182 protein-coding genes, 5 pseudogenes, 1 riboswitch and 1 other annotated feature (1 of these 189 only partly in view) are annotated in these 230,686 nt (G+C 39.3%); of the genes and pseudogenes, 144 read left to right on the top strand and 43 right to left on the bottom strand.

The annotated features are described in order from the left end of the window. The 13 genes from AC59HZ_RS12480 to AC59HZ_RS12540 all read left to right on the top strand — a co-directional run. On the top strand, positions 1 to 1,254 hold the 3' portion of the coding sequence (locus AC59HZ_RS12480; protein ID WP_496546147.1) for a glutathione ABC transporter substrate-binding protein. Its footprint begins 315 nt before the window's first position; only the last 1,254 of its 1,569 coding nucleotides appear in the window; its start codon lies off the left edge, out of view; the stop codon is at positions 1,252 to 1,254. A gap of 179 nt (positions 1,255 to 1,433) precedes the next feature. After that, positions 1,434 to 2,357 (top strand): nickel ABC transporter permease, encoded by a 924-nt coding sequence (nikB, locus tag AC59HZ_RS12485; protein WP_430071663.1) that lies wholly within the window; start codon positions 1,434 to 1,436, stop codon positions 2,355 to 2,357. Positions 2,358 to 2,373: 16 nt separating this feature from the next. Then, a complete protein-coding gene (locus AC59HZ_RS12490) occupies positions 2,374 to 3,270 on the top strand; it encodes an ABC transporter permease (protein ID WP_430071666.1) in 897 nt (298 codons plus the stop codon). Between the two features lie 15 nt (positions 3,271 to 3,285). Next, on the top strand, positions 3,286 to 4,275 hold the full coding sequence (locus AC59HZ_RS12495) for an ABC transporter ATP-binding protein (protein ID WP_496546148.1): 990 nt from the start codon (positions 3,286 to 3,288) through the stop codon (positions 4,273 to 4,275). Next, the gene (locus tag AC59HZ_RS12500; protein WP_496546149.1) at positions 4,268 to 5,236 is read left to right on the top strand and encodes an ABC transporter ATP-binding protein; all 969 of its coding nucleotides are present in this window, start codon (positions 4,268 to 4,270) and stop codon (positions 5,234 to 5,236) included. Before AC59HZ_RS12495 ends, AC59HZ_RS12500 begins: the two co-directional genes overlap by 8 nt. A 35-nt stretch (positions 5,237 to 5,271) precedes the next feature. Then, positions 5,272 to 6,147 carry a sugar phosphate isomerase/epimerase family protein gene (locus AC59HZ_RS12505; RefSeq protein ID WP_496546150.1) on the top strand — a complete coding sequence of 292 codons (876 nt, stop codon included), beginning with the start codon at positions 5,272 to 5,274 and terminating at the stop codon, positions 6,145 to 6,147. A gap of 31 nt (positions 6,148 to 6,178) precedes the next feature. Further along, a complete protein-coding gene (locus tag AC59HZ_RS12510; RefSeq protein ID WP_496546151.1) occupies positions 6,179 to 7,237 on the top strand; it encodes a Gfo/Idh/MocA family protein in 1,059 nt (352 codons plus the stop codon). Between the two features lie 3 nt (positions 7,238 to 7,240). Beyond that, positions 7,241 to 8,122, top strand: coding sequence for a sugar phosphate isomerase/epimerase family protein (locus AC59HZ_RS12515; RefSeq protein ID WP_496546152.1), 882 nt, complete (start codon positions 7,241 to 7,243; stop codon positions 8,120 to 8,122). Positions 8,123 to 8,261: 139 nt separating this feature from the next. Beyond that, entirely contained in the window at positions 8,262 to 9,416 is a 1,155-nt protein-coding gene (locus AC59HZ_RS12520; protein ID WP_496546153.1) for an ROK family transcriptional regulator, read from the top strand. Positions 9,417 to 9,443: 27 nt separating this feature from the next. Next, positions 9,444 to 10,475, top strand: coding sequence for an asparaginase (locus AC59HZ_RS12525; protein WP_496546154.1), 1,032 nt, complete (start codon positions 9,444 to 9,446; stop codon positions 10,473 to 10,475). Beyond that, entirely contained in the window at positions 10,472 to 11,122 is a 651-nt protein-coding gene (locus AC59HZ_RS12530; protein ID WP_496546155.1) for a copper homeostasis protein CutC, read from the top strand. Before AC59HZ_RS12525 ends, AC59HZ_RS12530 begins: the two co-directional genes overlap by 4 nt. Before the next feature lie 158 nt (positions 11,123 to 11,280). Continuing rightward, positions 11,281 to 12,075, top strand: coding sequence for a carbon-nitrogen hydrolase family protein (locus AC59HZ_RS12535; RefSeq protein ID WP_496546156.1), 795 nt, complete (start codon positions 11,281 to 11,283; stop codon positions 12,073 to 12,075). Positions 12,076 to 12,109: 34 nt separating this feature from the next. After that, positions 12,110 to 12,550, top strand: a complete 441-nt coding sequence (locus AC59HZ_RS12540; RefSeq protein WP_496546157.1) for an NUDIX hydrolase — start codon at positions 12,110 to 12,112, stop codon at positions 12,548 to 12,550. Between the two features lie 91 nt (positions 12,551 to 12,641). On the opposite strand, the gene AC59HZ_RS12545 is transcribed toward AC59HZ_RS12540, so the two are convergent. Further along, a complete protein-coding gene (locus AC59HZ_RS12545) occupies positions 12,642 to 13,535 on the bottom strand; it encodes a PhzF family phenazine biosynthesis isomerase (RefSeq protein WP_496546158.1) in 894 nt (297 codons plus the stop codon). Positions 13,536 to 13,571: 36 nt separating this feature from the next. Beyond that, entirely contained in the window at positions 13,572 to 14,345 is a 774-nt protein-coding gene (locus AC59HZ_RS12550; protein ID WP_496546159.1) for an IclR family transcriptional regulator, read from the bottom strand. 221 nt (positions 14,346 to 14,566) lie between these two features. On the opposite strand from AC59HZ_RS12550, the gene AC59HZ_RS12555 reads away from it, so the two are divergent. Together AC59HZ_RS12555 and fabF are read left to right on the top strand one after the other, a co-directional pair. Continuing rightward, positions 14,567 to 15,730: a Gfo/Idh/MocA family protein gene (locus AC59HZ_RS12555; RefSeq protein WP_496546160.1), complete on the top strand. Its 1,164-nt coding sequence runs from the start codon at positions 14,567 to 14,569 to the stop codon at positions 15,728 to 15,730. A gap of 171 nt (positions 15,731 to 15,901) precedes the next feature. Continuing rightward, positions 15,902 to 17,143 (top strand): beta-ketoacyl-ACP synthase II, encoded by a 1,242-nt coding sequence (gene fabF, locus AC59HZ_RS12560; protein WP_496546161.1) that lies wholly within the window; start codon positions 15,902 to 15,904, stop codon positions 17,141 to 17,143. A gap of 408 nt (positions 17,144 to 17,551) precedes the next feature. Here the strand turns inward: fabF and AC59HZ_RS12565 are convergent, their stop codons facing one another. After that, positions 17,552 to 18,508: a TRM11 family SAM-dependent methyltransferase gene (locus tag AC59HZ_RS12565; protein ID WP_496546162.1), complete on the bottom strand. Its 957-nt coding sequence runs from the start codon at positions 18,506 to 18,508 to the stop codon at positions 17,552 to 17,554. Positions 18,509 to 19,031: 523 nt separating this feature from the next. Continuing rightward, positions 19,032 to 19,355, bottom strand: a complete 324-nt coding sequence (locus tag AC59HZ_RS12570) for a thioredoxin family protein (protein WP_496546163.1) — start codon at positions 19,353 to 19,355, stop codon at positions 19,032 to 19,034. A 119-nt stretch (positions 19,356 to 19,474) separates the two neighbouring features. Between AC59HZ_RS12570 and AC59HZ_RS12575 the strand changes: the two genes are divergently transcribed. From AC59HZ_RS12575 to AC59HZ_RS12610, 8 genes are all read left to right on the top strand, one after another. Beyond that, on the top strand, positions 19,475 to 20,392 hold the full coding sequence (locus AC59HZ_RS12575) for a LysR family transcriptional regulator (protein WP_496546164.1): 918 nt from the start codon (positions 19,475 to 19,477) through the stop codon (positions 20,390 to 20,392). Between the two features lie 255 nt (positions 20,393 to 20,647). Then, positions 20,648 to 21,757, top strand: a complete 1,110-nt coding sequence (locus AC59HZ_RS12580; RefSeq protein WP_496546165.1) for an amidohydrolase/deacetylase family metallohydrolase — start codon at positions 20,648 to 20,650, stop codon at positions 21,755 to 21,757. Further along, positions 21,735 to 22,841, top strand: coding sequence for a DgaE family pyridoxal phosphate-dependent ammonia lyase (locus AC59HZ_RS12585; RefSeq protein WP_496546166.1), 1,107 nt, complete (start codon positions 21,735 to 21,737; stop codon positions 22,839 to 22,841). The genes AC59HZ_RS12580 and AC59HZ_RS12585 overlap by 23 nt, the downstream gene beginning before the upstream one ends. Continuing rightward, entirely contained in the window at positions 22,841 to 23,596 is a 756-nt protein-coding gene (gene dagF / locus AC59HZ_RS12590; RefSeq protein WP_496546167.1) for a 2-dehydro-3-deoxy-phosphogluconate aldolase, read from the top strand. Before AC59HZ_RS12585 ends, dagF begins: the two co-directional genes overlap by 1 nt. Beyond that, positions 23,589 to 24,602 (top strand): sugar kinase, encoded by a 1,014-nt coding sequence (locus tag AC59HZ_RS12595; RefSeq protein WP_496546168.1) that lies wholly within the window; start codon positions 23,589 to 23,591, stop codon positions 24,600 to 24,602. The genes dagF and AC59HZ_RS12595 overlap by 8 nt, the downstream gene beginning before the upstream one ends. A gap of 15 nt (positions 24,603 to 24,617) precedes the next feature. After that, complete coding sequence (locus AC59HZ_RS12600) at positions 24,618 to 25,340, top strand: GntR family transcriptional regulator (protein WP_496546169.1); 723 nt, start codon at positions 24,618 to 24,620, stop codon at positions 25,338 to 25,340. Between the two features lie 52 nt (positions 25,341 to 25,392). Continuing rightward, positions 25,393 to 26,718: a GntT/GntP/DsdX family permease gene (locus tag AC59HZ_RS12605; RefSeq protein WP_496546170.1), complete on the top strand. Its 1,326-nt coding sequence runs from the start codon at positions 25,393 to 25,395 to the stop codon at positions 26,716 to 26,718. A gap of 162 nt (positions 26,719 to 26,880) precedes the next feature. Continuing rightward, positions 26,881 to 27,109 (top strand) — a binding site (T-box leader). A gap of 140 nt (positions 27,110 to 27,249) precedes the next feature. Further along, on the top strand, positions 27,250 to 28,578 hold the full coding sequence (locus AC59HZ_RS12610) for an amino acid permease (protein ID WP_496546171.1): 1,329 nt from the start codon (positions 27,250 to 27,252) through the stop codon (positions 28,576 to 28,578). Positions 28,579 to 28,632: 54 nt separating this feature from the next. Here AC59HZ_RS12610 and AC59HZ_RS12615 read toward each other — a convergent pair whose 3' ends face one another. Then, complete coding sequence (locus tag AC59HZ_RS12615) at positions 28,633 to 29,454, bottom strand: purine-nucleoside phosphorylase (RefSeq protein ID WP_496546172.1); 822 nt, start codon at positions 29,452 to 29,454, stop codon at positions 28,633 to 28,635. A 296-nt stretch (positions 29,455 to 29,750) separates the two neighbouring features. On the opposite strand from AC59HZ_RS12615, the gene AC59HZ_RS12620 reads away from it, so the two are divergent. The 5 genes from AC59HZ_RS12620 (at position 29,751) to AC59HZ_RS12640 (ending at position 36,644) form a co-directional block, all read left to right on the top strand. Then, positions 29,751 to 30,968, top strand: a complete 1,218-nt coding sequence (locus AC59HZ_RS12620; protein WP_496546173.1) for an ROK family protein — start codon at positions 29,751 to 29,753, stop codon at positions 30,966 to 30,968. Between the two features lie 105 nt (positions 30,969 to 31,073). Then, complete coding sequence (locus AC59HZ_RS12625) at positions 31,074 to 31,748, top strand: uracil-DNA glycosylase (protein ID WP_496546174.1); 675 nt, start codon at positions 31,074 to 31,076, stop codon at positions 31,746 to 31,748. Between the two features lie 627 nt (positions 31,749 to 32,375). Further along, positions 32,376 to 33,680: a hypothetical protein gene (locus AC59HZ_RS12630; RefSeq protein ID WP_496546175.1), complete on the top strand. Its 1,305-nt coding sequence runs from the start codon at positions 32,376 to 32,378 to the stop codon at positions 33,678 to 33,680. A gap of 448 nt (positions 33,681 to 34,128) precedes the next feature. After that, entirely contained in the window at positions 34,129 to 35,319 is a 1,191-nt protein-coding gene (locus AC59HZ_RS12635) for a M20 family metallopeptidase (RefSeq protein WP_496546176.1), read from the top strand. 38 nt (positions 35,320 to 35,357) lie between these two features. Beyond that, complete coding sequence (locus AC59HZ_RS12640; protein WP_430066845.1) at positions 35,358 to 36,644, top strand: MFS transporter; 1,287 nt, start codon at positions 35,358 to 35,360, stop codon at positions 36,642 to 36,644. A gap of 184 nt (positions 36,645 to 36,828) precedes the next feature. Here the strand turns inward: AC59HZ_RS12640 and AC59HZ_RS12645 are convergent, their stop codons facing one another. Together AC59HZ_RS12645 and AC59HZ_RS12650 are read right to left on the bottom strand one after the other, a co-directional pair. After that, positions 36,829 to 37,371 (bottom strand): chromate transporter, encoded by a 543-nt coding sequence (locus AC59HZ_RS12645; RefSeq protein WP_496546177.1) that lies wholly within the window; start codon positions 37,369 to 37,371, stop codon positions 36,829 to 36,831. 16 nt (positions 37,372 to 37,387) lie between these two features. After that, positions 37,388 to 38,014: a chromate transporter gene (locus tag AC59HZ_RS12650; protein WP_496546178.1), complete on the bottom strand. Its 627-nt coding sequence runs from the start codon at positions 38,012 to 38,014 to the stop codon at positions 37,388 to 37,390. 220 nt (positions 38,015 to 38,234) lie between these two features. On the opposite strand from AC59HZ_RS12650, the gene AC59HZ_RS12655 reads away from it, so the two are divergent. Continuing rightward, positions 38,235 to 39,113: a LysR family transcriptional regulator gene (locus AC59HZ_RS12655; protein WP_496546179.1), complete on the top strand. Its 879-nt coding sequence runs from the start codon at positions 38,235 to 38,237 to the stop codon at positions 39,111 to 39,113. A 60-nt stretch (positions 39,114 to 39,173) separates the two neighbouring features. On the opposite strand, the gene AC59HZ_RS12660 is transcribed toward AC59HZ_RS12655, so the two are convergent. Further along, positions 39,174 to 39,314 (bottom strand): hypothetical protein, encoded by a 141-nt coding sequence (locus AC59HZ_RS12660; RefSeq protein WP_496546180.1) that lies wholly within the window; start codon positions 39,312 to 39,314, stop codon positions 39,174 to 39,176. A gap of 218 nt (positions 39,315 to 39,532) precedes the next feature. Between AC59HZ_RS12660 and AC59HZ_RS12665 the strand changes: the two genes are divergently transcribed. Further along, complete coding sequence (locus AC59HZ_RS12665; protein ID WP_496546181.1) at positions 39,533 to 40,048, top strand: DoxX family protein; 516 nt, start codon at positions 39,533 to 39,535, stop codon at positions 40,046 to 40,048. 83 nt (positions 40,049 to 40,131) lie between these two features. Here the strand turns inward: AC59HZ_RS12665 and AC59HZ_RS12670 are convergent, their stop codons facing one another. The 3 genes from AC59HZ_RS12670 to AC59HZ_RS12680 all read right to left on the bottom strand — a co-directional run bounded on the left by AC59HZ_RS12670 (position 40,132) and on the right by AC59HZ_RS12680 (position 42,901). Next, positions 40,132 to 40,383, bottom strand: coding sequence for a DUF2535 family protein (locus tag AC59HZ_RS12670; protein ID WP_496546182.1), 252 nt, complete (start codon positions 40,381 to 40,383; stop codon positions 40,132 to 40,134). A gap of 144 nt (positions 40,384 to 40,527) precedes the next feature. Next, positions 40,528 to 41,655, bottom strand: a complete 1,128-nt coding sequence (gene nspC / locus AC59HZ_RS12675; protein WP_496546183.1) for a carboxynorspermidine decarboxylase — start codon at positions 41,653 to 41,655, stop codon at positions 40,528 to 40,530. A gap of 1 nt (position 41,656) precedes the next feature. After that, positions 41,657 to 42,901, bottom strand: coding sequence for a saccharopine dehydrogenase family protein (locus tag AC59HZ_RS12680; RefSeq protein ID WP_496546184.1), 1,245 nt, complete (start codon positions 42,899 to 42,901; stop codon positions 41,657 to 41,659). 674 nt (positions 42,902 to 43,575) lie between these two features. Between AC59HZ_RS12680 and AC59HZ_RS12685 the strand changes: the two genes are divergently transcribed. The 3 genes from AC59HZ_RS12685 (at position 43,576) to AC59HZ_RS12695 (ending at position 46,850) form a co-directional block, all read left to right on the top strand. Then, positions 43,576 to 43,776, top strand: coding sequence for a hypothetical protein (locus AC59HZ_RS12685; RefSeq protein ID WP_289986118.1), 201 nt, complete (start codon positions 43,576 to 43,578; stop codon positions 43,774 to 43,776). Positions 43,777 to 43,991: 215 nt separating this feature from the next. After that, entirely contained in the window at positions 43,992 to 44,921 is a 930-nt protein-coding gene (locus tag AC59HZ_RS12690) for a phosphate ABC transporter substrate-binding protein (protein WP_496546185.1), read from the top strand. A gap of 354 nt (positions 44,922 to 45,275) precedes the next feature. Beyond that, entirely contained in the window at positions 45,276 to 46,850 is a 1,575-nt protein-coding gene (locus AC59HZ_RS12695) for an Ig domain protein group 2 domain protein (RefSeq protein WP_496546583.1), read from the top strand. Between the two features lie 92 nt (positions 46,851 to 46,942). On the opposite strand, the gene AC59HZ_RS12700 is transcribed toward AC59HZ_RS12695, so the two are convergent. Further along, a complete protein-coding gene (locus tag AC59HZ_RS12700; protein WP_496546186.1) occupies positions 46,943 to 48,361 on the bottom strand; it encodes an FMN-binding glutamate synthase family protein in 1,419 nt (472 codons plus the stop codon). Between the two features lie 58 nt (positions 48,362 to 48,419). Beyond that, on the bottom strand, positions 48,420 to 49,832 hold the full coding sequence (locus AC59HZ_RS12705; RefSeq protein ID WP_496546187.1) for an FMN-binding glutamate synthase family protein: 1,413 nt from the start codon (positions 49,830 to 49,832) through the stop codon (positions 48,420 to 48,422). A 286-nt stretch (positions 49,833 to 50,118) separates the two neighbouring features. On the opposite strand from AC59HZ_RS12705, the gene AC59HZ_RS12710 reads away from it, so the two are divergent. The 6 genes from AC59HZ_RS12710 to AC59HZ_RS12735 all read left to right on the top strand — a co-directional run bounded on the left by AC59HZ_RS12710 (position 50,119) and on the right by AC59HZ_RS12735 (position 56,567). After that, entirely contained in the window at positions 50,119 to 50,625 is a 507-nt protein-coding gene (locus AC59HZ_RS12710) for a hypothetical protein (RefSeq protein WP_496546188.1), read from the top strand. 60 nt (positions 50,626 to 50,685) lie between these two features. Continuing rightward, a complete protein-coding gene (gene glsA, locus AC59HZ_RS12715; RefSeq protein WP_496546189.1) occupies positions 50,686 to 51,612 on the top strand; it encodes a glutaminase A in 927 nt (308 codons plus the stop codon). A 231-nt stretch (positions 51,613 to 51,843) separates the two neighbouring features. Further along, positions 51,844 to 51,924: riboswitch (glycine riboswitch) on the top strand. 163 nt (positions 51,925 to 52,087) lie between these two features. Further along, positions 52,088 to 53,452 carry an amino acid permease gene (locus AC59HZ_RS12720; RefSeq protein WP_496546190.1) on the top strand — a complete coding sequence of 455 codons (1,365 nt, stop codon included), beginning with the start codon at positions 52,088 to 52,090 and terminating at the stop codon, positions 53,450 to 53,452. A gap of 225 nt (positions 53,453 to 53,677) precedes the next feature. Beyond that, positions 53,678 to 54,229, top strand: coding sequence for a DJ-1/PfpI family protein (locus AC59HZ_RS12725; protein WP_496546191.1), 552 nt, complete (start codon positions 53,678 to 53,680; stop codon positions 54,227 to 54,229). 126 nt (positions 54,230 to 54,355) lie between these two features. Next, the gene (locus AC59HZ_RS12730) at positions 54,356 to 55,642 is read left to right on the top strand and encodes a phytoene desaturase family protein (protein ID WP_496546192.1); all 1,287 of its coding nucleotides are present in this window, start codon (positions 54,356 to 54,358) and stop codon (positions 55,640 to 55,642) included. A 43-nt stretch (positions 55,643 to 55,685) separates the two neighbouring features. Beyond that, complete coding sequence (locus AC59HZ_RS12735) at positions 55,686 to 56,567, top strand: RNA polymerase sigma-70 factor (RefSeq protein WP_496546193.1); 882 nt, start codon at positions 55,686 to 55,688, stop codon at positions 56,565 to 56,567. 145 nt (positions 56,568 to 56,712) lie between these two features. Here the strand turns inward: AC59HZ_RS12735 and AC59HZ_RS12740 are convergent, their stop codons facing one another. Continuing rightward, entirely contained in the window at positions 56,713 to 58,710 is a 1,998-nt protein-coding gene (locus tag AC59HZ_RS12740; RefSeq protein ID WP_496546194.1) for a S9 family peptidase, read from the bottom strand. Positions 58,711 to 59,080: 370 nt separating this feature from the next. On the opposite strand from AC59HZ_RS12740, the gene AC59HZ_RS12745 reads away from it, so the two are divergent. Continuing rightward, positions 59,081 to 60,172, top strand: coding sequence for a low temperature requirement protein A (locus AC59HZ_RS12745; protein WP_496546195.1), 1,092 nt, complete (start codon positions 59,081 to 59,083; stop codon positions 60,170 to 60,172). A 198-nt stretch (positions 60,173 to 60,370) separates the two neighbouring features. After that, the gene (gene hprK, locus AC59HZ_RS12750; RefSeq protein ID WP_496546196.1) at positions 60,371 to 61,306 is read left to right on the top strand and encodes an HPr(Ser) kinase/phosphatase; all 936 of its coding nucleotides are present in this window, start codon (positions 60,371 to 60,373) and stop codon (positions 61,304 to 61,306) included. A gap of 109 nt (positions 61,307 to 61,415) precedes the next feature. Here hprK and AC59HZ_RS12755 read toward each other — a convergent pair whose 3' ends face one another. The 4 genes from AC59HZ_RS12755 to AC59HZ_RS12770 form a co-directional block, all read right to left on the bottom strand. Next, on the bottom strand, positions 61,416 to 64,448 hold the full coding sequence (locus AC59HZ_RS12755) for an efflux RND transporter permease subunit (protein WP_496546197.1): 3,033 nt from the start codon (positions 64,446 to 64,448) through the stop codon (positions 61,416 to 61,418). 242 nt (positions 64,449 to 64,690) lie between these two features. Then, the gene (locus AC59HZ_RS12760) at positions 64,691 to 66,133 is read right to left on the bottom strand and encodes a L,D-transpeptidase family protein (protein ID WP_496546198.1); all 1,443 of its coding nucleotides are present in this window, start codon (positions 66,131 to 66,133) and stop codon (positions 64,691 to 64,693) included. A gap of 263 nt (positions 66,134 to 66,396) precedes the next feature. Continuing rightward, on the bottom strand, positions 66,397 to 66,852 hold the full coding sequence (locus AC59HZ_RS12765) for a CBS domain-containing protein (RefSeq protein ID WP_496546584.1): 456 nt from the start codon (positions 66,850 to 66,852) through the stop codon (positions 66,397 to 66,399). Positions 66,853 to 66,896: 44 nt separating this feature from the next. Then, complete coding sequence (locus tag AC59HZ_RS12770; protein ID WP_496546199.1) at positions 66,897 to 67,517, bottom strand: TetR/AcrR family transcriptional regulator; 621 nt, start codon at positions 67,515 to 67,517, stop codon at positions 66,897 to 66,899. 269 nt (positions 67,518 to 67,786) lie between these two features. Between AC59HZ_RS12770 and AC59HZ_RS12775 the strand changes: the two genes are divergently transcribed. The 3 genes from AC59HZ_RS12775 to AC59HZ_RS12785 all read left to right on the top strand — a co-directional run bounded on the left by AC59HZ_RS12775 (position 67,787) and on the right by AC59HZ_RS12785 (position 70,772). Continuing rightward, on the top strand, positions 67,787 to 68,440 hold the full coding sequence (locus AC59HZ_RS12775; RefSeq protein ID WP_496546200.1) for an HlyD family secretion protein: 654 nt from the start codon (positions 67,787 to 67,789) through the stop codon (positions 68,438 to 68,440). 8 nt (positions 68,441 to 68,448) lie between these two features. Continuing rightward, positions 68,449 to 70,302 (top strand): DHA2 family efflux MFS transporter permease subunit, encoded by a 1,854-nt coding sequence (locus tag AC59HZ_RS12780; protein ID WP_496546201.1) that lies wholly within the window; start codon positions 68,449 to 68,451, stop codon positions 70,300 to 70,302. 71 nt (positions 70,303 to 70,373) lie between these two features. Then, positions 70,374 to 70,772, top strand: coding sequence for a DoxX family protein (locus tag AC59HZ_RS12785; protein WP_496546202.1), 399 nt, complete (start codon positions 70,374 to 70,376; stop codon positions 70,770 to 70,772). Positions 70,773 to 70,835: 63 nt separating this feature from the next. Here AC59HZ_RS12785 and AC59HZ_RS12790 read toward each other — a convergent pair whose 3' ends face one another. The 3 genes from AC59HZ_RS12790 to AC59HZ_RS12800 form a co-directional block, all read right to left on the bottom strand. Beyond that, positions 70,836 to 72,449, bottom strand: a complete 1,614-nt coding sequence (locus AC59HZ_RS12790) for a DUF4352 domain-containing protein (RefSeq protein ID WP_496546203.1) — start codon at positions 72,447 to 72,449, stop codon at positions 70,836 to 70,838. Next, positions 72,446 to 73,315: an ABC transporter permease subunit gene (locus tag AC59HZ_RS12795; RefSeq protein ID WP_496546204.1), complete on the bottom strand. Its 870-nt coding sequence runs from the start codon at positions 73,313 to 73,315 to the stop codon at positions 72,446 to 72,448. Before AC59HZ_RS12795 ends, AC59HZ_RS12790 begins: the two co-directional genes overlap by 4 nt. Positions 73,316 to 73,710: 395 nt before the next feature. Further along, a complete protein-coding gene (locus tag AC59HZ_RS12800) occupies positions 73,711 to 75,240 on the bottom strand; it encodes an APC family permease (protein ID WP_496546205.1) in 1,530 nt (509 codons plus the stop codon). A 339-nt stretch (positions 75,241 to 75,579) separates the two neighbouring features. Between AC59HZ_RS12800 and AC59HZ_RS12805 the strand changes: the two genes are divergently transcribed. After that, positions 75,580 to 76,368 (top strand): nitroreductase family protein, encoded by a 789-nt coding sequence (locus tag AC59HZ_RS12805; protein ID WP_496546585.1) that lies wholly within the window; start codon positions 75,580 to 75,582, stop codon positions 76,366 to 76,368. A 217-nt stretch (positions 76,369 to 76,585) separates the two neighbouring features. Here AC59HZ_RS12805 and AC59HZ_RS12810 read toward each other — a convergent pair whose 3' ends face one another. Beyond that, entirely contained in the window at positions 76,586 to 77,488 is a 903-nt protein-coding gene (locus tag AC59HZ_RS12810; RefSeq protein ID WP_496546206.1) for a DMT family transporter, read from the bottom strand. 371 nt (positions 77,489 to 77,859) lie between these two features. After that, positions 77,860 to 78,636: a HipA family kinase gene (locus AC59HZ_RS12815; protein WP_496546207.1), complete on the bottom strand. Its 777-nt coding sequence runs from the start codon at positions 78,634 to 78,636 to the stop codon at positions 77,860 to 77,862. A gap of 435 nt (positions 78,637 to 79,071) precedes the next feature. Here AC59HZ_RS12815 and AC59HZ_RS12820 point away from each other — a divergent pair, with 435 nt between their 5' ends. The 19 genes and pseudogenes from AC59HZ_RS12820 (at position 79,072) to AC59HZ_RS12910 (ending at position 99,676) form a co-directional block, all read left to right on the top strand. Next, positions 79,072 to 80,229 carry a trans-sulfuration enzyme family protein gene (locus AC59HZ_RS12820; RefSeq protein WP_496546208.1) on the top strand — a complete coding sequence of 386 codons (1,158 nt, stop codon included), beginning with the start codon at positions 79,072 to 79,074 and terminating at the stop codon, positions 80,227 to 80,229. Between the two features lie 131 nt (positions 80,230 to 80,360). Then, the gene (locus AC59HZ_RS12825) at positions 80,361 to 81,668 is read left to right on the top strand and encodes an aminotransferase class I/II-fold pyridoxal phosphate-dependent enzyme (protein WP_496546209.1); all 1,308 of its coding nucleotides are present in this window, start codon (positions 80,361 to 80,363) and stop codon (positions 81,666 to 81,668) included. A gap of 170 nt (positions 81,669 to 81,838) precedes the next feature. Further along, on the top strand, positions 81,839 to 82,834 hold the full coding sequence (cuyA, locus tag AC59HZ_RS12830) for a D-cysteate sulfo-lyase (RefSeq protein WP_496546210.1): 996 nt from the start codon (positions 81,839 to 81,841) through the stop codon (positions 82,832 to 82,834). Between the two features lie 243 nt (positions 82,835 to 83,077). After that, a complete protein-coding gene (locus AC59HZ_RS12835) occupies positions 83,078 to 84,523 on the top strand; it encodes a sigma-54 interaction domain-containing protein (RefSeq protein ID WP_496546211.1) in 1,446 nt (481 codons plus the stop codon). Positions 84,524 to 84,883: 360 nt separating this feature from the next. Beyond that, a complete protein-coding gene (locus tag AC59HZ_RS12840) occupies positions 84,884 to 85,705 on the top strand; it encodes an amino acid ABC transporter substrate-binding protein (protein WP_496546212.1) in 822 nt (273 codons plus the stop codon). 12 nt (positions 85,706 to 85,717) lie between these two features. Next, positions 85,718 to 86,401, top strand: a complete 684-nt coding sequence (locus tag AC59HZ_RS12845; RefSeq protein WP_496546213.1) for an amino acid ABC transporter permease — start codon at positions 85,718 to 85,720, stop codon at positions 86,399 to 86,401. A 20-nt stretch (positions 86,402 to 86,421) separates the two neighbouring features. Next, positions 86,422 to 87,165: an amino acid ABC transporter ATP-binding protein gene (locus AC59HZ_RS12850; RefSeq protein ID WP_496546214.1), complete on the top strand. Its 744-nt coding sequence runs from the start codon at positions 86,422 to 86,424 to the stop codon at positions 87,163 to 87,165. A gap of 366 nt (positions 87,166 to 87,531) precedes the next feature. Then, a complete protein-coding gene (locus AC59HZ_RS12855; RefSeq protein ID WP_496546215.1) occupies positions 87,532 to 88,731 on the top strand; it encodes an NAD(P)/FAD-dependent oxidoreductase in 1,200 nt (399 codons plus the stop codon). A gap of 26 nt (positions 88,732 to 88,757) precedes the next feature. Next, the gene (locus tag AC59HZ_RS12860; RefSeq protein WP_496546216.1) at positions 88,758 to 89,339 is read left to right on the top strand and encodes a hypothetical protein; all 582 of its coding nucleotides are present in this window, start codon (positions 88,758 to 88,760) and stop codon (positions 89,337 to 89,339) included. Positions 89,340 to 89,366: 27 nt separating this feature from the next. Further along, the gene (locus tag AC59HZ_RS12865; protein ID WP_496546217.1) at positions 89,367 to 90,815 is read left to right on the top strand and encodes an MBL fold metallo-hydrolase; all 1,449 of its coding nucleotides are present in this window, start codon (positions 89,367 to 89,369) and stop codon (positions 90,813 to 90,815) included. Between the two features lie 60 nt (positions 90,816 to 90,875). Then, positions 90,876 to 91,679: pseudogene (locus AC59HZ_RS12870) on the top strand (sulfite exporter TauE/SafE family protein). Positions 91,680 to 92,001: 322 nt separating this feature from the next. Beyond that, positions 92,002 to 92,529 (top strand): cysteine dioxygenase family protein, encoded by a 528-nt coding sequence (locus AC59HZ_RS12875; protein WP_496546218.1) that lies wholly within the window; start codon positions 92,002 to 92,004, stop codon positions 92,527 to 92,529. Positions 92,530 to 92,691: 162 nt separating this feature from the next. Beyond that, entirely contained in the window at positions 92,692 to 93,057 is a 366-nt protein-coding gene (locus tag AC59HZ_RS12880; RefSeq protein WP_496546219.1) for a RidA family protein, read from the top strand. Between the two features lie 17 nt (positions 93,058 to 93,074). Further along, positions 93,075 to 94,235 (top strand): trans-sulfuration enzyme family protein, encoded by a 1,161-nt coding sequence (locus AC59HZ_RS12885; RefSeq protein ID WP_496546220.1) that lies wholly within the window; start codon positions 93,075 to 93,077, stop codon positions 94,233 to 94,235. Positions 94,236 to 94,416: 181 nt separating this feature from the next. Next, positions 94,417 to 95,592 carry a MalY/PatB family protein gene (locus tag AC59HZ_RS12890; protein ID WP_496546221.1) on the top strand — a complete coding sequence of 392 codons (1,176 nt, stop codon included), beginning with the start codon at positions 94,417 to 94,419 and terminating at the stop codon, positions 95,590 to 95,592. A gap of 28 nt (positions 95,593 to 95,620) precedes the next feature. Next, complete coding sequence (gene nhaC, locus AC59HZ_RS12895; protein WP_496546222.1) at positions 95,621 to 97,093, top strand: Na+/H+ antiporter NhaC; 1,473 nt, start codon at positions 95,621 to 95,623, stop codon at positions 97,091 to 97,093. 460 nt (positions 97,094 to 97,553) lie between these two features. Then, positions 97,554 to 98,519: a thioredoxin-disulfide reductase gene (trxB, locus tag AC59HZ_RS12900; protein ID WP_496546223.1), complete on the top strand. Its 966-nt coding sequence runs from the start codon at positions 97,554 to 97,556 to the stop codon at positions 98,517 to 98,519. Between the two features lie 14 nt (positions 98,520 to 98,533). Further along, complete coding sequence (locus AC59HZ_RS12905) at positions 98,534 to 98,875, top strand: thioredoxin family protein (RefSeq protein ID WP_496546224.1); 342 nt, start codon at positions 98,534 to 98,536, stop codon at positions 98,873 to 98,875. Positions 98,876 to 99,223: 348 nt separating this feature from the next. Continuing rightward, positions 99,224 to 99,676, top strand: coding sequence for an exosporium protein C (locus AC59HZ_RS12910; protein ID WP_496546225.1), 453 nt, complete (start codon positions 99,224 to 99,226; stop codon positions 99,674 to 99,676). Between the two features lie 181 nt (positions 99,677 to 99,857). On the opposite strand, the gene AC59HZ_RS12915 is transcribed toward AC59HZ_RS12910, so the two are convergent. Next, positions 99,858 to 101,231 (bottom strand): M28 family peptidase, encoded by a 1,374-nt coding sequence (locus tag AC59HZ_RS12915; RefSeq protein WP_496546226.1) that lies wholly within the window; start codon positions 101,229 to 101,231, stop codon positions 99,858 to 99,860. A 795-nt stretch (positions 101,232 to 102,026) separates the two neighbouring features. Between AC59HZ_RS12915 and AC59HZ_RS12920 the strand changes: the two genes are divergently transcribed. The 3 genes from AC59HZ_RS12920 (at position 102,027) to AC59HZ_RS12930 (ending at position 106,008) form a co-directional block, all read left to right on the top strand. After that, positions 102,027 to 103,310: an MFS transporter gene (locus AC59HZ_RS12920; protein ID WP_496546227.1), complete on the top strand. Its 1,284-nt coding sequence runs from the start codon at positions 102,027 to 102,029 to the stop codon at positions 103,308 to 103,310. Positions 103,311 to 103,497: 187 nt separating this feature from the next. Beyond that, the gene (gene ystJ / locus AC59HZ_RS12925) at positions 103,498 to 104,745 is read left to right on the top strand and encodes an NADP-dependent malic enzyme (RefSeq protein WP_496546228.1); all 1,248 of its coding nucleotides are present in this window, start codon (positions 103,498 to 103,500) and stop codon (positions 104,743 to 104,745) included. 405 nt (positions 104,746 to 105,150) lie between these two features. After that, on the top strand, positions 105,151 to 106,008 hold the full coding sequence (locus AC59HZ_RS12930; RefSeq protein WP_496546229.1) for a DnaD domain protein: 858 nt from the start codon (positions 105,151 to 105,153) through the stop codon (positions 106,006 to 106,008). 571 nt (positions 106,009 to 106,579) lie between these two features. On the opposite strand, the gene AC59HZ_RS12935 is transcribed toward AC59HZ_RS12930, so the two are convergent. Then, positions 106,580 to 107,461: a LysR family transcriptional regulator gene (locus AC59HZ_RS12935; RefSeq protein WP_496546230.1), complete on the bottom strand. Its 882-nt coding sequence runs from the start codon at positions 107,459 to 107,461 to the stop codon at positions 106,580 to 106,582. Positions 107,462 to 107,604: 143 nt separating this feature from the next. On the opposite strand from AC59HZ_RS12935, the gene AC59HZ_RS12940 reads away from it, so the two are divergent. Continuing rightward, a complete protein-coding gene (locus AC59HZ_RS12940) occupies positions 107,605 to 108,813 on the top strand; it encodes a multidrug efflux MFS transporter (protein WP_496546231.1) in 1,209 nt (402 codons plus the stop codon). A gap of 215 nt (positions 108,814 to 109,028) precedes the next feature. On the opposite strand, the pseudogene AC59HZ_RS12945 reads toward AC59HZ_RS12940, so the two are convergent. After that, positions 109,029 to 109,328: pseudogene (locus AC59HZ_RS12945) on the bottom strand (SDR family oxidoreductase); the annotation flags it as partial. Between the two features lie 146 nt (positions 109,329 to 109,474). Here AC59HZ_RS12945 and AC59HZ_RS12950 point away from each other — a divergent pair. From AC59HZ_RS12950 to drmB, 9 genes are all read left to right on the top strand, one after another. Further along, positions 109,475 to 110,947 carry an ATP-binding protein gene (locus AC59HZ_RS12950; protein ID WP_496546232.1) on the top strand — a complete coding sequence of 491 codons (1,473 nt, stop codon included), beginning with the start codon at positions 109,475 to 109,477 and terminating at the stop codon, positions 110,945 to 110,947. Next, positions 110,940 to 113,576, top strand: coding sequence for a Z1 domain-containing protein (locus tag AC59HZ_RS12955; RefSeq protein WP_496546233.1), 2,637 nt, complete (start codon positions 110,940 to 110,942; stop codon positions 113,574 to 113,576). The genes AC59HZ_RS12950 and AC59HZ_RS12955 overlap by 8 nt, the downstream gene beginning before the upstream one ends. 20 nt (positions 113,577 to 113,596) lie before the next feature. Next, positions 113,597 to 114,625, top strand: coding sequence for a PD-(D/E)XK motif protein (locus AC59HZ_RS12960; RefSeq protein ID WP_496546234.1), 1,029 nt, complete (start codon positions 113,597 to 113,599; stop codon positions 114,623 to 114,625). Beyond that, complete coding sequence (locus tag AC59HZ_RS12965; RefSeq protein WP_496546235.1) at positions 114,622 to 116,439, top strand: AIPR family protein; 1,818 nt, start codon at positions 114,622 to 114,624, stop codon at positions 116,437 to 116,439. The genes AC59HZ_RS12960 and AC59HZ_RS12965 overlap by 4 nt, the downstream gene beginning before the upstream one ends. Before the next feature lie 276 nt (positions 116,440 to 116,715). Continuing rightward, the gene (locus AC59HZ_RS12970) at positions 116,716 to 118,473 is read left to right on the top strand and encodes a DNA cytosine methyltransferase (RefSeq protein ID WP_496546236.1); all 1,758 of its coding nucleotides are present in this window, start codon (positions 116,716 to 116,718) and stop codon (positions 118,471 to 118,473) included. Positions 118,474 to 118,672: 199 nt separating this feature from the next. Continuing rightward, positions 118,673 to 119,659 carry a hypothetical protein gene (locus tag AC59HZ_RS12975; RefSeq protein WP_496546586.1) on the top strand — a complete coding sequence of 329 codons (987 nt, stop codon included), beginning with the start codon at positions 118,673 to 118,675 and terminating at the stop codon, positions 119,657 to 119,659. Between the two features lie 6 nt (positions 119,660 to 119,665). Next, positions 119,666 to 121,186 carry a DISARM anti-phage system protein DrmE domain-containing protein gene (locus AC59HZ_RS12980; RefSeq protein WP_496546237.1) on the top strand — a complete coding sequence of 507 codons (1,521 nt, stop codon included), beginning with the start codon at positions 119,666 to 119,668 and terminating at the stop codon, positions 121,184 to 121,186. A gap of 22 nt (positions 121,187 to 121,208) precedes the next feature. Then, the gene (locus AC59HZ_RS12985) at positions 121,209 to 124,730 is read left to right on the top strand and encodes a helicase-related protein (RefSeq protein ID WP_496546238.1); all 3,522 of its coding nucleotides are present in this window, start codon (positions 121,209 to 121,211) and stop codon (positions 124,728 to 124,730) included. Then, a complete protein-coding gene (gene drmB / locus AC59HZ_RS12990; RefSeq protein ID WP_496546239.1) occupies positions 124,727 to 126,622 on the top strand; it encodes a DrmB family protein in 1,896 nt (631 codons plus the stop codon). Before AC59HZ_RS12985 ends, drmB begins: the two co-directional genes overlap by 4 nt. A gap of 50 nt (positions 126,623 to 126,672) precedes the next feature. Here drmB and AC59HZ_RS12995 read toward each other — a convergent pair whose 3' ends face one another. After that, positions 126,673 to 127,095, bottom strand: a complete 423-nt coding sequence (locus AC59HZ_RS12995) for a very short patch repair endonuclease (RefSeq protein ID WP_496546240.1) — start codon at positions 127,093 to 127,095, stop codon at positions 126,673 to 126,675. A 409-nt stretch (positions 127,096 to 127,504) separates the two neighbouring features. Here AC59HZ_RS12995 and AC59HZ_RS13000 point away from each other — a divergent pair, with 409 nt between their 5' ends. Then, positions 127,505 to 127,771 carry a hypothetical protein gene (locus AC59HZ_RS13000; RefSeq protein WP_496546241.1) on the top strand — a complete coding sequence of 89 codons (267 nt, stop codon included), beginning with the start codon at positions 127,505 to 127,507 and terminating at the stop codon, positions 127,769 to 127,771. Between the two features lie 156 nt (positions 127,772 to 127,927). On the opposite strand, the gene AC59HZ_RS13005 is transcribed toward AC59HZ_RS13000, so the two are convergent. Then, positions 127,928 to 129,388, bottom strand: coding sequence for a S8 family serine peptidase (locus AC59HZ_RS13005; protein ID WP_496546242.1), 1,461 nt, complete (start codon positions 129,386 to 129,388; stop codon positions 127,928 to 127,930). Between the two features lie 469 nt (positions 129,389 to 129,857). Between AC59HZ_RS13005 and AC59HZ_RS13010 the strand changes: the two genes are divergently transcribed. Further along, positions 129,858 to 130,094 carry a hypothetical protein gene (locus AC59HZ_RS13010; RefSeq protein WP_496546243.1) on the top strand — a complete coding sequence of 79 codons (237 nt, stop codon included), beginning with the start codon at positions 129,858 to 129,860 and terminating at the stop codon, positions 130,092 to 130,094. 145 nt (positions 130,095 to 130,239) lie between these two features. Here the strand turns inward: AC59HZ_RS13010 and lspA are convergent, their stop codons facing one another. Then, positions 130,240 to 130,677, bottom strand: a complete 438-nt coding sequence (lspA, locus tag AC59HZ_RS13015) for a signal peptidase II (protein WP_496546244.1) — start codon at positions 130,675 to 130,677, stop codon at positions 130,240 to 130,242. A 232-nt stretch (positions 130,678 to 130,909) separates the two neighbouring features. Further along, entirely contained in the window at positions 130,910 to 131,518 is a 609-nt protein-coding gene (locus AC59HZ_RS13020) for a TetR/AcrR family transcriptional regulator (protein ID WP_496546245.1), read from the bottom strand. A 574-nt stretch (positions 131,519 to 132,092) separates the two neighbouring features. Between AC59HZ_RS13020 and AC59HZ_RS13025 the strand changes: the two genes are divergently transcribed. From AC59HZ_RS13025 to AC59HZ_RS13035, 3 genes are all read left to right on the top strand, one after another. Next, complete coding sequence (locus AC59HZ_RS13025) at positions 132,093 to 134,165, top strand: alkaline phosphatase family protein (protein WP_496546246.1); 2,073 nt, start codon at positions 132,093 to 132,095, stop codon at positions 134,163 to 134,165. A gap of 737 nt (positions 134,166 to 134,902) precedes the next feature. Beyond that, the gene (locus AC59HZ_RS13030; protein ID WP_496546247.1) at positions 134,903 to 135,640 is read left to right on the top strand and encodes an SDR family NAD(P)-dependent oxidoreductase; all 738 of its coding nucleotides are present in this window, start codon (positions 134,903 to 134,905) and stop codon (positions 135,638 to 135,640) included. Between the two features lie 133 nt (positions 135,641 to 135,773). Continuing rightward, entirely contained in the window at positions 135,774 to 136,559 is a 786-nt protein-coding gene (locus AC59HZ_RS13035; RefSeq protein WP_496546248.1) for an SDR family oxidoreductase, read from the top strand. A 112-nt stretch (positions 136,560 to 136,671) separates the two neighbouring features. Here AC59HZ_RS13035 and AC59HZ_RS13040 read toward each other — a convergent pair whose 3' ends face one another. Beyond that, the gene (locus AC59HZ_RS13040; RefSeq protein ID WP_496546249.1) at positions 136,672 to 137,184 is read right to left on the bottom strand and encodes a TQO small subunit DoxD; all 513 of its coding nucleotides are present in this window, start codon (positions 137,182 to 137,184) and stop codon (positions 136,672 to 136,674) included. A 247-nt stretch (positions 137,185 to 137,431) separates the two neighbouring features. Continuing rightward, positions 137,432 to 139,333, bottom strand: coding sequence for a BglG family transcription antiterminator (locus tag AC59HZ_RS13045; protein WP_496546250.1), 1,902 nt, complete (start codon positions 139,331 to 139,333; stop codon positions 137,432 to 137,434). A 190-nt stretch (positions 139,334 to 139,523) separates the two neighbouring features. Between AC59HZ_RS13045 and AC59HZ_RS13050 the strand changes: the two genes are divergently transcribed. The 4 genes from AC59HZ_RS13050 to AC59HZ_RS13065 are packed head-to-tail and all read left to right on the top strand — an operon-like array spanning position 139,524 to position 142,955. Further along, positions 139,524 to 139,832 carry a PTS sugar transporter subunit IIB gene (locus tag AC59HZ_RS13050; protein WP_496546251.1) on the top strand — a complete coding sequence of 103 codons (309 nt, stop codon included), beginning with the start codon at positions 139,524 to 139,526 and terminating at the stop codon, positions 139,830 to 139,832. 28 nt (positions 139,833 to 139,860) lie between these two features. Then, positions 139,861 to 141,117: a PTS sugar transporter subunit IIC gene (locus AC59HZ_RS13055; protein ID WP_496546252.1), complete on the top strand. Its 1,257-nt coding sequence runs from the start codon at positions 139,861 to 139,863 to the stop codon at positions 141,115 to 141,117. Positions 141,118 to 141,139: 22 nt separating this feature from the next. After that, on the top strand, positions 141,140 to 141,502 hold the full coding sequence (locus tag AC59HZ_RS13060; RefSeq protein WP_496546253.1) for a PTS sugar transporter subunit IIA: 363 nt from the start codon (positions 141,140 to 141,142) through the stop codon (positions 141,500 to 141,502). Continuing rightward, positions 141,495 to 142,955 carry a glycoside hydrolase family 1 protein gene (locus AC59HZ_RS13065; RefSeq protein ID WP_496546254.1) on the top strand — a complete coding sequence of 487 codons (1,461 nt, stop codon included), beginning with the start codon at positions 141,495 to 141,497 and terminating at the stop codon, positions 142,953 to 142,955. The genes AC59HZ_RS13060 and AC59HZ_RS13065 overlap by 8 nt, the downstream gene beginning before the upstream one ends. 262 nt (positions 142,956 to 143,217) lie before the next feature. Here AC59HZ_RS13065 and AC59HZ_RS13070 read toward each other — a convergent pair whose 3' ends face one another. After that, a complete protein-coding gene (locus tag AC59HZ_RS13070; protein ID WP_496546255.1) occupies positions 143,218 to 143,934 on the bottom strand; it encodes a GntR family transcriptional regulator in 717 nt (238 codons plus the stop codon). A gap of 80 nt (positions 143,935 to 144,014) precedes the next feature. Next, on the bottom strand, positions 144,015 to 145,214 hold the full coding sequence (locus AC59HZ_RS13075; RefSeq protein ID WP_496546256.1) for an enolase C-terminal domain-like protein: 1,200 nt from the start codon (positions 145,212 to 145,214) through the stop codon (positions 144,015 to 144,017). Positions 145,215 to 145,519: 305 nt separating this feature from the next. On the opposite strand from AC59HZ_RS13075, the gene AC59HZ_RS13080 reads away from it, so the two are divergent. From AC59HZ_RS13080 to AC59HZ_RS13100, 5 genes are all read left to right on the top strand, one after another. Next, a complete protein-coding gene (locus AC59HZ_RS13080) occupies positions 145,520 to 146,908 on the top strand; it encodes a PTS transporter subunit EIIC (RefSeq protein WP_496546257.1) in 1,389 nt (462 codons plus the stop codon). A gap of 88 nt (positions 146,909 to 146,996) precedes the next feature. Then, the gene (locus AC59HZ_RS13085) at positions 146,997 to 147,641 is read left to right on the top strand and encodes a bifunctional 4-hydroxy-2-oxoglutarate aldolase/2-dehydro-3-deoxy-phosphogluconate aldolase (RefSeq protein ID WP_496546258.1); all 645 of its coding nucleotides are present in this window, start codon (positions 146,997 to 146,999) and stop codon (positions 147,639 to 147,641) included. Between the two features lie 4 nt (positions 147,642 to 147,645). Continuing rightward, entirely contained in the window at positions 147,646 to 148,509 is an 864-nt protein-coding gene (locus AC59HZ_RS13090) for a Cof-type HAD-IIB family hydrolase (RefSeq protein ID WP_496546259.1), read from the top strand. 12 nt (positions 148,510 to 148,521) lie between these two features. Then, positions 148,522 to 149,520 (top strand): PfkB family carbohydrate kinase, encoded by a 999-nt coding sequence (locus tag AC59HZ_RS13095; RefSeq protein ID WP_496546260.1) that lies wholly within the window; start codon positions 148,522 to 148,524, stop codon positions 149,518 to 149,520. Positions 149,521 to 149,535: 15 nt separating this feature from the next. Then, on the top strand, positions 149,536 to 150,030 hold the full coding sequence (locus AC59HZ_RS13100) for a PTS sugar transporter subunit IIA (protein WP_496546261.1): 495 nt from the start codon (positions 149,536 to 149,538) through the stop codon (positions 150,028 to 150,030). 183 nt (positions 150,031 to 150,213) lie between these two features. Here AC59HZ_RS13100 and AC59HZ_RS13105 read toward each other — a convergent pair whose 3' ends face one another. Together AC59HZ_RS13105 and AC59HZ_RS13110 are read right to left on the bottom strand one after the other, a co-directional pair. Then, positions 150,214 to 151,203 (bottom strand): glycoside hydrolase family 43 protein, encoded by a 990-nt coding sequence (locus AC59HZ_RS13105; protein ID WP_496546262.1) that lies wholly within the window; start codon positions 151,201 to 151,203, stop codon positions 150,214 to 150,216. Between the two features lie 375 nt (positions 151,204 to 151,578). Continuing rightward, positions 151,579 to 152,739 (bottom strand): ROK family protein, encoded by a 1,161-nt coding sequence (locus AC59HZ_RS13110; protein WP_496546263.1) that lies wholly within the window; start codon positions 152,737 to 152,739, stop codon positions 151,579 to 151,581. Positions 152,740 to 152,941: 202 nt separating this feature from the next. Between AC59HZ_RS13110 and AC59HZ_RS13115 the strand changes: the two genes are divergently transcribed. The 28 genes and pseudogenes from AC59HZ_RS13115 to AC59HZ_RS13250 all read left to right on the top strand — a co-directional run bounded on the left by AC59HZ_RS13115 (position 152,942) and on the right by AC59HZ_RS13250 (position 189,250). Next, positions 152,942 to 153,934 (top strand): Gfo/Idh/MocA family protein, encoded by a 993-nt coding sequence (locus tag AC59HZ_RS13115; protein ID WP_496546264.1) that lies wholly within the window; start codon positions 152,942 to 152,944, stop codon positions 153,932 to 153,934. A gap of 86 nt (positions 153,935 to 154,020) precedes the next feature. After that, positions 154,021 to 156,171 carry a glycoside hydrolase family 52 protein gene (locus AC59HZ_RS13120; protein ID WP_496546265.1) on the top strand — a complete coding sequence of 717 codons (2,151 nt, stop codon included), beginning with the start codon at positions 154,021 to 154,023 and terminating at the stop codon, positions 156,169 to 156,171. A gap of 226 nt (positions 156,172 to 156,397) precedes the next feature. After that, positions 156,398 to 157,729 (top strand): xylose isomerase, encoded by a 1,332-nt coding sequence (gene xylA, locus AC59HZ_RS13125; protein WP_496546266.1) that lies wholly within the window; start codon positions 156,398 to 156,400, stop codon positions 157,727 to 157,729. Between the two features lie 76 nt (positions 157,730 to 157,805). Beyond that, positions 157,806 to 159,305, top strand: coding sequence for a xylulokinase (gene xylB, locus AC59HZ_RS13130; RefSeq protein WP_496546267.1), 1,500 nt, complete (start codon positions 157,806 to 157,808; stop codon positions 159,303 to 159,305). 30 nt (positions 159,306 to 159,335) lie between these two features. Next, a complete protein-coding gene (locus tag AC59HZ_RS13135) occupies positions 159,336 to 160,841 on the top strand; it encodes a GH39 family glycosyl hydrolase (protein WP_496546268.1) in 1,506 nt (501 codons plus the stop codon). Between the two features lie 185 nt (positions 160,842 to 161,026). Then, positions 161,027 to 162,184 (top strand): family 8 glycosyl hydrolase, encoded by a 1,158-nt coding sequence (locus AC59HZ_RS13140; protein WP_496546269.1) that lies wholly within the window; start codon positions 161,027 to 161,029, stop codon positions 162,182 to 162,184. A 203-nt stretch (positions 162,185 to 162,387) separates the two neighbouring features. Next, positions 162,388 to 163,395, top strand: a complete 1,008-nt coding sequence (locus AC59HZ_RS13145) for an endo-1,4-beta-xylanase (protein ID WP_496546270.1) — start codon at positions 162,388 to 162,390, stop codon at positions 163,393 to 163,395. A 21-nt stretch (positions 163,396 to 163,416) separates the two neighbouring features. Continuing rightward, complete coding sequence (gene uxaC, locus AC59HZ_RS13150; RefSeq protein ID WP_496546271.1) at positions 163,417 to 164,823, top strand: glucuronate isomerase; 1,407 nt, start codon at positions 163,417 to 163,419, stop codon at positions 164,821 to 164,823. Positions 164,824 to 164,869: 46 nt separating this feature from the next. Next, complete coding sequence (locus tag AC59HZ_RS13155; RefSeq protein ID WP_496546272.1) at positions 164,870 to 165,715, top strand: SDR family oxidoreductase; 846 nt, start codon at positions 164,870 to 164,872, stop codon at positions 165,713 to 165,715. Between the two features lie 45 nt (positions 165,716 to 165,760). Next, on the top strand, positions 165,761 to 166,714 hold the full coding sequence (locus tag AC59HZ_RS13160; RefSeq protein ID WP_496546273.1) for a sugar kinase: 954 nt from the start codon (positions 165,761 to 165,763) through the stop codon (positions 166,712 to 166,714). 10 nt (positions 166,715 to 166,724) lie between these two features. Continuing rightward, entirely contained in the window at positions 166,725 to 167,369 is a 645-nt protein-coding gene (locus AC59HZ_RS13165) for a bifunctional 4-hydroxy-2-oxoglutarate aldolase/2-dehydro-3-deoxy-phosphogluconate aldolase (RefSeq protein WP_496546274.1), read from the top strand. A 22-nt stretch (positions 167,370 to 167,391) separates the two neighbouring features. Continuing rightward, on the top strand, positions 167,392 to 168,546 hold the full coding sequence (locus AC59HZ_RS13170) for a Gfo/Idh/MocA family protein (RefSeq protein WP_496546275.1): 1,155 nt from the start codon (positions 167,392 to 167,394) through the stop codon (positions 168,544 to 168,546). 43 nt (positions 168,547 to 168,589) lie between these two features. Then, positions 168,590 to 169,708 carry a Gfo/Idh/MocA family protein gene (locus tag AC59HZ_RS13175; protein WP_496546276.1) on the top strand — a complete coding sequence of 373 codons (1,119 nt, stop codon included), beginning with the start codon at positions 168,590 to 168,592 and terminating at the stop codon, positions 169,706 to 169,708. A gap of 88 nt (positions 169,709 to 169,796) precedes the next feature. Further along, positions 169,797 to 170,591: a Nif3-like dinuclear metal center hexameric protein gene (locus AC59HZ_RS13180; RefSeq protein ID WP_496546277.1), complete on the top strand. Its 795-nt coding sequence runs from the start codon at positions 169,797 to 169,799 to the stop codon at positions 170,589 to 170,591. 329 nt (positions 170,592 to 170,920) lie between these two features. Then, positions 170,921 to 171,835, top strand: coding sequence for an ABC transporter permease (locus AC59HZ_RS13185; protein ID WP_496546587.1), 915 nt, complete (start codon positions 170,921 to 170,923; stop codon positions 171,833 to 171,835). A gap of 14 nt (positions 171,836 to 171,849) precedes the next feature. Further along, a complete protein-coding gene (locus AC59HZ_RS13190) occupies positions 171,850 to 172,722 on the top strand; it encodes a carbohydrate ABC transporter permease (RefSeq protein WP_496546278.1) in 873 nt (290 codons plus the stop codon). Between the two features lie 60 nt (positions 172,723 to 172,782). Beyond that, complete coding sequence (locus AC59HZ_RS13195; RefSeq protein ID WP_496546279.1) at positions 172,783 to 174,444, top strand: ABC transporter substrate-binding protein; 1,662 nt, start codon at positions 172,783 to 172,785, stop codon at positions 174,442 to 174,444. Between the two features lie 105 nt (positions 174,445 to 174,549). Then, positions 174,550 to 175,248 carry a YesL family protein gene (locus tag AC59HZ_RS13200; protein WP_496546280.1) on the top strand — a complete coding sequence of 233 codons (699 nt, stop codon included), beginning with the start codon at positions 174,550 to 174,552 and terminating at the stop codon, positions 175,246 to 175,248. 109 nt (positions 175,249 to 175,357) lie between these two features. Further along, positions 175,358 to 176,464, top strand: coding sequence for a mannonate dehydratase (gene uxuA / locus AC59HZ_RS13205; RefSeq protein ID WP_496546281.1), 1,107 nt, complete (start codon positions 175,358 to 175,360; stop codon positions 176,462 to 176,464). A 52-nt stretch (positions 176,465 to 176,516) separates the two neighbouring features. Further along, entirely contained in the window at positions 176,517 to 178,586 is a 2,070-nt protein-coding gene (locus tag AC59HZ_RS13210; protein ID WP_496546588.1) for an alpha-glucuronidase family glycosyl hydrolase, read from the top strand. Positions 178,587 to 178,654: 68 nt separating this feature from the next. Next, positions 178,655 to 180,259 (top strand): glycoside hydrolase family 43 protein, encoded by a 1,605-nt coding sequence (locus tag AC59HZ_RS13215; protein WP_496546282.1) that lies wholly within the window; start codon positions 178,655 to 178,657, stop codon positions 180,257 to 180,259. Between the two features lie 21 nt (positions 180,260 to 180,280). After that, positions 180,281 to 181,348, top strand: a complete 1,068-nt coding sequence (locus AC59HZ_RS13220) for an NAD(P)-dependent alcohol dehydrogenase (protein ID WP_496546283.1) — start codon at positions 180,281 to 180,283, stop codon at positions 181,346 to 181,348. 232 nt (positions 181,349 to 181,580) lie between these two features. Further along, positions 181,581 to 183,092 carry an arabinosylfuranosidase ArfA gene (arfA, locus tag AC59HZ_RS13225; RefSeq protein ID WP_496546284.1) on the top strand — a complete coding sequence of 504 codons (1,512 nt, stop codon included), beginning with the start codon at positions 181,581 to 181,583 and terminating at the stop codon, positions 183,090 to 183,092. A gap of 53 nt (positions 183,093 to 183,145) precedes the next feature. After that, entirely contained in the window at positions 183,146 to 186,565 is a 3,420-nt protein-coding gene (locus AC59HZ_RS13230; protein ID WP_496546285.1) for a glycoside hydrolase family 2 TIM barrel-domain containing protein, read from the top strand. A gap of 43 nt (positions 186,566 to 186,608) precedes the next feature. After that, complete coding sequence (locus AC59HZ_RS13235; RefSeq protein WP_496546286.1) at positions 186,609 to 187,265, top strand: SGNH/GDSL hydrolase family protein; 657 nt, start codon at positions 186,609 to 186,611, stop codon at positions 187,263 to 187,265. Between the two features lie 35 nt (positions 187,266 to 187,300). Further along, on the top strand, positions 187,301 to 188,341 hold the full coding sequence (locus AC59HZ_RS13240) for an aldose epimerase family protein (RefSeq protein ID WP_496546287.1): 1,041 nt from the start codon (positions 187,301 to 187,303) through the stop codon (positions 188,339 to 188,341). 26 nt (positions 188,342 to 188,367) lie between these two features. Next, positions 188,368 to 188,619 (top strand): annotated as a pseudogene (locus AC59HZ_RS13245) (aldo/keto reductase); the annotation flags it as partial. A 19-nt stretch (positions 188,620 to 188,638) separates the two neighbouring features. Continuing rightward, positions 188,639 to 189,250 carry a polysaccharide deacetylase family protein gene (locus AC59HZ_RS13250; protein WP_496546288.1) on the top strand — a complete coding sequence of 204 codons (612 nt, stop codon included), beginning with the start codon at positions 188,639 to 188,641 and terminating at the stop codon, positions 189,248 to 189,250. A gap of 16 nt (positions 189,251 to 189,266) precedes the next feature. Here AC59HZ_RS13250 and AC59HZ_RS13255 read toward each other — a convergent pair whose 3' ends face one another. After that, positions 189,267 to 189,899: a YesL family protein gene (locus AC59HZ_RS13255; RefSeq protein WP_496546289.1), complete on the bottom strand. Its 633-nt coding sequence runs from the start codon at positions 189,897 to 189,899 to the stop codon at positions 189,267 to 189,269. A 183-nt stretch (positions 189,900 to 190,082) separates the two neighbouring features. On the opposite strand from AC59HZ_RS13255, the gene AC59HZ_RS13260 reads away from it, so the two are divergent. The 14 genes and pseudogenes from AC59HZ_RS13260 (at position 190,083) to AC59HZ_RS13325 (ending at position 204,039) form a co-directional block, all read left to right on the top strand. Next, the gene (locus tag AC59HZ_RS13260; protein ID WP_496546290.1) at positions 190,083 to 191,837 is read left to right on the top strand and encodes a sensor histidine kinase; all 1,755 of its coding nucleotides are present in this window, start codon (positions 190,083 to 190,085) and stop codon (positions 191,835 to 191,837) included. Next, positions 191,834 to 192,619, top strand: a complete 786-nt coding sequence (locus AC59HZ_RS13265) for a response regulator transcription factor (RefSeq protein WP_496546589.1) — start codon at positions 191,834 to 191,836, stop codon at positions 192,617 to 192,619. Before AC59HZ_RS13260 ends, AC59HZ_RS13265 begins: the two co-directional genes overlap by 4 nt. A 136-nt stretch (positions 192,620 to 192,755) precedes the next feature. After that, positions 192,756 to 194,048, top strand: coding sequence for an extracellular solute-binding protein (locus AC59HZ_RS13270; RefSeq protein ID WP_496546590.1), 1,293 nt, complete (start codon positions 192,756 to 192,758; stop codon positions 194,046 to 194,048). 81 nt (positions 194,049 to 194,129) lie between these two features. Then, positions 194,130 to 195,005, top strand: coding sequence for a carbohydrate ABC transporter permease (locus AC59HZ_RS13275; protein WP_496546291.1), 876 nt, complete (start codon positions 194,130 to 194,132; stop codon positions 195,003 to 195,005). Between the two features lie 18 nt (positions 195,006 to 195,023). Further along, positions 195,024 to 195,920: a carbohydrate ABC transporter permease gene (locus tag AC59HZ_RS13280; RefSeq protein ID WP_496546292.1), complete on the top strand. Its 897-nt coding sequence runs from the start codon at positions 195,024 to 195,026 to the stop codon at positions 195,918 to 195,920. Positions 195,921 to 196,091: 171 nt separating this feature from the next. Next, positions 196,092 to 197,324 (top strand): aminopeptidase, encoded by a 1,233-nt coding sequence (locus AC59HZ_RS13285; protein ID WP_496546293.1) that lies wholly within the window; start codon positions 196,092 to 196,094, stop codon positions 197,322 to 197,324. 468 nt (positions 197,325 to 197,792) lie between these two features. After that, a pseudogene (locus AC59HZ_RS13290) lies at positions 197,793 to 197,927 on the top strand (heterocycloanthracin/sonorensin family bacteriocin); the annotation flags it as partial. 40 nt (positions 197,928 to 197,967) lie between these two features. Further along, positions 197,968 to 198,309 carry a hypothetical protein gene (locus AC59HZ_RS13295; RefSeq protein WP_496546604.1) on the top strand — a complete coding sequence of 114 codons (342 nt, stop codon included), beginning with the start codon at positions 197,968 to 197,970 and terminating at the stop codon, positions 198,307 to 198,309. 38 nt (positions 198,310 to 198,347) lie between these two features. Further along, positions 198,348 to 200,309, top strand: a complete 1,962-nt coding sequence (locus AC59HZ_RS13300) for a putative thiazole-containing bacteriocin maturation protein (RefSeq protein ID WP_496546294.1) — start codon at positions 198,348 to 198,350, stop codon at positions 200,307 to 200,309. Next, on the top strand, positions 200,306 to 202,252 hold the full coding sequence (locus AC59HZ_RS13305) for a TOMM precursor leader peptide-binding protein (protein ID WP_496546295.1): 1,947 nt from the start codon (positions 200,306 to 200,308) through the stop codon (positions 202,250 to 202,252). Before AC59HZ_RS13300 ends, AC59HZ_RS13305 begins: the two co-directional genes overlap by 4 nt. A gap of 265 nt (positions 202,253 to 202,517) precedes the next feature. Next, entirely contained in the window at positions 202,518 to 202,940 is a 423-nt protein-coding gene (locus tag AC59HZ_RS13310; RefSeq protein ID WP_496546296.1) for a DUF1801 domain-containing protein, read from the top strand. 51 nt (positions 202,941 to 202,991) lie between these two features. Then, on the top strand, positions 202,992 to 203,186 hold the full coding sequence (locus tag AC59HZ_RS13315; protein ID WP_223589028.1) for a YwbE family protein: 195 nt from the start codon (positions 202,992 to 202,994) through the stop codon (positions 203,184 to 203,186). 33 nt (positions 203,187 to 203,219) lie between these two features. Beyond that, entirely contained in the window at positions 203,220 to 203,879 is a 660-nt protein-coding gene (locus tag AC59HZ_RS13320) for a DUF429 domain-containing protein (RefSeq protein ID WP_496546297.1), read from the top strand. Continuing rightward, positions 203,863 to 204,039 (top strand): hypothetical protein, encoded by a 177-nt coding sequence (locus AC59HZ_RS13325; protein ID WP_496546298.1) that lies wholly within the window; start codon positions 203,863 to 203,865, stop codon positions 204,037 to 204,039. Before AC59HZ_RS13320 ends, AC59HZ_RS13325 begins: the two co-directional genes overlap by 17 nt. A 280-nt stretch (positions 204,040 to 204,319) precedes the next feature. Here the strand turns inward: AC59HZ_RS13325 and AC59HZ_RS13330 are convergent, their stop codons facing one another. Then, positions 204,320 to 205,930 (bottom strand): bifunctional metallophosphatase/5'-nucleotidase, encoded by a 1,611-nt coding sequence (locus AC59HZ_RS13330; RefSeq protein ID WP_496546591.1) that lies wholly within the window; start codon positions 205,928 to 205,930, stop codon positions 204,320 to 204,322. Between the two features lie 229 nt (positions 205,931 to 206,159). Here AC59HZ_RS13330 and AC59HZ_RS13335 point away from each other — a divergent pair, with 229 nt between their 5' ends. The 3 genes from AC59HZ_RS13335 to AC59HZ_RS13345 all read left to right on the top strand — a co-directional run bounded on the left by AC59HZ_RS13335 (position 206,160) and on the right by AC59HZ_RS13345 (position 208,434). Beyond that, the gene (locus tag AC59HZ_RS13335; RefSeq protein ID WP_496546299.1) at positions 206,160 to 206,936 is read left to right on the top strand and encodes a class I SAM-dependent methyltransferase; all 777 of its coding nucleotides are present in this window, start codon (positions 206,160 to 206,162) and stop codon (positions 206,934 to 206,936) included. 31 nt (positions 206,937 to 206,967) lie between these two features. After that, positions 206,968 to 207,141 carry a hypothetical protein gene (locus tag AC59HZ_RS13340; RefSeq protein WP_496546300.1) on the top strand — a complete coding sequence of 58 codons (174 nt, stop codon included), beginning with the start codon at positions 206,968 to 206,970 and terminating at the stop codon, positions 207,139 to 207,141. Positions 207,142 to 207,255: 114 nt separating this feature from the next. Then, complete coding sequence (locus AC59HZ_RS13345; RefSeq protein WP_496546301.1) at positions 207,256 to 208,434, top strand: GNAT family N-acetyltransferase; 1,179 nt, start codon at positions 207,256 to 207,258, stop codon at positions 208,432 to 208,434. Between the two features lie 295 nt (positions 208,435 to 208,729). On the opposite strand, the gene AC59HZ_RS13350 is transcribed toward AC59HZ_RS13345, so the two are convergent. Further along, the gene (locus tag AC59HZ_RS13350; protein WP_496546302.1) at positions 208,730 to 208,885 is read right to left on the bottom strand and encodes a hypothetical protein; all 156 of its coding nucleotides are present in this window, start codon (positions 208,883 to 208,885) and stop codon (positions 208,730 to 208,732) included. 210 nt (positions 208,886 to 209,095) lie between these two features. Continuing rightward, positions 209,096 to 209,641 carry a cysteine hydrolase family protein gene (locus AC59HZ_RS13355; protein WP_496546303.1) on the bottom strand — a complete coding sequence of 182 codons (546 nt, stop codon included), beginning with the start codon at positions 209,639 to 209,641 and terminating at the stop codon, positions 209,096 to 209,098. A 117-nt stretch (positions 209,642 to 209,758) separates the two neighbouring features. Between AC59HZ_RS13355 and AC59HZ_RS13360 the strand changes: the two genes are divergently transcribed. Continuing rightward, positions 209,759 to 210,202 (top strand): Lrp/AsnC family transcriptional regulator, encoded by a 444-nt coding sequence (locus AC59HZ_RS13360; RefSeq protein ID WP_496546304.1) that lies wholly within the window; start codon positions 209,759 to 209,761, stop codon positions 210,200 to 210,202. 56 nt (positions 210,203 to 210,258) lie between these two features. On the opposite strand, the gene AC59HZ_RS13365 is transcribed toward AC59HZ_RS13360, so the two are convergent. Beyond that, entirely contained in the window at positions 210,259 to 211,707 is a 1,449-nt protein-coding gene (locus AC59HZ_RS13365; RefSeq protein ID WP_496546305.1) for a L,D-transpeptidase family protein, read from the bottom strand. A 252-nt stretch (positions 211,708 to 211,959) separates the two neighbouring features. Next, positions 211,960 to 213,183 (bottom strand): MFS transporter, encoded by a 1,224-nt coding sequence (locus tag AC59HZ_RS13370; RefSeq protein ID WP_496546306.1) that lies wholly within the window; start codon positions 213,181 to 213,183, stop codon positions 211,960 to 211,962. 367 nt (positions 213,184 to 213,550) lie between these two features. Between AC59HZ_RS13370 and AC59HZ_RS13375 the strand changes: the two genes are divergently transcribed. Continuing rightward, positions 213,551 to 214,765, top strand: a complete 1,215-nt coding sequence (locus AC59HZ_RS13375) for an MFS transporter (protein ID WP_496546307.1) — start codon at positions 213,551 to 213,553, stop codon at positions 214,763 to 214,765. A gap of 197 nt (positions 214,766 to 214,962) precedes the next feature. On the opposite strand, the gene AC59HZ_RS13380 is transcribed toward AC59HZ_RS13375, so the two are convergent. Further along, complete coding sequence (locus AC59HZ_RS13380) at positions 214,963 to 217,941, bottom strand: glycoside hydrolase family 2 TIM barrel-domain containing protein (protein WP_496546308.1); 2,979 nt, start codon at positions 217,939 to 217,941, stop codon at positions 214,963 to 214,965. 368 nt (positions 217,942 to 218,309) lie between these two features. Between AC59HZ_RS13380 and AC59HZ_RS13385 the strand changes: the two genes are divergently transcribed. From AC59HZ_RS13385 to AC59HZ_RS13410, 6 genes and pseudogenes are all read left to right on the top strand, one after another. After that, positions 218,310 to 218,480 (top strand): helix-turn-helix transcriptional regulator, encoded by a 171-nt coding sequence (locus AC59HZ_RS13385; RefSeq protein WP_496546309.1) that lies wholly within the window; start codon positions 218,310 to 218,312, stop codon positions 218,478 to 218,480. Positions 218,481 to 219,759: 1,279 nt separating this feature from the next. Further along, positions 219,760 to 220,020, top strand: a pseudogene (locus tag AC59HZ_RS13390) (Ig domain-containing protein); the annotation flags it as partial. Positions 220,021 to 220,419: 399 nt separating this feature from the next. Beyond that, entirely contained in the window at positions 220,420 to 223,794 is a 3,375-nt protein-coding gene (locus AC59HZ_RS13395) for a DUF7402 domain-containing protein (protein WP_496546592.1), read from the top strand. After that, a complete protein-coding gene (locus tag AC59HZ_RS13400) occupies positions 223,794 to 224,093 on the top strand; it encodes an OmpL47-type beta-barrel domain-containing protein (RefSeq protein ID WP_496546310.1) in 300 nt (99 codons plus the stop codon). Before AC59HZ_RS13395 ends, AC59HZ_RS13400 begins: the two co-directional genes overlap by 1 nt. A gap of 28 nt (positions 224,094 to 224,121) precedes the next feature. After that, positions 224,122 to 224,394, top strand: a complete 273-nt coding sequence (locus tag AC59HZ_RS13405; protein ID WP_496546311.1) for a hypothetical protein — start codon at positions 224,122 to 224,124, stop codon at positions 224,392 to 224,394. A 493-nt stretch (positions 224,395 to 224,887) separates the two neighbouring features. Beyond that, positions 224,888 to 230,278 carry a DUF7402 domain-containing protein gene (locus AC59HZ_RS13410; RefSeq protein WP_496546312.1) on the top strand — a complete coding sequence of 1,797 codons (5,391 nt, stop codon included), beginning with the start codon at positions 224,888 to 224,890 and terminating at the stop codon, positions 230,276 to 230,278. Positions 230,279 to 230,686: the final 408 nt, after the last annotated feature.

Below are 230,686 nucleotides of genomic sequence, written 5' to 3' on the forward strand. Positions count from 1 at the left end.
CGCCAAGGTGTTAAGTTCCATGACGGGGAAGCCTTCAATGCAGAAGCAGTAAAGGCCAACTATGAAAGAATTATGAAGGATGACAGCTTACGTTTAAACAGCCGCGGTTTTAGCTTAATTACCAAAATTGATGTTATAAATGATTACGAAATAAAGATTACATTAAAAGAACCATATCCTAGTATGTTAACAAGATTTGTATCTGCTAAGATTCTTAGCCCTAAGTTACTAAAAGAAGGAAATAACAATATTGCGAAAAAGCCTGTTGGAACAGGTCCATTTAAATTTGTCGAATGGGTACAAGGAGACCACTTAACAGTGGAGCGTTTTGCTGATTATTGGGATAAAAAGGATCGCGTCCAAAAAATCACTTATAAACCAGTTCCAGAAAATGGATCGCGTACTGCGATGTTAAAAACAGGTGAGGCGCAAGTCATCTATCCGCTGCCAAGTCAAAATATTAAAGAACTTGAAAGCAATAAGGATATAAAGGTTGAAAAAATCCCATCTACTATTGCTCGATATGTATCGATTAATACTATGAAAAAACCATTTGATGATCCTCGAGTCCGCCAGGCAATGAACTATGCGGTAGATAAAAATGCGTTTATCAATGTTGTTAATGCTGGATTTGGCCTTCCGCTAGATTCGATTATTCCTAGCAAAACGCTTCATTATGTAAAGCAGGAAGTGTATGAGCAAAATATTGAAAAGGCAAAACAATTGTTAAAAGAAGCAGGACTTGAAAAAGGCTTTAAAGCTGAAATCTGGGGCAACACCAACTCTGATACGATGAAAGGAATGCAGTTCATCCAACAACAATTAAAAGCTATCGGTATTGATGTCGAAATCAAATCGATGGAAGAGGGTACATTATCAGACGAGATTTACGGTGCTCAAAAACCTGAGGATACAAAATTGCAAATGTGGTATGTAAGCTGGTCTGCCTATCCATCTGATACGACCAATGCAACAAGACCATTATTCTATGGAGGCTCCTTCCCGCCAAACGGGGCAAACACTGCTTATTATAAAAATGAGCAAGTAGATAAATGGATAGAGGAAGTGGGCAAAACCGCAGATCCGGCTAAACAAGCAGAAATTTACAGTAACATTCAGTCAACTATTTACAAAGATACGCCGTGGATTTTCCTAGGTGTGGATGAAATTCTAGCGGGTAAGAGAACAAATGTAGAAGGTGTAGTCATTGAACCAGGCGGTGGGATTGACGTTACTAACGCAAATCTAAAGTAAGTAGAAACTATGCATTGTTGTTTAAAAGAAGCGGATGGAAGATTCCTAAAGTTCTTCCCTTCTTTTTAAATTTCTACTTAGCTTAAGTACTATTATCAAAACTATCGTTAAGAGAGCTATGGAAATTAATGCTAAAGTCTTATAGAGCAAAAGGTTTTTTTAGAAAGGGGTTATTGACAGTGCTCCAATATATTATCAAACGAATCTTTGAAATGATTCCTATTCTTTTCATTGTTTCAATCTTAATCTTCTTTTTTACCCACTTAATTCCGGGAGACCCTGCTCGCTTAGTTGCAGGCAAGGATGCTACGATCGAAGAGGTTGCTGCGATTAGGGAAGAACTTGGGCTCGATAAACCCATTTGGGAACAATATGTTACCTATATGGGTAATTTATTTCAAGGGGATTTAGGAACCTCGTTAAAAACAGGGCTGCCTATCATGGATATGTTTGTTGACCGCTTTATGCCCTCCATCTATTTAACCCTATTCAGTATGGTGTGGGCATTAGTCATCGGCTTACTAATTGGTACTTTATCGGCTGTATTTAAAAATAAATGGCCGGATTATCTCGGAATGGTTTCAGCTGTTTCCGGAATTTCGTTACCTGGTTTTTGGTTAGGGCTAATCCTCATTCAAATTTTCTCGGTACAGCTGGGATGGTTTCCAACCGGCGGAGCGGATGGCTGGAAAAGTTATGTATTACCATCCTTAACCTTGGGAGCAGGAATTATGTCCATGCTTGCCCGCTTTACGAGGTCATCTCTTCTAGAAACACTTAAAGCTGACTTTATTCGAACGGGACGTGCAAAAGGACTAAAAGAGTCCATTGTTATTCCAAAACATGCTCTAAGAAACTCTCTAATTCCAGTTGTTACTATTGCAGGTCTGCAGTTTGGATTTCTATTAGGTGGATCAGTTGTGGTGGAAACGGTTTTTAGTTTTCCGGGAATGGGCCGTTTGTTGATTGATTCCATTTCATTTCGGGATTACCCGGTTATACAAGCTGAATTATTACTTTTCTCCATTGAATTTATTATTGTCAATTTAGTCGTAGATATTTTATATAGTTATCTCAATCCAAAAATCCGTTATACAGCTTAAAGAAAGGAGGTTAATCATGGAGTTATCCAAAGCAGTAAATTCGAGTACTACCATTAAAAAAGAAAAGAAGTATTCCCCGTTAAGAGAATTATTGAAGAATTGGAAAAAGCAAAAGACTGCGTTATGGGCAAGCTTTTTTATTCTATTATTAATTACAGTTGCGATAATCGGCCCTTTTATAGCTCCCTATGATCCCTATAAACCTGATTATAATGCCATGTTACAAGGTCCCGGTATAGACCACATAGCTGGTACGGATGAATATGGGCGTGATATTTTTAGCCGCTTATTATTCGGTGCCAGAATTTCATTAACTGTAAGCTTTCTCTCTGTATTTTTGGGAGCGATTGGCGGAACGATTTTAGGGCTTCTTAGCGGTTATTTCGGCGGCTGGTTAGACCGGCTTATCATGAGATCAAGTGACGTTATGTTTGCGTTTCCGGATATTTTATTGGCAATTGCCATTGTTGCCATTTTGGGGCCGGGTTTGACGAATGTGGTGATAGCAGTATCTATTTTCAGTATCCCATCCTTCGCTAGGCTGGTAAGAAGTTCCACTCTTGAGGCAAAAGAAACGGTTTTTGTTGAGGCGGCAAAATCGATGGGGGCCTCCCATTTTCGGATCATGTTTCAACATATTTTACCTGAAACACTTGGCAGTTTAATTGTTTTTATATCAATGAGAATTGGAACAGCGATACTAGCTGCCTCTAGTTTAAGCTTCCTTGGTTTAGGCGCAAGTCCGGAAACACCAGATTGGGGAGCAATGCTGAGTCTCGGACGGGATTATTTAGGTACATCTACACATGTCGTCATGATGCCTGGTATTGCCATCTTTTTAACCGTGTTGGCCTTCAATATTGTTGGTGATGGACTGCGGGATGTACTGGATCCCAAAACGAAGAATGAATAAGGGAGTTTGAAGAGGATGGAGAAGCTTCTGCAGGTAGAAAAGCTCGAAACGCAATTTACGAAGGATAAACAAAAAATAAAAATTTTACACGGTGTTAACTTTCACATTCATCAAGGTGAGGTTCTGGGTCTAGTCGGTGAATCCGGAAGTGGAAAAAGCATTACTTCCCTGTCGATTATGAAACTATTTAAAGGGACGAGCGGCGAAATAAACTCCGGAAGGATCCTATTTAATGGTGAGGATTTAACTAATAAATCAGAGACAGAGATGAGGAAGATTCGCGGAAAACAAATCGCAATGATCTTTCAAGAACCGATGACTTCATTAAATCCTGTTATGAAAATTGGGGAGCAGCTGTTGGAGCCCATTCGCCTTCATTTGGGATTAGAGGAGAAAAAAGCGAAGGAACATGCAGTCTCTATTTTAAAAAAGGTAGGCATTCCAAGAGCGGAGGAAATCATGAATGAATTTCCTCATCAATTATCTGGTGGTATGCGTCAACGAATTATGATTGCCATGGCCATTTCCTGTAATCCTCAGCTGTTAATCGCAGATGAGCCGACGACTGCACTGGATGTCACCATTCAAGCACAAATATTGGATTTAATGAAACAGCTGCAGCAAAAAGAAAAAATGTCTGTTCTTTTGATTACACATGACTTAGGTGTTGTTGCAGAAATGTGTGAAAGAGTAGTCGTTATGTACGCTGGAAGAGTCGTTGAGGAGGCAGATGTCTTCGATTTATTTGAAAGTCCAAAACATCCTTATACAAAAGGATTAATTGCCTCCGTTCCAAAGCTGGGTCAAAAAAAGGAGAAATTGGACTCTATTAAAGGAAATGTCCCGAATCCAAGTGAGCTGCCAAAAGGCTGCAAGTTTGCTCCGAGATGTAATGATGTCATGCCTATTTGTTATGAACAAGAACCGCCTGAATTGAACCTTGAAAATGGTCGTTCTTGCAGCTGCTGGCTGTATAAAGAGGAGAGGGGGGGCATTCGTGTCTAAAACTCTTTTAAAAGTAACTGGATTAAAAAAATCATTTTCCATTCCAGCTGGCATGTTTGAGAAAAGAAAATTGTTAAAAGCCGTTCATGACGTGTCCTTTATGATTCCGGAAGGAAAGACGTTCAGCCTGGTAGGGGAAAGCGGCTGCGGGAAATCCACAACAGGGAGGCTAATTTCCCGACTGATTGAACCGGGTGAGGGAGAAATTTGGCTTGAGGGAGAAGAAATTTCGCAAAAGAAGGAAGCTCAATTAAAAGGAATGAGAAAAAAAGTCCAAATGATTTTTCAGGATCCATACGCCTCGTTAAATCCTAGGATGAAAGTCCGTGATATAGTAGCTGAACCCCTTACGATTCATACGAAGCTATCCCGAGCAGAACGGTATAAACAGGTATCCGAAATATTGGAAGTCGTCGGTTTAAGTGATTATCATGCGAATCGATACGCCCATGAGTTCAGCGGAGGTCAGCGGCAGCGGATTGGTATCGCACGAGCCCTTATTATGAAACCAAAGCTCATTATTGCGGATGAACCGGTGTCTGCATTAGATGTTTCTATCCAAGCTCAAATCCTAAATCTATTAAAAGAATTGCAGGCTGAATTTGATTTAACCTATTTATTTATTTCCCATGATTTAAGTGTTGTCGAGCACATTAGTGACCATATTGGGGTCATGTACTTGGGAACGATTGTGGAGTCTGGTCCAAAAGAAGCGATCTTCTCTAACCCGCAGCATCCTTATACGAAAGCATTATTGTCGTCGATTCCCATTCCAGACCCAAAGTTAAGAAGAGAACGAATAATTTTGCAAGGGGATTTACCAAGTCCGGTGAATCCGCCGGCTGGATGTCGCTTCCATACGCGCTGTCCTGTTGCCATGGACATTTGTAAAGGAACAGAGCCTCCCGTCAAACAGGGGGAAACGGCAGGTCATTTTGTTTCCTGTCATTTAGTAGAATAGTAGTTTTTTAACCATTAAACAGGAGGGATTTATTTATGAAAGTCGGTTTAAGTACGTATAGTTTAGTGAGAGAATTACGAGCAGAAACGATGACAGTGTTGGATGTTATCCAGTGGATCGCTGATCATGGCGGGGAGCATATGGAAATTGTACCATATGGTTTTTCTGTTGTTGATAATGTGGAATTAGCTGATCAAATTAGGGAAAAAGCAGAATCGGTTGGGATTGAGTTATCTGCCTATTCAATGCCGGCAAACTTTGTCCAAGAGACAGAGGAGGCATTCCTTGAAGAAGTAGAACGGATTAAAAAACATGTTGATATCGCGAATCGCTTAGGTATTAGGATTTTGCGTCATGATGTAACAGCCTTTACTTTAAAGCCGGAAGAAATGACTATCCATTATTTTGAGGAGCATTTTTCAAAATTTGTTAAAGGCAGTCAGCTGATTGCCGATTATGCTGCACAATACGGGATAACCACCACAATTGAAAATCATGGGTTTAATGTTCAGTCGAGTGACCGTGTCCAGCGAGTCATCCATGGGGTGAACCGTGACAATTTTAAAACCTCCCTCGATGTTGGGAATTTCCTTTGTATTGATGAAGATCCGCTAGTAGGGGTAAAGAAAAATCTAAAATATGCAGCAACTATTCATCTAAAAGATTTCTATATTCGTCCTTATTATGATAACCCGGGCGGCGGGGATTGGTTCAGGACGGTCAACGAAAACTATTTGCGCGGAGCCATTGTTGGTCATGGAGATTTAAACATTCGCGAGATTTTAAGATTAGTCAAAAACTCAGGATACGATGGCTATTTAACCGTGGAATTTGAAGGTATGGAAGATTGCAAAGTGGGATCCAAGATTGGAATGGATAATGTAAAGAGATTTTGGGATGAAGTTCAGTAACGATAACACGGTTGCAGAAAGGAGAATCAATTTGGAGAGTTTACGAGTTTGTGTAATTGGTGCTGGTTCGATTTCTGATATGCATTTTCAATCCTATCAGAACAATCCAAATGCTATTTTACATGGTATTTATGATTATTCAAGAGAAAGAGCGGAAGAAAAGGCAAAGAAATATGGAATAGAAAAGGTGTATTCCTCATTAGATGAGGTTTATAATGACCCTTATATAGATGCTGTCAGCATTTGTACTTGGAATAATACCCATGCTGAGATCTCCATAAGTGCCTTGAAAGGAGGAAAGCACGTTTTAGTAGAAAAACCTCTTTCCATGACAGTAGAAGAAGCGTTAAAGATAGAGGAAGCGGTACATAAATATAACAAGCTATTACAGGTTGGCTTTGTTAGACGATTTGCCACGAATACGAAGGTATTAAAATCGTTTATTGATCATGGGAAATTAGGAGAGATCTATTACGCAAAGGCCTCATGCTTACGCCGTTTAGGGAATCCAGGCGGATGGTTTGCGGATAAAGAACGCTCTGGCGGCGGTCCATTAATCGATCTTGGGGTTCATATCATTGATATATGCTGGTATTTAATGGGGCGCCCAAAAGTAAAATCCATCACCGGGAACACCTATCATCAACTTGGAAACCGGGGGAACGTAGAGAATTTACGTTTTTATAAAGCGGCCGATTTTGATAAAGAGAGAAATGCAGTCGAAGATTTAGCCAATGCCCTCATTACATTTGAGAATGGTGCTTCTTTACTGGTAGATGTTTCATTCACTTTACACGCAAAGAAAGATGAAATCCAGGTGAAATTGTTTGGAACAAAGGGCGGGGCGGAGCTTGAACCGGAATTAGTCTTGATTAGTGAAGAAAATGATACGATTATCAATATTCACCCCCAGATTGACCATTTGACTTTTGATTTTACCAATGCCTTTCAAAATGAAATTGATTCATTTATATCTTCCTGCTTATCAGGTACTAAACCAATCGCCCCTGTTGAAGATGGGGTTGAAATCATGAAAATGTTGGCCGGAATCTACGAGGCTGCTGAAAAGAAGTGCGAGGTGGTTTTTTAACCCATGTTAAAGGTGACCAATAAAATTGGTGTGATAGTCGATAGTCTTTGTTTACCTCTAAGGGAAGGGTTAAAAGCTACAAAAGAAATGGGAGCTGACGGTGTCCAAATTTATGCTGTAAGCGGGGAAATGGCACCGGAAAACTTAAGCCCGGCTTCCCGTAAAGAGTTAAAAACCTATATTGAATCATTAGGATTAGAAATCTCGGCGCTTTGCGGGGATTTAGGCGGCCATGGGTTTCAGGATGCCCGGCAAAACAAGGAGAAAATTGAAAAATCAAAACGAATTTTGGATCTGGCAGTTGAACTGGGGACAAATATTGTCACGACTCATATCGGCATTGTACCGGAGGAAAAGGATAGTTATATATATGATGCGATGCAATCGGCCTGTGAGGAATTGGGGATTTATGCTAAAAGTATGAATGCGTACTTTGCGATAGAAACAGGTCCTGAAACAGCTTCACGATTAAAATCCTTTTTGGATAGTTTAAGTACTAATGGCGTTTCCATTAATTTTGATCCGGCCAATATGGTGATGGTAACCGGAGATGACCCTGTGGCTGGAGTGAAGCTGCTCAAAGATTATATCGTCCATACGCATGTGAAAGATGGGGTTCAGCTAAAACCGGTAGACCCTCGTGATGTTTATGGAGCACTTGGCTATGGCGGCGGTACGGATCATGAAAAAATAGCTCGAATGGTGGCTTCCGGTGAGTATTTCAGGGAATTGCCCCTTGGAAAGGGAGCTGTAGACTTTCCTAATTACTTTGAGGCATTAAAACAAATTCAGTATGAGGGGTATTTAACGATCGAACGTGAGGTTGACACGAATCCAGTTAAAGATATTTCTGCGGCAATCCAATTTATTAAAACATTTTACTAAAGGACAAACTTCATTTGAGGGGAATCCACTTTACGATTCCCTTCCGATTAAAAAATGATGTTAGTTCTTTCAAAAGTGAGAGCTGACATGATTTTTTAACCATTTTTTAACAAATTATTTTAAAAAGGGAATGTAAATAATGGAGAAGCAAGATCAACTTTTAATGAAAAAACAAAATAAAAATCTAGTCCTTGAAATTATCAAAAACCAATCACCCATTTCCAGAATGGAAATTGCGAAAGTAACAGGAATGAGCCCAACATCTATTACGCGAATTGTCAATGAGTTACATTTACAGGGATTTGTGAGAGAAACCGAATTAGTCACATCCGGCGTAGGAAGAAAGGCAGCATTATTGGATGTTTGCGGTGATGTTCTTTATTCCGTTGGAGTAGAAATCGATAAATTAATTATCAACATTGGTATCGTTAATTATATCGGAGAAATTGTTGCATGGCAGACTACTCCCAGAGATGAGAGGGAGGGTTATGAAGAAACGCTTAAAAAAGTAAGGAATAATATAAGGGAATTAATTGATAAAAATCAAGTACCTGTCGAAAAAATCCTTGGAATCGGAGTAGGTCTTCCTGGTTCCATCGATTATATGAATGGCGTGGTAAAGATATCGGAACAGCTGAAATGGAAGAATAAGAACCTGGCTAAGGATCTTCAACAACTCACTGGCTTTGGGGTCATTATTGATAATGAACTAAAAATGAAAATCATCGCAGAAAATTTCAAGGGAAGGGCAAGGGATTCGCAAAATGCTGTTCTCATGGGTATTGGATCAGGAATTGGTGCTGCGATCATTCTTAATGGAGAAATATACCGCGGTGATTCCAACGATGCAGGGGAGATTGGCCATACCGTCATTGACCCGACGGGGAATGTATGCAATTGCGGAAAAATCGGCTGCCTTGCTACTTATATTTCTGAAGGCGCGATTATTGCCGACAGCAGGAAGGTAAAGGACATTCAGACCATCGATGAGGTTTTCGATGCCTGTCGAAAGCGGGAATCTTGGGCCATTAATATTATGGACCGAACCGCCACCTACATCGCCCTCGCTTTAAGCAATATCCTTTGTCTGTATAACCCGGAAATGATTATTCTAAGCGGGAATACCATTGAAAAACTTCCTGAAATAAAAGGTTCTATTAAGCAAAAATGTGAGCTGTATGTTTGGGAGCCGTTAAAAGCACGTGTAAAAATCGTCTACTCACAGTTAGGAGATCAGGGAGTCGTACTTGGTGCAGCTATTCAAGCTCAAAATTCCTTGTTGGAATTACAGTAATATTTTTTCTAAGGAGAGGAGTATTGTATGAATTATGTAACATTAGTAGAAGAAACAAGAGCCGGTTTGATGGAAAATGTTCATATAGGAATGATAGGTGGTGTTAACGACCAATTGGAAACGGTGTATCATGCCGGGAATCATGATCATTATACCTTTTATCGGTCTGCCGCTAAGCCCATCCAAGCGCTTCCTGTATTTTTATCTAATATCGTGGCGAAATATGGTCTGACAAGAGAAGAAGCAGCCCTGTTTACTGCTTCTCACAGAGGGGAAACCTATCATGTTAAAGCTCTTGAGTCCATGTTGAGCAAGCTGCCTGTTAGCGAAGAGGAATTATTCTGCCCGCCCTCCTATCCATTAAACGTCAAGCCGCGTGAGGAAATGTTGTGGAACCATAAAGAAAAAAGACGGCTTTATCACAACTGCTCAGGTAAGCATATGGGCTTTGTCACGGTTTGCCGTGAATTGGGCTATCCGGTTGAAGGATACTGGGAAGCAGACCATCCACTTCAGCAGCAAATTTTGTTCATCCTCTCCACTTTATCGGAAGTACCCGTTTCAGAAATAAAGATCGGTACAGATGGCTGCGGTGTACCTGTGTTCGCGATTCCGTTGAAAAATATGGCGATTACCTATTTAAAATTGGCATGTCCTGACATTATTAAAGATCCATTATTGCAAAAAGCGGTGAAGGAAATGACCAGCGTGATGAATGAACATCCAATGATGGTGGCTTCGGAAAAATTTATTTGCTCCGTTTTGCTGCAAGATCCAAATATGGTCGCAAAAGGCGGAGCACAAGGTGTTTATTGCTTCGGATTGAAAAAGGAAAGACTAGGCTTTGCCTTAAAAGTATTAAATGGCTCTGAAGAGGTTTGGCCAAATATTGTTGCCTCTATCCTTGAGCAAATTAACTACGGCAACAAAGAAACAATCGCGAGAATAAGAGAGTTAAAGCCGTCGATTGTAAGGAATGATGCAGGGGTTGAGGCAGGAGCAGTTAAAGAGACGTTTTCACTTATCAAATCTCAAGAAATGACAGAAAAACGTGCATGATGATTAAAGAAGTCTGTGTAGAAAATTTCACTGTTGTGCCTGAAGCAATCGAGCGTGGAGCTAGCCGGATAGAGCTTTGTGATAACTTAGCGGTCGGCGGAACAACGGTTAGTCATGGGGTAGCTGCAAGAACAATTAAATATTGTCACAGTAAGAATATTAAGGTTATGTCCATTGTTAGGCCAAGGGGTGGAAACTTCGTGTATAACAAGATGGAAATAGACATTATGCACGAAGAGATTGTTCATTTAAAACACCTGGGAACAGACGGAGTGGTGATGGGCTGCTTAAATGAATCAGGCTGGATTGATGAGAGGAATATGCATACATTGCTGCAAGCCGCTAGTGGTCTGGATATTACCTTTCATATGGGGTTTGATCAGATTAAGCGGAAATACCAGTTGGATGCTATTAATTGGTTGGCAGGCCATGGTGTTCAGCGGATTTTAACCCACGGTGGGCCAAGCCATACAGCAATTGAAAACAACCTTACCCGATTGAAAGAATATGTCAATTTTGCAGGCGATCGAATGATCATCCTTCCTGGAGGCGGTATTACTGATAGAAACCTAGAGGCTCTTATCAGTAAGGTAAACGTAAGAGAGGCTCATGGAACAAAAATTGTAGGTGAACTTGGAACTAAGTGAGATCATACAATTCAACCGTGAGCGAATGTAAATAATGATAAAATAAAAAACAGCCTAACCCCATACATGAATGTAGGGGCTTGCGGTTGTTTTTTTGGTCATACCATGCAAAAATAAAATAAAATTAATGAAAATGTGATATTTAGGAGGGACCTGCCTTGAAAGTAGCTATTGCACAAGTATCTACCAGCGTTGATAAAGCCTCTAATTTAGAGAAGGCGATTCAATACATTGCGAAGGCAAAAGGGATGGGCGCAGATTTTGTGGTGTTACCGGAATTTTATATGGTGCTGGCCACTCCAAAGACTGGCGTGCTTCCGGCGGAAGCAGCTGAACCATTGGATGGTCCATTTGTTTCCGCTCTTAAAGAGGCCGCCCGGACAAACGAAATCTATGTTGTTTGTGGAATGTATGAATCGAAAGCGGGTGATGACGGACGAGCCTATAATACAACTGTATTTATTAATCGTTCGGGGCAACTTTTACATTCCTATCGAAAGACACATTTATATGATGCTTTCAGCTTTAAAGAGTCTGATACCATTATTCCTGGTGAAAATAAGTATAAAGTAGTAGAAACAGAGTTTGGAAAAATTGGTTTAATGGTCTGCTATGAACTAAGATTTCCAGAAATCGCAAGACAGTTTGCGCTTCAGGAAGCAGATGTATTGCTTGTTCCGGCAGGATGGATGGCTGGTCCTATGAAAGAGGATCATTGGCAGACACTTATTCGCGCAAGAGCGATTGAAAACACGATGTTCGTCATTGGTGCAGACCTGGTTGGTCCTGAGTTTGCCGGCCGGAGTCTGGTCGTTGATCCGATGGGAGTTGTTATTGCCAGTGGAGGAGAAGAAGAAACCCTTATTCTCGCCGAATTGGACTTAGAGCGGATCGAACGAGTCAGAGAAAAGCTGCCCAGCGTAAAACACAGAAAACCGGAATTTTACCAGTGACAAGCACCTACTGCGATTTTTTTGGAGGCATTAAATGGGCTATATTGAAGATTTGCGAGAATTAATTGGAACCAGGCCGCTCATTTTAGTAGGCGCAATCGTGGCTGCTATGGATGATGATGGCAAAATCCTCTTACAAAAAAGACCAGAGGGCATTTGGACACTTCCAGGCGGATTGTTAGAACTAGGAGAATCTGCAGAAGAAGCAGCAAGAAGAGAGGTATTTGAGGAGACGGGTATTGAAATCGGTCAGCTGCAGTTAACAGCTGTTTTTTCAGGTAAACAGTATTTTCGGAAACTGCCAAATGGGGATGAATTCTATCCTGTCACCATTGCCTATATTTCAAAAGATATTAAGAATAATACCCTCAAAATTGATGGGCAGGAAACGATTGATGCCGGATTTTTTCCAATCCAAGAGCTGCCCGATCATACAAGCCCATTAGTTATGAAGATAATAAAAAGCATTGAATAGGATTAAAAATCAAAAGCCGCAGGTATTGGAGTCAACTCCTGACTGCGGCTGTTTTCTTATGAAACTAAATGTGATCATAAACGATTCTAATCTATAAGACCACTTCAAAATCTTTAACGTATACGGCACTTCCCGTGATTTCTATATCAAATTGATCTTTATTTTTCGTGACATGCACCATTACCCGGCCATCCTTATCCATTTCCTGACCCTGTTCTACTAAGAGCTCTAACGTTTTTCCAAAATGGCTGTTTATATAGGATGCAAAATAAGCTCCCATCACTCCTGAAGCAGTGCCAGTTACTGGGTCCTCTATTGTACCAGAATAAGGGGAAGAAAAGTGACGGGCATGCATATGAGCATTCGCATCATACGTTTCTAAGCAAAAGGGATGAATAGATGCTTTGGGCATTTCCTTTAAAATGGAAGGGAATAACTCATTATTCGGCTTCATCTTTTTAAAAGTCTCGAGTTTTTTTATTGGAAGCAATAAAGTCCAGATACCAGTACTGCCATATAGGATAGGCAAAGTATCATCAATATCCCCTTTAACAAGCCCAATCGAGTCAGCTAAATCATCCACTGATCCTGTAAATTCTGCAAATTGGGGTGAAGCCTGTTTCATTGTAATCTGAATGTCAGCATTTGAAAGGGCATCAATCTTTATCGGCAGGATACCTGCAAGTGTTTCGATAGTTAAGGTATCTTTTTGCTTTAGTAATTCCTTCTTTCTTAATGCATAGATGGCCGCCATTGTCCCATGGCCACAAAGGTTCATTTCATGACCGGGTGTAAAATAACGTAATCTAAGATCAGCAACATTCGAATTCATAATAAAAGCTGTTTCATTAAAGCCAGCTTTAAAGGCTATTTCTTGCATTTCGCTATCTGTTAGGTTGTCACCGTTTAAAACTACTCCCGCTGGATTCCCTTTGTTGGGCTTTGTACTAAATGCATCATAATGATAAAGCGTCACTGAATTCATGTTTCATTTCCCCCTTTGATCAGAGAAGTTCCTTCTTTATATATTGATTTCAAAGTGCCGCTTTATAGTCTGACAAGTATTGATGAGGGCATCTGCCAGCTTCTCTTCATTGCCATAAAAACGAGTAGAAGGAAGCGGGATCGAGACAGAATTTAAACCTCCCATTCGATCAATAACAACTGCACCCACGGCACAAATCCCACGAATATGCTCTTCTCTAGCAAAAGCAACCCCCGTCTTACGAACCGTTTCTAATTCCTTTAACAGTTCATCCCGGCATGAAATTGTATAATCCGTAAATTGTTGCAGCTGCTCCGGTAACAGTTTCTCCAACTCAGTAATCGGCAAGGCCGCGAGTATGGCTTTTCCATTGGCTGTGCAATGTAATGGAAAAGAGGCACCAGGTTGTGAAGTCGCTTGCAATGGATGCGGAGCGATAATTTGATCCACGAAAAGCACCTTACCATTATCTAATACGGCGAGGTCTACCGTTTCATTGACTTGCTGTGATAATTGGATTAAAAATGGTCTAATTTCTTCCCTTAAATCACGATGGACAGCAGCGGCAAGCATTGCAATTTCAGGTCCCAGACGGAAACCGCCGTTTGCAGAAGCTGCTGCTACAAACCTTTCCTGTTCCAGTGTCATAACCACTCTTTGAACGGTTGACCTGGCGAGACCCACTTCTTTGGCAATTTGTGATAGGCTTAAACCTTTTGGATGATCTCGAAGAGCCCTCAGTATATTTGCAGCACGAGAGATAACTTGAACACTGGATGTTTTCGTTTGATCCTGAATATCATTGTTCAAAAGAATGAACTCCTTCCTAAATATCCATTCCATTATAACTAAAACTTGAATAGATTATGTGTCATGAATATTCATTGACTTTTTTTAAAAAGTACATTTATAATTAATTTAACCATTATGTGATATAACTGTATCACAATGCAGTTGATTTTTAAAAGCTATCATTTGCTATCAAGCTATAATTTTTCAACTTAAAATTCAAAAATAGATGAGGGATATAGATGAGTTTGGTTAAGATTGGGGTGATCGGTATAGGAAATATGGGCAGTTCACATGTTCAAATGCTGAACAGTGGACAAATTAATGGGGCAGAATTAACAGCGGTTTGCAGCAGTAACGAAAGCCGAATCGCTTGGGTGAAGTCCCACGTAAAGAGCGATGTGAAAATTTTTAGGGACGAAGAGACTTTTTTCAATGAATCAGGATGCGATGCTGTTCTTATTGCTACACCGCATTACAGTCATCCAGAGCTAGCCAAAAAAGCCTTTGCGAAGGGGAAACATGTCCTCATCGAAAAACCAGCAGGAGTCTACACGAAAAATGTGCTGGAAATGAATGCTGCGGCGAAAGCTTGTGGGAAAGTGTTCGGCATCATGTATAACCAAAGGGCAAATCCCCTTTATCAAAAGATTCGGGATATGATTCAATCAGGCAAGCTGGGCGATTTAAAACGGACAAATTGGATTACCACGGATGCTTACCGTTCACAAAGCTATTACGATTCAAGTAAATGGCGGGCAACATGGAAAGGGGAAGGCGGAGGTGTTCTCTTAAATCAGGCCCTTCACCAATTAGATATTTGGCAGTGGACAACGGGGGTTATGCCAAAGCACATTCGATCAGTGTGCTGTATAGGAAAGTATCATGATATTGAAGTAGAAGATGAAGTAACAGCATTTGTGGAATATGAAAATGGTGCAACAGGTGTGTTTATTGCTTCGACTGGAGAAACACCGGGTACGAATCGTTACGAGATTATTGGTGACCGCGGGAAAATAGTGGTTGAAAATGAGCAACTTATTTTTTATCAATTAACACAATCAGAACGTGAATTTAATTCCTCATATACAGGCGGATTTGGTCAGCCTGAGTACAAAAAAATAAATATCCCTATAAAAAGTGAAAACTCGAATCATGGCATCATTGTTCAAAACTGGATTGATGCGATTGTGAAAGGTTCACCGCTACTTTCACCAGGAGAGGATGGTGTAAAAGCACTGGAAATTTCAAATGCCATCTACTTATCCTCCTGGTTAAACGCAACAGTTGAACTTCCAGTAGATGTAGATCAATATTATGAAAAATTACAACACAAAATCAACTCGTCCACTTTTGAAAAAAAATATGTCACGAACATTACATTAGATGTGACCGGGACACATTAAGCTTAGTAATGACGGAACTATTTAGCTGTTCTTAAAAAATAATAAAGTGGCTGTTAAAATAAATCAATTTGTCCAACAACTATAAATTAGGTAAAATATAGGGACTATGTAAAAAACATGCCAATGAATTGTTTGCCTATACTTCGAAAAATTAGTGGGAGAGAGCATTAAATGAATAAAAGAGTAGTGATAACAGGTATTGGAGCAGTCACTCCTTTGGGGAATGATGCTCATTCAACATGGGAAAAGATTAAAAGTGGTGTGTCAGGTATTGGTCCGGCCACTATATTTGATGTGGAAAAAGTGGATGTCAAAATCGCGGCGGAAGTAAAAGACTTTGCACCTGAAGCATTTATGGATAAAAAGGAAGCAAGAAGAATGGGCCGCTATAGCCAATTCGCTGTAGCCGCAAGTAAAATGGCGGTAAGGGATGCAGGCATTCAAATCGGTGTGGATGTTCAATCTGAACGGGTCGGAGTTTGGATTGGTTCTGGAATCGGCGGTTTAGGTGAATTCGAGGAACAACATCAAAAATTTATTGAAAAAGGTCAAAGAAGGGTCAACCCGTTTACGATTCCGATGTTTATTCCGGACATGGCTGCAGGACAAGTATCTATTGAACTAGGGGCAAAAGGAATCAATAATTGTTCCGTTACCGCCTGTGCCTCTGGAGCAAATTCCATCGGGGATGCATTCCGTGTTATTCAAAAAGGGGATGTGGACATGATGATTGCCGGCGGCACAGAAGCAACGATTACAGCAATGACCGTCGCAGGATTTTCGAACATGACCGCTCTTTCAAAAAATCCAGACCCGAACACAGCCAGCAGGCCATTTGATAAGAATCGTGATGGATTCGTCATTGGAGAAGGTGCTGGTATTGTTATTCTGGAAGAATTAGAACATGCAGTAGCCCGTGGAGCGAACATCTATGGTGAATTGATCGGATATGGTGCTACAGGTGATGCTCATCATATAACAACACCTGCACCAGACGGAGCGGGTGCTCAGCGCGCGATGCAATTAGCGTTAGATGATGCGGACATTTCTCCTGAACAAGTCGATTATATCAATGCTCATGGGACGTCTACTTATTATAATGATTTGTATGAAACGATAGCGATCAAACAGGTGTTTAAAGAACACGCCTATAATTTAAGTGTCAGTTCCACGAAATCAATGACGGGTCACTTATTGGGAGCGACAGGTGCCATTGAGGCCATTTTTTCTCTGTTAGCCATCAATGAAGGAATTATCCCTCCAACCATTAATTATGAAACGCCTGATGAAGAGCTAGATTTAGATTATGTACCCAACGTGGCAAAGAAGAAAGATGTTCAAGTGGTGCTATCAAACTCACTAGGTTTTGGCGGTCATAATGCCACATTGATTTTTAGAAAGTTTGCCGAATAACATTCGCTGGCGCAAAAGAGGGTATCTAAGATTTTAGATATCCTTTTTTGTGATTTCGAAGTTCTTGAATTTTACATGCATCGACTTTTTCCACCTATAAAAAAACTAATTAAACGTTTGATTAAATAGTCATGGCAACTTAAAAATAAAGGCTTTTAACCTTAGATTGAAACAAAACTTTGTCGACTTAGTTTTGTTCCTCCTCTATAAAAATAAAAAATAAGTCGATAAAAGGATTTCCTTCGGTAATTAATCACCCTTCGACAAGTCCCGCCATAATTCCTTACTAATCAAACGTTTAATTAGAAACTAAATAAATCCCTTTTTCAAAAGGATTTTTTCCCGGGAAATGGGAAAAGAATGTCGAAATCGGTATCGACAAAATTTCCCGGTTTTCTTTTGTCCTAATCAGTAACATACAATTACTTCTCGAATAAATGTCCCTTTTTTCGCAACAGCTCGATCCTTTATCATAAAACCAGCTTTTAAAAGGATTTCATCGACCGGTTCGACGGTAACCACGACTACTTTGTTGGCAAACGTCCGTGCACTTTGAAGCATTTCCAGCTGTTCTTCTGGGTTTATCACGGAACACAAATTATACGGTAAATCAATAATCGCTACATCGTATTGATCGTTGATATCACGAATATCCGCCAAGGTGATTTCTGCCTTAAGTCCAAAGTGTGCCATGTTTTCTCGTGCTCCGGGGAGAATCAGTGGATTTCGGTCGCTGCCGACAATATCAATTCCCATTGAGCGTGCTTCCACAAGGACGGTTCCAATTCCGCAGCAAGGATCGATGGCCTTAATTCCGATTGGATTGGGGATGGCGATATTTACGACCGCCCTGGCAACACGTGTACTGAGGGCAGTGGAGTAATCATTTGGTTTTTGTTGATGTTGATACCATACGGACTCACTTTTCACATACTCCCCGAATATCCATCTTCCGTTTATATTCATGACACCAAACAATTGGTCGGGATGACGAAGATCTGCTTTCCCATTAATGTGTAATCCAATCTCTCGCTCAATTGCACGTCGGTTCTCGAAGCTTTCCTGTTCACTTTTTACTTGACCATTATTTTTCACATAAGTAACTTTAAACGTTGTTCCGCTTAGTTGAAAAGATTCAACCTGTTTCACTAGATCTTCAAGATTTTCCGCCTCATACCTCACCGTAATTCTTTCCTTAATAAAAGGGCTGCGACTTGGATCAATTTTTACGGAGCTTTCTAAGACGTTAGAGTTTGAATCCTGACCGAATAAGGAGCGCATTTCTAAAGCGCATAGAGAGCGTTCATCTTCATAGTGGGCGTAGGTATATATATAGGTCGTGACTTTTTTTGGAGTGATGTCCAATGTGTTATCATCCTTTAATCTATTTATTTCATCATCATCTCAAATGGTAACTGAAAAACTCTATTTCATTATATCAAGAAAATGAGTTGTTATTTACAAAAAGGGAGTCAAGCACACCCTTCTAATAAATCACTTGAAAATAATGAACGTAACGATGCTTCCGGAGATTTTTGAAACATCTTAATGCCCGTGTGTCGGTAAAATTGGAGGAGAAGGGAATTAAGAGAGGTTTCAAATGCCCGTCTGGATGTAAAAATGAAGGAGAAGGGAACTAGGAGAGTGTTCTAATTCCCGTGTGTCCGTAAAAATGGAGGAGAAGGGAATTAGGAGAGGTTTCAAATGCCTGTCTGGCTGTAAAAATGGAGGAGAAGGGAATTAAGAGAGGTTTCAAATGCCCGTCTGGATGTAAAAATGAAGGAGAAGGGAACTAGGAGAGTGTTCTAATGCCCGCCCGACAGAAAAAAAGTAGTGACGGGCATTTAGAACATGTAATTATGCTCCTAACCATCTAATTTAAAAGCACTTATTCCTCTATCAATCCATAATCCTTTAAGGATTCAACAAGCGTATCTTTAGGACGAAAACCCGTTATCCTCCCCACAAGCTGGCCATCTTGAAAAAGCAATAAGGTAGGTAATCCCAATACCTGAAACTCGCTTATAAACTCCGGATTTTCATCCGCATTTACTTTTACAATTTTTAAATCAAAATCTAGATCGATTTCCTCCAAAACGGCTCCGATCAACCTGCATGGCGGACACCATGGGGCCCAGCAATCAACAAGCACCGACTTGCTGGTTTGGATTTCCATCAGAATGCCCTGTCCCTCAGCCTGTAAAATACTCATGAACTTCATCACCTTTCTTATCGTTTGATTGTAGTATATGACGGGTTATGATATAAGTAAAATTAATACTTTGAATATAAAGCATTAGTAAAAACTAATGTATCCAAAAGAGGTGTCCCATGACCCTATTTCAATTAGAGGTTTTCTTAAAGGTAGTGGAAACAAAAAGTTTTACAAAAGCGGGCCAGCAAATCGGCCTTTCACAATCGGCTGTCAGTCAAGCGGTAGCAGCGTTGGAATCAGAGCTAAATATTAAATTATTGAACCGGCACAGGAACGGAGTCAGCTTAACAAAAGTCGGCGAACGTATCACGAGCCTGATCAGGGATTTAATCACGATTAAAACAAAGATTATCAATGAATCAACCGGAATCACGGAACTTGAAACGGGGACGATAAGAATCGGGAGTATTTCAGGGATGTCCGCTAAACTAATGCCAGGAATGATTAGTTCTTTTAAGAAACGGTTTCCCGGTGTAGAAGTGGTTCTATATGAAGGGAATTATGAAGAAGTAAAAAATTGGCTTAAATTATCAGTCGTAGATGTTGGCGTGGTCACGGAAGAGAAGAGTGAATTTGAATTTATTCCATTGCTGCAGGATAAAATGGTTGTTTTTGTACCGGAAAACCACCCATTGAGCAATCAATCATTTATCCGTGTAAAGGATATCGCCAGCGAGCCTTTCATCATGCCAAAAGAATGCAGCCATATCATTCGAGACATTTTTAAAGACCAAGGATTTTCTCCTAATACTCAATTCGAGGTCAGTGACATCGCCACTATCATGGCTATGGTTCAAGAAGGAGTTGGAAATACGATTCTCCCAGAGTTGGCCATTCCCTCAACCTTATCCAAAGTCACTGCTTCCTATTTAAGCCCTCAAGTATATCAAAATTTAGGGCTGGAAGTGCGTTCAACAGAATATACTAGCCCCGCCATCACTGCGTTTATTCATGAAGCACAAGAATTCACCAAGAATCTATCATTAAAGTTGTTTAACAGTTATCATTCTGTGATTGTAAGAAAAGGTAAATAATGGTTGATAATTGCGAATAAAAAATGCCCCAAGAGCAATCTTTGGGGCATTTGAGTGCTTGAATTTGCTTCTCTCAAGAAATAATAAATTAGAAAAGTTTCTCAAGAAGTTACAATATAACCTCTAAACATTATAACGTTATATTGACCAATGAAAAAATACGTGGTAACCTAATCGTGTAAGAAAAACAAAAAAGGTAAATGTAACCGAATACAAGTACCCATTTTATTAGGTTTACCGAAAAGGATGAGGGAAATGCAAGAATGTTACGTATTACAAAATGTAAAACTAGTTGATGGCAATTCTGTTGACATCATCGTAGAAAACAAAAAAATCCAAAACATTATTCCGGCTGGAACGGGAACTGGAAATAGCGGAAATGTAATTGACTTTAAGCATAATGTAATAGTTTCAAGCGGCTGGATTGATATGCATGTCCATGCCTTTCCAGAATTTGATCCGTATGGCGATGATGTGGATGAAATTGGCTATAAAACAGGGGTAACAACGATTGTGGATGCCGGAAGTACAGGCGCTGATCGGTTGCCTGACTTAGTGAACAGCTGTAAAAAGTCGAAGACGAATGTTTTTGCCTTTTTAAATATTTCACGAATTGGCCTAAAGCGAATCGATGAGCTATCCGACCTTTCATGGCTGGATGAAGAGGCACTAAAAAAGACGATAGCCGAACACAAAGATTTTATTGTTGGACTAAAAGCGAGGATTAGTAAAAGTGTCGTCGGTCCAAATGGAGTGGAACCATTAAAAGTGGCCCGGAAATTTTCAAAGGATACTGAGCTGCCGCTGATGGTTCATATTGGTTCTGGACCGCCGGATATTAATGAAGTCCTCGATTTGCTCGAAAAAAAGGATATTATTACTCATTACTTAAATGGAAAAGCCAATAATTTATTTGATAAAGCGGGAAAACCTCTTCCGAAATTGCTGGATGCAATAAAACGGGGAGTACATTTGGATGTTGGCCATGGGAATGCAAGCTTCTCTTTCCAAACGGCAGAGCAGGCGAAAGCATATGGAATCCACTTCGATACCATCAGCACGGATATCTATCGAAAGAATCGCCTACAGGGTCCTGTATACAGTATGGCCAGTGTACTTACTAAATTTTTGTATCTAGGCTACCCCTTAAAAGAGGTCATTGATGCCGTCACCGTTAAAGCAGCAGAGTGGTTAAACAAGCCGGAGCTTGGAAGAATTGCCACAGGGGACCTAGCAAACCTCACACTGTTTTCAATAGAGGAGTCCGAAACCAAGCTAATGGATTCTGAAGGAGAAGAACGAACTGCAGAACAGAAAATTGTCGTAAAAGGAGTGGTCATCAATGGAGAATACATTGAATGCTAAATATGGCTTAAAGAGGGTTATCAATGCAAGCGGCCGGATGAGCATTTTAGGTGTTTCGGCTCCAACAGATACCGTAATGGAAGCCATGAAAATAGGCGGGCAGAATTATGTGGAAATCGCTGATTTAGTCGATAAAGCAGGACAGCATATCGCTGGGCTCCTTCATTCGGAGGCAGCCGTTGTCGTGAACTCGGCATCGAGTGGAATCGCTCTTTCGGTTGCGGCAATCGTGACAGAAGGAAACCGGAGAAGAAGTGAAAGGCTCCACCAAGAAACAATTCAAAAAAATGAAATCATCATGCTGAAAGGCCATAACGTTCAATACGGGGCTCCAGTGGAAACGATGGTTTTCCTCGGCGGCGGAAAATTAGTGGAAGTCGGTTATGCCAATGAGGGCAAAGCCGAGCACATTGCGGATGCCATTACGGAAAATACGGCAGCAATCCTTTACGTTAAATCCCACCACACTGTTCAAAAAAATATGATTTCGGTGGAAGAAGCATGGGAAGTGGCGCAAGCGAACAATGTCCCATTGATTGTCGATGCAGCTGCAGAGGAAGATGTAAAGAAATATGTTCAAGTTTCTGATTTAGCGATTTACAGCGGCTCGAAAGCTATTGAAGGTCCGACGTCTGGAATCGTGGCCGGTAAACAAAAATATATCGATTGGGTAAAGGTTCAACTGCACTGCATCGGACGAAGCATGAAGGTCGGCAAAGAAACAACCTTTGGATTATTGCAGGCATTGGATGAGTATTTTGTCAAAACCGACAATAGCGAAAAGGAAAAAGCCAGTCTGGAAGTTCTCAAATCAATTGAATCCATTGAGGGTGTGAGAGTAACGATCGTACAGGACGAAGCTGGCCGTGCCATTTTCAGAGCTCGCATTCAAATCGATGCGGATGTGACGAAAACTACGGCGAAGGAAGTAAATGATAAGCTAAGAAATGGTGAAATAGCGATTTATACCCGTGATTACGGAATTCGCCAAGGCTTTTTTGATCTTGATCCACGACCATTACAGGGTGACGACATTTACGTAATTGAAGCGCAATTAAAAGCGATTTTAGGAGGAAGCAAATAATGACAAACATTGAAAAACGTTTTTATCAGAACCGTGTCGCCTTGAATGTTCTAGCGAATAGCATTGAAAATGCTGTTGAAGTTTTTGAAGCGGCAGAAGGCCACGTATTAGTTGGAGTCCTTTCAAAAGATTATCCTACAGTTGAGGCTGCCGTTACAGCAATGAAGGAATACGGTGAAGCGATTGATGAAGCCGTATCAATTGGCCTTGGCGCTGGGGATAATAAACAAGCGGCAGTTGTAGCGGAAATCGCCAAATACTATCCGGGAAGTCATATCAATCAGGTGTTTCCTGCGGTTGGCGCAACGCGTGCCAATTTAGGAGAGAAAGATAGCTGGATTAACTCTTTAGTATCTCCAACAGGAAAAGTTGGGTATGTAAATATTTCTACCGGTCCTGTAAGTGCGGCAGCAGGTGAAACGGCGATTGTTCCCATCAAAGCGGCAATTGCGTTAGTCCGGGATATGGGTGGACAGGCCTTGAAATACTTCCCAATGAAAGGCTTAAAGCATGAGGAAGAGTTCCGTGCCGTTGCAAAGGCCTGTGGTGAAGAAGGGTTTGCGTTAGAGCCGACTGGCGGAATTGATTTAGATAATTTTGAGACCATTTTAGATATTGCCTTGGAAGCAAAAGTGCCTAAAATTATCCCTCACGTTTATTCTTCTATTATCAATAAAGAAACTGGGAAAACAAATCCAGAAGATGTGAGGACCTTATTAGCTATTACCAAAAAATTGGTTGAAAAGTATGCCTAAACAAATTGTTGCTTTCGGGGAAGTAATGATGCGTTTGCAGGTGCCAGGATACGAATTACTGACTCAGGCTAACACATTACAATACTCTTTTTCAGGCACGGGAGTAAACGTTGCTTCTGCGATGACCAAGCTAGGCTATGATGGTTATCTTGTAACCAAATTGCCAGAAAACCCATTAGGTGAGGCAGCCATTTCCTTCTTACAGCGATTGGGAATCAATCGGAGATTCATATCCAGAGGCGGAAAATATTTGGGCTTGTATTTTTTAGAAAATGGTTTCGGACAGCGGGCGAGCAGGGTTACTTATACGAATCGCCTAGAAAGCAGCTTTAATACCGCTCACATTTCGGATTACGATCTCGATTTAATTGCAGAACAGGCAGATATCATTCACTTTTGCGGTATTACGCTTGCCATGACCGATGGTGTCCGTGATAGTATGAAAGTGCTGGCTAAAAAGGTAAAAGAAAAAGGCGGATTGGTTTGTTTCGACTGTAATTACCGCCCTTCCTTATGGGAAGGGGGCTACAGTGAGGCGAAACCCCAATATGAAGACATGCTGGCTTTGGCTGATATCGTCATGATGAACGAAAAAGATGCGATGTATATTTTAGGAATGGAGACAGCAGAAACCTCCCGGGAGGAACAATTGAAGGACCTCATTCCTAAAGTGGCAAACCGATTTGATATTCAAACAATTGCGGGAACACACAGAGGGATTAATCCTGATAATACCCATTCTTTACGGGGATATTTGTATAAAGATGGGCAGTTACATTTCTCAGAAAAGATTTCTTTTTCCGTATATGATCGAATTGGAGCCGGAGATGCGTATACTAGCGGGATTCTACATGGCGAGCTTGCTGAATTTTTACCAGAGAAAACAGTCCAATTTGCTGCAGCAGCAGGAATGCTGGCCTGTACCATCGTTGGCGATACCCCGATGTCGACGGAAGCAGAGATCCTGTCCGCCATGGCCGGAACCATTGATGATATAAAGAGATGAAGGAGCGATTAGGGAATGAATGTGAATCGAAAAAAGGGACCTATGTACTTACAAATTAAAGAAGTTTTGAAGGATCGTATTTTACATGGTGTCTATGCGATTCACACGAACATTCCCTCTGAGCCCCAATTAGAAGAAGAATTTAATGTGAGCAAAATTACGGTCCGTAATGCCATTAAAGAATTGGTTCAAGAAGGATATCTGGAAAAGAAAAGTGGAAAAGGAACAAAGGTCATCGCGAATATTTCGACTGCGAAGCTTTCAAAAGGGAAGCGCTTTACAGAATTATTAGTAGAAGAAGGCCACCACATCACCAAAAAGGTGTTAAGCATTAAGAGGATTGAATTGTCTGCAGAATCCGAGCTTTATTCTTTATTTGGGGACCATTGCATTCAAATTGAACGACTTTACTTATTGGATAACGAGCCTTATATTCACTTCTCTCATTACATCTTATCAGACATGAGTGAGGAAGAAGTAGAGGATGTCCAAATCGGATCATTGTACCGCTTTTTAGAAGAGCAAAGTATTCGACTGGAATCATTCCGTGATGAGTTTGCAGTTTCGATTGCACCAAGTCATGTTAGTGAAAGATTACATGTGGCAAAAGATACAGCAGTTTTAAAAAGGATTCGCCGTTCCAGTGATGATGAAGGAAATATATTGGAATATAGCGAGGGTTACTATAATACAGGGAAGCAGAATTATATTGTTACGTATAATGATTCCATTCAGTAACCCGCTTTTTTGTATATTATGTAAGCGATTACCTAAGGGGGAGTGACAAAAGATGAGTTTATATTTAATAGGTATTACGTTAGTGGCCATTGTGATCGTTATTTTAGGAGTATCCTGGTGGAAATGGCATGCATTCATCAGTTTAACAGTTGCCGGCTTGTTCCTAGCCGTTTTTTCGGGCGTGCCAATGGACAAAATTGTCACAGCATATGAAACGGGAGTGGGCGCAGTCCTTGGGCATTTGATTGGAATTTTAGCGCTTGGAACGATTTTAGGTAAAATGATGTCCGACTCAGGAGCGGGCATGCAAGTAGCTGATTTCTTTATCAAAAAATTCGGTGTAAAATACCTGCCATGGGCGATGCTTCTTTCAGGTTTTATTATTGGAATTCCAGTCTTTTTTGAGGTTGGTCTAGTCATTTTGCTTCCTTTGGTTATTTCGATTCGCAAATCTACGAAACAAAACATTTTGTTAATTGGTATCCCGGTGCTTGCCGGATTGTCGATTGTTCATGGATTAGTTCCTCCGCATCCGGGTGCGATGACGGCGATTGGCATTTATAATGCAAATCTAGGACATGTACTGCTTTATTCATTAATTATTGCTTTTCCAACGGCCATTATTGCCGGACCTTTATTTGCAAAATTTATTCATAAACGAGTTACTCCTGAGGGGGAACCGGAGTTAATCCGTGTGGCAACTAAGTCAAGCGGATTACCAAGTACAGGGATTTCGTTTTTCATTATCTTACTGCCTGTTTTATTAATGTTGTTAACGGTTATTGCTCCATATCTTTCACTGCCAGGTGCGATCGAAAAATTCCTGGTGTTTATTGGAAGTCCGGTTATTGCCTTGCTAATCTCATGTTTTGCTGCCTATTTCTTCTTGGGCTACCGCCAGGGCATGGACAAGATGTTGATTAAAAAATTAACGGAAGAATGTTTACTGCCATTAGCATCAATTATTCTTATTATTGGCGCAGGCGGTGCCTTCAAGCAAATTCTTATTGAAAGCGGCGTCGGTAATGCGATTGCAGCAATGTCCGAGCAAATGTCCTTGTCACCGATTGTCCTTGCCTTCCTAGTTGCGGGATTAATCCGAGTCGCTACCGGTTCCGCAACGGTTGCATTAACTACTGCTGCCGGAATTGTTTCTCCGGTAGTGTCGCATATGTCTGGTGTTAACCTGGAATTATTGGTTATTGCGACCGGTGCAGGTTCATTAATGCTTTCACATGTAAATGATGCCGGCTTCTGGCTGGTAAAAGAATATATGGGATTATCGGTTAAAGAAACATTCAAGACATGGACCGTCATGGAAACGATCCTTTCTTTTGTCGCCTTTATTCTGGTTTTAATTTTAGATGTGTTTGTTTAAGCATCATACTATTGATTACTGAATTTAGGAGGCACCCAAACTTAACGTTGGGTGCCTCTTTTCATAAATATTTCTAAAATCATTGACAGAATATTAATACGGCATCTATAATACAAAGCATGCTTACTGTAGAGCGTAACTTCTTCATATGAATTGAAAAATGATTGAGCAATGAAGGGAATATAAGTAATGCTTATCTCACTGTTTTAGAGAGCTGATGGAAGGTGAAAATCAGTACAAAGATAAGGATGAATTTCGGTCCCGGAGCATCTTTTTCGAAGTAAAGGGCGACCTTTATGAAGGGAAAGACGGTCAAACATGATCGTTAACAAAGTCGAGAGGCAGACTGAGTCTGCAACTAGGGTGGTACCGCGATATTTTCGTCCCTACTGATACTGTCAGTAGGGACTTTTTTATGGAAACAATACGTCCCTGTCGCTTAAGACAGGGACGATTTTTTTATTAATAGAAAAACCACACTGATTTATATGGATTATTCTTTAAATCAAATTAATAAAGGAGAAAATAAGGATGAAATTACAAAAAAATTTATTGCCTCGTCATATACGTTTGATGGCACTCGGAGGAGCAATCGGCACAGGTATATTTAAAGGGACTGCTGAAACAGTATCAATAGCGGGGCCTGCTGTTATTTTTTCTTATCTATTTGCAGGATTATTGCTTCTTGTTGTTATGGGGGCAATCGCGGAGATGGCCATTGCTTATCCTGGAATGAATATGAAAGGATTTATTCGTAAAGCATTTGGAACGAACATGTCTTTTGTGATCGGATGGCTGTACTGTTTTATGTGGTTAGTGGTATGTGTCATTGAAGTGATTGCAGCAGGGAGCTTTCTGCAATATTGGTTTCCTTCTATGTCTTTATGGTCCTTAAGCTTTATAAGTGCTATTTTCATTGTGGCAATTAATTTAATGAATGTAAAGCGTTACGGAGAGATTGAATTTTGGTTTGCTGGTATTAAAATTACCATGATTGTTTTATTCGTTGTTTTAGGCGCTGGTATTTTATTCGGTTTTATCCCGAGTAATGAAACTGACTATGTGCAAAATTATGTACAGCACAAAGGGTTTTTCCCCCACGGGTGGTCAGGAGTGTTTTCCGCACTGTTAATCGTCATTTTTTCATATGGCGGTACCGAACTTATCGGATTGACATTAACCGAAACGAAGGATGCAGAGAAGATATTGCCAAAAGTGATTAAAGGAGTAATATGGAGAATCGTGATATTCTATACGCTCCCAATCCTTATCATTTGCGGATTAATTCCTTGGAATGAAATCGGCAGCCAAGCAAGCCCATTTGTGCAAGTATTATCTGTTGTCGGATTTGGTGGATCAGCTCACATTATGAACTTCGTCCTTATTACAGCAGTTTTGTCTGCTGCAAACTCCGGGATTTATGGCTGTACACGAATGCTGTATTCATTGGCTGCAGAAGGGGAAGCACCGAAACTATTTTCGTATGTTTCTAAAAATGGTGTTCCATTATATAGTGTTATCTTTAGCGCTATTATTCTAATTGGAGGGACATTTGTTGCGTACTTTTCACCTGACCGTGTTTTTGGGTACTTGATGGCCATTCCAGGATTTACGGTATCATTAGTGTGGATCAGCATTTGTTTAGCACAACTGAAGCTTCGGAAAACTTATACAAAGCTGCCGCATTTTAAAGTATGGGGCTTTCCATATGTAACCTCATTTACTGCAATAGCGTTAAGTATAAGTTGTGTGGTATTTGCTTTCAGCGAGCAGAATCGAGTGAGTATTTATGTTTGTTTAAGTATGCTGCTTATCTTAATTTTATGTTCGGTTTTTGCAGACAAAAAACAGAATAGTTGAAGATACGCAAAAAGTAGAGCGGCTGAGGATTAATCCCAGCCGCTTACTATCTGTTTATTCCATTCCTTCTAATATACCTTTTACTAATTGAACAAATTTTGATCTAACTTTTCCGGCGACTTCAATGACTTCATCATGACTTAATGGCTGATCTAAAATTCCGCATGCCATATTGGTTAAACATGAAATTCCAAGTACCTTCATATTTCCATGGGTTGCAACAATCGCTTCTGGAACTGTAGACATACCTACCGCATCGGCACCTAATGTCCGAATCATGCGGATTTCCGCCGGCGTTTCGTAGGCCGGTCCACTCCACCATGCATATACACCTTGTTGAAGGGTTATGTTTTGTTCTTCGGCAACTTGAACAGCAATATTGCGTAAACCAAGATTATATACTTGAGAAACATCAGGGAACCGTGTGCCCAACTCATTATTATTTGGACCAATTAATGGATTGGTTCCAACTAAATTAATATGATCCGTAATTAGCATTAAATCCCCAGGGTTAAAGCTTGTATTAACAGCGCCGCAAGCGTTAGTAATGAGTAGATTCTCAACTCCAAGCGCTTTCAAGACACGGACAGGGAAAGTGACTTCATCTAATGTAAAGCCTTCATAGTAGTGGAACCGTCCTTTCATAGCGGCTACGGTCTTTCCTTTTAATTCCCCAATGATTAATTCATTTGCATGTCCAACAGCTTCAGACTTAGCAAAGTGAGGAATCTCACTATAGGGAATCTTGACAGGATTTTCAATTTCATCAGCAAGAGTTCCTAATCCTGACCCTAAAATCATTCCAATTGTAGGTCGGTGCTCCGTTTTACTCATAATAAATTCTTTGGCCTCAAAAATATCTTGTAATTTATGCATGAAAAATTCCTCCCTTGAATGAATAGAATGTATGTGTAAAAGACATGCTGTTAAACTTTGCGCGATTACTTCAATAAAAGTGTAAATGATTCTTTTGCTTATGTAAATAGACTAAAAATCATTTTGATAAAAAGTATTGAATGATAGAAAGTGTTTTTCTATGTATAATAGGGTTTCAGAAAATACTTTTTAAAAAAATGGTAAAAAGTTTAATAACAGCACCTTCTTCTTTTGTAATATATCGAGTAAACTAAAAAGAGTTGGCAAATCGCAAAATGGTATGTTGGAGGAAAAATATGCTAAAGCAATTTGTGGGTTTAACCTCGCAAAAGGAGAAGAGTTTAAAGCATTTATATAGCTTAGTTCGCAAGTTAGGACCAGTAAGGGTAAAAACATTAACTGAACTGACTGGTTATAAACATGCGACTTGTGTTCGTTTGTTGGATGATCTTGTTAAGGCGGGACTGGTAAAAGATAATGGATTAGGGAAATCAAGTGGCGGACGGAAGCCGTTGATGTATGTAATCGATCCTGATGCTTTCTATTTAATTGGTGTGGAAATCACTAATTTATATACAACAGTGCTGCTCCTCAATTTAGATTTACAGATCCTAGGTGGAGAAAAATTAAAAATGGATGCCCATTGTACAGGGGAGTACACATTAGATTATGTGTCTCGAACTGTCGATGAGCTGCTGGATCAACATAACATTCCGAAGGAAAAAATGCTCGGAATTGGTGTAGGGGTACTTGACCCTATAGATCAGGAACACGGAGTTATCTTAAATCCAAATTTATTCCCAGCCGGCGGCTGGGATCAACTAAATATTATCGACTATTTACACAAAAAAAATCAAACGCTTGTAATGTTGGAAAATGGCACTAATTTAGCGGCATTAGCGGAATATCGTACTCATTATTGGAAAGAAACAGATAATCTAGTTTTTGTCTCAAGTGATATGGGGATTCGCTGCAGTATGATCCTCCATAGCAGATTGGTTACTAATCAAAAGGAAATGGCGGATGCATTTGGACACATGATTGTGGATCTTCATGGACAACGATGTTCCTGCGGATCATATGGCTGTTTGCAGGCATACAGCAGTCTGCCGGCTATTCGTAATGAAGTGATCCAGAGGTTGAAACGTGGTCAAAACTCTTTTCTTAAAGAAAAGTTCAATGTTGTGGAAGAGATTAATTTTTTTCATATTTTGGAAGCTCTTGAGCACGAAGACCCACTATGTCTGGAGGTAGTAAAGGAGGCGGCTTACTATTTTGGTATCGGTCTTTCTAATCTAATTTATCTGCTGCGGCCTGATATTGTCATCCTTGGTGGAACGCTAGTACCAAAACCGCTCTTCTTCGAGGCTGCCTCTGATATTGCACAAAAGCGAATGATGAATTATCCAAATAGTCCTGTCCAGATTATTAAGTCAACCACAGCCTACAATATTGTCGCTCAAGGCGCGGGATGTATGGTATTAGACCATTTCACTGAAGAAGCTCTGCCATAAAAAATGCAAAGTGTCAAAATCCGACAGAATTCAGGTGGTGCCAGGCCCTGTCCACTACTATAATGGAAATAGTTTAATATCTTTAGAAATGAGTGTGTATTGGCGATGGCTATTATAAAAAATGACTGGGCCCCTTTACTTGAAGGGGAATTCGAGAAGCCGTATTATCAACATATTCGTAAAATATTAAAGGATGAATATCAAACGAGAGACATTTATCCGGATCAATATGATATTTTTAATGCGCTGCATTTTACTCCATATAACGATGTGAAAGTAGTCATTATTGGACAAGATCCCTATCATGGTCCCGGGCAGGCCCATGGATTAAGTTTTTCTGTCAAACCGGGAGTGACTGTTCCTCCATCATTGCAAAATATTTATAAGGAACTGAAGTCTGATATTGGATGCTATATCCCTAACAATGGTTACTTGGTGAAGTGGGCTGAGCAAGGGATATTGATGCTTAATGCGGTCTTAACGGTCCGGGCAGGAAACCCAAACTCCCATAAAGGCCTTGGCTGGGAGATGTTCACTGACAAAGTCATTGAAACATTAAATCAAAGGGAGACACCGGTTATATTTATCCTATGGGGGAATTTCGCCCAACAAAAACAACAACTGATTACCTCCTCACAGCATTTCATTATTAAGTCTCCTCACCCAAGTCCATTTTCCGCCAATAGGGGCTTTTTTGGCAGCAGACCATTTTCCCGTACGAATGCCATTTTGCGGGAAATCGGGTTAAAGGAAATCGATTGGCAAATACCTGATTTATAGACCATGGATGAAAATCTTGGTACAGGAATAATTGATCCACTTAAAAAAAACAGTAAGTCTTTTCCGTCAATTAAATGAGCAAGATCAGGTTTATGCAAAACAGTCCTTATGTAAATTTTTATCTGGACCTGGTCCGTCCAAGGGAGCATATTTGAAGTTCTGTTATCGGGAGATCTAAGTGCGTCAGGAAATGGGCCGGTAACAAATATAGGCATGAGGACTCTGAAGCTGTCATTTTGGCAGCTTTTTCTTCTTTCACTAACGAAGCAGGATAGTTGTGCGAAATGTTTCTGGCTTAGATTGCGAATGGTCACATTACTCAGGTAAAGGCTAGACAGTTTCTTTAACTCTTATTCAACAAGCGGGCCATTTTGTGGAATAACTGTTCATAATTAAATTGGATATATATATTAAAATAATAGTGAAGATTATGAAGAAGTATACTTAAGGTTAATTCTCAACCAGTAATAATATTATTATTACCATGAAGACATCAAAGGGTAGTTGCTGTTACAATTATTAATATAATTCTATTATTGAGAAACAAAGTTATATAGTTCAAAGATAAATTATCTTTCTTATATGGAAAATTAATTTAAATTAACCAAATTGGAAGTAGGTGTTCTAATGATGTATCGAATCGGAGTGGTTGGACCAAGTTGGTCATTAGAACGAATTCTTGAAATAGCTAAAGAATTTGAGCAGGGAATGGAATTTGTAGCTCTCCCTTATGAAGAACCTGAGGAAACAAAAAAAATTGTAAAAGATAATAATAAAAAGATTCATACTTGGCTTTTTTCTGGCGAATTGCCATATGAGATCGCGAGAAAGGTTTTAGGTTCTAATGAAAATCTTTTGTATATCCCACATACGGAATCTAGTTTATACAAAAGTTTTTTAAATATAATCTATTCACCGGAAAAATTGATCAAAAGATTGAGTATCGATATATTCTCTTATTCCAACTTATTTGAAGAGGCAGTAGAACAGTTGTCTATGACATTTAATGAGATTTACGTGAAAAAGTTTGAGTCAGATGATATTAATATGGAGGAATTGTTACATTTTCACCTAGATTTATGGGAATCAAAAAAAATTGATGGAGCAATCACCTGTTTTCCAACAGTATATAAGCACTTAAAAGAAGCTGGTTTACCAGTCGAATGGATGTCAACTAGCCGGATGGAAATTCGCCAAACTCTTAGGATACTAACTGAAAAAATAAAGGGCTTTTACTTAAAGGACACTCAAATTGGTGTGGAAATTATTGAGATCGAGCATTTTGAAAGCATTATGCAGAATGCGAAGAGTTCATATGATTTACAGTTTTTGGAGCTGCGTTTAAAGGAGATACTCCTTAAATTCTGTGAACAATTAAATGGATCCTTGATAGAAAAAGGGTATGGTAAATATGTGATATTTAGCTCCCGTGGCGCGATTGAACGAGAAATTCCTATGTTAGAACATACATTAGAGCAGTTGTCTCTAGAATCGGAATCGACGGTTGTTGTAGGAATCGGATTTGGAGAGACAGCCTTTTCTGCAGAAATAAACGCGCAGGTGTCAATTAGGCAATCAAAGGAAATGCCTGAACGGAAGATACTAATTGTCCAAGACAACGGAAAGATTACCGAGTCCATTGGGAAAAAAGAAGAGATAACCTACTCTTTTCGTACGGAGGATAAAGATTTTTTACAGAAACTGAAAAAGGGTAATATCAGCGTTAAAACTTTTCACAAAATTGATGCTCTAATCAGGAAAATGGGATGGAACGACTTTACGACAAAGGATTTGGCCGCACACCTGAATATGACAGATCGGAACGCAAGACGTATTGTTACAGATTTATGTGAAGTTGGTCTAATTGAGTGTATTGGAGAAGAATCTTCCTCTTTTCGTGGAAGACCTAGTAAATTATATCGTTTAAAATAAACATCCATATTTGGGTGTTTATTTTTTGTTTTTAGAAAATTCATATAAACAGTTGAAGAAAACGCTATCATCGATTAAAATTCATTTAAAGAGTAATTAAGGAATATTTTCCTTAAATGCTCTTTAAATGAATTTACGCATGGATGTACTAGTATTATGAAAATTGATCCTTTGATGACTAAGGGAGGGCAGGTAGATTGGATTAGATTTCTTTGTGATGTGATTTTTTATGAATATCCCAAGATTGGATAGGTTTTCTGGTTATTTATTACTATGTATTAGAAAGGGGTTACGATCTGTTCCACTTTGGAAATATTTATCGGCTGTATATGCCGTCTTTTCTTATTTGCACAATCCTTGCACTTTGCATTCCGCTTCCAAAGGGCAGCCTGTCTCTCGATCATGAAGGTAAGTTAATATTTTAAGAAGATGAAAGTAGGTGTTGTTTATGGATACTTTTCTGTCAGATTTTCTCACAACTTCAATCCAAAAACATTACAGTGAAATGGTTGCTTTAAGTGACGATTTAGCTGTAAATCCAGAGGTGTCAGGGGAAGAGTTCGAAAGCAGCAAGAGAATCGTAAATATTTTAGAAAGAGTTGGCTTCGACGTTCAATATCCTTTCTCTGGTTACGAAACTGCTTTTTGTGCTGAGTTAAAAAATGGTGAAGGCCCTTCTGTTGCTATATTAGTAGAGTACGATGCACTTCCGGACATCGGACATGCCTGTGGTCATAACTTACATGGCTCTATGTCTGTTTTAGCGGGGCTTGCCCTTCACGAGTTAAAAGATTATTTTAAAGGAAATCTTTACGTAATCGGAACTCCTGCAGAGGAAACATTTGGGGCAAAAATCGGAATGGCTAGAAACGGTGTATTTGATAAAATGGATTTTGCCATCATGTTGCATAGTTACATGGGCGGAATAAATGAACCTAATGCAAAGTTCCTTGGGCTAAAAAACTTTCAATTCAAATTCTTAGGACAGACTGCTCATGCGGCTGCATGCCCATGGGATGGGAGAAATGCTCTAACTGCCGCAAGAAAATTTGTTGATTTGATTGATGCAAGAAGACAAACCCTTACAAAAGACGTAAATATCAATCAAATTTTTACAGATGGTGGTAAAGCATCTAATGTAATTCCTGATACAGCTGAAGTGATAGTAGAATTTCGTGCTGACTCTTTTGCCGCCATAGAATCAGCGCGAAAAGCAATCTTAAATTGCGCAAAAGGAGCCGCTATCGCTTTCGATTGCGAATTCGAATGGAAACGTTTGTACGAAGACTTCGCAGACATGGTGAGTAATGCGGCGGCTGAGAAAGAAATGAAGAATATTATGGAATCTCTTGGTTTACGTGTGAATGACATTTCGGATCCATTAGGTTCATCTGATATCGGCAATGTGAGCTATTGTTGCCCATCATTACATCCGATGATTTCGATTACGGATGAACAGTGTGCCCTTCATACCACCGATTTCGCAAAAGCAACGACAATGCCAAAAGCGCATGAAAGTCTAAAAAACGGCGCGGAAATGATTAGTCGCATGGTTTTAAAAGTTTTTCTGGATGATGAATTTAGAGGAAATGTCCACAGGGACTTTGAGCAACAAATAGCAATTAAAAAGGGGATTTAGGAGTGGAATTATAAATAATACCATTGAGGGGTGCTTTGATGAAAAAGAAATTTTTTTATGGTTGGATCGTTGTTTTTGCATGTACTATCTTAACGGCGCTGGGAACTGGAGTTGTATCATCCCTAGCAGTTTTTTTGCACCCAATGGTCAAAGCTAAAGGTTATTCTATAGCTGGTGTTTCTTCTTTAATATCACTCTATTTCATTGGTACAATTGTTGGTAATATTTTATTAGCCAAATTGCTTAGCAAAGCAAACTTAAAGATAGCTGTTCTGGCCGCTGGTATAATACAAGGTATATTGATTATCGCAATGAGCAAAATTGATTCCTTGAGCATTTTGACGGTTATTACTTTCCTAATTGGTTTTATTATAGTTTCAGTTTCTATCTTACCTGTTCCAATAATTATCACAAACTGGTTTAAGGCAAAAAGAGGAACAGCAATGGGTATCGCTGTTGCTGGGGTTGGACTTGGAGCTGCTATTTTCGCACCAAGTTTGAACTTAGTCATTTCGAGCTCAGGTTACAAATCAGCTTTTGTTGTTTGGGGTGTAGCCGTTTTTATCCTTGCCGTTATTTGCGGAACCCTTATTTATACTCGCCCTGAAGATAAGAATCTAAAAGCTTATGGGTTAAACGAAGGTGACCCTGAAGTACCAGCTGAAACATCTTCAGAGGTTCAACCAAATTCAAGCGTAGGAATTTCTTTGGGTCAATCATTCAAAACTTCTGCGTTTTGGCTTGTTGTTGTATTTTTAATTGGAACATCAATTCCGCAAATGATTGACGTCGTTCAAACTCCATCCTATTTGACTGATATCGGTGTTAGCGACGTTCGGCTCAGTCAGATTCTTTTTGCATTTGGTATCTGTTCAATGCTTGGGAAAATGACTATTGGCTATTTGTTTGATAAGTTTGGACTATCGAAAGGTTGTATGGCTGGTTTTTCGTTAGGTGTCATCACACTCGTTTCGATGGTGCTTCTTGGTAAATCTTTAGGGCTTGTATATCTTTATATCCTATTTGGTGGTGCTGGTTTGAACTTTAACTTTGTAGCATTGCCAATCTTTACTTCCAAATTTTTTGGGACAAAGCACTATGCTACTATCTATTCAGGTTTATATGCGTTTTTCATGTTTTTGGCATCTATTCTTGGAACCGTCTCTGGGATTTTAGTTGAAAAATTTGGTTATACATCTTCTTACTTAATCGGATCTATTTTCTTAGTCGTTGCTATTTTTGCATGTATTTTATTACTCAAAGTAAAAAAGCCATGGCTTGAAACTACCAAGAATGAAATTATTCATACAGCAAGAAATATATAGTAAATGTTTTAAAATCCACCCCTTCCATAATTGAGTAAGGTATGAAGGTTCTGGTGCAAAAACTTCAAGATAATGCAATTAATCTCTAAATCTTGGACATACTGATACTACTACTTTAAAAAAGGGAGGATCATGTTGATTCTCCCTTAACTACTACTGTTCGTCTTTTATATTTTTTGAAGGTTTAGCTATAGAGAGCCACACCCACTAATCCCGAAAGGATAATGACATAAAGAGGATGCCAACGGTATTTAATTAATACAAATAAGGATAGTCCAAAAATGACCAGCAGACTTACCATACGAAATGAGATATTAAAAGTAAGCAAGTGATTTGATAACGCAAAACTAATAGAAGCATATATGATTAAACTAGTAACAATAGGCTTTAATCCATAGAGCATGGATTGAACAATTTTATTATCATTCATCCTTTTAAAAAATGATGCGATTACAATGACCAATATAATAGAAGGAATTAAAATAGCAATGGCCGATATGATGGCCCCAACCAACCCGGAAGTTGAATACCCAACTAATATTGCACTATTGGTTGCAATTGGACCTGGTGACATCCCTGAAATGGCTATTAAATTGGTAAATTGTTCTGCTGGAATCCATCCGAACCGGGTGACCTCCGAGTTTATTATCGGAATCATCGCATATCCCCCGCCGAAAGAAACCAAACCGATCCAAAAAAATGTTTTAAACAGCTGCCACAAAACCATTTAGTTTTCCTCCTAATTAAATTCCATCTCCGATAAAATAATCATTGCTGGTATAGGATGTAACTTTTTCCTTGTCTTTTCTTGACGTTATTTTGTAGCCAAGTTTTCTTTTAATAAAAATTGAAATCGCTCCAGATACAGCTCCAAGGAAAATGGCTAAGACTGGATGAATGAAGAATAATGCCGGCACGCCAATAAGCATAATGAAAAACGTAGTTTTATCCACGATAGAAGTTTTGATCGTTTTAATGGCTGCATAAACAATAATGGCTAAAATAGTAGCTCTGATTGAAACAAATGCAGCTTCGATCTTCGGATTATCATGAATGAATAGATAAGAAATTCCGAGAGTTAACACAATTAAAAAGGTAGGCAGCGAGACACCGATCATCGCTGCGATTGCCCCTTTGACTCCGCCTACTTTGTGTCCGATAAAGGATGCCGAATTGATGGCGACTGCTCCCGGAACAGATTGTGCTAAGGCAAACAAATCTGTAACGTCTTCACTTTCTATCCATTTTTTCTTTTCTACTACTTCCCGCTCAATTAATGGAATCATCGCAAAACCACCGCCAAATGTAGCGGGTCCAATTTTAAAAAAGGTCCAAAATAGGTGGAATAGCTTTATCCATTCTTCTTTCATATCTATCCTTCTCCCTTAGTACGATCTTTTTATATTAGAATATTATTTTTAGAATCTATCATACATCTATTATGTTATCAGATGCGTCAAGAAGAATAAATTGCAACAAAATTATAGGGTATAATAATTTGTAATACCCCAGTAAAAGTATCTGATTTTTATACTTTATGTGTTACCATATTTTTATATTGAACCCCCAATCCTAGGAGGAAATTGTTTCGTGAACATAGAAAATTTGAAAATGTTTTGTTTGGTAGTGGATGAAGGAAGCATTAGTCAAGCCGCCAGATTAAGTTATGTCACGCAGCCAGCTGTAACGAGACAAATTCACCAACTGGAAAATTATTATGGGACGTTGTTATTTGATAGAGCGGAAGGGAAAATGAGGGTTACAGAGGCCGGAAAAATGCTTTATCCTTTTGCAAAATCAATCGTGAACGAATTTTATCGTTCCAGTGAAGTGATTAAACAGTCGATAGGTGAGCATAATACAACCCTCCATGTCGGTGCTTCCTTTACTATTGGGGAATATTTATTGCCCAGCCTGCTAGGTCGATTCAAGAAGGAAATGCCTGATATAAAAGTAACCTTGACGATTAAAAATACCCCTGGCATTTTAGAGGATTTAACCAATGATGTCATCGATTTGGCCATGGTGGAGGGAATTGTGGACAACGGTAATCTGAAGGTCGAGAAATATGCGGTTGACGAGCTTATTCTCGTTTGTTCGCCCGATCATACGTGGGGAAGGCAAATTAACATAGAAGAGCTGGCAAATGAAAGAGTAATCTGGCGTGAATCCATATCTGGTACACGTCTGATCGTAGAAAATATGTTAAGGGAAAATAGAATTTTGGATAAAATTGAAAGTTATATGGAGTTAGGAAGTACCCAAGCGATAAAAAGCGCTGTAGAGGCTGGCCTTGGAATTAGTATCTTGCCGCGTTTAACGGTTGTCAAAGAATTGGAACAAGGGACATTACGAGAAGTAGTAATCATTGGAGTAAAAATTATGAGGGACTTATGGCTGGTTAAAAAACACCACCGCTTCAATAAATTGGGCGTTTCTCAATTTTTGGATTTCATCCATCATAAATAATGTAGCCTATTACATAATGGTCTAAAGGGATGCCTCAAATGTAAGGGGCATCCCTATTTCTTAAATAGTTTTATTATCTCTTTCCTGCGAATGGTCTGATCTACTTTCCGTAATGACACGGTCAATATCAAGATAAGGCTTGCCCCGTACTGCTTCATTAGAAACAATATTCACCGTATTTTTCCGACGATCTTTCATCATCAATACCTCCAAAGAAAAATTTCAGTACATGCAGATAGTTTCTCCAATTTATGATAGTTAAAACTTATTAAAAAGTATTAATGATTAAGCCGTTCGAAAGTTTGTCAAAAGATTTCAAACAAACTGTGAACTTATCACTATTGCCATGTTTTTTATAGGAAAAGGGAATATATTGAAAATATAAAAAACAAACAAAATTTTGAAAGGCGGAATCATTTATGTTTAATAAATTTTTAAGAGAAAATAAGATTTCTGCAGTTATTTTAACAGTCTTACGTTTATACCTTGGTTATTCTTGGTTTACAGCAGGTTTTCATAAATTAACAGGCGGCTTTGATGCCTCAGGCTTCTTAAAAGGAGCAATCGCAAACCCAGTAAAAGGCCCAGATGGTGCTGTGGTATTTGGGTGGTATATAGATTTCTTAAAACACATTGCCCTGCGAAACGTTGATGTATTCAACATATTAGTACCTTGGGGCGAAACACTAATCGGCTTAGGCTTAATCTTAGGATGTTTAACAACAACAGCGATGTTCTTTGGATTAGTCATGAACTTCAGCTTTTTCCTTGCAGGTACAGTATCTCATAACCCAAGAGACATCTTCTTAGGCTTCATCATCTTAACAGCTGGTTATAACGCTGGAAGAATCGGTTTAGACCGTTGGGTCGTTCCTTTTATCAGAAAAATGGGCCGAAAAGGTACTGACAATGAAAAACCGAGAGTAACTGCTTAAATATAATAGTAAAAAGAATCTCCTCTAAAAATCAAAAAGCTTGCAGAGAAATGGATCATTCTCTACAAGCTTTTTTATATTCTTTATGCGTTATTTTTAAACTCCTGAATACTGAATAACTCTTTGAATTCAGGCCATCTCATTTTTTGCTTCAAGTAATCGCGAAAGGAATAACAGCTTTTTTCTTGAGGATTCCTATCAAGGGATAAAATAAAGGATTCCAGACGAACTTCCATCATAAAAAAATGAGAATTATTTTTATCCACCAAAGGAATGTCAATGATTTTTATCTTCTGTCCAGCTATATTTTTGAATTCGAGGCTCTTGAATAACAAAATATCATCTTCTTTTTACTAGTTTTATATATTATAACGCATTAGAACACTAAAGCGTCTAAAAATTGTTAAAATTTTATGGACAAATTAAATAAACCAGACTCTAGTTTTAGAATCTGGTTTTATTAAAACACTATTTTTCGCTTAAGCAAGTCTCATTTTAAAATCTTGATAGCCGAACTCGCGAACGACCTGACAATCGCCATCTCTATCTTGTACAACGATGGCTGGCAATGGCATGCCATTAAAGGTGGAGTTTTTCACCATTGTGTAAATCGCCATATCACCAAAAATCAATCTGTCGCCGCTCTTTAATGGCTGGTCGAAAGAATAATCGCCGATCACATCGCCTGTAAGGCAGGTTTGGCCGCCAAGTCGATATGTAAATGGCTTCTCTCCTGCTTCTCCTGATCCAAATAGAGGAGGGCGATAAGGCATTTCCAATACATCCGGCATATGACAGGTTGCGGATGTGTCAAGAATGGCAATATCGATTCCGTTTTTATGGAGATCAAGTACAGAAGTAATTAGATATCCTGCGTTGAGAGCGATGGCTTCTCCTGGCTCAAGATAAACTTCTAATCCGTATTTTTCCTGCATTCTCTTAATGCATGCTTCAAGTCTCGGGATATCATAATCTTCCCTCGTAATATGGTGACCGCCGCCAAAGTTAATCCATTCCATTTGCGATAGCCATTGGCCAAACTTTTCTTCCACTGCATTTAGAGTCGTCTCTAAATCGTCAGAATTTTGCTGGCAAAGGGTGTGGAAATGCAGTCCTGAAACACCATCAAGTAATTCTGGACGAAAATCTTCCTGTTTTACACCAAATCTAGAACCCGGTGAACATGGGTCATAGATTTCATGGCCTACTTGTGTTGAACACTCAGGATTGATGCGCAAGCCCACTTTCCTGCCAGCTTGAAGAGCTTTATCTTTAAATTTTTCCAACTGTGAGAAGGAATTAAAGATAATATGATCGCAAATCGAGATGATTTCGTCGATTTCATCTTCACGGTAGGCAGGGGCAAAGACATGATTTTCTTTGCCCATTTCTTCGTGTCCCAAACGTGCCTCAAACAAGCCGCTAGCCGTTGTACCGCTCAAATATTCTCCAATGAGGGGATACATAGTTGTCATAGAAAATGCTTTTTGTGCCAAAACAATCTTAGCTCCTGTACGCTGCATTACGCCATTTAGGATTTTTAGATTTTTTTCTATAAGACCTTTATCAACTACATAACAAGGCGTCGGTAATTCTTCAAACCGCATCTTATCGAACTAGCTCCAGCTCTTTTTCTTCTGCTTCTTCTGGCAATGCATCCACAAGTACAGGATTAAAGTCTTCTACCCATGGAAGACCCCATTTGTTTAACTCTTCCATGAATGGATCTGGATCAAACTCTTCAATATTAAATACGCCCGGCTTATTCCATTTGCCAGTCATGATCATCGCTGCACCAATCATCGCAGGAACGCCTGTTGTATAGGAAATAGCTTGAGAACCAACTTCTCTATAGCACTCTTGGTGGTCACAAATATTGTAAACATAATAGGTTTTATCTTTTCCATCCTTTTTCCCTTTGAAGATACAGCCGATGTTTGTTTTGCCGACTGTACGTGGTCCAAGGGAAGCTGGATCTGGTAATACCGCCTTCAAGAACTGAAGTGGAATGATTTGTTTTCCTTCGAATTCGATTGGCTCGATGGAAGTCATTCCAACATTTTCAAGGGCCTTTAGGTGTGTAATGTAGCTTTGGCCAAATGTCATGAAGAAACGGATACGCTTAAGTCCAGGCATGTTTTGTGCAAGTGACTCAAGCTCTTCATGGTAAAGCAAGTACATATCTTTTTGGCCTACTTCAGCGAAGTCATAAACTCGTTTGATTTCCATTGGCTCGGTTTCAACCCATTCACCGTTTTCCCAATAACGTCCGTTAGCAGAAACTTCACGGATATTGATTTCAGGGTTGAAATTCGTAGCGAACGGATAGCCGTGGTCGCCGCCATTACAGTCAAGAATGTCGATATATTCAATTTCATCAAAATAGTGCTTTAGCGCGTAAGCAGAGAATACACCTGTTACACCTGGGTCAAAACCGCTGCCTAAAAGAGCCGTAATGCCAGCTTTTTCAAAGCGCTCACGGTATTCCCATTGCCATTTATATTCGAATTTAGCCGTATCTTCCGGCTCATAGTTAGCTGTATCCATATAGTGTGTTTTTGTTGCAAGACAAGCATCCATGATAGTTAAGTCTTGGTATGGTAACGCTAAGTTCATAACGATATCTGGTTTTACTTCATTAATTAATGCAATTAACTCATCTACGTTATCTGCATCAACTTGTGCAGTTGTAATTTTAGTTTTGCCGCCGTCAAGTTTTGCTTTTAATTCATCACATTTTGATTTTGTCCGGCTTGCAATACAAATCTCTTCAAATACCTCGCTGTTTTGAACACATTTATGAATAGCTACTGATGCCACGCCGCCGGCGCCAATAATAAGTGCTTTTCCCATTCTCCTATCTCCTAACTTAATAGATTTTGATTTTGCAACAACAACAAAAAAAGCAAGTGAAAAACGCATACCTGCGCACAACACTTGCTTTAGATATAATCAATATTAAATACTATGACAAAAGCCATAGAAATCCGTCTATCACAAAAGTCCTAGGACAGTATGGTAGAAAGCTTATTAATATTCAAAATATATCTTAATAGGATCAGAGTCTATATAGCAAATAATTACTTTTACCACTCTTATTGACCGTTTCACAAGTTGTGTGCATATGCACTGGTTGTAAAGTAACCAACTTATAAAATTTGAGCTTTTAACTCAATCAATAAGGCAACGAAAAAGTTGCCAATCGGCATTTGACCCGGCTGTCCGTATGGCCTTGACTTCCAAAAGGAGGTGGTCAAAATTATCTGCTTGGAAAGACTCAAGATTTTGAATATCAGCTTTCCAATTTCATGCTATTACATATTATCACATTTAAAAATAATAGCAATACTAAATACTAAAAAATTTATCAATAAATGTCGAAATGTTTTATTGGAAAAGTATTTTTTGTTCCAATGGGCTGCGCCACTAAGCCGACGAGTGGATTTTTTTACAAAAAATTAACAAGGGTTTTATTCATTTTTGGCAAATTCTATACGTAAGTAATAATAGAAGGAAGGAAGTGGAGTATGAGATATCAAAGAACGTTTTTTATGATTAATGATTTGGTCATTGAAGTCAAGAAACCTGAAATAACGCTAAAAAAAATTAAAGTGACCCAGACCAAAGTAGAAAATGAAGAATATAGAATACTCCGAAAAAAATTCGATGAAGATCTTTTCCATTTCGAAAAAAAACCTAATGGATGGTTTATAACAGAAAAAGAATAACTATTTGTTAAAATCCCCTAATAGTAGAAAGAAAAATGTTGACATACTACTCTTTCTACAAGCGAGGGGATTTTATTTTTTTAAAATTATACAAAAAACAACAAATTTCTACCAAAGTTTACACCCCCTTAATACTCCCTTTACAATTTTGGTTTATTATCAATTTTGCAAGGCAAACAGAATGTTATTACCAAATTAGTAGGGGGAAATAAGAATTGAAAAGCTTAAAAAAATTAAGTCTACTTACATTATTTGCAGCATTGATGGTTTTCATGGCTGCATGTGGAGGCGGAGCTTCTACTGATAAATCAGAAGGAACTGCAAAGAAAGAAACACCTAAAACTGAAGAAAAGAAAGAACTTTCTGGCTCATTAGTCGTTTCTGGTTCATCTGCAATGCAGCCATTAGTGGCAGCAGCAGCGGAAGAATTTATGGCGAAAAATCCTAATGTTGATATTCAAGTTAATGCGGGTGGATCTGGTACTGGCCTATCACAAGTAGCTGAAGGATCTGTGCAAATTGGTAACTCAGATGTATTCGCTGAAGAAAAAGAAGGCGTTCCAGCTGATCAGCTAGTCGACCATAAAGTTGCAGTTGTTGGTATGACTGCTGCTGTTAACCCTAAAGTTGGTATTAAAGACATTAAAAAAGAAGATTTAATTAAAGTATTCACTGGAAAAATCACGAACTGGAAAGAACTTGGCGGAAAAGATCAAAAAATCGTTCTTGTAAACCGTCCTGACTCTTCTGGTACTCGTGCAGTATTCAACAAGTTCGCTCTTGATGGTGCAACTCCTGCTGAAGGTATCACGGAAGATTCTTCAAACACAGTTAAAAAGATTATTAACGAAACTGACGGTGCTATTGGTTACCTTGCATTCTCATACTTCACTGATGATTCTGTAACACCACTTGCAATTGATGGCGTAGAACCGACTGCAGAGAATGTACAAACTGGTAAATTCACAGTTTGGGCTTACGAACACTCTTACACAAAAGGTGAGCCTACAGACCTTGCAAAAGCGTTCCTTGACTATATGATGTCAGATGATATCCAAAACAACTTGTTAAAAGAACAAGGATATCTTCCTGTAACAAAAATGGAAGTAGAGCGTGACGCAAAAGGTAATCAAACGAATAAATAAGAATACATTTATAAAAGTTTAATAGAATTTAAAAGTCGGCCAGTGATGGTCGGCTTTTTGTTTTGCAACAATGATCGTACCCGAATAAAAGAGGAACATGCCTCTTTTTTGTGTATTACTATTGCGTCTTATCCAACAAAATGCAGCAGGAAGTTGTTAAGAACAAGAAAGATCTACTCATTACTATTCTAGTATGTTGGGAAAATTTCTATTTTTAGTAATTCTTTACATTCCATCAACATTAGTGTGCTATTTTAGTGAGGAATACACAAAAGGGGAGTGAAAGGAATGACACGTCCAAATGTTTCAGTTTATTCGCTTGTACTTTTGCTTTTGTTTTCATCTTTCTTTTTTATGACAGCTTGTGCATCAGCCGAAAATGCCCTAGATCCTGCACCACAGCTTCAGCCGGTGGGGACTGCAAATGGCAAGAAGGTTTTGTTTGATAATACTCATGGACAAACAGCGGGAGCAGCAGATTGGGTTTTAGATGGAGGATTCTCTGACTTTGCGAATGCCTTAGCCAACAAAGGCTATTATGCCAAAGAGTTGCGAAAAAACACCTCAATTACCTATCAAGATTTACAAGGCTATGATGTGTTTGTAATTGGAGAAGCGAACATCCCATACAAAACTACTGAGCAGGCAGCTATGATTCAATATGTTCAAAACGGTGGGAGTATCTTTTTTATTGGCGATCATTATAATGCGGATCGCAACAAAAACCGCTGGGATGCATCGGAGGTTTTTAACGGTTACCGCAGGGGAGCTTTTTCCAATCCAACAAAAGGAATGGGAACAGAGGAGGCTTCTTCTGCAGCCATGCAAGGTGTAACAGGATCGGACTGGCTGTCAGCTAACTTCGGCATCCGATTCCGCTATAATGCGATTGGAGATGTAACGGCCAATGAAATTGTGGCTCCAAGTCAGGCTTTTGGGATTACCTCAGGAGTTTCTACAGTTGCGATGCATGCCGGTTCAACATTAGCGATAACCGACCCCAACAAAGCAAAGGGCATTGTTTATCTTCCGCCAACCTCAACAGCCTGGGGCAGCGCGGTTGACCAAGGCGTATATAATGGGGGAGGGAGAGCAGAGGGGCCATATGCAGCCGTCTCCAAGCTTGGATTAGGAAAGGCAGCGTTTATTGGCGATTCCTCGCCAGTGGAAGATGCGACTCCAAAATATTTGCGCGAGGAAACGGGAGCAAAGAAAACTACGTACGATGGATTTAAAGAACAGAACGATGGTACTTTGCTGGTGAATATGATTGATTGGCTATCAAAGCAGGAAAGCTATACTGCCTTATCACAGGTCGGCGGATTACAGCTGGATCAGCCAACCGCCTTGTTATCAATGGAAAACCCGCAAACATCTACTGAACCGGTGGCAGAACCGTGGGCTGCACCTGCGACAGGCTATAAATGGTATGATCCATCTACTTTCAAATCAGGGTCATATGGCTATGGCTCCAGTGGATCTGGTGGAACTGGAACAACATTGAATGAAAAGTTTGAGTCCGGAACCAAAACCGCCTATACTCCAGGCAATGTAACGCTTGCGAGCGGCTCTTGGAATTTTGATAACGCCCTCATAGGTAATTTATCTACAGATAAGAAGGCAGGCTCACAGTCAGCACGTGTCCGAGCATCTGGGTCCATTAAGATGAACTTCGATGTTAGCGGGGCAAAAAGCATTCAAATTTCCCATGCCAATTTCGGTTCCGACAGCGGGGCGAATTGGCAGCTGCAAATGTCCACGAATGGCGGCTCGACATGGACAAACGTTGGAAGTACGAATACTAGTACAACCACTTTAGCTGTTAAATCCTTTACCCTCACTCAAACAGCACCTGTTCGTTTCCGAATTGTCGTTTCAGGGACAACGGGGATGAGGATTAATTTTGATGATATTGTGATTAGTAATTAATAGAGGCTGGTTTAATATAAAGGGTTTAGTCATCAGGGGAGAAGAATACATTGTTCTCTCCTGATGATGGAACCTTAAACAGACTTTCCCTTTTATATATTGTTTTTTTGTTTGTCTTCCCATGGTTCAAAGGAAAACGGAATTCCAATCATTTTAGCGGTCAATTCATCATAGGACACTAAATCCTTTCTTGACAACTCTTGTAAAGAACGTTTTCCCATTGCTCTTAACGCTATTTTTATTTCTTCAGTACTTGCTGTTAAGAATTTCTCCGCTGATTTTACCCCGTCTTCAACCTTAAATTGATCCTTGAACTTCCCGTCATACCAAATAGCCTGTGTAGGCGGTTCAAATGGAAGTGCATTCAACACTTGATCATGTGCTAGAGCAAACAACATGGAAGAGCCTAAATAGACAGCGTCGGCTCCGAGGGCAAGAACTTTTAAAAAATGCCCGGGGACCAAAAGCCCTCCTGAAACGATTAAGCTAATCTTTCCCTTCATGTTTCTTTTTTCTAGATGATTAGCAGCTCTAACTACCGCATGCAAGGTCGGGATCCCAAAGTCATCAAATAAAATTGGCGGTGCCCCGTGCATGGCTGCCTGCCCGCCGTCAATGGCAATAAAATCCACGCCCATAAAGATTAAATGATCAATATCTTCTTCAATTTTTCCGCCTGCACCAATTTTGACGCCGATTGGAACACCACCTGATATGACACGAAGTTCCTCCAGAAGCAGCTTTAAATCTACTAGTGTTTGATTTTCACAAAAATGTTCATAAATGATAGCTTCCTCATTTTCCTTAAGCCCCATCACTTCACGGGCACGACCTGCTAAACTTTGCGGAGGTATTTTTTTGCCCATTCCCGCTAAGGCGCCCTGACCTAATTTAATTTCAATCATGTCAGCACGCTTAATCACATCTTCGTCCTTTGCCCATTCTGTTTTTGAAAACTGTAAAATATACTTTCCGGCAGCGTTTAATTCTTCAGGTAAAATTCCGCCTTCCCCAGAATTTATTGCAGTTCCTGTTTTTTGGGCTGCTTCTGCCAATGAAAGCCTTGCTTGTTCACTAAGTGCAATCCCAAATGCCATTGCGCTAATCATAAGTGGAATTTTAATTTCCATTGGTTTTTTTGCCCCTGGTCCAATCGTAACGGCAACATCTACCTCGTCTTCACCATCAACTGGAAATGGAGACGTTTGTGCGGGGATGAAGGTAATTGGATCCAAATGCGGCCATTTTTTTGAAGAGCCGCCAAGCGGGCGAAAAAGGACTGCGCCTGTTTCGGCACGCAAGCTATTTTCTAGCATATTTTGAATGCCCATATGCCGAAGTCCAGGCATCAGTTCAATAATATTTTCTTGATAACTGTCAGTTAAAATGATTTTCCCAGCCTTTTTCACTATTAGTTTCATAATCCAACGCCAACCAACGAGCATGAATATAAGTACGACAAATAGTAGGGATATCATTGCAAAAAACAAATAAAATAATATGTTTGCCATAGTCAGTTTTCTCCATTATTACAGAAAATAAGAAAAGTCGGATCGAAGTGATGAAGAATTATGTCTCCATTTTTATGTTTTCCCATGGTTCAAACGAAAACGGAATTCCGACCATTTTGGCGGTCAATTCATCATAAGAAACCAGATCCTTTTTTGATAACTCTTGTAAAGAGCGTTTTCCCATTGCTCTTAAGGCGATTTTTATTTCTTCAGTACTTGCTGTTAAGAATTTCTCCGCTGATTTTACCCCGTCTTCAATCTTAAATTGATCCTTGTATTTCCCTTGATTCCAAACAACTTGCGTAGGCGGCTCAAACGGCATGGCATTCAATGATTGAGGATGTGAGACGGCAAATAACATAGCGGAGCCCACATATACTGCATCGGCTCCAAGGGCGAGCACTTTTAAAAAATGTCCAGGTACTAGAAGGCCTCCACAGGCAATTAGAGTTATTTTTCCCTTCATGTTTCTCTTTTCTAGATGATTGACAGCTCTGATAATCGCATGCAGAGTTGGGATTCCAACGTCGTCAGCTAATATCGGCGGGGCACCAAGTGTGGCTCCTTGTCCGCCATCAATGGCAATATAATCAACACCCATATAAATTAAATGATCAATATCTTCTTCAATTTTCCCGCCAGCCCCCATTTTTACCCCAATGGGAACACCACCTGTGAGGCGCCGAAGCTCATCAACTAGTTCTTTCAAATCATCCAGCGTTTGATCTTCAAAAAAATTATCATAAATTACGGCATCCTCATTTTCCTTTAACCCCATCACTTCGCGGGCACGACCTGTTAAATTTTTAGGAGAAATTTTCCCACCGGTCCCGAATAATGCGCCTTGTCCTAACTTAACTTCTATCATATCTGCCCGCTTGATTAATTCTTCTTCCTTTGACCATTCTGTTTTGGAGAACTGTAAAATATAGTTTCCGGCTGCATTTAGTTCCTCAGGTAAGACTCCTCCTTCACCAGAATTAATTGCGGTTCCTACATTATTAGCTGCTTCTGCTAAAGAGAGTCTCACTTCTTCACTGAGGGCAATCCCATAGGCCATCCCGCTGATCATTAACGGGATTTTTATTTTCATTGGTTTTTTTGCCTTTGGCCCAATGGTTACCTGCACATCGACATCTTCTTCTCCGTCTATAGGGAAGGGTGTTGTTTGGGCAGGGATAAAAGTAATCGGATCTAAATGCGGCCATTTTTTTGAAGACCCCATCGGGCGGTGGAGAAGGTCGCCTGTTTCAGCTCGTAAGCTATTTTCAAGCATATTTTGGATGCCCATATGCCGGAGTCCCGGCATCAACTCCATTACATTTTCTTGATAACTGTCTGTTAAAATAATTTTTCCCATTTGCTTTACCATTCGTTTCATTAACCAACGCCACCCGAAAAGCATGAATACAAAAACTATAAAAATAAATGTCACCATTGCAAAAGTAAAATAATAAAAAATGTTCGACATGTTAATTGCTCCATACTTAGCATATTTTCAATAGGGATTTCCACTATTCTTATTATATCCAAAAACAGGAAAAACATATAAATAGGTATGCTTTAAAGTAGTTGAGCTTTTTTGTATTCCATATCGTATGAAATTGTTATTTTTCACCAAACTATGAGAAGGAAAACCGATTGCTCATTTCTCTGCAGGTGTGGATTCGTTAATCTGGAATAGTAAGAAAAGACGAATTAAGTAAAAATCATTCAATCGGAATGAAAATGATTATATCAATTAAAGGAGGAGCGAAATGGGTAAGAATAATATAAAAGTTGCATTCTCTTTAGCAACATTAATTCTTCCTTGGCTAACAGTCCCTTTTATGGGGAAACAAAGTTTTTTTAGGTTTTTGCCTGTAGCAAGTTTTATCAATTTGTTTTTAAGTGTATTTAGTTTTATCTGTTATAGGAAAAAATGGTGGGTAACTAAAAATCCTCTATCACCTGGGCCAATAGATTTTACATATATATTAGGGCCTTATTTTGTAGCAACGCTTTGGATATTTAAATTAACATTTGGGAATTTCCCAAAGTACTTAATTACAAATATGGTATTGGACCTTATTAACGCTTTTCCTTTGCCTTACATTGGGAATAAAGTTGGAGTTGTTAAATTTATAAAAATGAAAAACACAACCTGGTATTTTATATGTGTATTCTTGGCCATTATTATCTATGGGTTTCAATCCGTTGTGGAAAAATCAATTAAAATAGCAGATAGTTTTAATAACAAAGAGTTATCTAGTAACAAAAATTAAGATGAGGTTTAAAGAGATATTTTAGATATAGTTCCAAGAAACTACTACGGGTGATGCATAATGCCGTGTCAAAAAAGTGACGAATTACAGAGATTTGTGGAAGATGCAAAAAAATATACAAAAGATGGCAAGGTTGCAGACTATATTCCCGAGCTGGGTAAAGCAAATCCTGGTGATTTATCGATTGCGATAAATTATCCTGACGGAAGATGTATCTCAGCGGGTGATATTGATAAAAAGATTACGTTGCAAAGTATCTCAAAGGTTATCAGTTTAGCCCTTGTTTTAATGGAAAGAGGCTATCGCTATGTATTTGAACGAGTTGGGATGGAGCCAACTGGAGACCCGTTTAATTCGATTGCCAAGTTGGAAACAATGCCGGCCAAGCCATTGAACCCAATGATCAATGCTGGGGCACTGGTCGTGACCCATATGATAAAAGGGGATACAGTGGAGGATCGATTCAATCGGTTATTAGGCTTTATCCGGGAATTGGCCGATGACTCTTCCATTGGTTACTGTGAAAATGTAGCCCGTTCCGAATTTGAATCGGCTGATTTAAACCGGGCATTATGCTATTTTCTGAAGCAGCATAACATTATCACTGAGGATGTAGAAACCTTATTGGATTTATACACCAAACAGTGTGCTGTCGAGATGAATTGTCTGGGTTTAGCGAGGATCGGCATGATTTTTGCGATGGATGGAGTGGATCCTCTTAATGGGAAACGGATTATACCCGACGATGTAGCAAGAATCTGCAAAACCTTTATGGTAACGTGCGGAATGTATAATGCATCAGGCGAATTCGCCATCAAAATAGGGATTCCAGCTAAAAGTGGTGTATCAGGCGGAATCATGGGGGCTGTTCCTGGTAAATTTGGAATTGGCATTTTCGGTCCTGCCTTAGATGAAAAAGGGAACAGTGTGGCCGGACTTAAACTTTTAGAACTTTTATCAAAAAAATATCGGTTGAGTATGTTTTAAAAGAAATCCCATCTGGATGCCAGATGGGATTCATTCGTTCCTGCCCGATTCCGAATTGTCGTTTCAAGAACCACGGGGTTGAGGGCCTTGTGATAAGCAATTAGATAAATTTTAATTATTGACACATTGTTAGAATACTATTAAAATTAAAAATTATTCAACAATAGTTAAACTCAATCAAAAAAATTAATAATTTAGCAAGCTATGATCGCTATGGATCGCACTATAGCAGGAGCAGCTTCTGGAGAGACCGCAGGAATACCGCGGCGCCGAAGGGTTCATAATCTCAGGCAAAAGGACAGAAGAGTACTGAATATTTATTTGTTATACTGACATTCGTTAGCGTAACAATTATTATTTGTTATTCTTAGACCTAAGAGATTGGAGGCCCTCCAATCTCTTTTTTTATTGAGTTTACTATTTTGTTCATCGTTTCACATGAAACATTTTTCATCAATTTGAGAGGAAGATTGAAATGGAACAAAGAGAATTAAAGCGGAATTTAGAAAATCGTCACGTGCAGCTAATCGCCATTGGCGGCACCATTGGAACCGGATTATTCTTGGGTTCCGGTAAAGCCATACAGCTGGCGGGGCCATCCATCATACTGGCCTATTTAATCGTAGGAATCGCCTGTTTTTTTGTTATGAGGGCGCTAGGTGAACTCTTGCTGTCTAAAGCGGGCTATCAATCTTTCACTGACATTGCCGAAGACTATCTCGGACCGCGGGCAGCGTTTGTCACCGGATGGACCTATTGGTTTTGTTGGATTATGACGGCGATGGCCGATGTGATTGCAGTTGGAGTTTATGTTCGCTATTGGTTTGATATCCCCCAGTGGATACCTGCGCTCGTTTGCTTAATCGTCTTATTAGGATTAAATCTATTAACTGTGAAGCTTTTTGGAGAATTGGAGTTTTGGTTTGCGTTAATAAAGGTCATAACCATTGTCGCCTTAATCGGTATAGGGGTTATTTTGTTAGTGATGGGATTCAAGACCGATGCGGGAACGGTTTCAATTAAAAATCTTTGGGAACATGGCGGACTTTTTCCGAACGGGATTTCAGGCTTCTTGCTTTCCTTTCAAATGGTTGTATTTGCCTTTGTCGGTGTGGAATTAGTGGGAGTATCGGCAGCGGAAACATCTAATCCGGAAAAAAATATCCCATCTGCTATTAACAAAATTCCTTTAAGAATTCTCTTTTTCTACGTTGGTGCATTGATTGTTCTTTTATGCATTAATCCTTGGACAGAACTAAATGCAGCAGAAAGTCCTTTTGTCAAAACCTTTAGCTTGGTCGGGATTCCAATTGCTGCAGGCATAATTAACTTTGTCGTCTTAACTTCCGCCGCTTCTGCATGTAACAGCGGGATGTTTTCCACAAGCCGGATTTTATTTAATTTAAGCAAAAAGGATCAGGGGCCAGATCATTTTGCTAAATTGAATAAAAATCATGTACCAAGTAACGCGTTATTGATTTCCACGCTTGTTTTAACAGGAGGAGCTCTTTTGAGCAAACTGATTCCGGAACAAGCCTTTGGGATCGTGACAACCATTAGTGCGATTTGTTTTATTTGGGTGTGGGGTGTCATTCTTATCTGCCATGTAAGGTATAAGAAAACACGTCCCGACTTACAGAAAAAATCAACCTTTAAAGCACCGTTTACTCCATTTATGAACTACGCTGTTCTAACTTTGTTTGCCATGATTCTTATTATTATGCTGTTCGCTCAAGCTACTCGCACGGCCTTATTGTTGACACCACTTTGGTTTATTCTATTGTTTACGTTGTATTCATATAGAAGGAGAAAGGATAAAAATCTAAAATTATCGGCATAGAATCAACAATCGATTTGTGCCTGCCCCCGATGTGTGATATATCGGAGGCGGGAGGTAGGGGATAAATGTAAAGGTGCAATCCGAGATCTTGGGATTGCACCTTTATCCTGTTTAAGCTACTTTTTGTCCGATAATTTATTTTTGGATTTAAGGAAATTAAAGGAAGTATGAAGAATATATAAATATAGGTACTAGCCTAATATTTTAAGAAAGGGTGTCGTTAAGGTGTCAAAAAAAGTATTAATCCTGGCAGGAGATGCTGTAGAGGCATTGGAAGTTTATTACCCGTATTTTCGTTGTCTTGAAGAAGGCTACAATGTGCAGATAGCTGCACCATCCAAGAAGAAGCTGCAAACAGTAGTACATGACTTCATTGGATGGGATACTTATACGGAAAGTAAAGGATACTTAATTGAAGCACAGTTAGCTTTTGAAGAAGTAAATCCGGACGAATTTGACGGGTTGATTATTCCAGGGGGAAGAGCTCCGGAATACATTCGCTTAAATGAAAATGTTCCAAGAATTGTCGCCCACTTTTTTGAAGCAAATAAACCTGTTGCGGCGATTTGCCATGCAGGTCAGGTGTTAACAACCGTGCGCCAATACTTGGAAGGCCGTGAATTAACTGCTTATATCGCCTGCAAGCCAGATGTGGAAGCAGCTGGGGCAACCTATATTGAAAATCACCTCCATGTTCAAGGCAATCTCGTTTCCGGACACGCATGGCCGGATCTTCCAGGTTTTATGAAAGAGTTTATAAAATTATTAAACAAATAAGACTGAGAAGAAGCTCGTAGAGAAAATTAGTACTCTACGAGCTTTATTTATTGTGTTTATGTTGTCACAAAAAAACAGCCTCCCCCGTCTTGTTTATGAAAACCATATTGAAATGGAGGAAATAATGTGAAAACGTATGATGCAGCCATTATTGGCGGGGGGCTGGCTGGATTAACAGCTGCTATTGATTTGGCAAGGGGAAATAAGTCCGTCGTATTGATAGAAAAGGCAAGGCAGTGTGGAGGCCGGGCCATGACAATTGATAAAAATGGAGCATTGTTAAACTTGGGTGCACATGCCCTTTATAAATCGGGCCCTGCCGAAAATATATTATTAGAATTAGGGATTAGGATAGATGGGGGGAGTCCGTCGGCAAAAGGAACAGCCATTTGGAAAAACAAGGTAGTATCCCTTCCTCATTTGCTTTGGACGGAGCTTTCTTGGTCAGGAAAAATAGAGTTCGGTAAAATCATGCTTAAGTTAAAAAAAATGGATACAAACACACTGGAGATCATGACTTTAAGAGATTGGGCAGAAATGGGAATTCATAACCCCATGGTACGTCATATCTTCTATGCCTTAAGCAGAACAGCCACGTATACTCAAGATCCGGATTACTTATTAGCGGGCCCGGTTCTCAAACAGTTACAAAGAGCCATTACAAGTGGTGTTTTATATATAAATGGAGGCTGGCAAACGATTGTGGATCAATTGCGGGAGCTTGCCATAATATCTGGCGTTGAAATAATGAATAACAAAAATGTTGTTGAAATTGAATATGATCAGCAAGTAACAGGAGTTGTTTTTTCAAACGGTGAAAAGATTTCTACTGCTCATGTCATCAGCACTGTTTCACCTGGAGAATTATTCCGCTTGATTCGAGGTGCGGAAAAAACCTCCATCCTTACGTGGAAAAACCAATCAAGACCAGCGATGGCCGCCTGTTTGGATCTATGTTTAAAAAAACTTCCGGTAGAAGGGCGGAATGTATCTTTCGGCATCGATCAACCGGTGTTTTTTACCAATCAATCCAAGTATTCTCGATTAAGTGACAATGGGTCACTCGTGATGCATTTAGTGAAATATAATGGAGCAGCCGGAGGTGATCCAATCGAGGATCAAAAATTCCTTGAGGACACCATGAGCATGCTGCATCCTGGTTGGGAAAAAGAGGTTGTGGCCAAACAATATTTACCCAATATGACGGTGGCAAATGACTATTTGCACATGGCCAGGACCGATCGGTTTCCCGGCCCAGTAGTTCCGGAGATTGGCGGACTATATATTGCAGGAGATTGGGCAAGTCATGGTGAATTTTTAGCAGATGCAGTAATGGAAAGTGCACGAAGAGCATCTTTAACGGTTATAAAAGATCTGGAAGAGCAAAAAAATAGGCCCTTGCCTATATCATGATTGCCTGAATAAATGATGTTTTTATAGGAAGAAGGCATGTACGATGGAAAATGTTGAGCAGTTATATTCCGAATACAAACCATTGTTGTTCTCCCTTGCCTACCGCATGCTTGGGAGCTTGATGGATGCAGAGGATATCATTCAAGAGGTATTTCTGACCATAAATAAAGGGATTCCTAAGGATATCCAAAACATAAAGGCCTATTTATGCAAATCTGTGACCAATCGCTGTATTGATCGATTAAGATCAGCAGCTAACCAGCGAGAGGTATATACCGGGCCATGGCTGCCTGAGCCTCTTGTCATCGGCGATATGGCCACAGACCCATTGGAAATTTATCTTCAAAAAGAATCCATTACAACCGCCTATTTATTATTGCTTCAACAAATGTCGTGGGTGGAAAGGACTGTCTTTCTATTAAGAGAGGTACTTCAGTTTGACTATGAGGAAATAGCTGAAATTGTTGGAAAAAGCAGCATCAATTGCCGTCAAATCTTTCATCGGGCAAAGCAGGGATTGGACAAAAATGCCTTGGAGGTTATGAAAGAAAAATCTCGGGATGTCCAAAAGCAAACCAAAAATGTAATAGAACGATTTGTGAATTTATTAACCTCCGGAGATACAGAAGGCATTAAAAATTTATTGGTATCTGAGGCCACTTTGATATCCGATGGTGGTGGAAAAGTAAAAGCTGCTCTTAGGCCTATTTATGGTTCGAATCGAGTTTGTACGTTCTTAGAAGGGATTTTGAAAAAAGTGCCTGAAGGTTTTTCTTTCAAAATCAGGGAAGTCAATGGAGTATCAGGAATCGTTTCCTATGTGAACGGTCAGCCACTTAATGTGATTTCCTTTCATTTAGTCGAGAATAAAATTGTTGACATCTATCTTGTTGCCAATCCAGATAAGCTTGGTCATGTTCATTGAATAGGAAGCTTTTTTCAAGAATAAAGAGGCTGACAGAAACACGATATTACTCGTGTACCTGTCAGCTCTTATTCTTTACTTAGCTGTGTAATCGCTAAATAAGCTCTTTCTTGGGCAATGAACCGTCCCCGTGGTTTTTGGGTTCTTATTTCAGCCGATCATCAAACCAGCCAATTAAATGCTTTAGACGCTCTAAACGGTGCTTTGGTTTACCAGAGCGTGAAAGGTCATGGTTTTCATCCGGGAAGCGGACTAGCTTTGTTTCCACTCCCAGCCGCTTAAGGGCAATATACCATTGCTCTGCCTGCTCCATTGGACAACGTAAATCCTGTTCACTGTGCAGGATTAATATAGGTGTTCTAACATTACGAGCATGGTGAAGAGGGGAAAGCTTCAATAACTTCTCGGCATCTTCCCATAAATCAGCATGTCCGTGCTGCCATTCCGTGAAGAAAAAGCCAATATCACTCGTTCCGTAGAAGCTATGCCAGTTACAAATACTACGTTGAGTAACGGCTGCTTTGAACCGGTCTGTACGAGTGACGATAACGTTGGTCATATACCCGCCGTAACTGCCTCCTGTTACAAATAACTGGTTGTGATCGATAAAGCTAAAGTTTTCTAATGCATAATCGACACCAGCCATAATATCCTCATAATCCATTCCACCGTAATCACCGATAACGGCATTGACAAAGTCATGTCCGTAGCCATGGCTTCCTCTAGGATTCGTGTAAAGTACGACATAGCCTTTTGAAGCCATTAACTGCATCTCGTGGTGAAAACCATTTCCATATGCCGTTGCCGGCCCGCCGTGAATTTCAAGGATCATTGGATATTGTTTACCTTCCTCAAATCCAAGCGGTTTTAAGATCCAGCCTTCAATATCCCATCCATCGGTGCTTTTATAATGGAAATTTTCAGGAGTACTTAAATGAACCTGGTTATATAGCTCATGGTTCCAATCCGTTAACATATGAACGTTATTCACTTGGTTTAAATTTTGAATGACTAAATCTCCTGTTGAATAAGGAGTAGCGAGAACAAGGACCGCTTGATCATCACTTACGATGTCATAAGAAGTAACGGTTGCTGTAGAAGGGGATAGGGCAGCGGAAACCTCCCCATTCAGAGTTACCTTAAATAACTGACAATCGCCGCCAACTGTAGCATTAAAGTAAATGCTAGAGCTAGTGGAGTCCCATATTAATTTAAACTCCGCTGTGTCATACTTCGCATCAACACCTACAAGGTTTCCGATTGTGTAGTCAAAGCCCTCCGTTAAATTTATTAATTTATCATTTTCCAAAGATAGCAGGAGGACATTTGTATTGCCTTGACTTCGTTCCCCGCGTGTATGACCAGCAATGGCCAGCCATTTACCGTCTGGCGATACCGAAGGTGCACTTATATATCCATTTCCTTGATAAAGAAGAGTCTCTTTCTTTACATCCAGATCATATTTCCAAATAGCCGGGAGGTAGCCCCACTCTGTATCTTCAGTTTTTGTTCCAACATAGAATAAGCTTTTTCCATCTGGCGAGAAACGAGGCTGAGAAAAATCATGCTCTCCCTCAGTAACTTTTGTATAAGACTTTGTCTCAATGTCTAATAGATAAACATGCTTGCGGTCATTGTTATAAATACCAACTCCGTCTCCTTTATAACGAAGTCTTGTAATCACCTTTACATCACTTTTTTCTTCCTTCTTATCCTCGTCGTTATCAGAGGTATGTTCTAATTCTCCGTTAATGGTAAGAGCCAGCTGCTTTCCGTCTGGAGACCAGACAAATTCACCAATTCCTGGCTTTACGTCTGTTAATTGTACAGCTTCACCGCCATCCGTATGTAAAAGCCAGACTTGATTTTTTTCGGTGCGGTTTGAACGGAAGGCAAGCATGCTGCCATCTGGTGACCACATTGGAGAAGTATCTTTTACTAAGCGCTCCTTTGAATAATGAGAGGTAAACTGTTTGCCTTCATTTTTTAAATCAGTTACATAGACATAAGAATAGTAGCCATCTTTTTCTTTATCTACATGAGTCAAGACATACGCAGCTTTATCCTTGTTAGGTGAAACCTGAGGATCTCCGACAAACTTAAATTTACTTAAATCTTCAGCCGTAATCGGACGTTTCGTCATTTTATTTTCCCCCTAAATTGCTTTCTATAAGTCTATCTTAACATTTCGGCAGTCGAAGTAAATGGATTTTTTGTATTTTCATAATAGTGATGAAAGAGGATGGTTCCGCTTGCTTTTTTTGAACAAAAACATTATTTCTATCAAACTTGTACTTTATTCCCCAAGAAATGATTAGATTCTTATTAATTTTACATTCTTCGACTTGTCCATTGTCGGAATCAAAACAATATGCCAGACTTGAATTACTGGACCAAAATCTTTATCTTTATAATTAGTTGTAAAAAATTGGAGTGAACATAAGTGGAAATACGAAATAGATGGAATATAAAAATCATATAATAATCTATTAGGGGATAGGAAGGAGTACAGAATGATAGAAAAGAAAGTTACATGGTTAGAGCTATTTTATGATTTGTTATTTGTGGCGGCGGTTGCGTCTGCAACCCATGTTTTACTTCATGTTGAAGATGGATATATCCATTCAGAGTATTTATTTAAGTTTGTGTTAATTTTTATTCCTATCTGGTGGGCTTGGGTAGGGCAAACCCTGTTTGTAAACCGGTTTGGGGAGGATTTATTTCATCAACGACTATTTTTAATAGTACAAATGTTTTTTGTTCTAATTATGACATCAAGCTTATCAGTCGATTTTGATCAATATTATCTTTCTTTTTTAATTGGTTATATTGGCTTAAGAGCAGTGACAGCAATCCAATATCTTGTTGTCCAGCGTAAAGAAGAGGGCTTTCGAAAAAAAGCAGCACGATATTTGGGAAGGTATTTTTGGATTGGAATCATTATATCATTATGCTCCGTCCTTTTTGATTCTTGGCCTCGTTATGCTGTGCTATATACCGGTATTATTATCGATATTATGGTTCCAATTGCTGGACGAAAGTATTTAGTAAAGGTGCCCACAAATACAGCACACTTATTAGAGCGATTTGGTCTATTTACCATTATTCTTTTTGGTGAAGCTCTTGTCAGCACCCTTGCGGTAATTCAGCCTAAACAAGGAAATTGGAATTCAATAGGCTTTTCGGCCATTGCGTTTATCCTAATCATATCGATGTGGTGGCAGTATTTCGATAATGTGGAGAAAAAAGTAAACAAGTCGCTCCAAACTATCGGCCAAACTATTATTTACGGTCACCTGTTTATTTTAATGTCTTTGAGCATGATTGCAGCATCCATCAGACTAATGTTTTTACAAGAAGTCCATTATTCATATATCTTGTATTTCATTTTTTGTTCTGTATTGATCTATTTCCTGTCAACTACTTTTGTTTTTCACCAATATAGACATGAGCACCACAGATTGAAAATTTATCATTTAGGGTTATTTTTAGGGATTTTAGCCGTCTTTTTTATTTTTAATTTAATTGTAGTAGTACCATATATGGTGGTAATAGGGGAATTAACCCTGTTTTTTGTCATCTATGCTAAATTAACTACCACATAAAAAAAGGATAGATAGAGCATTTATTCTGCTCAACTATCCTTTTTTTTTTACCGGGGGTCTAACTTTTTTTATAGGGCAATTTTACAAAAGAAGATATTTATATTTTTAAAAAGCAGAAGTAGCCGTCACTCTGTTTTACGATTCCAATAATCTTCAGTATAATTCAATATAAAAAGTTGAAAGGATGGAGGGGATAGGGTGAAGAAAATAACAGTTGAAAACCTGATTCAAAAGTTTTCATTGAAGGTAGTGGCAGGTGCAAATCAACTGCAAAAAATAATTACGCAATCACGGGTGCACCGTCCAGGTCTGGAATTTGTCGGTCATTTTGATTTTTTTCCAACCGAACGAGTTCAAATTCTAGGAAAAAAGGAAATTACCTATTTACACAAATTAAGCCATGAAGAACGTAAATTTCGAATCGGAAATATTGTCCAATATCAACCGCCATGTTTTATCGTTACCGCTGGTGACGAAGGGCTTACCTATTTAAAGCATCATTGTAACGAACAGGGGATTCCTCTGTTACTAACCAATAAGCCTGAGACCACTTCAGAGTTTATCATTAAATTGGATGCCTATTTGATAAAGGAATTGGCACCGGAAATATCGGAGCATGGAGTTTGTATGAATGTATCCGGCATAGGAATTCTCATTCGCGGCAATTCAGGGGTAGGGAAGAGCGAGACCGCGCACACATTAATTCGCCGAGGACACCGGCTGATTGCGGATGATATGGTTGTCCTAAAGAAGCTGAGCCCGCAAACCATTCTCGGGACTCATGATGGAAAAAACAAGGAATTCCTGGCACTAAGGAGTATTGGATTGCTGAATGTGGTTCGCTTATACGGCCGCAAGGCTTTTCAAGATGAAACACGAATTGCTCTTGATATTCATTTAAAGAAATGGGAAAAAGATGCCTTGTATAATGATTTGGAACAGGAATTTCACTATACCGACTATATGGGTGTTAAAATTCCTTCCCTTGAGATCCAACTTCAGCCTGGACGTGATGTCGCGGGGCTAATTGAGGCAGCTGCAAATAACTGGTATTTGAAGCAGCAAGGCTACAGTGCAGCAGAAGAGTTCATGAGCAGGATTGAGGCTGATATTTCGAATTCGGGTATGAATTAACTTTTAACTTTTATTGGATAAAGCTAAAATTTAACGAAAGAAGCACCTTCCTTATAGTAAGTGAGGTGCTTCTTCTGTTACAAAAATTGAACCTATTCTAATTCGGCTATTATTGATCTAATGTACCTGGTACTTGGTTAGCTTGCGGTCTTTGTTTTTTTGCTTTCCGGAAATGAAATAATTCATAGAATGTCGGAATCACAATCAGCGTCAGAAGAGTCGACACGATCAATCCGAAGATAACAACCACAGCAAGTCCCTTTGAAACAAGATTTAGGCTCATCGCCGATTCATGCGCAAACAAAAGCGGCAGCATGGCAAATACAGTTGCAAGTGCAGTCATTAGAATCGGCCGTAAACGTACCGTTCCTGCTTCCAAAATCGCTTCGCGAATACTCATTTTTTCTTCATTGTGACGGATTCGGTCAACCAGCACGATGGCATTTGTTACCACAATCCCAACGAGCATTAGCATTCCGATTCCAGAAGAAATATTGATGCTGGAGTGAGTAATCACCAGTCCTAAAAGCGATCCGATTGCAGCAAGCGGCAACGAGATCAAGATGGCAATGCTGGCCCGGAAGGACTTTAAGGTAACAAGCAGAATCATAAATACGATTCCAATTGAGAACATGGCAAGTTTAGCGAGTTCACCTAATTGATCGGATGACTGCATGGAAGAACCCGTAAGTTCTGCACTTGTTCCTTTTGCAAACGTATTATCTTTGCTCCAAGTTACAAGCTGCTTCTGAATTTTGCCGGCCACGTCCACCATTTTGTCTGGGTTGACTTGAGCGGTGACTTGTAGATAGTGATGTCCGTCCTTGGTAAAGATGGTACCTTGTTGTTTGCTTTCTTCAACCTTCGCTATGCTTGATAAAGCAACAGGTCCATTTGGCATCATAAGCTGTAGATTTTTTAAATCGTCCGCCGTTTGAATCTCTTTTAGTGCCCCCAATTTTACGGCAGTGGTTCTTCCATCAATTTTGATGTTTCCGATTACAGCAGGCTGAATCATCGCATTAATCGCCTGGGAGATTTCCTGCGCATTTGCAACTTTTGAATCCACCTGAATGGTAATGGTTGGCTTTGTATTTTGATCGTTGCTTTCTACCTTTTCCACACCATCAATGTTTCTTATTTTTTCCTTCGCGATATCCGCCGCTTTTTTAATGTCATCATCATTTTTTCCAATGACGTCAACGGAAACAGTCGTTTTATTGGTTCCCATCAATCCAGCTGTGTCAGCAGTCAACTCCGCACGCGGAAACTGATCTTTTGTCTTTCGGATGTCTTTCACAAATATGGCTGAATCGGTCCCCTTTTCAGGAAAAACCATAATTCGAACTTCGTTTGCAGCTTGCAGATTACCGTATTGTGCAGCATCCTCATTAACTCCTGCTATTGTGATATGGGTTTTTACTCCTTCTTTTTCTGAAAGAATGCTCTCCATTTTCGCAACACCGTCTTGCATTTCGCTAAATGGAGTTCCGTTTTGATAGCGAAGACCGATTGCTATGTAGGCGGAATCCTTTTGATCGACAGACCCTTTAGGCATGCTCACAAATAACCCGACAGACCCGGCCACAACAAGAACTGCTATTGTAATTGGCAGCCATTTATGGTTAAGCGACCATTTCAACAGTGATGGGTAGAAGGAATTCTGCCTGTGTTCTTTCACCTTTACCTTTGCCATCATACGGGCGCTGAGTGCTGGCACCACTGTCAGCGATACAAGCAGTGAAGACAGTAATGAACAAGTGATTGTAATGGCAAACGGGGCAACAATATCGCGTAAACCTCCAGAAACAATCAGCATTGGAAGGAATACTGCCACCGTAGTGAGAGTGGATGATGTGATCGCTGCTCCGACTTCTTTTACCGCCTCTACCAGAAAGGCAGGCGTAAGTTCATTATTGTTCCTTCTTCGGTAAATATTTTCTACTACAACGATGCTGTCATCCACTAGACGACCGACTGATACCGCAATTCCTCCGAGTGTCAGGATGTTTAAGGTAACGCCAAAGAAGGAAAGTAGAATCATTGTTATGCAAAGTGAAAGTGGAATGCTGACAATCGTGATTAGGGTCATTCTAAAACTGCGAAGGAATAACCAGATAATGAGCGTGGCAAATAATGCTCCGGTCAATACTTCCCTTGTCATAGAATTAATGGAATCAAGAACGGTATCCGCTAAGTTCATCACAATCGTTGCTTGCAGTGTTCCTTTGTAGTCGTTATTGATTTTTTTAACCGTTTCTTCCACTTGTTTTCCAAGGGTTACGGCATTGGATGTGGAATCCTTCTGAATAACGACATCGATAAATTGCTTCCCGTTCAAATGGGTGATGCTTTCAGTATCTTTTTGCATGGAAATCTCGGCAACATCCTGCAGTTTGGTGTTACTGTTTAGCTGGATGTTCTTGAGCTCATCAAGTGATTCTAATTTTCCTGTTACGATAATGTTTGTCGCTTCGTTGTTTAGCGTTTGTTCGCCCATAGCAACAGATGCATTTTTTCCTTGAAGCAGAGTGTAAAGTTTTTCAAGCGGGAATTGTGCTGCCGCTAATTTGGAGGGATTGACTTTGATCATTACTTGTTGATTTCTTCCGCCGTTAACGATAACATTGCCGACACCTTTTAGGTCTTGGAACATCGGCATAATTTCGTTTTCTACGATATTTAGCTCATTATTGCCAATTTCCTTATCAAAGGTAAGACCTAATTCTACTATTGGAATTTCAGATGTGTTGAGGTTGACTACGTATGGTTTCATAACCCCATTAGGGAGATTGACCATCGAAATTCTTTCTTGTATTTGCTGTTTTGCTTCTTTTACATCAATGCTGGATTCAAAGGTGACCGTCAACTGGGTAAAATTATTCCCTGTTTGAGCTACTACATTTTGTTTTCCTTTGACGCCGTTTATTGCTTTTTCAATTGGCTGTGTTACCTGTTCATCCATGCTTACAGCATCGATGCCGTTTCCAACGACTGAAATGGTAACGTACGGCTGATCAGCCGATGGCATTAACTCCATTGGAATAGTAGTGTAACTGAAAATACCGAAAATCATGGAGGCAATTACAGAAAAAGCTAATGCGGCTTTGTTCCGTAACGCCCATTTAGTAAACCAAGTCATAAAGTACCTCCCTAGTACTAAAGTAATACAAACAGGTAAATTATAACTTTTTTTCCACATATTGAATATAGTGTTTTTCTAAATTTTACAAAAAAATAATTTTCATAGTAAAAGTGCCTGTCCCCATCCGCATTCTATCGAATTCTTCGGGACGTAACAGGCACTGTTTTTTATTGTATAAAAAAAGACTTTGGGTTCTTACCCAAAGTCAATATTTTTATTTTGGGACGGCCTCCCATATCCTAATAAACAACAACCGGCTGATAGGTGCTGAGATTATCATACACGGTTTTCATAATGCTTGGCGGAGTGTTGACACAGCCATGCGACCCTGCCGCAAGATAGGCTTTACTTCCCCAATTGCCTCGCCAGCTGGCATCGTGGAATCCTTGGCCATCATTTGTAAATGGAGCCCAATAATTAACATCTACCTGATAAGTGATTTTTCCGTTTTCTCTGCCGGTTAGCACGGCAGGTGTCTGCTTATAGAGAATATACCACACTCCTGGTGATGTATCATGATGGGTACTATGTGTGCCAGTAACGACATTCGTTGTGACGACTAATTTTCCATTTTTGTAGATCCAAATTCGCTGCTCTGCAATGGAAACTTCTGCATACGTACCACCAATACCATTGTTCGTAATCGCTTCATATCCATAGCCTTCACCTTTCCAGCCATTTCCGTAAATATTAGCGGCGGAAACCGATTTCTCTCCTTTTTCCAAAGCTTCCTTAATACGTGGTACTTCTTTTTCAACATCTATGGCCCAGCCGTAGCCTTTACTTTTAACCGATATCACCGAACCTGAATGGGTCTTAAACGTGAAATTCTTATTTAAGGTGGATTGGGAATTGTTAATTTCAGCGATCTTATTCTTTATAACACCCGCATCATTAATCTTAATCTGCAAATCTTTTGAAATAGAAGCATTTTTAATTAAGTCGCCCGCCTTTAACGTAAAAACTTTATCCTGCACTTTATAATCGACGGTCTGAGCAAGGAATTCTTCCAGCCTTTTCTGTTGATTCTTGATAAACTCGCTGTCTTCTTTAATAGGTTGTATGTATACTGGATTGAGACGGATTTCACTAATATATTCGTGCTTTTCGTAGTCTTTCAAAAGACTGGTGACATCATATTGCTCTCCGCTAATGCTGTTAGCGACAACAATTTTGCCTTGTTCCAAACGAACCACCGCATCCTGTGGCGCTTTTAAGCTCTGATTCATGGCTATCAGCTTTTCTTCCATCTGTTTTTTCAATGTCTGGTTTCGAAACTGATCCTGACTGCGGGGCATTAATGAATAAGTTTTAGCTTTTGAAGAAGGAAAAAACGTCCACTGGCTCTTTAATAATTTTTTGACATCGGGAAGATCCTTTTCCGCAAATCCCATCTTTGTATCTGTTCCATCTAAAATCTGTTGATTTCCGACATATACTACATTTTTTAATACGGTTGTTTTTAATTTTTTTAGTGCCTGATCTGCCGACATTCCACCGACTTTGATGTCATTAATTTTGATTTCTGAATTGAAGTGGTTTGCCTGATAATAGCTGCCTGCCGCAATGATGAGTGCGATAATAAAGATGATACTTGCTGTGATAAACTTCCAATTAGCATACCACTTAGCTGGATTTACGCGTTGTTTCTCAATTTCTTGAATATTTACCGTGCTCTCCATAAGGATTCCCCCCCATATCTGATCATCCAGCTATTAACATTTAAAGGTCTTAAACTAATAATCTTGCATCATATATTACCGATATTTAGAAAAAGTAGTAAATTATACTACTATTTTACTTAATGTCTCGATCGAATATTGTCGGTTTTTGTGCAAGCTAAAAAAATTAATAACTGATAAATTTGAAAATTAAAGGCACAAGAAAGATTCAAGCGCATAAAAAAGGGCTGCAGATAGTCTGCAGCCTTTCTCCATTTGATATGTTAAAGCACTGTTCTAAAGGAGTGCCTAATGACATCGCCTCGGCTAATGATTCCAACTAATACTCCGTTCCGCTCAACAGGTAGTTTTTTTATTTGTTTTTTTCCTAAAATGGAAGCGATCGTTTCTATGTCTTCATCCCAGGACACTTTGTAAAGCTTTCTTTTTGCAATGCTCATTACATTTAATTCTAGCAGCTTTCGGATTTTTTGCTCAAAATCTTCATGATCTCCATTGATAACGGAAACGAATTGGAGGGAATCAATGAATCGATACTGATGCTTGCCGATATACCGCATGATATCCCCATCACTAATATAGCCCACAATTTCATTTCTTTCGTTGACTACGGGTAGTCCACTGATACGATTTTCAATGAATTTTTCGATTACGTAACGAACTGTGTCCGTTTCCTTTACTTTTATAACGGGGTTGATCATTATCTCATAATCTTGCATCATTCTCCATCCTAAACATTAAGATTTGTTCATTTATCTCAAGTTTATTGTGGTTCCTTATAAAATCCTTTTTTAAGTAATTCAATCTCCAACAAAAAGGTTTTCATAACATCATTAATCTGTAGCTCCTTCGCAAAAGCATGGACCAGATTTTGAAACGACACAGCCATCATCATTTTGAAGATGTGGTAAATTTCTTCCTCATTCGATACGTTTAAATTTCCGGGGTTTATATTGGAAATGATTTCAAAAAATCTGCTTTTTCTTTTTTCCTCATACATATTCTGGGTAAATGCTTTTTCGACTTTATAATTCATATTTAAAAAGGCATTTTTAAAATATTGCCGATTTTCTGGTTCCTCAAACATAATGAGAATGCCCTTAAACCAATCAACTATGGTTGCAAATATATCTCCATTGTTCATTTTCATGATGGCAATCAACCGCTCGAAATTCCGTTGGGAATGCTCATGCAGTAAAAAGTAGAATATATCATCTAAACCGTCAAAATATTGATAAAAGCTTCCCCTAGGGATAGCGGCATCCTTGATAATATTCGAAATCGACGCTTCATATAAAGGAACCCTCGAAAACTCCTTCTTAGCAGCATCTATTAATGATTTTTGTTTTTCTTTTGATAAATTAAAAAAGGTTTGCTTAGGCATCTATTAACTCCTTTTATCATATGATAAGGTGTCATAAAATATTTATATTTATGATAATTTACCTATATGCGTATGTCAATATTCCATATGACGGAGTGTCATATTATTTATTGACGCATAAGGATCCACGCTTTATAATTTATTCCTGAAAGTGCTGTGCCCTATACATGGGCAAAAGAAGGGAGTGCGTGATAGGAAGACAAAAAAATGAAATGGGGATCACTAAACCGGACTTTTTAAAATAATCATCCATCTAGGGAGGAAAATGAATGAGCACTAAAAAATTGCTATTATTGAACATAATTATTCTGCTTATATTAGTGGGTGGTGGTGTTGGAGGATATGCCTACTATAATGGAGCAGTAAATTATTTATCGACGGATAATGCCCAAATAGCAGGGCAACAAGTAACGATTGCGGCTCCGGCCAATGGAAAATTGACTGATTGGAAAGGCAATCTCGGTGATCATTTTTCAAAGGATTCTAAAGTTGGGACCATCACAACAACAGATGAAAATGGAAAACCGATAGACATGAACGTGACGATGCCAACTGATGGAACGATTGTTCAAAGTAGTGGAGTCCAAGATTCATTTGTGGCTGCAGGAACGCCATTAGCGAAAGAATATGATTTTAATAATCTTTGGGTTACAGCAAATATTGAGGAAACCAAAATTGATGAAGTGACAATCGGGCAGGATGTCGATATCTATGTGGATGCTTTTCCAAATAACACGTTAAAAGGAAAAGTACAGCAAATCGGTTTAGCGACGGCTGGAACATTTTCTCTGTTACCAAGTTCGAATAATACAGGGAACTACACCAAAGTGACTCAAGTGATTCCGGTAAAAATTTCTATTGATGATAATAAAGGTGTAGCCATCGTTCCCGGTATGAACGTAACAGTACGGATTCATAAGTAGGTGATAACATGTTAATTTATATCACTGTTTATGTTGTCTTAGGCCTTTTGCTGCTGCTTTTAATAAATTTTAATATCATCAATAAAAAGAAGTCGCGTAGAGCACAAACAGAAAAGATGAATGAAGAGGTAATTGAGAAGGTTCATTCTGAGATAAAGGATGAGGAGATTAAGCAAAGTTTACCTCTGAATGAAAACCAGGACATAAAGGCTGAAGAGATTACCTTGCAGGAAGTGCTGAAAGAGTCTGAAGAAATGGAAGCAGAATTGGAATCTGCACAGGAGGATGTTCAGCCGAAAGAAAGCATGAAAAAGCAGAAAGAACCATCTGCTTCCGATGCTGAAAAGGAATCAGGAAACGGAAAAATTCTTGTGGCTTTAATGCTTGGTGCGTTTGTTGCCATTCTTAATCAAACACTACTGAATGTGGCGATTCCGCATATTATGAATGATTTGGGGATTTCAGCCAATACCGTACAATGGCTCTCCACAGGATATATGTTAGTAAACGGAATTGCGATTCCTATAACGGCCTTTTTAATAGAGAAGTTTGGAACAAGAAAACTGTTCATTAGCGCCATTTTCTTATTTACATTGGGTTCGGTAGTTTGTTCAGTGTCAGCAAACTTTAGTATGCTTATGATTGGAAGGGTCATTCAGGCTTGCGGTGCAGGTATTATTATGCCCCTGTTAATGACTGTATTTTTTGCATTATTCCCTCCGGAAAAACGCGGCAAGGCTATGGGGATTATGGGGATTGTCATGATATTCGCTCCTGCGATCGGTCCAACATTATCCGGGTGGCTCATTGGCCATTTTTCATGGCGGTTATTGTTTGATATTGTTATCCCAATCGGTGTACTTGATTTAATTCTTAGCTTCATGTGGATGAAGGACGTTACTAAAGTAACAAATCCTAAATTCGATTTCCCAGGATTTTTATTTTCAACCCTAGGTTTTGGGTTCTTGTTATACGGATTCAGTGAAGCAGGTAATGATGGCTGGTCCAGCCAAACAGTGGTTATCTCCTTAATCATAGGAATAATTTCTTTAATCTGTTTTGTTTGGCGCGAATTGACGGCAGAAAAGCCAATGCTTGATTTACGGGTCTTTAAATATGATATTTTCGCCTTAACAACCGTTATCAGTATGATTGTTAACATGGCTATGTTTGGCGCCATGATCTTACTTCCGATTTATTTGCAAAACATTCGAGGGTATACAGCATTACAATCAGGTCTGTTGATGCTTCCAGGTGCCATCGTGATGGGCATAATGTCCCCTATCTCAGGAGCTCTTTTTGATAAAATCGGGGCAAGATGGCTAGCTGTTACTGGATTAGCGATTACAGTACTTACCACATGGGGATTTACCAGTCTAAGTATGACAACCAGTTATGGACATATTCTGTTTTTATACGTGATGCGGATGTTTGGAATGTCTTTTATCATGATGACCGTCATGACAGAAGGATTGAATCAGTTACCACGCCATCTTGGCGCTCATGGGACGGCTGCCTCCAATACAGCCAGGCAGGTAGCAGGAAGTATAGGGACCGCCTTCCTAGTTACAGTCATGACGACAAGACAAGGATTCCATTATAGTGGGTATGGGGATGCAATCTCAAGTTCCAATTCATTTATAGCCAGCGGTTTATCCCAGCTTGGTCAAGGTCTGTCCGCTTTAACGAGCCTGCCGGCTGCTGCCGGAAAAGAGCTTTCCACCTATTTAATTTACGGTCAAACCATGCAACAAGCTACGATAGAAGGGATTAATGATGCCTTTATTGTTGCAACCGGTATCGCATTTGTAGCATTAGTTCTATCGTTCTTTATCAAACGGTCCCGGGTAAATCAACAATAAAAAGTAGTAAGTTAAATGGGGTTATGCGGCATAATAATGTAGGGCTATCGTCTTTGAAAGAAGGGGTAGAAATGGTTAGTTTAGGACTCTTGATTATTCGAGTGGCTGTGGGAATGACGTTCGTGGGGCATGGATGCCAAAAATTATTCGGCTGGTTTGGCGGTCCTGGGGTGGTCAAGTTTGGTGAATATTTAGGATCGATTGGAATCAAGGCAGGCGGCAAGACATGGGCGATTTTAGCAGGATTATTCGAATTGGCTGGCGGACTGCTGTTTTCAGCGGGACTGCTCACCTGGCTAGGTGCAATCCTTATCATTATCGTAATGATTGATGCCATCTTCACCGTCCATGGCAAGAATGGCTTTTGGCTGACTGAAGGCGGTTATGAATATAACTTTATTTTGATCGCTGTAGTCCTTGGGGTGGCGCTCATTGGACCGGGTGATTATGTATTAATTTATAAGCCATAAATGGTGTGCAACTTTTCCCAAGCCGAAATGGCCTTCATCACATGATGAAGGCCATTTAAACCTTTAGAGATTAACCACATATTCATCCACAGTTTGAAAAGGATAATACCGGAATTTTAACTTTACATCTTTTGGCATTTCAAAAGAGAGCGTCCCGTTAATGCTTTCTCCTGCAGCTAAATCTCCTGATGGTAGCGTGGTATCAATATCAATCATGATGATTGGCTGTGGATAAAGCTTTCCTTTACTATCGACCACATCAAAAAATTGCGGACCGTAACGCACCGGTTCTTTTCCTGTGTTCTTAAGTTGAACCGTTACAATAATAAACTCACTTCCCAGTCTTGGTTTCTCTTTTTCATTTCCCTCCGATTTTTCCACCTTTGTCACAGTCAGAGTAGAGCCGGATATTTCAAACTCCTCCCCCACCGCATGAGGTTTATGCTCTACTATTTCAGGTGCTGTCTGAGCATTAGGCACATTGTTAGAAACCGGCTGGGATGGTTTTGTCTTTTTGTCTTCAGCAGCTGACTCCGTAGTGGAGGTCTTTTCTCCGGGGTTATAAACAACCATTACTACCAATAGGATCACGGCTAATGCAACTAAGAGAGCTTTCCTGCCAGTAAACTTTTTCCAAGGCCTTACTTTTTCTACATTAGTAACATTAGCACCCTTTAATAACTCATCACTTTCAACAAAAACAAACTGCTCCTTCGCAGGTTGGCTTGAAAAAGATGAAGTGGACTCTGCCTTTTCCTTTTTCCTTTTTATGAACAAAGCACCATTCAAATTTTCTTCTAGTTCTTTTTTCATCATATTCACAATTAAGATGACAAATAGAAAACCAAAAATGGGGCCAAAGATGATCCAGGGTGCTTGAATAAAGTCATAAAGATTTTGTCCAATTAAGCCAGCCCACTCATTAGAAAGAGAGGCAGGTTTTGGTGGGTCATCATACCCAAAAATTCCCCCAACCGTTTGGCCGCCAAGGAAATATCCGAATATCCCAAGATGCATCGTCAACTGCAAAGTACTTAATAGCTGCTGGATGGTAAATAGGATTCCATAAGATTTGAAATAGGGCATCAAATGTCTTTTTATAATATGAAACTTATTAGCCCCCATTAGGTACGAGCTCCTTATAAAGGAAGTCTTAGTCAATTCATCTGTCAGTTCGGATGCAAAAATCGTTACCGACGGAAAACCCAAAAACACAAGCATCAAAATCTGATAAGCAATAACAGAAGAAACCGGTTTTTCAAACATCCCGTGCACCGGCAGCATGACCACAATTCCTAATAATACAGTGGGTATGTATCGAAAAATGATGAAGAAATCTTTAAAGTATTTTTTTAATAATGGAGCATAAAGAGATAGAAATACCCCCATTAACCCTCCAAACAAAACTCTTAAAAAGGCAACCACCATTGCGGTGATTAGGGTATATTTCGCGCCATACAATAATAAAAGATGCATATCCGCTCCGTTTCGGTCCGTTCCTATAATATGTTCCAAAGAAGGTGGAAACGGTGCCCTGCCAGTCACCTTAGACTTTTCATCCATAATTATAGTCTGCTTATTAAAGTCCTCCGGTCCGTAAAGGGGATAGAAATAACTTGCCAGAAAAAGAAGGACAAGGATGGCGGCGCCGATGGTTGTTTTTTTATATGTCCTCATAAACTAGCACTCTCCTTCCCTTTATAAAACCTCGACACCAAGTAGCCAGTTGCTTCAATCAACAGCAGAGGTAGGGTAAACAGCAGCAGGCAAATAACAAGCATTAAGATTTCTCCGGTTCCAAGGGCAATCACAAAATTTTTCGTAAATCCTTGAATGTTAAGCATAAACTCTAAAAGATAAATAGTAGATAGAATGATCCAAATACTAGTTCTTAGCTGAATAATATAAAGCGGAAAAATATTGCGAAGCATATGAACCATTAATATTCTAAACTGGCTGAGCCCCTTGGCTTTTCCATATAGAACATAATCCCGTAACGCTTCTTCTTCTAAAACCTTAATAAAAAATTGGATTAGAAACAGGGTTGGGAGAAATGAAACGGTAATGATCGGTATTACATAAGGCTTATGACCAAAGTTACCGTACAACTGTAAAAACTTAAGTCCAGTCGTTTTATATAGTGTAATAACAAAAAACTGAAATAGAAAAAGGATAAGCAGGTCCGGAACAGCTTCAAAAAAATTGATAACTCTCTTAAAGAGGTTTCCTAGTTTTTTAGGAGCCATTTGTACCAAAATAGCCGCAGCCATACCAACGAAGACGACCACCAATAGAGAACTGAAGACAATCGTCATCGAATAAAGATAGCTTTCAGCCAGATTCAATTGTTCATATAAACGTATGAAACTGTGGCTGCCTAATTGGGTTATCTTTTGAAAATTGGCTTCGACATATTTCCAAAAGGGCTGAAAGGTAATGGTGAGTGTATCCCCTATGCCGACTAAAGATGGTAAAGCAAACACAAAGAGGATTCCTGCTACCATAAGAAAAATTCTTAAAGGAATTTCTAATAATTTATACATGCTGTCACCTCGGTTCAAAAATGTTAATGTTCCTAACCTAATTAGACGTAACAACCCTGTTTTTTTATTCAGATTTTTCCAAAAAAGTTTAAAAAAACAATAAATTTACAGTTTTACCAAGAGGTCAGCAAAACGGTTGAGGCCTATGAAGAGGAAATATTAATGGGAATTTCAGAGGAAGAACTGAAAACGGCCATTCGCATGATAGATGATATTCGAAGAAATATAATTCAATCAGGAGATGGAGAAGGTGGAACAAGCAAGAACTAGATTGTGGGCGAAGGATTTTATGGTGACCGGCACCGAAGGATAAGGAAAAAGAGCCCGCCCCTATGCATCAAGGGGGCGGGACTCCGTTTCTCAGCAACTCGCTCTAATATGAATTTGCAACAAACCTACATTGGTCTGTCATTGTTTTGATGGGAGATATATTTTTGGGGTATCGCATCATTATACGGCATTTTGCTATGTCCGTAGCTGCGATGAATCATCATATACAGTAAACCAGCAGCGACAACTACGATTCCCGAAACGACCACGATATAGTTATCATACCAAGCTGCATCTGGCGTTCTTGGCCAGCACATGTTGATCATTGCAATTATTCCATAGATAAGAGCACCAATATTGATAGGCAGTCCCCACTTGCCCAATTGGTACTTGCCACTTGGCTTCCATCCTTTTAATCTAGCTCGGAGTGCAGCAAGGACAACCATTTGGAATCCAATATAAATTCCAAGCGACGCAAAACTGATGATCTTTGTGAGTGCGTCTGTAGATACTTTTGAGCCAAGAACAATAATAGCTGGAACAATAGCTGCAAGAAGCAGCGAATAAGGTGGAATGTGACGAGCAGGTGAAAACTTTTTTAAGTATCGGCTTCCTACAATCATGTCATCACGCCCATAAGAATAGGCAAGTCTGCTGGCGGCCGCCTGTAAACTTATTGCACATGAAAGGAAAGAAATCAATACAATACCCATTACGATCTTTGCACCAACATTACCAAATGCATTAGTTAATATCGTATCAACTGGCGTAACGTCTTTACCAGCGATAACTGCCGGAATATCAGCAATGGAAAGTACTAAAGCAAGGCTAACAAAAACTGCGGCAGCACCACCAATGTAAATCGTCCTGCGCATTGCCTTTGGGATCAGAGCACCTGGATTGGGTACTTCTTCCGCAACATCACCACAAGCTTCGAACCCAAAATATAGAAAAATTCCGATTAGTCCTGCTCCAGCAAATGCATAAAAATAGCTATGGCCGCCTTGGGCACCAAAAGAATCAAAGAGCACATTAATACTGTGATGCCTTTGAGTAAATAGCAGCCAAAAACCAACTGCAAGCGCGCCAATAATCTCAGCAGTAAAACCAATTATTGCTGCAGCTGCGAGAACCTTTGTGCCCAGGAAATTGATGATTGTCGATAGTGCAAGAATGACGATTGCACAAAGAATGGTTGAGTCCACTGATACTTCGAAACCCAAAACCTCTGCCAGAAAAGGTCCAGCTCCATATACAACACTGGCAATCGTAACAAACAAAGCTATTAAGTAAACCCAGCCAGTCATCCACGCATACTTTCGCCCCCATAATCTACGGGCCCAAGGATAAACTCCTCCTGCAACAGGGAATTGTGCAACAATCTCACTAAAGACAAGTGCGACTAGTAATTGTCCGAGACCACAGATGATAAGACTCCAAATCATTGGTGGGCCGCCTTGAGCAAGTGCGTATGCAAATAATGTGTACACACCTACTACAGGAGAAAGATAGGTGAACCCAAGCGAAAAGTTTGCCCATGGACTCATGTCTCGACGAAATTCAGATTCATATCCAAGCGATGCCAGATGGGCAGCATCACTATCATGAAGTTCTGATGCAGATAGGTCCATTTTTTTGTTAGGATGTTCTTGCATGTTTTTAAGCCCCCTTAAAATAGAAAATAGTTACATTTTCTTACATGCAAATATCGTGCCGGTATATAGAATAATAGAAATATTCTGAAAGAATAAATGGAAACTTCACTATTAATCTTCAACTATGTAATAACTTTGCGATGGGGGAAATAAGGGAATAGAGATAGGGGAAAAAATGCTTTTTATTCTTTTCTGCATAAGTTATTCATCACTTCATAAGAACCCTGCTCTTTTTTCATTGGAATTCTAAGAAATGAGTATTCAAATAAAAAACCTCATTTAAATGGTATACGGTGAACCGTTCTCGTGTCTCTATCGATGTTATACTATTTAAAAGGGGTGATTGCTTTGGAATTAAACGATGTTATCTTCGGGCACAGGTCTATACGAGAATATGAAAATAGGGAAGTAAGTCAAGAACTGTTGGATCAAATCTTAGATGCAGGCATCCGTGCCTCTTCTAGCGGAAATATGCAGACGTATTCGATTATCGTCACAAAAGACAAAGAGCTAAAGGAAAAATTGTACTCCGCACATATGGAGCAATCGATGGTAGTGGATGCACCTATTCTATTAACATTTTGTGTTGATTTTAATAGAATGAGAAAATGGCTTGCGCTTAATGATGCACCAGTGCATTTCGATAACTTCATGAGCTTTATGATTGGTGCCATTGATGCCACATTGGCCGCACAGAACTGTGCTTTAGCAGCAGAGAATGCCGGGCTGGGCATTTGCTATATGGGATCAACGCTTGCAAATTGCGATCAAATTGGCGAACTGCTAAACTTGCCGCCCAATGTCGTGCCCGTTGTGGGTTATTCATTAGGGCACCCCGCGGAAAACCCAGCTCCGCGCGATCGTTTGCCTAGGCATGGACTTGTTCACTATGAACAATATAACGATTATTCAGATGAAGACATTCTCGAAATCTACAAAGATAGAAATGAAAAGGGTTGGGACCGGTACATGGCCAATCCTAGGCTTAAGGAAATGACCGAACGACTGGGATTGAAAAACCTCGCCCAAATCTACACCATTGCCAAGTACACGAAGGAATCTCACCTCGAGTATTCACAAACAGTGCTGAAATACTTGGAAAGGCAGAATTTTATGGATAATGAGTGAAGTATCCCAACTTGGATAAAGGGAAAAAGCCTTAAAGAAGGGATTCCTCTAATAAAAATATTAAAAATAGACCATTTTCATGATGAGCGGATCCAGTAATAAAGTCTGGAAAACTGTTACATGAAAATGGACAAAAAAAGGATAGATAGAGCATTTATTCTGCTCCACTATCCTTTTTATTAGTGACTTAAAAGTGAAGGTCACTTCTTAATAAATATTAAACTCCCATTTTCCCCTGAATGACAACCTGCTCCTGCGTCTGCTTTTGCTTCTTATTTACAAGATAGATACTGGTCACGATCAGTACAATTCCTAAGAATAAGAGTTTCGTAAAGGGTTCATTTAATAATACAGTCCCGATGATAACTGCGAGCATTGGAACTAAGAATGTAAATGTTGCCACAACACTCGCATCCCCTGTTTTCACAAGTATGACGTAGAGAATCCAAGAGAGCGCAATCCCTAAAATTGAACCAAATGAAAGCCCCCATAAATAAGTATCATTCCAAACAATACTAGTCCATTTTTCAGACGAAAGTCCAGCTATCATCAAAACAGATCCGCCAATTAAACACTGGATTGCAACCATCCAAAGTGAGTCAACCGAGTGAGAATTTTTTTTGGTGTAAACTGTACCAAATGCCCAGGAAAGCGCGGATAATATACCGAAAATAATACCTAAAATGGAAACATGGCCGGAAAATCCTTCTGCGCTTACAGAAATAACTCCAAGAAACCCGAGAACAAGTCCCAATACTTTAGTTAGTGTCATCGATTCACCTAACCATAGCCATGCAAACAGACCTACTAAAATAGGTTGAAAATAGACAATGACGGAGAATAACCCTGATGGTACTAATTTTAGCCCCTCGGTTTGAAGCCCATAGAACAAAGCAATATTTAATGTTCCGGTTACGACATAAATTTTCCAATTCTTTCGCCATTGGATACGGGCACGTGTTTTCCAAATGACCGCACCTAAGAGCACGCCGCCAAATAAACACCTCATCCCGGCAAAAAGCAAAGGAGGTGTATATACTAAAGCAAGTTTATAAATCGGCCAAGAAATACCCCAAATCATAATTAAGCCTGCCATCATTAAAAACCATTTTAATTTCATCAGATCTCTTCTCCCTCAGTTTACTTGAACTAACTGACTGGCTCATAGATCTTAGATATATAGAGCCTATCTTCTATTTTTCAATAAAAACTAACTTTAATAGAATACGCCCCTATGTAAAATATTTCAATAAAGAAATCTTGGATAACAGCGGTTCAAGTTCCTGTTTCTCGTAGCGAACAGTGACAATCACTGTTCGCCATGGATTTGCAGGATTGGAAATGGTTTATTCCTCCTGGCAAAAGTTCATTTTATAAACCTGAGAAAGATATCGCCTTCACACAAAAAAGGGCATAAAAATGTTTTGCCACATACACTCGGGACATATAGAGTTGCTGTGACTAAATATATTTAGGTAACCAATTGATTTTTCAGACATTCCCATATTTCCTTATAAATTTATATACCGAATCGGCAAATGTTTTTTTCTGTTCTTTGAGATAGGTAATAAGCGCTTCTCTGTCTTGAAGCGATACGTCCCAGTCCTTGGGAATTTCCATGATCACTTCTTTGATTGACTCTTCCGGCAAAGCCAAGATTTGTTCAATATATGAAGAGACGATCGTTACATCTTCCTGCATCCCCGCTGTCCAAATATGAACGATCGAATCTCTCTTAAATCCTTTATGCTTTTGCAGCGTTGCCTCATTCCATTTGTATCCCCCCGAAAAACATTTTCCGTGATCGATCATATGAATATTATATTTGCCTCCCGGAAGCTGCTCTAAAAGAATGTTACTTTTTGTGCGATCACGGTTATGCACCCAATGGTCGAAGACGAAAATTCCGGCTAATGCCTCGTGATCGTTGATTTCATTTTTAGTCGGATGAGGAGGTTTCTTAGATAGGCCGATGCAATTATCTATAAATAGACTGGCAAACTGGCTGCCTGGTTTGTAATCGGAAGAATACTTTTTCGGTATAAACTGAATCTGCTCCTTTGACATTTGGACAATTTCAAATGATACGACAGGTAAAGAAAGAAGCTGCCCTAATCTGGCGACGACGAATTCGTTGACTAGCTCCCTTGTTCCGTGGAAATTGTTTTTACATTTTACCGCATAACGATTTCCGTCATTAAATAAAAATAAATGTGCAGCGCTTCCAGATAGAGTCTCCAAATATTTTACAGGTTTTAAAGACGTCATGGTTCCACCATACTCCTATTACTAGAATGTTACTTTACTATATTCAAAAGAAATGGAAGAGTATTGGACAAAAGGGATTTTTTAGGCCCTTTTCTGGCAATTTGAGCATGGTTCTTTTTCTTAGCTAGTGCAGGAGAAGGAACAGTGACTTGTCTGCAAAATGAAATACTAAGAAGTTAGAAGGGTAGCTAAATTCTTTCCAATTTTAGAAAAATATTATCAATATTGCTAAAGTGGTAAGTTGATAATTACTATGTTTTGCAGTGCACTTTGGCAAAAATGAAAATATATAAAGAATTGTAATATTAAAACTGTTGATTTTATAAGGTTTACAGGATTGGCATAACTTTTGCATATAAAGATTTGTATACAACTAAAAGGAAGAATTAAAAACGGTAGCATTTCAGAGTACTAAAATTAGGAGGCGTAATAATAATGAACTATTCATCAAAACTAGTAAAAGTAAATAAAGATCCAGGGCATGGCTCACACATCTCCCCTGTTTATATGACTTCAACATTTGTTTTTGATAATGCAGAAGTAGGAGCACAACGCTTTGCAGGAGAAGATCCAGGATTTATGTATTCACGCCTGGGAAATCCAAATGTAAGAGAACTGGAAGAGAAGGTAGCGGCATTGGAATTTGGTGAAGGTTGTTTGGCTTTCTCATCTGGAATGGCTGCCATAACTGGCTGTCTTTTGGGTGTTTTACAGGCCGGAGATCACGTTGTTGCACACACAGCGTTGTATGGGGCAACGCACGCATTTCTAACTCAAACGGTAAAGAAATTTGGAATTGATGTAACATTTGTACCGTTTAAGACAGGGGAAGAGCTTGAACCACACATTATAGATAGAACGAAAGTGGTCTACTTTGAAACCCCCTCCAATCCTACGCTTTCCTTAGTGGATATGAAGAGTGTAGCGGCGATCGCAAAGCAAAAGGATATCTTGACTGTTGTTGATAATACGTTTTTGTCCCCATATTTACAAAATCCTTTGCTATGCGGCATTGATATTGTCATCCACAGTGCAACAAAATATTTGTCGGGTCATGGATATCTTATTGGCGGACTAGTGATTTCCAGCAAGGATATTATTGATCCGATGAGAAAAGAAGTGCAGAAGACTATGGGAGCAAATTTGTCCCCTATGGATGCCTGGCTTCTCTGTCAAGGGATACGTACATTGCACATTCGTATGGATCGTTCACAAGAAAATGCACAAATTTTGGCTGAACGCTTGGAAAAACATAAGGCTATAGAGAAGGTTTATTTTCCAGGACTAGCAAGTTTTGAAGATAAAAATATCATGGAGAAACAAATGAAAGGTCCTGGAGCAATGATTTCTTTTGTCTTGAAGGGAGGATACGAAACAGGCGTTAAACTTATGAATTCAGTAAAACTGAGTACTTTAGCAGTTTCCTTAGGGGATGTAGGTACATTAATTCAACATCCAGCTTCGATGACACATGCGATAATCCCTAAAGAAGAAAGAGAAAAAGCAGGTCTCTATGATGGACTCGTTCGTTTTTCGGTTGGAATTGAAGATGTAGAAGATATATGGAAGGATCTCGAAATGGCATTAGATTAACTGTGCGGCCTCTGGGGTACCGGTCGGGCGGGGGGAATCAAGCCGGGGATAGGTTTAAACCGGGAGATTTGTTAAGCGTTTAGGTTAAATATGATTTGGAAAAATCCAACTAGAAAAAGAGGGTGTATAAAATGCTAAACCCATTGGCTTTAGAATTAAATCATGTTATTGAAGAACGGAATAAACCAGTATATGAGATGTTTTCATTGTTAGGAAAATCCTTGTATTTCCCAAAAGGAATTGTCAGCCAAGCAGGAGAAGCAAGGGGGAAAGCGGACATTTTTAATGCAACAATCGGGATGGCTACAGAGGGTGGACAACCCATTTATATAGATGTGATTCATAAAAACCTCTCCGCCTACGATCCGAAAGATCTGTATCCCTATGCACCGCCTGCAGGGAAACCGGAGCTGCGTGAGGTTTGGAGGAAAAAGCTTCTAAAGGATAATCCTTCACTTGAAGGAAAGGAATTCGGCATCCCGATTGTGACGAGCGGGCTGACCCATGGCTTGAGTATTGTATCCGACCTTTTTGTGGAAAAAGGCGATTCGATTATCTTGCCGGATAAATATTGGGATAATTATCAGATTCTCTTCAACGTCCGCCATGGCAGCGAGACCGTGACTTATCCTTTATTTTCGAAAGCTAACGAATTTAATGTAGAAGGGTTGCTGGATGCCCTTTTATCCTGCAAAAATGGTAAAGCGATTCTTGTGCTAAATTTTCCACATAATCCTACCGGATATACTCCAACGGAGAATGAGGCAGAAGGAATTCTTGAAGCCATTAAGCAGGCAGCGGATCTAGGGGTTAATATTGTTGCTGTTATGGATGATGCTTATTTTGGATTATATTATGAAGATTCAATCAAGGAATCTTTATTTGCTCGTTTAGTAGAATTACACCCGCGTGTCCTCCCGATTAAAATTGATGGGGCAACGAAAGAAGAGTATGCTTGGGGATTTCGCGTAGGGTTTCTCACATTTGGAATTCAAGATCCTCTGGTTTTAGAAGCGTTGGAGAAAAAGGCGATGGGTTCTATTCGAAGTACGATTTCATGCAGTCCGCACCTTTCCCAAACAATCATTTTGGATGCCTTATTAAATCCCGAATTCGAAATGCAGCGCAACGAGAGAAATACAGTAATGGAAGACAGGGCCAAACGGGTCAAAGAAATATTAGCAGACGGGAAATTTGCGGATGAATTTGAACCCTATCCCTTCAACTCAGGATATTTTGTATGCCTTCGCATCAAGCATTCCGATGCTGAAACACTAAGGGTCCATTTGCTCAATCAGTATGGAGTAGGAACGATCTCCCTTGCAAAGACGGACCTTCGGATTGCCTTTTCTTGTGTTGAATTAAACGATCTAGATCGCCTTTTTGAAATGATCTATCAGTCTTGTAAAGAATTAAATCCAGTTTCTATAAAGCTGTGACATTTCAGAAATGATCTATCACTGGGAAAACGCTGTTGCTTCTTTATGTAAAGTTCATTAAGAATATTTTATAATTATAGTGTTCTACTATTCCAGTTTCAAGGAGTAGGAGTTTATGCAGGCTCTATTGGTAACTAGTATTAAACAAAGGATAGTGGGGGCGATTTCATATGAATTTAGCACAATTTCCTAGAAAGCGATATACACCAACCTATACACCCATTGAAAAATTACAACATTTATCTGAGGTTCTTGGGGGTCCTTCCATCTATATGAAACGGGATGATTTACTTGGACTGACGGCTGGTGGAAATAAAACAAGAAAGCTGGAGTTCCTTGTTGCAGATGCAGTAGAAAAAGGTGCGGATACGTTAATTACCTGTGGTGGCATTCAATCCAATCATTGTCGTTTAACGCTAGCTGCTGCTGCTAAAGAGAATATGAAGTGCATTCTTGTATTGGAAGAGGGGCTTTTAACCAATTCTGAGCCAGATTTTAATGGGAATTATTTCTTGTATCATTTACTGGGCGCTGAAAAAGTCAAGGTTGTACCGAATGGGACAGACTTGATGAAAGAAATGCAACAAGTAGCGAAAGAGGTAACAGAAGAAGGACATATACCTTATATCATTCCGGTTGGGGGATCGAATCCTATTGGGGCAACAGGATATGCTGCGTGCGCTCAGGAGATTTTGGCACAGTCCTTCGATCAAGGAGTCTCGGTCAATGCCGTCGTTTGTGTAAGCGGCAGCGGCGGAATGCATGCAGGTTTGGTGACGGGCTTTTATGGAAATCAAAGTAATATACCCGTAATTGGAATCAATGTAAGCAGAGGTAAAGCGGAACAAGAAGAGAAAGTCTTTCAGCTTGTTAAAGAAACATCAGCACATATTGGCATCCCAAGTTCAATCCCTCGTGAGGCGGTTACGTGTTATGATGAGTATGTCGGACCAGGCTATGCTATACCTACGCCAGAAATGGTCGAGGCCGTCAAGCTCATCGCAAGAACAGAAGGGATTTTGCTGGATCCAGTCTATACTGGTAAAGCGGCAGCGGGACTCATTGATTTGATCCAAAAAGGCTTCTTTAAGAGGGAAGATAACATTCTATTTGTGCACTCTGGCGGATCCACAGCGTTATATGCCAACACTTCGCTCTTTCAGTAAAGTTTTGTTACTCAAACGTCTGAAAATTTTATCAACTTTCGGAAAAAATTTTCATTATTGAAAAATCTAGTATAATCATTTATATAAGTGTATAACGGAAAAAAAGAAAAAATGGCAAAACAATGGGTGTTTTGCTTTTTTTCGTACATAGTTTTTTGGAATTTAAAGTTGGCTTGAAAATTGCATAGGGATAAAGGACAGTGAAAAATTTTAAAAGCACATGAGTTGTAGGAGGGAGAAACAGTGAGGGGTATCACTCAAAATCAGGAATTTATTCAACTATTTTCAGAGAACCTTACAGCGGTACTTGGCTTTGATATCACCATCCTTGATCGAAGCGGAAATCGGGTTAGTGGAACAGGAAGTTATCAACATCAAATTGGCAAACCCGCACCTGATGGCTCCTTGTTGCGGGCTGTAATGAAGACTGGCAGACCCGATATGACCTATGATGTCATTAAAAATGAATCCCATTGTATGAGCTGTAAATTTTTTAAGGAATGTAAAGAGACAGCAACCATTGGTTATCCAATCGTCAAGGGAAGTGAAACATTAGGAGTCATCGGGCTCATGGGCTTTTCTACAGAACAAAAAGAAAAGATGATCGAAAATGCTGATTCACTCAAGAAATTTCTCCAACATCTGAGTCTGGTAGTGGAATCTCAGTTAATCTCGCAGAATGAAAGATTCCAAGCACAATGCCATTTCTACGAAGATACATTAAATTCGAATAAAGTCATTACCTTTGATGGCTTCATCAGCAAAAATGAGGATATGAAAGATGTAATCCGTAAGGCCAAGCGCATTGTAAATAGCATGGCAAATATTTTAATTAGAGGCGCAACGGGAACGGGAAAAGAGGTATTGGCTAAGGCCATTCATTATGAAGGGAATCGGAAAAACCACCCCTTTGTTGCGGTTAATTGTGCCGCTATACCGGAGAATCTACTGGAAAGTGAATTGTTTGGCTATGCGGGCGGGGCTTTTACCGGGGCAAACCGGGAGGGAAAAGCAGGGAAGTTTGAGCTGGCGAATAATGGAACTATCTTTCTTGATGAAATAGGAGATCTTCCTCTTTCCCTGCAGCCTAAACTTCTTAGGGTATTACAGGAAAAAGAGATTGAAAGAGTGGGAGGAAACAAATCACTGCCTGTAAATGTTCGGGTGATTACAGCAACGCATCGCAATTTAGAAGAAATGGTTCAAAACGGTACATTTCGTGAGGATTTATATTATCGAATCAATGTGATCCCGCTGCATACAAAGTTATTGAAGGAGAGGAGGGACGACATTCCCTTCTTTCTCCAGTACTTCATTTGTAAATATTGTTCGAACTTAAGTCGTATGTACTTAACTATGGATCCACAATTGGAACAATGGCTAATCCAATATGATTGGCCCGGGAATATTAGACAGTTGGAAAATGTTGTGGAGTATATGGTGAATATGGCAGAATCGGATGTACTTGGCTTTCATGATCTTCCGGATTATATGTACCAATTTCAAGCACCTATTCATACCGGAGGGTTAAGTTTAGATGAGATGGTGGCCGAATATGAAAAATCCATTATCCAAAGTTTCTTCTTAGGTGGTCATGATCGAAAAGATAAGGAAAAAGTAGCGGAAGAATTGAAAATTAGTTTATCGACACTTTATCGTAAGCTAGAACGATACAATCTAAAAGTTTGATCACTTTACCTAAGATTGCAAATTTCATTTGCAATCTTTTTTCGTCTCCACGGGGGATATTTTGAATATTTGGAAATATTTTTTTCGAATTTGGGAACCGAAAAACAGTACGGAGCGGTAGGTTATCACTATATTCGTCGCGGAAATGGGAATTTCTCAATTAGTTCGATAGTAGGGATGTTGAATTAACAAGGATTTTATTTTGGCACAACTCTTGCATTAAATGATTACGAAAAGGTGGAGGTGAAGTCCAGTTGAAAAATATAGGCAAAATTTACAGAATATTTCAATGATACAGAATAGTGAAACTGAAAATCTGCAAATCATCCATTTTTTAAAAATATAGGGGGGAAATTATTTATGAAAAAGAGTTTCATCATCATCGCTTTTTCGATACTCGTAGCACTTCTATTATCTGCATGCGGAAAGCCCGAAAATCAGGCAGCAAGTCAACCAGGCAAACAGGCAGATGCGGGGAAGGATTTGCTAGAGCAAATTAAATCGAATGGGACCATTAAAATTGGAACAGAAGGAACTTTTGCACCTTTTAGTTACCATGATTCTTCAGGGAAGTTAACTGGTTTTGATGTTGAAATCGCGGAGGAAGTCGCAAAAAGAGTTGGTGTGAAACCAGAATTCATTGAAACCCAATGGGACGGTATGTTCGCAGGACTCGATTCGAAGCGGTTCGATATTATTGCTAATAATGTGGGAATTACTCCTGACCGCCAGAAGAAATACGATTTTTCAGAGCCGTATATTATGTCAAAACCTTTCTTAATTGTTCACAAGGACAATAATACGATTAAATCATTTAAAGATTTGAAAGGAAAAAAATCGGCTCAGACATTAACTAGTAACTATAAAAATATAGCAGCATCTTATGGTGCTGAGATCGTTGGAGTAGAAGGTTTTAATCAATCCATTGATTTATTACTTTCAAAACGTGCGGATGCGGTTGTAAATGACGGACTATCCTACCTTGATTTCAAAAAGCAAAAGCCTGATGCACCAGTTAAATCCGTCGCAGAACTTGATGAACCGGCAAAAATGGGAGTCATGATGAGAAAAGGGAATAAAGAATTGGTAGAGGCTGTAAATAAAGCGCTTTCTGACATGATGAAGGATGGTAAATATTTAAGTATTTCACAAAAATACTTTGGAAAAGATGTTTCAAAATAGGGAGGGTTCTACATGTTTGCAGACGAAAGAATGGACCGAATTGTTGACATCATTGTAAATTCGTTTTTCCCGATGTTAAAAGCTGGGGTTGCGTTTACGGTTCCCTTGACATTAGTATCCTTTTTTCTGGGACTCCTTCTTGCTTTACTTACAGCATTAGCTCGAATCTCGGGAATTAAACTTTTGGACGCTATTGCAAGATTTTATGTATGGGTGGTTAGAGGAACACCGCTGCTTGTTCAGTTGTTTATCATTTTCTATGGCCTTCCGAGTATAGGCATTACGATTGGCCCCCTTCCTTCTGCGATTATCGGTTTTACGATTAGTGTTGGCGCCTACAACTCAGAGATTATTCGTGCGGCAATACTCTCCATTTCCAAAGGTCAATGGGAGGCGGCTTATTCTATTGGGATGAGCTATCCGCAGGCATTAAAAAGAATTATTCTCCCTCAGGCAACAAGGGTATCTGTCCCGCCTTTGGCAAACAGTTTTATTAGCTTGGTAAAGGATACATCGTTGGCCGCTACCATTACGGTGACTGAAATGTTTAGAGTTGCTCAGCAAATTACCGCAACAACCTATGAACCGTTGATACTCTATTGTCTAGCAGGATTTATTTATTTGATTTTCAGTACCGTTCTTTCGAATGCACAAGGACAGATGGAAAAACGACTCGATCGTTATGTGACGGGCTAATTTGATAGGGGGAAAACTACATGATTGAAATAAAGAACCTGCATAAACAATTTGGACAAACTGAGGTTTTAAAGGGAATCGATCTAAAAATTGAGGAAGGCAATACAGTTTGTATTATTGGGCCATCGGGTTCAGGGAAAACAACCTTGTTACGTTGCCTGAATTTATTGGAAACGCCTACAAAAGGGACCATTAAGCTTGGAAAGTTTTCTTTGGATTTTCAGGATAAAAAACCAGTTTCGAAAGATAAGGTGATTAAGTTCCGTCAACAAACGGGTATGGTTTTCCAAGGTTACAATTTGTTCCCTCATATGACTGCACTTGAAAATGTTATGGAAGGTCTTGTTTACGTTCGTAAACAAGACAAGCAAGCCTCTCGTACGAAGGCTCTTCAATTGCTCGAAAAGGTAGGATTATCGGAACGGGCGAACCACTATCCATCCCAGCTATCCGGTGGACAACAACAACGTGTAGGAATTGCACGGGCGATGGCAATGGAACCTGAAGTTCTGCTTTTTGATGAACCTACTTCCGCGTTAGATCCTGAGTTAGTTGGTGAGGTTCTAAAGGTCATGAAAGAACTTGCTAAAGAAGGAATGACCATGGTTGTAGTGACACATGAAATGAATTTTGCGCGTGAAGCAGCAGATAAAGTCGTATTTATTGATAAAGGTGTAATCGTTGAAGAAGGAACACCTCAACAAATTTTTGAACATACAGGGCATGAACGGACATTACAATTTTTAAATAAACTTTGTTCATAGGCAAGGGACGGTACCCCCAAGCTGAGGAAGAATGGAAAACTCGTTACTCGTCACTTTCCCGCAAGTTAGAACGACAGAATCTTATAACTTTACCTTAGGATTGCAAATTTCAATTGCAATCTTTTTTTGAATAATTAAGAAAATATTTTCAAACCTGGGAATCGAAAAACAGTACGGAACGGCAGATTTACACTATATTCATAGCAGAAATGATAAATTCCCATCTTATTCGGAAGTAGGAAGGTTGAATTAACAAGGATTTTATTTTGGCACAATACTTGCATTAATATCGAAAAGGAAGGTGGAGGAAATTAAAAAAATGTAGCTTAAATCTGCGTAAACGTAGATGACTAGAGGAGGGTTTATATGAATGATTTAACAGACTACAAAGTGATTATTGTTGGCGGCGGAAGTGGCGGTATTACAGTGGCAGCACGTCTATTAAAAGAATCACGGGCTCTATATGGAAAAATTGCCATTATTGACCCTGCTGAAAAACATTATTTCCAGCCACTATGGACATTGGTTGGTGGCGGGGTTGTTGATAAAAAGGTAACAGAGAGAGAACAGTCCACTTTAATTCCAGATGGCATTGCATGGATTAAAGAAGCGGTTGAAGCGTTTTTTCCAGATGAACAGTCAGTTGTAACAGCTTCGGGCAACAAACTGAGTTATGACTTTTTAGTGGTGGCAGCAGGTATTCAAATTGACTGGCACAAGGTGAAAGGTTTAAAAGAGAGCATTGGCAAGAATGGCGTTTGCAGTAATTACTCTTTCGATTATGTCGAAAGTACTTGGGAAAATATCCGCAATTTCAGCGGCGGGAATGCCATCTTTACAAATCCGAATACACCGGTTAAATGTGGTGGTGCACCACAAAAAATCATGTATCTGGCGGATGATTACTTTCGAAAATCAGGGGTTCGCTCGAATTCCGCGATCCACTTTTTCTCGGGAGCGGGGAGTATTTTTGGAGTCAAAAAATATGCAGATACATTGAACAGCGTAATTGAAAGAAAAGGAATTGAAACGCATTATCTACACAATTTAGTGGAAATAAATGCAACGCAAAAAAAGGCCTATTTTAAAAACCTTTCGACGGATGAGTTGGTAACGATTTCCTATGATATGATTCATGTCGTCCCGCCGATGAGTTCGCCTGATTTCATTAAGAAAAGTCCATTAGCTGCAGATACTGGCTGGGTGGATGTAGATCAATATACATTGCGCCATAAAAAATATGGAAATGTCTTTGGAATAGGCGACTGTACCAATTTACCAACATCAAAAACTGGTGCCGCTATTCGCAAACAAGCTCCGGTTCTTGTTCAGAACTTGTTATGTTTAATGAACCAAAAGACAGGTATCCAAAAGTACAACGGCTATACTTCGTGCCCACTCGTAACGGGATATGGAAGCTTAGTTTTAGCAGAGTTTGATTATGATTCTAAGCCGGATGAAAGCTTTCCTTTTGATCAAGCAAAGGAAAGATACAGTATGTATCTATTAAAGAAGCAGGTACTCCCCATTGTATATTGGAACGGAATGCTAAAAGGCCTGCTATAAAAAAACGTGTTAGTGAGAGGAAGAATATGCAGAAAACAACCATTGATCACTTATCTAATCTCCAACCATTACTTTCATTATTGAGTCAGAAGGAAATACAAAACAGTTTAATCCAAACACTGGAAAAACTACCCGAACTTGTTGACCAGTATTCTGCCCTAGAACGAAATATTGCTTTTATTAAATCCGTTCTAAATGATAAAGAATCGACGGAATATTTATTGGGAGGATTAGAAGATGAAATCGGTAAATACATTCCCACTAAAGATTCATTGGAAGCATTAATGGCACTGGTCCATAACCTTCCGAAATATACTAAATACTTGTCAATGGTAGAACCAATTATGGAATTCCTATTATCGATTTCCCGAGATCAAGAGTCCGTTGATTATTTATATAAGGGGGCACAAGAAATCGCAGGTCCGATCCAGCAAAAGGTTGAAAATGGTTGGGATTTGATTCAGCGGGCAAAAAAAGAAGCGGACAAAGACCATTCACCTGTGACCATCTTTACCGTATTCAAATTAATCAAAGAGCCTGCCGTTCAACGGAGTATTCATTTTGTTAAAGCACTTTTAACCCTTGCTTCTGAACCTAAATTAAAATAATCGACTTCTAAAGGAGTGTTCAATTTCATGTTAATTAAATATTTTTATGATGAGAAATTGGCTCATGCCTCTTATTTGGTCGGGTGTCAAGCTAAGGGAGCAGCCATTGTGATTGACCCTTCCCGCGACGTCCATTCTTACTTGAATGCTGCGCATGCCAATGGATTATCGATTACAGGTGTTACGGAGACACATATTCACGCCGATTATATTTCTGGTTCAAAGGAGCTGGCTTCCAAAACAGGGGCCAAACTTTATCTCTCAGATGAAGGGGATGCCGATTGGAAGTATCAGTTTTTCGATCAGTACGATTCCCAATTGCTCAAAGACGGGGATAGCTTTTCAATCGGGAATTTAACCTTTGAAGTTCTTCATACTCCAGGGCATACACCGGAACATCTTTCATTTTTATTGACAGATGGCGGCGCAGCAGTCCAAGCTCCTATTGGCCTCTTTACAGGTGACTTTGTTTTTGTCGGAGATGTGGGCCGTCCTGACTTACTGGAGAAAGCTGCTGGTGTAAATGGTTCGGCCTATTCGTTAGCAAAAAAAATGTTTAAATCCTTGCAGCGATTTAAACAGCTACCAGACTATTTACAAGTATGGCCGGCGCACGGAGCAGGTAGTGCATGCGGGAAATCACTGGGGGCAGTGCCTTCGACAACGGTTGGATATGAAAAGCTAGCAAACTGGGCGTTGCAATATGATGAGGAAGATCTATTTATCGAAGCATTACTTTCCGGGCAGCCTGAGGCGCCAAAATATTTTGGAATCATGAAACGACTAAATAAACAAGGGACGACCCTAATCGAAAACCTTGAGCCTGTCCTTCATGCACAAACTTCGTTAACCGTCGTTCAGGAATGGACCCAAAACGGTATTGTGGTGGATACCCGGCCGGCGAAGCAATTTGCGGAAAAACATATTGCGGGAACCATCAACCTACCCTACAATCAATCCTTTGTGACTTGGGCCGGATGGCTGCTTGAATATGATCAGTCGATCTATTTATTGGTAAGTGGAGAAAATGAAGCGAAAACGCTGAAAGCATTACGATCAATTGGACTTGATCAGGTTAAAGCTGCAATGGATAGCACGTTCATTGAACAGCTCGAATTGAACGAAATGGATGTCGCGGATTATAAAGCAGTTGAACCGAAAGAGATTATGGATAGGTTTGATGAGTATTATGTTCTTGATGTTCGTCGGTACAGTGAATGGATGACAGGGCATATTCCGCAGGCTCACCATATCATGCTTGGACATCTAAAAGACAGAATGAACGAGATTACTAGAGAAAAACCACTTCTTGTCAATTGTAAATCAGGCGCAAGATCGGCCATTGCCGTTAGTCTATTGAAAGCAAATGGATTTGACCAAGTCCTTAATTTAACAGGCGGGTTTGATCAATGGGTAAAAGAGAATAATAAAGCATTGAATTCCACTGAGCTTACTGCTAAAGGGAAAAGATTATAAGCCGGAACAAATATTGCGATATTAACTAGTACATCGTGAAATGTAAAAAGGAGTTATCGAATGACGATTCTTCAATGGATTCTCACAGTTGCTTCAGGAGGAATTATTGGCTTTACTTTAGGACTTATTGGTGGTGGCGGCTCCATTTTAGCTGTTCCTCTTTTGCTTTATGTGGTCGGGGTGAAAGACCCGCATATTGTAATCGGCAGTACAGCCCTAGCTGTTTCCATTAATGCCTTCCTGAATCTTATACCTCATTCACGTGCAGGCCATGTTCATTGGAGACCGGCAATCGTATTTGCTATACCAGGTGTAGTTGGAGCCTTCTTTGGTTCTTATCTTGGCAAGCTTTTACCGAGCAAGAAATTGCTGTTTCTTTTTGCCTTACTTATGATTTTTATGGCCATTAAAATGATCCTACCCAAAAAGACTGTAAAACAGGTAGCAAATACAGAAACAGAAGGTATGAGTTAAATGGATAAATTTAATGGAAAAAAGTTAACCCTATTCGGAGTTATGACAGGATTAGCCTCTGGATTTTTTGGCATTGGCGGCGGATTTTTGGTTGTTCCTTCCTTACTTGTTGCCACAAATATGGCTATCGTTGAAGCAATAGGTACATCTTTGTTTTCTGTAGGAACTTTTGGGCTCACAACGGCACTAAATTACAGCCTTTCTGGATTGGTTAATTGGTTCGTAGTACTGGCACTTGTATGCGGCGGATTTATAGGGGGCATCTTTGGTACGTTCGTTGCAAAGCGTTTAAGCAAACAACGACAAACCCTTAACTATGTATTCTTTGCTGTTGTCATCACCGTAGCCATCTATATGATTATAAAAAATGCAGAAGCTTTGAATTTATGAATCTATATAGTTTGGTGTAGTAGTTAACTAGATAGGGGGGATGCGAAATGAATTACAACTTCGATCAGGAAATTAACCGGATGAAAACAGCTTAGATTGGCCTTGAATGAAGGTCACATTTATGGTCTAGGGGGAGAAGGCTTTATGAGAATGAATATCGCATGTCCCCGCTCTACTGTGGTAAAAGCTCTACTTCAGTTAGAACAAGCATTCAAGCAACTTTCCCCTACAGGAAAGTAAAACATCAGCATATTGAGGAGGAATTAGGATAGTTCACACTAATGAATATGATTTCAAAGATTTTGTTCAGGATATGACCGATATGGTTGAACGGAGTCAGAATGATAACGAATGTGTTGTGGAAGCGGAAAGGTTGGTTGGTAAATTAATTCAATCCCAATCATGGCTTCCTGCTGAGAAGAGAAGGCCAAGTGAGGATGGGTACTCGCGACATCTATTGTATTTTGACCCAGAGGATCGTTTCGAAGTGATCGCGCTAGTCTGGAAGCCCGGCCAGAAGACCACTCTTCATGATCACGATGATACATGGGGAGCAGAAGGAGTTGTCGCGGGTAAGGTTAAAGTGACTAACTATATACGATTAGATGAATTATCTGGGAGCAATATTGTTAAGTTACAGCATACTGATACCATCATTGTAAACGAGCAGAATACAGGAAAGCTGCTACCTCCAGCAGACTGTCATATCTTGGAGGGGGTGGGTAATAAACCAGCTATCACGATACATGTTTATGGGAAGCAATTGAGAAAATTTCGGGTATTTACCCCTTTAGACGAAGAAGGGTTATATCTTGCAGAAGAAAAGCAGGTTGAATACTCCCCTGCTTAGAATAGATTAAATAGTGAAAGTGTGGTCCTGTCTGTCCCTTAGACGTTCCGGATAACATCACAAATAGCATTCGAAATATACAAGAAAAGGACAGTGATTTCACTGTCGTTTCACATTAATTTTAGTTTGAATAATAAAAAATTATTTAGGAGAGTGTTTTTAATGGAAAAATATCCTGCAGCGATTGGTCCTTATTCGGTATACCGTAAAATAGCTAATTTGATTTATACGTCTGGGCAGCTTCCAATTGACCCAGAAATAAACGAATTTCCTAGCGATAAAATTGAAGATCAAACAAGACAATCTCTATTAAATGTAAAAGCAATACTCAAAGAAAATGGCGCGTCGATGGATGATATCTTAAAAACAACCGTTTTTCTAAATGATATGAATGATTTCAATGCCATGAATGAAGTATATAAAGAATTTTTTAGTTTTCCCTACCCTGCAAGAACAGCTGTTGCGGTTGAAAAACTGCCTAAAAACGCCTTAGTTGAAATAGAAGTTGTTGCGGTAATAGATAAATAAAAATGGAGGTGAAGAAAATGGAGCTAGATACAAAATTAATTCACGGTGGTCCGTTGACTGATCTACATACCGGAAGCTCATCCGTACCTATCTATCAAGCCTCTACCTTTCATCAAGCTCAATTTCCGGAATCACAAGAGTTTACCTATACACGTTTTGGTAACCCAACAAGGAAAGCATTAGAGGAAACGATTTCCGGTTTGGAGTTTGCTAAATATAGTTATGCCTTTTCTTCCGGTATGGCGGCAATTTCTGCGGTACTGCTTAACTTCTCACAAGGGGATCACGTAGTCCTTCCTAAAGATATTTACGGGGGAGCCTATCAGCTCGTAACAGAGATGTTTCCGAGATATGGAATTGAATACACTTTCGTGGATGAGACAGATCTAAACGCCTGGAAGAAGGCAATCAAGGGAAATACAAAAGGAATTTATATTGAGACACCATCTAATCCCCTATTAACAGTTACCGATATTAGAGGTGTTGTTAAGTTAGCAAAGAAATACAACTTGCTGACCATCATCGACAATACGTTTATGACACCGATTTTCCAAAATCCGATTAAATTTGGAGTTGATATTGTCATACATAGTGCGACAAAATTTATCAATGGCCATAGTGATGTAACCGCCGGATTGGTTGTGACCAACGATCAAGACATTGCGGAGACGTTATTCAAAACTCAAAAAATGCTTGGCAGTATGCTCCCCCCATATGATTGTTGGTTAATTTTAAGAGGAATCAAGACCATGAAAATCCGTATGGAAAAGGAAGTAGAAAATGCGGTATTTATTGCGAAAGAGCTTCAAAAACATAGCAAGGTGAAGGCTGTTTATTACCCGGGCCTTGAAAATCATAACGGAAGAGAGATCCATTTTTCCCAAGCAAGCAGCGGTGGTGCTGTCTTAACCTTTGATTTAGGAAGCTATGAAAATGTGAAGGACTTTTTTGCGCATGTAAGCATTCCTATAGTGGCCGTTAGCTTAGGGGGTGTAGAATCAATATTATCCTTTCCGTACACCATGTCCCATGCCGTAATTCCTGAAAAAGAAAGGTTTGAATTAGGGGTGACAGACGGATTAGTGCGGCTGAGCTGCGGCATTGAAGATAAAAATGATCTTCTAAAGGATTTATGCAAGGCATTGGATCATGTAAAAGCAGAAAAAGTGATTATTTAATTACCAGTGGTGGGATATAATCGAACCATGCGAGAGAGACTGAAGTTCTGGCGGCAAAATATCAGATGAAGTCCTTGTTGATTTTAAAAGAAAGTGAAAAAAAGCTTATTTGATAATGTTATTGGTTTACGCAAAAATGGAAACGCATTCGCAGTGATTTTAAGGAAAATGAGGGGTAAGCATGATTCACAACTTTGATGAAACGATTAATCGAATTGGTTCTGATTCCGATAAATGGGACAATGAAGGGGAAGGCGGCACATTGATTCCGCTGGGCATTGCCGATACTGATTACAAGGCACCGCGTGAAGTATTAGACGCTGTAAGGGAAAAGGTGGATTTTGGCGTATTTGGTTATGGGTATTTTCCGCGTGATCGATTTACTGATGCTATTAAAGGTTGGTATGTCCGTCATCATAAAATTGATATAAGGGGGGACGAAATTAGTTATGCGCCTGGATTAATGACAGGTGCGTTATGGATGTTTTTAGATGCTTATACCAATCCGGGTGACAAAGTAGTGATACAGCCTCCTGTCTATGCCACCTTTAAAAAGGTAATTGAGAATTTTAATAGAAAAGCAATCGACAATCGATTAATTTACCACAAAGAAGATGGTTATCAGATTGATTTTGAAGATTTAGAAGACAAACTAAAGATGCCCGATGTGAAAATACTCCTTGTATGTAATCCTGCTAATCCAATCGGGCGGGTATGGACAAAAGAGGAAATGAAGAAAATGTATGATTTATGTCGCGGGAATAACGTGATAATTATAAGTGATGAAATTCATAGTGACATGATTCACAAAGGGCTGCCCTTTCACTCCTTTTTAGAGATTTGTGAGGAAGAGGATGAACATGTTGTGGTGATGAACTCCCCTAGTAAAACCTTTAATCTAGCATCCTTTTTTAGTGCTTATGTGATTGTAAAAAATAAAAATATGAAGAAAGCATTTGATGATATTTACGCAAAATATCACTTTGATTATAACTATTTAGGAGTTGAGGCTTTAATCACTGCGTATAATGAATGCGATTATTATGTGGATGAATTAAATGCTTATTTACGAAGCAATATTGATTTTTCGATTAACTATATCCATAAACATTTACCGAAGTTAAAAGTTCAGTATCCTGATTGTTCCTATTTGTTATGGATTGACTGTGAAGGGCTAGGCCTCACCGGTACTGAATTGGCTGAATTTTTTACAGACGCAGGGGTTAGAGTCAATCAGGGGAGTTCATATGGTAAAGATAGTGGTAACTTTGTAAGAGTAAATATTGCTTGTACAAGATCATTACTAGAGCACGCATGGAAACAGATTAAGCTAAACTATGACAAATATAGTTTTTAAAAACTAATTGAATTGTGAGGTTCTGTGTATGGGGAACAAACCTGAAAATCAAGGAAATGCAACTGCTGAATGGGAAAAAAAGTCTTATAAATTTCCGGTATCATTTAAATATGCAGTGGTTTCTGTCTTAATCTTTTTCGGCCTGCTGCTTACAGGAACACTTGGTTTTGGTGCATCTCTGGAATTAATGTTCTTGTTGTTATGGATTGTTGTAAGCCTGCTTGTCATGAAACTGGGATATAAATATAATGAGGTTCAAAATATGGCTTGGGAGATGGGTAAGCAATCTTTTGAGCCGAATACAATTATTTTAGTAGTTGGCGTGTTGATTGCTACCTGGATGGCTTCTGGTACAATCCCTTATGTTATGTATTGGGGCTTAGAATTAATTTCGCCGCAATATTTTTTAATCACGGCCTTGCTCCTTACATCTGCAACATCTCTTGCAACCGGAACTTCATGGGGGACTTTGGGTACAGTGGGTTTGGCCTTAATGACAGTTGGTAATGCACTTGGAGTTCCCCAAGCAATGACAGCAGGTGCCATTATTTGTGGTTCCTTCTTCGGAGATAAATTGTCACCCTTGTCTGATAGTACAATTTTAGCAGCTACCGTTGCCGGCTCTAAAGTAATGTCACACGTTAAACATATGTTATGGTCAACTGTCCCAGCGTATATTCTAACAGCAATTATATTTATCATTTTAGGCTTAAAGTATGGAAAAGACGGAGCGAATATACAGGAGATTCAACAAATTACTGGTGTAATATCAAAGCATTTCAATTTATCCTGGATTTCATTGATTCCTCTCCTGGTTGTACTAGTAATGCTCGTAAGGGGCATTCCAGCTATTGTTTCGCTGTTAATGGGAGTGTTTAGCGGTCTGGCTGTGGCTGTTTTTACTCAGGGATATAATTTAACAAAAATGTTTGATATCATGACCAATGGATTTGTGTTTAAAAGCGGCAGTAAGTTAGTTGACCCCATCCTAAGCAGAGGCGGGCTCTACAGTTTAATGAGCTCATTCCTTGTTGTCCTTTTAGCCATGTGTGTAACGGGAATGCTGGAACAATCTGGGATTCTTAGTTCTTTAGTGGAGCCATTAGTCAAACGAACCCACGGCTCTACATTTAGAATAACACTAGCTACAATGGTAATCGCATTAATCACAAATATGATTGGCTCATCGATGTTATTAACTTCAATTGTAGCGGGTTCACTTATGAAAAATGTCTTTAAAAATAATAATTTGGCGCCAGAAAATCTTTCACGTAATATCGAGGATGTTGGGACGATGGGCGCACCGGTTATTCCGTGGAATTCGAACGCAATCTATTGTTCGCAGATGTTGGCGGTATCGCCATATGCCTATTTCCCATATGTTTTTCTAGCCTTCTTTGTCCCATTATTCGATTTAGTTTATGGTGCCACTGGATTTGCAATAAAGAAGTTAAAGCCTGAGAGGATCGAGGGTGTTGAAACAGCATCTAAAGCGATCTAAGTAAATAATGCTTTTATATAGGCGATTCCTGATAACATTTATAGGAATCGCATTTTTATTTTTGGTAAGTCGTCTATATACTAGCGATGATTTTATCCTTAATTTCCAAAAAAACCTCCCTTTTAAGACCACTACAAAATCCTCATTTAAGTAGCTCCATGTAAAGAAGTTTATATTGTTTTACCTAGCAAGATGATTGAATATATCCCAAATATTGTTCAAGTAGTTACAACACCTATCCTGTATCTTTCCTTTAAAACTTTCCTGGCTTTTAATCCACCGTTTGAAATTTGAGTTGGTACATGTTTTCTTGGTCTTGAAAAAATTTTTCTCAAACGTGATAGGAAATAGGAATGATTAACTTATAAGAGGCTGAAAAAATAGTGATTTTACAAGGAATTAAAGATTGGCACGAATATTGCAAATTAATATTCATGACTAAGAGATAAGGAGGTAAGCGATGTATAAAGCCGTTATTCTAGGGACTGGACCTGCGGGGTTAACCGCAGCAATCTATTTAGCACGTGCTAACATAAGTCCTTTAGTCATTGAAGGGCCTGAACCAGGGGGGCAATTGACATTGACAACAGATGTCGAGAATTTTCCAGGTTTTCCTGAAGGGATTATGGGACGAGAGTTGATGCAGAACATGCGAAAGCAAGCTGAGTTTTTTGGAGCAGAGTTTAAACGAGGCTGGGTTAAAAAAGTCGACTTTTCCAATAACCCATTTACCTTAACGGTGGAAGGAATTGGGGAGCTTAAAACGCAATCTTTAATCATTTCAACAGGAGCTTCAGCGAAACTTTTGGAGATTCCAGGGGAAAGAGAAAATATTGGGCGTGGGGTAAGCACCTGTGCAACATGCGATGGATTTTTCTTTAGAGGAAAGAAAATTATCGTTGTCGGGGGCGGAGATTCTGCTATGGAAGAGGCAAATTTTTTAACGAAGTTTGCTTCGGAGGTTCGGGTTGTCCACCGCAGAAAGGAGCTTCGCGCTTCCCAAATTATGCAAGACCGTGCCAAAAAGAATCCAAAAATTACGTGGAGCTTAAATTCCATTCCTGAAGAAGTGATCGCAGGGGATCGACACGTTACTGGCTTGAAAGTAAAAAACAGCGAAACAGGAAAAGAGGAAGTTCTGGAAACTGATGGTATTTTCATTGCCATTGGGCACAAACCAAACACAGCATTTTTAGACAATCAAATCAAAACGGACGATATGGGATATATCATGGTGAATCCTGGTGCAACCGAAACGAATATCCCAGGTGTATTTGCCTGCGGGGATGTTCAAGATCATAAATACCGCCAAGCTATTACGGCTGCGGGAAGTGGTTGTATGGCTGCTCTGGATTGCGAAAAATATCTTGATGCAGGTGAATTATGTAGTGGAAACAATCTATCTATCATTGAGAACCAAATATAGGGAGGATTTTAATAATGAGAGAGATTAAAACAAAACAAGAGTTTGAAGAGGCGATTCTATCAACAAAACCAGTTATGGCCAAATTCTATGCCGAATATTGCCCAGACTGTCAGCAAACCGATTTATTTATGCCCATCCTGGAAGAAGCGTATAGAGAAAAAGTAGATATGATCGCAGTAAATCGTGAACATTTTCCAGAGGTATTAGAGAAGCTGGATGTGTACGGAATCCCAAGCTTTATTGCTTTTAAAGAAGGGAAAGAACTGAACCGCTTTGTAAGTAAACTTGGAAAAAGTCAGGAAGAGGTTGAACAGTTTCTTAATCAAATTGTAGAGCCAAGTGGAAAACAAGGATAGGAAATCCTAAGTAACAGTGCCTGTCACCACCCACATTCTGTCGAAGAATTCGACATTATTCGGGGCGTGACAGGCACTGTTTTTTCTTGAATCTTTTTTTGATTCAAGCGTTTTTTCTATTTTTTTATTAATCTACTGGGCGGTTTTCAAATTCGTAGTTTACTGATGCAGGAGCCACATGTGCTCGATCAAGAGCTGGTGTATCCGGGCGAACAATTTGATTGGCTGATGGTCACTTCTTCCTTTTTACATTAGCCGCTTTAGTATTTTTTGCAACTTACTATGATTATTTTGTCCAAGCCAAATCTCTTTAATTGCATATTTTACTGTATTAAGGAGGTGAGTTTAATGTTTCGTATAATTGATTATAAAGCAACAGAACCGGTTCGTAAGGTTGATCAAATTAGACCAATAATGATTCCTCATTCTCCGAGAAGATTAATAGTAGCACATATTACTATAACTATTCCTCGAAGAAATGCAAAAGATAATAATGTGGAATTAATTGCGACAGTGGGAGTGCGTGGAGTTACTGGTACATCTCAACTTTTGTTTAAGATCTTCCGTGATGGAAAGGAAATCTTCAGGACTCAAGAAGGAGTGGAATCAGACCCTACGTCAGAGGTAAACTATATAGCAACATTTCAAGCTATAGATATGGATGTGAGAAGTGGCACACATCTTTATCAAGTAACAGTTGAAAATATTACTAATGGTACAGAAGCTGCTGTTGTTGGACCAATTTCCTTTAGTGGTTTAGCAATTGCCCCTTCCGAAAAAGATGATCATAACGACTACTAGGACATGAATCGTAACATCGGAGTACGATCGAGAAATGTGCGTAACGAGTGGATATAGGAACCATAACCGGCATTGCAAAAAACGCCTTCAAAAATCATGAACTGCACCCCTTATTGTTAGATTGTGTCTAACAATTGGGGTGCAGTTCAATCTTGATTCAAGCGTTTTTTCTATTTTTTTATTAATCTACTGGGCGGTTTTCAAATTCGTAGTTTACTGTTGCAGGAGCCACATGTGCTCGATCAAGAGCTGGTGTATCCGGGCGAGCAATTTGATAGGCTGATGCTCCAACGATTGATGCAGCTTGTTGCAGCTTTTCCTTGCTGATATGTTCAATCGTATCTGTTGGCTTGTGATACTGAGGCTCAACAGGTGAATGAATAAATAGAGCAGAAGGAATGCCCACGTCATGGAATGGCTGATGGTCACTTCTTCCTAACTGTCCATACGGCAGCGGCACATCATACATTCTAGATCCGGCTGAAGCTCCTAAGTCCGTCACAAGATTCTTTTTACCGTCAATTGTGTACATGATTAATCCACCTAATGGATGATCTTCTCCCGCTTCTGCCCCCCCAATCATATCCATTTGGAAGTGGGCAACCATGCGGTCTATATCACTTTTTGGAAGTTGTGAAACGTAGAAAGACGAGCCCACCATCCCTCTTTCTTCAGAACCGAATGTTAGGAAGCGGACTTCGGTATCAATCGGTGTATTCACAAAAATTCTTGCAAGCTCCAATACTGCTGAGACTCCGGAAGCATCGTCATTTGCACCAGGTCCGAGATGAACAGAGTCATGATGTGCACCAATCGTGACAATCTGGCCTGTGTCCTTGTTTTTGTCTGGCTTTAATTTAGCTTCAACAACATAAGAAGTTTTCTCGATTTTTTGGATATCAACCTCTAGTGTGGCTTTTACAGAGCCGTTCTTTAATCTTTCCACTAGATTTAGGCCTTGTGCACGAGTAATTGCTACAGCAGGAACTTCTCCATTGGCTTGTCCAAAGTTATTACCATTAGCGCTGTTGTTATACATGAGAACCCCAACTGCTCCTTTAGCAACCACATTCTTCACTTTATCAACAAACGATATATCACCGCGTTCCACCAAGGCAATTTTCCCTTTCACATCATCAGTAACCGTTTTTGCTAATCCAACATTAACTAGCTCTGCCGTTACATTCCCGCTTCCACTGCCGCTAAAGGCATGACCGTTTAAATCAACTCCGTCAACTTTAGCCAGTTCACGGTTTGTCTTATAATCATAGATTGGGAACGGTATTCTTTTAGTTTCGAGGCCTAAGCTCTTAAACTGGCTTTCTATGTACTCAACCCCACGAACCTCTCCCTCGGTACCCGCTTCCCTAGGCACTGCCGATAGATACTTAATCGTATTGTACATATTCTCTACGTTGATTTTTTTGATAACCTTGTTGTCAAAAGCTGTGTCTGATTGTGCATTTGGGGCACCATTTGTCTGAGCATACACCACCCCTGATGATAAAATCATGCTTGCTGCTAGAACCGTGATAATCGATTTACGACGAAACATGAAACTCCCCCTTTGAAAAAGTGATTCTCTACTATTATTCCAATTTTGGTAATTATAGTAAATGGGGACAAAATCCTAGAAGTTCCCTTAAAATCCGCAAATGGCAATACACCGAATCGATTCATTAATTTGCAACAACTCCCATATTTCTCTATATCAATATGATAATTAATAGTATCTCATTTTTAAAATTACATATATTTTCATATAAAAAAGATAGATTACGATATTAATTTTCCCATCTACTATTACATTCGCGTAAAAAGGACATTCCTACGAAATCCCTATTATATTTATTTTTTTTTAAAGACAAAAAATTCCTCTGAAAATTTATAGTTAATTCCTAAGATTTTAGAGGATTTTCAAGCACATAAAGTCGGCATTCTTTTTTCTTACATTTTCTTATTTTTCTTGATAAATATTCCATAAGCATTAGTGCCTATCACCACCCAATTTCTGTCGAATTCTTCGGCATTATTCGGGAGGTGAAAGGTTGTGTTTTGTATATAAAACATTGTTTATTTCTATTTGAAATATCATTGACAAATATATTCTGAAAATTATAAAATTGTTTTATATTAAAAATATTGTTTTAAATATAAAACAAAATGCAAGGAGGTTATTAAAATATAAACTGAGTTGAAAGAGTACAGCTAGCTATGTGAAATATATTTATAGGCAATTTTTGAAGGTCTTTTCAAAGTTATAAAGTTGGACGAGAAAATCAGACTTTATGACAAGGCAACTACTGTAAGTTAGAGCATAAAAAAGTCTAATGGAATTAGGTGATATTCAATGATTAAAAGAAACAATTCAATTCAAAGATGGTTAGGTGTATTAACCTTATTAGCCATTGTTATTATTTCCTATATCGATCGAATAAATGTCTCTATTCTTATTACCAATGAGGAATTTTTAAATGTATTCAATATTTCAAATGATCGAGTAGCTCAAGGAGAATTGATGACCTTATTCTTGGTTGGGTACGGGATAGCAGCTATGTTCTTAACCCCAATGTATGAAGCGCGTTTAGGTGTAAGGAAAGGGCTAATCGTTAGTATTTGTATTTGGGCAATATTTACCATTATTTCACCATTTTCCGGGTCGCTATTCTTATTACTTTTCTTTCGTTTTATTCTCGGTGCAAGTGAGGGGCCGTTATTTTCTCTTAAAACGATGTATATTAAGGACGAGTTCGGCGAAACTGAGCGAGGTAAACCCAATGCGGTAAGTTCAATGGGGGTTTCGATAGGATTAGCGCTTGGGTTTCCACTAATTACATATTTTATTTTCCAATTTAATTGGCATACCTCATTTTATCTATTGGGTTTTATTAACCTTGTAGTTGGTTTACCTCTTATTCTAATGTTTATTAAAACAAAAGAGAGAGAGGGGAATAAAGTTAAGCTTAAAAAGCAAAAACAATCAGACGAACCTATAAAAACCTTTATATCAGCGTTGAAAACACCGGGACTCATTTGGATTCTGGTTATTGAGGTCACAACATTAAGTTATTTATGGGGAAGCAGTTCATGGTTACCATCCTATCTTTTAAACGAAAGACACTTTTCAATAAAACAAATGGGCTTTATCTCTTCGCTGCCATTTATCGTTAGTATTGGTTCAGGCTTTTTAGGCGGCTATTTAATCGATAAAATTTCAATTCGAAAAGCTTCACTTTTGTTTGTAGTTGGAGGCGTTTTAACCGCATTATGTGTAACCATTACTGTTATTTCACCTAACCGGACGATCGCTGCATTGGGTTTGGTTTTAGCAAATGGTTTCTGGGGAATTCAAGGTCCGGTTATTCCAACTATGGTTCAATTTTTATCTAAGGGAAAAAATGTTGGTAGCACCTATGGGATTGTGAATGGAATTGGAAACTTAGTATCAGCCTTTATGCCCGTTATTATGGGTGCGTTGATTGCCGGCCAAGTAAAAGACAACTTTGCTGCAGGATTTTCTCTTCTTATAGGGACACAGGTAGTTACAGCGATTTGCGGCATCATCTTTTTCTTTTACAAAAAAGATTTATTGCTTGGAATAAATAAAGATATTAGTCAAAAAATTATAAGCTGATAGATTTATAGAAATTACAACTTTTACGTAGAAGAAGTGAATATTAGAGGGTGTGCAAATATGTTCGTAAAGAGAGGATTTCCCAATTATTTTTTGTAACTTTATAAATTCCTCAGCAAATTACTGGCTGATTTGTATGAACCATAGATGAGTCACCATAAAAAATAAAACAAAAGGAGGGACATAGATGTCTACTTTACGTGAAGAAGCATTAAAGATGCATAAGGAGAATAAAGGGAAGCTGGGTGTTCACTCTAAGGTTCCAGTACGAGATGCAAAAGATTTGAGCCTTGCCTATTCACCGGGTGTAGCTGAACCGTGCATTGACATTTATGAAGACGAAAGCAAAGTATATGAATATACAATGAAAGGGAACCTCGTAGCCGTTGTTTCAAATGGAACAGCTGTACTAGGGCTTGGAAATATCGGCCCGAAAGCCGTAATGCCGGTTATGGAAGGAAAATCATTGTTATTTAAATCATTCGCGGATGTGGATGCTTTCCCGATTTGCTTGGATACGACCGATCCGGATAAAATAGTCGAAGTTGTCAAACTATTAGCACCGACTTTTGGCGGAGTTAATCTGGAAGACATTTCAGCACCTCAATGCTTTGAAATTGAGGATCGCTTACGAAAAGTTTGTGATATCCCTATATTCCATGATGACCAGCATGGTACAGCCATTGTTACAGCAGCAGGGTTAATCAATGCGCTAAAATTGGCTAACAAAAATATCGAGGATATTCGCGTTGTGACCAACGGTGCTGGAGCGGCAGGTGTGGCTATTGTGAAGCTCTTGCTTCGTATGGGGGTAAAAGATGTCATCTTATGCGATACAAAGGGGATCATCTATGAAGGTCGACCTGTCGGAATGAATCCGTTCAAAGAGGAAATGGCCTGCATAACTAATAAAGAACAAAAGCAAGGAACACTGGCGGATGCGCTTGTGGATGCTGATGTCTTTGTTGGTGTATCGGTCGCAGGTGTCGTAACGAAAGAAATGGTTCGCTCGATGAATCAACAACCCATTATTTTTGCCATGGCAAATCCGGTACCGGAAATCATGCCGGAAGATGCAAAAGAAGCTGGGGCGCTAGTCGTGGGGACAGGACGTTCTGATTTCCCAAATCAGGTCAATAATGTACTTGCCTTCCCAGGAATTTTCCGTGGTGCTTTAGATGTTCACGCAAAGGAAATTAATGAAGAAATGAAACTGAAGGCTGTTTATGCCCTTGCTGAATTGATTTCAGATGAAGAACTTCATGCCGATTATGTCATTCCTGATCCGTTCGACCGAAGAGTAGTCGCACATGTAGCAGCAGCTGTTGCTAACGCTGCAATAGAAACCGATGTTGCACAAAAAATTGTAAATATAGAAGAAATCAAAAAGCATCTATTAACACTAGTAGAAGAAAACCAAATTGCTTTAGTATAAATGAAGGCGCGGTTTTGGCCTGTGGGGTTTCAATCGTTTAATCAAAAGTGAAAAACATAAATTGGCAGAAACTGATTGTGAAATACCGCCTTCACAAAAAAAGGGTATAAAATAACCGAAATTGCAAAAAACGCCTTCAAAAATCATTTTTGAAGGCATTTTTTGATGTTTGGCACTAAAAATGCCCTCAAAAATGAAAAAAGGAAATTCGCTTTCCCTTGCCATTCTCGATATTGTAGAAGTGCTGAAGATGAGGATATTCACATAAAGCCCTGTTAAAGGAAATGGTGATGAAAGTGTGTCATAAAGCATCACTTTCTAAATGAAAAACATATGACCTTTTTCTTCATTTATTTCTATATCAAGTATGAAGGAATTTTATAAGAAGAAAGGCAGTGGTTGAAGATGGCAAAGTTTAGAATGGTACGTACTGATTTTTGGAAGAATCCGATTGTATTAGAAGAAATGACCCCGGAGGACAAATTTTTTTATCTTTATCTTCTTACGAATCCACTTACGACTCAAACTGGCATCTATAAAATTACAAAAAAACAAATGGCTTTTGATTTGGGCTATTCGATTGAGAGTGTTCATTCGTTAATGGAACGATTCATCGACCATCACAAGTTGATCCGGTACAATCCTGATACGAGAGAACTGGCGTTGAAAAAATGGTGGAAGGATAACCAGGTTAAAGGCGGGAAACCGGTGATGGACTGTATTTTTTCCGAGTTAAAGGATGTGGAAGATCTTTCACTAATTCAATATGTTTCGGAAGCCATTCAAAATCAGGAAATACGTAGTCTAATTGAATCATTTTTTGAACAAGAAGAGATGGTTTTCGGCAAGGAAGTTAACGGCCCAAATGAAAATCATACATATCAAGATACTGAATGTGAAGAGCTTGACGATACGCTGACGCCTCGTAATACGATACGGGGACAAAAAGAACAAGAATATATAAATAATAAAATAAATAAAAAACAACAACAAGAAGCCTTAAATCCAAATCTAGAGGAAAATCCAGACATCGAGAATCCATTACAGAATGATCAAAAGGATGTGAAAGAAATTGTAGAGTTTTGGGACAACAATGGATTTGGTTTTTCGAACGTAAATGCCAAACAGCAGCTGTTATCTTGGTTAGAGGATTTTAGCTTCTTACAGCCGAAAGAGGTGATTTTAAAAGCGATGAATAATGCCTGCGCCAATAACAAGCGAAGTCTGCTATGTGGTGGGGATCCTGCAAAACTGGTTAAATGATTCCTTACTTACCGTAAAAGAAATTGATTCCTTTTATGAAAGTCAGAATTGCTCAGCAAAGCATAGGAGATCAACCGAATCGTTTCCTGCCGGAAGAGCTATTCCAGGTGAATTTAAACTTGACCTAACGGCAGGTGAAGATTGAACGACTTTCGGATCTTGCTATATTTACAGTATTTATTTTTAATAGTTTAGCAATTTATGCCCTTTTTATTTTGCGAAAACAGGATAAGGGTAAAGAAACAAAAGGATTATATAAATTTTCTCTATATTCTTTTACACCAATCTTGGCAATAGTAGGTTCGGTTTATATTGTTATTAATTCCTTTATTAGCAGTCTCACTTGATGCCGGCATTTCTAATGGGATTATGTTAATTGGTTTGGTGGTTTACTTTGTTCAGAAATCTAAGGTTCACGATAATGATCATAACGAAGGTTGATAGATTGCTCGCTCTAAGTTAGAGAGCGTTTTTTGTGATGGAAATTTTATTGATACTATATTCATGGAAAAAGCAGTTGCTCAGGAACCAAACAAACCCATACCAATTTCTTAAAATACCCATGCTTCATTTAACTTAATTCCTTAAAATACGCAATCATAAATTCCCGGAATTCCCGAACGACCTTTGAAGTATACCGCTCCGTTTTCCATGCCATTCCTATCGTTCTTGTACAGACAGGCTGTTCAATGTGCAATGGAACAATTTTTTCATAGTGGGAATAGCGGAGGGTATGCTCGGTTAAAAAGGATATACCCAATCCCTCCTCTACAAAGTTATGAATGGATCCCGGTTCTTCGAGTTCAAAGGCGATTTTCGGTGTGAATCCTGCTTTTTCACAAAAACCATCTGTTAGCATTCTAAAGGGATTTGTCGGCTCTCTGTGAATAAATTGTTCATCTGCCACTTCCTTTAACTGAATGCTATCTCTCCCAGCCAAATGATGGGTATCCGGGACTATAAGGAATACTTCATCCTCCATAAGATTAATCCAGCTGATTCCTTCTTTCTCAATAGGAAAGTAAGTAACACATAAATCGACATCCCCTTTTTCCAATTGTTCCACAAGTCGCAAGGGAGAATGCATACTTACTTGAAAATTGGCGAATGGATATGCCTTACGAAATTGACTAATAATATTCGGTAATAATGGGGTATGCATGACAGAAAGTGAAATTTGATTCTTGCTCTCTCCTGCGAGTTCCGCCATCTCAAGCTTGGCAGACTCTAATTCAAAAAAAGCTTTATCTACTCCTTTTAAAAAAATTTTCCCAAATTGATTTAGTTTAATATTCCTGCCCTCTCGATCAAAAAGGGGAAAACCCAGCTCTTCCTCTAAACGAGAAATGGTTTGGCTTAGTGACGGTTGTGCAATCGTAAGCTCTTTGGCAGCCCTTGTCATATGTTCAAAATGGGCAACGGTTTGAAAATACCTTAATTGTAAGAAATCCATTTGTCCACCTCTATTGATAGTCCTCAACCTATAAGCAAATAGTAATACATATATTAGTCATTATCAATTGATTGGAGTATGATTGAGGATATAAATTATTTTGAAAGTCGAAATAAATTCCAAATAATAAGAAAGGTGTTTATATGGAGAATTGGAAAAGAAATTTATTTGTTTGTTGGTTCGGTTCATTTGTGACTGCCGCGGGGATGAGTCAAATAGCCCCTATGCTACCTTTATATATAGATCAGCTAGGGGTACACGCAACTTCAGAGATTGAAAAATGGTCTGGATTGATTTTTGGTTCAACCTTTTTAATCTCAGCCATTGTTTCGCCTATTTGGGGAAGACTTGCAGATAAAAAGGGCAGGAAACTAATGTTACTCCGTGCGAGCCTTGGAATGGCCATTGTCGTTTTTGTAATGGCATTTGTACAAAACGTTTATGAATTACTCGCATTACGGATGTTAATGGGTGCCGTTTCCGGTTATATTTCTGCATCGGTTACATTAGTTGCAACACAAACACCGAAGAAAAATTCAGGCTGGGCACTCGGTACACTTTCAACAGGCTCCGTTAGTGGCGGGCTTCTAGGTCCTTTAATGGGAGGGGGTATTGCAGAATTCTTTGGAATTCGAAGCTGTTTTGTTGTTACAAGCGTGTTATTGTTAATCGCCTTCTTTGCCGTTCTATTTTTGATAAAAGAAGAATTTACACCTGTCCATAAAACACCGTTAGCCTTTAGCCAAGTTTGGAAGCTAGTTCCTGATACGAGATTGCTAATTTCATTGTTTGCTAGCGCATTTATTTTGCAAATTGCCAATATGTCCATTCAGCCATTAATTACTGTTTATGTAAAAGAATTATCACCACATGCAACCCATTTATCTATGATTGCGGGAATGGTGGTGGCTGCTGCCGGTTTAGCCAATATAATCGCTGCTCCACGATTAGGTAAGCTTGCTGACCGGATTGGTTCAAGAAAAATATTGATCGGAGCACTTATTGTTGCAGGAATTATCTTTATTCCACAAGCTTTTGTGAAAACACCATGGGAACTCATGGGACTTCGCTTCTGTCTTGGACTTGCGACAGCTGGATTATTGCCATCAATTAACAACCTTGTCCGAAAAAGTGCACCAGATGAAATTGTTGGTCGTATTTTCGGGTATAATCAATCTGCACAGTATATTGGTACTCTCGGAGGATCTGTATTAGGCGGGCAAATGGCAGCATTCTTTGGCATTCATTATGTGTTCTTCACTACGAGTGCCTTATTACTTATAAATGCATTATGGGTTTACAGTATTAATCATATAGGTAATAGAAGAAGGACCATGTCACATAGTCATTAAGCTGACCTTGAGCCATAGATAAACCCTCTGTATTGATTGTGTTTTCGTCGACTTAATCATACACGGTTTATCATGGCTTTTTCATTTTTTCAGCTTGTTGCATTTGATTACAACGAGCTTTTTTATTTTTAAGTGGAAAATGAAGAATGATTCTTTATCAGTGGTGATTACCCTTTACCCTTTGCAGATGTAAATATTAACATTTCTTTTGTTTATTAAAACACACTACGTACTAATCCCCCATCTATTCGTAACGCGGAACCATTAATGGCCGAGGAAAGCGGACTACTTAAGAAGGTGACAAGATGTGCGATTTCTTCTGGTCGAATAAGCCTTTGAATAATGGAGGTTGGTCGATTCTCTTTCATAAATCGCTTTTCAGCTTCGCCCATTGTCAATTTCTCATTAGGATAAAGGTTATTTAACATGGTTTCCACTCCTTCTGTTAAAGTGGAACCAGGCATAACAGTATTGACAGTCACATTTGTTCCTTTAGTCAGCTCATGTAGAGTACGTTAACTTTATAAGAAACCAGAAACTGTAGGTGAATAAATCTACAGTTTTTATTATGGGATAATGATATTTAATATCTATTCTGTTACATATATTGTAATTTGTTATAATTACAATAGGACTATTGTAAGGAATGGAGTTTTAATAAATGGATGTAATTAAAACAGAACCATCAGCGGCACCAGTAATACATGCTCTAAGATCTATAGGTTACAATCCAAGCACCGCAGTGGCCGACCTAGTAGATAACAGTCTAGATGCCAAGGCAACCCTGATTAATATAAATTTCGAATACAATGAATTAGACGGCATCATAACCATAACTGATAACGGAACCGGCATGAACGAAGAGATGCTGCAAACAGCCATGAACATCGGCTCAAAAGATCCTCGGGCTACAAGAGGCGCAAATGAACTTGGAAGATTCGGAATGGGTTTAAAGACAGCTTCCTTCTCGCTTGGTAAAAGGTTAAGTGTCCTAACGAAATTTGAAGGCGTTTTCCATGAACGATGCTGGGATTTGGACCACGTTTCCGAATGCAACGAATGGCAGCTATTCACTTCTATTCCTGAAGAGGTCAAACAAAGAATGGGAACAATAGAGGGGAATAGCGGCACAATTGTTAGCATTGATAAATTGGATCGTTTTATGGGATACGGAGGAAAACGTACATTAAAAGAAACCAGCTTTTTTAGTAAGGTTTCACGGATCAATAAGCATTTGGAATTTGTTTTTCATTCCATTTTAGAAAAAAGCGATGTCCAAATGTATATTAACGGAAAAGAAATAATCCCATGGGATCCGTTTATGAGATACCATGAGCATACAATTGAGGGAGAAATGCAGGTTCTGAGAATTAACGAAAATAGAATAAAAATACAATATTTTATTTTGCCCCATGCTTCTCACTTAACAGAACCTGAGTATAAAAAAGCAGGCGGTTATAAGGGCTGGAGGGATCATCAAGGGTTTTACATCTACCGGGAGAATCGCCTATTACATTATGGTGATTGGATGGGATTATTCCCGAAGGATGCTTCTGCACAGCTTGCAAGGGTACGAATTGATCTGCCGAATGCAGCTGATTCTGATTGGCAGGTAGATATAAAAAAATCTGGAATCAATCTTCCTGAAGAAGCGAAAAGACGACTTGAGGCTATATCAGCAATTGCTCGGAAAGTATCAAAGGAGATATTTTATTTCCGTACTCAAAGCACAAGACCAGGCGAGACATTAAAAGGCAGTTTAAACACATGGGAACAGTCCGGAAGAGAGGATGGTCCACAATTTATCTTAAATCGAAATCATCCAATTTTAGCCGAGTTATTTAAAAAAATGGATGATGAAACGACAAGGATCCTTAATTTATATCTTAAGTTTGTCCAATTAGGTTCTCCCAGCAATATTATAGATTCTCCAAAAGTACCTGAAGAGATTATTCAAGAGGTATCCGACTCTCAAAAAGAGCTTGTCATCCAGTTTGCCTCGACTTTATTAAAAATAAATGTTGCTGGTGATGAGGAACAGCTTTTGAATATGTTGATTACACAGCCAGCATTTGACGGCATTAATAGAGCAACCCTTATGAAGATTGTATTGGAGGCCGGTTTACTTGATTGAACTTGATAAGAAAATCCTTTTTGAACAAACATTTTCTACTAATTATTACTCGTTTAAGTCATTTTTTAGTTCGCAAGAAGCAGCTGAAAAAGCTTTTAATATGGCAAAGATGACTGTTCAAAGTATCAGTGACATCGATGAAGAGACATTGGCAATGTGGTCTTTACAAATGTACAAAAAATATAAAATTGGTGTGGATATTCCTAAACCCCCTATTATGGTAGAAAATAAAGGAAAAAGCTGGTTTTCCCCTCAAATGATATCTAACGGCTTTTATTGGACAAGGTACCGCCAATTTTTAACCCAAATAAAGGGTTGGCCAATGGAATCAGTTGAAACTATTGATTATACGACAAATGAAATCATGAAATCCCTTGGAAATCCTAAGTCCATGGAGCCGTTTGACAAGCGCGGATTAGTCCTGGGGTTTGTTCAGTCTGGTAAAACCGCCAACTTTACAGGATTAATTAATAAAGCATACGATGTCGGATATAAATTAGTTATTGTACTATCGGGCATTCACAATGACTTAAGGGCTCAGACACAGATTAGATTAAATCAAGAGGTTATAGGAAACATGATGGATAAGGAAGGTAAGCCGCTAGGGGTTGCCCGTGTTTATGCAAATACTCCAGATCATATTATATCTTCTTGGACTACAGCAGAAAATGATATTAGTTCTCAGCATGGGGGGACCAGCAATTTAAATTCCCCTACTTTAATGGTGGTAAAGAAAAATAAAACGGTTTTAGAATCTTTACGCGATCAGCTGATATACCATCGTGATTTATATAATTTAGATATCCCTGTTTTAATCGTGGATGATGAAGCGGACCAAGCCTCAGTTGACACTTCTGACCCGGCCAAGAATGAGGACCCTAAAACAATCAACAGTCTTATAAGACAAATACTAGAGGTTTTTAAACGAAAAGCTTATGCGGGTTATACTGCCACCCCGTTTGCCAATCTCCTTATAAATACTGAAGCAAGAACAACTGAAGAGGGACTGGACCTTTATCCGAAAGACTTCTTAGTGGGGCTCCCAAAACCAAAGGATTATTGCGGTCCAGAGGAGTTTTTTAATGTCTATGAAGACCCGTCATATAAGAGGCCTAGTTTAATCCGCCATCTAAGAGAAGAAGATATTGAGATATTTACTACCATAAAGAAAAAAACTGATGCGGATAAGTTTGAAGAGGTTCCTCCTCAAATGCGTGAGGCCATATTAGCATTTTTGCTTACCATAGCCATTAGGAATCTTAGGGGCCAGAGAAAGACTCATAATTCTATGCTAATACACACTTCACGATTCAAAGATGTACAGTCCAATGTAAAGGATGAAGTGGTAAGGACTTTTGAGGCGATCTCACATCAGATTCAATATAATCCGAAAAGTAACGTTCTTGAAGAAATAAGGGCTCTTTACGAACAAGATTTCATGACCACGACGGAGAAGTGGCCGGAAGATATTAAAATATACAACTGGGAAGAGGTTTATGAGGAACTTAAAGTAGCAGCTGGCATTATACAGGTTTTTGAAATTAACGGGAACAGCAAAGATGCCTTGGATTACCATCAATATAAAGAGGATGGCCTGAATGTCATTGCGGTCGGGGGAGATAAATTATCCCGCGGCCTGACACTGGAAGGGTTGAGCATTACCTATTACTTCAGAAACACTGTCATGTATGACACTCTTATGCAGATGGGCCGCTGGTTTGGATATAGAAAAGGCTATATGGATTTATGCAGAATTTACACTTCTGAAGAAATAGCTTCGAACTTTGAGCATTTGGCCATTGCTATGGTCGAGCTTAGAGAGGAATTTGACCGGCTGGCACAAATGGGCAAAACTCCTATGGAGTATGCGGTGAAAATGTTAAGTCATCCAACCATGACCTTAACAAGCCCGTTAAAAATGAAAAATGCTATTTCCTCAACGATTATTTATGAAGGGACCTTGCAGCAGACCAGGATATTCGGACATAGCGAAGAGTTTTATAAAACGAATATGAAGGCAACAGAAAAGCTAGTTAAAAGTCTTGATTTGGTAAAAACCAAAATTGGCAAGGGAAAGACCGGTTATTATGTAGCATCCCTTGTAAAAGCCGACATTGTTAAAGAATTTCTGGGCGATTATGAGACTAGAGGGAATAAGGCCGATTCAGGTTTGATGAAGAATTATATTCAATTTGCCAACGATAAAGGGGAATTAACAAATTGGACTGTTGCTGTTGTTGAAGGGGATCCAACAGGTGCTGGTCCATACCCAGTAAATTTGGGAGGCTTATTTTTAGATTCGGCAGTAGGACGGGGAACAGATATGAAACCGCCGGGCAATAAGGAACAGGATGTAGATATAAAGGCAATTGTAGCCCCTAACCAGGAATATATCGATATTGAACCTGAAAAACTTAAGGATAAAAAGGATAGGAAGGATAAACGTAAATTGCGTCCAAGAGAAAATGGGATGCTGTTAATCTACCCATTGAATCCAAATGTCCCTGTCTTTAAGAACTTGAATGTCCCATTTTCGGAAAAACTTGTTCCAATCGGTATAGCCATTTCATTCCCTTATTCTGATTTAGACGAAACTGATGTTTACCAGGTAAATAAGACTGTCCAATAACTATTAAAAGGAGAATGGCTGTGGTAGACGTTAAAACGGAATTTGAACAGATGATTGGGGAACTTAAAGACCAATCAAATGATGAATTTTATAAATTGAATGTACTAACTGATGAAGCTCCATTTATTTTTGCAGGGATTGATGCTGGCAATCTAAATAGAATGCTGTATATTGACTTAGGACAATCCCCCTGGGAGGATGAACAAATAAATGCCCTCCCAAAATGGCGCGGTTTATCGATAAAAATGGAGTATTTTGAGAAGATTTTTTCTTTGAAAAATCGGAATGTACTAATCATACGGCAGGAAGATGAACAAAACTCCGAGATTTTTGATTCGGTTCTTCAAAACTTAGTGGATCATTTAATGAACTATAAAGAGGATTCTCTTTTTACCAATATATTTACTGTCTTGGATAGATGGAGAACATTTTTTCAAAGAGGCGGCTTTAAAAAGCTTTCGGAAGAGCAGCAAAGAGGCTTATTTGGGGAGCTTTGGTTTATCAATGAATGGCTGGATAAGTTCCCCGGACAGCCGCCTCTTATCATTGAGCAATGGTATGGGCCGACTAAAGGAAGAATTGATTTTAAAAGCAATAAATTCGGCTTGGAAATAAAGACTGTTTCAGAAAAATTATCAAAATCAATTAAAATTTCGAATGAGGACCAATTAAAACTGAGTGAAGCTATTTCTACAATCTATCTGTATGTTTGTTTCTTAGAGCAAAGCAAAACTCATGGAATGTCTCTTCAGGACTTAGCAGTCCAAGTCAAAGAGAAAATTGCGAAGCGTTCAGAACGAATTGCCCTTATCTATAACGACTTTTTAATGGATTTGGGATTTAGGGAAGAGGAATATGCTGACCCCCTTTACTTTGTAGAAAAGATTGAGGTTTATGAGGCGGGGGAAGGGTTCCCAAGACTGCTTAAAGAGGACCTCCCAAGAGGAATCTCTCATGTAACATATAATATAGACTTAACTCATTGTTCGGAATATGAGAGGGATAAAGAGAAAATATTTCAATACTTTAGAGTGGATGGGGAAAAATGATTGAATTAAGACAACGAAAAGAATTTCTTATAGATTTTATGGAGGAACTGGAAGAGAAGGCAATAAAGGCAGGGAGTTATCAAATTCCTTTTCTTGATAAGATGCTGACCTTTATGGACCGCCCGGATGAACCTGAAATTTTGTTTCCTCCGTATTTAGATACAACAAAAAATATTGCAATCAACGCTTATGCATATGATGAAGAGAACAATACGTTAGATTTATATGTTGTAGATTATAACTTTGAGCAAAATGAGGATGATTTGCTCACTATCAGCATGACGGCCATAACGGAAATTACGAACAAGGCAAAAAGGTTTATTACAAATGCACACTCCCTGATGGAGACCATTGATCAATCATTGCAGGCTTATGATCTTGCTAAGTTAATATCAGATAAGATTGAATCTATTAATGAAATAAATATCTTTGTGGTCACAAATTTGTACTATACCTCAAATAAACCTGTTGAAATTTCCATTCCAGGGATTGAGACTGTAAATGTCCAAGTCTGGGATATTGACCGTGTCCAGCAGCTGATAACCGCAGAGCAGGGCATAGAAACAGATTATATTGATTTTGAGCGGGATTATGGGGAACCATTAACAATGATGCTGGTACCAGACCCCGTCAGCGGAGTGAAAAACTTTGATTGTTATGTTGGCTACATTTCCGCTGAACTTTTGTCAAAAGCCTACGAAGAATGGGGCCAGAAACTGGTGGAACGAAATGTAAGATCCTTTCTTCAAGCAAGAGGAGGAACTAATAAAGGAATTCGCGATACTTTAAAGGATCCATTCCAGAGGAAAATGTTCGTCGCCTATAATAACGGTATTTCAACTGTAGCCCGGGCCGCCGAAATTGAGAAAATTGATACAGGAGAAAATTTATATAACATCAAAGGATTAAGCGGCTGGCAGATAGTAAATGGAGGGCAAACTACTGCTTCGATTCACCAGGCTTATAAGGATGGCATTAATCTAACGGATGTTTTTGTCCAAGCAAAGTTAACTATTCTTCTTGTTAACGAGTTTACTACTCAGGACCAACATTTGCTAGAAGATGAGATGGTATCACGCATTTCCCAATATGCCAACACGCAAAATAAAATTAATAAATCGGACCTTCTTGCAAATACAAGATTTATGTCTGATTTAGAGAAGTTTTCACGTAATATTTGGATACCTGTTTTTGACGGACGCAAGCCTGAGAGCAAATGGTATTTTGAGCGGGCAAGAGGCCAGTATATGGTAGATATTAACCGAAGAAAACGAGGAAAGGAACAAACCGAATTTAAAAAACAATATCCTAAAGATAAAGTGCTGACAAAAGTGGATATAGCCAAATACTTTATGTCATGGGAAGGCTATCCTCATACTTCAAGTAAGGGTGGGGAAGAAGCATTTAATAAGTTTATGGATTTAAACAAGAGTTTCTGGAAAACCGAAGGAAGCTCTCAACCCAAAATGACATTGTCTGTTTACCAAAAATTAATCGGAAGAGCAATAATTAATAACCGTGTTCAGGAAATTGTCGATGAAATGAAGTTGCGAGGATATAAGGCAAATGTCATTTATTATACTGTGGCAATGCTTAACCATTTATACGGTGACAAAATAGACCTGGTAGAGGTTTGGAATGCACAGTCTCTATCCGATAAATGGGATGATGTAATCAGGATAATTGCGGACAAGACGCTAGCTTTCCTCAAAGATTCAGCCGGAGACCGTAACGTGACTCAGTGGGCAAAACAAGAGGCTTGCTGGGTTCAGTTTAAGGAAAATTGTTCGAAGGAATTGAGTAATCTTATATAAACATTTCACCCTTTGCCTTGATCTTTAAGGCGGAGGGTGTTTTGCAATTTTTTGGGGAAAAAGATTACTGAATGTACTGAAGATTATTATCAAATTTACGCTAAAAATCTAGTATTACCTCTATGAATTTTTGATGATATAATTGAAAGGTTATTTACCTTAAAATTTGATTTAGAACATACATTCGTATAAAATAGGAATTGAAGAATCCTTTCTGATTCCTGAAAGGTATTTATTAAAATATCAAGAAGACTTCTTCTTGTAGGAGTGAGGCTAATGGAAGATAAAAAACTACAAGTAATGGATCTTTTTGCAGGTGCCGGTGGTCTCAGCAATGGATTTGAGCAGACAGGAAAATTCGAAGTGAAAATTGCAGTAGAAATTAATGAGAATGCTAGAGAAACTTATTTGGAGAACCATCCTTATATTAAAGAGGAAAACTTCCATAAAGACATTACAAAATTAAGGTATAAAGACGAAGATGGTAAATTACATGAGGAATTTCAGAAAATAGATGTTATCATCGGCGGACCGCCTTGCCAGGGATTTTCAAATGCAAATAGACAAAAGAATACTCTTATTTCTTCAAATAACCAGCTTGTGAAAGAATATTTAAGGGCTATCGAGGAAATTAAGCCAATAGCGTTTGTTATGGAGAATGTTAAGACATTAGAATCAGAGAAACATAAATTTTTTATTCGTAAAGATGACGAAGAGAAGATAGCTGAATTAAAATTAGAAGAACAAGATGAAATTATTAGAATAGGGACTCTCACAGTTAATCCTGATAGTCTAAAATCATTTTTAATTAATGCTTATAATAACAATATTGATTTATCCTCTTATATAATAAATAAGGATTTATTTTCAAAATTAAATCTATTGTTAAGGTATGCACAGAAACAATCAGAGAATAGCCTTATTGATTTTGTTAATAAGGAAAACAATCACAAATATTTTCTAAAGATTGTAAAAGATAAATGGAATGAAATTCATGAAGAATACTTGGATATTTTCTATAAAGATGCATGGATTGCTTTGGGGGAAAACTTTAAAAGAATTCTAGATAATGATACTTCTTCCATTATGGAATTTTCAAACTTACTAGAACAAATCATTGAGGCCCAAAGATTAATAAATAAAATTTCTGAAATAATTGACCATAATATAAAACTTTATGGAGATGAAATTATCAGCGACAACGCTGAAATTCATATTAAATCATACAATGTATTTGAGTATATAAAGGCAAGGCTTTTGGATTTAAAATATGTTTTTAATGCCGGTAATCATATCTTTAATGCGGCGCAATTTGGCGTTCCGCAGGAGAGAAAGAGACTCATATTATTTGGAATTAGAGAGGATGCTTTAAACGGGAAGCCACTTAAACTACCAGAACCGCTCTTCAATAATAAGTGGGAGTTTTATAAAATAAAAGATGCTATTTATGACCTTGAAAAATTACCGCCTAAAATAGATGTTAAAGATGACGAAATCTTTAGAGGAGAAACAGGAGCAATTAACGGAAATCCTCTAAATGAATATCTAAATAAATTTCAAAATAAGTATCTAAAAGATCAATCTGAAAAACCTCTATACAATCATGTTAGAACAGATTCGAGGGAAGTAGCATTAAAAAGGTTTAGCTCATTAAAGGAAGGTCAGAATTTCCATGACCTAGATGATACGTTAAAGTCAACCTACAGTGATCATAGTAGAACGCAGAATACTATTTATAAGAGACTTGATTATAATCAACCTTCCGATACTGTTGTTAATGTAAGAAAGTCAATGTGGATTCATCCTAAAATAGATAGGGCAATTAGTATTAGAGAGGCTGCAAGATTACAATCATTCCCGGATTCCTATAGATTTTTTGGATCAAAAGATTCTCAGTATCAGCAAGTTGGGAATGCAGTACCGCCATTAATGGCTAGATTTGTGGGCGAAAGTTTACTAGAATCCCTCGGAATTGAAGTTGAAGGAAAAATTAGTGACATTATTAATCCTAAGAAAAAAATGTTAGTTAAATAAAATAGATTTGTTTTGAGCCAAAAATTTTTTGGCTCTTTTTTTTTGGAAAAATAAAAAGAGCCAAGCCATAGTATTACTTTTACTTAGAAAAATAAGTATGGCAAATAATAACACGTCTAACAGGAAGTTTACTGGGAATAACTAAAACTTTTTGCCAAATAATGTGATAAAATTACTTTAGTAAATAAGATTGAAAGAGGTGGGTAATTTGTCTCTTGAAGATTTAAAAGTATTACATAAGAAAAGGGTAATTAATCTACCAGAGTGGATTCGTTTTGCTTTTAATTTAGGAGCGTATTTTTATGAACACGGAATTAAGTATAAAAAGCCTGTAAATATTATTATTTCCCTTCCTAGTGATCAATATTTTCCATTATTTATAGCGATGGGAATTGCGGATAAAACTTTTTCGATGCGTAAACAGATGAAGTCAATTAGGAAAACGATATTAAGTTTAGGTCAGGGAAGCCGGATTATATATCAGGATGAACAGTCTTCCAGGAAAGCCTCTGTAATTTGTATAGAACCAAGTCCTGTATTTGAAAATGAAATGATTCTTAAAATTAAGGATGGAAAGATTGAAAGAGGTATTCCAGAAAAACAATGGATGGAAAGGATTATCTTATTGGATGAAGAATTCGATGAGATTAAACGAACAAGAAGAGTTAGTAAAAATCAGAAAATAGGATTGGATAGCCCATTGCTTAAAAAGCTTTACACTACTAACCAGTTAAATACTACTGCATTTTATCCGGGAGATGAGTTTTATCTAATAGGAAACGTGGCACAATTCGAAGAGTCAATAGAGGAACAGCTTTTTACTTACAATGGTATAACTGGTAATGTAAGCGATTTCCTTTACATGGATAACCGGAATAGCTATACCAATGGAAAGTTTTTTTCGTCACAAATAAAGAAAATTGAAGCAGAAATAAATAATGAAGCACCAGCAATTTTTACAAATGTAATCAGCTATTTAAAGCAAGTAAAATACTTTTCAAGTAATCCAAAAATTATTATATCAAGCAGGACGGAAAATGATTTTCGATTTTATGAAATAAAAGAAGAAATAAAAAGAGAGATGCTGCAGGGGGACTATAAACTGGTTACTAGTGAAATTGTGGGGTGCCTCGAATCTATTGGTACACCGATACCCAATGGCATTGAGTTTCTTGCTTGGAGGTAATAGATTATGAATTTTAGCAAAATATTAGATTTATATAATTTAGATGCATGCTCAGTTTTATTTAAGCACGTAGAAAGCAAAGAATTGCTTATTCTTGCTGATAGTATAGAGCGGTTTAGGATTGAAACACAAACTAAATATGAAAATGACGAACATTTACTTGATGTACTAGGCGTGTTGAAAAAAGTATTCTTCAAGTTTACAAGTAGTTTTCTCCCTTTTAATAAAGTTATTAACCGCGATTTGGAAGATGAAATGCTTAAAAAGTTTTTTCAGCTAAAACGCAGTTATCCTGATTTATTTGAAAATATCATTACTCCAATTGCAAAGTCGTATAGAAAAGTAGTTGAGGAAACTAACAATTATTTACATGAATATTTGAGTGGTTATATTAATAGTAATGCAGATGTTGGAGTGAGGGTTGCAATAGTTACTAAAAGGCCGCTTTCTGGTGAGGAGATAATGTTAATCACTACCGAAGTCAAATCATCTATAAAGACGAACATTTTTACTGAAAATAGCTTTAGAAAAAGTTTTGATACATTTGATTATGTTATCTATATTGGTAATCCCAAATATTTCGGTGAATACGTTACTAATACTTTTAAGGGCAAGACGGTGACATTTATCTCCTATGATATTTTTTCAAATTCAATGACTGAAAAAAAGGTCTTTGATGAGATTATTCCAAATGGAGCTTACAGTACAATTTTTAAGAAAATTACGTTTGGTGAGCCTTCAATTAAGAAAGGTAATATCCATTTAGAACGTTCAGACTCTACTAACGCAACAGTAAATAAATTTATAGAAGAACAACAAAATGAAGAAAGTAATTCTTCTGATTTAGTTGAAGCGAATATTGTTTATTTAGAAAATGAAAGATTCTTATTTGCCCCAAGAGATTCAAAAATACGTGTTTTTACTCCCGATGAAAAAACAAATTTTGTTAAACAAATTAATTTTAAAGACGTCGAAGTTGATGATTATATTGTTATCCGGAATGATAGGGATACAAAACTTATTGCTGAAGTAGCTGACCAAGATGTATTAAAATCAAGAGCGAAATATTACCGAACACTACAAAGCGAATGGAAGGATAAACTGCGTTTTAATGTTAAAAAGAAAGGAATTAAACGTGTAAGTGATATTTTGACGAATAGGTATCAAATTAATACTGCATCATCACAATCTTTGAGGTCCTGGTGTAATGAAGAATCTATTTGTCCAACTGAGCTGCCGAAACTTCTAAGGGCTCTTAAGTATGAGAAGAATAAGCTCGAAGAGATTTATGAAACAATGAAAAAAATTCAACAAGCCCACCGTAAGGCAGGAAGAATTATTTCTGAAAAACTGATGAATGAAATTTCTAGAGACATAATGAGGGAGTTACAGGAAAAAGGTTTCTATACCTTCAAGTCCAAAGAATTTAACGGAGCTTCATTTAATATTGAAAGAATTGTTTCAATCGATCATTCTAGATATCTTATTGCTCCTTATAATCTAATGAAACCAATTAAAATAGATTAGGGATGGAAAGGAATTGCAAGATATGGGGATTTCTTTAGAAAATTCATTAATTAATCGGCAGAAGGTCCTGAATAATGTAAGAGAAGAAATTATAGGTCCTGGACAAATTAGAAGTCACTATCAAAAGTTTAATCCAATTGGAACAACAATATTTGAGTCAAGAGAAGAATTATACAAGCCCTACTACTGGGAAATTGGCGGTGTAAAAGAAGAGATTCTTCAAAGGGAAACTCCAACAGAACGTTATGTGAGCGGGCATTTATTTCCATTAGGTATTAGCAGGGATGATGAATTAACCCTTGAAACTCCTGTAAATGAAGATTCCAATGAGAATCAGGATGACGAAGGGAAACTCGATAATCTATTTCAACAGAATGAAGGTGTTGAAATGACTGAGGATGATGGTGAAGTAGAGTTATTTCCTCAACGTAATGATTTTATGCCGTCCACAATGGGATTGACCTTTTGTGTTAATAAGGAAATTCCACAATTAAAGGTCATCATAGAGGGAGGAAGCTATACTCCGCATTCAGTCAGAGTTAAAGGGGAGAGTAATACTGTTAAGTGGTGGCTAAGGGAAACCGTTGAAGGGAAATGGGATTTGCCTTTGACTGAACTTATTACTCAGAAGCAAATTGAAAAAGTTGTGGATATAACTAATAAAAAAGGGGAAAAACTTAGCCAGTTCCAAGTTCAATTTCAGGCACGTCTTCGGGAAGTCAAAGGCCAATATATCATTACTATTAGTGTCACTAACCGCTCTCAAACAGCAAAGTTTGACCGCCAGCAATTAATTTTATTTCAAGCGAAGATGTCGATCAGCACTCCAGAAAAATACGCATTTTCTGTTTATCCTAAACAATATCAAATGAAAAAGTATTTGAGTGATGAAGAGGCATCGACAGAACTACTTTATCGGAATGAAGGTGTTTATTCATTTGGTCATGGATGTGCTGCAGATTGGGAACAAAACAGTCAAACCATACAAAAGATATCTACAACATTTATGCCAGAATATGAAACGCTCAGCATGACACCAAATGTTTTTGTAAAACAGGGTAATAAGAAAATTGAACTAGAGATCAAAATGAGTGATTTAGCTGGCCTTTCCTCACAGGATCACCCAGAAAAAATACTTCAACCATTAATTGAAGGGTATAGCGAATGGATTGAAAGGAAACAAAGGGAAATTGACCTTATTCCGGTATTACTACAGCCTGCTGCAAATCGGCACATGGATTTATGCAGGGAAAGTTTAACCAGAATGAAAAAGGGACTTGAATTGCTAAAGGATGATCAAATACTAGAAGCATTTCGTCTAGCAAACCTAGCGATTCTTTTACAGCAGGAGAATGGAAAAATGAAACGCCAGGGGCGTGTGGAAGGAAATAAAATATTATTTACAACACCAATTAAAGAAAGTGTAATCGATGAAATAAAACTTAGGTCTGCCCAAAATACCTGGAGGGCATTCCAGATTGCCTTTATCTTGATGTCAGTTGAGTCGTTAGTGGATGAAAGCAGTTTTTCAAGGGAAGTCGTCGATTTAATTTGGTTTCCTACTGGAGGCGGTAAAACTGAAGCCTATTTAGGAGTAGCTGCTTTTCAAATAATTCTTAGAAGATTAAAGAATCCTTTGGACGCAGGGGTCGATGTTATGATGAGATACACACTGCGGCTTTTAACGGCGGACCAGTTTCAGCGATCTTCGAGGCTGATTTGCGCCTTGGAATATTTAAGAAAAAAACACGAGGAAAAGCTAGGGATTTCCCCTTTTTCCATTGGAATTTGGGTTGGTTCCAATACAACTCCAAATACGAATAAAGCGGCAAAAACTGCTCTACACAAATTACAGAAAAACGAAAGAAATGCACAGCATTTCATTGTTAACAATTGTCCATGGTGCGGGGCTGAATTGGGCCATTATGAGGAAAAGGGAAGTAAAAAGAAGTATTACTTTGGCTATAAAAATGACAACGATAGATTAGTTATTCATTGCCCTGATAAGAATTGCCGTTTTCATGATGAATTACCTATTCATATAGTTGATGAAACTATTTATGAAAAACGGCCAACCTTTTTAATTGGGACTGTTGATAAATTTGTTCAGTTAGTTTGGAAGCCAGAGGCAAGAGCAATTTTCGGGATTGATATGGATGGAAATCGCTTTGTCAGCCCTCCTTCATTAATTATACAGGATGAGCTCCATTTAATTTCCGGTCCTTTGGGAACACTGACTGGCCTTTTTGAAGTATTAATAGAGGAACTATGTTTAAAAAATGATGGAGGAAAGTATATAAAACCAAAAATTATTGCGGCAACTGCGACAATAAAACAATTCGAAGAACAGGCACTTGCTCTGTTTGGAAGGGAAAATGCACGGTTATTCCCAAGTCCTGGTTTAGAAAATGAAGATTCCTTTTTTGCTACACCCGCAATTAATAAAGAATCTGGTAAGCCAATGCCAGGCAGAAAATATGTAGGGGTTTATACAACCACTGTCCGGTTAATGATGTCTCAGGTTATGGCTTTTTCATCGATTCTTCAATCGACTTCTGAAATTAAAGAAGATGAACGGGATCCCTATTGGACATTACTTACCTTCTATAATACTTTGCGAGAACTAGGGGGCGGCTTAACCTTAACACAGACGGACATACCTCAGTATTCTAAGTCGATGTCAATGAGAAAAGGAAATCTTAAGGAAAGCCGATATATTAATAGTGTTCTAGAATTAACATCTAGAAAACAAAGCCATGAAATTTCCAAAACAATTGATGATTTAAAACTAACATATACGCCAGGTAAGGATAAAGATAGAGATACAACGATAGATTTATGCCTAGCCTCGAATATTATTGAGGTAGGAGTGGACATAGACCGTTTATCCGTTATGGCTATTGTTGGGCAGCCAAAGATGACTGCACAGTATATTCAGGTAAGCGGGCGGGTTGGACGTCGATGGTGGGAGAGACCAGGTCTTATCTTCACATTATATTCAAATACAAAATCTAGGGATAAGTCACATTTTGAGCATTTTAGAGAGTACCATCAAAAATTATATGCCCAGGTGGAACCGACCAGTGTTACTCCTTTTTCAGATTCTTCCTTGGATAGAGGACTTCATGCTGTAATAGTTGGATTTTTACGTCAGGCATTAAATGATGATGTAGCCAGGACACCGGACTGGAAAGAGATTGAAAAGTTTATGAAGAACAAGATTCTACCTTTTTATAATCGGTTAATAGAGAGAGCAAAGCTTGTTGATTCGGAACAAGTGGATGAACTGAAAAAGAGATTCTTAACTATCTTAAAAAGATTGGAAAAAGGTGGATATACTGCATGGAAGGTTGATTCAAATGTAACAGGATATATGTATCCAGCAGGAACCGTTGTTCCAAAATTATTAAAAAACCAAGCCGAATCTATGATTAATTCCATGAGAAATGTGGATTCTGAATGCAGGGGTTTAATTGTTTCTGTTTATATTTCGGACTCAAATTCTGATGATAGTGAAAACAGTTGGGAGGCTTTGTTTTCATGAAAGACTTACCCTTAAGAAGAGGTCAGTTAGTTACAACCTTTGGACCAGGTGCCTTAGTTATCAGCCCAGAAGGGGAATCAGCCATGATTGGGGCCCTAGATAAATGGTATTACGACAAGAATGAACGCCGGATTGATTCGTTAGATGAATTTGATATTCACGAACCAAGGCTAAAATCATTATTGAAGGTTAAGCAATTATTATTGCCGCCTGATTTTAGACCAAGTTATAAATATAAAGGCGCGGGAAATGAAATAACTCAAAATAATACTGATATCTATATACCTTTGTTAAGGTTTCCCACTTGGCATTATTGCCCTTCTTGCAGAACACTGCATCAGACATCGATGTCCTCCAGAACAAGCTGGCTGGACTGCAAAGATTGTAAAAAACTAAGGAAGATGATTCAGGTCCCCTTTGTTATGGTATGCAATCAAGGACATATATCCGATTTCCCTTGGAGAGAGTGGGTACATGGCGATGAGAAAACAACCTGTAACGGGTTGATGAAGCTGGTTTCTACTGGAGGAGCGACATTAGATTCTCTTAAGGTAAAATGCAGCTGTAATAAAGAAAGGTCTCTTAGAGGAATTATGTCACGTAAGTCAAATTCCGAAATGGAAGAGGATAGAGTCAGTGAACTAAGCAAGAGATTAAATGAAAAGTCAAATGAATTATATCAATGCCCAGGTTATACACCTTGGTATGGGTCGGAAAAAGATCATGAAAGCTGCACTTCTTTTCCCGTAGCAGTATTAAAAAATTCGATTAATGTGTATTATCCAAATACCATAAGCGCTATTCACTTGCCAGGGGAAAATAAAGAGGTAGAAGATATTATTGATATGTTTGAAAAAAATGGAATTAGTTCTTCCTTGCTAAGTGACTTTGACAAACTTGAAGATAAGATAAAGATTGCAAAAAGATTATGCCCACCTGAATTTAAAGAATTTAATCAATCGGATATAGAGTTAGCAATTCTATATATTGAAGGGGCATTAGAGGATGAAGCAGAAGTTGACCAAGTTAGACCTAAACGGGCTGAAACTGAGTTAAGGAAAAAAGAGTTTGAGACTTTGATAAAAGAGGTAGAATCCAAAAACTTAAAGGTTAAAAAAGAATGGCAGTGCCAACAGGTAATTGTTGAGGATTACTCCACCTATTTTAGTCATATCAATCGGGTTACGAAGTTGAAGGAAACCATAGCCTTGACAGGTTTTAGCCGCCTAAGTGTGAATGAAGATGAAAAGAGTCAGAATCAAATTAACAAGGGGAAGAAACTTCTGTATAAAGACCCAAATCTCCCTGAAAATAGTTGGCTTCCGGCATATAAGGTTTATGGTGAAGGAATATTCTTTACACTAAACTTTGATAATTTATTATCTTGGGAACAGCAAGAGGATGTTTCGAATTATTTTAATAGATTGTTGTCTCGTGTAAGGAAAAGGGGAACAACTGTTGATGAAGCTTTTATAAAACCAAGAAATGTACTGCTTCATACTTTGGCACATGTCATTATTGATGAGCTTGCTTTAACATGCGGTTATAATACGGCTTCGCTGCGGGAGCGGCTTTATTATAATGATGACCAAAGTGGGGTTTTAATTTATACATCTTCTGGAGATGTTGATGGTACATTTGGCGGCCTTGTTAGAATGGGTAAGAAAGAGAACTTCTTTCCAGTAGTAGAAAAAGCAATCGATAAGGCAAGATGGTGCAGTTCGGATCCTGTTTGCTCAGAAATAGGAAAATCCTATGGCCAGGGCGTAAATAATTTGAATGGAGCTGCCTGTCATAGCTGCTCTTATTTGCCTGAAACATCTTGTGAAATAGGGAATTTATTTTTAGATAGGACATTACTGATTGATCCTAAAATAGGATTTTTTCAATGATGGCAATGTTAAAAAAGTATGGGAGTCAAAATATTTTGGCTCTCTTTTTTTCAAAAGGGTTTGTTGCTACTGTTTCTATCAATGAATTCCGCTATTTTTTTTATTGCTTTGTTGAAATCTTTTTTGAATTCATGTTCCCAAACTCTTAGGATGCACCAGCCCTTTTCCTCATAATATATATTCACCTCTATATCCCTTTTTTTATTTCTTTCAAGTTTCTTTTCCCAATAATCTTTGTTAGACTTTGGCATATTGCCGTGCAGTGGGCAACAATGCCAGAAGCAAGAGTCAATAAAAATGACAATTTTATATTTCTTTATTGCAATATCAGGTTTTCCAAAAATATTAACATTTTTACGGAAGCGAAAACCCATTCTCCATAGTGCTTTACTGACTCGATTTTCGAGAGCAGATTTTGATTTTATTGCTTTCATATTTTTTGTCCTTTGGTCTTTTGTCAAATTATCTGCCATTTTAAAACCTCTACCCCAAATTTAATATGATATAAATTACCCTAATGAAGAAATTTAAGTCAATCATAGAAATGTTTAAAAACGGATACATTTTTATCATTTCTATTGAGTTTCCTTTGCCAAAAAACTACTCACTGACATTCCTTCGGAATCGTAGCACACGATGCCATAAAGATTTACAAACAATTTCTTTAAGCTTGGATGTGGACCGAATGGAACCCATAATCCTGCTAAGGACTTCTGGCGCAAACTTGTCAGGCACCGATAAAACCTCCCTTTGATTTATATAAAAGCTATAGTATTACCTATTTTGTCCCAAAAATAGACTCAAATCCTTCTGGCCCGATGCAGCCGATAATTTCTAATTAACATAAACTCAAAGTTATTACCTGATAGAGGACAGATTGTAGTGCCGAATCAATCGGAACAGGAATACATACATAGAAAAATTGTTGAGGAATTGGAAAATGGCATCGTGAACGACGAATCAAAAGAAGGTTTTTTAACTATTATCAATCAAATGGTAAACAGAGACAGTATAAAAGGTATCATATTGGGCTGCACAGAACTCCCTATGATAATCAAAAATGAGAAATTAACTATCCATTCACTAAACAGAGCAGAAATTCACATTAATAAGATTGTCGATACCATTTTTGAGAACAAAACTTATTGACCTTTAATCAAAAAAGCCAGGTATAATCATAAGTTGTTTCGTTGTATGGAGAGTATTATATGCAAATAGTTAAAGAATACAAAAACGGGCACATCTCCTTGTTAAGGAAATAATGCCCCAATTAATGCGATTTGAGTATTTTTGGTACCACTTTCCCTATTTTTTTAAATTCATCAATGCCCGATAAGCATTGGCTTCCCCAGAACCATATAAGGCATCTTGGCCAGGTTTTCCATAGTCAATCGCTGTTTGTTTAATGATGGCTGAAACTTGTGAAGGCTTTAAATCAGGGTGTGCAGCTTTAATAATGCCCGCAATCCCAGCTACTTGAGGAGCAGCCATCGAAGTACCTGCGTTATAAAAATAAGGCATACCCAAGTAAGTTGGCCCTGTACTAAGGATTAAGTTCGTCATATCCGCCGTGGCTGGGTCAAGGGTTTCGGCATATTTGGCACCAAAATCTCCTCCGGGAGCTGCTACATCAATCGCACTGTTTCCATAATTGGAGAAAAAGGCAAGTTCCTGTTGGGACCATTTGTTTGAGGCAGATACATTGATCACTCCAGGCATTTGTGCCGGTACAACAGTTGTTGGTCCCCTGAGTGAGATTCCGAACGGTTCATAAAGGGAGTTTAAGTAATTAGTAACCTGATTCTTGTCATCCAGGTTCAAGCTTTCATTTCCACTCGCCGCTACTACGGTTACGTCGTTCTTCAGAGCGTATTGGATCGCGCGTTTCCACAATAACGTATCGGCCGTTGTTTTATAAGTTTCTCCTTCGATGATTGTTTTCGAAGTATTATAAAGTCTTAGAGACATATTAATGACGTCTACCTTATCATTCGCAGCTGCTATGATGCCATCAATGATAAAGGATGGGAGAGTAAGAGCTTGGTCCGAATAGAATACACGATAGGTACGTATTCCCAGCTCTGGTCCTACGCCTTTGACATTTCCATTTGCCGCAATGATTCCAGACACATGTGTTCCGTGGCCATTACGATCCACGATATCATTTGAGTCTCCGGTTTCTGTTGCATCCATGCCTGCAGGGACCAAATTCCGTCCGCCAAGAAGGTTCTTCCGTAAATCTGGATGTGTTGGGTCAATCCCTGTATCAATTACCCCTACAACTGCTTTATGTATAGTTTCTCCTCTAGCATTTTCATATCCGCCGGTTTCAATTTCATACGATTTCCCATTGTTCGTTACCCTTTGAATGTCCCATTGCTCCTCCCATAGACTTCCTGGTTGGTTGAGAGCTTTTATTTGGGCAGTGTTTTGAATTATAGCCGGCTGGTTTAATGCAAGTGGTACCTCTTTACTAACAACCTCAATGGATGGCTCATTTTTGAGATTCCTTAAAAATTCAGGATGTTCGGACTGTGCTTCGACTCCTCCCACTTCCGGGAGTGCTTTTACCACTCGGCCGCCTGCTTTTTTGATTACTTCTTCGTATTCCTTTGGCAGCTCGTTTTTAAATGCAATCACATACAGGCTTTTCCCTTCTGATTTCGTTAATTGGTTTTCAGCAGCCAGGCTAGGTGCTGCACCTCCTGCCACGATCCCGAACCCTAATGTAACGGAAAGCAAGGTTTTTACTAAAACTTTCTTCATGTTCCTCCTCCTTTTTGTTGTGGAATATATTTCCTTATCTGTGACTATATTAATTTAACATTTTTATTCCATTTTTAGAAATAAACTGTACTGGGTATATCAACAAAAAAAAATGGAGAAATTGTTTATTGGAAAGGAGAAGTTTTTGGGGGACCAGGACTTGCAGTAGAAGCAACCAAAACATTATAGAAAAACGGCCTATTTGAAGATATTGTTGTTTAGAGTGTCAGATATTGTTTCTAGCATTTAAATGAATGTTAACGTCATTACCTGAGTGTTTGAAATATATATGGCTTATGAACTGATCTTACAGATATATCCGTTAACGTTTTTGCTATAATCAAACTAATAATTGGAAAATTTGTGCTATTAGGCGTTGGAGCTATGGATGCAAAACATTATGGGACAATCTTTTTACTAAAGCTTGAATGAACTACTGACTTAATTTTTTTAAAAGGGAGTCTGTAAAATGAACCAATATGAAGCTATCATTTTAGCATTAGAAGATTTAGGCGGGGAAGGGACAATCAAGGAAGTGGAATATTGGATCAATGCCAAGTATCCTAATACCTGGAAAAGTGCGGGTACGGCACTTGCTGATATGGTCCCGAAGTCGTTAGGTGGGAATCATTCATCTAATGTGAGTGATGAATATCGTGTACTGGAAAGGGTTTCGCCAGGGACCTATTGGTTATTTTCAAGATGATTTTGGGATTTGATTAGTAATACAAACCCAAGTACTGAATGCTCGGAGAAAACTCCGGGTTATTTTTTATTACTTATTGAATAGTGAACGCTAAAATTATGCCTTTTGTGGTAGTGTTTAATCGCCAAAGCATTTGTAGGAGAATCTATTTCTTATTTTTCAACCAGCTAACGACCCCATAAATAATAAGCAGTAACACCCCTATTTCGATAGCATGGTCGGCAAAGTTAAGAATTCCGCCAGAGCGAATGATAAAATCTGTCACCTGCCCAAACCAAAGTCTATCGATCCCATTTCCAATTGCTCCTCCGACTAGGAATCCAAAACTACAATCGATGAGAGCACCTTTCATTTCTCCGGTTCTGCGAAAATATAAAACAACTATCACGAAAAACACAGCCAAAACTCCGAAAAGCCGTGCATAGCCTTGAAATATACCTCCTGCCATCCCGCTATTTTCGATATGTGTGAGTTGTATTCCCCACAATGTAAATGTTTCATTGATATCAATGTAGGCACGAATAAGATATTTAGAAAGCTGGTCCATCACAATAACGAGGATTGCAATTACATAAAATAGCATATAATAGTCCTTCTTTCTTGCGGAATAATTTGCATCCTAATCCTCATTATAATTGGAAATCCTTTTTCTATTCTATTATGAGGCTCGCCTTTTTACGTGTAAAAACTTCCGATAAGGAAGCGTCCCTGTAGACGTTAATTCCTAAAAGGTTTGAATACAAACTGATTCCTGGCAATCGTTAGAGAAGGAATCAAAAAAATAATCTATATTTTCTCCACGCTGGTGCAGATCATTATTTGTTAGGTCCAATATATTTAAATGAGTAAATATGAGTTTTCGTTAGATCAATGACCTCCTTGATAAATGTCTCTTGTGTTTCTTTGAAGCCATTTTGGATCCAATTGTGAAGAAGTCCGTAAAAGCCATAAGCTGTATACCTTTTAAAATAATCCATATTCACGGGGATATTGTTGATGGTTTCAAACATAAATTTTTCCTGATAAATTTTTAAGATTGTTTGAGGGAACCGTGTATGCAACCCTGGTAACGTGTCATCGTAGTTTATCAATGTAAAAAAATTTCGATTTTTATAGATATAAGAAACGATATTAAAAGATGGTGCATTTAGCTTGGCTGAATACATTTTTTGACCAGGTACATATGGTTTACCTACTGAGTCTTCTAACCCCTGAAGCATGGAAACCAGTAAATCCTCAGCTAATTCAATTTTATCTGTGTAATGGATATAGAAGGTACTGCGATTATAAGCGGCATAATCGACGATGTCTTTTACAGTAACGGAATGGTACCCCTTCTCTTTTATGAGTTCAATCAATGTTTGCTTTAAATGCGCTTTTGTTCGATTTTGTCGTTGAGATTGCGTATTTTGTTCATTATTCATGAAAAAACCTCCCCAATATAGACAGATTTATCATAAGTGTCTACTAGTTAGACACTTAACGTCAAGTTTGAATCAGTGAAAGGTTCTTGGTGATCCTTTTACTTTTAGTTTCTTCTATTGAAGCAGCGTTTAAATCAACGATTGAAAGTTTTGCTCCTTCTTTTGCTGCTTGTAAGGCAGAGGTTTGGCCTAAACCAGATCCTGGACCTTCGGTCTGCTATTTTAGTCAATCCGAAATTCGTTCCCAATCCATGAGTACAGCCATAAGAACAACCTATTATTTCCCCTTTGGAGAGAGATTTTTTGAAGCGTGTATTAGCATTTAGTCAATTCCTGTCCAGCGGCCACCTCCATTTATAGATTCGTAAGTTTATGGCATCAATTTAATACAAGTTAAACTAAAAGTATGAATAATGTGGTATTAAGTTAGTAAAAATTTATGCATAATTTACACAAAATTTACTAATTTGTTATCCAAATTAACAAACTATTTTTATAATGTGATTGTACATAAGGAGGAGTACAGTTCGCTGGAATGGCGAAATATTAGATTGGGCTTCTAGGGTTTAAATGTATGATTATTCTGAAAATTGGAGGAAGAATGATGAAAGCGAATAGGTTAAAAAAAATGGTGGTAGGTACAACATTAGCGGTGGCACTGTCGGGTGCAGTAACGAGTATTGATGTTCCCTATAATGTTTTTTCCAACAGTTTGTCTTCCGTTGCGTTTGCCAATGAGGGAACGGTGCTTAACTTAAAATTTGATAACAATGCCAACGATAGTTCGGCAAGTGCTCTTACTCCTTTGGTCCACGGCAATCCTGGATTTTCACAAGGACGAATTGGACAAGCCATTAGTTTTACCTCACCAGGACAATACGTAGATCTGGGCAGTTCTAATGAACTTCAGTTCGGCGATAGTACGGATTTTTCAGTCTCATTTTGGTTTAAATCAGATGGAATCAATGGTGATCCTTCGATTATGTCGAATAAAAACTGGAATTCCGGGAGCAACACGGGGTGGAATTTAGCTGCGAACTCCAAAAATCTCATCTGGAACTTCAAAACGTCTGGAAGCAGCAGACTGGATTATCAAATGCCAGATGTTGTCGACCATACTTGGCATCATATTGTCGTTACGCACGATAGAGACGGTGATGCCCGTTTTTATAAGGATGGAGCTCTAATTCATACAGTTAATATCTCTGATAGGAAAGGAACACTGGACTCTCCTTACACAACTAAAATTGGTCAGGATGGGACAGGCAGCTATGGGTCCACACTAACTGCGAAAGTAGATGAGTTACAAATCTATCGTAAGGCATTGACAGAATCAGAAGTCCATTCCATGTACGAAACCGCTCCGCCGCTTCCGCCTACACCAGTAGAATCAGTCACATTAGATCAAACGAAGCTTGATCTTAAATCAGGTGCACCAATGCCGCTTACAGCAACGGTCTTACCGAATGATGCAACAAATAAAGAGATTAAATGGAGCTCCAGCGATGAAACTGTTGCAAAAATTGAAATGATCAATGATCGTCCCACTGTAATTGCTGGAAAGCCTGGCGATGCAACGATTACAGCCAAAGCCATTGACGGGGGGAAAATAGCTTCCGCCAGCGTACATGTTTCGAACTCTATTGATGTAACGGGTGATGGTTTGCTCAACCATGAGGATTTAAATTTTATCTTAAAAAATCAGAACAGCAGTGAAGGTGACCAACGCTGGGAGAAAGCTAAAACAGCGGATATAACGGATGATAAAAAAGTGGATAAAGCAGATGTGCAAATGATGAAAGATAAATTAGCTCCATACAAAAATGATTTTCTATACAAGCGAGTTGTTTTTATCGGAATTGATGGGATGGGTAATGCTGTGAAAGCCCCCGAAGCAAACGCACAAAATATTCAAAAGCTAATCAGTGAAGGTGCTGGAACGTATGAGGCAAGAGCGATGCTGCCAACGATTAGCGGACAAAACTGGGGATCTATTTTACACGGAGTCGTTCCGTCCAAACATAAAGTGACGAACGACATTGCAGCTGCCAACTACTATCCTGAAAATAATCCTTATCCTTCCTATATGAAGCTGCTGAAACAAGAACGTCCAATGCTTCAACAAGCTTCTTTCATTACGTGGTCACCGATTAATAAAGGAATCATTGAAGATTCTGCCGGTGCTTATAAGGTAAATGGCGGCAACGATGCAAATACGACCCAAAAAGCGGTTGACTTTATCAAAACAAATGGTCAAGACACCCGAAACATTTTCATTCATTTGGATGAAGTGGATGGTGCTGGACACACTTATGGCTATTTCACGCCAAAATTCTATGAGAAAGCTCAAAAAGCAGATCAGTACGTCGGCCAAATTATCCAGGCATTAGAGGAAGAGGGATTGATGGAGGATACGCTAGTGATTCTCACTGCCGACCATGGTGGAAAAGGAACTGGGCACGGGGGAGACTCCACAGCAGAACAGACTATTTTTTGGGCGGCAAAAGGAGCATCCATTGAACCTGGCACCGTCTTGAATGGTGTGGAAAATGTTGATACTGCAGCTGTTGTTGCACATGCCTTGCGTTTGGATATCCCACAAAATTGGGATGCCGAAATCCCGGCAGGATTATTTAAAGAAAAATAGTATCATGGGTTGCAGTACCTAGTATATAAGATAATATGATCGTAAGGTTTTTTTCTTAGGCTGTGTTAAAGATTACTGTTGATTTTTTAACCCTGTTGATTGGAGCGGAAGGCGCGAGACTCCTGCGGGAGTACGGGACAGGGGAGACCCCGCAGGCGCTGAAGCGCCGAGGAGGCTCCCCGAACCGCCCGCGGAAAGCGAAGCGCCTGAAGCGGAAATCAACAGACTATTTTAACACAGCCTTTTCTTAAAAAAAGACCCCAGTTAATTCATTTGTAAGTAGAGGCGCCTGACAGAGAAGCCTAAGCTGACTATTCCATAATGGAGGATGAATTGATATGGGGTCAAAACAATCTTTAAACGAACTTTATTTCAAAGTTACATCTGTTTTATAGTTTATTAGGTTATGGTTTTTATGGATTTTGTTTAATTTCTCTAATGACTTTTCTTTTTTTAAATACATCTTCTCTTTTACGAGCGCAATCATGGAGTTTAAATGTGCTTTTGTCGTTGAGGCTTCGTATTTTGTTCATTATTCATGAAAAAACCTCCCTCAATATAGACACATTTAGCATAAGTGTCTAACCAGTAGACACTTAATGATTTCTTAATGATTGTTTAATGTGAACAAAATAGTAAAATTGAATTGTGAACAACAAAGCACAGATAATAGATTTATCTATTATCTTTCTCTAGAATGTGCTAAAGAATTCTTGATACTACGAGGAGGATTTAGGATGGGAAAATTACAAGACAAAGTAGCTGTGATAACAGGTGGAGCATCTGGTATTGGGGCAGCAACAGCACGTTTATTTGTTTCAGAGGGAGCCAAAGTGGTTCTTGTTGATTTAAATGAGGAAAAAGGGAAAGCATTTGAGGCAGAGCTGAAAGCGCTTAATGCCGAAGCTCTTTTTATAAAAGCAAATATTACGAGTGAAGAAGAAGTCGTAAATATCTTTAAACAAACCGTTGAAACGTTCGGCAAAGTGGACGTAGTCTTCAACAATGCGGGTATTGGCCGTGTTCATCCTTCACATGAATTAGAGTATTCAGAATGGCGCAACACCGTAAATGTTGATTTAGATGGTGTTTTCTTAGTAGCACGTGAATCCATCCGAGAAATGTTAAAAAAAGAAGGTGGCACGATTATTAATACGGCATCTATGTACGGTTGGGTTGGATCACCAGGTTCAGCAGCCTATAACGCGGCAAAAGGCGGCGTGATTAACTTAACTCGTTCTCTTGCACTTGAATATGCAGAACAAAATATTCGTATTAACGCATTATGCCCTGGTTTTATTGACACACCAATTATTCCGGAAGAAAGCAAGCAAGTTTTAGCTGATGTCACACCGATGAAACGCCTTGGTAAAGCAGAAGAAATGGCAAAAGCAGTGTTATTCATGGCTTCTGATGATTCTTCATTCATGACTGGTAATAGTTTGATTGTGGATGGCGGCTATACTGCGCAATAATAAATCATGGGAACCAAGTAGAAAATATGACATGTCACCGGTATATATCCTTAATGTGAGATATTTTAATTACAAATAATTTTTAAAAATACACTTTAGACCTTGAAACTAAAACAAAGGGAGGAAATTTCCAATGAGTAATCGTTTTGATGGAAAAGTGGTATTAATTACAGGTGCAGGTTCTGGTTTAGGACAAGCCTCTGCCTTACAAGTAGCAAAAGAAGGAGCGAAACTTTCACTTGTTGATTTAAACGCTGCTTCATTAGAAGAAACAAAAAGCAAAGTGTTAGAAGTTGCACCAAACACAGAAATGCTGCTGATCACTGCGAATGTGGCAGATGAACAAGCAGTTGAAAACTATGTAAATGAAACAGTTGAGAAATTTGGAAAAATCGATAGTTTCTTCAACAACGCAGGGATCGAAGGAAAACAAAACCTAACAGAGGATTTTGGCATTGATGAATTTCAAAAAGTAGTTGGTGTCAATTTAAATGGTGTGTTTTATGGAATGAAACACGTTTTGAAAGTCATGAGAGAACAAGGCTTTGGCTCTATTGTTAATACTGCTTCTGTTGGAGGTATTCGCGGGGTAGGAAACCAATCTGGTTATGCAGCTAGTAAGCACGGCGTGGTAGGCTTAACTAGAAACTCTGGAATTGAATATGGTCAATACGGAATCAGCATCAAAGCCATTGCACCAGGCGCAATCATGACACCGATGGTCGAAGGTTCATTAAAACAAATGGATCCAGATAACTGGGAAGAGGTAGGAAAACAATTTGTTCAGCCAAACCCAATGAAACGTTTCGGTAAACCAGAAGAAGTGGGCTATTTAGTAGCATTCCTGCTATCTGATCAAGCCAACTTCATCAACGCAGCTGTTATTCCAATTGATGGTGGACAATCTTATAAATATTAAGAGGTGTGGAGAGAGTTCTCCCGTTTCACCTAATCTAACCGTCAATTCAATCTTTTTGAATTCTATTTAATGAAATAAACCCCCTCTCAAATGATGAGAGGGGCTATTTTCATTAGACACTTTGGGATAATTGTTCATTCCCTGCCTTCTTATTAACCAATTTTCTAAATAAAGGAGTGAACCAACGATCTAATCCAATTTTTCCAGCATTTATTCCTGCTGCAAGTATAATGATACCTATTATAGCCATTTGAGGATTTGTGCTTGTAGTTCCTGATAACATATAAGCAAAATTCATAGTAAGCGCCATTAGTATAGAAAATGATGTGAAAATTCCTAAGATTAAGCCGAGCCCTACTAAAAATTCTCCCCAAGGAACAATGACATTAAAAAGATCCACGTATGGAATTGCAACCTCTTTTAAAAAATTACCCCACCAGGGTTGCACAGCTGGATGTTCACCAGACATATTTTTAACTGCTCCGTTTAAAAAGCCGGAGGCATCGAATTTTCCACTAGAGATTTTTCCCCAGCCAGCATTTAACCACTGCCATCCAAGATAAAGTCGAAGTGCAGCAAGCAGCAGGGATACAAAACGGTTTTCCTTTAAAAATTGAATAAACATAATAATACCTCCGTAGTAAATGATAACGATTATCATTGATATTGATTATCATTATCATGCATCACGTTCTATTTAGCAATAAGTAAAAGGCACCAAAGTAATTTTCCAATTCTAGTTAATTATTCCTAAAAACATACAAAAGAGCGACTGTTCAATAAGAGCAGTCGCTTTTTTTACTGATGAGTATACATTTGGGATAAACCTAAAATACACAATGAGTAAAATGGCTGTGTGTTATGAATGTTAATTAGTAATAGGAAACAAGCAATTTAATGAAGCATTGATAATCTGCTGCCGTCACAATTTGAGCTACATTCCCTTCTTCAGTCAAGATCGTGGCTAACGAATCCATAACCTCATGGAATATTTTCCGATCGTCCTTGCTAACAGATAGAAGTAAGACTAAGTTCACGGTTAAGTCATTCCACTTAATACCCTTGGGATTTAATAAGGCGAACATTCCTGTTTGTTTCGCATTCATTTTGATTGCGTGTGGAATCGCAATCCGGCCAAAGGCTGTTGAGGACATCGCCTCCCGTTCTTTTACACTGGAAAGAAAAGAAGTATCGACATATCCTTTTTGTTCCATGATTTTGCACATCATCGTAAGGGTATCCTCTTTTGTCCCTTCAGAATGAACGATTTCAAATAATTGCTCATCCATGACGGCTTCAATATTTTTCTTGAAGGATTCCTTCCGCTTCATTTCCTTTAGCTCACTGATTTTATTGGACACTTTGTTTTGATCAATGCTTGAGAAAAAAGGATTAATCACAACATAGGGCATCTTCGGAACCGTATTCAGCTGTACGGCCGAAATGACCAAATCACTATTTAATGCATCCAAATCACTTTCATTGGTCACAATGTGTTGAATGAGCAGGTCTTCACCAAACTGTTTTGTTAACTTATCCGTCAATTGTACATTGTAATTATAGTAAAAGGGAAAAAGGATCGAGCAGACAATTTTGGAATTGGCCTGTTTTTGCATCTCTAAGGCATAGCCTAAATGAAAGGCGATGTAGGCAATTTCATCATCACCAACACTATAGCCAGTTTCTTCTTTAATCGTATACGAGACATGAACAGCACAATCATAGATCGATGGACAGTTAAGCTTAATGGTAGAAGTCAACGGATTTTTACTTGAAAAATGATTCTCCAATCGCATAAGCAAATTCTTGATATGAAGGGTGAAGCGTACTAGAAAGTCAGGATCGTCAATCACTAGATAGTAATTACTTTTTAAATCTTCGAGAATTTTTCCGACTAGATTCAAGCACCTCAATCCGGCAACGTCCTGCAAATCGGAAAGCTGTAGGTGCATGAAGTTGATACTTGTCCCGCTGCTGGAAATAAGGAGAACGAGGTCGCGGAGTTCTCCTTCGGAATACTCGAGGTTAAAATGTTGCCCTAGTTTCTCGGCAATCTCAACAGCAATTTTGTATTCCTTATCCTGACTGACCTCTCCATCTGCTTGCTTCGGATAAATAAAGCCGTTTTTCATCCGATCGATGGCGATGGCAATATGGAGGATGAGATTGGTTAACGAATAGTCATTTGTAAAATAATGATGGGTCGAAAAGACTTCCGCCACTGCAGCACGGATATAATCAATATCAAAACCCTCAAAGGATGCTTTTAACTTATCAATATCCAAAAAATTATCATTAGTCTCGCTATAAAGAATCGAGCTCATCAATTTCCGTTTGCTCTTTTCATTGCCAACGATTTGAAGCGAGTCCCCGTTGATTTTCAATTCCAAATCATGATTGGCCAAACGGAGTTTTACTCTACGCAAATCGCCTTTTAGCGTTACTTCGCTAATATATAGTTCATCACTTAAATCGTAAATATTAAGCGGAGCCTCCGCATTAACCAGACATTTTAATAGATAATCAGACCGTTCTATAGGGGTTTGGGGAATCGTTTTATTCATAGATGCTAAAAAGGGGTTTAATTTTTGCAAATCGACCTGATAACCCTTTTTAGATGAAAGGATCAAATCATGTTGCATTGAGTTAATCTCGGAAATATATGTTTTTACACTTCTTTTTGAAATACCTAGTGTACTTGCAAGCTGAGTAGATGAGGTCCAGCCATTTTGTGTGCTTAGATGACGTAGAATATTTCTGTATTTTGCATTCATAGAATTTCAGCTCCATTTTTCTTGAAATATGGATTTGCACCGTAAAATACATATATTTGCACCGTAAAAAATATTTTTTTGCACCACATTAGTGTAAACGAATATTTGAGAGGTGTCGAGATTCACTTTATAGTGGAGATAGAAACAAATGATAGCGCTATCAAATAAATGAAGAACTGAGGGGATTTAAATGAAAAAATTAAACGTACTATTAGTTTGTGGATCTGGAGCAAGTTCTGGTTTTATGGCATCGAATATTCGTAAAGCAGCGGCAAAGCGGAGCCTCGAGATTGACATTAAAGCCCGCGGTGAAGCAGAAATTGAAAACTATATTGATCAAATCGATGCCTTAATGGTGGGGCCTCATTTAGCCTATATTTTAGATGAAATCGAAGAGTATATCGGTGATGCTGATGTAAAGGTGATCCTGATGAAACCTTCCTACTATTCCACTCTTGATGGTGATGCAGCTTTAGAAGATTTATTAAAGGAATTCTAAAACTTAAGGATTCGAGGTGTATTTTCACATGCAAAAAATGATTACATGGCTGGAAAAAGATTTCTCACCTAAGATGATGAAAATTAACAATAATGTTTGGGTCACTACGTTAAAAGACTCGATCATGCAATTGCTTCCATTTATTTTATTAGGTTCTGTATTTTGTTTATTAACCATCCCGGGTGATGTCTTCCATATTAAAAACTACCCGAATTTCTGGACACTTTTCGGTTGGACCATGGGTCTGTTATCTCTATTAATTTCTTTCTTAATTCCATTTAACTTAATGGAAAAGAAACGTTTGCGTAAACAACGTTTTATCGCAGGTTGTTCAGGCCTTATTACTTTCTTAATTATTATTACTCCACAAGTCATTGCGGATAAAGCTGTTGGCTTCAGCCATGAATCGTTGGGTGCAGGTGGTATGTTTGTAGCGATTGTTGCGGGCGTATTTACTGGTTTCATCATGGGGCTTTTTGGAAAGTTCTCCTTCTTTAAAGAAGAGTCCGTCATTCCTGACTTTGTCCGTGCCTGGTTTGATGCCATGCTGCCTATTGCAGTTGTAATAGTTACCACTTGGTTGGTAGTCGATATCGCAGGATTCGATTTATACAACACGATTCAGAAATTATTCAAACCGTTAGGAAACATAATGGAATCACCCTGGGGCTTCCCACTTTTGACCTTTATTACCTGTTTCTTATACACATTAGGTATTTCCACTTGGGTGCTGACTCCAATAACGAAGCCGATTTGGTTAGCGGCCATTACCGCTAATGCTACTGCTGGAGCACACTATCTTGTTACATCTGAAACTCTCTTTTCAGCCTATTTGTTCGTTGGTGGTATCGGTACAACATTGCCATTGGTTTTGATGATGGCTTTCTCAAAGAATGCGAAACTGAAAGCGTTGGGACGAGCTAGTATTACTCCTGGGATTTTTAACATCAATGAACCGATTGTTTTTGGGGCGATTGCTTGGAATCCTATCATGATGCTGCCTATGTGGATCATCTCGATTATTTTACCAATCATCATTTGGATTGGAACAAAAGTCATTCACTTTGCTCCCATTCCAAAAATCGTCTTTGATTTATGGTATGTGCCTTTCCCAATCTCGACTTGGATCACAACAGGGACTATTAGCGGCATAATTTTAATGCTCATCTGTGTGACGGTAGCGACTCTTATTTGGTACCCATTCTTTAAAGTGTATGAAAAACAAGAAATGGCTAACGAAACAAAAGAGGTAAAAACCACTGCCAAATTAAAAGAAGCGAAATAATGATTTTAAGGAGATTTTAAAAATGATAGATGAGAAAACAGCTCAGAATTCAATGCAAATTATTCTTCATGCCGGCGATGCACGCACCCATTGCATGAATGCTTTAAAAGCGATTGAAAATAGTGATTTTGAAATTGCGAAAGCGGAAATGAAGCGAGCGAATGATGAAATCGTCAAAGCCCATCGTATTCAAACAAATGCCATTTCAGAGGAAACACAAGGGGAAAACGGCGAATACTCTGTACTGTTTGCCCATGCCCAGGATACGTTAATGACGATTTATAGTGAAATTAACATTGCCAAACGAATGATCAAGATATTCGAAGCCTATGACGCGCGTTTAGCGAAATTAGAAAAACTGGAAAGGGTGAATGAACTTGAATAGAGTACCTGCAGGTTTCCCAAAGGACTTTTTATGGGGCGGCGCTATCGCCGCCAATCAGGCAGAAGGCGCATATGACCAGAATGGTAAAGGCTTGAGTGTAGCCGATATTAATGAATTCCGTAATGATATTCCGATTGAGAAAAAGTCAAACAAAGAAATTGACTCTCAATACATCAAAGATGCTTTAAATAGCACAGATCGCGTGTTCCCAAAACGTTGGGGCATTGACTTCTTTCATACGTATAAAGAAGATTTGAGACTATTAGCTGAAATGGGCTTGAAAACATTTAGAACATCTGTTGCCTGGTCACGGATCTTCCCGAACGGCGATGAGCTGGAGCCAAATGAAGAAGGCTTGAAGTTCTACGATGATTTATTTGATGAAATCATCAAAAACGGCATGGTGCCGATGATTACAATATCACACTATGAAATGCCTTTACAATTAACAACGGCTTATAAGGGCTGGTATTCTCGAGAATTGATTGAATTCTTCACTCGTTTTTGTAACGTATTATTTGATCGTTACCACGAAAAAGTGAAACATTGGATCATCATTAACCAAATTAACTTAATCGTACATGAATCGTTTAACCATTTAGGGATTGCTGAAGATAAGGTCGATAATCTTTTGGAAGCAAAATATCAAGGTGTGCACAATGAAATGGTGGCTTGCGGCTACGCAACGAAATACGCTCATGAAAACTATCCTGATTTACAGATCGGCATGATGTTATGCGGCGGCCCAGCTTATCCAGCCACTCCAAAACCCGAAGACGTACTAGCTACGGTTCGTCATAACCAGATGGAATACTTCTTTGCCGATGTATTGCTGCGCGGGTATTATCCTGGTTATGCATTCCGATATTTTGATGATATTGGTATCAACATAGAGTTTGGCGAGGGCGATGAGGAAGCTCTGAAAAACACGGCTGACTTTATGTCCTTCTCTTATTACTATACTCGCATTTGCGATGCTGAAAGTTATGCAAATGGTAATGAAGACTACCGCAATCCACAATTGGATGCCAATCCTTGGGGCTGGTCTATTGATCCAGTTGGGCTTAGAACCTACCTGAACTTGTTCTATGACCGTTATCAGTGCCCAATCTACATCACCGAAAATGGTGTTGGCTATTATGACGAATTGGAAAATGGCGAAATTCACGACTCTTATCGGATTGAATACTACCGCGCACACATTGAACAAATGAAAGAAGCGATCAAAGACGGTGTTGACCTTCGCGGTTACTACGCTTGGGGACCTATCGATATTATCAGCTGTTCATCTTCTGAAATGTCCAAACGCTACGGTTTTATCTATGTGGATCAAGATGATTATGGCAATGGCAGCAAGAAAAGAATATTAAAAGACAGCTATAATTGGTATAAAAAAGTTATTAAGACTAATGGTGAAGACTTAAGTATATTAATTTGTGAAAGCAAGCATTAGTCCAGAATTGGTTGCTGGAGCAGGAAACAGGGTGTCCCAAAAGCATGACTTTTAAGGGATACCCCTTTTTTGTACATAAAAAAATAAGAAAATCGTTCCCTTATCGATTGTGCTAAGCGAGCCGTATTTAATGAGAAAAGGTTCCTAAAAATAGGAACCTTTTTTGGAAATGTATCAATTAGTCAATGTTACTTAATGGTAATTTTTGTAGTCAAACCAATGCACGACTTACTCAATACGTCGAATCATAATACAAATAGTATTAATTCTTTCTGTACTTATGACTATAAGGGTTAAATGGTGTAAAATAGGAAACGGAATAATCTAAATTAATAATTTCACTGTATTCAAACACTTTGCTGTTTTGTAGAATCCCTCTATTGACGATCTTCATTGCCGCAGTACCCTTCTTGCAATTGAGGAGCTCAGCATCTTCTTTACTGACATTTACGGCACTATATGTTGTGATGAAGTGAGATATTTGGTAATCGTTTTGTTGTACATAATCATGTACGGAGCTTGTTACTACTGCTTCATTTAAATCTGGAAAATAGGAATAGGGTAATCTGGTCGTTTCAATTTGTACTTTTTGATAATCGACAATCCTAACCCGTTTGTACTCCCATAACTTTGCATTTTGCCCGTTGATATCAAAGATTTTTTCTAATGCTGCATCAGCGGTGATCTTTTTTATATAGATCATCTTAGATTCAATTTCTTTAAATTTTTTTTCAGTTAATGAATTATAAATTAATGGACTTTTATATTTTGTATCACTTACAAAAATTCCTGAACCTTGGATGATTTTGATACATCCAATATTGACGAGTTTTTTCAATGCTTCCCGAATGGTATATCGTGAAACGTCATATTGCTTCGCAAGATCCCTTTCAGTAGGCATTTTTTCTCCAGCTTTGTATTTATTTTGATAAACCTTACTTAGGATATCATCTGCAATGAAATCTCTTTTTTTCATCATGATTACCTCAGGGATGTTTTTAACAACATTCTATATAATAAAAACCCTCTTAAGCAATATACTAGAGAGGGTTTGTTTAATTATGGTGTATGAATTGAACCATTTGGAATACGTGCTTGAGTCCATTCATGCTTTCTATATCTCACTGGATATTCTTTGGCCATGTCTTCATTAAAATCAACGCCAATACCAACTCTCTCAATTGGATATATATATCCATCCACTACTTCAACTGAATGAGGGAACATTTTCTTCGTTGTTTCATCGGGTTCCTGGATCTCTTGAATCGCTGCATTATGAAGATGAATATTTAAATGAGTATTGACAGCTACACCAATTGGAGTCATGTCAGATGGGCCATGCCACGCTATTCGGACACCGAAATTTTCGCAAAGTGCTGCGAGCTTCAGGGCAGGTGTGATACCGCCAATCTGGGAAACATGGCAGCGAATATAATCAATTTGCCGATTGACAATCAGATTTTTCCACTCCATTGGGTTATTAAACAGTTCACCAATGGCGATAGGTGTTGTACATTGTGTTCTCAACTGAGACAGCCATTCGGTTTGATCCGGAGGCAAGATATCCTCGAGGAAGAATAGCTTATATGGTTCCAGATCTTTGGCCAATTGAAGTGCCTGATTAGGAAACAGTCTTTCATGGACATCGTGCAAGAAATGAATGGAATAGCCATACTTTTCTCGTAAAGCTTTAAACATATATACAACATCTTTCATATAGATGTCCGGATCGAAATATTCACCCTCACTAATATGTGTGGTTAAGTGCATATCATGATTTTTGCCGCCATATTTCCCTAATTGGCAGCGGATATGGCGGAATCCTCGTTCCATTAGCGTATCCACATTATGAAAAAGTTCCTCGAGCGTAAGCCCGTCCGCATGGCCATATGCCGCAATCGCGTTTTTGGACTTTCCACCAAGCAATTGGTAAAGTGGCATGTTTGCTAGCTTTGCCTTGATATCCCATAAAGCCATATCGATACCTGCAATGGCATTATTAATAACCGGGCCATTTCTCCAATAGGAATTGACCATCATTAATTGCCATAAATCTTCTATATGGTTTGCATCACGATCAATTAAAAGAGGCTTTAAATATTCATCAATAATGGTTTGAACAGCTAATGGACGCTGCTGAAAAGTGGCACATCCATATCCGAAAATGCCTTTATTTGTTTCTATTTTGACAACAATAAGATTATGTCGATGTGGATTCGTCACAAATGATTTTATATCTGTAATAATGGTGGGTTCCAACTTTGATTCTCCTTCTCTCTGCATTCAATTGTGTCAAATCAAAGTGATTTATAATTAGATTTAAACACAGTAAATTTGCAGCGTCAATTTGGTCAGAAAGGTTAGTGAAATAAAGCAATTTACCGTACCAATTTATAATAAAATTCCGTGAAAAGCTTTGGAATGAAAAGGCTTCCGTGATTTTTTTGGTTGTTTTTAACCGTTTTCAATAATTTTTTCCTTATGCTATTATGAGCGTGTCAAATCAAAGTGCAATATAGAAAGTCTAATTGGAACAAGATTCAATATAAGGGAGATGAAACGGAGTGAAAGAAAAGGAAACGGTCAAAAAAATCATAGAGTACGTGGGAGGGAAAGAAAATATAAAGAAAGCTTGGCATTGTATGACAAGGCTTCGCTTCGATTTATATGATGAGTCTTTAATCTCACATGATCAAATAAAGAAATTGGATGCCGTTATCGGGGAGCAATTACAAAGCGATCAATATCAAATCATCATCGGGACAAATGTACAAAAATATTACTCTGTTTTGTCAGAGGAATTGGGAATCGATGAAGAAGAACTCGATGACAAGGGAGATAATAAGAAAAAAGGACCTTTCGGACGATTATTGGATGTTGTATCCGGCGTTTTCGGACCAATCGTTCCAGCCATCGCCGGAGCAGGTATGATTAAAGGTCTTATCGCCGGGTTAATTGCCTTAAAAGTTTTATCAGCTGAAACCGATACGGTAAAAATGCTTGACTTGATTTCAAGCGGCGTGTTTTACTTCCTGCCATTTTTCCTGGCTGCATCTGCAGCAAAAATCTTTAAAGTCAATCAATACCTTGCCATCGCGATTGCAGGCGGCTTTATGTATCCGACCTTAATCGACGCTGCTAAACTGGGCAAGATCCATTCCTTTGACTTTTTTGGTTTGCCAATTCCTGTTTATAATTATGCTAGTGCGGTTATACCGGTTATCTTGTCAGTATGGGCATTAAGCTATATTTATAAGTGGGTTGACAGATTTATGCCAAACCTGTTGAGAACGGTATTTACCCCTACTTTAACATTGTTTATTGCAATCCCTTTTTCATTATTGGTAACAGGTCCATTGGGTGAATATGTAGGTAAAGGTATAGGCTTTATTGTTCAATCCTTATTTGATATTTCTCCAATCTTGGCAGGAGTTGTCATGGGCGGATTCAGACCGATTGAAATTGTTTTTGGCGTGCACCATGCTATCACACCAATTGCACTTCAGAACTTCGCCGATAAAGGGTATGACATGTTAATGCCAATGATGTTTATGACCAATATGTCCATTGCCGGCGCCACTTTTGCAATGGTTTTCAAAACCAACAGCAAAGCGGAAAAATCAGTCATTTTTTCTGCGGCTCTTTCAGCTATTCTCGGTATCACAGAACCAGCCTTATTCGGGGTACTGATTAAGAATAAAAAAGCGTTTATCGCATGTTCAATCGGCAGTGCAGTGGCTTCCACCTTCTTTGCTACAATGGGAGTTCGAATTTACGGATATATTCTTTCAAGTATTGTAAGTTTGGTTGCCTATGTCGGACCTTATTTCCCATATGCTTTAATCGGAATTGCCATCGCAATCGGCGGTTCATTTGCCCTCACTTATGTGATTGTTAAAAAAAATCGCAATAGCGAAATAAACAACGTTCAAACTATCAGAAAAATTGGATAAATCTAACAAAAAAGAAAGTGCTTGATTGCCTAATGGCAGTCGAGCCTTTCCTTTTGAATGGACTAAAAAATAAAAACAGGTGATCAATTTGAAAAAAGTATCGATTCTAAACAAATTAATAAACAGCGGAGTAATTGCGGTTATTCGGGCAGATTCTAAAACGGAGGCTTTGAGTATAACTGATGCCCTTGTTAAAGGGGGCATTACCGCACTGGAATTGACCTTTACCGTGCCGCTGGCAGAAATCGCCGTTCAAGAGATAAAGAATAAGTATGCAGACCATCAGGATATTGTAATAGGTGCAGGGACTGTATTGGATGCAGTTACGGCAAGAATTGCGATCATGGCAGGTGCAGACTATATTGTAAGTCCATACTTTGAAGACGAAACAGCTAAATTGTGCAATTTATATCAGATTCCCTATTTACCGGGATGCATGACATTGAACGAAATCGCAACAGCTTTAAAAGCGGGTGTCGATATCATCAAACTATTCCCGGGAAGTGCTTTGGGATCGGAATTTGTGAGTGCTGTTAAAGCGCCGATGCCACAGGTGAATATCATGCCCACTGGCGGCGTGAACTTAGAAAACATGGAAAAATGGTTTGCTAAGGGATGCTCTGCTGTCGGCGTTGGCGGCAATCTAATCGCACCGGCCAAAAGCGGCGATTTTGACAAAATTACTACTCTAGCAGAAAAATATATAGAGAAACTTAACGCAATCAGAAAGTAAGAGGGTGAATGTTATCAAACTTATTGCAATCGATTTAGATGGTACATTATTGTCTTTGGAAAATAACATTACAAATGAGAATCTTCAGGCGCTCCAAAAGGCGCAAAACGAGGGGCACATTATTATGATCTGCTCGGGCCGCGCCCCTGAGGATATCGAACAAATTCTAAAAAAATGTGATATTTCCTGTCCCATTGCCGGAAGCAATGGAACGCTTGTACAAGCAGAAGGAAAGCTTTTAGCCAATGTTTCTATGAATATGGAAAACGTTGCACAAATAGCAGACAAATTAGATGAGAAGAGGATTCCTTATCGCGTCTACACAAGTAAGGGAATCTTTGTACCTTCCGATTGGTCAGAACGAGTGGCTCTTACTCTCGAAGGAAAAAGAATCGAAGGGATGTCGGATGACCTTTATAAACGGATCACTGAACAGCCGCAGAAATCGGATCTCCTCAATTATTTTGATGATTATCAAGAATTAATGGACAGGAACGACTTATCGGTTCAAAAATTCTTTGTGCCCATCTTTGATGGAGAGAAAAAAACGGAGTTAACCGCCTATCTCAATGGAATTTCAGGGATCGTTACCACTTCTTCAGGTCCCTGGAACCTTGAAATCATGGATCAAAACGGTAATAAAGGTAATGCACTCAAAATGGTTGCGGAATACTTTGGTATTCCATTGGCAGATACCGTGGCCATTGGTGACAACTTTAATGATGTTCCTATGCTTGAAGCAGCCGGATTATCGATTGCCATGGGGAATGCTGATCCTACAGTAAAAGAGCTCTGCGATTCTGTAACACTGTCGAATGCTGAAAATGGAGTGGCTTATGCATTTGAACATTTTATACTTAACCGGTAAGGAGACAAACGGATGAGAAGCGTTTTAACTTTGGGAGAGATTCTGCTTCGGTTATCTACCAGTAATGATTGTCGATTAAGCGAAGCGAAACAATTGCAGGTCATTTATGGTGGTGCTGAGGCTAATGTTGCGATTAGCTTGGCTAATTTCAACCATCAAGTATCCTTCGCAAGCAAAGTTCCCAATAATCCCCTTGGACATGCTGTAAAAAAACATTTAAAGCGTTTTGGGGTTTCAACTGAATTTTTGCTATTTGGGGGAGCTCGTTTGGGAAGCTACTATTTGGAGAATGGCGTGGGGGAACGTTCTTCTTCTGTCATTTATGATCGTGCTCACTCCAGTTTCGCAGAGATGGAGCGGCTGGAGTGGTCAATGGATGAGCTATTTCGTGATGTTGAGTTATTTCATATTTCCGGCATTACACCAGCGCTGTCAGCGGGTTGGGCAACTATGACGCATCATTTAATAAAAGAAGCAAAAAAGCGTCATGTTAAAATCAGTTTCGATATGAATTATCGGGGAAAATTATGGAGTTACACTGAAGCGGGAAAAGTATTGGCGACCTTGCTTCCCTACGTCGATTATTGTTCCGTCGGAAAACTGGATGCGATCAACCTTCTAGGGATTGAGGAGCACGAACTTGATGACCTTTCTTATTATTACGAACAAATAAACAAGATTTATCCTAACATTGAGGTGTTTTACTCTACTTTACGGGAAATCAACTCATCTAGTGACCATACATTGGTTGGAACCCTATGGAGTAATGGGGCGCTTTACAGGTCAAAAAAACATTACATCGCGCCAATCATTGATCGTGTCGGTGGCGGCGATGCATTTTCAGCAGGAATTTTACATGGAATTCTTTCAAAACACGATTTTGATTATACCGTTTCTTTTGCAACAGCTGCGGCAGCCTTAAAGCATACCATTTTTGGAGACTGCAACCAATTCTCCATCGAAGAAGTAGAAGAATTTATGAATCGTCAAGATCAAAGAATCATTAGGTGATAAAGGGGTATTATCATGTTTAAAAATCTATTTAAGAATAATAAGAGTTTAGTAGAAGAAGTATTTTCACCTATGGACGGCGAAATTGTTTTATTATCAGAGGTGCCGGATCCTGTCTTTGCACAGAAACTAATTGGGGATGGCGTTGCCATTGTACCAAAGAGCGGAAAAATGGTTTCGCCTGTAAACGGTCAAGTGATTCAGGTTTTTCCTACTAAACACGCAATTGGAATCAAGACAAAAAACGGGCTAGAAATACTTATCCATATTGGATTGGAAACCGTTGAATTGAACGGGGAAGGTTTTGAAGTACTGGTTGGCAGCGGATCAACTATTAAAATCGGCGACCCACTGGTGAATGTGGATTTAGAGTATTTAAAAAGCAAAAACAAAGAAATCATTACCCCCATCATTATTACAAATATGGAAAAAGTTTTGGAAATCACCCCAATTCATAACGGGCCGGAAGCGACCTGGGGGGATGGATTGTTTACTTGTAAAATTAAATAAATAATATGCAACCGAAAGGATCAGGATTCAACTGAGCCATTTTTTTAAGTTCTATTGTTTTCGGAAAAAGTAAAGTAAATGACAACCACGATAAGCATGGAAATAGGTATTCTCCATTCAATAAGCCTAACCAAAATTTATTAATAAGAAAGCTGGCTTCAACAAATGAAGCCAGCTTTCAATTTAATTATTATCCCCATAAGGGTCTATTGTTTGAATCGTTCCGTCCTCGTTATATTTCAGTTCCGTGTATTTCACAGATCGTTTATGGTCGACGCCATCGGATAACGAGCAATCGTGATAAAACAGATACCACTTATCTTTAAACTGGACGATCGAATGATGAGTGGTCCAGCCGATGACAGGTGTTAGAATCGTCCCTTTGAACACAAATGGGCCTTGTGGATTTTCACTAACTGCATAAACTATTTTATGGGTTGTTCCCGTAGAATAGGAGAGATAATAAAGACCATTGTATTTATGAACCCATGGGCCTTCGAAATATCTCCGGTCTTCGTCACTTGCAAGAATCGGATTTCCATTTTCATCAACAATGGAGATCTCCTGCGGTTCGCTTTTAAATGTAAGCATATCATCACTTAGTTCAGCTACTCTTGGTCCTAATGCCGGTTCTGTCGGAGCCGGACCTTCGGCATCTGGATTAAATGTTCCTGTCTGCCACTTTTCCAGCTGTCCACCCCAAAGGCCGCCAAAATAAACATAGGCTTTTGAATCATCATCCGTTAACACAGCCGGGTCAATACTGAAGCTGCCGGGAATGTAATTTTCCTCTGGTGTAAAAGGTCCTGCAGGACTTGAGCTTGTCGCGACGCCAATTCTGAAAATGCCATCCTTATCTCTTGCAGGGAAAAATAAATAATACGTGTTATTTTTGTATGCCGCATCAGGTGCCCAAAGCTGTTTGCTTGCCCAAGGAATATCTCTTAAATGTAGCACTTCACCGTGGTCTACACATGGTGAATTTACATTATCCATAGATAAAACATGGTAATCTTCCATCTTATACTGATCACCATTATCATTGGAAGGTTCATCATGATCAAGGTCATGAGAAGGATATATATAAATTTTTCCTTCATATACATGGGCAGAAGGATCTGCCGTAAATATGTGCGTAACTATAGGTTCATTAGGTTTTGAATTTTTTTTCATAATATCCCTCCATTAAATAATGTAAGATTTACATATTTATTATAGCTGAAATGAGTTAACTTTGTATATCCGAACAACTAACTTTTTTATGGATAGTTTTCAGTCATAGAGTATTACAGTGGAATTTCTAACATTTATCAATGCCTCAAAATAATTTAATGAAAAAACTAGGAGAATTTGTTTGAGAGTTATACAAATTTTATTTATACTTAGTTTATATGATAAACAAATAAAACAAAAAAATTCATCAAACTATTTAAAAATTTTAAAATATAAGCTTCCATCTCAAATTAAATAAATCAGCTCCAATACCCTGGAGCTGATTTTTAAAATTATAGTTACTAATATCTTTTACATAGGAATCTGGATAAGGATTTAAGAAGCTTCTACACCGTCTTTTATAAAACTTTCTACCACAAATGCGGAAACACCTAAAGCAGCAGAAAAGATGGAAAGCTGTGAAAAGTGTAATTGCATTTCTTTTCGGTGAAAAGGAAGCGTATGGGTTTCAATCGCCTTTCGGATAGGCTGCTCCAGCCACTTTTTAGCCTTTGCCAGCCGGTTTCCAATAATGACTTGCTCAGGGTTAAACGTATTAATAATATTATTAATTCCATACCCGAGATAATTGCCAATTTCTTCAAACAGGGCTAAGGCACTAGGGTCATTTTTTTCAGCTAATTCAATCAGCAACTCCAATGATAAATACTTTTGGTTTGCTACATTTATCAATGCGTGTTCAGAGGCGTATGTTTCCCAGCACCCTTTACTGCCGCAGCGGCACTGCCTGCCGTTTACCTCAATAATCATATGCCCCATTTCTCCGGAAAATCCATTTTTTCCTTGATATAAGTTATCATCTAAGATAATACCGACCCCGATACCGATCCCGGCACTTACATAAATGATATTTTGAAAATTTTGACCCGCTCCAAATTGTTTTTCACCATATGCACCTGCATTTGCTTCATTTTCAATGATAACAGGTATATTGAATTTTTCTTCAATCGCTGTTTTCAAGGAAATGTCGCTCCAATTTAAATTGGGAGCTAGCAGAATGGTCCCTTTTTTATCGACAATGCCAGGGACACCAATTCCAATCCCAACTATTCCGTATTTACTAGTTGGCTTTTCTTCTATTAAAGTGCCAATCATTTTTACCACATGGTCCAAAACCGTCTCATATGAGTTATCCAGAATTAATTGATTTTTTTCAAGCAGGATATTTCCTTTTAAATCCGTTAGTACACTTAAAATATAATTAACCCCAATATCAATTCCAATCGCATATCCTGCGACTTTATTGAAATGAAGAAGGACGGGGCGGCGTCCACCGCTGGATTCACCTGGACCGGATTCATAAATTAATTCTTCTTCTAATAATTCATTGACCAAGGAAGAAACAGTAGCTTTATTTAAGCCTGTTACTTGTGCAATATCTGCCCTTGATAAAGGTTCTTTTTGCAAAATGATTTGTAAAACGAGGGATTTATTATTTTTTTTAACTGTATGCTGATTCCATGTCATCGTTTGCATTCTTAACGCTCCTAACATAGTAAGTATATCAATTTTAACATAAACTTTGTTTGTTTGATATACAAACTTACACCTAAGTGATATAATGAAATTATTCATATTCTAAAATGTCTATAAAAAAATTATAGACGATTTATTGAAAAATAACCATGTTCTAGGCTGTTAGTCATATATAAATGTCAATTCGAAGGGACTGTTAGCAATGAAAAAGGTCCGTTGGGGAGTTTTGAGTACAGCTAATATCGCTCTTACTCAAGTAATCCCCGCTATATTGCGTTCGGAAAATGCGGAGATTGTGGGAATAGGAAGCAGAGGCGATAAAGCTAAGGCTGTCGCTGCAGAACATTCTATTCCAAAATATTATGATAGCTATGAGAAACTACTTAATGATCCGGAAATTGAAGCCGTTTACATTCCGCTGCCCAATCATCTACACAAGGAATGGGCAGCAAAAGCAGCTGAACATGGAAAACATGTTCTCTGTGAAAAACCAGCCGCATTAACGGCAAATGAATCAAAAGAAATAATAGAAGCTTGCAAAGAAAATAATGTGTTATTTATGGAAGCATTTATGTACCAATTTCATCCCCAGCATCAAAGGGTTCGAGAAATCCTAGCATCTGGCGAAATTGGCGAGGTCAAATTGATGCGTGCCAGCTTTTCGTTTTTCCTGGGAGAGAGGCAAGAGAATATCAGGATGAAAAAGGAGATGGGGGGCGGCAGCATTTTCGATATTGGCTGCTATTGTATTCACGCAATTCGCAATATCCTTAAATCAGAACCCAAAGAAGTGGAGGCCTTTGCTGACCTTGATTTTCAATCGGGCGTAGATTTATCAGCCGTTGTTTATATGAAGCTGGAAAACGGAGTAAAGGCAATGTTTGATTGCAGTTTTGATATGACCTTTAGACAAGAATATGAAGTAATTGGAACTAAAGGCCGAGTAACCGTACCAAGCGCCTACCGTCCAGATGTAAATGGCAGTGAGGGACTTATTATGGTTCATTCAGAACAGGGAGAACGTACTGAAAAAATTGTTGGCGACCAATATAAGAATCAAGTTGAGCATTTTTCCAAAGCAATTATTGAAAATATCCAGCCCTCTTATCTTCCGGAAAATACATTACAAAATATGCGAGTAATCGATGCCTGTTATCAGTCAATTGAAAGCAAGGCAGCAGTATTAATAGGGTAAAATAATTTTCAATTAACTTTTTATAGCAGCTGATGCCAAAGTGAAATATTTCTATACATTTAAATAATAGAAAGCAGGGGAACAAATTGGTAAAAAATATATTTTTTAATGCACATCATTCACCAATAGGTGCTTTTGCAAGTTTTACACTTGGGTTTTACGGTGATGGAGGCGGGTTGGATTTAGAGCTTGGCCGGCCGCCCAGGAAAAATGTATATGTGGGAGTCGAGTCGATAGACAGAGAAGGGATTTATGAAGCACTTCCTTTTTTTGATATCGTAGAGGATGAAAGTAAGCGTTATGACATTGAAAATATGGATCCTGATCAAAATAAACCAAAAATCATTTTCCCTTTCTCAAAAGAAGATATAAAACGTGATTTCCAATTAGGTACAGATACATGGAAGGCAGGCGATTTAACCTTTACTATTTATTCTCAAGCCCAATCCGTACCAGATCCTTCTTCAGCTGCGGATGAAGAAATGAAAGCAGCCTTAGTCCCTGCCGTCTGGGCGGAGCTTACCATCGATAATACAAAAGGAACGAAAAGCCGCCGTGCCTTTTTTGGCTACCAGGGCAATGATCCATATAGCTCGATGCGTCGTTTAGATGACACATGTGACGGGATAGCTGGTGTCGGACAAGGCCGTCTGACAGCTATTACAACGAACAATCCTAACGTGAAATCAGCGCTCCATTTCAGCCTTGAAAACATTTTAACAACACCAATTGAAGAAAATTGGACCTTCGGCTTAGGACCATTGGGAGCACTAGTAATGGATGTTCCGGCAGGAGAAAAATGTTCCTACCAATTTGCCGTTTGCTTCCACCGTTCAGGTTATGTAACAGCAGGAATAGATGCATCTTATTATTACACTAGATATTTTCCAAACATTGAATCAGTTGCCGTTTATGCGCTGGAGAATTTTGATCAGTTCAAAAATCGTGCTGAAGAAGCAAATGGTTTAGTAACAGGTGCACATTTATCAGAAGATCAAAAATTCATGATGGCCCATTCTATCCGCAGCTATTATGGTTGTACACAATTGCTCGATGTTGATGGCGAGCCTTTCTGGGTAGTGAATGAAGGCGAATATCGCATGATGAATACCTTTGACTTAACCGTTGACCAAATCTTTTTTGAATTAAAGATGAATCCATGGACCGTTAAAAATGAGTTAGACATGTTTGTAAAACGGTTTAGCTATGAGGATAAAGTACGTTTCCCTGGTGATGAAACGGAGCATCCTGGAGGAATCAGCTTTACTCATGATATGGGTGTGGCTAATACCGTTTCCCGTCCACATTATTCGTCGTATGAGCTTTACGGATTAGACGGATGTTTTTCTCATATGACCTATGAACAGTTGGTTAACTGGGTGTTATGTGCCTCCGTTTATGTGGAACAAACAGGGGATCATGAATGGTTAAATGACAATTTGGCTATTTTTGTCCGCTGTTTTGAAAGCATGTTGAACCGGGATCATCCGGAGCCAGAAAAGCGGGATGGAATAATGGGGCTCGATTCAACACGGGTAATGGGCGGCGCTGAAATTACAACTTATGATAGCTTGGATGTTTCACTAGGTCAGGCAAGAAACAATATTTACTTGGCAGGAAAGACATGGGCATCTTATGTTGCGCTCGAAAAGCTATTTGCCGATAACAATCTTGAAGAATTGTCAAAGGCTGCAGCCAGCCAAGCTGACAAATGTGCTGCGACAATCGCCAGCCATATGACTCCTGGTGGTTATATCCCAGCCGTTATTAAAGAAGGAAACGATTCTAAGATTATTCCAGCGATTGAGGGACTTATTTTTCCTTATTACACAAACAATCATGAAGCACTAGATTCAAATGGTCGCTTTGGCACCTATATTCAGGTATTGAAAAAGCATTTAGAAACAGTACTTACGGATGGAGTTTGTTTGTTTGAAGATGGCGGATGGAAAATTTCTTCAACTAGTAATAATTCATGGCTGAGTAAAATTTACTTAAGTCAGTTTATTGCCCGCCAAATTCTTGGGTTGGAATGGGATGAAAAGGGCGGACAGGCAGATGCAGCGCATGTTGCTTGGTTAACGCATCCAACTTTATCTATTTGGAGCTGGAGTGATCAAATTCTCGCTGGTGAAATTATTGGCAGCAAGTACTATCCTCGTGGTGTAACAAGTATTTTATGGCTTGAGGAAAGTAAAAAATCATCGCCTTTAGTGGCAGCCTCTCAAAAAGCATAAATTTGAAAAGTGACTGTCTAGGTAGTCTAGACAGTCATTTATTCTATTAATCATATCTCAAAAAAAGAAATAATATTTTTTTATTAATCTTAGTTTATTGGATAGACAAACTAAGTTGAGGGTGATATAATCAAATCAGAGTTAGGGTTTCAGATTACAAGGTTGAAGTTTTGAAAGCCGTTACATTCTTGGATCTATTACTATTTATTATAGGAGGAGTAATCCCATGACTTATTTCGAAAACATTCAGAAAATCCAATTTGAAGGTGCATCATCTAAAAATCCTTTATCATTTAAGTACTACAATCCAGAAGAAAAAATAAACGGGAAAACAATGGAGGAAATCCTTCGTTTCTCTGTCGCTTATTGGCATACATTCACAGCTGATGGAACAGATCCATTCGGCGTTGGAACAGCAATCCGCCCATGGAATCATTTAAGTGGTCTTGATTTAGCTAAGGCACGAGTAGAGGCTGCTTTTGAACTCTTTGAAAAATTAAATGTACCATTCTTCGCTTTTCACGATGTTGACATCGCTCCAGAAGGTAGCACATTAAAAGAAACAAATGAAAACCAAGATATTATTGTTTCAATGATCAAAGAATATATGAAAACAAGCAAGACAAAATTGCTTTGGAATACAGCTAATATGTTTACGAATCAAAGATATGTTCATGGTGCAGCTACTTCTTGTAATGCAGATGTATTTGCATACTCTGCAGCTAAAGTAAAAAAGGCTTTGGAAGTTGCAAAAGAACTTGGAGCAGAAAACTATGTTTTCTGGGGCGGCCGTGAAGGCTACGAAACTCTTTTAAATACGGATATGAAGCTTGAGCAGGACAATTTAGCACGTTTCTTCCATATGGCTGTAGATTATGCGAAAGAAATTGGCCTGAATGTTCCATTCTTAATCGAGCCAAAACCAAAAGAGCCAACAAAGCATCAATATGACTTTGATGTAGCTACAGGTCTAGCATTCTTACAAAAATATGATTTAACAGATTACTTTAAGTTTAATATTGAAGCAAACCATGCTACTCTTGCCGGCCATACATTCGAGCATGAGCTAAGAACTGCACGTATTAATGGTATGCTTGGATCTGTGGATGCTAACCAAGGTGATACACTGCTTGGCTGGGATACTGATGAATTCCCAACGGACTTGTATTCAAATACATTAGCTATGTATGAAATTTTGAAAAATGGCGGTTTAGGTAAAGGCGGACTTAACTTCGATGCGAAAGTAAGAAGGGGATCATTTGAGGCGGAAGATCTTTTCCATGCACACATTGCTGGTATGGACGCATTTGCCATCGGACTAAAAGTAGCGAACAAGCTTATTGAAGATAAAGTTCTTGATAGCTTTATCGAAGAGCGCTATAGCAGCTATACAAAAGGAATTGGTTTAGATATTGTCGAAGGCAATACAAACTTCCGTGAATTAGAAGAATATGCCCTTCAATTAACAGAAATTAAGAATCAATCAGGCAGAACAGAACGCTTAAAAGCATTGGTGAATCAGTATATTCTAGAAGCTCTTTCAAGCGTGACTGTTTAAGATATCTAAAAAATATGAACAAGAAATGTGCTGGAAGTTATTACTCCAGCACATTTTTTAGAAAAGGAGGATAACCATGAAATACGTAATTGGTGTTGATCTTGGAACAAGCGCAGTAAAGATTTTACTCGTTAACCAAAAGGGTGAAGTTTGCCAGGAGGTTTCTAAAGCATATCCTTTAATAATTGAAAAATCTGGATATAGTGAGCAGGATCCAAATGAATGGGTTGAAAAAACATCTGAGGGAATAACGGAACTCATTCAACAATTTAGTGGAGATGTTAAGGATATTGAAGGAATCAGCTTTTCAGGACAAATGCATGGTCTAGTTTTATTAGATCAAAACAATCAGGTTTTGAGAAATGCCATTTTGTGGAATGACACTAGAACTACGAAACAATGCCAAGAAATTTATCATGTTGTCGGCAAAGAGCATTTGTTAGAGGTCACTAAGAATCCTGCGTTAGAAGGTTTTACCCTGCCTAAAATTCTCTGGGTTAAAGAAAATGAACCTCAAATCTTTGATAGCTCAAGCGTGTTCTTACTTCCAAAGGATTATTTGCGTTATCGGTTAACGGGGAATATCCATATGGAATACTCTGATGCGGCAGGTACTCTCATGTTAAATGTAGCCAAGCGGGAATGGAGCACGGAAATATTAGATCTATTCGGCATTACACCAAAGTTTTGCCCGCCATTAGTAGAATCTCATGCATGTGTAGGAACAATCTCTGCTGAGTTTGCACAAGCAACAGGACTATCAGAAGCAACAAAGGTGTTTGCTGGTGGTGCTGACAATGCGTGCGGCGCAATCGGTTCAGGGATTCTATCAGAAGGGAAAACATTAAGCAGCATTGGTACATCTGGTGTTGTTCTTTCGTATGAAGAAAGAAATGACCTTGATTTTGAAGGGATGGTTCATTATTTTAATCATGGCGAAGAAAACGCTTATTACACCATGGGTGTAACCTTGGCAGCTGGGTATAGTTTAAGCTGGTTTAAAGATACTTTTGGCAAACAGGAAGCATTTGATCAATTCTTAGAGGGCGTAGATTCTGTTCCTGCCGGCAGTAATGGATTAGTCTTTACTCCTTATATCGTTGGTGAGAGGACACCACATGCTGATTCGAACATTCGAGGAAGCTTTATCGGCATTGATGCCTCTCATGAAAGAAAGCATTTCGCCCGTGCTGTCCTAGAAGGAATAACGTTCTCTTTAAATGAGTCGATTGAAATTTTTAGAAAAAATGGAAAATCAATCAACACAATTATTTCAATTGGCGGCGGTGCTAAAAACGAGACATGGCTGCAAATGCAGGCTGATATTTTTAATGCAAAAATCGAAAAGCTTACCAGTGAACAAGGGCCAGGTATGGGAGCAGCGATGCTCGCAGCATATGGATGCGGCTGGTTTACCTCATTAAAAGAATGTGCCCAAGAATTTATCCAAACATCTAAAACCTATTACCCTATTAAAGAAAATGTAGAGACTTATCAGAAACTTTTTGGGATATATCAGCAAGTTTACACACAAACAAAGGTTCTTAATGATCAACTAAAGGAATTTAGAAAATAAGAAGCAGTCTTAATAAGGTGGAATGCATTCATGAAGAAAATAGTTGTCAGTGAAAACGCACCAGAACTATTTAAAAAGAATTGGAAGCTATGTGTCGGGACTGGAAGATTGGGACTAGCCCTGCAAAAGGAATACCTTGAACATCTGAAGCTGGCAAAAGAAGCTATAGGCTTCGATTATATACGGGGCCATGGTCTTTTGCATGACGATATCGCCATTTATCGTGAAATGGAAGTGGACGGGGAAATACGCCCATTTTACAATTTCACGTATATTGATAGAATATTTGATTCTTTCTTGGAATTGGGGATTCGCCCCTTTGTAGAGATTGGATTTATGCCAAAGCTTTTAGCTTCGGGAGATCAAACAATCTTTGATTGGAAGGGGAACGTTACACCTCCAAAAGATTATGAAAAATGGTCCAATCTAGTAAAGGCGGTTGTTTCTCATTTTACTGAACGTTATGGTCTAGAAGAAGTATTAAAATGGCCATTTGAGATTTGGAATGAACCGAATCTAGTTAACTTTTGGAAGGATGCCGATAAACAGGAGTATTTTAAATTATATAAAATGACGGCGAATGCAGTGAAGGCGGTTCATCCTGATCTTCAAGTCGGTGGTCCGGCAATTTGTGGCGGTGCTGACGAATGGATTGTTGAATTCCTTGACTTTTGCAATAAAGAGAAGGTCCCTGTGGATTTTGTTTCTCGTCATGCTTATACATCAAAGCAGCCAAGTAAAGTGACCTATGATTACTACTATCAAGAATTAGTTGAAAATACGTCAATGCTGGAGGAGTTTAAATCGGTACGCGGTTTAATTAATGAATCTGCATACCCGCATTTGCCATTCCATATTACGGAGTATAACACATCCTATAGCCCTATCAATCCTGTACATGACACAGTGTTAAACGCCGCGTACTTAGCTCGGATTCTTAGTGAGGGCGGCGACTATGTTGATTCTTTTTCCTATTGGACATTCAGTGATGTGTTCGAAGAGGCAGGTGTACCAAAGGCGCAGTTCCATGGCGGTTTTGGGTTGATCGCGTTAAATGGAATTCCAAAGCCAACCTTCCATTTGTTCTCTTTCTTCAATTCTCTCGGAGAAGAACAGCTATATCGCGATGATAATACGTTAATTACAAGAAGAAAAGATGGCAGTATTGCTATTGTTGCATGGAACCTGGTAATGGATAAAGGGACTGGCTTTGAAAAGGAAGTTGAATTTGAGCTCCCTGTATCCTTTAATGAGGCCTTTGTAAAACGCCAAACTGTTGATGAAAATCATGCTAATCCTTGGCGGACCTGGCAGGAAATGGGACGTCCGAGATTTCCTGATAAAACGAGTATAGAAACATTACGCCAGGCGGCAGTGCCCCTTGTTAGAACAACCAGAACACAGTCTGTTAATGGCAAAGTAACTTTCAAGACTAGCTTAAGCAAAAATGAAGTGACTTTAATTGAATTCATCCCAGTTAAAGACGAAACCGAAACATACATCGGTTTAGACGATACCTTAATAACTTCTTATTAAGAAAATGGCTGTGTGAATGGTAAATGGTGATTTTGTAACTATGTTGATTGTAGCGGAAGGCACGAAGACTCCTGCGGGAGGCTCCCCGGACCGCCCGCGGAAAGCGAAGTGCCTGGAGCGGAAATCAACAGCCAAATTTAAAGAGCCTATAGTAAAAAAATAAGGGTTGATGGGAGGCTAATAAGATGAGGTTAACTCAAGGGAATTCAGCTTCTTTTTATACAGGGGAGTATCAGAATCTGTTTAAAGAAATCGGTAAAACAGAGGAAGAGATCAACAGCAGAATTCAAGAAACATGGGAACAGCTTTTTAATGGGGACGAAAACACCAGATTTTATTATCCGGTGGGAGAAGATTTAGGTTACATGCTGGATACGGGGAACCTGGATGTACGTACAGAGGGCATGTCTTACGGGATGATGATGGCCGTGCAAATGAACAATAAGGATGTTTTTGACAGGCTCTGGAAATGGACAATGAAAAACATGTACATGACGTCTGGAGAAAATGCCGGCTATTTTGCCTGGTCCTGTAGTCCTGATGGTTCAAAAAATTCCTATGGTCCAGCCCCGGATGGAGAAGAATTTTTCGCCTTGGCCTTATTCTTTGCTTCCCATCGCTGGGGAGACGGACCAGATCCATTCAACTACAGTGTGCAAGCAAAGGACCTATTGCGGACCTGCCTCCATAAAGGGGAAGACGGCGAAGGCTTTCCAATGTGGAATAAAGATAATAAATTAATTAAATTTATCCCTAATTGTGAATTTTCGGATCCATCCTATCATTTACCTCATTTTTATGAATTATTTGCGTTATGGGCCTATGAAGAAGATCGTTCATTTTGGAAAGAAGCAAGTATTGCCAGCAGAGAATACTTAAAGATTTCCTGTCACCCGGAGACAGGTTTAGCGCCGGAATATGCATACTATAATGGAAAGCCAAACAATGAAAAGGGCTATGGACATTTTTTTAGTGATGCTTATAGGGTAGCAGCCAATATTGGACTTGATTATGAATGGTTTAGGGGCGATGAATGGGAAACAGAGGAAGCCAATAAAATCCAGGGATTCTTCGCTGACAAAGACCCGTCTGATTATCGTCGTTATACCATTTCTGGTGAGCCTTTTGAAGAGCAATCGCTTCATCCAGTTGGTCTGCTTGCGACAAATGCTATGGCTTCTCTAGCTGCAGATGGGCCGGATCGTTTAAGATGGGTTGAGTTATTTTGGAATACACCAGTCCGAACAGGCGTAAGACGGTATTACGATAATTGCCTCTATTTTTTCAGTCTGCTGGCGTTAAGCGGCAACTATAAAATTTGGATGCTTCAAAAGGATAAATAAAAACTTTTATAAAAGGAAGATCCCATAAGTCAATAGGCTTCAGGGAGAATGCAAGATGCATTCTCCCTTGACTAATAACAGAGTTTAATAAAAACTCTGTTATTTTAATTGTAAATTCGCCATGAATTTTATATGATTAATATAGTTAGTTTGTTGTTTGTATAAACTAACTTCATGCTATTCATTTACAAGGAGATGTTTAAATGACCACGCAAACAAGAGTGGGGATTCCTTCTTTACAGAAGGTGTATGAAGACTATTTTGACATCGGTGCAGCAGTAAACCTTCGAACAATAGTGACACAGGAGAATCTATTAGCACAGCATTTTAATAGTATAACGGCGGAAAATGATATGAAATTTGAATCATTACAGCCGGAAGAGGAGCAATTTACGTTTGAAAAGGCCGATAAATTGGCAACGTTTGCACTTGAAAATGGCATGAAGATGCGAGGGCATACATTAATTTGGCACAATCAGACACCTGCATGGGTCTTTCAGGATTCAGAAGGAGAAAAAATTACAAGAGAACAATTGTTAATACGGATGAAGGATCATATTACGACTGTGATGCAGCGCTATAAAGGACAAATTTACTGCTGGGATGTAGTGAATGAGGCGGTAACTGACGAAGGAACTGAACTATACAGACAAACAAATTGGTTAGACATTATCGGTCAAGATTATATAGAGAAAGCCTTTGAATTTGCACATGCGGCAGATCCCGAAGCTCTGCTTTTTTACAATGACTATAATGAGTCAAATTCAGAAAAGCGTGAAAAAATTTATCAGCTTGTTAAGTCATTGGTTGATAAAGGGATTCCAATTCATGGGATTGGCCTCCAAGCCCATTGGAATTTAATGAATCCAAGTATTAATGAGATTCGTTCGGCAATTGAACGATATGCATCACTTGGACTAAAGCTGCAGCTTACGGAATTAGATGTATCTGTTTTTACTTTTGAAGACAGGCGAACAGACCTTACTGAACCAACAGGTGAAATGAAGGAACTGCAGTCAATAAGATATGAACAAATTTTCCAATTGCTTAGAGAATATCGCGAAGTGATTACTGCCGTTACCTTTTGGGGAGCTGCTGATGACTATACATGGTTAAATGATTTCCCTGTAAAGGGCCGAAAAAACTGGCCATTTCTTTTTGATGAAAACCATCAGCCAAAAGAATCCTTTTGGAAGGTTACGAGCTTTTAATATTAGTAAGGAGGAGAAGAATTGAAAGCGTTTATACATAATGATTTCCTATTAAATAATGATTCCGCCAAAATTCTTTATCATGAATATGCGAAAAACATGCCTATTATTGATTACCATTGTCATTTGGAACCGAAAGAAATTGTGGAGAACCAACCGTTTACCAATCTTACACAAGTTTGGTTAGCGGGAGATCATTATAAATGGAGGGCAATGCGCAGTGCCGGGATTGATGAGAAGTATATTACGGGAGACGCAAGTGACAAGGAGAAATTCCTCGCCTGGGCAAAAACAGTGCCGCAAACGATTGGAAATCCTTTATACCATTGGACTCATTTAGAATTAAAACGTTACTTCAATGTAGATATATTGTTAAACGAAGAGAGCGCTTTAGAAATTTGGGAGAAGTGTAATCAAATCCTGCAAAAAGGTGAGATGACGCCTCTGAGTCTTATTAATCGATCAGATGTAAAAATGATTGGAACAACAGATGGACCGTTAGATAGTCTAGAGTATCACAAAGCAATTCGAAGCAATGAAAGTATTGCCGTCAAGGTATTGCCTTCTTTCAGGCCAGATCCTGCTATTGAGATTAACAAATCTACTTTTTCTCCTTTTATTGAACAGCTAAGAAAGGTAACAGGTTCTGAGATAACTAGTTTTCAACAATATTTGGATGCATTAGAAGATCGGGTCCATTATTTTCATGAAGCTGGCTGCCGTATTTCCGATCATGGCTTTGAAGGCCTAGTCTTTGAGGAATGCTCTTTTCATGAAGCGGCTGCAATTTTTCAGAAAAAGCTAACAGGGGAATCGATTTCGATTCTGGAGGAAAATAAATTTAAAACGTTTATTATGATTTTTCTTGGTGGGCTTTATGCTGCTCATAATTGGGTAATGCAGCTGCATATCGGGGCCATCCGTGACAATAGTACAAGGATGTTTGAACAAATTGGCCCTAATACTGGCTTTGATTCGATTAGTGACTTAGAAATGGCAAGGCCTTTAAATGGGTATTTAAATGCATTGGACAGGATTAATCAACTTCCAAAAACGATCATATATAACCTAAATCCTGCCCATAACTATGTGATTTCGTCAGCTGTTGGAAATTTTCAGGGTGGAGGAGTCAGAGGGAAAGTTCAATTTGGCTCAGGCTGGTGGTTCAATGATCAAAAGGATGGGATGATCCGACAATTAACTGATCTTGCAAATGTAGGATTACTTAGTCACTTTGTCGGCATGTTGACCGATTCAAGAAGTTTCTTGTCGTATACAAGACATGAATATTTTAGACGTATTTTATGTAATTTAGTAGGTCAATGGGTCGAACTCGGTGAAGTTCCAATGGATTATTCTTTCTTAGGCAGGGTTATTCAGGATATCTGTTATAACAATGCTAGAGATTACTTTGGTCTGACTGAATAGTAGTTTTTAAGTTTTATGACATACACACCGAAAAGGAGAAACAAAAATGCTGACATTAAATCCGAATTTGCAAGGGAAAGTCGCAGTAGTCACTGGCGGCGGCGGTGTTTTATGCGGCTGCATGGCAAAAGAGCTGGCCAGGCAGGGAATGAAAGTAGCCATTTTAAATCGAACATATGTGAAGGCTTTAAAGGTTGTTGACGAAATTAAGTGTAATGGCGGGGAAGCCATCGCGATAGAATGTGATGTATTAAATGTAGAAAGTGTAAAAAAAGCAGAGGAAATCGTTTCTGCTGAATATGGAAACTGTGATGTGTTAATCAATGGTGCTGGCGGAAACCATCCTAAAGGAATCACAACAAAGGAAATCTTTGAGAAAAATGATCTTAACAAAGATGATTTAATGACTTTTTTTGATATGACACCTGAAGGGTTTGGATTTGTTTTTAATCTAAACTTCATCGGTACACTTATTCCAACTCAAGTTTTTGCCAAAAGGATGATCGATAATCAAGGAACAATCATTAATATTTCCTCGATGAGTGCTCCAAGTCCAATGACTAAGGTGCCTGCTTATAGTGCAGCAAAATCGGCGATTGAGAATTTTACTAAGTGGCTTTCCGTGCATTTTGCAGAAGCAGGTATTCGTGTTAATGCCATTGCACCTGGATTTTTCTTAACTGAACAAAATCGTGCACTATTAACGAATCCAGATGGAACGAATACTGAAAGAACAAACAAGATTCTCGCACATACACCAATGAGAAGATTGGGGAAGCCTGAGGATTTACTAGGTACCTTATTATGGCTGGCCGATAAAGAAGCAAGTGGTTTTGTTACAGGAATCAGCGTCCCGGTAGATGGCGGCTTCATGGCCTATTCCGGAGTATAAATGAAACCAAAGTCCCGAAATGTAAGAGCCGGAAGGAGTGATTATATGGACGTGGTTACAATTGGTGAAACAATGGCAATGTTTACACCTCAATCATCACCATTAATGAGGTATGCAGAAACTTTTATAAGACGATTTGGTGGTGCTGAAACCAATGTGGCCATTGGATTAACAAGATTAGGACATCACGCTGGCTGGATTAGTAAAGTTGGAGACGATGAATTCGGAAAATCCATGCTTTCGTTTATACGTGGAGAGGGCGTAGATGTCAGCCAGGTAGGGATAGATGAAACAGCACCAACAGGGATGTATTTTAAAGAAATCAGAAGTGGTAATCAAGTACGCGTTCAGTACTATCGTAAGGGCTCGGCAGCTAGTCAATTGCAGCCATCCGACCTAAATGAACAGTATATTGCGAATGCGAAATACTTACATGTTACTGGGATCACGCCCGCATTAAGCGAATCATGTTATCAAACGATTTTAAGGGCAATTTCCATCGCTAAAGAATACAAAGTAAAGGTCATCTTTGACCCTAATTTGCGCAGAAAGCTTTGGTCAGAAGACAAAGCAAGAAAGGTTTTACTAGAAATTGCTGCTCAGGCAGACATTATCCTGCCTGGCGTCGAAGAAGGCTCTTTCTTGTTTGGTGAAGAGGAGCCTGAAAAACTGGGGGATTTATTTTTAAAGCTTGGAGCATCCATTGTTATTTTAAAAGTCGGTGCAAAGGGCGCCTATTACTTTAGTGCAAATGACAAGCAACTGGTCCCAGGCTATCCGGTGAAAAACGTTGTTGACCCAGTCGGAGCAGGGGATGGATTTGCAGCCGGGTTTATTTCGGGGCTGCTAGAAGGTCTCCCTTTAGATCAGGCGGTAAAAAGAGGCAATGGGGTTGGAGCAATGGTAACCATGATTCCTGGTGATTTCGAAGGATTGCCAAGCCGAGAAGAGCTTCAAGCTTTTATGGAATCAACAAATTCCGAGGATGTAACTAGATAAGGAGGTACGTATGAGTTTATTACAGGAAATAATCGAGAGTGGAGTCGTTGCTGTAATACGGGGTGCCAAGCCTGATACGATTGTTCCGATTGCGGAATCATTAGCGGCTGGCGGCGTAAAGGCCATTGAAATCACCGCAGAAACGCCTGGGGCGTTACGATTGATTGAAAAGGTTTCGATTGAGCTTGGCGATCAAGTAATAGCTGGTGCTGGTACTGTATTGGATCCGGAAACAGCCAGGACTGCGATTATGCATGGAGCGAAATTTATTTTTTCACCGACAATAAACACAGAAACAATTAAAATGACGAAACGCTACGGTGTCATCAGTGTTCCTGGTGCCATGACTCCTACGGAGATTTTAACAGGATATGAATGCGGCGCTGATCTTATAAAAGTTTTTCCTGCCAACATCCTTGGCCCTGGATATTTAAAAGACGTTCATGGGCCATTGCCGCATATTCCACTTATGCCTACCGGTGGAATCGATTTATCCAATGCCGGCAGTTATATAAAAGCAGGGGCAATCGCAGTCGGTGTAGGCAGCACTCTCGTAAATACAAAGGTTGTTATGAATGATGCATATTTCGTTGCATTAACGAACAAAGCAAAGCAGTTTGTAGAAGAGGTAAGAACTGCTAGAGATAGTAAATGAAAATATGATAGGAGGAAAGACAGTGATTAATGTAGCAATAGTTGGTTCGGGTGCAATCGCGTCTGCACATATAAAAGCGTATCTAGGATTTTTAGGAAGGTGTAACATTGTTTCTGTTTGCGATATTTATCCAGAAAAAGCCGAAAAGATGGCAAAAAATCTCAACTTAAATGTTGATATATATAGCGATTATAAGCAAATGCTAGATCGCCCGGATATTGACTTAATTTCTGTTTGTACCCCTCCATATACTCATGCAGAAATAGCGATCGCTTTCTTGGGGGCAGGGAAACATGTCCTTGTTGAAAAACCGATGGCTTCTTCACTTGAAGAATGTGATGCAATGAATCGAGCTCAAGAAAAAAGCGGAAAAATCCTATCGGTCATTTCACAGAACCGTTTTACAAATCCGATGATGAAACTAAAGTCGATTCTCGATACAAACTTAATGGGACCGATTGTCCATACTCAAGTTGATTCCTTTTGGTGGAGAGGACACAGTTATTATGATTTGTGGTGGAGAGGAACATATGAGAAAGAGGGCGGTGGATGTACTTTAAACCACGCCGTCCATCATATTGATATTTTTCACTGGATGAATGGTATGCCATCAGATGTTACAGCGATTACAAGCAATACATCCCATGATGATGCTGAAGTGGAAGACTTGTCTATTGCCATTTGCCGTTATCCAAATGGAAGCTTGGCGCAAATAACAAGCTCGGTTGTCCACCATGGGGAAGAACAGCAATTGATTTTTCAAGGGAAGAATGCCCGTGTATCCGTTCCATGGAAGGTAAAAGCATCGAAATCAAAACAAAATGGATTCCCTGAAAAGGATGAAGAATTAGAAACGAAGCTCCAAGAAGCATACGAGCAGTTGACAGATCTTGAATTTGAGGGCCATGCTGCTCAAATTGATGATGTTTTATCGGCGATTGAAGGGAAAAAGGAAATTCTTATCGATGGCAAGGAAGGAAGAAAAACACTTGAATTAATAACTGCCATTTATCAATCGGCAAGTACAGGTAAAACGGTAAAGCTACCATTAGATGAAAGCAGTCCTTTCTACACACAAGAAGGTGTATTAAAAAATGTAACACATTTTTATGAAAAGAAAACCCACATTGAAAATTTTGCTGACAATGCAATTACCCTCGGCGGAAAGTACGAATAAACGTATCACCTCAAACTTTAGTGATGGAAAAGGAGCGGTTGGAATGGATCGGAATGATGGGATGAATTATGCACCCAAAGGTTTGGTTAAACGTGTTGTCGTTGAACCTGGCGTTTTTCAATTTGCTGCCATTGGATTAGATCATGGCCATATTTATGGAATGTGCAACGGCTTAATGGAAGCAGGCGGACAATTAGTTGCTGTATATGATCCAGATCCAAATAAGGTAAAAGGCTTTGTGGCAAGATATCCTGAAGCGAAAATCGCTTCATCCGAGGCAGAGATTTTAACTAATGCTGACATTAAACTGGTTGCCAGCGCGAATATCCCGTCTGAACGCGGACCACTGGGGCTTCGCGTACTTGATCATGGCAAGCATTATTTTACCGATAAGCCCGCCTTTACCACAATGGACCAAGTGAAAAAGGCAAGACAAAAGGTAGCTGAGACCGGACTTAGATGGGGAATTTATTACGGCGAACGGCTGCACTCTGAAAGTTCCATATTTGCCGGACAACTAATTGAAGAAGGCGCCATCGGCCGGGTGATTCAAGTAATGGGTACTGGCCCGCATCGTGCGAATCCTAAAAGCAGGCCAGATTGGTTTTTTGATCCTGAATATTATGGCGGAATTCTTTGCGATATTGGCAGCCATCAAATTGAACAATTTTTACATTTTACTGGTGCGAAAGATGCTAAGGTATTGCATAGCAAAATAGGAAATTATCATTTTAAACAATATCCAAAGTTTCAGGATTTTGGGGATGCTACACTTGTCGCTGATAATGGTGCAACCTTCTATTTCCGAGTCGATTGGTTTACGCCAGACGGGCTAGGGACGTGGGGAGATGGAAGGGTCATTATTTTAGGTACTGATGGCTATATTGAAGTAAGAAAGTATATTGATATAGCCAGAGATTCGAGAGGCGATCAATTATATCTTGTTAACCATCAGGGGGAAAAACACTTTCAACTATCTGGTAAAGTTGGCTGCCCGTTCTTTGGAGAATTTATTCTTGACTGCTTAAACGGAACTGAAAAAGCGATGACCCAGGAACATACATTCAGAGCTGCTGAATTATGTATTGAAGCGCAACAAAAAGCTATTTGGATTGAAACTGCGGAACAAGAACCATTAGTTACACTTGAATCTAAGAACTAATTTGAAATATTGGGGATTGAGTTGCCTGCACCTAATTTAGGCAGCTCTTTCCATACTAAAGCATAAAGTGTTGAAAGGATCGAACAACATGTCATTAACAATTCAGAATGTCCTGGATAAATTAATGGAGCCAGTGGATAGAATTCCAAACACAGCAGACACCCTCAAGTCTGGTGATTCTACCGCAAAAGTAAAGGGGATTGCCACTGCGTTTATGGCAACACATAACGTCATTCAACAGGCGATCAACCTAGGGGTAAATTTGCTCATAACCCATGAAGGGATTTATTACAGTCACCATGACAAAACAGATTTTTTAGATAATGACCCTGTAGTTATGGAAAAAAGAAAGCTTATTGATGAATCCGGTATTGCTATTTTTCGTTTCCATGATTATTTGCATCGATATCAACCAGATGGAATTATGGTGGGTTTGCTAAACGCTTTGGGATGGCAAAAGTATGTAGAGGAAAATCAAGCAGCTGCAACAATAGTAACAATCCCAACTAGAACAGCTGAGGAAATTGCTAAGTACGTAAAGACTAAGTTGGGCATTTCGTTCGTACGGACTGCTGGAGATTTATCAGCTCCCTGTACTCGTATCGGATTGTTAGCAGGATTTAGAGGCGGCGGAACGTTGTCAATTCCACTTTCTAAGGAAAAGAATCTTGATTTAATTATTTCAGGGGAAGGTCCAGAATGGGAAACTCCCGAGTATGTACGGGATGCGGTTTATCAAGGGAAAAATAAGGCGTTAATTGTTCTTGGACATGCAGAAAGTGAAGAACCTGGTATGAAGCATTTGGCAGAAGGGATATCAATCATGTTCCCGGATATTCCAGTTCATTTTATCCCTGAAAAGCCCACATTCCAAGTTATTTGATATGAAAATGACCGAAATTGGAGCATGATAACAAATCGTTATGTAGTTAAATCGAGATAATAAATTTAATTATTTGAATCTTAAAAATATAGCTGAAACCGCTTGCAACTAGATACCCACGATGGTAGAATGAAATTAGATAGTTTGTAGGTTAAACAAACTATGTTGGGAAATTATAGTAAGAAAGAAATTGAAATTCCTATATGTTATTCATTGATCCAGATCAAATGTAAGACAAAAGAATAAAAAAATAAAATAAGGAGGCGAATAAAATGAAACAAATAGTTGAGCTTTCAAACCAAACACAGGAAATTGGAATCCCCAACATAATGAACACAAAAAGAGCTAGAATACTTAAAGCCCTAAAAAAGGATTGGCAATTGTACTCTCTACTAGTTTTACCAATTATTTATCTGGTGGTTTTCAAATACATCCCGATGATCGGTAATATTATTGCCTTTAGAAGATTCATTCCTGGAGGAAACATTTTTGGTGAAGAGTGGATTGGGCTTCATTACTTTCAAATGTTCATAGGGGATGCGAACTTCTGGCACGTATTTAAAAACACTCTTGTGACTAGCAGTTTAACATTACTATTTGTTTTTCCTGCTCCAATCATTATTGCCTTGTTATTAAATGAAATAAGGTCTACAAAATTCAAAAAATTCATACAAACGGCTTCTTATTTACCTCACTTTCTATCGATCGTTATTATTAGTGGAATGATTTTACAATTAACATCTACCAGTGGTGCAATCAATGCATTAATTAAACTTTTTGGCGGAGAACCTATCCTTTTTATGCAAGATTCAAATTGGTTTAGGCCCGTTTATATCGTCTCTGAAGTTTGGCAAACGATGGGATGGGGAGCCATTCTTTATTTAGCTGCTCTTACCAATATCGACGAATCCTTATATGAAGCGGCGAAAATTGATGGAGCTAACAGATGGAAACAAACCATTCATATTACGATTCCAGGAATTCTTCCAACTGTGATTACATTACTAATCTTGAATATTGGAAGCATCATGGCAGTAGGATTTGAAAAAATCTTATTAATCTATAACCCATTAAACTATGAAACTTCGGATGTTATATCTACTTATCTTTACCGGGTAGGTTTACAATCTAGCAGCTTTAGTTATGCGACAGCAATTGGCTTGTTTGAATCCATCATTGGATTGGTTTTAGTCTTTTCTGCCAATTATCTATCTAAAAAATTTACCGACAATGGATTATGGTAAGGGAGGAGAAACCAGTGAAGGATTCCATCCAGTACAAAATATTTAAAGTTATTAACGTAATTATCTTATTACTAATTGTATATGTGACTTTATTTCCTTTTCTGAATGTGGTTGCCCAATCATTTAGCGGTCAGGCAGAAATTAACGCAGGTAAAGTCAGCATAATACCAAAAGGATTTAACGTTGAAACCTACAAAACGATACTTCATGACAAGACCTTCTGGACCAGCTATCGGAATACTATTGTATACACAGTTGTAGGTACATTCATTGCGATGGCGATGACGACAATGTTTGCTTATGTATTATCGAAAAAGCGGCTTATGGGTCGCAAGTTCTTTACCTCCATGGCCATTTTTACAATGTTTTTTAACGGAGGATTGATTCCTAACTATATCCTTATTAAGACACTTGGGTGGACGAATTCCATCTGGGCAATCGTCGTACCTGGTGCTATCAGTATTTTTAATATGCTGATCATGAAATCATTTTTCGAAGGAATGCCGGAGGAACTTGAGGAAGCGGCATCGATTGATGGAGCCTCGACATACAGAACATTCTTACAAATCATCCTGCCGTTATCGAAACCGATTTTAGCAACAATGGTTCTGTTCTATGCGGTAGGAAACTGGAATTCATGGTTTGGGGCATTCCTCTATTTGGACAATTCTAACATGTTTCCTGTGACTCTTTATTTGAGGAATCTTTTAGCAGGAGCAACATCCGGTCAATCTGCTGGTGCTACTTCTGCAGATGATTTGACCCAAATTGCTGCCAATATTAAGGCAGTAACCATGGTATTAACTGTATTGCCAATTTTATGTATCTATCCGTTTATTCAGAAATACTTTGTTTCCGGTATCATGCTTGGATCCGTAAAACAATAATTTGGATGCAACTTATTTCCATAAGTTCATTATAAAATTACAAAAATGGAGGAAAATGCAATGGCAAAGGTTTTAAAGAAGTTCATGTTTTTAATTGCGTTAATTACTGCGATTGGTAGTTTACTATCTGCTTGCAGCAGTGATAAAAGTACAAGCTCAACTGCCTCTTCTTCTACTAAAGACAAGGGTGCATCCATGGCAGACTATGGAGTCGGAAAAACATTTAAAGCATCAAAACCGATCTCATTTACAACGATGTACAATGATGCTGCGTGGTATGCATATAAAAAGGATTGGCTGTTATGGAGTGAAATTACAAAAAGAACTAATGTTACCTTAAAACCGACAGTTGTTCCAATGAGTGATTATGATCAAAAAAGAAGTTTATTAATTAGTTCTGGGGATGCACCGTTAATTATCCCTAAAACATATCCAGGTCAAGAGACTAAATTTGTTTCATCCGGTGCTATTTTACCGATTAGTGATTACGTAAAATACATGCCAAACTATATGGATAAAGTGAAAAAATGGAACTTGCAGCCTGAAATTGATAATTTACGACAAGAAGATGGTAAATATTATGTACTTCCTGGATTACACGAAGAAGTATGGCCAGATTACACATTAGCAGTTAGAACCGATATTTTCGAAAAGAATAATATCGCCATTCCGAAAACATGGGATGAATTTGAAGCCGCATTGAAAAAATTAAAAGAAATTTATCCTGATATTACACCATTCTCTGATCGTTGGAGTACAACAGGAGCAGTTAGTCCGCTGGGTGCTTTATTGCAATATGCAGCTCCTACTTTCGGAACTGTCGGCGGCTGGGGAACATCAAACTATGTTAAATTTGACAAAGAAAAAAATAAATTCGTTTATGCTGGTGCAACAAACGAATACAAAGAAATGCTTCAGTATTTCAACGGACTTATCAAGGAAGGTTTGATAGACAAAGAAAGCCTTACCCAAAGTGATGATGTAGCAAAACAAAAATTTGTAACAGGTAAATCATTTGTTATTAGCAGTAACTCTCAAGAAATTGTAGCAATGCGTACTGATATGGACAAAAACCTTGGTGCAGGCAAATACTCTATCGCAAAAATTGACGTACCTGGAGGACCTAAAGGCAACGTTATCGGCGGTACAAGATTGGAAAACGGAATCATGATTAGTGCTAAGGCAAAGGATGATCCTAATTTTAAAGCTTTACTGCAATTTATTGATTGGTTATGGTATAGCGATGAAGGTGAAGAATTAGCTAAATGGGGCGTTGAGGGAACAACCTATAAAAAGGAAAATGGTAAACGTGTTCTTATGCCAGAAGTTAACTTCCTTGGCCTAAATCCTTCCGGAACGAAAGATTTACGTGTTGACTATGGTTTTGGAACTGGTTCTTTCGCATATGGTGGAACAACGGATTTACTTCAATCCACGATGAGTGAGGAAGAAGTTAAATTCCAGGATAGTATGCACCAAAATAAGGAAGTATTACCAGTAGATCCGCCATATCCAATGAGTGCAACGGATCAAGAACAAGCAACACTTATTTCTACACCATTAACAGATACAGTAAAACAAAATACTGCTAAGTTTATTTTAGGTAGCCGTCCATTATCTGATTGGGATGCTTATGTTTCCGAATTAAAGGCTAAAGGTATGGATAAATATTTAGATATGGTTAATAAAGCTTATAAAGAAGCTCAAAAGAAGATTAAATAATAGAACATAATGATAAAGATGAACTGCCTGCAATGATTACTCCTTTACAGTTGCAGGCAGTTTTCTTATCAGGGCTTTTACTAAATCATTAAAGGGAAGATGGTTATGAAGCAAAAAAATGCGTTCGGTGAAGGAACATTCTTTGGTTTAACAAATCATATTTATGCTCTTTTAATGACGAATATTTATTTTGTCCTGAGTAATATTATCTTTTTATTTTTTTTCATCACATTAGAACCTACTTTTTCAAATATCACCATTTATTTTCTAGTACTTATACCAACAGGACCTTCGATTTCTGCGCTTTTCTATTCAATTGGAAAATTGATTCGTGAAAAAGAGCTTTCTTCGTTAAATGACTTTTTCCACGGATATAAAATAAATTTTAAAGACTCGATGAAATTTTGGCTCCCGCTTCTATTTGTCTTATATATTCTATTTGTTGATTTACAATATTTTAATGCAAATCCATCTACAATCAATAGTGTTTTATCGGTTGTATTTATTATTGGTATTATCTTAACGATGATCGTATTAATGTATGCCTTTTTGATTACCGCCGGTTTTAAATTTAGATTGAAGGATATTTGGAAGCTTTCTATTTATTACATTTTCAAAAAAGTAAAAATTACCTTAGGTAATATTGGTATTATCTTTATTACATTATTTCTCACAACCATAACATCAAATTTTTTAATCCTATTTATAGCAAGCCTTGTTTCTTATTTATTCATGCTAAATAACAAAGAGGTATTGGAAGATATTAAAGTGAATTTTTGCGAACCGGAAAAACACCTTGGTTAGGAGTCAGCTTGGCTCCTAAAGATTCGGACGGTTTGTTTAATCGATAAACTTACTTAAAAAGGGAAGCAATAACTTATGAGTACACTAATTTAGAATGGAGGAATGACCGATGAAGATCGGATTCAGATGGTATGGGAAGGGAAATGATTCGGTTACCCTTAATCATGTTAAACAAATTCCTGGAGTTGAAACCATTGTTTGGGCCCTCCATGACATGCAGGCTGGAGAAGAGTGGCCGATGGAAAGAATTCTTGAAGTGAAAAATCAAGCGGAACAATTTGGATTTAATATTGATGTGGTAGAAAGTGTAAATGTTCATGAAGATATTAAACTTGGTCTTCCAACCAGGGATCTGTACATTGAAAACTATAAACGAACAATTGAAAAGCTTGCTAAAGTTGGAGTTAAGGTCATTTGTTATAATTTTATGCCAGTGTTTGATTGGATCAGAACAGATTTATATAAAGCACATGAAGACGGCTCCACGGCACTTTTTTATGAAACTTCTAAAGTAGAAACACAAGATCCTATGGAATTAGTGAATAAAATTGCCAAGAATCCGGACTTTACTATGCCGGGATGGGAACCTGAGCGCTTAGAGAATATTACAAAGCTCTTTGAAGCATACAAGGATGTCACGGAAGAAGATTTATTTAACCATTTGCAATATTTCTTGGAGGCTATTATTCCAGTCGCGGAAGCTAATGATATCAAGATGGCTATACATCCGGATGATCCACCATGGACTGTATTCGGACTCCCTCGAATTGTAACCAATCAAGATAATATTAGGCGGATATTGAAACTGGTTGAAAGTCCGTATAATGGTGTGACACTTTGCAGCGGTGCTCTGGGTGCTTCACTAAACAACGATGTCGCAGCAATGGTTAGGGAATTTGCTGATAGAATTCCATTTGCTCATGTACGCAATGTAAAAATCTATGAAAATGGAGATTTTATTGAAACCTCTCATCGAACAAGAGACGGTTCCGTTGACATTGTAGGAATTATGAAAGCTTACCATGAAAATGGCTTTAATGGCTATATTAGACCGGATCACGGAAGACATATTTGGGACGAACAATGCCGCCCAGGTTATGGTTTGTATGATCGCGCTCTCGGAATTATGTATCTATTAGGAATTTGGGATTCTTTAGAATCTGAACAATCTAATAAAGTAAATGTCAGTTCAGGTATCGCGGTTGAAAGTATTTAATTTTTAGGGAGGATCAACTATGAAAGTATCACTTGAAAATCCATTGAAGAACATGACTGAACTATTTAAGGTTCAACATACAGAAAGCTATGATTGTTGGCTGCAGTATAAAAGAATTGAAGATGAAACACTCGTTCATGAATATCAAGGATGGTGTGAAACTCTTTCAATCTTAGGAAATGCATTAATATTCGAATCAGCAAAAAATGAACTTTTGCAGGGAATCTCATCCCTGTTGGAGTTCATTCCAACTATAACATCTGGACAGAAGGATCGGGCGGGTCTTGTTTTAGGAACGATGGATACGATTGATCGTTCTTTAGAGATTGACCTTGATCAATTAAATGATGATGGATATGTGATTAAATTCGCTGTGACGGAAGGGATAAAGAATATTTATTTGATTGGGAAAAATGATTCTGGCGTAATATATGCCGCGTTTCATCTTTTGCGATTAATGCAAAACAGAGAGAAATTTCAGCAGCATACGATCATTGAAAATCCTAAAAATACATTGCGGATGATTAACCACTGGGACAACATCGATGGAAGTATTGAAAGAGGTTATGCAGGTAAATCCATTTTTTATAGGGACAATAAATTACTATTGGACTTGGAACGAATTACGGACTATGCACGATTGCTTGCTTCAGTTGGAATTAATGGAGTTGCGATTAATAATGTAAATGTTCATAAGGTTGAGACCAATTTAATTACAAAGTTTTTACTTCCGGATGTAGCGAAAATTGCAGAAATTTTTAGGGCATATGGAATCAAAACATATTTAAGTATCAATTATGCCAGCACCATTGAAATTGGAAATCTATCAACCGCTGATCCCCTTGATCCAGACGTACAACAGTGGTGGAAACGGAAAACAGAGGAAATCTATAAATATATTCCTGACTTGGGTGGTTTTTTAGTAAAAGCAGATTCAGAACATCGTCCAGGACCATTTACGTACAATCGGAATCATGCAGATGGAGCAAATATGCTTGCTGAAGCACTGGAGCCTTTTGGGGGAATCGTTCTTTGGAGATGCTTTGTTTATAATTGCTTGCAGGATTGGCGTGACCGTTCCACTGATAGAGCTAGAGCGGCCTACGATCACTTTAAACCTTTAGACGGCCAGTTCCTTCCTAACGTTATTCTGCAAATAAAGAATGGACCGATGGATTTCCAGGTCCGTGAAGGCGTGTCACCATTATTCGGTGCAATGGAAAATACAAACCAGATGCTGGAATTCCAAATCACACAAGAGTATACAGGACAGCAGAAGCATCTATGTTACCTAGTACCTCAGTGGAAAGAAATTCTTGACTTTGATACGTATGCAAAGGGTCAAGGGTCTCCTGTAAAAAAAGTGGCTGATGGTTCACTGTTTGACTATAAATATAGCGGTATTACTGCCGTATCCAATATTGGCAATGACTATAACTGGACGGGGCATACACTTGCACAAGCTAACTTTTACGGCTTTGGCCGTTTGACATGGAACCCGGATTTATCCGCTGAAACCATTACGAAAGAATGGATTGGGCAAACATTTGGCCACGATACAGCTTTAATGGAAGCAGTTAGTAAAATGCTTTTATCATCTTGGAGCATTTATGAGAAGTACACCTCACCGCTTGGTGTTGGCTGGATGGTAAACCCTCATCATCATTATGGGCCAAATGTAGATGGCTATGAATACGATGTTTGGGGCACTTACCACTTCGCTGATTGGCAGGGTATTGGAGTTGACAGAACTGTTAGGACAGGGACTGGCTATACGGATCAGTATTTTAAAGAAAATGCAGATATGTATGAATCACTTGATACTTGTCCCGATGAATTACTTTTGTTCTTCCATCATGTTCCGTACACTCATCAACTTAAATCTGGAGTGACGGTCATTCAGCACATTTACAACACCCATTTCGAAGGGGTTGAAGAGGCAGAAGGGCTAAAAGAAACTTGGATGTCATTAAAGAATAAGATTTCCGCTGAGCGATACAGTGATGTTTTAAAACGATTAGAAGAACAAGCCCAACATTCAAAGGAATGGCGCGATATTATCAACACGTACTTTTATAGAAAATCAGGAATCAAGGATGAGAAAAGCAGGACCATTTATTAATCCAAAACCTGGCCTAAAGTCACGGCCTAAAAGTGTTAAGCATCAAACTACTTTAAGGAGAGGTTAGAATGTCGATGATTACTAATCCAATCTTGCCAGGGTTTAACCCTGATCCTTCTATTATCAGAGTGGAAGATGATTATTATATCGCTACATCCACTTTTGAATGGTTCCCTGGGGTTCAAATCCATCATTCAAGAGATTTAAAGAATTGGAAATTAATCACCCATCCTTTAGCACGAAAAAGTCAGCTTGATATGATAGGCAATCCAGATTCAGGTGGAATCTGGGCTCCTTGCCTAAGCTATCATGAAGGTACGTTTTACTTGATTTTTACAGATGTAAAAAGTCATATTGGTCCATTTAAGGATACGCACAATTATCTAGTAACATCCCAGGATATCACGGGTCCGTGGTCAGATCCTATTTATTTAAATAGCAGTGGCTTTGATCCTTCGCTATTCCATGACGATGACGGGAGAAAATGGCTTGTCAATATGGTGTGGGATCACCGGAAAAATAAAAACTCCTTTGGTGGTATCTTACTTCAGGAGTATTCTCAAGAGGAAAAGAAATTAGTAGGTCCGATTCACAATATATTTAGAGGTACTAAATTGGGACTGACGGAAGCACCTCATATTTATAAGAACAATGGCTACTATTACTTGATGACAGCTGAGGGCGGCACCCGATATGAGCACGCGGTTACGGTAGCACGTGCAACTTCTATTTATGGACCCTATGAAGTAGACCCAATTGGGCCTATCCTAACATCATCTGGGAAGCCTGAGTTGGAACTGCAAAAGGCAGGACATGCTAGTATTGTGCATACCCAGGACAACGAACTCTATATGGTACATTTAACGGGTCGTCCGCTAAAGCCTTCTATGAATTGTAATTTGGGAAGGGAAACGGCTATTCAAAAAGCAACGTGGACTGAAGATGGATGGTTAAGGCTGGCAGATGGCGGAACGAGTCCGCACTTAATGGTAGAGGCACCTGAACTGCCAGAATATCCATTTGAGGTTGAACCAGAAACGGAACATTTCGATGGGGAAGATTTTAGCATTCATTTTAATTCGCTCCGTGAGCCCTTAAGCGAAGAATGGATTACAACAAAAGAAAGACCAGGTTTCCTAAGATTAAGAGGCAGAGAATCATTTAGTTCGATGCATCGACAAAGCTTGTTAGCACGCAGACAACAGGCCTTTTCGGTTCAAGCCGAAACGGTTGTTGAGTTTAATCCGGAAACCTATCAGCACATGGCCGGTCTAGCATACTATTACAATTCAAAAAATTGGTACTATCTTTTTGTGAGTCATGATGAGGAAAAAGGGAAAAGCTTAGGGCTAGTGTCGAGTGACCATGGAGTATATGACGAACCTTTAGAAGCTCCTGTTTCTATCGAAGGCTGTGAAAAAGTATATCTAAAATCCGATATTCATTATGAAGAACTCCAATATTATTTCTCTAAAGATGGTATCGAGTGGACTGCCATCGGTCCTGTTTTGGATGCCAGCAAAATTTCAGATGATAATGTTGAACTAAAGATAGGCAGCATTTTACTGGACCAAGGATTTACTGGTGCATTTATTGGAATTTGTGTGCAGGATTTAAGCGGACAAGGAAAGTTCGCTGATTTTGATTATTTTACGTATCGTGAACGTAAATAAATAGGAAAGAAGGCTGAAAAGATGACAACCGGTCTTATGGATGCTGCAGTGATGAACAAGCCGCTTGATATTGAAATAAAGAAGGTTAGCGTTCCAGAACCAAAAGAAGACGAAGCACTCCTAAAGGTATATTGTATAGGTGTGTGTGGTTCAGATGTCCATTATTATGAGCATGGAAAGATTGGCCGTTACATAGTGAAAGAACCGCTTATTTTAGGACACGAATTGGCAGGAGAAGTTGTAAAGGTTGGATCGGCTGTTACGAATGTCTCGGTTGGTGACCGAGTAGCTGTAGAACCTGGTGTTACATGTGGAAGATGCGAATATTGCAAGTCTGGACGCTACAACCTTTGCCCTGATGTTGTGTTTATGGCCACTCCACCTGTTGATGGTGCATGGGCTGAATATGTTACGATCCGCAGTGATTTTCTTTTCAAGCTGCCGGAAAGTATGAGCTTTGAAGAAGGGGCTTTACTTGAACCGCTATCAGTTGGCTTTCACGCCATGAATCGCGGTAAAGTGACACCGGCTGACCGCCTTTTTGTAAGCGGGCTTGGGCCAATTGGGCTCTTAGCAGTACAAGCTGCTAAAATGTTTGGTGTTTCCGAAATCTATGCCAGTGATGTTGTCCCTTACCGCAGACAGTTAGGCCTTGAAATGGGTGTAACGGACGTGATTGATCCGCTAAATGATAATGCAAAAGATCGCATTGCTGAGTTAACCGGTGGAAAAGGTGTGACAGTTGTTATTGAGTCTTCAGGAAATCAAAGGGCCATTGCAGATGCTGTCAAAGTGGTGAATCGCGGCGGGAGAATAGTCTTTGTCGGCATGCCAGCTGCCAATGAAATTCCGCTTGATGTCAACCAGATCATTGATGGGGAAATTGACATATACGGAATCTTCCGTTATGCCAATACGTACACTAAGGCTATCCAAGCACTTACCAGCTCTGGAGTTGATATTGAAAAAGTCATCACTCACAAGTATGCCTTAAGCGATATTAAGGAAGCGGTTGAAATGGCGAGAAAACAAAAAGACACCAGCATCAAAATCATGATTTATCCCGATAAGGAAAATGTTCAAAGATAATACGCAAGTATGAATTCCAATTTAATAGATAACTAGAATCTAATATTGGATTGAGCAAATATGTAAAGATGGCAAATATACATTTAAGTTAATAATAGAATGAATTGAAGTGATCAAATATTTGAGAGCTGGCTATAATAGTCAGCTCTCTTTGAAAATTTTGATTTACATTGTTTCCCGGTTAACAACTGCCCACTAGGGTGCAGTAAATAGTGAAGATGGAGTAGTGAGGATGAATAAAATCAAAGCAAAAATGATTCTAGAAAAAGATTTTAAAATTGCTGAGATTGATAAGCGTATATTTGGTTCCTTCATAGAACACCTTGGCCGTGCTGTTTACGGAGGAATTTTCGAACCAGGACATCCGCAAGCAGATGAAAATGGTTTTCGAGTGGATGTAATGGAAATGGTTAAGGAGCTTCAGGTTCCGCTAATCCGTTACCCTGGTGGAAATTTTGTCTCTGGCTATAGGTGGGAAGATGGAGTTGGCCCTGTTGAGAATAGACCACGGCGGTTGGATTTAGCTTGGAAAACAACAGAAACAAACGAAATAGGTACAAATGAATTTGCCAAATGGGCAAAGCTAGTGAATGCAGAAGTAAATATGGCTGTTAACTTAGGAACCCGCGGTATTGATGCTGCAAGAAATCTAGTAGAATATTGCAATCATCCGGGTGGATCTTTCTATAGTAATCTAAGAATTTCTCATGGCTATAAAGAACCTCATAAAATTAAAACATGGTGCCTAGGGAACGAAATGGATGGACCATGGCAAATTGGCCAAAAGACGGCAGATGAGTATGGCAGGATTGCTTGCGAGGCAGCTAAGGTAATGAGATGGGTGGATCCAACGATTGAGCTGGTTGCCTGCGGGAGTTCTGGTCGAGGAATGCCTACTTTTGCAGAGTGGGAAGCAACTGTTCTTGATCATACATATGATCATGTCGATTATATCTCTTTACACCAATATTACGGTAATAAAGATAATGACATTGCCAATTATCTTGCACTGTCGCTTGAAATGGATGACTTTATCCGATCAGTCATTTCCATTGCTGATTATATGAAGGCGAAAAAACGCAGTAAAAAATCCATTCATCTTGCCTTTGATGAATGGAATGTTTGGTACCATTCCAATGAGCAAGATAAGTTAATAGAACCTTGGACAATAGCTCCTCCACAACTGGAAGACATCTATAATTTTGAGGATGCATTAATGGTTGGATGCATGCTTATTACATTATTAAAGCATGCGGATCGTGTGAAAATTGCTTGTATGGCTCAATTAGTAAATGTAATCGCTCCTATTATGACAGAAGTAAATGGAAAGGCATGGAGGCAGACGATTTTCTATCCTTTCATGCATACCTCTGTTTTCGGCAGGGGAATTGCCTTAAATCCGATAATTTCCTGTCCGAAATATGACAGTAAAGATTTTACAGATGTTCCTTTATTAGAAGCCACGGCTGTTTATAATGACGAAAATGAACAATTAACCATCTTTGCTGTCAATCGTGATGTAGCAGACAGCTTGTTGTTTGAGTGTGATATTCGGAACTTTGAGGGATATTCAGTATTAGAGCATATCATCTTAGAAAATAATGACCTGCAGCAAACCAATTCTGCTCATGAAACACCTGTTGCACCACACGCGAACGGAAACGCAAGTCTTGACAATGGATTGATCACTGCAAACTTGCCTAAATTATCTTGGAATGTCATCCGCTTAGAGAAAACTCAATAATTGAGGAGGGCTAAGATTACCCTATACAAACCAAGAAAGGGAGTACACTAAACATGAATAAGAAAATACTTTTTAATGATGGATGGGAATTCGCCAAAAGCAGTCTGGATGTTACGGATAGTACGACTTTGACATTCGAAGCAGTGGATCTTCCCCATGATTGGCTTATCTATAATACATTAAATCTTTATGAAAACAGTGTTGGATGGTACCGAAAGAGATTTACATGGGAGAAAGAAGAAAGCCAGACTCTCTTGTGTTTTGATGGAGTTTATATGGATTCCTCCCTTTATGTCAATGAGCAGTGGATAGGAGAATGGAAAAATGGTTATTCCCCTTTTGAACACGAGATAACAGATGTTTTAGTGGAAGGGGAAAATGTGATTCTTGTGAAAGTGGTGCATCAAAGCCCTAATAGCAGATGGTACTCGGGGGCCGGCATCTATCGTAATGTATGGCTGAAGGCAAGAGATAGGAATCATATTGTAACTGATGGAATTTATATCACAACGCAACAGAAAGAAGATGGCTGGCAGGTAGAAATCGACACAGAATTGAACATCCAAGAAGTCGTAAAACTCACACATAAGATTATTTATAAGGATCAAATTATTGCCACTGCTTCTGAGAGGATTGATTCAGTCTGCACGCTTAGTCTATTGGATAAACAAAGTCTGTTTATAGAAAATCCGGATGTTTGGAGCACAGATGAACCAAATCTTTATCAGCTTATCACCCAATTACATTTGGGAGAGGCAGACAAGGAAATTGAATCCATTTCTCAGAATATCGGCTTTCGAACCATTATCCTTGACCCCCAAAATGGTCTTTTTCTAAACGGTAATAAGATGAAATTAAATGGGGTTTGTGAACACCATGACCTGGGTGCCTTAGGAGCTGCGTTCAATAAGGATGCACTAAAAAGAAGGTTTGTAATATTGAAGGAAATGGGTGTCAACGCGATCCGGACAGCTCACAATATGCCTGCAAAAGAACTGATGGAATTAGCTGATGAAATGGGGATGCTAGTCGTTTCAGAAGCTTTTGATATGTGGGAAAGACCAAAAACTAAGTATGATTACGCACGATTTTTTAAAGAATGGGCCCCTATCGATGTGAAAAGCTGGATCATGCGGGACCGCAATCATCCGAGCTTGCTGATGTGGAGCATTGGGAATGAAATTTATGATACCCATGCAGATGAAAGAGGGCAAGAATTAACAAAAATGCTAATGGATTGTGTTCGAAAATATGATCCGAAAAAAAATGCGAGAGTCACGATTGGCTCGAATTATATGCCATGGGAAAATGCTCAAAAATGTGCGGATATTGTCAAGGTTGCAGGATACAATTATTCAGAAAAATATTATCAAAAACATCATGAGGAACATCCAGATTGGATTATCTATGGGAGCGAGACAGCCTCTGTCGTACAAAGCAGGGGAATCTATCATTTCCCATTTGAAAAATCGATTCTTGCAGATGATGACGAACAATGTTCAGCCCTTGGAAATAGTTCAACCAGCTGGGGAGCAAAGTCTGCAGAATCCTGTATTCTAGCAGAAAGGGATACACCGTTTTCTCTCGGTCAATTTATCTGGACGGGATTTGACTATATCGGCGAGCCTACACCTTATCATACAAAGAACTCATATTTAGGGCAGATTGATACAGCTACCTTTAGGAAGGACTCGTATTACATCTATCAAGCCGCATGGACAGATTATAAAACAAAACCAATGGTCCATATTTTCCCATATTGGGATTTTAGTAAGGGACAGATGATTGATGTTCGTGTCTGCACGAATGCCCCTAAAATTGAACTGCAATTTAATGGTGTCACGATCGGAACCCATGATATTGATCACGAACATGGAACAGAGCTTGTAGGCTGGTGGAAAATCCCTTATGAAGCAGGGGAACTTAAAGCCATCGCTTTCGATGAAGCAGGAAAAATCATTGCTACAGATGTAAAAAAATCCTTTAGCGATGCGAGGAAGATTCGCTTGCACCCTGATAGAGACAGACTTACTGCGAATGGGACAGACTTGATTTTTATGGAAATTTCCATGGAAGATAAGGATGGAAACCCGGTAGAGAATGCCAATAACCGAGTTCAAGTCCAGGTGAAGGGAGCAGGCCGCTTGCTTGGCCTTGATAATGGGGATAGTACGGATTATGACCAGTATAAAGGGGAAAGTAGAAGATTATTTAGTGGAAAGCTAATGGCCATTATAGGAGCTACCTTAGAACCAGGAAAGATTCAGGTTGAAGTAACCTCCAAAGGTTTAGAAAGCGAGATTGCAGAGTTTGAGTCCCTTCCTTATAAGAATGGAGACTTAGCTGGGATTTCGGCCCATATGAAGACTCATGACATACCAGTTGTGATGGGAACCAATGAAGAGATACCTGTTCGTAAGATTGAAATCATCAGTGAATCAGGACAAGTGTTTGATGAAACAAGAAAAGAGATGGTAGTACACGCAAGACTTTACCCAGAAGATACCTCTTATCGAGAAGTAGAGTGGAGTGTCGTGAATGATACAGGGATTGAGTCTAATATTGCCAAAGTAGAAGCGCTTGGTCATGAAGCAAAGATCATCGCTTTAGGCGATGGGGATTTCCGGGTCCGTTGTACGAGCAAGAATGGCACGGACAAGACGAAACTCATATCCCAGCTAGAATTTAAGGCAGAGGGTCTAGGCACTGCCTATAAGGATCCTTATGGATTTATCTCTGCAGGCCTCTATGATTATAGTAAGGGGGAAGTTGGAAACGGCAACGAAAGAGGAGTTGCTACAGCCAGAGATGGCGAAACCCAAGTAGGTTTTCGTGAAATTGATTTTGGTCCGTTTGGCTCTGACACGATCACGATTCCAATTTTTGCCCTATCCAGTGAAGAGTACCCTATCCAGATCTGGGAAGGTATGCCCGATCAAGAGGGAAGTAGCACAGTGGCAGATGTCATCTATCAAAAACCATCAAAGTGGAATGTGTATCAAGAAGAAACCTACCATTTGTCAAAAAGAATTCGCGGCATTACTTCCATTTGTTTTGTTCTCAACAAAAAGGTGCACATAAAGGGATTTTCATTTGTGAAACAGAATCGTGCCTTTGAACAAAATAATGCTCCAGAATGTGATCACATCTACGGGGATATGTTTGAGATAACTGAAAATAGTGTTGAAGGTATTGGAAACAATGTATCACTAGAGTTTGAAAAGATGGACTTCACAACTGAAGGAGCTGCAAAACTCGTCGTTTTTGGCAGGTCGCCGATTGATAAGAATACTATTCATATCCGGTTTGCTAATCATGAAGGAGAAAGTAATCAATTAGTCGAATTCACGCAATCTGATAAATATGAAGAGCGCGAATTTAAGATGGATAAAATTACAGGGATACAAAAGGTGACCTTCATATTCCTGCCTGGATCCAATTTTGATTTTGGCTGGTTCCGCTTTGAGCGCTAAGGACCAGGTCATTTAAGAAATATTAATAATGGAGGAAACATAAATGAAGCTTGAATCAGCTCAAAAACTATTATTTATCGGTGATTCCATTACAGATTGTGATCGGTCCAAACCTGAAGGAGAAGGATTGTTTGGTGCCCTCGGCAAGGGCTATGTCTCCTTCGTCGATGGACTTTTGCAAGCAGTTTACCCGGAACTCGGCATCCGAGTTATTAATAAGGGAATAAGTGGTAATACTGTCCGCGATTTAAACAGGAGATGGCAGGAGGATGTAATCAAACTAGAACCCGATTGGTTATCTGTCATGATTGGCATAAACGACGTTTGGCGGCAGTATGATACTCCATTTATCAAAGATAAGCATGTTTATCTGGACGAATATGAAGAAACACTTCGGAAGCTGGTTACAGAGACGAAGCCATTAGTAAAGGGTCTTGTACTTATGACCCCATTTTACTTGGAAAGCAATATACAAGATAAAATGCGCCAGACGATGGATCAATACGGACAGGTTGTCAAAAAATTAGCAAAAGAAAATGATTGTTTACTAGTGGATACACAAGCAGCTTTTAATTTGGTATTAAATGACCTCTATCCTGCAGCATTAGCTTGGGACCGTGTCCACCCTTCCACAGCCGGTCATATGATTTTGGCCAGGGCTTTCTTGAAAGAAATCGGCTTTAATTGGCTTCGCTCTTAATGTAATGGAAATAATTAAACGGAAGGAAGATAAAAATGAAAGTTGTTAAAGAAAGGTTTGGACAAATCGATAACCAAACAGTCTTTTCGTTTACGCTGGTAAATGATCATGGTTTGGAGGTTACCGCCATTAATTATGGTTGTATCATAACTAAAATTATGGTTCCGGATAAAAACGGAAATTATGAAAATATTGTAATCGGACATGACACTTTAATTGACTATGTCAACGATCCCTATTTTCTTGGTGCAGTAGTCGGCCGGGTGGGCGGACGTATTAAAGGCGGTTCATTCGAACTTGAAGGGACAACGTATATTGTTCCAAAAAATGATGGTAACAATCATTTGCATGGCGGGATAAAAGGTTTTAACAAAGTGGTCTGGGATGCTGAAATCGTCGAAGACGGGGTGTGTTTTTCCTATTTTAGTTCTGATGGTGAAGAAGGGTATCCTGGGAATTTACATATAAGGGTAACGTATACGTTAGATAATTCTAATCAGCTAATAATTCATTATGAGGCCGAAACCGATAAGAAGACGTTGCTAACCGTTACGAACCACTCTTATTTTAACTTGAGCGGCAACCTAAAGAAGGATATTTTACAGCACACCTTAAAAATAAAGAGTGATCAATTTTTAGAGCTTGATCATGAGTTTATTCCTACCGGGAATTTTATTGATGTGAAAAATACGCCATTTGATTTTACAAGTGAAAGGGAAATAGAGTCCGGGAGCTTGTCTGATCATCCACAAAACGTTTTAGTAGGAAATGGCTTCGATCATCCATTCCTATTAAACACAAATCATAATAACGAAATTGTTTTAAAGGATCCTGAGAGCGGACGTGTTCTGACGATTGAAACAGATGAGACTGGGGTTGTGGTTTATTCCGGTAATTCCTTAAAAACTGAAGGAGAATTCCGGGGAACGGCATCTGCGAAATACCTTGGTGTTTGCTTGGAGACTCAAGGGCTGCCAGATGCTATTCATCACCCTCAATTTCCTTCCATTATTTTACACAAAGATCAACAGTATTCAACTGCAACAGTTTATAAGTTTGGAATTGAAAAGGAATAAAAAAGGAGTTTGCAAAATGAAATATAAAAAAGGGTGTAGAATTGGCAGACCAGTTAAAATGGATCGCCGAGGGACGGAAATCAATGGCTAGTGCTGCATTGCGCTGGGTTTTGGACCAAAAAGAAATTACTTGTATTATTCCTGGTTTTAAAAATGTTAAACAGGTCGAGGATAATCTTTCAGCCCTTGAGACAAAACCATTCTCAAAGGAAGAAAAGCAAGCCGGACAACGATTCTATGAGGAAAATGTAAAGAATTTTATTAGGGGTCCTTATTAATTGGAGGGAAGCATTCCAAATGATTAATGAAGTTCCTGCATCGCAGAGGGTTGTTGCGATTACGTTTGATGATGGGCCTAATCCCATTTATACACCACAAGTATTAGAGATTTTTTCAGAGGTAAAAGGAAAAGCAACATTCTTTATGATCGGTGAGCAAATGATGAACAATCCTGAGGTTGTAAAACAAGTAGCGGCCGCAGGACATGAAATTGGAAATCATACTTACACACACCCAAAGTTATCTCAGCTAAGCCCAGCAGGCTGTTTAGAGGAAATCGAACGAACTGAGAAATTAATAGAAGATCTTACTGGACAAAAGCCTGTTGTATTCCGTCCTCCTTACCTGGATTATACTAGGGACACGATTTCATTACTTCAGCAAAAAGGATATTTAATGATCGGGGCTCTTAATTTAGAGGCTCAAGACTGGGAACAGCCTGGGGTAGATCATATCCTGGGAAAATCTAGAAACTGTGTAAAAAACGGCAGTATTTTAATTTTTCATGATGGCTATGGAGACCGTACACAAACAATAGAAGCGGTCCGTAATCTCGTTAATGAATTATCATTTCAAGACTATCAATTTGTAACAGTAAGTGATTTATTAAAACGAACAGATTTAGTGTAAAAAAAGGGAAGTACAACTAAATAGGTTGTACTCCCTTTTGTTTCTTTTCTATTTTTTGAAATGATAGGTAGCAGCAAGCCATGATTATCCCTGCAGTTAAGCTTCCTCCAAAGAAAAATAAAAGTGCTGGTAATACTTTTATCACAAAGAATACAGCTATAATTCCAAGCAGCATGACAATGTTATTAAACGGATTTATCAGCATAATGAAGAAAGCATTTTTAAATAGTTGAAAAAACGTAACATGATAATGAACATAAACTGGAAAAATGTATAAAACGCTCATAATGATTGCAAAAATAATTAAGTATAAGGGTATGTGAGTTGATTGAAGTAAATGACTAGTATCAACTTTCATGTAGTACAAATTAATAAAAATAAGACCCGCGAATAACGCTAAAGCAATGCCCAATCCATTACTTCTAAGAAATTCTTTTTTATAGGCAGCCCAAAAGGTTTGAAAAACTGGTACATCACTTTCTCCCATCATCCATTTACGAAGAACTGTAAACATAGCAACAGTTGCAGGTGATAATCCGAAGAACACTAACCCAAGAAAAGAAAAACCAATCCACAAAAAATTGACATAGGCAAACTTTGTGATCCACTCTGTAAGGGTAAATAGACCTCTCATTGATAGTTTATTCATAAAAACGTCCCCTTCATTTATTGCGCTTACAATGTCGCTAGATATCATTATAGCCCATTGAATCATGATTGAACATCGGTTAGATTTTCTAACATTTCGTATATTGAAATAATATTTAATGTTACATAAAAATACGTTATAGTAAATAAAAAACTATTCTATGATAAAAAGGGTGATTCATACATGTTTTCACGTCTGCATAAATGGAACACCTTACGGAATCAAATACTTGTCGTATTCTTAGTAGTAATGCTGATTGTCTTATTAATTGTTGGCCTCCTAACATTTAATCGGATGTCCGCATTGCTGAAAAATAACGCAGAAAAACAAATAAATCAGACTGCCGTTGAAGCAAATGGAAGATTAGAGTCTTTATATAAGCAAATTAGTACCGCATCTAAACTAGTTATGACCAATGATAATACCCAAAGCATCCTGTCAAAAGGATATGAACGACAGGCGATTACCTTTTCTGAGCGACAGCAATTAAAAGGTATGGTGAACACGATTCAGGCGAATACGGACGGGATATTTGCTTTTGAGCTTTATACGAATCATTTCACTCGATTACTTCCTATAGATAATACGAATTTAATCACGCGAATTGATGGCAAGTGGATTCGAGAGGCTAATGAAGCGAAAGGACGACTGGTTTGGATTGGAGATGATCCGAGCAACTCAGATAATATATTAGCGCTAAGACGTGTGAATTTAATGGACCATGACTTTGCTAATGGCGGTTATCTTCTCATTAGTATCTATAGAAGTTATCTACAGTTTGCAAACCAAGATAAAACCTCTATTCCGAACCAGTATTCCATTCTTTTAGATAGAGAGTCAAAGCCAATACTTTCAAACTACGAGAAACCTCTCGAGCCTATCATCAAAAATAATTCACCTACTCTTTCATTGGACAAACAGGATTATATGGTTACCAAACAGACCTCAAATGAAACGGGCTGGACCCTAATCATATTAACTCCAATAAAAGCTCTTACAGAGGGAATTAGTGTTTTAAAGGCTGGAATCATTATTTCAGGTATTATTGGGTTTATTATCTTTTTTTTCAGCTCTCTATTTCTATCCACCTTTATTACCAGACCTATTATCAAATTGACGGAAACGATGCAACAGGCCAGTGAAGGCTCTTTAACGATGAACCCTAATGTGACTACGGTAAATGAAATCAAAGAATTAAATAGTACCTATAATCAGCTCGTGAAAGAAACGAATCATTTGATTAAAATGGTATATCAAAAGGAAATTACCCGAAGTCGAAGTGAATTAAAAGCCTTACAGGCTCAAATTAATCCTCATTTTCTTTTCAATACATTGGACGCTCTTAAGTGGACCCTGGAGGATAAAGATGAGGAGGAACTGGCTGAGTTTGTCGTTGCCATGTCTGAATTATTCCGTTATACCATAACAAAACAAACGGAAGGAGACTGGGTAACGATTAAAGATGAAATTCACCATATTGAGAATTATATGGAAATTATCCAAATGCGGTTTGGTGACCAGTTAAAATGGAATCTAACCATGCCTTCAGCGTTCTCGCACGTTAAAATCCCCAAATTGTTGATTCAGCCGTTAGTAGAAAATGCTGTCCTCCATGGGGCCGGGAATACATCTAAGCCATGTACAATATGTGTTTCTATCCAGCCTGCGCATGATCCGGATTACTTGCAAATTCTAGTAAAAGATGATGGGCCGGGGATCAATGAAGAAAGGTTGGAATCTATTAAACAGGCCATGCAATCTGGAGAGGTCATGTCGATAAAAAAAGGTAATGGGATGGCGATTTCCAATGTTCATAAACGCCTGGAATTATACTATCAAGACCATTTAAAAAGTGGGCTTACCATCACGAGTGAAGTTAACATGGGGACCACAGTTTCTTTTGTAATACCTCTAAAGGGAGAGGAAGAACAATGCTGAATACAAAGACCATTTTAGTTGTGGACGACGAACCAAGAACCCGCCAAGGGCTGAAAAAAACATTGGATACGTGGGCAAATGGAAACTATCAAATCTTTACCGCATCTAATGGAGAAGAAGCCATTGAACTTATGCAGCAGCAAAAAGTCCATATCCTAATAACCGATATCCGCATGCCAGAAATAACAGGTCTGCAATTACTAAAAATAGCAAAGGAGCAGAATATCCTTCCAGTCATCATTGTGATTTCGGCCTATTCTGAGTTTGAATATGCCCAGGAAGCCCTTCGTTTAGGCGTGATTAACTATTTACTAAAACCGATCAGCAAAAAAGCTTTAATAGAGGCCGTCGAAGATGCTGTTCAAGCTGTTGAAAAACAAGAGCGGGCGGGAATGATTGAAAAAGTTGTAGATATGAAGCTTGTTGATGCCAATGCCCAAAACCCTTCAAATCGTGTACCGATAAAGGAAGCGATCGATTATATCAACAACAATATTAAGAATGAGTTGACCCAGAAAGAAGTGGCCGATCATGTTCATTTAAACCCAAGTTATTTAAGTGTCCTATTTAAAGAACATGTCGGGCTGACCTTCAGTGAATATGTAACGAGACGGAGAATTCAACGGGCGAAGGAATTATTGATATCTTCTAATCTCTCGATTAATGAAACCGCAGAAGAATCGGGGTATAAAACGGCTAAATATTTTATTAAGATATTCAAAGAATTTGAAGGTATGACACCAAGTGCATACCGGAAAAACAATAATGAAAGGGCTCTCTAAAAATAGTAGTATTTTTCCTAATCGCCGTGACCTATTTTTCTGAACAATCTGAATGTATTCTATTAATGTAAGGTAAATCAAAGATAAGGTCATAGGGGGAATTACATTGTTTAAAAAGAAAACGGTTGCAATCATAATGTCCGTAATCATGCTTGTCTCTCTAGCACTTGCAGGTTGTTCTTCCTCAAGTTCATCTGAGGAAAGCAGTGCAGAAGGAAAAAAAGTTATCAAATTCATGCATTTATGGCCTGAAGGCAGTTCCAATGCCCAGTTCTCCATCGTAAAAGACATCATTGGAGAATATGAAAAAGACCATAAAGATATAAAGATTGAAACAGAAATTCTAAATACTGATCAGTACAGAGAAAAGCTTAAAGTTTTAGCATCTTCTAATGAACTCCCTGATGTTGGTATGACTTGGTCAGATGGATTCATTAAACCTTACGTAGATGGCGGCATGTTAGCACCATTAGACGATGTAGTAGATAAAAATCCAGACCTTAAGGATGCATTTATTCCTGGTGTGAAAGAATCATATGCTGTTAATGGAAAAACATATGGTCTCCCTCTAGAGTTAAACATTTCATACGTTTTCTACAACAAGGAAATCTTCAAGAAGTATAACCTTGAAGTGCCAAAAACTTTTGAAGAGTATAAGAAAGTAGTTAAGACATTAGCAGATAACGGAGTTGTTCCTGCTACTGTTGGAGCGAAAGATGGCTGGCCTGCATCATTCTGGTTTATGTATCTTGCAGACCGTATCGGCGGCCCTACGATTTTAACAGATGTTATCCATGGAAAAGCGAAAATGGATGACCCAGCCATTCTTAAAGCAGCACAAGAAGTACAAAACCTTGTAGATATGGGCGGTTTCGTAAAAGGAGCAAGTGCTTTATCAAACGATGATGCAAAAGGTTACTTTATGAATGAAAAGGCAGCGATGTTCCTAACTGCAACATGGGAACTGCCAAACTATACAACTAGCCCTGATGTGAAACAAGAATTTAAAGATAAGATCGGTTATTTCAAGTTCCCAACTTATGAAGGCGGTAAAGGTACCGATATCAACAGTTATGTTGGCGGTCCTGGTGTAGGTTTATTCGTAGCCAAAGATTCTAAGGTTCAAAAAGAAGCAAAAGATTTCGTTGGTTTCTTCGTGAAGAAATGGGGAGAAAAATCAGTAAAAGATGCTGGTGTTATCCCTGCTACTAAAGTAGACACAGCAAACCTGAAACTTGCTCCAATGTACATTGATATCTTGAAAGATTTGAGTGAAGCATCAAACGTTACAACTTATTTTGATACTCAATCAAGCCCAGCTGTATCAGAATTACACCACGATTTAGTTACAGCTCTATTTGGAAAACAAGTTACGCCGAAGGATTTTGTCAAGCAGCATGCTGATGCACTTGCAAAAGAACAAAAGTAATTAATCGTGATGAAGTCGCTTTAAATCGTAGAGGGCATATAGGATATGCCCTCTACTTATTTAAGAAGGGAGTATAAAAAAATGAAAAATGTAATGTCTAACAAACTAGTAATCACACTTTACGTACTTCCTGCGTTAATACTTATCCTTCTCTTAATTTATATCCCAATCGTCTTAACTGGTTATTATGGATTAATGGACTGGAACGGCATCGGCAAGATGAAGTTTATCGGTTTAGACAACTACATCGCGTTAGTCAAAGACAAATTATTTTGGCAAAGTACATGGCATTCCATGTTACTAGGTATTTTTTCTACTGTAAGCTTGATAGGGTATTTAATCTTGTCGTTGATCTTAGCCAGCAAAATCAAAGGTGCCAATTTTTTACGAAAAATTTATTTAATTCCGATGCTATTATCGTCGGTTGCTATTGGACAGCTTTGGGCGAAGATTTTTGACCCTACAAACGGCATGATCAATAGATTGTTAATCATATTTGGGGTTGATAATCCTCCTGTCTGGTTAGCCGATTCTAAGATTGCGCTATATGCCCTCTTTTTTCCAATCGTTTGGCAATACGCGGGTTTCTATATCATTATTTTCTACGCTGCCTTAAAGAATGTACCGGAAGAACTGATTGAAGCGGCGAAAATTGATGGAGCTACTTCCATTCAAATTGCCTATAAAATAAAGCTTCCTCTCATTGCCGGTGTCATCAAAGTCATGGTTATTCTAGCAATTGTCGGCTCATTAAAGTATTTTGACTTGATTTTCGTCTTAACTGGAGGCGGACCTAACCATGCAAGTGAGGTTATGGCTTCTTATATGTATTCCGAGGCTTTTAGTAAGTATAACTTCGGATATGGAAGTGCGATTGGATTCGGATTATTGATCATCTGTCTTGTGATGACTTGGCTGATTCAAAAATTACTATCTTCTAAAGATGTTGAATTTTAACAAAGGGGAGTGAAAAAGATGAGTAAAGCAGCAATGGAAACAAAAATCAATACGACCCTGTCGGCTCCTTATAAAACTAGTAAATCGTTCGGAAATAGAATCGGATACGGAATACTTTACGTTATTCTGGGAATCATTGCGATTATTCAAATCTATCCGTTAGTTTGGTTACTCCTGTTTTCCCTAAAATCCAATCAAGAGATTTTTGGCATGTCGCCGTTCTCGCTGCCACAAAATCCACAGTGGGGCAACTATGCAAAGGCATGGTCAGCAGGCCATATTGATGTTTACTTTATTAATAGTGTGCTTTACACCGTTATAGCTGTTGTACTTACTGTGATCCTTGCAAGCTTTGTAACATTTGCCATCACCAGAATGCATTGGAAATTGAGCGGGCTGGTTCTTGGTTTGTTTATGGCGGGGTATATGATTCCCCTTCATTCAACTTTAATTCCATTATTTAACATCTTTAAATCTGCCCATCTGATAGATAATCCAGTTTCAATTATTTTATCTTATGTAGCGTTTAATCTTCCAATCACCATTATGATTCTAGCAGGGTTTTACAGGACACTGCCGAGGGAGATTGAAGAAGCAGCCGTTATGGATGGCTGTTCCATCCACAGGATATTTTTTCAAATCACATTACCAATGACTATTCCTGTACTTTCAACAACCGTTATTATTAACATGATTTATAACTGGAATGAATTCGTCTTTGTCAATACTTTCCTAAGTTCCGACAAATGGAAAACCATTACCGTGGGTGTCAACAACTTTGTTGGACAGTACTTAACAGATTGGGGTGCGATTGGTGCAACCTTAATGATTAGTATTATTCCTGTATTAATTGCTTACTTCATTCTGAGCGATCGAATTGTTGAAGGGATAGCCGCAGGATCTGTAAAAGGATAAGGATGAGAAAGGGCTGGCTCGTAAAAAGAGTCAGCTTTTTTTAAATGCGCCACATAAAAAAATCAGCTGCTTAACAAAATGATAAACGTAGAATAATTTTCTAGTTGAATGCATGTTATATAACGTTAGGAAATAGTAAAATTATCTATATAATGCCAAAGGGGAAATGACATGAGAACTTTTCAAGAAAAATTAGAGAAATATGCTGCTCTTGCAGTTGAAATCGGAGTAAACCTTCAAAAGGGTCAAATTTTATTTATTTCAGCTTCTATTGAAAGTTACGAGTTTGTTAAGTTAATAACAAAAAGAGCCTATGAAATCGGAGCAAGCGAAGTCAATTATGAATGGAATGATGACGCTTTAACCCGTATGAAATATGAATCGGCATCCGATGATGTGTTTACCGATTTTCCAACATACCGTGTCATGCAGCGGGAAGAGCTAGCCGAAAAGAATGCTGCGTTTATTTTCATCGATTCAAAAAACCCAGATCTATTAGATGGAATTGAACCAGAGCGTATTTCGAATTTTAATAAAGCAGCAGGAACTGCACTTACCAAGTTTCGCACTTATATGATGAATGATAAATTTGCCTGGACGATTGTCGCCTATCCTTGTCAGGCTTGGGCAGATAAAGTGTTCCCGAATATTGATAAAACAGAACGATTCAATGCGCTTTGGGATGCTATTTTTTCTGCAACGAGAATAGAAGAAGAGGATACAATTGGTGCATGGAAAGAACATATAGCGGCTCTTGATAGGAAAGCAAAATATTTAAATGAACGTAAATACAAATCTCTTCATTACCGCGCGCCAGGCACCGATTTAACCGTAGAACTGCCAGAAAAACATATATGGGTTAGTGCAGGAAATCATAATGAAAAAGGGACACTATTCATTGCGAATATGCCTACAGAAGAAGTGTTCACTTCTCCTAATAAATACGGCGTAAACGGCTTTGTTTCTAGTACAAAACCGTTAAGTTACACAGGAAAACTTATCGAGAACTTTACCTTAACATTTAAAGACGGCAAAATCGTAGATTTTACCTGTGAAAAAGGGTATGACACACTAAAACAATTAATTGAAACAGATGAAGGCAGTCGGTATCTTGGGGAAATAGCTCTCGTTCCGCATCATTCGCCGATTTCAAAGTCAAACACTGTTTTTTATAACACACTTTTTGACGAAAATGCTTCCAATCACTTCGCGATTGGCGAAGGATTTCCGTTTTGTTTAGACGAAGGAAAAACAATGTCTAAAGAAGAACTTGCGAAAATCGGTTTGAATGAAAGTTTGACACACGTAGATTTTATGATTGGCTCAAGTGAAATGGATATAGACGGGCTTCTACCTGACGGAAGTTCCGAACCCATTTTCCGAAATGGGAACTGGGCATTTTAAAACTTTTGTAGGCATGTAGCGGAATTTCAAAAAGAAAGAATTTTAAATAGTGACACTAGGGGGAGGTCCCTGGTGTCTTTTTGTATCTTACAAATCTGTTTTGAGGGCAAGCACTTTTTCTGATCCTTTATTCTACAACTTGCTACATTAATAGTTTTATTTCTTTATACCTCCAAATCTGTACCGCCATAGGAATGGCTCTATTGGTTCAAATGAAGTTAATACCTGCCACAAGAACAGTCCCAAGGTCCTGAGACAATGAAAATAGGCTTTTGAATCAGTTACAATACCCATCCCAATTACATAATTTGTTGAAGAGAAGACTTTAGGTATTGGTGGATATATCTGTAAGCCTATTGTTTTCTCATCTTGATGTCTCTGTCCATTTTTCATGTGCCCGGCAAGTCATGCCGAATTTATATACTATACGGAGGTATGAAAATGAATCCTTGGCAAAACGATCTTCAAATGTTGAATGTTGGTGATTTCCAGGCTAGCCAAGCAGTTCCTTTTGACTTAAACCAGTACTATATTGATCAGGCACGTCAATTGGGTGGCCTTGGCGGTATCGGTGGCCTTGGCGGTATCGGTGGCCCTGGCGGTATCGGTGGCCTTGGCGGTATCGGTGGCCCTGGCGGTATCGGTGGCCCTGGCGGTATCGGTGGCCTTGGTGGTATCGGTGGTATCGGCGGTATTGGTCGCTGTTTTAGTTGCTTTAGCTGTTCCAGCTGTTCTAGTTGCTTTAGCTGTTCTAGCTGTTTCAGTTGCTCTAGTTGTTTCAGCTGTTCTAGTTGTTTTCATCACTGTGGAGGCTGTGGCCGATGCGGAGGCCACCGTTGCGGCGGTTAAAAGCTCTAGTTTTGGAATAATTCAGTGGTCCTCCCATGTAAAGAGAACGCCCCTGCCTGAGTTTTTGCAGGGGCGTTCTGTATTAGAAAGACATAAGGGACAAATAGAGATACATAGGATTATAGTGATGAATTGATGCAGAATTGAGGATCAATGCGGCTAAGGAGGAACGATATGACAAGTTTGAACCCTTCTATGCGTCTGAAAGTAAAAAGGGACACATTTTTTCTCCCTGATTCTAACAAAAGTGTGTATTTTCGGAATAACATTAGCTCGTTCCGTATGGAAGGCAGTACGATTGATAAGTGGGTTGAAAAGCTGATTCCGATGTTCAACGGAGAGTACTCCTTGGAGAATTTAACAGACGGTTTACCGGCCCTATACAGGGAACGGGTGTATGAAATTGCGGAAGTACTGTATCGAAATGGGTTTGTCAGCGATGTAAGCAAAGACCACCCGCATCAATTGGAGGATCACTTGATTAAAAAGTACGGTTCTCAAATTGAATTTGTGAACAGCTTTGTCGATTCGGGGGCATACCGTTTTCATTCCTACCGGCAAGCCAAAGTGCTGGCAGTTGGATCCGGCCCTTTTTTTGGTTCGTTGGTTTCATCGTTGCTGGATTCAGGTTTACCTAAGTTCAAACTGCTAATCACGGACAAGATACCGACCAATAGAAGGCGGTTAATGGAACTAGTGGCACACGCTCATAAAACAGATCAAGAGGTGGAAGTAGAGGAGATTACACTAAAGGAGAATGGGGTTAGATGTTGGAGGGAAATGGTCCAATCATTTGATGCCGTTTTGTATGTATCAGAGGAAGGCCATCTGGAGGAACTGCGGCCTATTCATTCGGTTTGCCTGGAGGAGAAGAAGATTTTTCTCCCCGCTATTCGTTTACAGAAGGTCGGTATTGCGGGACCACTGGTGCATCCGGACTCTGACGTGTGCTGGGAGTCTGCGTGGCGCCGATTGCACCATTCTGTGCTCATGAAAGACAGGCAAATAACCGGCTTCTCTTCCACAGCGGGAGCGATGTTGGCAAATGTGATTGTATTTGAATTGTTTAAAAAGATTACGGGAGTGACCACATCAAAACAGAATGATGAGTTCTTCCTGCTGGATTTGGAAACAATGGAGGGAAAATGGCATTCATTCTTTCCGCATCCACTCGTGACTGGACGAATGTCAGCTAAATGGGTGGAGGAAACCGAGAAACTGTTCGAACATAGCTCGAGAAAAGGTGAGCCAAGTGAATTGCTTCTTTACTTCCACCAGTTGACATCAGAGGAATCAGGAATTTTTCATATTTGGGAAGAGGGAGATTTAAATCAGCTACCGTTAGCTCAGTGCCGCGTTCAGGCGGTTAATCCATTGTCAGATGGGCCTGCCGGATTATTGCAAGAGATAGTCTGTACAGGTCTAACACACGAGGAGGCAAGAAGAGAGGCAGGACTTGCCGGGATTGAGTCATATGTGTCTCAAATGGTCGATTTGATGGTTCCAACTCTATCTTCACCTTCAGAGGTTAATAGTTTGGTAGAGCCACGAAAATTTGTTGGCATTGGTTCAGGGGAAACAGTGGCGGAAAGTGTATGCCGCGGGTTGCAAAAGTGTTTGGAAGAGGAATGGAGCAAGCAGCATCTTGGTAAAAAGAATTCTGTCACTCGAGTGCAGGTAAGTAGTCTGGAAGATGAAAGGTGCAGGTTTTATTTACAGTCATTGACTACGATGCAGGGAGAGCCAATTATCGGATTGGGCAAGGAAATTTCGGGTTTCCCTGTGGTATGGGTTGGAACGTGTGAAGGTTGGTATCGCAGTGTAGATGTGAATATTACGATGGCATTACGAAAGGCGTTACAACACGCTGTTTTTGGAGGTCAAAACCAATCATCATTCTCACCTACACTTCCAATGGAGCTTAGGTCAGTCCATCTGGAAGAAAAGGAGCCGCAGACTCTTGATATCCCATCTTATAACGAGGGAATCCAAGCTGATACGTTAAAGTCCGCATTAGAAGTCTTAGAACGTAATGATAAGCGGCTTTTGGTCTTTGAACTAGAACTTGAGCCTTTTTTGAAAGAGAAACTGGCAGGAGTGTTTGGTGTATTGCTTAAGGGGGAGGAATCCAGGTGAGCCCAGTCGTATTGGTTGTCGGAGAAGGGGTGATGGCGGATCGTGTGTGCGAAGAATTATTCGCCCATTACCATGTAGTGCGCCAATCCAAATTCGGAACAGTTATACCTAAAAAAATGGATTTAGCTCTGGTGTTGCAGGATGCCTGGAGTCCCTCCGACCATCTAAAGGCAGAAGACGTTTTTAGGCGAATCGGCACTCCATGGCTGCGAGGCTTCGTTTCATTTGGAGAGGGTGTAGTCGGCCCGCTTGTACAACCGGGGAAACCGGGGTGCTCTCAGTGTTCGGACATACGACGTTACATGGCAGGACGTGATCGGAAAGAGATGCGGGAGATGCATGATAGGTTGAAGGAGAACGGCGTAATAACGCAGGATGTATGGGCATCTCATTCAGGTCTTTTGCAGTTGGCACACCTCATTGGGGCGGAGGTACACCGAATTTTGCAAGGTAATGATGCTCGCTCGGAAAGACAGATCGGTTTAATCAATTTGAAAACCTTAACGAGTACATGGCACACCTTTCTGCCTATCCCATTTTGCTCAGTGTGCAGCGGATTACCTGATGATTCGGAGGAGGCTGCACGCATTTTATTTCAGCCAAGTCCGAAAATCAGCAATAACAGTTACCGCTCCCGTTCGTTGGAGGATCTGAAGAAGGTTCTGGTTAAAGACTATCTGGATCATCGAACTGGCTTGTTAAATGGAAAAATGGTTAATCTCGTACCGCCATTTGCCGATGTCAGTGTCAATCTGCCTTTGCTGCAAGGCGATGAGGGAACGGCAGGACGAACCAATTCGTATGAAGTAAGTGAGTTAACCGCCATTTTAGAAGGACTAGAGCGATACTGCGGATTGGAACCCCGCGGGAAACGTACCGTAGTCTACGATAGTTTCATCCATTTAAAAAATAAAGCACTCAATCCTATCAAAGTAGGTGTGCACGCAAAGGGGCAGTATGAGCAGCATGGATTTCCCTTTCAATCTTTTAATCCTGAACAACCAATGAATTGGGTTTGGGGTTATTCATTTTTGGAAAAGCGTCCCATTCTTGTACCCGAATTGCTTGCTTATTACAGTTTGGGCTGTGGGCGACAAGGATTTGTCTATGAAACTTCAAACGGATGCGCGCTAGGCGGAAGCATGGAGGAGGCCATTTTCTACGGAATTATGGAAGTGGTGGAGCGTGATTCATTCCTGATGACCTGGTATGCGAAGCTGACCCTGCCGCGTCTTGATCCTTCATCGGCAGACGACCAAGAATTGCAGTTGATGATCGAACGAATGCGGGCAGTTGCGGGATATGATCTGTATTTGTATAACTCGACAATGGAGAACGGAATTCCAAGCATTTTTGCTATTGCGAAAAACAGGAAGCAAAAGGGATTGAATCTCATCTTTGCGGCTGGAGCACATCTTGATCCAGTGCGTGCGGTAAAAAGTGCAGTTCATGAGTTGGCCGGCATGATGTTGACTCTTGATGAGAAATTTGAGACGAACCAAGAGAAATATCTAAGAATGTTGAAGGATGCATCCCTGGTACAACAAATGGATGATCATGGCATGCTCAATGGTTTGCCTCAGGCAGAGGAGCGTTTTGCGTTTTTACTGAATGATAATCGACCATTACGGACATTTGCTGATGAGTTCAACTGGAAGTCGAATCATATGGATCTTACAGAAGATCTGAAGGATATTCTTCAAGTATTTCGCCGATTGGAACTTGATGTGATTGTGGTAGACCAGACGACACCGGAATTGATACGGAACGGATTGTATTGCGTAAAAGTGCTGATTCCAGGGATGCTGCCGATGACTTTCGGACACCACCTTACCCGCGTAACGGGTCTGGAGCGGGTGCTGAAGGTACCGGTGGAACTCGGATATTCGAAACAACCTCTAACGGTCGATCAGCTCAATCCACATCCGCATCCGTTTCCATAAGGGGTTGCTAGGATAATCCAGCTCCCCATCGGTTTTTACCGAAATCGCCCTTGGTTGAAGGGGAGTTTGAATGGTTAACTGTTTTAAGGTAAAGGATTTCTACCATTTCCAGTTGAAGAACGTTCCTATGGCTATTTGAAAATATTTATTATAACAAAAACCTTGCTGATTAACCCAGCAAGGTTTTTGTTATAATGGAAAGAGAATATTTGGAAAATTAATTATAGAAAATGGTTTCAGAACGTTATAAGGAGAGATTGATACAGTGTATGAACTAAAAACAAAAGAAACGGAAAACAGTGTTATTGAGTTTATTGAGAAAGTTGATAGCCTTAAGAAACGGGAAGACGCGTATAAACTTTTAGATATTTTTACGGAAACAACGGGTTATCCAGCGAAGATGTGGGGACCAAGTATTATCGGATTTGGTTCCTATCATTACAAATATGAATCCGGCCACGAAGGCGATGCACCGCTAGTGGGCTTTTCTCCTCGAAAAGCAAAAATCAGTTTGTATTTTGCACCGGGTGATACAAAGCGAGAGGAACTGTTAATGGACTTCGGAAAATATACAACAGGAAAAGCGTGTGTGTATATCAATAAGGTTGCCGATATTGATGGAGAGGTTTTAAAAGAGTTAATTAACCAATCTGTTTTGTTTTTGAAAGAAACCTATCCGAATGAATAAAGGGGATGCAGTGCCAGCTGCTGTTCCTATATATGAAAGGAGATAATTGAAATGTCAGGCACGATACGAGAAAATATTAAACCCGGAATCAAAGTACGGGTTGTACAAAAACAAGACCAGCGTACTGGGAAATTAACAGAAGGTGTGGTCGCAAAATTGCTAACCAAATCTGCCACACATCCGCATGGTATTAAGGTTATGCTGGAGAGCGGTATTGTTGGCAGAGTGAAGGAAATAGTGAATTAATCGGTAATAACAGTAGAAAGAGAAGGCTATTTTATGAGAGTAATCGGTATTGATTTGTCCGGACCAAGCAATCATAGGGATACGGTTCTTTCAGTATTTGAAAAACAAGGGAGCCATTTAAAATTTGTTAAATGGATTAATCCTGTAAGTGATCAGGGAATCTTGAATGAGATTTTAGATCAAAGTCAAATAGATGAAGTAATTGTTGGAATCGACGCTCCATTATCCTATGAGGACGGAGGAGGGGACCGGCAAGGTGACCGTGAACTTAGAAAGTTTATTGTAACATTAGGGATGAAGCCGGGTTCTGTCATGACTCCCACTATGACTAGGATGGTCTATTTAACTTTAAGAGGAATCAGGCTTAGTAGGGAAATAGAAAGTCTTAAAACTCCACATCCTATTTCGATTGTAGAAGTGCATCCTGGCGCTGTTATTGGCTCAAGGATTTCTCCTAATGATATGAAGTATGTCTTGAGCTATAAACAAAACTTATCAGCGAGAATGTTTATTTGGGAATGGCTAGGACAGCAAAACTTAACAGAACTCCCCATTTTTAAAGAGGAACAAAGCCATTCTATCGATGCTTGTGCAGCAGCATTGGGTGCCTGGCATTGGAAGGACCCTTCGTTAGGACCAAAATGGATTCTTCAAGCAAATCCGCCTCTGCATCCCTATGATTATTGTTGTTGAATTACGTGGAAAAGGTAAACAAGACGGCTCTAATGCCGTCTCGGTTTTTGATATGTTTGTATCCCTTATTGACCAGAACTATCGTCAGTTTGTGATCCATCATCAGTTTGTGAACCATCATCGGTTTGTTGGGTATTGGGATCATCCGTTTTCGAACTAGTGTCTGAGCATGCAGTAACCACGCCTAGTAACATCAATGCTGACATCAGAGCAAATAACCACTTTTTGAAAGATTTCATTTTTTTATTCCTCCTTGAATGCTTGCATTTGGTATTACAGTCTTATCTTACAAGTTTTAATAGAAATAAGAATGAATTTTTCCATTTCTTAACATAACTTAACCGTTTCATAAAACGCCTGAAATATTCATTATTCAAAATTTACAGATTATTAATGAAATTCATAGCCTCTTAAATTTCGGTGGGGTAACGATCATTACCTTATCGGATTTTTTGAATCCGTCCTTCAAGGATGGGAGTGAGCGGAACTGTAAACTGTAACATGTATTTTTTAAACACATCAACATCTATAGAACCAACAGTTTTATGTGTCCCTTTAAGGAAAACCTTGAAATTGTCACCTCCACCGGCAAGGTAGTCATTTACTGTTACGGTGTATGTTTCTTTCGGATCAATCGCTTTTCCGTTAGCAGAGAAAATATCAACCACCTTGCTTCCAGCAGGTTTCGTGTCGTCCCAGGTATATTTCAACCCGGAAATTTGCAGCATTCTCAATTTAGCGGGCTGCCATTGCTGATTTAAAAGGAGGCGGATTTGATCGCCAGTCAGTGTCATTTTAACGAGTTTTCGTCTAAAGGGAAGAATGGTTAATAGCTCCTCATAGGTAATGTCTCCGTCACGAAGGTCCGCACGAATTCCTCCGGGGTTAATAAACGAAAAATCTGAATGCATCTCTTTTCTCAAAGAATCAGCAATGAGATTCCCCAACGCGGATTCTCCATTTTTGTTTCGACTGCTAGTGATTTCTATAGCTGCCTTGCCAACGACTTCATCAACGAAGGAAGAAACATCGGCTTCATACTTTTCGACCATTTTCTTGATTTCGTCATCCGGTTTAATCGAATCCTGATAGACCATCACAATTTCCGCCTTTTTGCTCACAATCTCTTTCGTGATGGAATCAAGCTCTAAGGAAACATCAGAGAAAGCCGTTCCATAAGAATAGGCTTGAACAAGCAGCTTTCCATCCACTTCTGTATTTAGATACGTATGGCTGTGGCCGGCAAACATCACGTCGACTTCCTTGTCTACCTTTTTGGCCATTTCAACGATTTCACCGGTAGCGGGACTGTCGGGACGAGCCTGCCTGCCTTCATTATGAGCCAATACAACGATCGCTTTTACACCTTGTTTCCTTAACTGTGACACCGCTTTATTAATGGCGGTTACTTCATCAACGAATTTAATGTCTTTTATTCCATCAGGATTAACCATGGAGGGTGTATCGTCTAAAACAACACCAATAAATCCGATCGGTATGTCATTTACTTTGATAATTTTATAGGGAGGAAGGAGTGGTTTACCTGTTTTGATGTTAATAACATTGGCACATATATAGGGGAATTGAGTACCTTCAAAAAATCCAGTATTGGGGTGGAATCCTCCTTGAATCAAGCGCATCATTTCTTTCTCACCTTGGTCAAATTCGTGATTTCCCAAAGTTCCAACATCGAAGCCTATTTTGTTTAACACTTTGATGGTTGGTTCATCCTGCAGTAGTGAGGATACGGGGGCACTCGCTCCAACCATGTCACCTGCATGAACCAAAAGGGTGTTCTTATTTTTAGCTTTCCTTTGCTTCAAATAGGCAGCGAGATAGTCTATACGGCCAACATCCTTTCCATTAAATTTCCGGGTGATGTTTAGCTGACCGTGAAAATCGTTTACGCCAAGTAATTGCAATTGAATGAAACGCTCCTTATTATTCTCGTTGCTTTGGGAAAAGCCTTTATTATCCGGAATCCCAGAGGCCATAACAATGCCCGCCGTCAAAGAAGTTGTTAGAACAAAAGCAAGAATTGCTTTGTTCATGGCGTTCCTATTCAATGTTCTTTTCACTCTTTCTCTCGCCTCCAAATCCTCTAGTTAGTTACAACTAAAGCATAAGGAAGGAATGTTAAGTTTGATTAACGATTTTGTCAATTTTCAGTTAATTTAAATGGCGGCCGTTTAAATAATGGCTACTGAAATGATTTGTTTTAAATACTTGCTACGTGGTAAAATTTAACTGTTTAGAATCGGATCGAGGTGGGGGATTAAAGTGGGAATTGATTTTCATAGTAAAAAAAATCGTGTTACCTATACAACCAGAGAAGCTGATCAAACATGGATTGAAGCCATAAACGGACTTGTTCCTATCGGAAAAATTTCTAATGCGGTCGATATAGGCTGTGGCGGAGGAATTTATTCAATGGCACTATCAGACATGGGTGTCGCTAAGGTTACGGGTGTAGATTTTTCCGAACCGATCCTTGAAGGAGCAAGAGAAAACTGTAAAGAATATAAAAACATATCCTTTAAGAATGGAAGTGCGTTTGCATCTGGTTTAGAGAGTAATAGTTTTGATTTGCTGCTGGAAAGAGCATTAATTCATCATTTTAGTGATTTACCAGCCTGCTTCAATGAAGCATATAGAATTCTTAAGGAGGATGGTTTCTATATCGTTCAAGACCGTACTCCTGAAGATTGTTTAATAGAAGGAAGTAATACTCATATTAGAGGATTTTTCTTTGAACTTTTCCCACGATTAATTGAAACGGAAACGAAGCGCCGACACGATACTCTTACTGTTGTCTCAGCTCTTAAGGAAGCAGGATTTAAAGATATTCAAGAGATAACATTATGGGAAACAAGAAAGGTCTATGAAACGAAAGGTCAATTACTTCAAGATTTGAGTGAAAGAACGGGCAGAAGTATTTTACATGAATTAGATGATAACGAATTAAAGGTATTAATAAATCACATCGATGAGTCACTTAAATCAGAGACGAATATCGTTGAAAAAGATAGATGGACCATTTGGAAGGCAGTGAAATAAGCTTTCAAAGGAATTTTTAATAATATGTTCATTGCAAGTAAAAAATATAAATCCATACAAATTAAAGCAGGTGATCAGTATGAAAGATGAGGAGAAAGATTTGCTGGCTGAAGCCCTTGAAAAGTTTGAAAGTTTGGAAGCACAGGCAGTCGATGGGATCACAATCGCACAAATGGAAGATTTACTAAAGCAATGTTTTGAATGAGCTTGGGATAGGATCCTAAGCTTTTTATTTTTTGACTGTGTTAAAAGGATAAAATTGGAATGTAACCGTTTTATATGCGATAATTTCAGTTGATGAAAAAGGGGGATGGTCTAAATGTTAGTAAGAGAAGTAACGGAAGCTGAATTCTTAGATTCAATGAAACTATCAATGTATGCCTTTCAATATAAGGTTCCGGAATCTGAACTGCCAGCCAGAAAAGAAGCAGTAAAAAATCATAGGATTTTAGGAATATGGGATGAGAAGCTTCTCGCTGCCAAATTACACATTATCCCGTTAAACATTTACATGAACGATGCCGAATGGAAAATGGGCGGCATCGCCGGGGTCGCCACGTATCCTGAATATCGACGAAACGGGTATGTCAAGGCACTCATGATTGATTCCTTGAAACAAATGCGCGATAACGATCAGATTGTATCGCTTCTGCACCCATTTGATATCTCTTTTTATCGGAAATACGGATGGGAAATATTAAGTGAAAAGAAAAAAATCACGATTGAAAAAATTGATCTAAAGTTTCTAGAACCGCAGGAAGGTTTTATTAGGAGAAATTCAAAAGAGACCCATAACGAAGAAATAGAACAAGTTTATGCGCAATTTTCTTCCCAATTTACTGGCATGCTAAAACGTGAAACAAATTGGTGGAAACAAAATATATATGATGACGATTCCCAGCTTGCTGTCTACTATGATTCCGAGAGCAGGGCAAAGGGCTATATTTTGTACCATCTGAAGGAAAGAAAGATGGATATCGAGGAGCTGGTTGCCCTTGACCAAGAAGCAAGGAAAGGGTTATGGAATTTTATCTGCCAGCATGATTCCATGGTTGAAACAGTAACACTGAATCTGGCTAGTCACGATCCTTTTCCTTATTTCCTGACGCAACCGAGGGTAAAAACAGAGTTATATCCATATTTTATGGCGAGAATCGTTGATGCTGAGGAATGTTTGCGGAGATTTTCGTTTAACAATAATGAAGATGAGCCCTTATTCCTGCATCTTGAAGATTCACATGCACCTTGGAATAATGGAAGCTATTTACTTGGAAATGGTGAAATAAAGGTATTTAAAGAAAAAGCAGGGGCTCAATGTGTACACCCTCCTAAAAAAGGAATTCGCTTAACGATCAATTCGCTTTCAGCGATCTTGTTTGGATACAAAAGACCTGTGGAGCTTTTTGAGATGGGATACTTAAAGGGGTCCAAGGAAGAGATTGAGCTTTTTGAAAAAAAGGTTCCAGTGATGAAATCATCATTTTTTGATTTCTTTTAATAGTTGTGGTTAAGGAGCCTCATTGAGGACATTTCTGTTGGTTTATTAACTAGTTTTGTCCCCAAGAAGCCCTATTGAGGACATTTCTGTTGATTTATTAACTAGTTTTGTCCCCAAGAAGCCTCATTGAGGACATTTCTGTTGGTTTATTAACTAGTTTTGTCCCCAAGAAGCCTTATTGAGGACATTTCTGTTGATTTATCAACTAGTTTTGTCCCCAAGATCTTATTAATGCAAAAAAGGAATTGTTCATATGACAATTCCTTTTTTTTATATCGAGTTTATTTGAAACTTTTCATGGCCCATAAGAGTTGAAGTTTTCTGGTGGGTATTCTTTAATTTTCTCCCTTAGCTGCCTTTCATCTGGCGGATTCGACCCAGATCGTTTATCAAAATAAATTGCAATTCCGCCTAATATAATAACAGGCATCAGTATATATAACCAAATCATTTTGACACCTCCAAAAGCTTATTACTAGTATTATATTATAAAATTAACTTTTTTTTACAATTTTTCAGAAAGTCGTTTTTCCTATTCGGACAGCTATGGTAATTTCAAAGGCAATCGAGTCTGAATGAGTGGCTCCTCAATAAAAAAAGAGAGATCGGTTTTAAAACCAATCTCCCTTTTTTATTAGTGGTTCTTCAAGATCATGTTAGCTTACCGTTGGAGGAGATCCTCGGTCGAAACGGCATGGGCATATATTCCGTTAAGTGCACTGATAAACGCATAATGAACCTGTTCAGCTGGCACTTTCTTTTCTTGATAAGATAAGTCCCTTGTCGTACATGCATCTTCAATAAGTGTACATTCAAAACCCAGGTCCCTTGCAGCTCTGACCGTCGCATCGATGCACATATGCGTCATCATTCCGCAAATCACTAGCTTAGTGACTCCGTTTTCTCTTAATTTGTTTTCTAATTCCGTATTGAAAAAGCTATTAGGTCTATGTTTTACGATAATACTTTCATGCTGTAACGGTAAAACGGCTTCATTAATTTTGGCTCCATCTGTGTCTGGAAGAAAGAACGTTGCCCCTTCTTGAATTGAGATATGCTGAATATGAAAAACAGGATGGTTATTCTGTCTAAACCATTCAAGAATGTTACCTGCATTTTCAGCTGCTTTTCCAGGATTGCTTAATTCCATCTTTCCATTTGGAAAATAGTCATTTTGAATATCAATTAAGAGTAAAGCTGTTCTCATTTTTTTCCACCTCATCAAAAATTGATTATAATAATATCATAGATAATCTCCTGATTTTAATCGATACTTTGATGAAACACTTTTAGCAAAAATAATTTCATGGTGAAAGGAATTTATATGGAACTTGATCAAATTGATTTTCAAATCCTCCAGTTATTAACGGAAAATTCACGAATTCAATGGAAAGACCTAGGGGAGAAAATTCATATGACTGGACAGGCAGTAGGGAATCGTATTAAAAAACTTGAGGAAAGTGGTGTCATTAAAGCCTACTCCCTAATAGTCGATGAAATGAAATCAGGGCTCATCTTTACAGCGTTTGTCATCATTCATATGGAAACAGCCAACCATGATTCGTTTATTCATTTTATTAAGGGGAGAAATGAGGTAGTTGAAGCTCACCGAATATCAGGAAAAGGATGTTACCATTTAAAGGTAATCGTTAAATCCCAAGAAGAATTGAATCTGTTTCTTGATAAACTTCTCGAACATGGGAACTATAGTTTAAATCTATCCATACAAGAGATCAAACAACAGAATCCGTTGACTGCAACTTTTTAATAAGTCAAAACCATAAAACAAAAAACAGGAAATCATTAACGATTTCCTGTTTTTTTTTAATAGATGACTACCGGCTCGTATGTGCTGAGATTCTCATACACGGTTTTCATAGCATTTACCGGTGTGTTGACACAGCCATGCGATCCTGCATTTAGATAGGCATTGCTTGCCCAGTTTGACCGAAAGCCGGCATCGTGGAATCCTTGTCCATCATTCGTAAAAGGAGCCCAATAATTAACTTGGACTTGATAACTAGGTTTTCCTCCAAGTTCTCTGCCCGTTAGTGTGGCAGGTGTCCGTTTATAGAGAATATACCAAACTCCTTTTGATGTATCATTACCAGTGCTGTGTTTGCCGGTAACGACATTCGTTGTAGTGGCTAATTTCCCATTTCTGTATATCCAAATCCGCTGCTCAGCAATGGATACTTCAGCATAGGTATCGCCAATGCCATTGTTCGTTAACGTGTCAAAACCGTAGCCTTCACCTTTCCAGCCATGGCCGATGATATTAGAAGCCGTAACTGATTTCTCTGCTTTTTCAAAAGCGGCCTGAACCAGTGCAACTTCTTTGTCCACATCTAATGCCCAGCCATACCCTTGTCCTTTGACCGAAATGACTTTGCCTGAATGGGTCTTAAAGGAGAAATTTTTATTCAATGTGGATTGAGTACTATTAATTTCGGCAATTTTTTTGTTAATGTCGCTTGGGTCAATCGTTACCTTCATGTCTTTTGAAACAGAGGCACTTTTAATTAAATCGCTGGCTTTTAACGTATGAACTTTATCCTGTACCTTATAATCAACCGTCTGCGCAAGGAGTTCCTGCAGCTTCTTCTGTTCATTTTTGATAACCTGGCTGTCCTCTTTGATTGGCTGTATGAATACAGGTTGAAGACGGATTTCACTCGTATATAAATGCTCCTCATAGGCCTTTAAAAGGCTGGCAACATCATACTGCTCCCCGTTGATGCTTTTTGAGACAACGATTTTACCTTGTTCCAAATGAACCTCTGCATCTTTCGGAGCTTTTAAAGTCTTATTCATAGAAATTAGCTTTTCTTCCACTTGTTTTTTCATTGTCTCGCTGCGGTACTGATCCAAAGTGCTTGGCATTAATGAAAAACTTTTTGCTTTTGAAGAAGGAAAAAAGCTCTGCTGGCTTTTTAATAATTTTTTGACTCCAGGCAGATCTGTACTCGTAAATTTCATTTCTGTATCGTTTCCATCTAAAATTTGCTGTTGTCCGACATAGACTACGTTCTTTAATACGGAAGTTTTTAATTTTTTAAGGGCTTGCTCAGCCGTTAGTCCCCCGACCTTTGTGCCATTAATCTTTACATTGGCGTTAAAGTGTTTTGCCTGATAATAGCCGATTGCCGCTATTACGACTGCAATAATAATGATGATACCTGTTGTAATGAACTTCCAGTTGGCAAAACTTTTCTTTGAGCTGCTACGACGTTTACCCAATTCTTCTACTGATTGATTTAATGCACTTTCCAAAAAAATTCCCTCCCGCAACGGTGATCAAGCTTTTCGCCCACCGTTTTAAAACTTTAAGTTTTACTTTCAAAGATTACAATTATATTACTCTATTATTACATGATAACTACTATTCTACTAGAAATTTGAGTCGAACTTTGTCACTATTTGTACACATGGAAAAATTTAATAAAAAAATACTAACTAAACCTAAAAAAAGCCCCTATTGGGGGCCAAAGAAGGAGGGAGGATAAATCCGGGTCATATTTGTATTTAAACTGAGGTCACATCCTTTTGTGATATTCTTCTCTTCCGGTAGGATTTTGTAGAAATGGCAGCAAGAAGGAAAATGGCAATAAGAATATAGGCAGCACCGCCAATCAAACCTAAGGAACGCGGTAAAAGATAATGCAGCGCAAACCCAGCTAAAAACATGGAAATACCCAATATCGTGTTACCGATTGTTGCCAAAAGTCCAAACATCGTTCCATGATACTTCTCAGGAATCTCCTTCATTAGAACGGTATCAAAACTGGCATTCCCAATGCCAGACATAAACGCCACACCGCAAAACAAGAGAAACGCAAAGCCAACGAAATGGGTACGGCTCAATAATAATAGAAACGTTCCTTCAAGCATTAAACAGAGTAAACCAGTAACTAAAAAATTTTTTCGTAATCGATTCGCGACTGAGTAGCTTAACGTCAGACCAATCCCCAATGCCCCATAGAACAGTCCTACCCCCACATCTCCCATCTGAAACTCATTTACGGCGTACACGCTTATGAGGACATTATCGATTCCGTTCATGAAAGCAATTAGTATTTCGCAGATTAATAGGATTTGAACGGGAGTAGACAGGCTGATAACTCTCTTAAACACAAACCAAAGCGACTCTTTTTCGAGAAGTGTCCCTTCCGTAGCCTGTTTATTTTCAGGAAACGAAATGGTTGAAATGATCGCTGCTGCACCTAAAAAGGAGGCTGCATTGAACCAAAAGGTAATATGAGGGCCAAAAATAAAGGCCACGATTCCTCCAGAAAAAGCGCCGCCTATTAATACAATGCCGATCAAGACTTGTTCCAAACTGTTCACCTTAATGAGCTGATCTTTTTTTACGAGCAGCGGGATGGCCGATTTTCTTGCTGGAGCATAAATGGCTTCCCCCGCCGCTAAAAGAAAGGAGCTTACATAAACAATCCAGAGATCTTCTTTGCTGTCCACCAACAAGAGGGTTAAGGCAAATACAATCCGAATTAGGTCTGTTGTGACCAATATCATTTTTCTTGGAAAGCGGTCAGCAAGCCTTCCGCCAATTGGTCCAAAGATGATAAATGGTATCAGCCGGATGGCTAGTGTAATGCCCACGGCAAATCCTGATCCTGTTAGCTGCAGCAGCATCGCTAATACGGCAACTGAACTAAAGCGGTCGCCAATTCCGTTTACGACTCCGGCGAGAAATAGTTTTCTATATTGTTTTTCTTGTCTTATAAACATTCCATCACCTTCTTTTATAACAATCTAATTTCATGTATATCTAATTAATTGGATAAAAAAATACGGTGCACCTGTACACCTGAAAACTAATTTAATAACTATCTAATTAGATGATAATTGAATTACTGTTGATAATCAAGTGTTTTATGAAGATTTAAGTGCAATTTTTAAGGTCGTTGTCACTATGAAGGAGCCAGAGTGCTCGTGGGATACAATTTTTAATGTCGGAGGGCACTGTGGGAGGAACACAGCGGGTTGCACGTTCGCTCTAAGTCGGATTTCTTAACGAGTAGTGCTGAAAATAGTATAATATTTCGTATTCCTAAAGTATTTTTGCAGCTATTTTCGAAAAGGGCGTGAAACATAATTGCTTCAGTTAAATAATTCTATTCTCCGTCAGCCATCTTTTGCAAAATTTTGGTTCTCGCGCATTTTGGCCTCTACATCCTTTCAGATGCTGTCCGTGGCAATAGGATGGCAAATGTATGACTTGACTCATGACGCCTTTAGTCTCGGTTTGGTGGGACTGGCTCAGTTTATCCCGATGGTTCTGCTCACCTTAGTTGTCGGGCAAGTGGCCGACCGCTTTGACCGTAGAAAAATTGTTTTTTGGTGCCTGCTTATTGAAGGAGGGATGGCCGGTCTTCTGCTTTATGGAAATCATGCCGGTTGGCTTGGCCGCGAACAGATATTACTGGCAGCTGCGATCATCGGAGCTTGCCGAGCATTCGAAGGTCCCGCTTCATCAGCCCTATTGCCACAGTTGGTACATAAAAAGATTCTTCCACAGGCGATATCTTTAAGTACTACGGCTGGGCAAACAGCTCAAATCCTGGGTCCGTCCCTTGGCGGAGTGCTTTTTTCGTTAGGACCCGCTTTCGTTTATAGTACAGCAACCGTAGCATTGCTGGCTGCAGCCATCCTGACCTATTTAATCACCGGCATGGAGCAAGCAGTCCGAAGGGCAGAACCCGTATCAATGCGCTCCATCTTATCAGGCTTGGTGTTTGTCTATCGCCATCCAGTCATCCTTGGAACCATTTCGCTGGATCTCTTCGCTGTCTTGCTTGGCGGCGCGACAGCTCTTTTACCAATATTCGCACAGGACATTCTTCATACTGGTCCTTGGGGATTGGGATTAATGCGGACGGCACCGGCGGTTGGGGCACTGGTTGTGTCAATTATATTGGGTTATTTTCCATTAAAGAAAGCCTATGGCCTTACATTGTTTGGGGCACTCTCTGTATTTGGATTATCCACCATGCTTTTCGCTGTTTCGACGAACCTGATTGTTTCATTGGCAGCCTTGTTTCTAATCGGAGGCTCGGACGTGGTCAGTGTGGTTATTAGGTCATCACTTGTGCAGCTGCAAACACCTGATGAAATGCGGGGCCGAGTTAACGCGGTGAACGCTCTCTTTATCGGTACTTCCAATCAGCTTGGCGAGTTTGAGTCGGGAACGCTTGCTGGATTTTTAGGAGCGGTTCCGGCTGCATTCATTGGTGGACTTGGAACGGTTCTTGTTGCCGGTCTGTGGATGTATTTATTTCCTTCCATCAGAAAGCTCCGTTCTCTCTCATAAAGTGTAAGGAAGTTATTACTAAACAAAAGGGTCGGCCTTCTAAGATTAAATAGTAGAAGGCCGACCCTATTTTTATTATTTTAAATGGTAGTTTTTTTAATCAGAAAGCTGTGCCCAGAGCAAGGGGACCACTAAGAGTTGGAATGAAATTCATCTTTTCCTAACAAAATAGTATTGGCCCCTCCTACGAACCTCCATCATGATTTCTTCTTAGGCAAAAATACATAGTCGAACACAAATTCTTTCTCCGTCAAACGATATTGCTCCAGTGTATAGGGCCCGCAGCTGCCAGAGCCGACTCCGGTCATGGCATAGTCAATGTTCCATACGGTACAGCTGCTTTTTTGCAGCTCGAAATGGTGTTTCTTTGCAGCCAGCTCTTCACGAGTATACTCTGAAGCGCAGAAGCTAAAAGGCGTTGTGCTGCATACCTTGATCGCCGTAGCCGCGTTTGACAATGTGCATTCTTCGGTATCGTAGTGTGAACCGTTCTCCTGCGGATAAATATAGTTCTCGAAAAGCTCCGGCACTGTTGCATGAAACTTGCTTTTATAACAGCCTGCATGCTTATCGGCATAGCTCTCATGCGGACCATAGCCGAAATAGGTGCAATTCTGAAAATCTTCGGTAAGAAAATAGCGCATGCCAAAACGCGGCAGATAGGCTAGATCTTTGCGCACCGATACGTGTAAAGTCACTTCTATGGCTCCGCTTCCCTGCACTTTATAGACGGCCTTCATCGTACAGAAAGGCGCTGCACGATCTGCTACAAGCGACAGAGGACAGGTAATGATAACACATGAATTAGATTGTTCTACCGACGTTTCGTACGTATAGGCATAAGCTGCATCCAGCCGCAGGCTTTTCCAGGAATGTTGACCGAAACTGGCAATTCCAGCCTCAATCATATCGTTATCCGTAGGGGCGCGGTAAATATCAAATTCTGCCGGTTGAGCAAAACACTCTTTGCCGTCTACCACACATGAATCAAAAGTACCAAGTGTTGTATTAAAATGATAGGAAAAAGCTTCGCCACACACGAGCCATCCAGTTTCGGTCTGCTTAGCCGTTACGGCGTGATGTGATATCGGCAAGATTACGCTTGATTTCTCTGTGGAAAGATCAAATTGATCAAACCCAAGAGGTGTTCCTTCAGGAATCAGTGGATGTTCGGCCTTTTGCACATATTCAAATTTCAGATACACACGAGATCCGTCAATTTGCGGCAGTGAAAGCGGCAATCGTGCTTTCGTGTGTGGAGCAAGGTTGAAATCAGCAATGCTGCCTTCGGTTATTTTTGTACCGCTTTGCTCCAGTGTCCAGACGATGGTAAGAGCATCGGAAAGGTCGGCAAAGTCTAGTTTATTTTCAGCCCAGAATGTGTTTCCTTGCCTTGTAACATGAACAGGACGCGCACAGTTTTTCAGCTCCAGCAGACCGGTGTGTGGCGTGCGGTCAGGATATACCAGCCCATCTACACAGAAATTCCCGTCATGCAGCACTTCGCCAAAGTCCCCGCCATAAAGATACAGCACGTTGCCACTTGCATCATGTTGTACAATAGCATGATCACACCATTCCCACACAAAGCCGCCAGCAAAACCAGAATAACGATAGAACAAATCATAGTATTCGGTTAAGCTGCCAGGGCCATTACCCATGGCATGAGCGAACTCACACAGAATCAATGGCTTTTTACATTCCTGAGCCAGTTTTTCAGTGGTTTCAAGGTCTGGATACATATAGCTTTCTAAATCTAGATTATCAAAATTGAATTTCCCTTGATCTTCAGGCATAAAATTCTTGGATTCATAATGAAGAAGGCGTGTACTATCCAAGTTCCGCACAGCTTCAATAGCGGCTACTGTATTGACGCCTAAGCCGCTCTCGTTGCCTAGTGACCAGATCAGCACGCACGGGCGATTGATGTCACGAGTGACAAGACGCTGCACACGATCCACAATAGCCGTTCCAAACTGCGGGTCGTGATGTACAAGCGCGTACCAGTCATTATCGCGCCAACCATGGCTCTGCCATGCGCCATGCGATTCCATGTCTCCCTCGTCAATCACATAAAATCCATATTCATCACACAGATGATAAAATTCAGGTGCATTCGGGTAATGCGATGTGCGAATGGCATTGATGTTATGCTGCTTCATCAACTGCAAATCCCGCACCATTTGCTCACGCGAAGCTACATAGCCTGTATCGGGATAGCTATCGTGACGGTTTACGCCTTTTAGTTTGATAGGTTGCTCGTTGACAAGTAATACATTGCCCTGTACAGATATCGAGCGAATCCCGATCGTATCTACAATGCGCTCCTGCAAGGTGTCAAGCACCATCTGATACAAATACGGCTGCTCGGCATTCCAAAGCACAGGGTGATCTATACTCAGGCAAAGTGTGTCATCGCAAGTTTCTCCCTGCGCCACAAGCGTGCCTGCTGCGTCCAGAATTTTGATGGATTTAATAAGTGCTTGACCGAAATCGTCAAACTTGAAAGTGATAGCGGCACTTTCTTGTTGTCTTGATGTTTGCACCACATAATGGCGTACATGATGTTGCGGGCGTTTCAATAGATAAACATCGCGGAAAATGCCCGACATGCGGAATTTATCCTGTGCTTCCAGATAGGTGCCATCACACCATTTCAGAACGACGACGGCGATCTCGTTATCACCATCCCGCAAGAACGGGGTAACATCATATTCAGCAGTGGAATGTGATACTTGACTGTATCCTACAAATACTCCATTGAGAAATACATAATGACAGGAATCCACACCTTCAAAATTCAAATAAAACTGCATTTCTTCTGTAAGCTCCACTGAAAAGGTGCGTTTATAAACACCGCACGGGTTTTCTTTTGGCACAAAAGGCGGATTGTACGGAATTGGATAATCAATGTTGACATATTGATGCTTGTCGTACCCGTACATTTGCCAGTTGGATGGAACGGGAAGGACGCTGTCTGAAACACCTTCCAGAGAAGCTTCAGCATAGGAAGGATAATACGCAAACTGCCAGCTGCCGTTTAAGAGTAATACACGCTCATTGTCTGCTTTCGATGAGGTGGTTGTACTGGGTGCACAAGGAATGTAATAAGCCCGGTCAGGCATTGTGTTGACCCTAACGATCTGCAAATCCTGGTGATAGTTGTAATTCATCATATCTCTCCATTCCCGCGTGATTTATAAAATTTGTACGTCTGCTATCATTGTAGTTAGGGAGGTTTTTCTTGCTCAACAAACAAATATGCTGTTCTTTTTGTTTTTCAACACTAGAAATCTCTAAAAACTAACGATTTCTTCAAAGTGTTATAAATCGTTGAGGCGCAATTTATTTAACACTATAAAATTAATTGGAATTACGATCATCTGATGCAGCGAATTATCGGAATGGTGGAACAGGAATATTCCAACACCAAACTTTGCCTCAGTTCCATTGCTGAAAAATTGCGCCTATCATCGAACCATGTCGGCCATTTATTCGAAACAGCACACGGGCAGTCGATTGCGCAATACATTTTTGACTTCGCATGCAAAAACTGGACGAATATATGCGCAACATCAAACTGTCTTTATCGACCATTATCGACAAGGTTGGTCTAGAGAGGAACAATTATTTTTACACCCGATTAAAAAAGCATTTTGGTATGTCCCTCAGTGAATATAAGCTGCAGCTTGGACAAGAAATCGATGGTAATTAACAGCTATATAACATAAAGAGCAGCCCTTTTCCTTATGGAAATGGGCTGTTTTTTTATGTTAGCTAGAAGAAATTAGAGAATTTAATAAAAATATGAGTTACAGCACAAAATTTTAAGCTGTAGAAAAAGCAAAAAACATCAAATTCTACAGTTTTTGAGATTGTTAATTTGAGATCAGCTTGACTACAATGTAAGGGATTTAGCTGAATATTTCGATAAAACGTAGATTTTATTTAATCACAAGTATGCAGCTACTTATCAAATTACAATTTCTGGGGGTGATTAATGAATAGAATGCAGCTACTTAATCAAATTACAACATCTGGGGGTGATTAATGAATATTGCAGTCCAACGTTCCGGCTTCGTTGCATAGCAAATAAAACAGCCCGCCAAACGAGAGCGACCGTTTGTGAAAACGGTATCATACAAGGGGGAACGACTAGAAACACGCATTTTATCAAAAAAATTAATTGGAGGAATAATTCGGTGAGGAAAAAAATAAAGCGACTTTTTTCTTTATTATTAATAATTGCTTTTATGGTTCCGTCGTTTTCGAATATCAGCACTAAAAAAGTAGAAGCGGCTCGAACAAACGGTACCGCGCCCTACATCAATCAATGGGTGGTTTCCGGCCCTTTTACCAAAGAGCAACCGCTTGGAAACATCGTTCCTGTGATTGGCGAGTCTTTTGGCGATCCGAATAGTTCAGAAACATCCACCTGGGAATATTTCGACGACCGGATTTTCAACCGCAATTACGACGATTACAATGATCTGATGGGATATTTTGATGTGAAGCAAGGGCAGGGTACAACCGACAAGTGGGTTGTAGCCGCCACCTATGTTTACAGCTCAAAAACGCAAACGGTTCAGTGGCAGGTCGGCGGTTCGGGTGTATATAAGCTTTTCGCCAACGACATGCTTAGTGGGCAACAAACCCAAGCCGCATCTCGTGTGAACAAGAACGGTACAAAATATCCAATCACATTAAAACAAGGTTGGAACAAACTTTTCATTGAAATTCAACACAAAAACCCCAGTACGAACAAGAATTTCCTTGGTTTTTATACAAGACTTTCCGACAACGATGGAAATGAAATTTCCGGTCTCACCTATTCTGTAGCGGGACCAAACGTAACCAATAACAAACTGAAAATTGTTACGCAGGGCCTTGCTATTGATAAAGATGCATTTAATACCCGTAATAAAAATGTCCCGGCTAACGATTATCCGTCCAACACCTTGCCATACGCTTACGACGAAAATCCATATGTATGGATGGTTGGTAAAATTGATGGCAAACTGAACACATCATCCATTGCCCCACAGGCATCTCCTTTTACATTCCAGGCTGCGGGCGGAAATCCCGTCTACACTTGGGGAATTGTGGATGGAGCATTGCCGCCAGGTCTGAAATTGGCAGAAGATGGTCATATCGAAGGGACTGTTGCAGACGGCGCTCATGGCAAATCACAAAAGGATTACACCTTCACATTGAAGGTAACTGACGCTCAAGGTTTTACTGCAACAAAGCAATATACCATAACGGTCAAGCAAAATCCGGTGGATTGGTTTATTCAGGGCAAAATGTCGGCTCTGTCCCACACGACAGGTACAATGCCAAACCTTTATGACCCGAACTATAACTATGACGAGTGGGCACAGACAGCGAAAGAAATGGGTATGACCATGCTATCAACAGAAACCATTCAAAATACCATTTACTACTGGCCGTCCCCCAACGCAAATTTAACCCCGAGTGATAGTAACAAGTTGTATAAATACAATGCTTTGTACCAGTCTGGGGAAGGCTCATGGCATGTCAAAGACAGAGTGATGCAGGCCAAGCAGGCTGCAGAGCGTTATGGCTTGAAGTTCGGTGTGTACCTATCGTCACTATACGAAGGTAAAGAAATTTTAGAAAGTGATATCCAAGGCTTGGTAGCAAGATACAATCCATGGTATCTCTTTGCCGATGGCGGCCCCGAGAGCTATTCCAATGTTGACGTGGCATGGAGTTCGGCCCGCAACTATAACGACCGTGTATTAATCGATGCGAACCCTAATGCTCAAACCGGCGACCAAGACATTACGCTTTACGAGCGTCCATTCTGGCACAGTGAACCTTACAACGACGGTGGCTGGGCGAATGGTGTTTTGCCGCAAACAAGAAAAGTTGCCCATGAGGAATGGAACGACCCGTATACAACCGCATTGGATGTTTGGACAATTTACGCAAACGGTAACGAACGAGACAATTGGCCGGAAGCAACAAAGGAACTCATTAACCAATACGGACACGGTTACGTCATGAATTATGACTCGTCTATAACGGTTACCCGCGGTATGGATAACCTGAGCAGCAATTTGGATAACAACAACATCTTCTCAATGGTGCCGATTTCCTCGCAGCAACTATCGGATATGCGTACTTCCATTGTAAAGTGGATGGTAAACGCCGGCGGCCCCGATCTGCGTGAATCCATGTACGGCACCATGCCATATACCATGGATTACACCATTAAACCAGGCTGGTATACCGACCCGCAGATGGCAATCGCCCACGGTCAAGGTCCAGACTGGGGTTACGCTATGTCCCGTGACCAGTATGTCTATATGCATATGATCAAAAACCTGATTTCCGGTACGAGCAAGACAGGATTTACCGGCCAAGACTCGATGAGCGGAATTGGTCCCTTCGATTACGCGGTTGATAAGGTCGAGTTGCTGAACAAGGGTGTTTCTCTGCCATTCACAACAAAACAAAACAATGGCAAATACTATATTACAATTGACACTTCAAGTGTAGTTGCCGACCCTATTGATACAATCATTAAAATTACAACAAAAAACCCTGCAAGAAAATACAAAATGACAAGTGTTAAATTGTTCAGCAGCCAAACTGAACCAAACAAACTGAAACTTAGAGCAGAGAGCTATATGAATAACTACACCAATGTTTTCGCACCTGCTAAACTTAAATTCACAAGTGACAATAAAAGCGTGGCAACTGTAGACTCTAAAACAGGTTTGGTAACAGCTGTCGGTGACGGTAAAGCTATAATCAAAGTGACCGCAAGATATAATGATGGTGTGAACGCTTCTCAGGTTAAGACCGACACATATCCTGTAAAGGTATCGGGCGGTGCGATTTCGGCTGCACTTCCGCTTGTCGGTGTTAATATGTTCACAGATGGCGCTCTGTTCTGGGGACAATTCTCTACAAATAAAGATCTTCCTGTGACATTCCAGGGCTTCACAGAAAAGGGCGGCGCGGTTGATATTCTTCATGGCAAAAATATCAAATACCATTATGCAACCGTTGAAGGTAACCGTAACAACCCTGCAGGCAAAATCATTGTCACGGAAGTGCCTGCAGATCAAGTGCCGTTCGTTGTAAACGGCAACACCATGCATTTTACAGGCAAAGTTTCCACCCCTACGATGTACAGCTACTGGGCTGACATCACGGTAGACGGACAGACCTATACGTCAACACGTAACTACATGACACTGATCCCGGATGCCAACGTTGCAGCTGGCATTACGCCAACAGTTACAAGCGACAGCGGTAATGCTGCAAAATTATCTGATGGTATCATCAACGATTCAACCGGCGGCAACCGCACAAAGTGGGGAGCACCGGCAAGTGATAAAAATCCAAGCATCACATATGACTTGGGTAAACTGTATGATCTTACGCGTGTCAATGTATTCTTTAACCATCATATGCCGAATGCGAACAACGTTACTTATTACAATGTGCCTAACAAATTGAAGATTGAGTATAGTGAAGATGGCGTGAATTGGATAGCAGGTAATGAAACAAGCAAATTGTCCGGCGGTGGATTGCCAACATCGAGAGATACGCTGGCGGTTCCAAAAAGCGATACAACCTTATATGCTTGGGAGCAAGAAGGTCTGTATTACAACTATCCAGTTGATCCGAGTAAACCTAGTGCGAGAGCTCGTTATGTAAGAGTCTCCTTCCCTGGCGGCGGTCAAGGCGGCAGCCCGGTTGATGTGCTGGAAGTCCAGGTATTCTCATCAGGAGATTTAACGGCACTTGCTAACCTTAAGCTTGATCCGAAAATCGGAGCGGATAACAAAACGGCAACGGTTGATGTAGAAGGTTATTCCTTCCTAGGTGATCCTCTTGACCTGACCAATGCGAAAATCGCGATCACAAGCGACAAACCGTCCGTTGCAGCAGTTGGCGCAGATGGGGTTATTACAGCTGGATCACAAGGTAAGGCGAGAATCCAAGTAACCGCAAGTCTTAAAGGCTACAGTGCTAGCGATTACTTCTATGTCGATGTAGATGCTAATGGAATCATGCATCTGAATCCTTATCTGAGAGAAGTGAAGCTTTCTCTCAATCGAAATACCATCAAGAAGAACGAACCAATCGTGGGCACTCTGGATGGTACGTTAAACACGGGTGAAAAGGCTGACTTATCGGCAGCCGCAATTGAATATGTATTCAGCGATCCAAGATTAGAGGTCGTTCCAGGCAGCAATACCATTATCGTAAAAGAAGCTGTTAATAAGCCATTCCAATCGACGGTGAAAGGAATCGTGACGCTTGATGGCGTAACGATAGAAACCAAAGAGGAAACGATTTCGGCACTAGGTGGGAATATCGCTAACATAGCGAATGTATCCGTATCGTCCGTAAGAGATCGAAATGGCGATCCTAATGGAAATAATCAAGATGATCGTTATTTGGGAGAAAAGGCTACAGATGGGAATAAGTCGACGACTTGGGCGGCGAAAAAAGCAGACAAAACGCCTTGGATAAAACTTCAATTTCCTAAACCTATACAAATAGACCGTATTAATTTGGTTGACCGAGGACACGAAGTGAATCAGATTGTTGAAGGTCTTCTGGAATGGGAAGGCGGCAGCCGAAAGGTTGAAAATATCAAGTGGGATGGTCAACCGGATAATATTGTGACATTTGAAACGCCTATAACGACAAGTTGGATTAAATTTACGATTGACCCTGACAATAAATACAATAATCCGGCCGATGCAGAATGCGGCTTGGCAGAATTTGAGGTTTATGAAGCTCAGCAAACCGTGAAATCCATCGTCGATTACAAATCGGTGGCCGTGGACACGAACGTTGGCGTCATTCCTGTTCTTCCGGCACAGGTCGAGGCCGTATACAACGACGGAACGGCAGAGCTTGTGGACGTTGTATGGGAGGGAATCACTCCGGATATGGTAGCCAAAAAAGGTGTGTTCACCGTTTATGGATCGGTTGAAGGAACAGCACTTAAAGCGAAGGCTACTTACAGAGCAAATTAGTGGATCAACAAGCGCCAACGACAACAGACAATGCACCGGAGGGTTGGGTCAAACAAGACGTTACCGTACTCTTGAACGCAACTGACAGTGGAACCGGAGTCGCTAGCACCAATTACATCATAAACGATGGAAAGGAGCAAACCGGAAATTCGGTTGTATTTACTAAAGAAGGCGTTCATACCCTGACGTACTGGAGTGTAGACAAGGCAGGAAATGTCGAGCAGCGACATATGGTCACCGTGAAGATCGACAAGACGGCACCGACCTTAAAGATTGAACTGGACCCGTCGATTCTCTAGCCGGCGAATCACAAGATGGTGAAGGTGAGTGCCAAGTTGGATTCCAGTGATACCCTTTCAAGTCCAATCGGTTGTGTTAACGTCTATTACCAGTAATGAACCGGAAAGCAAAGACGGAGATATCCAAGCGAAACTGGGCTCAGAAGATGCCTCGTTCAGCTTGCGTGCAACAAGATCCGATGAAGGAACAGGCCGAGTCTATACGATAACTTACACAGCTACCGACTATGCAGGCAACCAAACGAAGGCCACAGCCACAGTAACCGTACCGCATGACCAGTCTGGAAAGCCCAGAAAGTAAGATAACGGTACAATATTAAAACTAGCCCTCTATCATTAACTAAAGTTAATAGTATGATAGGGGGCTCTGTTATGTGCTAACTTAATTCTTCAAGATTTAGAGAATTTATTAAAAATATGAGTTACCCTACACAATTTAAAGTATAGAAGTAGTAAAAAACATCAAATTCTACAGTTTTTGAGATTGTTAATTTGTGATCAGCGAGACTACAATGTGAGTGATTTAGCTGAATATTTCGATAAATTGTAGTTTTATTTAATCACAAGTATGCAGCTACTTATCAAATTACAACATCTGGGGGTGATTAATGAATATAGCAGTCCAACGTTCCGACTTCGTCGCCTAGCAAATAAAACAGCCCGCCAAAAGAGAGCGACATTTTGTGAAAGCGGCATCATACAAGGACGAACAACTATAAAGGAGTCTTTTCATTATATGATATTGCATTATCGTATTTTGAACTTGGGAGAGGATGCTTATCGGTAATAAGTGAATGGCAAGCAATCGTTTGGAAGTTAGAGAACGAAGGGGGAAAAGTAAAATGGTGAAAATCAACAATAAATTCACTTCTAGCGTATTGGCAACCGTAATGCTTTTTGCATCATTAATGATTGGCTTGCCCGGTACGAATGCATTCGCACAGCAGACAACGGGTAACGCGCCGTTTATTAATTCGTGGCTGGTATCAGGTCCTTTCGATTCGCCTGTCGTAGACAACATTTATGGATGCCAGGTTGGTGAAGTTATCAATCTTGCTCCGCTGGCATCTGACATAACCGCTTCTTCATCAACGCTCGCCGTCAACCCTGTTTCGAATTTAGTAGATGGCAGTACCAAGAAACAGTGGGTGACCGAAAATGATTCCAGTCCGTGGGTAAATCTGAAATGGAAGGATCCTATTGCACTAAATGAAGTAAAAATTGCCCAATGGGGCGATTCGCGTCACGTCAATAATTGGTATCACCTTACATTCACGCTTGAAGACGGCAGCAAAGTCGAATCCGGTAAGGTTAACAGCACGTCTTCCAGCTCTGACGAGTCAACGGTGTATACGATGCAGCCAGGGCTGAAGAAAGTCGTGGAAATGAAGGTTGAAATCGATAAAGGCCGTACACCGTATCCTTCGATCACCGGTATTTCAGAGATCGAGGTATACAACAGACCAGCCAACGAATCCAATCCTGGTTCGGGTGTGATTACGCCTAAAATCGGCGATCCATTAGCCTTGAATCAAGAAAGTAATAAGTGGGAGTATTTCGATGATCGCCTCTATAACCGGAATTATGATGATTATCAGGATTTATACGGTTATTTTACGGTCAAAAAAGGCGTTGATACGAGAAACAAATACGTATACGCTCACACATACGTATACAGTCCGGTAGAACAACAAGCATATTTTAATGTAGGCGCCAGTGGTTCATATCGACTTTATGTAAACGACAAATGTGTTTCCGAACCGACCACACCTGTGGAAGTGCAGAAGGATTTGACCAAACAAGCTATCCAGTTGAAGCAAGGTTGGAACAAGCTGATGCTTCAAATCAAACATACATACACCGAAGATGTGAATGCCAACAACGTTCCGATCGCGGCAGATCAGAATGTGGCGTACCTCGGGTTCTATGGGAGAGTTGCAGATCAAAACGGCAATATGATCAAGGGCATTATTAATTCGGTTGAAGGTGATTCTGGCGCTCTAAGTATCGCCACGCAAGGACTATCGACCGAGGATGCCGTTAAAACGCCGCTGCCAACCGAAAACATGCCTTTTGGCTACAAGGAATGGCCGTATGTGTGGAATAAATCGAAAACGAGTAATAAGTACGGAGTTTCTGCTTCGGCATTCCAGTTCATGGCGAGCGGAGGCGCACCGGGTTATACGTGGAGCATTGTTGAAGGTAAACTGCCAGAAGGCTTGGAACTAAAAGCGGATGGCACCATCGCGGATGGTTTAGTGAACGGCAATGTCGACCTAACCAGCAGCAAAGGCATCATTAGTAACAACAGTGAACCGGGAGACTATAAGTTTACCGTGCAAGTTACGGACCGGAACGGGAATAAAGCGACCAAGAAGATGACCATTACCGTCAAGGAACGCCCGAATAAATGGTTTGAAGAGGGTAGGGTTGGGGCGTTAAGCCACACGATCGTAACTTACCCCTACTTTGTTGATCCGAATTTCTCCGCTGATTTATGGGCAGAGCGAGCTAAACGTCAGGGACATTCACTTGTCTCGATTGAAGCATTGCAACAAAATTATTATTGGCCGTCTAAGTTCGCAGACCCACAACATGAACGGCAAAAATATTATCCAAAAGATGAAAACGGCCAAGTGGTAGACGGATTAAAACAGTTTGAAGAGGCTGTCAACCGCTATGGCATGAAATTTGGTTTGTATTATGCAACCGAGGGCGGCGGCTTACAGCATTACTCTACGGATGTGTTCGTACAGAACGTGGAGGATCTGATTAAGCGTTATAATCCGGCATACCTCTATTTCGATGGCCCGCAAGCCATGAAAAATGCCAATTATGACGTGATGTACAGTAATGTTCGCAATTACAGCGATGACATTATTATCAATTCCAATGCATGGGGCGAAGAGTATGGAGACCCGGATTTAAGAACCGCCGAAGCCAGTCACATTTATTCAAATACAGGTGCAAATCATCTCTTAAAACGTACTCCCATGGAGCCATGGAAGTCTGTTCATACCAAGAACAACTATACGCCCTACTATGAGAAACGCGATGATTATCGTCAGGTTGCCAAAGAAATGATCATGAATGCCGGTAGAGGATACGTGGACAACAATGACCAAATGCCTTTAATGAGCCGGGGAACAAACTGGGATTCTCCGGAAGATGTTGCAACAAGATATCCCAAGTCCGTTCAAGAGTTTATAGATGTTCGTGAAGGGCTTGCGAGTTGGTTTGCGCCTGAGGGCAAGCCGGAAAGACACGAGTCTACAACGGGTACGATGCCCTATTTCTTATCGGGCTATGGCTACGAAGATGATGGAAAAGGAAACTATGAAAAGTTTGCCTTTCCTAACAGTACGACAGGCCCGCAATGGGGATACGGAACCTATAGAGACAACAATATATATCTGCATATAATGAAGGGTCCTGACGGCAAAAAAGGGTTTGACGCCATCGCAGGAAAGTCTTTAACCGTTCGTCCGATTAAAGACAAAGTGACTTCCGTCACCTGGTTAAACGAGGATATTCCTGTCACATCGTTTGAACAAAATGGCGATAGCCTGACCATCAACCTTGCCAATGTTCAGGCGGATCCGATTGATTCGATCATCAAGATTGTAACGGACAACCCTGGGCGCAAATATACGCTGACGAATGTCGTTGCAACGGGTGAGCAGTTGACACCTTCATCACTCAAAATCAATGCCGAGGGATATATGACTTTTCCGGCGCTTAAAGCCAAGCTTTCCGGGCTCACTTACAGCAGCGCAAATCCTAAAATCGCGAAGGTTAACGATAGCGGTATCGTGACCCCAGTAGCGAACGGAACGACTGCCATCACCATAAGCGGGACTTATGAAGGCGTATCGAATAAGGATACGTTGAAAGTAACGGCAAGAGACGGCAAAATTTATGTTGGCGAGAACATGATCGGCGCAACTTTAAAAGTGAATGAAAGAGAATCATATGGCGAGTTCGGCACATTGGAGAGACTTCGCTATGAAATCGAAGGCAGATCTTCGAAAGGCGGCGCCATCGGGCTTGACGCGGCACAAATTAAGTGGCATGGCGGTATCGTCGATCTGAAAGCGGGCGATAAATACAAGCCGGTCGTGATCAAGGAAGTAAATACGTTTACTTTCAAGGACGATGGAATCACCACGCCATATGTAGAACAACCCACAAGGGGAGTCGTTTGGGCAGATGTCATGCTGGACGGAAAGAAGTTTACGACGAATAAAATATTCTTGGACCTGCTGCCGTACCAAAATCTTGCAAGGACTGCTGAAATTACATCCAGTCATAACCAGAATGCAGTCAAACATCTGGTTGATGGCAAAGCTATTGACGGCATTCGATTTGATCAATCCAAATGGTCGGTGGCGGCTGATGAAAAAGCATGGGTTCAATTTAAATTACCTACAAAGTCTCAGTTAGCCAACGTCAATATTAACTTTAATACATTAGAACAAATATATACCAACACGCCAAAAACTATCAAAATTCAAACCAGCAATGACGGCGCGGAGTGGAAAGATGTCAGCACGGTCAACGGCCCAACAGGCACCGCTTATTTCGGATTCTATAACCAATATGCGTTAAACACGGAAGCGCAGTACGTAAAGCTTATATTTGAAGGCGGTTCAAACGGATCAACGATCGATTTGCTCGAAGTGGCCATCAACGGAATGGATACGTCTGACTTGTTTGATCGCTTTGATTATGCGTATAAGCCGATCGATGCGGCTACAGGCAAGTATGACATTCAGGCTTTTACGGGTGCGGGCGAACCGATTGATGTTAAAGATGCTGAGGTCACCGTAACAAGCGAAAACCAGGATGTGATTACGGTAGGCAATTCAAATCTGCTGACTGCAGTTTCACAAGGGGTGGCGAAGATAAGCATCAAGGTAAACATAGGAGGCCGTTCTATTGAAAATGTTACGTATCTTTTCGTTGATCAGTCAGGAAAAATCTATGAGGCTCCGTATTTAAACAAAATTAAAGTTACATTGAATAAAACGACAATTACACCTAATAACCCAATCGTTGCTGAAATAGAAGGCTTGTTAAATACAGGAAAACAAGCTGATTTATCGAGAGCCAAAGTAGAATATCAGTTGAGCGATTCCAGATTGGAGGTTGTTCCCGGCAGCAACACCATTGTGTTGAAAGATGCTGCCTATAAAACATTCCAATCGACTGTAAAAGTCAATGTAACGCTGGATGGAGTAACCGTGGCCTCTAATCAGGAAACCATTACTGCCAAGGACGGGAATATCGCCAACATTGCAAATGTAACGGTATCTTCCGTAAGGGATAAAAACGGCGTCCCTAATGGAGATAATCAGGACGATCGATATTCAGGCGTCAAAGCGATCGATAGAGATAAAGCGACTTCATGGGCGGCGAAACAAGCGGACAGAACCCCCTGGATTAAACTTCAATTTCCCGAGCCCGTGGAAATAAGTCATGTTAATTTGGTAGATCGAGGACATGAAATAAACCAAATTGTTGAAGGGCTGCTGGAATGGGAAGGCGGCAGTAAAAAGGTAACGGGTATCAAATGGCAAGGGCAGCCGGATAACATCGTGACGTTTGAAACTCCAATAACGACCAGTTGGATTAAGTTTACCGTCGATCCGGAGAACAAATACAACAATCCGAGCGGCGCGGAATGTGGATTGGCAGAATTCGAGGTATTTGAAGCGTCGGAGCAGGTTGTAAAAACCATCGTGGACTACAAATCGGTTGTTGTGGATACGAACATTGGCAAAATCCCATCACTGCCTGAGCAGATGGAGGCCGTATACAACGATGGAACTACGGGTATGGTTGATGTTGTTTGGGACCCCATCACACCGGACATGGTGGCGAAAGCTGGCACGTTCATCGTTCATGGGACCGCTGAAGGAACATCAGTAAGACCAAAAGCGATCTACAGAGTCATAGCGGTTGATACAGTGGTCAGCATCGATTCCTTGAAGGCATTGGTGAAGCGCTTTGCAGAAACCAAGGAGATCGATAATGCCGGAATTGCCAATAGCCTGCAGGCAAAGTTGGCGAACGGCAATTTGAAGAGCTTTGTCAACGAGGTGAAGGCGCAGAGCGGCAAGCATATTACAGTCGAAGCAGCGCAATATTTGCTCCGGGATGCAAGGGCTTTGTTAGCCGACTAGTTCTGTGTTTTGCAATATGGACGAATAAGGAAGAGGGGAGCGGAACTTCCGCTCCTCGTTTTTACTCTCTGAGGCCGGAATTTTAAAGAACAGAATATTTAATGAGAAGCTTAATGGCGGTTTAATTGGGAGAGCGATTTCACCGGAGCTGGTCGAGGCCCCAGTAGAAACGTGACAAGACTCCATATATTCACTTCCACAAATATTATCCTCAAACGCTTACTCGTGATTTTCTGTTAAATTCCGTTTCCTCCACTCCGTAGGAGAGAGACAGAATTGTCCCCGGAAAACCTTCGAAAATTGCAAAGGATCCGGATACCCAACCGATCTTGCGTTTTCATTGAAAGATACATAAATTAAGCGGCGACCGCTTCCCTCATTCAACAGGAGAGAAGTCGCCTAATTTTT

Source organism: Neobacillus sp. DZ-9 (genome assembly GCF_059587065.1).

Bases quoted from the DNA above. Each gene is read 5' to 3' on its own strand.
- AC59HZ_RS12490 (WP_430071666.1), top strand. From the start codon at position 2,374: ATGGAGTTATCCAAAGCAGTAAATTCGAGTACTACCATTAAAAAAGAA.
- AC59HZ_RS12495 (WP_496546148.1), top strand. From the start codon at position 3,286: ATGGAGAAGCTTCTGCAGGTAGAAAAGCTCGAAACGCAATTTACGAAG.
- AC59HZ_RS12505 (WP_496546150.1), top strand. From the start codon at position 5,272: ATGAAAGTCGGTTTAAGTACGTATAGTTTAGTGAGAGAATTACGAGCA.
- AC59HZ_RS12515 (WP_496546152.1), top strand. From the start codon at position 7,241: ATGTTAAAGGTGACCAATAAAATTGGTGTGATAGTCGATAGTCTTTGT.
- AC59HZ_RS12520 (WP_496546153.1), top strand. From the start codon at position 8,262: ATGGAGAAGCAAGATCAACTTTTAATGAAAAAACAAAATAAAAATCTA.
- AC59HZ_RS12525 (WP_496546154.1), top strand. From the start codon at position 9,444: ATGAATTATGTAACATTAGTAGAAGAAACAAGAGCCGGTTTGATGGAA.
- AC59HZ_RS12530 (WP_496546155.1), top strand. From the start codon at position 10,472: ATGATGATTAAAGAAGTCTGTGTAGAAAATTTCACTGTTGTGCCTGAA.
- AC59HZ_RS12540 (WP_496546157.1), top strand. From the start codon at position 12,110: ATGGGCTATATTGAAGATTTGCGAGAATTAATTGGAACCAGGCCGCTC.
- AC59HZ_RS12545 (WP_496546158.1), bottom strand. From the start codon at position 13,535: ATGAATTCAGTGACGCTTTATCATTATGATGCATTTAGTACAAAGCCC.
- AC59HZ_RS12555 (WP_496546160.1), top strand. From the start codon at position 14,567: ATGAGTTTGGTTAAGATTGGGGTGATCGGTATAGGAAATATGGGCAGT.
- fabF (WP_496546161.1), top strand. From the start codon at position 15,902: ATGAATAAAAGAGTAGTGATAACAGGTATTGGAGCAGTCACTCCTTTG.
- AC59HZ_RS12570 (WP_496546163.1), bottom strand. From the start codon at position 19,355: ATGAGTATTTTACAGGCTGAGGGACAGGGCATTCTGATGGAAATCCAA.
- AC59HZ_RS12575 (WP_496546164.1), top strand. From the start codon at position 19,475: ATGACCCTATTTCAATTAGAGGTTTTCTTAAAGGTAGTGGAAACAAAA.
- AC59HZ_RS12580 (WP_496546165.1), top strand. From the start codon at position 20,648: ATGCAAGAATGTTACGTATTACAAAATGTAAAACTAGTTGATGGCAAT.
- AC59HZ_RS12585 (WP_496546166.1), top strand. From the start codon at position 21,735: ATGGAGAATACATTGAATGCTAAATATGGCTTAAAGAGGGTTATCAAT.
- dagF (WP_496546167.1), top strand. From the start codon at position 22,841: ATGACAAACATTGAAAAACGTTTTTATCAGAACCGTGTCGCCTTGAAT.
- AC59HZ_RS12595 (WP_496546168.1), top strand. From the start codon at position 23,589: ATGCCTAAACAAATTGTTGCTTTCGGGGAAGTAATGATGCGTTTGCAG.
- AC59HZ_RS12600 (WP_496546169.1), top strand. From the start codon at position 24,618: ATGAATGTGAATCGAAAAAAGGGACCTATGTACTTACAAATTAAAGAA.
- AC59HZ_RS12605 (WP_496546170.1), top strand. From the start codon at position 25,393: ATGAGTTTATATTTAATAGGTATTACGTTAGTGGCCATTGTGATCGTT.
- AC59HZ_RS12610 (WP_496546171.1), top strand. From the start codon at position 27,250: ATGAAATTACAAAAAAATTTATTGCCTCGTCATATACGTTTGATGGCA.
- AC59HZ_RS12615 (WP_496546172.1), bottom strand. From the start codon at position 29,454: ATGCATAAATTACAAGATATTTTTGAGGCCAAAGAATTTATTATGAGT.
- AC59HZ_RS12620 (WP_496546173.1), top strand. From the start codon at position 29,751: ATGCTAAAGCAATTTGTGGGTTTAACCTCGCAAAAGGAGAAGAGTTTA.
- AC59HZ_RS12625 (WP_496546174.1), top strand. From the start codon at position 31,074: ATGGCTATTATAAAAAATGACTGGGCCCCTTTACTTGAAGGGGAATTC.
- AC59HZ_RS12630 (WP_496546175.1), top strand. From the start codon at position 32,376: ATGATGTATCGAATCGGAGTGGTTGGACCAAGTTGGTCATTAGAACGA.
- AC59HZ_RS12635 (WP_496546176.1), top strand. From the start codon at position 34,129: ATGGATACTTTTCTGTCAGATTTTCTCACAACTTCAATCCAAAAACAT.
- AC59HZ_RS12640 (WP_430066845.1), top strand. From the start codon at position 35,358: ATGAAAAAGAAATTTTTTTATGGTTGGATCGTTGTTTTTGCATGTACT.
- AC59HZ_RS12645 (WP_496546177.1), bottom strand. From the start codon at position 37,371: ATGGTTTTGTGGCAGCTGTTTAAAACATTTTTTTGGATCGGTTTGGTT.
- AC59HZ_RS12650 (WP_496546178.1), bottom strand. From the start codon at position 38,014: ATGAAAGAAGAATGGATAAAGCTATTCCACCTATTTTGGACCTTTTTT.
- AC59HZ_RS12660 (WP_496546180.1), bottom strand. From the start codon at position 39,314: ATGATGAAAGATCGTCGGAAAAATACGGTGAATATTGTTTCTAATGAA.
- AC59HZ_RS12665 (WP_496546181.1), top strand. From the start codon at position 39,533: ATGTTTAATAAATTTTTAAGAGAAAATAAGATTTCTGCAGTTATTTTA.
- nspC (WP_496546183.1), bottom strand. From the start codon at position 41,655: ATGCGGTTTGAAGAATTACCGACGCCTTGTTATGTAGTTGATAAAGGT.
- AC59HZ_RS12680 (WP_496546184.1), bottom strand. From the start codon at position 42,901: ATGGGAAAAGCACTTATTATTGGCGCCGGCGGCGTGGCATCAGTAGCT.
- AC59HZ_RS12685 (WP_289986118.1), top strand. From the start codon at position 43,576: ATGAGATATCAAAGAACGTTTTTTATGATTAATGATTTGGTCATTGAA.
- AC59HZ_RS12695 (WP_496546583.1), top strand. From the start codon at position 45,276: ATGACAGCTTGTGCATCAGCCGAAAATGCCCTAGATCCTGCACCACAG.
- AC59HZ_RS12700 (WP_496546186.1), bottom strand. From the start codon at position 48,361: ATGGCAAACATATTATTTTATTTGTTTTTTGCAATGATATCCCTACTA.
- AC59HZ_RS12705 (WP_496546187.1), bottom strand. From the start codon at position 49,832: ATGTCGAACATTTTTTATTATTTTACTTTTGCAATGGTGACATTTATT.
- AC59HZ_RS12710 (WP_496546188.1), top strand. From the start codon at position 50,119: ATGGGTAAGAATAATATAAAAGTTGCATTCTCTTTAGCAACATTAATT.
- glsA (WP_496546189.1), top strand. From the start codon at position 50,686: ATGCCGTGTCAAAAAAGTGACGAATTACAGAGATTTGTGGAAGATGCA.
- AC59HZ_RS12720 (WP_496546190.1), top strand. From the start codon at position 52,088: ATGGAACAAAGAGAATTAAAGCGGAATTTAGAAAATCGTCACGTGCAG.
- AC59HZ_RS12735 (WP_496546193.1), top strand. From the start codon at position 55,686: ATGGAAAATGTTGAGCAGTTATATTCCGAATACAAACCATTGTTGTTC.
- AC59HZ_RS12740 (WP_496546194.1), bottom strand. From the start codon at position 58,710: ATGACGAAACGTCCGATTACGGCTGAAGATTTAAGTAAATTTAAGTTT.
- AC59HZ_RS12745 (WP_496546195.1), top strand. From the start codon at position 59,081: ATGATAGAAAAGAAAGTTACATGGTTAGAGCTATTTTATGATTTGTTA.
- AC59HZ_RS12755 (WP_496546197.1), bottom strand. From the start codon at position 64,448: ATGACTTGGTTTACTAAATGGGCGTTACGGAACAAAGCCGCATTAGCT.
- AC59HZ_RS12760 (WP_496546198.1), bottom strand. From the start codon at position 66,133: ATGGAGAGCACGGTAAATATTCAAGAAATTGAGAAACAACGCGTAAAT.
- AC59HZ_RS12765 (WP_496546584.1), bottom strand. From the start codon at position 66,852: ATGCAAGATTATGAGATAATGATCAACCCCGTTATAAAAGTAAAGGAA.
- AC59HZ_RS12770 (WP_496546199.1), bottom strand. From the start codon at position 67,517: ATGCCTAAGCAAACCTTTTTTAATTTATCAAAAGAAAAACAAAAATCA.
- AC59HZ_RS12775 (WP_496546200.1), top strand. From the start codon at position 67,787: ATGAGCACTAAAAAATTGCTATTATTGAACATAATTATTCTGCTTATA.
- AC59HZ_RS12780 (WP_496546201.1), top strand. From the start codon at position 68,449: ATGTTAATTTATATCACTGTTTATGTTGTCTTAGGCCTTTTGCTGCTG.
- AC59HZ_RS12785 (WP_496546202.1), top strand. From the start codon at position 70,374: ATGGTTAGTTTAGGACTCTTGATTATTCGAGTGGCTGTGGGAATGACG.
- AC59HZ_RS12790 (WP_496546203.1), bottom strand. From the start codon at position 72,449: ATGAGGACATATAAAAAAACAACCATCGGCGCCGCCATCCTTGTCCTT.
- AC59HZ_RS12795 (WP_496546204.1), bottom strand. From the start codon at position 73,315: ATGTATAAATTATTAGAAATTCCTTTAAGAATTTTTCTTATGGTAGCA.
- AC59HZ_RS12800 (WP_496546205.1), bottom strand. From the start codon at position 75,240: ATGCAAGAACATCCTAACAAAAAAATGGACCTATCTGCATCAGAACTT.
- AC59HZ_RS12810 (WP_496546206.1), bottom strand. From the start codon at position 77,488: ATGAAATTAAAATGGTTTTTAATGATGGCAGGCTTAATTATGATTTGG.
- AC59HZ_RS12815 (WP_496546207.1), bottom strand. From the start codon at position 78,636: ATGACGTCTTTAAAACCTGTAAAATATTTGGAGACTCTATCTGGAAGC.
- AC59HZ_RS12820 (WP_496546208.1), top strand. From the start codon at position 79,072: ATGAACTATTCATCAAAACTAGTAAAAGTAAATAAAGATCCAGGGCAT.
- AC59HZ_RS12825 (WP_496546209.1), top strand. From the start codon at position 80,361: ATGCTAAACCCATTGGCTTTAGAATTAAATCATGTTATTGAAGAACGG.
- cuyA (WP_496546210.1), top strand. From the start codon at position 81,839: ATGAATTTAGCACAATTTCCTAGAAAGCGATATACACCAACCTATACA.
- AC59HZ_RS12840 (WP_496546212.1), top strand. From the start codon at position 84,884: ATGAAAAAGAGTTTCATCATCATCGCTTTTTCGATACTCGTAGCACTT.
- AC59HZ_RS12845 (WP_496546213.1), top strand. From the start codon at position 85,718: ATGTTTGCAGACGAAAGAATGGACCGAATTGTTGACATCATTGTAAAT.
- AC59HZ_RS12850 (WP_496546214.1), top strand. From the start codon at position 86,422: ATGATTGAAATAAAGAACCTGCATAAACAATTTGGACAAACTGAGGTT.
- AC59HZ_RS12855 (WP_496546215.1), top strand. From the start codon at position 87,532: ATGAATGATTTAACAGACTACAAAGTGATTATTGTTGGCGGCGGAAGT.
- AC59HZ_RS12860 (WP_496546216.1), top strand. From the start codon at position 88,758: ATGCAGAAAACAACCATTGATCACTTATCTAATCTCCAACCATTACTT.
- AC59HZ_RS12865 (WP_496546217.1), top strand. From the start codon at position 89,367: ATGTTAATTAAATATTTTTATGATGAGAAATTGGCTCATGCCTCTTAT.
- AC59HZ_RS12875 (WP_496546218.1), top strand. From the start codon at position 92,002: ATGGTTGAACGGAGTCAGAATGATAACGAATGTGTTGTGGAAGCGGAA.
- AC59HZ_RS12880 (WP_496546219.1), top strand. From the start codon at position 92,692: ATGGAAAAATATCCTGCAGCGATTGGTCCTTATTCGGTATACCGTAAA.
- AC59HZ_RS12885 (WP_496546220.1), top strand. From the start codon at position 93,075: ATGGAGCTAGATACAAAATTAATTCACGGTGGTCCGTTGACTGATCTA.
- AC59HZ_RS12890 (WP_496546221.1), top strand. From the start codon at position 94,417: ATGATTCACAACTTTGATGAAACGATTAATCGAATTGGTTCTGATTCC.
- nhaC (WP_496546222.1), top strand. From the start codon at position 95,621: ATGGGGAACAAACCTGAAAATCAAGGAAATGCAACTGCTGAATGGGAA.
- trxB (WP_496546223.1), top strand. From the start codon at position 97,554: ATGTATAAAGCCGTTATTCTAGGGACTGGACCTGCGGGGTTAACCGCA.
- AC59HZ_RS12905 (WP_496546224.1), top strand. From the start codon at position 98,534: ATGAGAGAGATTAAAACAAAACAAGAGTTTGAAGAGGCGATTCTATCA.
- AC59HZ_RS12910 (WP_496546225.1), top strand. From the start codon at position 99,224: ATGTTTCGTATAATTGATTATAAAGCAACAGAACCGGTTCGTAAGGTT.
- AC59HZ_RS12915 (WP_496546226.1), bottom strand. From the start codon at position 101,231: ATGTTTCGTCGTAAATCGATTATCACGGTTCTAGCAGCAAGCATGATT.
- AC59HZ_RS12920 (WP_496546227.1), top strand. From the start codon at position 102,027: ATGATTAAAAGAAACAATTCAATTCAAAGATGGTTAGGTGTATTAACC.
- ystJ (WP_496546228.1), top strand. From the start codon at position 103,498: ATGTCTACTTTACGTGAAGAAGCATTAAAGATGCATAAGGAGAATAAA.
- AC59HZ_RS12930 (WP_496546229.1), top strand. From the start codon at position 105,151: ATGGCAAAGTTTAGAATGGTACGTACTGATTTTTGGAAGAATCCGATT.
- AC59HZ_RS12935 (WP_496546230.1), bottom strand. From the start codon at position 107,461: ATGGATTTCTTACAATTAAGGTATTTTCAAACCGTTGCCCATTTTGAA.
- AC59HZ_RS12940 (WP_496546231.1), top strand. From the start codon at position 107,605: ATGGAGAATTGGAAAAGAAATTTATTTGTTTGTTGGTTCGGTTCATTT.
- AC59HZ_RS12950 (WP_496546232.1), top strand. From the start codon at position 109,475: ATGGATGTAATTAAAACAGAACCATCAGCGGCACCAGTAATACATGCT.
- AC59HZ_RS12965 (WP_496546235.1), top strand. From the start codon at position 114,622: ATGATTGAATTAAGACAACGAAAAGAATTTCTTATAGATTTTATGGAG.
- AC59HZ_RS12970 (WP_496546236.1), top strand. From the start codon at position 116,716: ATGGAAGATAAAAAACTACAAGTAATGGATCTTTTTGCAGGTGCCGGT.
- AC59HZ_RS12980 (WP_496546237.1), top strand. From the start codon at position 119,666: ATGAATTTTAGCAAAATATTAGATTTATATAATTTAGATGCATGCTCA.
- AC59HZ_RS12985 (WP_496546238.1), top strand. From the start codon at position 121,209: ATGGGGATTTCTTTAGAAAATTCATTAATTAATCGGCAGAAGGTCCTG.
- drmB (WP_496546239.1), top strand. From the start codon at position 124,727: ATGAAAGACTTACCCTTAAGAAGAGGTCAGTTAGTTACAACCTTTGGA.
- AC59HZ_RS12995 (WP_496546240.1), bottom strand. From the start codon at position 127,095: ATGGCAGATAATTTGACAAAAGACCAAAGGACAAAAAATATGAAAGCA.
- AC59HZ_RS13005 (WP_496546242.1), bottom strand. From the start codon at position 129,388: ATGAAGAAAGTTTTAGTAAAAACCTTGCTTTCCGTTACATTAGGGTTC.
- AC59HZ_RS13010 (WP_496546243.1), top strand. From the start codon at position 129,858: ATGAACCAATATGAAGCTATCATTTTAGCATTAGAAGATTTAGGCGGG.
- lspA (WP_496546244.1), bottom strand. From the start codon at position 130,677: ATGCTATTTTATGTAATTGCAATCCTCGTTATTGTGATGGACCAGCTT.
- AC59HZ_RS13020 (WP_496546245.1), bottom strand. From the start codon at position 131,518: ATGAATAATGAACAAAATACGCAATCTCAACGACAAAATCGAACAAAA.
- AC59HZ_RS13025 (WP_496546246.1), top strand. From the start codon at position 132,093: ATGATTATTCTGAAAATTGGAGGAAGAATGATGAAAGCGAATAGGTTA.
- AC59HZ_RS13030 (WP_496546247.1), top strand. From the start codon at position 134,903: ATGGGAAAATTACAAGACAAAGTAGCTGTGATAACAGGTGGAGCATCT.
- AC59HZ_RS13035 (WP_496546248.1), top strand. From the start codon at position 135,774: ATGAGTAATCGTTTTGATGGAAAAGTGGTATTAATTACAGGTGCAGGT.
- AC59HZ_RS13040 (WP_496546249.1), bottom strand. From the start codon at position 137,184: ATGTTTATTCAATTTTTAAAGGAAAACCGTTTTGTATCCCTGCTGCTT.
- AC59HZ_RS13045 (WP_496546250.1), bottom strand. From the start codon at position 139,333: ATGAATGCAAAATACAGAAATATTCTACGTCATCTAAGCACACAAAAT.
- AC59HZ_RS13050 (WP_496546251.1), top strand. From the start codon at position 139,524: ATGAAAAAATTAAACGTACTATTAGTTTGTGGATCTGGAGCAAGTTCT.
- AC59HZ_RS13055 (WP_496546252.1), top strand. From the start codon at position 139,861: ATGCAAAAAATGATTACATGGCTGGAAAAAGATTTCTCACCTAAGATG.
- AC59HZ_RS13060 (WP_496546253.1), top strand. From the start codon at position 141,140: ATGATAGATGAGAAAACAGCTCAGAATTCAATGCAAATTATTCTTCAT.
- AC59HZ_RS13070 (WP_496546255.1), bottom strand. From the start codon at position 143,934: ATGATGAAAAAAAGAGATTTCATTGCAGATGATATCCTAAGTAAGGTT.
- AC59HZ_RS13095 (WP_496546260.1), top strand. From the start codon at position 148,522: ATGAGAAGCGTTTTAACTTTGGGAGAGATTCTGCTTCGGTTATCTACC.
- AC59HZ_RS13100 (WP_496546261.1), top strand. From the start codon at position 149,536: ATGTTTAAAAATCTATTTAAGAATAATAAGAGTTTAGTAGAAGAAGTA.
- AC59HZ_RS13105 (WP_496546262.1), bottom strand. From the start codon at position 151,203: ATGAAAAAAAATTCAAAACCTAATGAACCTATAGTTACGCACATATTT.
- AC59HZ_RS13110 (WP_496546263.1), bottom strand. From the start codon at position 152,739: ATGCAAACGATGACATGGAATCAGCATACAGTTAAAAAAAATAATAAA.
- AC59HZ_RS13115 (WP_496546264.1), top strand. From the start codon at position 152,942: ATGAAAAAGGTCCGTTGGGGAGTTTTGAGTACAGCTAATATCGCTCTT.
- xylA (WP_496546266.1), top strand. From the start codon at position 156,398: ATGACTTATTTCGAAAACATTCAGAAAATCCAATTTGAAGGTGCATCA.
- xylB (WP_496546267.1), top strand. From the start codon at position 157,806: ATGAAATACGTAATTGGTGTTGATCTTGGAACAAGCGCAGTAAAGATT.
- AC59HZ_RS13135 (WP_496546268.1), top strand. From the start codon at position 159,336: ATGAAGAAAATAGTTGTCAGTGAAAACGCACCAGAACTATTTAAAAAG.
- AC59HZ_RS13140 (WP_496546269.1), top strand. From the start codon at position 161,027: ATGAGGTTAACTCAAGGGAATTCAGCTTCTTTTTATACAGGGGAGTAT.
- AC59HZ_RS13145 (WP_496546270.1), top strand. From the start codon at position 162,388: ATGACCACGCAAACAAGAGTGGGGATTCCTTCTTTACAGAAGGTGTAT.
- AC59HZ_RS13155 (WP_496546272.1), top strand. From the start codon at position 164,870: ATGCTGACATTAAATCCGAATTTGCAAGGGAAAGTCGCAGTAGTCACT.
- AC59HZ_RS13160 (WP_496546273.1), top strand. From the start codon at position 165,761: ATGGACGTGGTTACAATTGGTGAAACAATGGCAATGTTTACACCTCAA.
- AC59HZ_RS13165 (WP_496546274.1), top strand. From the start codon at position 166,725: ATGAGTTTATTACAGGAAATAATCGAGAGTGGAGTCGTTGCTGTAATA.
- AC59HZ_RS13175 (WP_496546276.1), top strand. From the start codon at position 168,590: ATGGATCGGAATGATGGGATGAATTATGCACCCAAAGGTTTGGTTAAA.
- AC59HZ_RS13180 (WP_496546277.1), top strand. From the start codon at position 169,797: ATGTCATTAACAATTCAGAATGTCCTGGATAAATTAATGGAGCCAGTG.
- AC59HZ_RS13185 (WP_496546587.1), top strand. From the start codon at position 170,921: ATGAACACAAAAAGAGCTAGAATACTTAAAGCCCTAAAAAAGGATTGG.
- AC59HZ_RS13195 (WP_496546279.1), top strand. From the start codon at position 172,783: ATGGCAAAGGTTTTAAAGAAGTTCATGTTTTTAATTGCGTTAATTACT.
- AC59HZ_RS13200 (WP_496546280.1), top strand. From the start codon at position 174,550: ATGAAGCAAAAAAATGCGTTCGGTGAAGGAACATTCTTTGGTTTAACA.
- uxuA (WP_496546281.1), top strand. From the start codon at position 175,358: ATGAAGATCGGATTCAGATGGTATGGGAAGGGAAATGATTCGGTTACC.
- AC59HZ_RS13210 (WP_496546588.1), top strand. From the start codon at position 176,517: ATGACTGAACTATTTAAGGTTCAACATACAGAAAGCTATGATTGTTGG.
- AC59HZ_RS13215 (WP_496546282.1), top strand. From the start codon at position 178,655: ATGTCGATGATTACTAATCCAATCTTGCCAGGGTTTAACCCTGATCCT.
- AC59HZ_RS13220 (WP_496546283.1), top strand. From the start codon at position 180,281: ATGACAACCGGTCTTATGGATGCTGCAGTGATGAACAAGCCGCTTGAT.
- arfA (WP_496546284.1), top strand. From the start codon at position 181,581: ATGAATAAAATCAAAGCAAAAATGATTCTAGAAAAAGATTTTAAAATT.
- AC59HZ_RS13230 (WP_496546285.1), top strand. From the start codon at position 183,146: ATGAATAAGAAAATACTTTTTAATGATGGATGGGAATTCGCCAAAAGC.
- AC59HZ_RS13235 (WP_496546286.1), top strand. From the start codon at position 186,609: ATGAAGCTTGAATCAGCTCAAAAACTATTATTTATCGGTGATTCCATT.
- AC59HZ_RS13240 (WP_496546287.1), top strand. From the start codon at position 187,301: ATGAAAGTTGTTAAAGAAAGGTTTGGACAAATCGATAACCAAACAGTC.
- AC59HZ_RS13250 (WP_496546288.1), top strand. From the start codon at position 188,639: ATGATTAATGAAGTTCCTGCATCGCAGAGGGTTGTTGCGATTACGTTT.
- AC59HZ_RS13255 (WP_496546289.1), bottom strand. From the start codon at position 189,899: ATGAATAAACTATCAATGAGAGGTCTATTTACCCTTACAGAGTGGATC.
- AC59HZ_RS13260 (WP_496546290.1), top strand. From the start codon at position 190,083: ATGTTTTCACGTCTGCATAAATGGAACACCTTACGGAATCAAATACTT.
- AC59HZ_RS13270 (WP_496546590.1), top strand. From the start codon at position 192,756: ATGTCCGTAATCATGCTTGTCTCTCTAGCACTTGCAGGTTGTTCTTCC.
- AC59HZ_RS13275 (WP_496546291.1), top strand. From the start codon at position 194,130: ATGAAAAATGTAATGTCTAACAAACTAGTAATCACACTTTACGTACTT.
- AC59HZ_RS13280 (WP_496546292.1), top strand. From the start codon at position 195,024: ATGAGTAAAGCAGCAATGGAAACAAAAATCAATACGACCCTGTCGGCT.
- AC59HZ_RS13285 (WP_496546293.1), top strand. From the start codon at position 196,092: ATGAGAACTTTTCAAGAAAAATTAGAGAAATATGCTGCTCTTGCAGTT.
- AC59HZ_RS13300 (WP_496546294.1), top strand. From the start codon at position 198,348: ATGACAAGTTTGAACCCTTCTATGCGTCTGAAAGTAAAAAGGGACACA.
- AC59HZ_RS13315 (WP_223589028.1), top strand. From the start codon at position 202,992: ATGTCAGGCACGATACGAGAAAATATTAAACCCGGAATCAAAGTACGG.
- AC59HZ_RS13320 (WP_496546297.1), top strand. From the start codon at position 203,220: ATGAGAGTAATCGGTATTGATTTGTCCGGACCAAGCAATCATAGGGAT.
- AC59HZ_RS13325 (WP_496546298.1), top strand. From the start codon at position 203,863: ATGATTATTGTTGTTGAATTACGTGGAAAAGGTAAACAAGACGGCTCT.
- AC59HZ_RS13330 (WP_496546591.1), bottom strand. From the start codon at position 205,930: ATGAACAAAGCAATTCTTGCTTTTGTTCTAACAACTTCTTTGACGGCG.
- AC59HZ_RS13345 (WP_496546301.1), top strand. From the start codon at position 207,256: ATGTTAGTAAGAGAAGTAACGGAAGCTGAATTCTTAGATTCAATGAAA.
- AC59HZ_RS13350 (WP_496546302.1), bottom strand. From the start codon at position 208,885: ATGATTTGGTTATATATACTGATGCCTGTTATTATATTAGGCGGAATT.
- AC59HZ_RS13355 (WP_496546303.1), bottom strand. From the start codon at position 209,641: ATGAGAACAGCTTTACTCTTAATTGATATTCAAAATGACTATTTTCCA.
- AC59HZ_RS13360 (WP_496546304.1), top strand. From the start codon at position 209,759: ATGGAACTTGATCAAATTGATTTTCAAATCCTCCAGTTATTAACGGAA.
- AC59HZ_RS13370 (WP_496546306.1), bottom strand. From the start codon at position 213,183: ATGTTTATAAGACAAGAAAAACAATATAGAAAACTATTTCTCGCCGGA.
- AC59HZ_RS13380 (WP_496546308.1), bottom strand. From the start codon at position 217,941: ATGATGAATTACAACTATCACCAGGATTTGCAGATCGTTAGGGTCAAC.
- AC59HZ_RS13385 (WP_496546309.1), top strand. From the start codon at position 218,310: ATGCAAAAACTGGACGAATATATGCGCAACATCAAACTGTCTTTATCG.
- AC59HZ_RS13410 (WP_496546312.1), top strand. From the start codon at position 224,888: ATGGCAAGCAATCGTTTGGAAGTTAGAGAACGAAGGGGGAAAAGTAAA.